162 protein-coding genes and 5 pseudogenes (1 of these 167 only partly in view) are annotated in these 187,726 nt (G+C 71.6%); 74 read left to right on the top strand and 93 right to left on the bottom strand.

The genetic code is table 11. The annotated features are described in order from the left end of the window. The 4 genes from ACFY3C_RS25000 to ACFY3C_RS25015 form a co-directional block, all read right to left on the bottom strand. Positions 1–215: the beginning of an acetyl-CoA C-acyltransferase gene (locus tag ACFY3C_RS25000; RefSeq protein ID WP_263213749.1), read on the bottom strand. The gene continues 1,003 nt to the left of window position 1, outside the view; only the first 215 of its 1,218 coding nucleotides appear in the window; its start codon is at positions 213–215; its stop codon lies beyond the left edge, outside the window. A 221-nt stretch (positions 216–436) separates the two neighbouring features. Next, on the bottom strand, positions 437–1,726 hold the full coding sequence (locus tag ACFY3C_RS25005) for a ribonuclease D (protein ID WP_390772295.1): 1,290 nt from the start codon (positions 1,724–1,726) through the stop codon (positions 437–439). Positions 1,727–1,972: 246 nt separating this feature from the next. Further along, positions 1,973–2,632 carry a LuxR C-terminal-related transcriptional regulator gene (locus tag ACFY3C_RS25010; protein WP_386575668.1) on the bottom strand — a complete coding sequence of 220 codons (660 nt, stop codon included), beginning with the start codon at positions 2,630–2,632 and terminating at the stop codon, positions 1,973–1,975. Between the two features lie 299 nt (positions 2,633–2,931). After that, the gene (locus tag ACFY3C_RS25015) at positions 2,932–3,609 is read right to left on the bottom strand and encodes a DUF3000 domain-containing protein (protein ID WP_389170004.1); all 678 of its coding nucleotides are present in this window, start codon (positions 3,607–3,609) and stop codon (positions 2,932–2,934) included. Between the two features lie 109 nt (positions 3,610–3,718). Here ACFY3C_RS25015 and hemE point away from each other — a divergent pair, with 109 nt between their 5' ends. Then, the gene (hemE, locus tag ACFY3C_RS25020) at positions 3,719–4,786 is read left to right on the top strand and encodes a uroporphyrinogen decarboxylase (RefSeq protein ID WP_390772296.1); all 1,068 of its coding nucleotides are present in this window, start codon (positions 3,719–3,721) and stop codon (positions 4,784–4,786) included. 38 nt (positions 4,787–4,824) lie between these two features. Here hemE and ACFY3C_RS25025 read toward each other — a convergent pair whose 3' ends face one another. Continuing rightward, positions 4,825–5,649: a rhomboid family intramembrane serine protease gene (locus ACFY3C_RS25025; RefSeq protein WP_386575664.1), complete on the bottom strand. Its 825-nt coding sequence runs from the start codon at positions 5,647–5,649 to the stop codon at positions 4,825–4,827. A 115-nt stretch (positions 5,650–5,764) separates the two neighbouring features. Between ACFY3C_RS25025 and ACFY3C_RS25030 the strand changes: the two genes are divergently transcribed. Continuing rightward, positions 5,765–6,028, top strand: coding sequence for a hypothetical protein (locus ACFY3C_RS25030; protein ID WP_386575942.1), 264 nt, complete (start codon positions 5,765–5,767; stop codon positions 6,026–6,028). 14 nt (positions 6,029–6,042) lie between these two features. On the opposite strand, the gene ACFY3C_RS25035 is transcribed toward ACFY3C_RS25030, so the two are convergent. Then, entirely contained in the window at positions 6,043–7,476 is a 1,434-nt protein-coding gene (locus ACFY3C_RS25035; protein WP_390772297.1) for an FAD-dependent oxidoreductase, read from the bottom strand. Positions 7,477–7,503: 27 nt separating this feature from the next. Beyond that, on the bottom strand, positions 7,504–8,475 hold the full coding sequence (locus ACFY3C_RS25040; protein WP_390772298.1) for a DUF4349 domain-containing protein: 972 nt from the start codon (positions 8,473–8,475) through the stop codon (positions 7,504–7,506). A 157-nt stretch (positions 8,476–8,632) separates the two neighbouring features. Here ACFY3C_RS25040 and hemG point away from each other — a divergent pair, with 157 nt between their 5' ends. From hemG to ACFY3C_RS25055, 3 genes are all read left to right on the top strand, one after another. Beyond that, on the top strand, positions 8,633–10,147 hold the full coding sequence (gene hemG, locus ACFY3C_RS25045) for a protoporphyrinogen oxidase (protein WP_390772299.1): 1,515 nt from the start codon (positions 8,633–8,635) through the stop codon (positions 10,145–10,147). A 5-nt stretch (positions 10,148–10,152) separates the two neighbouring features. Further along, the gene (hemQ, locus tag ACFY3C_RS25050) at positions 10,153–10,884 is read left to right on the top strand and encodes a hydrogen peroxide-dependent heme synthase (protein ID WP_351234387.1); all 732 of its coding nucleotides are present in this window, start codon (positions 10,153–10,155) and stop codon (positions 10,882–10,884) included. A gap of 124 nt (positions 10,885–11,008) precedes the next feature. Further along, positions 11,009–11,092 (top strand): hypothetical protein, encoded by an 84-nt coding sequence (locus ACFY3C_RS25055; RefSeq protein ID WP_390772412.1) that lies wholly within the window; start codon positions 11,009–11,011, stop codon positions 11,090–11,092. Here the strand turns inward: ACFY3C_RS25055 and ACFY3C_RS25060 are convergent. The 7 genes and pseudogenes from ACFY3C_RS25060 to ACFY3C_RS25090 form a co-directional block, all read right to left on the bottom strand. Further along, positions 11,062–12,594 (bottom strand): annotated as a pseudogene (locus tag ACFY3C_RS25060) (alpha/beta hydrolase); the annotation flags it as partial. The gene ACFY3C_RS25055 and the pseudogene ACFY3C_RS25060 sit on opposite strands and share 31 nt — an antisense overlap. A 149-nt stretch (positions 12,595–12,743) precedes the next feature. Continuing rightward, positions 12,744–13,529, bottom strand: a complete 786-nt coding sequence (locus tag ACFY3C_RS25065; RefSeq protein ID WP_390772300.1) for a TIGR04222 domain-containing membrane protein — start codon at positions 13,527–13,529, stop codon at positions 12,744–12,746. A gap of 96 nt (positions 13,530–13,625) precedes the next feature. Further along, positions 13,626–14,393 carry a DUF4142 domain-containing protein gene (locus ACFY3C_RS25070; protein WP_390772301.1) on the bottom strand — a complete coding sequence of 256 codons (768 nt, stop codon included), beginning with the start codon at positions 14,391–14,393 and terminating at the stop codon, positions 13,626–13,628. Between the two features lie 291 nt (positions 14,394–14,684). Beyond that, a complete protein-coding gene (locus ACFY3C_RS25075; protein ID WP_390772302.1) occupies positions 14,685–15,980 on the bottom strand; it encodes a DUF692 domain-containing protein in 1,296 nt (431 codons plus the stop codon). Positions 15,981–16,084: 104 nt separating this feature from the next. Next, on the bottom strand, positions 16,085–16,693 hold the full coding sequence (locus tag ACFY3C_RS25080) for a TIGR03086 family metal-binding protein (RefSeq protein ID WP_390772303.1): 609 nt from the start codon (positions 16,691–16,693) through the stop codon (positions 16,085–16,087). Positions 16,694–16,781: 88 nt separating this feature from the next. After that, a complete protein-coding gene (locus ACFY3C_RS25085) occupies positions 16,782–17,426 on the bottom strand; it encodes a TetR/AcrR family transcriptional regulator (protein WP_390772304.1) in 645 nt (214 codons plus the stop codon). A 2-nt stretch (positions 17,427–17,428) separates the two neighbouring features. Continuing rightward, on the bottom strand, positions 17,429–18,145 hold the full coding sequence (locus ACFY3C_RS25090; RefSeq protein WP_389170028.1) for an aminoacyl-tRNA hydrolase: 717 nt from the start codon (positions 18,143–18,145) through the stop codon (positions 17,429–17,431). Positions 18,146–18,275: 130 nt separating this feature from the next. On the opposite strand from ACFY3C_RS25090, the gene ACFY3C_RS25095 reads away from it, so the two are divergent. Beyond that, the gene (locus ACFY3C_RS25095; RefSeq protein ID WP_386575651.1) at positions 18,276–19,154 is read left to right on the top strand and encodes an ATP-binding cassette domain-containing protein; all 879 of its coding nucleotides are present in this window, start codon (positions 18,276–18,278) and stop codon (positions 19,152–19,154) included. Beyond that, positions 19,151–19,822, top strand: a complete 672-nt coding sequence (locus ACFY3C_RS25100) for an ABC transporter (RefSeq protein ID WP_386575650.1) — start codon at positions 19,151–19,153, stop codon at positions 19,820–19,822. The genes ACFY3C_RS25095 and ACFY3C_RS25100 overlap by 4 nt, the downstream gene beginning before the upstream one ends. Here the strand turns inward: ACFY3C_RS25100 and ACFY3C_RS25105 are convergent. The 8 genes from ACFY3C_RS25105 to zapE all read right to left on the bottom strand — a co-directional run bounded on the left by ACFY3C_RS25105 (position 19,814) and on the right by zapE (position 26,315). Continuing rightward, positions 19,814–19,996 (bottom strand): hypothetical protein, encoded by a 183-nt coding sequence (locus ACFY3C_RS25105; protein ID WP_390772305.1) that lies wholly within the window; start codon positions 19,994–19,996, stop codon positions 19,814–19,816. The two genes, ACFY3C_RS25100 and ACFY3C_RS25105, sit on opposite strands and share 9 nt — an antisense overlap. An 18-nt stretch (positions 19,997–20,014) precedes the next feature. Next, a complete protein-coding gene (locus ACFY3C_RS25110) occupies positions 20,015–20,863 on the bottom strand; it encodes a polysaccharide deacetylase family protein (protein ID WP_386575648.1) in 849 nt (282 codons plus the stop codon). Between the two features lie 89 nt (positions 20,864–20,952). After that, the gene (locus tag ACFY3C_RS25115) at positions 20,953–21,501 is read right to left on the bottom strand and encodes a YbhB/YbcL family Raf kinase inhibitor-like protein (RefSeq protein ID WP_390772306.1); all 549 of its coding nucleotides are present in this window, start codon (positions 21,499–21,501) and stop codon (positions 20,953–20,955) included. 10 nt (positions 21,502–21,511) lie between these two features. After that, the gene (locus tag ACFY3C_RS25120; RefSeq protein ID WP_390772307.1) at positions 21,512–22,348 is read right to left on the bottom strand and encodes a slipin family protein; all 837 of its coding nucleotides are present in this window, start codon (positions 22,346–22,348) and stop codon (positions 21,512–21,514) included. A 145-nt stretch (positions 22,349–22,493) separates the two neighbouring features. Next, a complete protein-coding gene (locus tag ACFY3C_RS25125; protein WP_390772308.1) occupies positions 22,494–23,990 on the bottom strand; it encodes a SulP family inorganic anion transporter in 1,497 nt (498 codons plus the stop codon). An 8-nt stretch (positions 23,991–23,998) separates the two neighbouring features. Then, positions 23,999–24,577: a carbonic anhydrase gene (locus ACFY3C_RS25130; protein ID WP_386575644.1), complete on the bottom strand. Its 579-nt coding sequence runs from the start codon at positions 24,575–24,577 to the stop codon at positions 23,999–24,001. A gap of 73 nt (positions 24,578–24,650) precedes the next feature. Further along, positions 24,651–25,046, bottom strand: coding sequence for a hypothetical protein (locus ACFY3C_RS25135; protein ID WP_390772309.1), 396 nt, complete (start codon positions 25,044–25,046; stop codon positions 24,651–24,653). Positions 25,047–25,211: 165 nt separating this feature from the next. Beyond that, the gene (gene zapE, locus ACFY3C_RS25140) at positions 25,212–26,315 is read right to left on the bottom strand and encodes a cell division protein ZapE (RefSeq protein WP_386575642.1); all 1,104 of its coding nucleotides are present in this window, start codon (positions 26,313–26,315) and stop codon (positions 25,212–25,214) included. A 37-nt stretch (positions 26,316–26,352) separates the two neighbouring features. On the opposite strand from zapE, the gene ACFY3C_RS25145 reads away from it, so the two are divergent. From ACFY3C_RS25145 to ACFY3C_RS25175, 7 genes are all read left to right on the top strand, one after another. Continuing rightward, positions 26,353–27,225 (top strand): pyrimidine reductase family protein, encoded by an 873-nt coding sequence (locus tag ACFY3C_RS25145; protein WP_386575641.1) that lies wholly within the window; start codon positions 26,353–26,355, stop codon positions 27,223–27,225. A gap of 127 nt (positions 27,226–27,352) precedes the next feature. Next, positions 27,353–27,826, top strand: a complete 474-nt coding sequence (locus ACFY3C_RS25150; protein WP_386575640.1) for an indole-3-glycerol phosphate synthase — start codon at positions 27,353–27,355, stop codon at positions 27,824–27,826. An 82-nt stretch (positions 27,827–27,908) separates the two neighbouring features. Further along, complete coding sequence (gene murC / locus ACFY3C_RS25155) at positions 27,909–29,300, top strand: UDP-N-acetylmuramate--L-alanine ligase (protein WP_390772310.1); 1,392 nt, start codon at positions 27,909–27,911, stop codon at positions 29,298–29,300. Between the two features lie 14 nt (positions 29,301–29,314). After that, a complete protein-coding gene (gene msrB / locus ACFY3C_RS25160) occupies positions 29,315–29,722 on the top strand; it encodes a peptide-methionine (R)-S-oxide reductase MsrB (RefSeq protein ID WP_389170060.1) in 408 nt (135 codons plus the stop codon). Positions 29,723–29,801: 79 nt separating this feature from the next. Further along, complete coding sequence (locus tag ACFY3C_RS25165) at positions 29,802–31,094, top strand: PP2C family protein-serine/threonine phosphatase (protein ID WP_390772413.1); 1,293 nt, start codon at positions 29,802–29,804, stop codon at positions 31,092–31,094. A gap of 134 nt (positions 31,095–31,228) precedes the next feature. After that, positions 31,229–31,399, top strand: coding sequence for a hypothetical protein (locus ACFY3C_RS25170; RefSeq protein WP_386575637.1), 171 nt, complete (start codon positions 31,229–31,231; stop codon positions 31,397–31,399). A 34-nt stretch (positions 31,400–31,433) separates the two neighbouring features. Continuing rightward, positions 31,434–33,353: an HEXXH motif domain-containing protein gene (locus tag ACFY3C_RS25175; protein WP_390772311.1), complete on the top strand. Its 1,920-nt coding sequence runs from the start codon at positions 31,434–31,436 to the stop codon at positions 33,351–33,353. Positions 33,354–33,441: 88 nt separating this feature from the next. On the opposite strand, the gene fxsT is transcribed toward ACFY3C_RS25175, so the two are convergent. The 5 genes and pseudogenes from fxsT to ACFY3C_RS25200 form a co-directional block, all read right to left on the bottom strand. Continuing rightward, positions 33,442–37,821 carry an FxSxx-COOH system tetratricopeptide repeat protein gene (fxsT, locus tag ACFY3C_RS25180; protein WP_390772312.1) on the bottom strand — a complete coding sequence of 1,460 codons (4,380 nt, stop codon included), beginning with the start codon at positions 37,819–37,821 and terminating at the stop codon, positions 33,442–33,444. Continuing rightward, entirely contained in the window at positions 37,818–38,924 is a 1,107-nt protein-coding gene (locus ACFY3C_RS25185) for an AAA family ATPase (protein ID WP_386575634.1), read from the bottom strand. The genes fxsT and ACFY3C_RS25185 overlap by 4 nt, the downstream gene beginning before the upstream one ends. Positions 38,925–38,962: 38 nt before the next feature. Beyond that, positions 38,963–40,462, bottom strand: coding sequence for a hypothetical protein (locus tag ACFY3C_RS25190; RefSeq protein ID WP_386575633.1), 1,500 nt, complete (start codon positions 40,460–40,462; stop codon positions 38,963–38,965). A 105-nt stretch (positions 40,463–40,567) separates the two neighbouring features. Continuing rightward, positions 40,568–41,635, bottom strand: coding sequence for a hypothetical protein (locus tag ACFY3C_RS25195; RefSeq protein ID WP_390772313.1), 1,068 nt, complete (start codon positions 41,633–41,635; stop codon positions 40,568–40,570). 68 nt (positions 41,636–41,703) lie between these two features. Then, positions 41,704–42,735, bottom strand: a pseudogene (locus ACFY3C_RS25200) (sensor histidine kinase); the annotation flags it as partial. Positions 42,736–43,578: 843 nt separating this feature from the next. Between ACFY3C_RS25200 and ACFY3C_RS25205 the strand changes: the two are divergent. The 3 genes from ACFY3C_RS25205 to ACFY3C_RS25215 are packed head-to-tail and all read left to right on the top strand — an operon-like array spanning position 43,579 to position 46,018. Continuing rightward, positions 43,579–44,703, top strand: coding sequence for an ABC transporter ATP-binding protein (locus tag ACFY3C_RS25205; RefSeq protein ID WP_390772314.1), 1,125 nt, complete (start codon positions 43,579–43,581; stop codon positions 44,701–44,703). Then, entirely contained in the window at positions 44,700–45,353 is a 654-nt protein-coding gene (locus ACFY3C_RS25210; protein WP_386575629.1) for an ABC transporter permease, read from the top strand. The genes ACFY3C_RS25205 and ACFY3C_RS25210 overlap by 4 nt, the downstream gene beginning before the upstream one ends. Further along, the gene (locus ACFY3C_RS25215) at positions 45,350–46,018 is read left to right on the top strand and encodes an ABC transporter permease (protein ID WP_390772315.1); all 669 of its coding nucleotides are present in this window, start codon (positions 45,350–45,352) and stop codon (positions 46,016–46,018) included. Before ACFY3C_RS25210 ends, ACFY3C_RS25215 begins: the two co-directional genes overlap by 4 nt. A gap of 4 nt (positions 46,019–46,022) precedes the next feature. On the opposite strand, the gene ACFY3C_RS25220 is transcribed toward ACFY3C_RS25215, so the two are convergent. Genes ACFY3C_RS25220 through ACFY3C_RS25235 form a run of 4 tightly spaced genes read right to left on the bottom strand, consistent with a single transcriptional unit; the run spans position 46,023 to position 49,987 of the window. Then, positions 46,023–46,622: an ATP/GTP-binding protein gene (locus ACFY3C_RS25220; protein WP_390772316.1), complete on the bottom strand. Its 600-nt coding sequence runs from the start codon at positions 46,620–46,622 to the stop codon at positions 46,023–46,025. After that, a complete protein-coding gene (locus tag ACFY3C_RS25225) occupies positions 46,609–47,025 on the bottom strand; it encodes a DUF742 domain-containing protein (RefSeq protein WP_390772317.1) in 417 nt (138 codons plus the stop codon). The genes ACFY3C_RS25220 and ACFY3C_RS25225 overlap by 14 nt, the downstream gene beginning before the upstream one ends. Positions 47,026–47,057: 32 nt before the next feature. After that, positions 47,058–47,528: a roadblock/LC7 domain-containing protein gene (locus ACFY3C_RS25230; RefSeq protein ID WP_145885352.1), complete on the bottom strand. Its 471-nt coding sequence runs from the start codon at positions 47,526–47,528 to the stop codon at positions 47,058–47,060. Then, complete coding sequence (locus tag ACFY3C_RS25235) at positions 47,525–49,987, bottom strand: ATP-binding protein (protein ID WP_386575623.1); 2,463 nt, start codon at positions 49,985–49,987, stop codon at positions 47,525–47,527. Before ACFY3C_RS25235 ends, ACFY3C_RS25230 begins: the two co-directional genes overlap by 4 nt. A gap of 231 nt (positions 49,988–50,218) precedes the next feature. Between ACFY3C_RS25235 and ACFY3C_RS25240 the strand changes: the two genes are divergently transcribed. Together ACFY3C_RS25240 and ACFY3C_RS25245 are read left to right on the top strand one after the other, a co-directional pair. Then, the gene (locus ACFY3C_RS25240; protein WP_390772318.1) at positions 50,219–51,172 is read left to right on the top strand and encodes an ABC transporter substrate-binding protein; all 954 of its coding nucleotides are present in this window, start codon (positions 50,219–50,221) and stop codon (positions 51,170–51,172) included. 234 nt (positions 51,173–51,406) lie between these two features. After that, entirely contained in the window at positions 51,407–52,096 is a 690-nt protein-coding gene (locus ACFY3C_RS25245) for an aromatic amino acid lyase (RefSeq protein ID WP_390772319.1), read from the top strand. Positions 52,097–52,118: 22 nt separating this feature from the next. Here the strand turns inward: ACFY3C_RS25245 and ACFY3C_RS25250 are convergent, their stop codons facing one another. The 4 genes from ACFY3C_RS25250 to ACFY3C_RS25265 all read right to left on the bottom strand — a co-directional run bounded on the left by ACFY3C_RS25250 (position 52,119) and on the right by ACFY3C_RS25265 (position 54,546). Continuing rightward, on the bottom strand, positions 52,119–52,574 hold the full coding sequence (locus ACFY3C_RS25250; RefSeq protein WP_390772320.1) for a tellurite resistance TerB family protein: 456 nt from the start codon (positions 52,572–52,574) through the stop codon (positions 52,119–52,121). Positions 52,575–52,692: 118 nt separating this feature from the next. Further along, positions 52,693–53,343 carry a M15 family metallopeptidase gene (locus tag ACFY3C_RS25255; protein WP_390772321.1) on the bottom strand — a complete coding sequence of 217 codons (651 nt, stop codon included), beginning with the start codon at positions 53,341–53,343 and terminating at the stop codon, positions 52,693–52,695. Positions 53,344–53,396: 53 nt separating this feature from the next. After that, entirely contained in the window at positions 53,397–53,843 is a 447-nt protein-coding gene (locus ACFY3C_RS25260) for a DUF6114 domain-containing protein (protein ID WP_390772322.1), read from the bottom strand. A 4-nt stretch (positions 53,844–53,847) separates the two neighbouring features. Continuing rightward, positions 53,848–54,546, bottom strand: a complete 699-nt coding sequence (locus ACFY3C_RS25265) for a DUF6230 family protein (protein ID WP_390772323.1) — start codon at positions 54,544–54,546, stop codon at positions 53,848–53,850. A 766-nt stretch (positions 54,547–55,312) separates the two neighbouring features. On the opposite strand from ACFY3C_RS25265, the gene ACFY3C_RS25270 reads away from it, so the two are divergent. After that, positions 55,313–55,966, top strand: a complete 654-nt coding sequence (locus ACFY3C_RS25270) for a Tat pathway signal sequence domain protein (RefSeq protein WP_390772324.1) — start codon at positions 55,313–55,315, stop codon at positions 55,964–55,966. Between the two features lie 18 nt (positions 55,967–55,984). Here ACFY3C_RS25270 and ACFY3C_RS25275 read toward each other — a convergent pair whose 3' ends face one another. Next, positions 55,985–56,944, bottom strand: a complete 960-nt coding sequence (locus tag ACFY3C_RS25275; protein WP_390772325.1) for a lytic polysaccharide monooxygenase — start codon at positions 56,942–56,944, stop codon at positions 55,985–55,987. A 436-nt stretch (positions 56,945–57,380) separates the two neighbouring features. On the opposite strand from ACFY3C_RS25275, the gene ACFY3C_RS25280 reads away from it, so the two are divergent. After that, complete coding sequence (locus tag ACFY3C_RS25280; RefSeq protein WP_386575609.1) at positions 57,381–58,028, top strand: ScbR family autoregulator-binding transcription factor; 648 nt, start codon at positions 57,381–57,383, stop codon at positions 58,026–58,028. Positions 58,029–58,050: 22 nt separating this feature from the next. Next, complete coding sequence (locus tag ACFY3C_RS25285) at positions 58,051–59,259, top strand: damage-control phosphatase ARMT1 family protein (protein WP_390772326.1); 1,209 nt, start codon at positions 58,051–58,053, stop codon at positions 59,257–59,259. Here the strand turns inward: ACFY3C_RS25285 and ACFY3C_RS25290 are convergent. After that, entirely contained in the window at positions 59,236–60,519 is a 1,284-nt protein-coding gene (locus ACFY3C_RS25290) for a cytochrome P450 (protein ID WP_390772327.1), read from the bottom strand. The genes ACFY3C_RS25285 and ACFY3C_RS25290 overlap by 24 nt on opposite strands. Continuing rightward, on the bottom strand, positions 60,516–61,298 hold the full coding sequence (locus tag ACFY3C_RS25295) for an alpha/beta fold hydrolase (protein WP_390772328.1): 783 nt from the start codon (positions 61,296–61,298) through the stop codon (positions 60,516–60,518). The genes ACFY3C_RS25290 and ACFY3C_RS25295 overlap by 4 nt, the downstream gene beginning before the upstream one ends. A gap of 177 nt (positions 61,299–61,475) precedes the next feature. On the opposite strand from ACFY3C_RS25295, the pseudogene ACFY3C_RS25300 reads away from it, so the two are divergent. Continuing rightward, positions 61,476–62,417: pseudogene (locus ACFY3C_RS25300) on the top strand (hypothetical protein). A gap of 121 nt (positions 62,418–62,538) precedes the next feature. After that, positions 62,539–64,428, top strand: a complete 1,890-nt coding sequence (phsA, locus tag ACFY3C_RS25305) for an O-aminophenol oxidase PhsA (RefSeq protein ID WP_390772329.1) — start codon at positions 62,539–62,541, stop codon at positions 64,426–64,428. Positions 64,429–64,439: 11 nt separating this feature from the next. Here the strand turns inward: phsA and ACFY3C_RS25310 are convergent, their stop codons facing one another. Continuing rightward, positions 64,440–65,174 carry a hypothetical protein gene (locus tag ACFY3C_RS25310; RefSeq protein WP_390772330.1) on the bottom strand — a complete coding sequence of 245 codons (735 nt, stop codon included), beginning with the start codon at positions 65,172–65,174 and terminating at the stop codon, positions 64,440–64,442. Between the two features lie 93 nt (positions 65,175–65,267). Here ACFY3C_RS25310 and ACFY3C_RS25315 point away from each other — a divergent pair, with 93 nt between their 5' ends. The 4 genes from ACFY3C_RS25315 (at position 65,268) to ACFY3C_RS25330 (ending at position 69,178) form a co-directional block, all read left to right on the top strand. After that, a complete protein-coding gene (locus ACFY3C_RS25315; protein WP_386575600.1) occupies positions 65,268–66,134 on the top strand; it encodes a LysR family transcriptional regulator in 867 nt (288 codons plus the stop codon). A 145-nt stretch (positions 66,135–66,279) separates the two neighbouring features. Next, entirely contained in the window at positions 66,280–66,837 is a 558-nt protein-coding gene (locus ACFY3C_RS25320; protein WP_390772331.1) for a PDZ domain-containing protein, read from the top strand. Between the two features lie 214 nt (positions 66,838–67,051). Next, positions 67,052–68,179 carry a M24 family metallopeptidase gene (locus ACFY3C_RS25325; protein ID WP_390772332.1) on the top strand — a complete coding sequence of 376 codons (1,128 nt, stop codon included), beginning with the start codon at positions 67,052–67,054 and terminating at the stop codon, positions 68,177–68,179. A gap of 54 nt (positions 68,180–68,233) precedes the next feature. After that, complete coding sequence (locus ACFY3C_RS25330) at positions 68,234–69,178, top strand: aminoglycoside phosphotransferase family protein (RefSeq protein WP_390772333.1); 945 nt, start codon at positions 68,234–68,236, stop codon at positions 69,176–69,178. Between the two features lie 156 nt (positions 69,179–69,334). Here the strand turns inward: ACFY3C_RS25330 and treZ are convergent, their stop codons facing one another. Beyond that, positions 69,335–71,080 (bottom strand): malto-oligosyltrehalose trehalohydrolase, encoded by a 1,746-nt coding sequence (gene treZ / locus ACFY3C_RS25335; RefSeq protein ID WP_390772334.1) that lies wholly within the window; start codon positions 71,078–71,080, stop codon positions 69,335–69,337. A 174-nt stretch (positions 71,081–71,254) separates the two neighbouring features. On the opposite strand from treZ, the gene ACFY3C_RS25340 reads away from it, so the two are divergent. Both ACFY3C_RS25340 and ACFY3C_RS25345 read left to right on the top strand, forming a co-directional pair. Then, positions 71,255–71,806, top strand: a complete 552-nt coding sequence (locus ACFY3C_RS25340; RefSeq protein ID WP_386575594.1) for an FHA domain-containing protein — start codon at positions 71,255–71,257, stop codon at positions 71,804–71,806. 116 nt (positions 71,807–71,922) lie between these two features. Continuing rightward, positions 71,923–72,345 (top strand): SSI family serine proteinase inhibitor, encoded by a 423-nt coding sequence (locus tag ACFY3C_RS25345; RefSeq protein WP_390772335.1) that lies wholly within the window; start codon positions 71,923–71,925, stop codon positions 72,343–72,345. An 87-nt stretch (positions 72,346–72,432) separates the two neighbouring features. On the opposite strand, the gene ACFY3C_RS25350 is transcribed toward ACFY3C_RS25345, so the two are convergent. After that, complete coding sequence (locus tag ACFY3C_RS25350; RefSeq protein WP_386575592.1) at positions 72,433–73,683, bottom strand: M14 family zinc carboxypeptidase; 1,251 nt, start codon at positions 73,681–73,683, stop codon at positions 72,433–72,435. A gap of 133 nt (positions 73,684–73,816) precedes the next feature. Then, positions 73,817–75,259 carry a dihydrolipoyl dehydrogenase gene (gene lpdA / locus ACFY3C_RS25355; protein WP_386575591.1) on the bottom strand — a complete coding sequence of 481 codons (1,443 nt, stop codon included), beginning with the start codon at positions 75,257–75,259 and terminating at the stop codon, positions 73,817–73,819. 130 nt (positions 75,260–75,389) lie between these two features. Between lpdA and ACFY3C_RS25360 the strand changes: the two genes are divergently transcribed. After that, positions 75,390–76,331: a LysR family transcriptional regulator gene (locus tag ACFY3C_RS25360; protein ID WP_390772336.1), complete on the top strand. Its 942-nt coding sequence runs from the start codon at positions 75,390–75,392 to the stop codon at positions 76,329–76,331. A 14-nt stretch (positions 76,332–76,345) separates the two neighbouring features. On the opposite strand, the gene treY is transcribed toward ACFY3C_RS25360, so the two are convergent. The 4 genes from treY to glgX all read right to left on the bottom strand — a co-directional run bounded on the left by treY (position 76,346) and on the right by glgX (position 86,484). Then, positions 76,346–78,715 carry a malto-oligosyltrehalose synthase gene (treY, locus tag ACFY3C_RS25365; protein ID WP_390772337.1) on the bottom strand — a complete coding sequence of 790 codons (2,370 nt, stop codon included), beginning with the start codon at positions 78,713–78,715 and terminating at the stop codon, positions 76,346–76,348. 6 nt (positions 78,716–78,721) lie between these two features. Beyond that, complete coding sequence (locus ACFY3C_RS25370; protein ID WP_390772338.1) at positions 78,722–80,587, bottom strand: caspase family protein; 1,866 nt, start codon at positions 80,585–80,587, stop codon at positions 78,722–78,724. After that, the gene (locus tag ACFY3C_RS25375; RefSeq protein ID WP_390772339.1) at positions 80,584–83,568 is read right to left on the bottom strand and encodes a CHAT domain-containing protein; all 2,985 of its coding nucleotides are present in this window, start codon (positions 83,566–83,568) and stop codon (positions 80,584–80,586) included. Before ACFY3C_RS25375 ends, ACFY3C_RS25370 begins: the two co-directional genes overlap by 4 nt. A 777-nt stretch (positions 83,569–84,345) precedes the next feature. Then, positions 84,346–86,484, bottom strand: coding sequence for a glycogen debranching protein GlgX (gene glgX / locus ACFY3C_RS25380; protein WP_386575586.1), 2,139 nt, complete (start codon positions 86,482–86,484; stop codon positions 84,346–84,348). A gap of 197 nt (positions 86,485–86,681) precedes the next feature. Between glgX and ACFY3C_RS25385 the strand changes: the two genes are divergently transcribed. The 4 genes from ACFY3C_RS25385 (at position 86,682) to ACFY3C_RS25400 (ending at position 91,081) form a co-directional block, all read left to right on the top strand. Next, complete coding sequence (locus tag ACFY3C_RS25385; protein WP_390772340.1) at positions 86,682–87,494, top strand: Tat pathway signal sequence domain protein; 813 nt, start codon at positions 86,682–86,684, stop codon at positions 87,492–87,494. 61 nt (positions 87,495–87,555) lie between these two features. Continuing rightward, complete coding sequence (locus ACFY3C_RS25390; protein ID WP_390772341.1) at positions 87,556–88,902, top strand: copper amine oxidase; 1,347 nt, start codon at positions 87,556–87,558, stop codon at positions 88,900–88,902. Positions 88,903–89,005: 103 nt separating this feature from the next. Beyond that, entirely contained in the window at positions 89,006–90,247 is a 1,242-nt protein-coding gene (locus tag ACFY3C_RS25395; RefSeq protein ID WP_390772414.1) for an SAV2148 family HEPN domain-containing protein, read from the top strand. Positions 90,248–90,349: 102 nt separating this feature from the next. Beyond that, positions 90,350–91,081, top strand: a complete 732-nt coding sequence (locus ACFY3C_RS25400) for a 3'-5' exonuclease (RefSeq protein WP_390772342.1) — start codon at positions 90,350–90,352, stop codon at positions 91,079–91,081. A gap of 10 nt (positions 91,082–91,091) precedes the next feature. Here the strand turns inward: ACFY3C_RS25400 and ACFY3C_RS25405 are convergent, their stop codons facing one another. Together ACFY3C_RS25405 and ACFY3C_RS25410 are read right to left on the bottom strand one after the other, a co-directional pair. After that, entirely contained in the window at positions 91,092–91,589 is a 498-nt protein-coding gene (locus tag ACFY3C_RS25405) for a YbaK/EbsC family protein (protein ID WP_390772343.1), read from the bottom strand. Continuing rightward, positions 91,559–92,563 (bottom strand): DMT family transporter, encoded by a 1,005-nt coding sequence (locus ACFY3C_RS25410; RefSeq protein WP_390772344.1) that lies wholly within the window; start codon positions 92,561–92,563, stop codon positions 91,559–91,561. Before ACFY3C_RS25410 ends, ACFY3C_RS25405 begins: the two co-directional genes overlap by 31 nt. 94 nt (positions 92,564–92,657) lie before the next feature. Here ACFY3C_RS25410 and ACFY3C_RS25415 point away from each other — a divergent pair, with 94 nt between their 5' ends. Further along, positions 92,658–93,566 carry a LysR family transcriptional regulator gene (locus ACFY3C_RS25415; RefSeq protein WP_386575578.1) on the top strand — a complete coding sequence of 303 codons (909 nt, stop codon included), beginning with the start codon at positions 92,658–92,660 and terminating at the stop codon, positions 93,564–93,566. Positions 93,567–93,589: 23 nt separating this feature from the next. Here ACFY3C_RS25415 and ACFY3C_RS25420 read toward each other — a convergent pair whose 3' ends face one another. Next, a complete protein-coding gene (locus ACFY3C_RS25420) occupies positions 93,590–94,453 on the bottom strand; it encodes a phosphotransferase enzyme family protein (RefSeq protein WP_390772345.1) in 864 nt (287 codons plus the stop codon). A gap of 118 nt (positions 94,454–94,571) precedes the next feature. Here ACFY3C_RS25420 and mgt point away from each other — a divergent pair, with 118 nt between their 5' ends. Next, complete coding sequence (gene mgt / locus ACFY3C_RS25425; protein WP_386575575.1) at positions 94,572–95,771, top strand: macrolide-inactivating glycosyltransferase; 1,200 nt, start codon at positions 94,572–94,574, stop codon at positions 95,769–95,771. On the opposite strand, the gene ACFY3C_RS25430 is transcribed toward mgt, so the two are convergent. Then, complete coding sequence (locus ACFY3C_RS25430) at positions 95,762–96,730, bottom strand: hypothetical protein (RefSeq protein ID WP_390772346.1); 969 nt, start codon at positions 96,728–96,730, stop codon at positions 95,762–95,764. The genes mgt and ACFY3C_RS25430 overlap by 10 nt on opposite strands. A gap of 112 nt (positions 96,731–96,842) precedes the next feature. Continuing rightward, the gene (locus ACFY3C_RS25435) at positions 96,843–99,095 is read right to left on the bottom strand and encodes an MMPL family transporter (RefSeq protein ID WP_390772347.1); all 2,253 of its coding nucleotides are present in this window, start codon (positions 99,093–99,095) and stop codon (positions 96,843–96,845) included. 388 nt (positions 99,096–99,483) lie between these two features. Here ACFY3C_RS25435 and ACFY3C_RS25440 point away from each other — a divergent pair, with 388 nt between their 5' ends. The 6 genes from ACFY3C_RS25440 (at position 99,484) to ACFY3C_RS25465 (ending at position 104,972) form a co-directional block, all read left to right on the top strand. Further along, positions 99,484–100,035: a DUF1697 domain-containing protein gene (locus ACFY3C_RS25440; protein WP_390772348.1), complete on the top strand. Its 552-nt coding sequence runs from the start codon at positions 99,484–99,486 to the stop codon at positions 100,033–100,035. 48 nt (positions 100,036–100,083) lie between these two features. Then, positions 100,084–101,103 (top strand): ketopantoate reductase family protein, encoded by a 1,020-nt coding sequence (locus ACFY3C_RS25445; RefSeq protein ID WP_386575569.1) that lies wholly within the window; start codon positions 100,084–100,086, stop codon positions 101,101–101,103. A 128-nt stretch (positions 101,104–101,231) separates the two neighbouring features. Beyond that, positions 101,232–102,143 (top strand): sigma-70 family RNA polymerase sigma factor, encoded by a 912-nt coding sequence (locus ACFY3C_RS25450; protein WP_390772349.1) that lies wholly within the window; start codon positions 101,232–101,234, stop codon positions 102,141–102,143. A 55-nt stretch (positions 102,144–102,198) separates the two neighbouring features. Continuing rightward, the gene (locus tag ACFY3C_RS25455) at positions 102,199–102,840 is read left to right on the top strand and encodes a DsbA family protein (RefSeq protein ID WP_390772350.1); all 642 of its coding nucleotides are present in this window, start codon (positions 102,199–102,201) and stop codon (positions 102,838–102,840) included. A gap of 242 nt (positions 102,841–103,082) precedes the next feature. Then, positions 103,083–104,603: a hypothetical protein gene (locus tag ACFY3C_RS25460; protein ID WP_390772351.1), complete on the top strand. Its 1,521-nt coding sequence runs from the start codon at positions 103,083–103,085 to the stop codon at positions 104,601–104,603. Positions 104,604–104,648: 45 nt separating this feature from the next. Continuing rightward, complete coding sequence (locus ACFY3C_RS25465) at positions 104,649–104,972, top strand: hypothetical protein (protein ID WP_386575565.1); 324 nt, start codon at positions 104,649–104,651, stop codon at positions 104,970–104,972. 42 nt (positions 104,973–105,014) lie between these two features. On the opposite strand, the gene ACFY3C_RS25470 is transcribed toward ACFY3C_RS25465, so the two are convergent. The 23 genes and pseudogenes from ACFY3C_RS25470 to ACFY3C_RS25580 all read right to left on the bottom strand — a co-directional run bounded on the left by ACFY3C_RS25470 (position 105,015) and on the right by ACFY3C_RS25580 (position 131,762). Next, the gene (locus tag ACFY3C_RS25470; protein WP_390772352.1) at positions 105,015–106,352 is read right to left on the bottom strand and encodes a protein kinase; all 1,338 of its coding nucleotides are present in this window, start codon (positions 106,350–106,352) and stop codon (positions 105,015–105,017) included. Next, positions 106,353–107,270, bottom strand: a complete 918-nt coding sequence (locus tag ACFY3C_RS25475) for a PP2C family serine/threonine-protein phosphatase (protein ID WP_390772353.1) — start codon at positions 107,268–107,270, stop codon at positions 106,353–106,355. After that, entirely contained in the window at positions 107,264–107,938 is a 675-nt protein-coding gene (locus ACFY3C_RS25480) for a tellurium resistance protein (RefSeq protein WP_390772415.1), read from the bottom strand. Before ACFY3C_RS25480 ends, ACFY3C_RS25475 begins: the two co-directional genes overlap by 7 nt. A gap of 178 nt (positions 107,939–108,116) precedes the next feature. Further along, entirely contained in the window at positions 108,117–109,784 is a 1,668-nt protein-coding gene (locus ACFY3C_RS25485; protein ID WP_390772354.1) for a hypothetical protein, read from the bottom strand. Next, positions 109,781–112,483, bottom strand: a complete 2,703-nt coding sequence (locus tag ACFY3C_RS25490; protein WP_390772355.1) for a GTPase-associated protein 1-related protein — start codon at positions 112,481–112,483, stop codon at positions 109,781–109,783. Before ACFY3C_RS25490 ends, ACFY3C_RS25485 begins: the two co-directional genes overlap by 4 nt. Next, on the bottom strand, positions 112,480–113,721 hold the full coding sequence (locus tag ACFY3C_RS25495) for a hypothetical protein (RefSeq protein ID WP_390772356.1): 1,242 nt from the start codon (positions 113,719–113,721) through the stop codon (positions 112,480–112,482). The genes ACFY3C_RS25490 and ACFY3C_RS25495 overlap by 4 nt, the downstream gene beginning before the upstream one ends. Before the next feature lie 3 nt (positions 113,722–113,724). Then, on the bottom strand, positions 113,725–115,836 hold the full coding sequence (locus ACFY3C_RS25500) for a hypothetical protein (RefSeq protein WP_390772416.1): 2,112 nt from the start codon (positions 115,834–115,836) through the stop codon (positions 113,725–113,727). A 62-nt stretch (positions 115,837–115,898) separates the two neighbouring features. Continuing rightward, a pseudogene (locus tag ACFY3C_RS25505) lies at positions 115,899–115,967 on the bottom strand (hypothetical protein); the annotation flags it as partial. 609 nt (positions 115,968–116,576) lie between these two features. Next, positions 116,577–117,323, bottom strand: a complete 747-nt coding sequence (locus tag ACFY3C_RS25510; protein WP_390772357.1) for a sirohydrochlorin chelatase — start codon at positions 117,321–117,323, stop codon at positions 116,577–116,579. An 8-nt stretch (positions 117,324–117,331) separates the two neighbouring features. Next, a complete protein-coding gene (locus tag ACFY3C_RS25515; protein ID WP_386575558.1) occupies positions 117,332–118,210 on the bottom strand; it encodes an ABC transporter permease in 879 nt (292 codons plus the stop codon). Next, complete coding sequence (locus tag ACFY3C_RS25520; RefSeq protein ID WP_386575557.1) at positions 118,197–118,982, bottom strand: ABC transporter ATP-binding protein; 786 nt, start codon at positions 118,980–118,982, stop codon at positions 118,197–118,199. The genes ACFY3C_RS25515 and ACFY3C_RS25520 overlap by 14 nt, the downstream gene beginning before the upstream one ends. 36 nt (positions 118,983–119,018) lie before the next feature. Then, positions 119,019–120,119: an aliphatic sulfonate ABC transporter substrate-binding protein gene (locus tag ACFY3C_RS25525; protein ID WP_390772358.1), complete on the bottom strand. Its 1,101-nt coding sequence runs from the start codon at positions 120,117–120,119 to the stop codon at positions 119,019–119,021. Between the two features lie 222 nt (positions 120,120–120,341). Continuing rightward, positions 120,342–121,676 (bottom strand): sulfate adenylyltransferase subunit 1, encoded by a 1,335-nt coding sequence (locus ACFY3C_RS25530; RefSeq protein ID WP_390772359.1) that lies wholly within the window; start codon positions 121,674–121,676, stop codon positions 120,342–120,344. Positions 121,677–121,678: 2 nt separating this feature from the next. Further along, positions 121,679–122,614 carry a sulfate adenylyltransferase subunit CysD gene (gene cysD / locus ACFY3C_RS25535; protein ID WP_386575554.1) on the bottom strand — a complete coding sequence of 312 codons (936 nt, stop codon included), beginning with the start codon at positions 122,612–122,614 and terminating at the stop codon, positions 121,679–121,681. After that, entirely contained in the window at positions 122,611–123,246 is a 636-nt protein-coding gene (gene cysC, locus ACFY3C_RS25540; protein ID WP_390772360.1) for an adenylyl-sulfate kinase, read from the bottom strand. Before cysC ends, cysD begins: the two co-directional genes overlap by 4 nt. Further along, a complete protein-coding gene (locus ACFY3C_RS25545) occupies positions 123,243–123,953 on the bottom strand; it encodes a phosphoadenylyl-sulfate reductase (protein WP_390772361.1) in 711 nt (236 codons plus the stop codon). The genes cysC and ACFY3C_RS25545 overlap by 4 nt, the downstream gene beginning before the upstream one ends. After that, the gene (locus tag ACFY3C_RS25550; protein WP_390772362.1) at positions 123,950–124,132 is read right to left on the bottom strand and encodes a hypothetical protein; all 183 of its coding nucleotides are present in this window, start codon (positions 124,130–124,132) and stop codon (positions 123,950–123,952) included. The genes ACFY3C_RS25545 and ACFY3C_RS25550 overlap by 4 nt, the downstream gene beginning before the upstream one ends. Positions 124,133–124,316: 184 nt before the next feature. Beyond that, entirely contained in the window at positions 124,317–126,014 is a 1,698-nt protein-coding gene (locus tag ACFY3C_RS25555; RefSeq protein WP_386575550.1) for a nitrite/sulfite reductase, read from the bottom strand. Between the two features lie 125 nt (positions 126,015–126,139). After that, positions 126,140–126,223: a putative leader peptide gene (locus ACFY3C_RS25560; RefSeq protein ID WP_309486338.1), complete on the bottom strand. Its 84-nt coding sequence runs from the start codon at positions 126,221–126,223 to the stop codon at positions 126,140–126,142. A gap of 172 nt (positions 126,224–126,395) precedes the next feature. Continuing rightward, positions 126,396–126,959 carry a GNAT family N-acetyltransferase gene (locus ACFY3C_RS25565; RefSeq protein ID WP_390772363.1) on the bottom strand — a complete coding sequence of 188 codons (564 nt, stop codon included), beginning with the start codon at positions 126,957–126,959 and terminating at the stop codon, positions 126,396–126,398. Positions 126,960–127,015: 56 nt separating this feature from the next. Further along, positions 127,016–128,350 carry a hypothetical protein gene (locus ACFY3C_RS25570; RefSeq protein WP_390772364.1) on the bottom strand — a complete coding sequence of 445 codons (1,335 nt, stop codon included), beginning with the start codon at positions 128,348–128,350 and terminating at the stop codon, positions 127,016–127,018. Positions 128,351–128,538: 188 nt separating this feature from the next. Then, positions 128,539–129,819 (bottom strand): GAF domain-containing protein, encoded by a 1,281-nt coding sequence (locus ACFY3C_RS25575; RefSeq protein ID WP_390772365.1) that lies wholly within the window; start codon positions 129,817–129,819, stop codon positions 128,539–128,541. A gap of 305 nt (positions 129,820–130,124) precedes the next feature. Next, positions 130,125–131,762: an acyl-CoA dehydrogenase family protein gene (locus ACFY3C_RS25580; protein ID WP_390772366.1), complete on the bottom strand. Its 1,638-nt coding sequence runs from the start codon at positions 131,760–131,762 to the stop codon at positions 130,125–130,127. Positions 131,763–131,892: 130 nt separating this feature from the next. Between ACFY3C_RS25580 and ACFY3C_RS25585 the strand changes: the two genes are divergently transcribed. Then, a complete protein-coding gene (locus ACFY3C_RS25585; protein WP_390772367.1) occupies positions 131,893–133,077 on the top strand; it encodes a YihY/virulence factor BrkB family protein in 1,185 nt (394 codons plus the stop codon). Positions 133,078–133,359: 282 nt separating this feature from the next. Here ACFY3C_RS25585 and ACFY3C_RS25590 read toward each other — a convergent pair whose 3' ends face one another. Then, complete coding sequence (locus tag ACFY3C_RS25590) at positions 133,360–134,205, bottom strand: NmrA family NAD(P)-binding protein (protein WP_390772368.1); 846 nt, start codon at positions 134,203–134,205, stop codon at positions 133,360–133,362. Between the two features lie 81 nt (positions 134,206–134,286). On the opposite strand from ACFY3C_RS25590, the gene ACFY3C_RS25595 reads away from it, so the two are divergent. Together ACFY3C_RS25595 and ACFY3C_RS25600 are read left to right on the top strand one after the other, a co-directional pair. After that, on the top strand, positions 134,287–135,222 hold the full coding sequence (locus ACFY3C_RS25595; RefSeq protein ID WP_390772369.1) for an AraC family transcriptional regulator: 936 nt from the start codon (positions 134,287–134,289) through the stop codon (positions 135,220–135,222). 10 nt (positions 135,223–135,232) lie between these two features. Next, positions 135,233–135,928, top strand: a complete 696-nt coding sequence (locus ACFY3C_RS25600; protein WP_390772370.1) for a helix-turn-helix domain-containing protein — start codon at positions 135,233–135,235, stop codon at positions 135,926–135,928. Here ACFY3C_RS25600 and ACFY3C_RS25605 read toward each other — a convergent pair. Next, positions 135,914–136,312 (bottom strand): VOC family protein, encoded by a 399-nt coding sequence (locus ACFY3C_RS25605; protein WP_386575541.1) that lies wholly within the window; start codon positions 136,310–136,312, stop codon positions 135,914–135,916. The two genes, ACFY3C_RS25600 and ACFY3C_RS25605, sit on opposite strands and share 15 nt — an antisense overlap. Positions 136,313–136,512: 200 nt before the next feature. Here ACFY3C_RS25605 and ACFY3C_RS25610 point away from each other — a divergent pair, with 200 nt between their 5' ends. Next, positions 136,513–137,499, top strand: coding sequence for a hypothetical protein (locus tag ACFY3C_RS25610; protein WP_390772371.1), 987 nt, complete (start codon positions 136,513–136,515; stop codon positions 137,497–137,499). A gap of 6 nt (positions 137,500–137,505) precedes the next feature. Here the strand turns inward: ACFY3C_RS25610 and ACFY3C_RS25615 are convergent, their stop codons facing one another. The 3 genes and pseudogenes from ACFY3C_RS25615 to ACFY3C_RS25625 form a co-directional block, all read right to left on the bottom strand. Continuing rightward, positions 137,506–138,078, bottom strand: a complete 573-nt coding sequence (locus ACFY3C_RS25615; RefSeq protein WP_390772372.1) for a hypothetical protein — start codon at positions 138,076–138,078, stop codon at positions 137,506–137,508. 42 nt (positions 138,079–138,120) lie between these two features. After that, positions 138,121–138,753 carry a VOC family protein gene (locus ACFY3C_RS25620; RefSeq protein ID WP_390772373.1) on the bottom strand — a complete coding sequence of 211 codons (633 nt, stop codon included), beginning with the start codon at positions 138,751–138,753 and terminating at the stop codon, positions 138,121–138,123. Between the two features lie 29 nt (positions 138,754–138,782). Next, positions 138,783–138,917: pseudogene (locus ACFY3C_RS25625) on the bottom strand (DUF397 domain-containing protein); the annotation flags it as partial. Between the two features lie 155 nt (positions 138,918–139,072). On the opposite strand from ACFY3C_RS25625, the gene ACFY3C_RS25630 reads away from it, so the two are divergent. The 3 genes from ACFY3C_RS25630 (at position 139,073) to ACFY3C_RS25640 (ending at position 141,010) form a co-directional block, all read left to right on the top strand. Further along, on the top strand, positions 139,073–139,723 hold the full coding sequence (locus tag ACFY3C_RS25630; RefSeq protein ID WP_390772374.1) for a ThuA domain-containing protein: 651 nt from the start codon (positions 139,073–139,075) through the stop codon (positions 139,721–139,723). Positions 139,724–139,886: 163 nt separating this feature from the next. Then, a complete protein-coding gene (locus ACFY3C_RS25635; RefSeq protein ID WP_386575535.1) occupies positions 139,887–140,750 on the top strand; it encodes an oxaloacetate decarboxylase in 864 nt (287 codons plus the stop codon). Beyond that, entirely contained in the window at positions 140,747–141,010 is a 264-nt protein-coding gene (locus tag ACFY3C_RS25640) for a hypothetical protein (protein ID WP_386575534.1), read from the top strand. The genes ACFY3C_RS25635 and ACFY3C_RS25640 overlap by 4 nt, the downstream gene beginning before the upstream one ends. 118 nt (positions 141,011–141,128) lie before the next feature. Here ACFY3C_RS25640 and ACFY3C_RS25645 read toward each other — a convergent pair whose 3' ends face one another. Continuing rightward, positions 141,129–141,977 (bottom strand): SDR family oxidoreductase, encoded by an 849-nt coding sequence (locus ACFY3C_RS25645; RefSeq protein ID WP_390772375.1) that lies wholly within the window; start codon positions 141,975–141,977, stop codon positions 141,129–141,131. Positions 141,978–142,088: 111 nt separating this feature from the next. Between ACFY3C_RS25645 and ACFY3C_RS25650 the strand changes: the two genes are divergently transcribed. After that, the gene (locus ACFY3C_RS25650; RefSeq protein ID WP_390772376.1) at positions 142,089–142,550 is read left to right on the top strand and encodes a MarR family winged helix-turn-helix transcriptional regulator; all 462 of its coding nucleotides are present in this window, start codon (positions 142,089–142,091) and stop codon (positions 142,548–142,550) included. Here the strand turns inward: ACFY3C_RS25650 and ACFY3C_RS25655 are convergent. Together ACFY3C_RS25655 and ACFY3C_RS25660 are read right to left on the bottom strand one after the other, a co-directional pair. Further along, positions 142,547–142,744 carry a hypothetical protein gene (locus ACFY3C_RS25655; protein ID WP_390772377.1) on the bottom strand — a complete coding sequence of 66 codons (198 nt, stop codon included), beginning with the start codon at positions 142,742–142,744 and terminating at the stop codon, positions 142,547–142,549. The genes ACFY3C_RS25650 and ACFY3C_RS25655 overlap by 4 nt on opposite strands. Before the next feature lie 30 nt (positions 142,745–142,774). Then, the gene (locus ACFY3C_RS25660) at positions 142,775–143,839 is read right to left on the bottom strand and encodes a LacI family DNA-binding transcriptional regulator (protein ID WP_390772378.1); all 1,065 of its coding nucleotides are present in this window, start codon (positions 143,837–143,839) and stop codon (positions 142,775–142,777) included. Between the two features lie 371 nt (positions 143,840–144,210). On the opposite strand from ACFY3C_RS25660, the gene ACFY3C_RS25665 reads away from it, so the two are divergent. From ACFY3C_RS25665 to ACFY3C_RS25675, 3 genes are read left to right on the top strand one after another with little or no spacing between them, the layout of a single operon-like run. Next, positions 144,211–145,404: a cytochrome P450 gene (locus ACFY3C_RS25665; protein WP_390772379.1), complete on the top strand. Its 1,194-nt coding sequence runs from the start codon at positions 144,211–144,213 to the stop codon at positions 145,402–145,404. A 47-nt stretch (positions 145,405–145,451) separates the two neighbouring features. After that, entirely contained in the window at positions 145,452–147,302 is a 1,851-nt protein-coding gene (locus ACFY3C_RS25670; RefSeq protein ID WP_390772380.1) for a cytochrome P450, read from the top strand. Beyond that, positions 147,299–147,982, top strand: a complete 684-nt coding sequence (locus ACFY3C_RS25675; protein WP_390772381.1) for an SDR family oxidoreductase — start codon at positions 147,299–147,301, stop codon at positions 147,980–147,982. Before ACFY3C_RS25670 ends, ACFY3C_RS25675 begins: the two co-directional genes overlap by 4 nt. A gap of 45 nt (positions 147,983–148,027) precedes the next feature. Here the strand turns inward: ACFY3C_RS25675 and ACFY3C_RS25680 are convergent, their stop codons facing one another. From ACFY3C_RS25680 to ACFY3C_RS25690, 3 genes are read right to left on the bottom strand one after another with little or no spacing between them, the layout of a single operon-like run. Beyond that, positions 148,028–148,933 (bottom strand): carbohydrate ABC transporter permease, encoded by a 906-nt coding sequence (locus tag ACFY3C_RS25680; protein ID WP_390772382.1) that lies wholly within the window; start codon positions 148,931–148,933, stop codon positions 148,028–148,030. After that, a complete protein-coding gene (locus ACFY3C_RS25685) occupies positions 148,933–149,817 on the bottom strand; it encodes a carbohydrate ABC transporter permease (protein ID WP_390772383.1) in 885 nt (294 codons plus the stop codon). The genes ACFY3C_RS25680 and ACFY3C_RS25685 overlap by 1 nt, the downstream gene beginning before the upstream one ends. 12 nt (positions 149,818–149,829) lie before the next feature. After that, positions 149,830–151,164 (bottom strand): ABC transporter substrate-binding protein, encoded by a 1,335-nt coding sequence (locus tag ACFY3C_RS25690; RefSeq protein ID WP_390772384.1) that lies wholly within the window; start codon positions 151,162–151,164, stop codon positions 149,830–149,832. A 304-nt stretch (positions 151,165–151,468) separates the two neighbouring features. Between ACFY3C_RS25690 and ACFY3C_RS25695 the strand changes: the two genes are divergently transcribed. From ACFY3C_RS25695 to ACFY3C_RS25710, 4 genes are all read left to right on the top strand, one after another. Beyond that, positions 151,469–152,992: a glycosyl hydrolase family 28 protein gene (locus ACFY3C_RS25695; RefSeq protein WP_390772385.1), complete on the top strand. Its 1,524-nt coding sequence runs from the start codon at positions 151,469–151,471 to the stop codon at positions 152,990–152,992. After that, entirely contained in the window at positions 152,989–156,120 is a 3,132-nt protein-coding gene (locus tag ACFY3C_RS25700; RefSeq protein WP_390772386.1) for an alginate lyase family protein, read from the top strand. Before ACFY3C_RS25695 ends, ACFY3C_RS25700 begins: the two co-directional genes overlap by 4 nt. A 29-nt stretch (positions 156,121–156,149) precedes the next feature. Then, the gene (locus tag ACFY3C_RS25705) at positions 156,150–157,394 is read left to right on the top strand and encodes an alginate lyase family protein (protein ID WP_390772387.1); all 1,245 of its coding nucleotides are present in this window, start codon (positions 156,150–156,152) and stop codon (positions 157,392–157,394) included. A 110-nt stretch (positions 157,395–157,504) separates the two neighbouring features. Next, complete coding sequence (locus tag ACFY3C_RS25710; protein ID WP_390772388.1) at positions 157,505–159,073, top strand: carboxylesterase/lipase family protein; 1,569 nt, start codon at positions 157,505–157,507, stop codon at positions 159,071–159,073. Between the two features lie 47 nt (positions 159,074–159,120). Here ACFY3C_RS25710 and ACFY3C_RS25715 read toward each other — a convergent pair whose 3' ends face one another. Beyond that, positions 159,121–160,038 (bottom strand): NmrA family NAD(P)-binding protein, encoded by a 918-nt coding sequence (locus tag ACFY3C_RS25715; RefSeq protein ID WP_390772389.1) that lies wholly within the window; start codon positions 160,036–160,038, stop codon positions 159,121–159,123. Further along, positions 160,035–160,463, bottom strand: a complete 429-nt coding sequence (locus tag ACFY3C_RS25720) for a nuclear transport factor 2 family protein (RefSeq protein WP_390772390.1) — start codon at positions 160,461–160,463, stop codon at positions 160,035–160,037. Before ACFY3C_RS25720 ends, ACFY3C_RS25715 begins: the two co-directional genes overlap by 4 nt. Before the next feature lie 155 nt (positions 160,464–160,618). Between ACFY3C_RS25720 and ACFY3C_RS25725 the strand changes: the two genes are divergently transcribed. Then, the gene (locus ACFY3C_RS25725) at positions 160,619–161,227 is read left to right on the top strand and encodes a TetR/AcrR family transcriptional regulator (protein ID WP_390772391.1); all 609 of its coding nucleotides are present in this window, start codon (positions 160,619–160,621) and stop codon (positions 161,225–161,227) included. 77 nt (positions 161,228–161,304) lie between these two features. Here the strand turns inward: ACFY3C_RS25725 and mmuM are convergent, their stop codons facing one another. Further along, on the bottom strand, positions 161,305–162,228 hold the full coding sequence (gene mmuM, locus ACFY3C_RS25730) for a homocysteine S-methyltransferase (RefSeq protein ID WP_390772392.1): 924 nt from the start codon (positions 162,226–162,228) through the stop codon (positions 161,305–161,307). A gap of 85 nt (positions 162,229–162,313) precedes the next feature. Between mmuM and argG the strand changes: the two genes are divergently transcribed. Further along, complete coding sequence (argG, locus tag ACFY3C_RS25735) at positions 162,314–163,765, top strand: argininosuccinate synthase (protein WP_386581684.1); 1,452 nt, start codon at positions 162,314–162,316, stop codon at positions 163,763–163,765. An 88-nt stretch (positions 163,766–163,853) separates the two neighbouring features. Here the strand turns inward: argG and ACFY3C_RS25740 are convergent, their stop codons facing one another. Then, positions 163,854–165,959, bottom strand: a complete 2,106-nt coding sequence (locus ACFY3C_RS25740) for an autotransporter (RefSeq protein ID WP_390772393.1) — start codon at positions 165,957–165,959, stop codon at positions 163,854–163,856. A 212-nt stretch (positions 165,960–166,171) separates the two neighbouring features. Between ACFY3C_RS25740 and ACFY3C_RS25745 the strand changes: the two genes are divergently transcribed. From ACFY3C_RS25745 to ACFY3C_RS25765, 5 genes are all read left to right on the top strand, one after another. Next, positions 166,172–167,284, top strand: a complete 1,113-nt coding sequence (locus ACFY3C_RS25745) for a family 43 glycosylhydrolase (RefSeq protein WP_390772394.1) — start codon at positions 166,172–166,174, stop codon at positions 167,282–167,284. Position 167,285: 1 nt separating this feature from the next. Further along, positions 167,286–168,692, top strand: coding sequence for an RICIN domain-containing protein (locus ACFY3C_RS25750; RefSeq protein ID WP_390772395.1), 1,407 nt, complete (start codon positions 167,286–167,288; stop codon positions 168,690–168,692). 165 nt (positions 168,693–168,857) lie between these two features. Beyond that, positions 168,858–169,394: a hypothetical protein gene (locus ACFY3C_RS25755; protein WP_390772396.1), complete on the top strand. Its 537-nt coding sequence runs from the start codon at positions 168,858–168,860 to the stop codon at positions 169,392–169,394. Between the two features lie 128 nt (positions 169,395–169,522). Beyond that, a complete protein-coding gene (locus ACFY3C_RS25760) occupies positions 169,523–171,208 on the top strand; it encodes a SulP family inorganic anion transporter (RefSeq protein ID WP_390772397.1) in 1,686 nt (561 codons plus the stop codon). Positions 171,209–171,397: 189 nt separating this feature from the next. Next, a complete protein-coding gene (locus ACFY3C_RS25765; protein WP_390772398.1) occupies positions 171,398–172,255 on the top strand; it encodes a formylglycine-generating enzyme family protein in 858 nt (285 codons plus the stop codon). Positions 172,256–172,279: 24 nt separating this feature from the next. Here ACFY3C_RS25765 and ACFY3C_RS25770 read toward each other — a convergent pair whose 3' ends face one another. Further along, positions 172,280–174,631, bottom strand: coding sequence for a sulfatase-like hydrolase/transferase (locus tag ACFY3C_RS25770; RefSeq protein WP_390772399.1), 2,352 nt, complete (start codon positions 174,629–174,631; stop codon positions 172,280–172,282). 227 nt (positions 174,632–174,858) lie between these two features. Between ACFY3C_RS25770 and ACFY3C_RS25775 the strand changes: the two genes are divergently transcribed. Continuing rightward, positions 174,859–175,350, top strand: coding sequence for an SRPBCC family protein (locus ACFY3C_RS25775; protein ID WP_390772400.1), 492 nt, complete (start codon positions 174,859–174,861; stop codon positions 175,348–175,350). 16 nt (positions 175,351–175,366) lie between these two features. On the opposite strand, the gene ACFY3C_RS25780 is transcribed toward ACFY3C_RS25775, so the two are convergent. Then, complete coding sequence (locus ACFY3C_RS25780; RefSeq protein WP_390772401.1) at positions 175,367–177,046, bottom strand: rhamnogalacturonan lyase B N-terminal domain-containing protein; 1,680 nt, start codon at positions 177,044–177,046, stop codon at positions 175,367–175,369. Positions 177,047–177,234: 188 nt separating this feature from the next. On the opposite strand from ACFY3C_RS25780, the gene ACFY3C_RS25785 reads away from it, so the two are divergent. From ACFY3C_RS25785 to ACFY3C_RS25820, 8 genes are all read left to right on the top strand, one after another. Next, positions 177,235–178,275, top strand: a complete 1,041-nt coding sequence (locus ACFY3C_RS25785; protein ID WP_390772402.1) for a rhamnogalacturonan acetylesterase — start codon at positions 177,235–177,237, stop codon at positions 178,273–178,275. Between the two features lie 189 nt (positions 178,276–178,464). Beyond that, positions 178,465–180,186 (top strand): DUF2264 domain-containing protein, encoded by a 1,722-nt coding sequence (locus ACFY3C_RS25790; RefSeq protein ID WP_390772417.1) that lies wholly within the window; start codon positions 178,465–178,467, stop codon positions 180,184–180,186. 1,224 nt (positions 180,187–181,410) lie between these two features. Continuing rightward, positions 181,411–181,614 (top strand): hypothetical protein, encoded by a 204-nt coding sequence (locus ACFY3C_RS25795; RefSeq protein ID WP_390772403.1) that lies wholly within the window; start codon positions 181,411–181,413, stop codon positions 181,612–181,614. Next, positions 181,611–182,462, top strand: coding sequence for a DAPG hydrolase family protein (locus ACFY3C_RS25800; protein WP_390772404.1), 852 nt, complete (start codon positions 181,611–181,613; stop codon positions 182,460–182,462). Before ACFY3C_RS25795 ends, ACFY3C_RS25800 begins: the two co-directional genes overlap by 4 nt. A 71-nt stretch (positions 182,463–182,533) precedes the next feature. Further along, positions 182,534–183,904 (top strand): FAD-binding oxidoreductase, encoded by a 1,371-nt coding sequence (locus ACFY3C_RS25805; RefSeq protein ID WP_390772405.1) that lies wholly within the window; start codon positions 182,534–182,536, stop codon positions 183,902–183,904. A 68-nt stretch (positions 183,905–183,972) separates the two neighbouring features. Next, entirely contained in the window at positions 183,973–184,716 is a 744-nt protein-coding gene (locus ACFY3C_RS25810) for a hypothetical protein (protein ID WP_390772406.1), read from the top strand. Positions 184,717–185,067: 351 nt separating this feature from the next. Then, entirely contained in the window at positions 185,068–185,436 is a 369-nt protein-coding gene (locus ACFY3C_RS25815; RefSeq protein WP_390772407.1) for a VOC family protein, read from the top strand. A gap of 89 nt (positions 185,437–185,525) precedes the next feature. Next, positions 185,526–186,344 (top strand): isocitrate lyase/phosphoenolpyruvate mutase family protein, encoded by an 819-nt coding sequence (locus ACFY3C_RS25820; RefSeq protein ID WP_390772408.1) that lies wholly within the window; start codon positions 185,526–185,528, stop codon positions 186,342–186,344. Here the strand turns inward: ACFY3C_RS25820 and ACFY3C_RS25825 are convergent. Beyond that, positions 186,278–187,000 (bottom strand): alpha/beta fold hydrolase, encoded by a 723-nt coding sequence (locus tag ACFY3C_RS25825; protein WP_390772409.1) that lies wholly within the window; start codon positions 186,998–187,000, stop codon positions 186,278–186,280. The two genes, ACFY3C_RS25820 and ACFY3C_RS25825, sit on opposite strands and share 67 nt — an antisense overlap. Further along, positions 186,993–187,577, bottom strand: a complete 585-nt coding sequence (locus ACFY3C_RS25830; RefSeq protein WP_390772410.1) for a TetR/AcrR family transcriptional regulator — start codon at positions 187,575–187,577, stop codon at positions 186,993–186,995. Before ACFY3C_RS25830 ends, ACFY3C_RS25825 begins: the two co-directional genes overlap by 8 nt. Positions 187,578–187,726 lie beyond the last annotated feature (149 nt).

The following is a 187,726-nucleotide window of genomic DNA, read 5'->3' on the forward strand; positions in this document are numbered from 1 at the left end:
GTCAGGCCCTGGTCACCGATCTGCGTGGTCGCGGCGATGGCGACCTCGTCGATCTTCTTCGGGTCCAGCCCGGGGTTGCGGCGCAGCAGCTCCCGGATCGCCTTCACGACGAGGTCGTCGGCGCGGGTCTCGTGGTAGATGCCCTTCGGGCCCGCCTTGCCGAACGGGGTGCGGACGCCGTCGACGAAGACGACGTCCCTGACGGTACGAGGCACGATGGCTCTCCTCCAGGGTGCGGGATGGCACTGCTGCGATGCGCTGAGCGCGCGCTCAGGCCCATGCTACTTATGAGTAACGTAGCTGCACAGTCCCGGCGGCGGGAGCGGCGAACGTCACATCCGCCCTCCCAGGATCTTGGCGTGATCTCGACGTCCCTGTTCCGCTTCAGCGGCCCGTACCGAAGGGGTTCGGTGTGAGGAGCGACCAGGTGAGCCGCTCAGACCCCCTTCGCCGACAGCGCTGCCACCAGCACCGGCGTGACCTGCTCCACCTGCCAGGCCCGCGCGCCGTACCCGGCCAGCGCGACCTCGACGGATACGGCGTCCACCACCTTCGGCGGCTCCCAGCAGACCCTTCGCACGGTGTCCGGGGAGACCAGGTTCTCCTGGGGCATGTTGAGCTGCTCGGCCAGAGCCGACACTCCCGCGCGGGCCGCGGACAACCGAGCCGCGGCAGCGGGATCCTTGTCGGCCCAGGCCCGCGGCGGGGGTGGCCCGGCGACCGGCTGCCCGGGCTGCGGCAACCCGGACTCCGGCAGGGCCTTGGCCCGGTCCACCGCCGCCTGCCACTGCTCCAGCTGTCGCCGCCCCACCCGGTGCCCGAACCCGTTCAACGCGGTCAGGGCATGCACATTGCTCGGCAAAGAGAGCGCGGCCTCGACGATGGCCGCGTCCGAAAGCACCTTGCCCGGCGACACATCCCGTCGCTGGGCGATCCGGTCCCGCGTCTGCCACAGCTCCCGGACGACGGCCAGCTGCCGGCGCCGCCGCACCTTGTGCATGCCGGACGTACGGCGCCAGGGGTCCTTGCGGGGTTCGGCGGGCGGAGCGGACGCGATCGCGTCGAACTCCTGGCGCGCCCAGTCCAGCTTGCCCTGCCGGTCCAGCTCCTTCTCCAGGGCGTCCCTGAGGTCGACGAGCAGCTCCACGTCCAGGGCGGCGTAGCGCAGCCACGGCTCGGGCAGCGGACGGGTGGACCAGTCGACGGCGGAGTGCCCCTTCTCCAGGACGAAGCCGAGGACGCCCTCGACCATGGCGCCGAGGCCGACCCGGGGGAACCCGGCGAGCCGCCCGGCCAGCTCCGTGTCGAACAACGATGTCGGCACCATGCCTATCTCGCGCAGGCAGGGCAGGTCCTGGGTGGCGGCGTGCAGCACCCACTCGACGCCGGACAGCGCCTCGCCGAGACCGGACAGGTCGGGACAGGTGACGGGGTCGATCAGCGCGGTGCCGGCGCCCTCGCGGCGCAGCTGCACCAGATACGCGCGCTGGCCGTAGCGGTAGCCGGAGGCGCGCTCGGCGTCGACGGCGACGGGGCCGGAGCCGGAGGCGAAGGCGGCGATCACCTCGGCGAGGACGTTCTCGTCGGTGATCACCGGCGGAATGCCCTCACGGGGTTCGAGAAGTGGCGTCGGCGCCTCCGTCACAGAAGATCCGGCGTCGTCCGGAGGGACGCCTCCGGTGGTGCGCAGGGCACTGTCTGCTGCGGTCTCTTGGGCGTCGGTCACCTGTCAAGGGTATCCGTGTGTGGACAGCGCCCGTCGACGGAACGTTCCGTCGACGGGCACCGGGGGGTCGTAAATCAGTCAGGCCGGTGAAACTCACGGTTCACATGAATGAACCAGGGGCTCCGTCGAGCGCCTCGGCGGCGGTGTCGGTCAGGGGCGCAAGGGCTTAGCGGTTCAGGGATTCAGGCGGATGGGGGTTGGCGGGATGGGAGGGGATGAGGGACGGCGGGGTCAGGGGGCAGGGACTCAGTGGATGATTCCGGTGCGCAGGGCCACGGCGACCATTCCGGCCCGGTCGCCCGTGCCGAGCTTGCGCGCGATGCGGGCGAGGTGGCTCTTCACGGTCAGGGCGGACAGGCCCATCGAGACGCCGATGGCCTTGTTCGACTGGCCTTCCGCGACCAGTCGCAGCACCTCGACCTCGCGTCCGGACAGCTCGCGGTAGCCGCCCGGGTGGCTCGGGGCACCCGGGGGGCGGCGGTGCATACGGGCGCCGGCGCCGAGGGGAGCGGCGCCGGGTCGGGTGGGGAGCCCGATGTTCGTCCGGGTGCCGGTGACGACGTAGCCCTTGACCCCGCCGGCCAGGGCGTTGCGGACGGCGCCGATGTCGTCGGCCGCGGAGAGCGCCAGCCCGTTGGGCCAGCCCGCGGCGCGGGTCTCGGACAGCAGGGTCAGGCCGGAGCCGTCGGGCAGGTGGACGTCGGCGACACAGATGTCGCGGGGGTTGCCGATGCGGGGACGAGCCTCCGCGACGGACGAGGCCTCGATGACGTCGCGGACACCGAGCGCCCACAGATGGCGGGTGACGGTGGAGCGGACGCGCGGGTCGGCCACGACCACCATGGCGGTCGGCTTGTTCGGGCGGTAGGCGACCAGGCTTGCGGGCTGCTCGAGGAGAACGGACACCAGGCCTCCTGGGGTGGGGGGACGGGGCCGGCTTGTGGGGATGAAGCCGGGACGAACCGTGCTTTCAGGTCACAGTCGTCTTCGGCAGCAAACGCGTCCGCCTTTAGAGAATGATCACGATCTAGTGAGTAACAATCCGTGCAATTCGGACGCGCGATCGATCATCCGAAGATCGAGTCGGTTCGGGCCGGTGCGATTCGAGTGCGGAAAGTGGCCGTATCGACAAAGAGATGGTCAACAAGGGGTCTGTGAGGATTACGGAGCCCTGTGCGGAGTACGTCGATACGGCCCAGATCACGTCACCGGGACTGCGGACCCCTGCGCTGCGGCAGGGTCACCACCGAGGCGTCGCCCGGTCCGGCCGGGGGCAGCCCGCCGACCTGGGCCAGCAGATCGCACCACGAGGCCAGGTGGCAGGCGGTGTCCGGCACTCCGCCCAGGCCCTCGCGGGGGGTCCACGAAGCCCGGATCTCGATCTGCGAGGCGGCGGGGCGCTCGGACAGACCGCCGAAGTAGTGCGAGCTGGCGCGCGTGACGGTGCCGCTCGGCTCGCCGTACGTCAGCCCGCGCGACTGCAGCGCACCGGTCAGCCACGACCAGCACACCTCCGGCAGCAGCGGATCGGCCGCCATCTCCGGCTCCAGCTCCGCGCGCACCAGCGTCACCAGCCGGAACGTGCCGTGCCAGGCGTCGTGCCCGGCCGGGTCGTGCAGCAGCACCAGCCGCCCGTCGGCCAGCTCCTGCTCGCCGTCGACCACCACGGCCTCCACCGCGTACGCGTACGGCGCCAGCCGCTGCGGAGCCGGCGTCGGCTCCACCTCGACCTGCGGCCTCAGGCGCGCGGCCCGCAGCGCCTCCACCGCGGCCCGGAACGCCGGCGGCCCCGCCGTACCCGCATGCCCCTCCGCCTCCGCGTTCCCCTTCGCGTCGTCCATTTCGCCAGCGCCGTCCGACAGTCGTCCCTGAGCCGCAGCCATGCGGGGAAGAGTAAGGGGAACCGGGGCTTTGTGCAGGGCAAGACACCCCGCACCGCTGTTGCCGCGGCCACGTGCGTTCCGCTCACCGGCACCGTGCGAGACTTGCCCCGTGACCGCCAACGACGCCTCCACGGGCCAGCAGCCGACAGCCACGTACGACAGCGCCTTCCTCAAGGCGTGCAGGCGCGAGCCCGTGCCGCACACCCCCGTGTGGTTCATGCGTCAGGCCGGCCGCTCGCTGCCCGAGTACCGCAAGGTGCGCGAGGGCATCCCCATGCTGGAGTCCTGCATGCGGCCCGAGCTGGTCACCGAGATCACGCTGCAGCCGGTGCGCCGCCACAACGTGGACGCGGCGATCTACTTCAGCGACATCGTCGTCCCGCTCAAGGCGATCGGCCTCGACCTCGACATCAAGCCCGGCGTCGGCCCGGTCGTCGAGCAGCCGATCCGCACCCGCGCCGACCTCGCCCGGCTGCGCGACCTCACCTCCGAGGACGTCCCCTACGTCACCGAGGCGATCGGCCTGCTCACCCGTGAGCTGGGCTCGACCCCGCTGATCGGTTTCGCGGGCGCGCCTTTCACCCTCGCGAGCTACCTGGTCGAGGGCGGTCCGTCGCGTACGTACGAGAACGCCAAGGCGATGATGTACGGCGACCCCGAGCTGTGGGCCGACCTGCTGGACCGCCTGGCCGACATCACGGCCGCCTTCCTGAAGGTGCAGATCGAGGCGGGCGCCTCGGCCGTCCAGCTCTTCGACTCCTGGGTCGGCGCGCTGGCCCCGGCCGACTACGTGAAGTCCGTGATGCCCGCCTCGGCGAAGGTGTTCGAGGCCGTCGCCGGGTACGGCGTCCCGCGCATCCACTTCGGTGTCGGCACCGGTGAGCTGCTGAAGCTCATGGGCGAGGCCGGTGCGGACGTCGTCGGCGTCGACTGGCGCGTCCCGCTGGACGAGGCCGTCCGTCGCGTCGGCCCCGGCAAGGCACTGCAGGGCAATCTCGACCCGACCGTCCTGTTCACCGACAAGGACACCGTCGAGGCCAGGGCCCGCGAGGTGCTGGACGCGGCCGCCGGTCTCGAGGGGCACGTCTTCAACCTCGGCCACGGCGTGCTGCCCAACACCGACCCGGACGCGCTGACCCGGCTCGTGGACTACGTCCACGCGGCGAGCGCCCGCTGAGCGGAGCGGCTCGGGGGTCCCGCGCGTAGGGGACCGGCTCACCACACCTGACGGGGCCGGGCCTGCCTGCCGAACAGCAGGCGGGGCGGCTCCGGTGGGGGCGGGGTGCCGGGCTTGAGCGGCCAGGCCAGCAGCATGCCCGCCACGAAGCCGACCACATGGGCGGCGTAGGCCACGGTTCCGGCACCGGAGACGCCGTGCCCGGAGGAGTACACCGCCTGCAGGGCGAACCAGAAGCCCAGCACCAGCCAGGCGGGCAGCCTGAGCGGCAGGAAGACCAGGAACGGGACGAGGACCCACACCCGCGCCCTCGGATACAGCACCAGATAGGCGCCGAGGACTCCGGCGATCGCCCCGGAAGCGCCGATCAGCGGGTCGCCGGAGGAGTCGTTGAGCAGCGCGAAGCCGTACCCGGCCGCGTAGCCGCAGACGACGTAGAAGAGGAAGTAGCGGATGTGGCCCATCCGGTCCTCGACGTTGTTGCCGAAGATCAGCAGGAAGAGCATGTTGCCCAGCAGGTGCAGCCAGCTTCCGTGCAGGAACATCGCGGTGAGCACGGACAGGGGCGGGGACTTGCGGTACCGGACCGGTCCCACCACACAGCCCGGGCCGTGCGGGCCCACGCCCACGTCGCCCGTAGGGACCAGCTGCGGCAACTGATGGTGGATCAACTCCCGGGGGACCGCCGCGTAGTGGTCCATGAACGCCTGCAGATGGCACAGCTGCGCCAGATCGCTGCCTCCCGCCACGGAGCCCGCTATGCCGGGCATGGCGAGGAAGACGAGGACGTTCGCGGCGATGAGCGCGTACGTCACGTAGGGCGTGCGGCGTGCCGGGTTCACGTCATGGACGGGGATGACCACACAGAAGTAGTGCCCGCGATGCGGGGCGCGAATCGGTGAACGCGACCGGGCGGGATTGCGTATCTGTTCTCAACCGACGTGAGGACAGGCGATGGAAGCTCCGCAGGTTTCGGCGATGCATGCTCTGCCCGATGGTGAGGCCGAGCTGTCTTTGGTGGTACGGCTCCCCTGGGAGGACGTTGCGCGGCTCGGTCAGGAGGCGGGGCGGCTGGCCTCGCAGATGCAGCGTGCTGTGACGTTGGACGAGGCGGTGAGCTATCGGCTGCGGTCGACCCGGCCGTCCGCCTCCCATGCGAAGCCTTCGGTCGAGCAGCCCGCGGCTGTGACGTCGGGTGCGGGTGTCACTTCATTGCCGCGGATCAGCAGTGGGACGGCTTAGGAGCGTTGGGCAAGTCACTGTGGCCGTACTTTTGACGCAGCCTTTCTCGCTGCCACCAGTACCGGGTCCCATACCGGCGAGAACGGCGGGGCGTAGCCCAGGTCCAGGGCTGTCATCTGCTCCACCGTCATGCCCGCGGTGAGGGCCACCGCCGCGATGTCGACCCGCTTGGCAGCGCCCTCCCTGCCGACGATCTGGACGCCGAGCAGGCGGCCGGTGCGGCGTTCGGCGAGCATCTTGACCGTCATGGGGGAGGCGCCCGGGTAGTAGCCGGCGCGGCTGGTCGACTCGATGGTGACGGTCTCGAACTGCAGGCCCACGCGGCGGGCGTCCTTCTCGCGCAGGCCGGTGCGGGCGATCTCCAGGTCGCAGACCTTGCTGACGGCCGTGCCGACCACACCCGGGAACGTGGCGTAACCGCCGCCGACGTTGGTGCCGATGACCTGGCCGTGCTTGTTGGCGTGGGTGCCGAGCGGGACGTACTGCTCCTGCCCGGAGACCAGGTTCAGCACCTCGACACAGTCGCCGCCCGCCCAGATCTCCTCGTGGCCGCGCACGCGCATCGCGAGGTCGGTGAGCAGGCCGCCGTGCGCGCCGAGGGGGAGGCCCGCCGCCCGGGCGAGCGTGGTCTCGGGGCGTACGCCGATGCCGAGGACGACGACGTCCGCGGGGTACTCGGCGTCCTCCGTGGCCACCGTGCGGACCCGGCTTCCCCCAAGCTCTCGGCTTCGCTCGAGCAGGGAGGTGCCCCCATCGCCGGTGAGCAGCTTGGTGACCTCGGCGTCGTTCACCATGGTGATGCCGAGGCCCTCCATGGCCCCGTGCACCAGGCGGCCCATGTCCGGGTCGAGCGTGGACATCGGCTCGCTGCCGCGGTTGACGACGGTCACCTCGTACCCGCGGTTGATCAGTGCCTCGGCCATCTCCACGCCGATGTATCCGGCGCCGACGACGACCGCGCGTCGGCCGCGCGTGTGGACCAGCGAGTCCAGCAGGGCCTGCCCGTCGTCGAGCGTCTGCACGCCGTGCACACCCGGGGCGTCCGCGCCGGGCATGTCCGGGCGGATCGGGCGGGCGCCGGTCGCGATCACGAGTTTGTCGTACGGCACCCAGGACTCGTCCCCGGAATCGACGCCACGCGCGCGTACCCGACGGCCCGCCACGTCGATCTCCGTGACCTCCGTCCGCATCCGCAGGTCGATGTCCCGCGCGCGGTGTTCCTCCGGTGTGCGCGCGATCAGCCGGTCCCGCTCGGACACGTCACCGCCGACCCAGTACGGGATCCCGCACGCCGAGAAGGAGGAGAAGTGGCCGCGCTCGAAGGCCACGATCTCCAGTTCGTCCGGCCCCCGCATCCGGCGCGCCTGCGACGCCGCGGACATCCCCGCGGCGTCGCCGCCGATCACGACCAGCCGTTCCCTGCCGCCCCGCCCGCTACTCATGCTCATGCGAACACGCTACGGGGCGAGATCATTTCAGTGCTGGTCGGGCGTGCCGGAAGCGTCCGGTGCCGGGCGGGACTGGGGCAGTGGGGCGGCTGCCGGTGTCGCGGGTGCGGGCTGGGCGTGGCGCGGCAGGCGGGGGCGTACGACGCGCAGCCACAGCAGTGTCAGCAGTGCCGCGAGCGCGGCGAACGGCAGGACCGCGCCGAGGGCCAGGGCGATCCAGCGCAGCATCGTGACGAACACGTGCCAGCCGCCCGACACGGCGTCCACGAAGCCCGGCGTGTCGTCCTCGGCGGCCTTCTTCACGGGCGTCTCGGACAGGGCCAGGGTGATGGTCGCGAGGCTGGTGCGGTCCTTCAGGGACGCCTGCTGTGCGAGCAGCGCCTCCAGGTCCGCCTCCCGGCTGCTCAACTCCCCTTCCAGGGTGACGACGTCGCTCAGCTTGGTCGCCTTGTCCATCAGCTCGCGGATCCGGGCCACGCTCGCCCGCTGCGACTTGATCCGGCTGTCCACGTCCACGACCCGGTCGGTGACGTCCTCCGCCTTCGCCGTGCGCTCGACCAGCTTGCCGGAGCCCTGCAGGTCGGCGAGGACCTCGTCGTACTTCTCGGTGGGCACGCGCAGCACGACCCGGGTCTGCTCGTGGCCCTCGGTGTCCCGGCTGGTGCTCTCCTTGCCGACGTAGCCGCCCGCGCTCTCGGCGGTCGTACGGGCCGTCTCCAGGGCCTTGGGCACGTCCTTGACCTCGACGGTCAGGGAGGCGGTGCGGATGATGGCGCTCGGGGTCAGCCTGGGCGCCCTCGGGGCCGACTTGGCGTCCTGCGCGTTGGCCTCGGCGGCGCCCGCCTGCGGTGCCGAGCGCCCCCCGGCGGACTTCGTGTCGCCCGAGTCGTTCGCGCCGCTGCACCCGGCGAGCGCGAGGGAGGCGGCGAGCAGGACCCCGGCCAGGACCTGGACGGAGCGTGCGGGACGTGCGGTGCGTGCGGAGCGTGGTGTGCGCATGGGCGTACCCCCCGATGACGGTGACCTGTGACGCTCCTTCGACGCCGGGGCCGGGCCGGACGTTTGGCGTATGCGGTCGCGATGTGGTCACGGTCACGACTCGGCAGGGCCACATGGCCCTGGCTCGGGTGTCAGTGGCGTCTGAGAGGGTGGACCCATGAGCGGACCACCTACGGGCACGGAGCGTGTCGTCGTCATCGGGGCCGGGATCGCGGGGCTGGCCGCCGCGCACCGGCTGCTGGAGCGTGGGGCGCGGGTGACCGTCCTCGAAGCCTCCGGCCGGGTCGGCGGCAAGCTGCTGCCGGGCGAGATCGCGGGCGTCCGGGTGGACCTGGGCGCCGAGTCGATGCTCGCCCGCCGCCCCGAGGCGGTGGCCCTGGCCCGCGAGGTGGGCCTCGCCGACCGGCTCCAGCCGCCGGCCACCGCGACCGCCTCGATCTGGACGCGCGGCGCCCTGCGCCCGATGCCCAAGGGCCATGTGATGGGCGTCCCCGGCACGGCGAACGCACTGGCCGGTGTCCTGTCCGACGAGGGCCTGGCCCGTATCGAGCGCGACGCCGCCCTGCCCCGCACGGAGGTCGGCGACGACGTGGCCGTGGGGGAGTACGTGGCGCAGCGGCTCGGCCGCGAGGTCGTCGACCGCCTGGTCGAGCCCCTGCTGGGCGGGGTGTACGCGGGCGACGCGTACCGCATCTCGATGCGCTCGGCCGTCCCACAGCTCTTCCAGGCCGCCCGCACCCACGACTCGCTCACGGCGGCCGTCCGCGACATCCAGGCCAAGGCCGCCGCCAACCAGCAGACCGGGCCCGTGTTCATGGGCATCGAGGGCGGGGTGGGCCGGCTGCCGCTCGCGGTCGCCGAGGCGGTGCGGGCACGCGGCGGCGAGATCCTGACCGGCGCTCCGGTGACGGAGCTGAGAAGGGTGGCCGAGCCGGAGGCGGACGGCGCGGGCGCGCCGCTCGCCGAGGCCCCCGCGGTGGCGCGGCCGCACACGGTCTGGCGCGTGGTCGCCGGCGACCGTGTCCTGCATGCCGACGCCGTGATCGTCGCCGTCCCCGCGTCCGTCGCGGCCGGCCTCCTGCGCGCCGAGTCCCCCGAGGCCGCCGCCGAACTCGCCACCGTCGAGTACGCCTCCATGGCCCTGATCACCCTTGCCTACCGCCGGACCGACCTCGCCCTGCCCGAGGGCAGCGGCTTCCTGGTGCCGCCCGTCGACGGCCGCACCATCAAGGCGTCGACCTTCGCCTCCCAGAAGTGGGGCTGGATCGCGGACGAGGATCCGGACGTGGTGGCGCTGCGCACCTCCGTGGGGCGCCACGGCGAGACGGAGATCCTCCAGCGCGAGGACGCCGGCCTGGTCGACGTCTCCCGGCACGACCTGCGCGAGGCGACCGGCCTGGACGCCGTGCCGCTGCAGACCCGGGTGACCCGCTGGACCGACGGCCTGCCCCAGTACCCGGTGGGCCACCACGCGCGCGTGGCCCGCATCCGCGAGCACGTCGCCAAGCTGCCGGGCCTCGCGGTGTGCGGCGCGCAGTACGACGGCGTCGGCATCCCCGCATGCATCGCGAGCGCGTACGCGGCGGTGGACCAGCTGGGCGGCGACCTGAGCGGGGTCCGGGAACTGACCGCCAACCCGGTGCAGAGCCTCCACGGCGGAGCGGGAGAATAGGGACCATGAGTGACGATGCCCCCACCACCGAGTCCGGCAGGATCCCGAACAAGGGCAAGCTGGCCAAGGACCTCAACGAGGTCATCCGCTACACCCTCTGGTCGGTCTTCAAGCTGAAGGACGTGCTCCCCGAGGACCGCGCGGGTTACGCCGACGAGGTCCAGGAGCTGTTCGACCAGCTCGCCGCCAAGGACGTGACGATCCGCGGCACCTACGACGTCTCCGGCCTGCGCGCCGACGCGGACCTCATGATCTGGTGGCACGCCGAGACCAGCGACCAGCTGCAGGAGGCGTACAACCTCTTCCGCCGCACCAAGCTGGGCCGCGCCCTGGAGCCGGTCTGGTCGAACATGGCGCTGCACCGGCCCGCCGAGTTCAACCGCTCGCACATCCCGGCGTTCCTCGCCGACGAGACGCCCCGCAACTACGTGAGCGTCTACCCGTTCGTGCGCTCCTACGACTGGTACCTGCTGCCGGACGAGGACCGCCGCCGCATGCTCGCCGACCACGGCAAGATGGCCCGCGGCTACCCGGACGTGCGCGCCAACACGGTCGCCTCGTTCTCGCTCGGCGACTACGAGTGGATGCTCGCCTTCGAGGCCGACGAGCTGTACCGCATCGTCGACCTCATGCGCCACCTGCGTGGCTCGGAGGCCCGCATGCACGTCCGCGAAGAGGTTCCGTTCTTCACCGGACGCCGCAAGTCCGTGGCCGAACTGGTCGCCGGGCTCGCCTAGGTCCTGTCGTCAAACTCCCGTCGTCCGCCCGAAGGGCGGGCCGCGCGGCGTCAGGCGGGAGTTTGACGGCAGGGCCTAGGCGGCCTTGCCCTTCAGGGAGTCCCGCAGGGACTTCCTGGGGGCGTTGTCCGCGGGGGTCTCGGGCTTCGGCTCCGGGCGCGGCGCACAGGCCGTGTGCCGCCCCGGGAGCCGGCCCTCCAGCAGGTAGGCGTCCAGGTGCGCGTTGACGCACCGGTTCGGGCCGCCCCCGATCCCGTGCGTGCCCGCGTCCCGCTCGGTCACCAGCACCGAGCCGGCCAGCCGCCGGTTCATCTCCAGCGCCCCCGCGTACGGCGTGGCCGCGTCCCGCTCGGCCGCGAGGATCAGCACCGGCGGCAGCTCACCGGGTCCGGTGCGCACGTCCAGCGGCTGCCGCCGGGGTGCCGGCCAGTAGGCGCACGGCAGGTTCATCCACGCGTTGTCCCAGGTCTCGAACGGCGCCGCGCGCGCGAGCCGCGTGTTGTCCCGGTCCCACACCTTCCAGTCCGTCGGCCAGGCAGCGTCGTTGCACTCGACGGCCGTGTACACCGCGCTGCTGTTCTCGGCCGCGGCGGCCGTCTCCGGGCTCGGCGCCGCCAGCCGGACCAGGGGCTTCGCATCGCCCTTCAGATAGGCCGACAGCGCGGCGGCCCGGCTCGGCCAGTAGTCGTCGTAGTACCCGGCGCTGAGGAACACGTTCTGCAACTGCCCCGGCCCGACCTTCCCGTCCGCGGCCTTCGCGGCCAGCCGCCCGCGCGCGGTGTCGTAACTGCGCTGCACCCTCGCCGCCGTGTCGCCGAGCCGGTAGACGTCGTCGTGCCGGGCGATCCACTCGCGGAAGTCGGCCCAGCGCTCTTCGAACGCGGCCGACTGGTCGAGGTTGTTGCGGTACCAGACCTTCGCCGGGTCCGGGTCCACCGCCGAGTCCAGCGCCATCCGCCGTACGTGCGAGGGGAACAGCGTCGCGTACACCGCGCCGAGGTAGGTGCCGTACGACGCTCCCATGAAGGTCAGCCGGTCCTCGCCCAGGGCCGCCCGCAGGACGTCCAGGTCACGGGTGTTGTTGAGCGAGTTGTAGAACCGCAGCTTGCCGCCCGACCGCCCGCCGCAGCCGCGCGCGTACGCCTTCGCCTGGTCGATGCGCTGTCGCTTGTACTGCTCCGAGGGGTGCGTCGGCGACTGGGTGGGTCCCCCGAAGAAGTGCTTGGGGTCCACGCACGACAGCGGCGCCGAACGGTCCACCCCGCGCGGGGCGTAGCCGACCAGGTCGTAGGCGGCGGCGATCCGCTTCCACTCGGGGAACGTGCCGATCATCGGGAAGTACATGCTGGAGGCGCCGGGGCCGCCCGGGTTGTAGACGAGGGCGCCCTGCCGGGGCACCTTCCGCTTGCTGTTGTGCGGGTCCTTGTGGGTGGCCCGCACCCGGCTGACGGTCAGCTTGATCTGCTCGCCGTCGGGGTGGGCGTAGTCCAGCGGAACGCTCACCGTGCCGCACTGCAGGCCGGTCGGCGCGTGCAGCTCGGCGGCGCACTTGGCGAAGTCGACGCCGGCCGTCCGGGCGCGCGCGGCGGCCACCGCGGTCCCGTGCAGCTCCGCCGCGCCGGGAACGGCGGGGGCGCCGCCCGCCGGGGCCGCGGCCAGGGTGGTCAGGAGCATGGAACCGGCGGCCGAGTACAGGGCGGCAGCTCTCATCGCGTATCCCTTCCGTGCACGGCGGCGATGGCACGGCTGCCATGACCCCGGCGACGACAAAAGGGATGTTTCGTTCGGTCGTCGGTGAAGGCAAGCACCGCCCGGCGGGTGTCGCGGTCAATGCCCCCGATGCGCCCCCGAGTCCGGCCTCACTCCCGCCAGGGCTGGTCGCGGTGGGTGAAGGCCGCGCGCAGTTCGGGCTCGCCGATCGCGCGGATGCCGCGTACGGCGACGGAGGTGAGGAAGGAGCGCTCGTCGCCGTCGCCGGTCGACCGCCGGGTCAGCGCTCCCAGCAGCCGCTGTCCGGCGGGGGAGGCCCAGCGTGAGTACGGATGCACCTCGACCCGGGCGATGACCAGGCAGCTCAGGGTGAGGATGAGCGGCAGTGCGAACCACAGGGCGACGAGGAGGCGTGGCATGACCGTCTGACCGGGCATCAGCAGCGCGGTCAGGCCCAGCGCCGGCACGACCAGCGCGGCGGCACGCACTTGGTGCACTCCCGCCGCCACGGTCGTACGCGCGCCGTCGGGCACCGCGAGTCCCGCGCGCACCAGACCGTCGGCGAGCCGGTGTACGGCCTCCGCACCGGCAGCGGCGGCGCGCACCGGCGCGATCCGGGACTGCCCCTCAGGTCCTATCGCCCCTATGACGGACCGCTCCATCTCGTCGTGGCCCCGCGGGTCCACCACCGTGGCCCAGCCGGTGTGCGCGAGCAGCAACCGCCGCTGCCGGGCCATGGACACCATGGTCACATCGGCGACCCGCGCGGGGCCGCCGGACAGGAACGCCGCCTCGTACAGCGTCAGTGCGTGCCCGTGGTCCGCGACGGTGCCGTCCGTGTCGACGGCCGCGGCGTGTACGGCGGCCAGGCACAGCCGGGTGCACGCGATGCCGGCCAACGCCCAGGCCAGGAGCAGCAGAAGGACCCAGAACATGACGTGTTTCTATGCCAGGGGCCTGGGAAACGCCATGCCTTGTTCACCATCCGGACCGAGTGTTGCAGGGATGTGACGTTCCGTTTCACCCGCAGGTCAGGGGCTGTTCGCCGGTGGTGGACTGGCGGCGGCGGGCGGCAGGGAGTACGTCGTCGACGGCGAGGGCGCCACCGGCACCGCGGAGGCGGGCTCGACCACCGGGGGAGTGGGCACGGCGGAGGCGGACGCCGCGAGGTCCCGGGCCAGCGCCGAGAAGTCGACGTACCCGGTCGCCTCCAGGATCTTGATGTGGTCCAGCACGGTCGCGTTGGCGTCGTCGGCCAGATCGCGCACCAGGGTGTTCTGGGTGCCGGCGCGGACCTGGGCGACCAGGGAGAAGACCCGGCCGTGCGCGAGGCGCAGGATGCTCGTGAACTTGCGGTCGAAGTCCTGGCCCTGCGCCGAGTTCAGGGTGGCGAGCCACTGCCTCTGCTGCTCGTTGGGCTCGTTGGGCAGGGGGACGCCGAGCTGGGTGGCGACGGTGCGGACATGTGCGTCGAGCGAGGTGTGGCCGTCGATCAGGTGCTGCCCGGCGTCGCGTACGGCCTGTGTGGTGCCCTTCCGCTCCGCCAGCTGTCCGGCGGGCAGCTCCCACAGGCCCGCGAGCCGGACCTTGGTGACGAGGTCCCGGTCCTGCGCGGACAGCGGACCGTACGGGGTCGTCACCGTCTGTGCGCTGAATGTGTTCGCATCGGTCGTGCCCGATCGGTCGGCGTAGGACCAGACCGGGAAGAGCAGCGCTGCGGTGGTCGCCGCCAGGCCCGTGATGATGAGTCCTGTGCCGCTGAATATGCCTCGGCCCTTGATGGCGGGTCGCGGTCGCATGGTGCCTCCTGCTCCGCGCCCCGGGGGTTCGTGCGGCGGGGGCGGGCTTGGCATATTACTGCGGGGTTCGGGGTGAGCTCGCACCGCGCCGTTGAGCAGTGAGCCGTCGGTCGGGTGCGGGTGTGTGGGGCTGGTCGCGCCCGCGAGGCGGAGCCGCATATTGATGCAACCCCGCGCCCCTGGGGAGATGCAGTCCCGTCGGCTGCATGGCGCCCGCGGCAATCCCCACGTAGCAGCGGCACCTTGCCGGCGCCAGGAAGCGGACCCACCCCCGGCCCACATCAGTGCCGTTCAGCGTCGCCGCAGCAGTACCTTCGCCCGCTCCGCCAGCCCCGGGGACCGCGGCGTCGGACCCGCCCGGTCCAGCCACCACGCGCGCAGCTGACGCCGTACCCTCGCATCCTCCGGGCGTCCGACTTTCAGCAGATGCTCGGCGAAGTCCAGCGCATCCCGCCGGTACCCCCCGCTCATCGGCCGCACCCGCGCGTACTCCAGGAACGCTCCCCGGTACCCCTCCCCGAGCAGCACAGGCAGCTCGGGTGCCACCTTGGCCACGACACCCGCCCGCTTAGCCGCGAGCGCCCGCGCCTGCACCCCCATCCGCACCCGATCGAACCCCTCCGGCACCGGCGTCCCGGCCACCAGCGAGGACAGCACCGCGGCCTGGGCGACACCGAGCCGCTGCCGGGCCTCGGGCGGGGCCAGGACGGCGACGCCCCCACCCCCGGCCGGCCTCCCCGTACCGCCGACCGGCGCGGTCGCCCGGCCGGCCGTCACGGCCCCCCGGATCGTCCCCAACTCCCGCTCCAGCTCGGCCGGCTCGGGGAAGTTCTCGTCCCGTTCCAGCAGCACCCCGGGCGGCGCGACCCGGGACGCGAGGTCGGTCAGGATGTCGAGCACCGGACGCGGCACGGGGTGGGCGTGACTGTCGTGCCAGACGCCGTCGCGCTCGAAGCCGCCCGCGACATGGACGTAGGCGATGGCCTCCAGGGGCAGTGCGGCGAGCGCCTCGGCCGGGTCCTCGCCCCGGTTGACGTGGTTGGTGTGCAGGTTGGCCACGTCGATGAGCAGCCGTACCCCGGTCCGCTCGACCAGCTCGGCCAGGAACTGCCCCTCGGTCATCTCCTCGCCCGGCCAGGAGAACAGCGCCGCGATGTTCTCCAGGGCGAGCGGCACCGGCAGCGCGTCCTGTGCGATTCGCACGTTCTCGCAGAGCACGTCGAGCGCGTCCCGGGTGCGCGGCACGGGCAGCAGATGGCCCGCCTCCAGGTGCGGGGAGGCGGTGAGCGCGCCGCCCGCCCGTACGAACGCGATGTGCTCGGTGACCAGCGGCGCGCCGAGCGCCTCCGCCCGCTCGGCGAGCGCCGTCAGCCGGCCCTCGTCGAGCCGGTCCGCACCGCCGAGGCCGAGGGAGACACCGTGCGGGATCACGGTCACCCCGCGCTCGCGCAGTCTGAGCAGCGAGTCGGGGACGTGGCCGGGGCAGACGTTCTCCGCCACGACCTCCACCCAGTCGATGCCCGGCATGCGCTCCACGGCGTCCGCGATCTCCGGCCGCCAGCCGATTCCCGTCCCCAGTCGCCGCACCGCTCCACCCCCTGCTTCTCCGAGTGACGGGGGTATGGCCCCGGCGGGCGGCACCCAATCCCCGCGCCCGCGCCTTCAGAGCAACATTTGAGGTTCGCCGTTCCTCACCCCCGCACCGGCCACTCCTCCGGGACCCGGCCCAGCAGGCGCAGCGCCTCCTCCAACGGCCCGGACCCCGCCGGCACCTCCAGCGCCGGGGCGAAGGCGAACCCCGGCCCGCGCCGGGCAGGGTCGACGGGCACTGGCCGGGCCACGGCGAGCGCGGCGTCGAGCACGTGCTCCGGCAGTTCCACGGGCACTCCGAGGGCGGCGGCGACATCCCAGGCGTGCACCACGTAGTCGATGAAGTGGAAGCCGACGGCCCGGCCGCCCGGGAAGTTCCCGCCCAGCTCCGGCAGCGCGAACTCGCGCTCGACCGCGCCCGGTTCGGCGAAGGCCGCGAGTACGGCGGTGGCGGCCACCCGGTGCACCCCGGCGGGCTCGCGCATGTCCTCCGGCTCCCGCCAGTTCGCCGCCTCGTGCCCCGCACCCCGTGCGGCCGCCGCGAAGCCGAGGTGCTGCGCGGTCATGTGCGCCACGAGCCGCCGCAGGGTCCACCCCGCGCACGGGGTGCCCCGCTCCCAGTCCGACTCCTTTGCCAGTCCCACCACCCGCACGGCCTCGCGCACGGCGATGCGGTCGAGTTCCACGATGTCGCTCTCGGTGACGGTCATGCGGACGAGCATAAAACTGTGCGAACGATCGTGCTAGTTTTTAAACAGCGCCCCACCGCGTCCTCATGGTCCTCATCGACGCATCCCCTCAAGGGATTTCGGGAACCGGGACCTCTCCCACCGCCGCGTCCCGCAACCGCCGCGCGATGCCCACCCGGGCTCTGCGATAGGCGGTCTCCTCGTCGTGCAGTACGGAGAGGGCGTTCGCCGTCTCCAACAACGCCACGATTTCGAAGGCCAGTTGGGGGACATCTGTGTCGGCGCGCAGCTCACCCGCCGCGCGAGCCTCCTCGATCGTGCGCTCCACATGGGCCGACCAGTCGCGCTGCGCGCGGACCACCGCGTCGTGCACCGGGCCCGTACGCGCGTCGAACTCGGCCATGACGCCGTAGAAGAAGCAGCCGCCGGGGAACACCCGACCCCGCGAGTAGTCCAGCCACAACTCGCACAGCCGCCACACCCGCCCGACGCCGGCCGGCACCTCGCCCGAGGGTCGGATCACCCGCTCGGTGAAGATCCGGGCCGCCTCCCGCACGGTGGCCAGCTGCAGCTCCTGCTTGGAGCCGAAGAGCGCGAACACCCCGCTCTTGCTCAGCTCCAGCTCGGTGGCCAGCCGGCCGACGGTCAGCGCCTCCAGCCCCTCGACCGAGGCGATCTCCACGGTCCGGCGCAGCACCAACTGCCGGGTCCGGTTGCCCCGTTCGACGCGCCCGTCGAGCCGAGTCACCGGCACCCCTACCGCAGCGCGGGGTGGTCGGCGACCACCGTGCACGAGCCCGGCGCGATCTCCGTGAAGCCGGCGTCCCGCACCAACGGCAGCCCGCTGCCGGTCAGCCGGCCCCACTCGGCGGGATCGGCGGTGCGGACGGCCAACGGGAACCCGGCCTCCCGCCACGCGGTCCGCTCCTCGTCGGACAGTGCCCACCAGGCCAGCTGGGCGCCGTGCCCCGCCTGGGCCATCGTCTTCCCGGCCGACATCTCCAGGTCCGGGTTCAGCCACAGCACCGGCCGGCCGCGATCAGCCCCGACGGGCGGCTCCGGATCGTCCAGCTCGGTTCCCGACACCTGCAGCTTCGCCAGATCCTTCGGCCAGCCGTCCAGCGGAACCGGCGGGAAGACCCGCACCTGCGCGGACTTGCCGTGCACCGTGATTCCGGGCAGCGCCTCGGCCCGGCGCCACTCGGATCCCCGGGCCCGCCGTACGACCTTCCGGATCCGTGCGTCCTCCCAGTCCCGCACGACCTGAGCCCACTCCCCGTCCCCGGCGGCCCGCTCGTCACTCAGCAGCAGAAGCACGGCCCGAGCGGCCGTCTCCAGCGCATCGGTACGGGCCGGAGGAGCACCCCGCTCGATGCGGACGACGAGGGGCAGGACGTACTGCCGTGCCTCGTCTCGAGGATGGGGCTCGGTCTGGAAAGGACTGTCACCGGGGGACGACGAAACTTGGCTCACACCACCCAACCCTAAAGGGCGCGAGGCTGTGCAATATTTGCGGCTCCGCCGCGTGGGTGCGACCAGCCCAGACGTCTCGTAGATCGGACTGAAGATCAGCCCCTACGGCGAGACCGGACAAAATCCTCCTATGCAACATGACCTACGACTGGCAGCCGTAGGCCGCCGCTACGGCATGCGCGGCCCCTGGGTGTTAAGAGGCATCCACCTCACGCTCACCCCCGGAACCCTGACCCGCATCGAAGGAGCGAACGGCACCGGAAAATCCACCCTCCTTCGCATCATCGCCCGCTTGGACGCCCCGACCGAAGGCCGTGTCACCGGGCGCCCGCGCACGGCCTACGTCCCGGAGCGCTTCCCCTCGGCCCTGCCCTTCACCGCGTCCGGCTACCTGACCCACCTCGGCACCATCCACGGCCTGTCCCGGAAGACCGCCGCGCACACCGCACACAGCTGGTTGGAGCGGTTCGGTGCCGCGGCCTACGCGGGTACGCCCATGTCACGCCTCTCCAAGGGCAGCAGCCAGAAGGTCGCCGTCGCGCAGGCCCTCCTCGCCGACCCGGAGCTGATAGTCCTGGACGAGGCGTGGACCGGGCTGGACGCGGCCGCGCGGGCCGAGCTGGAGCGGGCGGTGGCCGAGCGGACCGCGGCAGGGGGCGCCGTCGTCTTCGTCGATCACGACCCGCGCCGCCTGGCCGGGGTGCCCGACGCGACGTACACCGTCGTGGACGGCGGCATCAAGCTCGGTGCGGACGGCGGGAGTTCGCCGCCTGCCGGGCCGCTCACCCGCGTCACCGTGCGAGGACCGCAGGGGGCGCAGCTGCCGCCCGACGCGGTGCGGACCGTCACCTCGGCGGACGAGACGGCCCCCGGCGTCCACCGCCTCGCCGTCCCCGCCTCCCATTCGGACGTTCTCCTGCGCGCCCTGCTGACGGCCCGCCCGCCCTGGCACGTGGTGAGCGTCGAGCCGGACGGCACCACCCCACTCGACCCCGGAAGCCGCCCATGACCGCTCTCCTGCGCTATCAGGCCGACCTGCTGCTGCGCTCGCAGCGCTGGCTGCCGCCGGTGATCCTCTACGTCGCCTTCCTCGGGGTCGGCGTGCAGAGCGGTCAGCCGGTGCTCGACTCGCTCGGCTACGCGGCCGCCGGTCTGCTGCCGGTGGCCGCCTGGCTGGCGCGGATCTGCGTCACCGCCGAGCCGGACGCCGCCCGTGCCTGCGTCGCGGCGGCGCGCGGCCCCGCCCTCGCCCACCTGGCCTGCCTGCTGACGGCGCTGCTCGCCTCGGCGGCGCTCGGGGTGGTGGCGACCCTGGTCATGACGCTGATCAGCGATCCGGCGAGCAACGGCCACCGGACCCATGTCCCGCCGCTCGGGGCCGGCCTGGCCGGGCTCCTGGCCGCCCTGGTCTGCGCCCTGCTGGGCAGTGCCGTGGGCGCGCTCACCAACCGGCCGGTGCTGCACTCCACCGGCCGCGCGGTGCCCGCGATGCTGCTGGCCGCGCTGCTGTCGATGGTGCTCGCGGGCTCCCCGGCCCAGGCCGCGGTCAGCGGTCTGGTGACCGGTTCGCAGTCCGGCCGGGTCCCGGTGCCGCTACTGCCCCTGGCCGGGGCCGCCCTCGTCACCGCCGCGGCCTTCGCGGCGGCCTGCGCGCTCACCGCCCGCCGCTCACCCTGAACAGGCGGTGCGCTGCGCCTCCTGCCACTCGCAGACGGGGCACAGCGTGATGCCCTTGTACGACTCCGGGTACTCCGTAGGCTCTCGGCACAGCACACACTCCGCATACGGCGGCCCGTCGGCATTCGGAGACCGGGTCGCGTCGCTGACCGTGCAGTAGTCGTCGTCGCTCATGCCCTCAGCGTAGGCCGGTCACCGGTGGCCGTTCGACTCGCCGATCAGCTCGGAGACCTTGACGAACCGGTAGCCCTGTTTGCGCAGTTGCGGCACGACCGTGCGGACGACCTGCTCGGTCGTCGGGGCGGCGCTGCGGGTGCAGTGCATGACGACCACAGAGCCGGGCTTCACCCCGTCCAGCACCTGCCGGACGACCGCGTCGGCGTCCGTGGCGAACGCGTCACCGCTCACCACGTCCCACTGCACCGCGGTGACCCCGACCCCGCTGAGCTCGCGCAGCACCTGACGGTCGTAACAGCCGCCGGGGAAACGGAAGTACGGCAGGGGATGGGGCACGCCCGCCTTGCGGATGGCGGTGTACGCCCGCTCGACTTCCTTGCGCATCTGGTCCTTGTCGACGGTCGGCAGGCCGTAGCAGTCGTCGGTGAACGCGTAGTGGCTGTAGGAGTGGTTGGCGACCTCGAACTGCGGGTCCTGGCCGAGGGAACGGGCCTCCGCCGGGTACTGATCGGCCCACCGGCCGGTCATGAAGATGGTCGCCGGCACCTTCAGCGTGCGCAGGGTGTCGATCAGGTCCGGGTTGTCGAAGTGCTCACCGGAGGCGGCGCGGGGCCCCTGGTCGGCGGTCATGTCGGCGTCGAAGGTCAGCGCGACGGTCTTGCCCAAGTTGCGCGGGCCGTGCTCGAACACAGGGGTCAGACCGCCCGGGCCCGGGGCAAGTACGGGCGGACGCGTGGCGGACGGGGAGGCGGCGGGTCCGGCATGGGCCGGGCGCGCGCCGTCGGGGGTGCCCGCGGTACCGCAGGCGGCGATGGCTGCGCCCAGGGCGCAGACGGCGGTGACAGTGCGTGGTACTGAAATCACAATATGAAAGTATTACTAATTGACCGGGTGTGCGGTCCTATGCACCCATGCGTGGAAGTACCCTCACCCACGCAGGTGGCGGCGGGCTGCTAGCGGCCGTACCGGCCGGTCAGGGTGCCCGTCGTCAGGGTGTGGCCGGACAGGGCTCGGAGGAGGTCGGCGGGGGTGGCGTCGGGGGCGAGGTTCGGCCGGCCGTCGGTGGCGTACACCGTGAGGACGTAGTGGTGCGGGCTGTCGCCGCGGGGCGGGCAGGGGCCGCCGTAGCCGGTCCTCCCGAAGCCGTTGCGGCCCTCGACCGCTCCCCGCGGACGCTCGCCGGCCGTGAGGTGCGTGGTGTGCGGGTCGACGTCCCACACCAGCCAGTGCGTGAAGGTGCCGCGCGGGGCGTCGGGGTCCTGGAGCAGAAAGGCCAGGGAAGCGGTCTGCGGGGGGACGCCGTTGACGGCGAACGGGGGTGAGACGTTCTCGCCGTCGCAGGTGTAGCGGCTCGGGATCGTGGCGGCGTCTGCGTACGCGGGGCTCGTGACCGTGAGCCTCAGGGTGGTGGTGGGGGAAGGGGTCGAGGACGAGCCGCCCCGGTCCGCGCATCCCGGTACGACGGCCATCAGGGCCATGGCGATCACCCAACCTTTGCGCATGCCCGGCACGCTAGCCGGAGGAAGGTCCTCCGTCCGCGTGCGGCGCGAGCTCCTGCTGGCCTCTCTCCTCTTGCTGGCCTCTGTCCTGTTGCTGGCCCCTCTCCAAGAAGTGCAGCAGCTCCACCGGGATCGGCAGGACCAGCGTGGAGTTCTTCTCGGCCGCCACCGCCATCACCGTCTGCAGCAGCCGCAGCTGGAGCGCAGTCGGTGTGTCGGCCATCTGCTGGGCGGCCTCGGCGAGCTTCTTGGAGGCCTGCAGTTCGGCGTCGGCGTTGATGATCCGCGCCCGGCGCTCCCGGTCGGCCTCGGCCTGGCGGGCCATGGACCGCTTCATCGCGTCCGGCAGGGACACGTCCTTGATCTCCACCCGGTCGACCTGGATGCCCCAGCCGACGGCCGGGCTGTCGATCATCAGCTCCAGGCCCTGGTTGAGCTTCTCACGGTTGGACAGCAGGTCGTCCAGGTCGCTCTTGCCGATGATCGAGCGCAGCGAGGTCTGCGCCATCTGGGAGACCGCGAACTTGTAGTCCTCGACCTTCACCAGCGCGCTCACCGAGTCGACCACCCGGAAGTAGACGACCGCGTCCACGCGCACCGTGACGTTGTCGCGGGTGATGCCCTCCTGGGCCGGGATCGGCATGGTCACGATCTGCATGTTCACCTTGTGCAGCCGATCCACGAACGGGATCACCAGGTTCAGGCCCGGATTGCGTACCTCACCCGCGACCCGCCCGAGCCGGAAGAGCACCCCCCGCTCGTACTGCTTGACGACCCGTGCCGCCATCGCGAAGTACACGACCCCGACGGAACCCAGCGCCGCAAGCGCCCCCAGCAGCTCCTGGAGCATGGTGACCTCCTCAGGGAGAGGCCTTGCTTTGTGTCCGTTGCTGTAACGATAGTTCCGGGTTGGGGCGGAAGCCATGGGCTGCGCCGAGAGGCCGGGCCGGGCTGCCGAGGGGCGTCGGCAGCCCGGCCCGGGGACAGCGGCCGGATCAGGCGACCGCGGCTCTGGCAGGCTCCTCGGGTGCGGTCACCTCCACCGGCTCGGTGCCCGTCGCGCTGTGTCGTGCCGCCCAGTTCTCCAGGGCCGTGCGGCATGCGTGGTCCAGGTGGTGCAGGCCGGACAGGTCGAGCCGGACCGGGCGGTCCCGGGGCAGCGACTCCAGGCTGTCGAGCATCTTCGGCAGCCGCAGGAAGGTCGCGTTGCCCGACAGGTACGCCTCGATGGGACCCGCGCCCTTGTCCACGACCTCAAGCCGGAGGTGCGAGGCCTCCCAGGCCGTCTTGACGATCGCCAGCGCCAGGCCGATGAGCACGCCCTCGAACATGCTGACCGCCACGATCGACACGGCGGTGACGACCAGGATCAGCGCCTCGCCCCGGTGCTCGCGCCACAGCACGGCAAGCGCCCGCACCGGCACCAGCTTGGCGCCGGAGTAGATCAGGATGCCCGCGAGAGCCGGGATCGGGATGTAGGCGAGCACGCCCGGCAGCAGGGCCGCGAACAGCAGCAGCCAGACGCCGTGCAGCACGCGGGACGCCTTCGTCCGGGCGCCCGCCTGCACATTGGCCGCGCTGCGCACGATCACCGCGGTCATCGGCAGCGCGCCGAGCAGCCCGCACACCGCGTTGCCCGCGCCCTGGGCGATCAGCTCCCTGTCGTACTCGGTGCGCGGTCCGTCGTGCAGCCGGTCCACGGCCGCCGCGCTGAACAGCGACTCGGCGGACGCGATCAGCGTGAACGCGACGACCGTGCCGAGCACCCCGACACCGGCGAACCCGGCGAAGGCGTCGAGCGGCGGCGGCTGGACGGCGCCCAGCAGCCCCTGCACCTCGACGGTGGCCACCGGCAGGCTGAGCACCAGCGCGGCCAGCGTGGCGAGGCCGACCGCGGCGAGCGGACCGGGCACCGTACGCACCTTCGCCGGTGCGTACTTCCACAGCGCCAGCACCATGACGGTGCCCGCGCACAGGGCGAGCGACGCGAGCGCCGCCCCGTCGCCGAGGGCGTCCAGGAACGCCCTCGGCAGCCCGGCCGTCTTGCCCAGGCCCGAGTCGGGAGCCTTGGCCGCCATGGCCGGGTACAGCTGACCGGCGATCAGGACCAGACCGATACCGGCCAGCATGCCCTCGACGACCGAGACCGAGATGGCCCGGAAGTACCGGCCCAGCCTCAGCGCGCCCATGAGCAGCTGGAGCACGCCGGTGGTGAGCACGATGGCGCCGAGCATCGGCAGCCCGAACTCCTGGACCGCCTCGAAGACGAGCACGGTCAGTCCGGCGGCCGGCCCGGACACCTGCAGGCTGCTGCCGCGCATCAGTCCGGTGACCAGGCCGCCCACGATGCCGGTGACCAGGCCGAGTTCGGCCGGCACTCCGGAGGCGACGGCCACGCCCACACACAGCGGAAGCGCGACCAGGAACACGACGAGGGAGGCGGCGAAGTCCTGCCTCAGATGAGGGACACGGGATATGAGAGGACTGTTCATCGGTGCGCTCACAGGGCTTCGAAGGTGTCGGACTGCGGGCGGTGCGCGCGTACGGCGCCGGTGTGCACCTCGTAGTACCAGGCGTGCAGGTCCAGCTGACCCTGCGCCAGTTTCCGCTCGATGCACGGGTACGAGCGCAGCCGCAGCAGCTGGGCCAGGACATGGCTCTGGACGCCCTCGGCGACCTCCGGGTCCTCGGCCGCGCCGGCCGGGCGCGGGGTGGCGTGCGCGAGCCAGTCGCGCACGGCGGGTACGGCGGTCAGGTCGTCGCCGCGCACCAGCGCGCCGACGGCGCCGCAGTGCGAGTGGCCGCAGACGACGATGTCGCGGACGCCGAGCACCTCCACGGCGTACTCGATGGTGGCGGCCTCGCCGGTGGGGTGCTGCGAGGCGTACGGCGGGACGATGTTGCCCGCGGTGCGCAGCTCGAACAGCTGGCCGGGACGGGCGCCCGTGATCAGGGCCGGGACGACCCGGGAATCGGAGCAGGTGATGAACAGGACCTGGGGGGACTGGCCTTCTGCGAGTTTGGCGAACTCCTCAGGGCGTTGTCCGAAGGTACGGGCGTTGTCGATGAGGGGCTGCATGCGTGTGGACTCCTCCTGGCGCGCCGCAGCGGCGCGTCGGGCTTGCACGACGTTCGTGGGGATGAGCCGTCGATCAGCAGCGGAAGACCTGAAGAGCTGCCGGGGACTGGGCTCTGGAGGATCTCGTGATGCGGTGGTGCGGGGCACCGGACGTGCCCGGCGATTGCGGGGTTGCCGTCTGCCGGGCTATGAGCGGGTGTTCCGGCGTCCAGCCGGAGGCGGGGCCGCGCTGCCGGTCGCGCAGGTGCCGGTCCCCGCCGGGATTGTGGGTGCAGCCGCCGTCGCGGAGCGCGCCCGCACCGATGCGCACGGGTTTCGAGGGACGCACGGTTTCGGGTGCGGCTTTGGCCTTCGCATGACCGAGCGTATGCGCGGATGCGAAGGTTCCCGTGGGTGTGAAGAACTGCAGGGCGAGCAGGGCGGTGGCGAGCAGGGCAAGCAGGGTCCGGGCCGTCGTACCTCGGAACATGCACCCTCCTCCCAGGAGTTCACACCTCTTGCACGCACCAAGCATTGGTCAATGGTTGGTCAAGAAACACGTTAACCCTGCAAAGTCCTTTGCAGGGTTAACCGGGCGTTATGAGCGCAAGAGAGCGTGAAAAATGCCGGTCGGATGGCGAGATCCAGCTCTTGACTACGAGCTGACGAGGCCCTTCGCGTCCCGAGCCAGCGCGGTGAGCCGGGATATCGCGCGGAAGTACTTCTTGCGGTAACCGCCGTTCAGCATCTCCTCGCTGAACAGCCGGTCGAACGGCAGGCCCGAGGCGAGCACCGGGACCTCGCGGTCGTACAGCCGGTCAGCGAGCACCACCAGCCGCAGCGCCGTCGACTGGTCCGGCACCGGCCGCACGTCGGTCAGGCACACCGCCTTCACCCCGTCGGTCAGGGCGCCGTACCGGCTCGGGTGCACCTTGGCCAGGTGCTCCAGCAGATGCGGGAAGTCGTCCAGCGAGGCGCCCGCGGTGGCGTACGCCGCCTTGGTCACCTGCTCGTCCGAGTACGGCGCGGGAGCCTCGGGCAGGCCGCGGTGGCGGTAGTCCTCGCCGTCGATGCGCAGGGCGCGGAAGTGGGCGGACAGGCCCTGGATCTCGCGCAGGAAGTCGGCGGCGGCGAACCGGCCCTCGCCGAGCTTGCCGGGCAGCGTGTTGGAGGTGGCGGCGAGCGCCACGCCCGCCTCGACCAGCTTGCCGAGCAGCGTGGAGACGAGCACGGTGTCGCCGGGGTCGTCCAGCTCGAACTCGTCGATGCACAGCAGGCGGTGGCCGCTCAGCGTCTGCACGGTCTTCTGGAAGCCGAGCGCGCCGACCAGGTTGGTCAGCTCCACGAAGGTGCCGAACGCCTTGAGCGCGGGCTCGGCCGGCGTGGCGTGCCACAAGGAGGCGAGCAGGTGGGTCTTGCCGACGCCGTAGCCGCCGTCCAGGTAGACACCGCGGGGGCCCGCCGGGGCCTTGGGCGCCTTGGCCCTGCCGAACCCGAAGAGGCCGCGCCGGCCGGCGCCGGAGGCGTGGGCGCCGCCGAGCCCGGCCGCGAAGCCGTCCAGCACCCCCACCGCCTCGGTCTGGCTGGGCTGGTTCGGGTCCGGGATGTACGTGGCGAAGCGCACCGCGTCGAAGCGCGGCGGCGGCACCATCTCGGCGACCAGCCGGTCCGCGGGGACATGCGGCTCGCGGGTGCACAGGGAGAGGGGGCCCGCATCGGTCAGAGGGCTGGAACCGGGGGCGGCGGTGGAGGACGACACGGTTACCCATGCTAAGCGCCGTGTCACACTGCACGACATGCGACGCCTGTTCCCTGTGACCTACGAAACAGCAGCCCAGGCCCTCGGCGGGGGCACGGAGAGGGAGGGGGTGGCTGGGGCGGCAGGGGCACCCGCGACGGGTGGGCCCGGCGGCCCTGCCGGTGCCGACGCACTCGTGAACCGTGAGTGGAGCCTCGCCGAGCTGGCCGCCGCCTACGCGTATCCGGAGACGGGTTCCGGGGCCCGGCAGCCGTGGCTGCGGGCCAACATGGTCTCGACCCTCGACGGCGCCGCCCAGCACGAGGGGCACTCCCAGCCCATCTCCAGCGCGGCCGACATGCGCATCTTCGGCACGCTCCGGGCGCTCGCGGACGTGATCGTGGTGGGTGCGGAAACGGTACGGCAGGAGGGGTACCGCCCGGCACGCGCGCGTGCGGAGTTCGCGGCGGCCCGGCAGGCCGCGGGACAGGGGCCCGCCCCGGCGATCGCGATCGTCACCGCCGGCCTGGACCTGGATTTCTCCCTCCCCCTGTTCACCTCGCCCCTGGTGCCCACCGTGATCCTCACCGGCGCCACCGCGGCCCCGGAGCGGGTCGCGGCCGCCGAGAAGGCCGGCGCCCGGGTGGTCGTCGCCGGGGAGGGCATGGGCGTCGACCCGGCCCGCGCGGTACGCGCCCTCGCCGACCTCGGCCACACCCGGCAGCTCACCGAGGGCGGGCCCCGGCTGCTCGGCCAGCTGGTGGCCGCGGACGTGCTCGACGAGCTGTGCCTGACCGTGTCGCCGATGCTCAGCGCGGGGGACGCGCAGCGCATCGCCGGAGGGCCGTCCGTCACCGTTCCGCGCCGCTTCGAACTGGCGTCTTTGCTGGAAGAGGACGGATTCCTGTTCAGTCGCTACCGCCGGTCCTGAAATCAGCGGAATCTACCGTTCCGTTTAGCTTCGGGCGGGCAGACTAGGTCCGGCACAACCCGTGCGAGCACGGGGCAGGATGGTTTCCGCAGGGCCTTGCCTGGCCCACGGAGGGAAGAGGCGCCGCGTGTTCACAAGCGTTCTGATGATCGAGAAGGCCCTGACGTCCGCCGACGTGGAGTTCGTCACCACCTTGCACGGAGACGAGCAGGTCTCCTTCCATGTGCTCCTGCAGCCGCGCGGCGACCAGGCGGACCGGCTGCTGCGGGCCATCGACGACATTGCCCTCGGCGAATTGGACGAGGCTCGGCGTGAAGGGGAGACGCCCGAGGGTGAGAAGGCGCGGAGCGTCGGACAGCAGGCGCTTGATGTGTCCCTGGCTGCGTTGCACGCCGCGGGCAGTGAGGCCGAGGGGCGGCTGGTCGAGGATCATCCGCTGGACGCGCTGAAGTCCTTGGTCGCCGAGGCCGGTGCGGACGAGGTCATCGTGCTGACCGACCCCCACTATGTGGAGGAGTTCTTCCACCGGGACTGGGCTTCCCGGGCTCGGCACAAGGTGGGGGTGCCGGTGCTGAAGCTGTTCTCGCACAGCAAGGCCTAGGCGCCGTGCGTGTGGGGGGAGCGGTCCTTCAGCGCATAGGCTAGGGGCGCTCAGCCTCGTACCGGATCTTATGGAGACTTGCATGGCACCCGGACTTCCTGCCGCCATGGACCGACCGCACTTCATCGGCATCGGCGGTGCTGGGATGTCGGGTATCGCCAAGATCCTCGCGCAGCGCGGGGCCCAGGTGGCCGGGAGCGACGCCAAGGAGTCGGCGACCGCCGAGGCGCTGCGGGCGCTCGGTGCGACCGTGCACATCGGGCACGCCGCCGAGCACCTCGCCGACGACGCGAGCTGTGTCGTCGTGTCGTCGGCGATCCGCAAGGACAACCCGGAGCTGGCCCGCGCCGCCGAGCTGGGCATTCCGGTGGTGCACCGGTCCGACGCGCTGGCCGCGCTGATGGACGGGCTGCGGCCGATCGCCGTGGCCGGCACCCACGGCAAGACCACGACCACGTCGATGCTGGCGGTCTCGCTGAGCGAGCTGGGCCGCGAGCCGTCGTACGCCATCGGCGGCGACCTGGACGCGCCCGGCTCGAACGCGCTGCACGGCGAGGGCGACATCTTCGTCGCCGAGGCCGACGAGTCGGACCGCAGCTTCCACAAGTACGCGCCCGAGGTCGCCATCGTCCTCAACGTCGAGCTGGACCACCACGCGAACTACGCCTCGATGGACGAGATCTACGAGTCCTTCGAGACCTTCGCCGGGAAGATCGTGCCCGGCGGGACGCTGGTGATCGCCGCCGACCACGAGGGTGCGCGGGAGCTGACGCGGCGGCTGGACGGGTCGGTGCGGACCGTGACGTACGGGGAGGCCGAGGACGCCGACGTGCGGGTCCTGGCTGTGGTGCCTCAGGGGCTGAAGAGCCAGGTCACCGCGGTGCTGGACGGGCAGGAGCTGACCTTCGAGGTCTCCGTGCCCGGCCGCCACTACGCGCTCAACGCGGTCGCCGCGCTGGCCGCCGGTGCCGCCCTCGGCATTCCCGCCGCCGAGCTGGCGCCCGCGCTGGCCGCCTACACCGGGGTCAAGCGGCGCCTGCAGCTCAAGGGCGAGGCGGCCGGTGTGCAGGTGATCGACTCCTACGCCCACCACCCCACCGAGATGACCGCCGACCTGGAGGCCATGCGCGGCGCCGCCGGTGACTCCCGGATCCTGGTCGTCTTCCAGCCGCACCTCTTCTCCCGCACCCAGGAGCTGGGCAAGGAGATGGGCGAGTCGCTGGCCCTCGCCGATGCCTCGGTCGTGCTCGACATCTACCCGGCCCGCGAGGACCCGATCCCCGGGGTGACCAGCGAGCTGATCATCGAGGCCGCGCGCGCGGCGGGCGCCGACGTCACCGCCGTGCACGACAAGGCGGAGATCCCCGCGGTGATCGCGGGAATGGCGAAGCCCGGTGATCTCGTTCTCACCATGGGCGCGGGCGACGTGACCGACCTGGGCCCGCAGATCCTGGACCGCCTGTCGCAGCAGTAGAGGGGCTGAGACTCATGTCGTACGACGTCGAGAAGCCGGACGAGCAGTGGCGCGCGGAGCTGGCGCCGGCCGAGTACGCCGTGCTGCGCCAGGCCGGCACCGAACCGGCCTTCACCGGTGAGTACACGGACACCAAGACCAAGGGCGTCTACTCCTGTCGCGCCTGCGGTGCCGAACTGTTCACCTCCACGACCAAGTTCGAGTCGCACTGCGGCTGGCCGTCCTTCTACGACCCGAAGGACACCGACGCGGTGGAGCTGATCGAGGACCGCTCCCACGGCATGGTCCGCACTGAGGTGCGCTGCGCCCGCTGCGGCTCCCACCTCGGGCATGTGTTTGAGGGCGAGGGGTATGCGACGCCCACCGATCAGCGGTACTGCATCAACAGCATCTCGCTCCGGCTGACGCCGGATGAGTCCTGAGGCTTCTGGGGCTCCAGGGGCGGCCGGGACACCTGTGACCGGTGCCCGGCCTGCTCCGGTTTGAGATTCTGAGAGGGTGATGGGTGTCGCGCGCTGGATCCAGGCCCGTCGCAGGTCCGCGCCCGCTGACGGCAACCGCGCGGACGGCGCCGGTGAGCCGGAGGGCGAGGAGACCCGGCTGACGGCCCTGCGGGCGGCCCTGGGCGCGATCGGTACGACGCTCGACGAGGAAACCACCTGCTCCGAGCTGCCCCTGGCCGCCGTACGGCTGGTGGGCGGCGCGGCCGCGGTCATGCGGCGGACCGGGAAGATCGTCTCCGGGTACGAGGCGATGGCCGGAGATCCGGACGTGCTGCCCGATGTCCGGTGGGCCACGGCGGTGGCCCGGGAGGCGGGCACCCCGGCGGCCGACAGACAGCCGGAGCCCTGGACCGAGCAGCCGCCGAGCAGCCGCGGCCGCCCCGCGCTCTGTGTGCCTCTGACCAGCGGCGACGACCAGTACGGCGTCCTGGTCGCGGGGCGCCGCGGAGCGCGGTTCACCCGTTCGGAGGCCGAGCTGCTCGCCCTCCTCGGCGAACGCGCCGCCTCCCACATCCGGCACGCTCGCGCCTACGACCTGGTCAGCCGGACGGCCGGTGACCTGCAGCGCGCGCTGCTGGCGGAGCCCGGCCGGCCGCACCCGAACCTGGACGTCGCCATCCGCTACCTCCCGGCCGGCAGCAGCCGGGTGCTGGTCGGCGGCGACTGGTGCGAGACCGTACGGCTCCATTTCGGCCGCACCCTGCTGGTCGTCGGCGATGTGATGGGCCACGGCCTGGAGGCCGCCGTCGACATGAGCGCCTACCGCTCCTCGCTGCGCTACATCGCCTCCTCCGACCTGCCCCCGCACCGCGTGCTGCGGCAGATGGACGACATCGCCGCCGGCGAGGCCGAGCGGAGGCCGGCCACCTGTCTGCTGGCGCGGATCGACCCCGGCCGGGGGCAGGTCACGCTCGCCAGCGCCGGTCATCTGCCGCCCGTGCTCATCAGCGAGGACGGTCGGACCGCACCGCTGTCCGTACCGGTCGGGCCGCCGCTCGGCACCGGTTTCGGCGGCTACGAGTCGGCCACCCACAAGCTGGCCCCCGACCAAACACTGGTGCTCTTCACCGACGGGCTCGTGGAACGCCGCGGTGAGGACATCGACAGCTCCATGGCCCGCCTGTCCGCCCTGCGCTTCACCGGCCATGGCGTGGACGAGGTCCTGGACACCATCCTGACCAACCTGGACGCCCGCCACGCGGAGGACGACGTGGCGGTCCTCGCGGCGCGGCCGTACCCGCGGCGGGAGAGCACGGAAGTGGCGGACGACGCCGAGGTGATGGGCTCCTGAGCCCCGTCCTCTGTGTCAACTCCTCGCACATCCTGCGTGGTTGACCTGTTCCCGCCGGACAGCCATCTTTCGCAACCCCGGCGATTGAGCAACCATGAAGGCAGACGCGCGTGCTGTCGAGAGGGGGACGGGCCGTGGATCTGTCGGCACCCGATGTCGAGACCGAGTTGGTGGATCTCTCGGAAGTGCCGCTGGCGGCCGTCGGCTCCCTGGCGTCCGCCGGGTTGAGCGGGGCGGCCCGCCGCCTGCTGGCTCTGGTCGACTCCCCACCCACGCTGGGCGCGGCGTCGAACGCCGGTTGCTGACATGTTCCTGCCCGGCTGATGGCGAGGAGAAGCCGTGTCGGATGACGGACCCGTGGTCCACGGCGCGGAAGCCGGGTCTGATTCCGGACAGACGCCGCCCGGTGTCCCACGGCACCGGCTGACCGTGCCCCACCTCCGGCAGCTCGCCCACGGCGGCGGTGGCCGCGATGCCGTCGCGGCCCTGCGCACGGCACAGCGGAGCCGGCGGCTGGTCCTCCTGCGGGCCCTGGTCGAAACCGTCGACCGGGACGTCCCGCCCGACGCGCCATGGCCGTCCGCGCAGACGGCCTGGGACCTCCTGGCCGAGGCCGAGGCGGCTGACCGGGCGGCGGTGGAGGCCGTACTGCTCCACCCCCCGGTGGGCAGCTGGCTGGCCCGCGTACTGCGAGGGCTGCGAGCCGATGCCGCGTCAGCTCCCGAGCCGGAGGTGTGGCAGGACGCCGCGCAGATACACGCGCTGGCCGCCGCGGCCGCCCTCGCGGCAGGTATCCCGTTCCGCGCCCGTGTCCCGGTCCTCGGCGCGGGCGTCCTGTTCCCGTCCCTGGGCTGGGCGGTGCTGCCGTCCGCTGCGCCGCCGCCCGCCGAGCCCGTCGTGGAGGCCTTCCGCGACGACCACGGTGCGGGAGTGCGCTGTCACACCGGCACGGTGCGCCTGCCCGACGACCTCGGCGGCGACGCCCCCGGCTGGTGGGCGATACGACGGCTGCGCGCGACGCACGCCGGGGTGTCGAGCGCCCCGGTGCTGGAGGACCTCGACCCCTGGCGGCACTACCTGCGCCGGATGCCGGTCGAGCGACTGGGTGAGGACGAGGTGACCCGGTGGCGCGAGCTGTACCGGGCCGCCTGGCGGCATGTGGCGGCGCAGCACCGCGTCGACCCCGGCGGAGTCGCGGACTGCCTGCTCGCCCTCACCCCGCTGCCCGATCGCAGCCCCGCGGACCTCTTCAGCGGCAGCGCCCCCGAATCGTACGGGGGCTTCTTGATGAGCAGGCCGTCCAGCGCGCTCGACCTCGCCGCGGCCCTCGTCCACGAAGCCCAGCACATCAAGCTCAGCGCTCTCCTGGACCTGGTCACCCTGTTGCGCGGCGGCCTTGAAGAGACCCACTACGCGCCCTGGCGTGCCGATCCGAGACCGCTGCGGGGGATTCTGCAGGGCGTCTACGCATTCTTGGGCGTGGCGTCCTTCTGGCAGGCCCTGCGCGAGGGCACCGGTCTCTCGGACGCCGAACGCGCCCAGGCCGACTTCGAGTTCGCGCTGCGCCGGGGGCAGGTCGAGGAAGGGCTGCGCACCCTGTGGTCCGAGGCGTCCCTCACCGAGCTGGGCGAGCACTGCCTGCGCGCGATGGAGCACACCCTCACGGCCCTGCTCAAGGAACCGGTTCCGGCCGCCGCCGGCCAGGCCGCCGAAGAGGCCCGCGACGACCATCGGACGGTCTTCCGGCTCTCCCAGCTCAGCTGCGACCCGGACCGGGTCCGGGCCTGGGCGGACGCCTTCGAGGGCGGCCGGCCGCCCCCGCATCGGTATCCGGAGGCCCGTCCGCTGACCGGGCCGTCGGCACCGGAGGTCCGGACCCGCCTGATGCGCATCCGCTTCGGCGACCCGGAGCGCTTCGCCCGCCTGCGCGAGGATCCGCCGACCCTGGCCGGCGCCTCCGTGCCGGACTACGCCTGGGCGGCCGGGGACCGCGCCGCCGCGCTGGCCGGCTACCGCCGTCTGGTCGCCGAGGACCCTGCCGACCCGGTCGCCTGGGCGGGCCTGGGCCTCAGCCTGCCCGAGGGCCGGGCCCGGGACGCCCTGCTGCACCGCCCCGAGCTGGTGGCCGCCCTCCACCGCGAACTCCTGCGCCGAGGCCTGGACCAGGACCCGGAGACGGTCGCCGCCTGGGCGGCGACGCCGTCCGACGGCGTGACGGCGCGCGGATGGGGTGTCGGTGGTCGGCCCGCCCGGATGTGACGGGTGGCCGGGCCGGGCCCCGGCGTCGAACTCCCGCCCGCAGCGCGGCCCGTCCAGCGGGCGGGCGACGGGAGTCCGACGACAGGCCCTAGCGGTGCACCTCCACGTCGCAGTCCGCGCGCATGCCGCGGGCGCACCCCACGGTGGCCGGGTGGCTGTTGCCCAGCTTGGCGCGGTAGCGCTCCTGGGTGTCGGCGAGCAGGCGCTGGGCCTCCTCGTTCCGGCCGAGTGCCCGCAGGTCGAGTGACAGGTTCATCGAGCAGGCCAGGGTGGCCGGGTGGTCGTCACTCAGCTGGGCCCGGCACAGCGGCAGCGTGCGCTCGTCGATCGCGATCGCCTCGGCGTAGTCGGCGAGCGCGTAGTGGTCGCTGGCCAGGTTGATCGCGATGCCCAGGGAGGCCGGATGCTCCTCGCCGAGGGCGGCGCAGTGCAACTCGTACGTCTCCCTGTCCGCGGCCAGCGCCTCGTCCACCTCGCCGATCAGCCGCCTCGTCACCGCGAGGTCGGCGGCGGCCGCGAGGGTGTAGGGATGCCGCGGACCCAGCAGGTCGCGCAGCGTGTTCAGGCACTGGACGCCCACGGCACGGGCCTTTTCGAGGTCCGCGTTCTGCCGCAGGTCCATGGAGAGGTTGAGCACGGTCGCGGCCACGTTCAGGTTCCGCTCGCCGAACTTGCTCCGGTAGAGCCGCACCGTCTCCTCGTTCAGTTCGAGGGCGCCGGCGTGGTCCCCGGCCTTGCGGCGGGCCACGGCCAGGGTGCGGGCGGCGATCAGACTCACCGGGGCGGCGCGGTCCTTGATGACGTGCCGGACGCGCTGCAGGGTCTCCTCCTGCATCTCCCGGCTGCGCAGGTAGTCGCCGGACTCCCGCACGTCGATGGAGAGGTTGCTGGTGATGAGCAGGGTCAGTAGGGCGTCGTAACCCAGCGACCTGTTGGCCGCGTCCCGGGCCTGGGTGTCGATGCTGAGGGCCTGGGTGTACTTGCCGACCAGCCGCAGCGCGAGGGCGTGGTCGTTGGCGGCCGCCAGCAGGGTGGGGTCACCGTCCTCGAACACGCGGACGGCGCGCCGCCAGCGGTCCTCCTCCAGCCGCACCGAGGCCCCGAAGTCGCCCCGGATCTGGGTGTTCTGCGACACCGCGCCGATGGCGGCGAGCGTGTCCGGGTGGTCCTCCCCGACACTCTCCCGCAGCAGGCGCAGGCTCTTGTCGTTCAGCTCCGCGGCCTCCCGGAAATCGCCCAGGGCGCGCAGCGTGTGTCCGAGCGTGCCGGCGACGTTCAGCGTCTGCAGGTCGGTGTCGCCGCGCTGGGCGGTCCAGGCGTCGACCACCTCACGGCCGTACTCCCGGCAGGTCAGGTAGTCACCCGAGCCGTGCAGATAGCGGACGATGTTGACCACCATGTCCCGCACCCAGCCGTCGTCGCACTCCAGGGCGCGCGAGAAGCGGGCGTGCACCAGCAGCTCCGCGTAGCGCGGCCAGTTCACGGCCGCCACGTCCACCGGGTCGTAGTTGGCGAGCAGGACGTGCGCGGCGTGGCGCATGTCGGCCTGCTCCTGCGGGGACATACGGCCCACGAGGACGGCGCGCACCAGGCGGTGCATCTGGATGGTGCCGTCCCGGTGGTTGATCTTGATGAGCGAGTACCGGTTGATCTCCCGGATGGCCTCGCCGAGTTTGACGGGGCTGCGCAGCACCTGGGTGAGTTCGGCGGGGAGTTCGACACCGCGCACACCGGCGAAGATGCGACGGGGGATCGGCTCGGGCGCGAAGAAGGAGCAGACCTGCAGGAGTTGATGGGCTCCGGGGTGCCGCTCGGCCAGTCGTCCGAGGGACATGTTCCAGGCGGCGGCGACCGGTTCCGGGTAGTCGAGCGGGACGCCGGCGGCGAGCAGTTCGCTGCGCTGGGAGTCCAGGTCCGCGCGTTCGTCCTCGAAGATGTGCAGATACTCGTCCACCGGCATGCCGGTCTCGGACAGCCAGGCGGCGGCCTGCTCCAGGGCGAGGGGGAGGTTGCCGAGGGCCTGGGCGATGCGGGCCGCCTGTTCCCGTTGCAGCTCCGGTCCGCGGCGGGCGAGCAGTTCGATGCTCTCCTCGGTGGTGAACACGTCGATGTCCACCGTCCGTGCGATGCGGCCCCACTGTGCGTTGCGCGAGGTCACCAGGATCCTGCCGGTGGTCTGGGAAGGGAAGAACCGCCGGACCGTCTCGGGGTCCTCGGCGTTGTCGAAAACGAGCATCCAGCGGCGGTAGGGGCGGCCCTGGCTCAGCGCCGCGAGGACCGTCGCGATGGTGATCTCCTGCTCGCCGCCCGTCTCCAGGCCCAGCGCCGCGCCCAGCTGGGTCAGCGACTGCCGGATCTGCTCCGGGCGCTCGGCGGAGATCCACCAGATGACGTCGTACTCCGGCGCGTGTTGGTGGACGTACTCGATCGCGATCTGTGTCTTGCCGACGCCGCCCAGGCCGTGCAGTGCCTCGGGCAGAACGGCGGTCGCCCCGTCGGTGGTCAGCCTCTGGTGGAGCGCCGCCAGCTCTTTCGCCCGCCCGGTGAAGCTGGGGTTCCTGGGCTGGACGTTCCAGACGGCGGGATCTCCGGTCCGACGCTCTTCCGCTGGCGGAGAGCTTCGGACGAGGGGGACTGACACAGATGCTCCTTCTATCGAACTATCCGAAATCTCAGGTATGTGAGGTATGTTGCGTATGTCGCTTGATTGTGTGTCCGGGGTCTGGTCGCCCCTGGCTCCATGAGCCGTCTCGGGGCTTTTGTGTCCATTGGTCACGTTTATCACCTCGGGATGGCCGGTCCGGGCCGAGAGCGCGGACGTGGACTGCTCCAGGCGGCTGCGGAGCCTGCGCGACGACTCCAGATAGGGGCCGCTCAGTGCCCTGGTCACGGTCACCTGAACGTGGGCGTAGGGAATCAGCCGTTCGGGTAACGGGGAGTCCGGCGGGGAGGCTCGGGGGTCGTCCAGGAGTGCGCCGAGTTCCCGCAGTGGCCGGCAGGTACGGCTCAGCAGTTCCAGGGTGCTGCGCAGCAGATAGCGGGTCTCGTCCCGCGACTCGCCCGCGGACAGCATCAACTCGCGGACCCCGTCGTGGAATTCGTACGCGATGTCCACCGCGTCCGGGGGAGCGGTGCCGACCCGGCGCAGCAGGCCGCCCAGCATGACCTCGGCCAGTTCGCCGGGGCCCGTTCCGGCCGCGCCGGTGCGCAGCACGTGTTCCATGGTGGGGATGTTGAGCGGGATCGCGGCCAGGCGTGCGGCGAGGTCCCAGGCCGCCGGGCTCGCGTCGGCCCGGAAACGGGAGACGCGCTCCATCGGGTCCCGGGGGGCGCTCTCCTCGTCGGCCGGCTCCTGGTGCCGGCCGGCGCCGGGCGAGGTGACCCACAGGTCGTGGGCGCCGGCCGTCAGCCCCGTCGCCAGTTGGGCCCAGCGGCCGAGCCAGGCCGGAGTCAGCTCCAGAACCGGGACGACAGGCGCGTCCGCCGCCGTGGCACCCTCCACCTTCCAGGTGCGGTTGGGTGCCCCCGGCCCCGGGACGCGCACCCGGGCCAGTCGGGCGGGCAGGCCGGTGCGGTGCCACACCGGCTGGGTCAGTACGTGCACCACCGCCACGGAGGCGTGCCGGGCCCAGTCCCCGAGCAGGCGGGCCGCCCGTCCGCTGCGCCAGCCGGATCCCACGCCGTCGGTCACCAGGAACACCATCAGGCGCCCCCGGTCGGGCGGCCGCACGGTCAGGGGTGAGGGCTCGATGTGCCAGGGCGGGTCCGCCTCGGCCATCCGGTCGCCGTCGAGGGTGTGCACCCGGATGTTCCGGAAGGCGCCGGTGTGCCGCAGGACCTGCTCGAACTCGGTCACCGTGTGCCGCCACACGGCCATGGACGAGCTGACGTCGGCGACCAGCACGACGTCCATCCACCGTTCGCGCAGCGGCCGGAACCGCGGGATCCAGCGGAGGCTGAGCGCGGTGGACTCCGCGGTCGCCGCCTCGTCCAGCTCGGTCTGCGTCACCGAGGCGGTCGTCCGCTTGAAGGGGCGTAAGGCGCGGGCCAGCTCGCGCGCCCGGATCGGGGGCCAGGCCGAGCGGCGGGCGGGGGCGGGCACGCCGACGGCCGGCGCCGCACTCTTTGGCGCCGGTCCGGTCGGGGCGCCGTGCGACGCGTCGACGGCACGCACGGGTCCGGCGGGTTGCGGGGCGTGCGTCACCGAGGCGCCCGGACCCGGGGTGTCGCCCCGCTCGTCCGGTGTCGGCGGCTCCGGGGCGCCCGGCTCCTCCTCCGGTCCGGCGTCGGCCGGTGGTGCGGCGGTCGGCTCGGACGCGGGCGGGCCCGGTGCGTCCGCCCGGCGGTCCGCGGGGCCGTCGCCCGCCCCGGCGGCCAGCAGGAGCAGGGCGTCGGCGATCTCGGACCACGAGACACCGAACGACTCCCGCTCCGAGGGGGCCGGTTCGGTGCCGCTGCCCTGCGTCACGTCTCTCTCACGCCGTCGAGTCGGTGCCAGACGGCGCGCAGCAGTGCCTCCCAGTCGGCGCCACGGGAGTACGCGCCGGACGTGGCGAGCCAGATGGAATTCAGGAGTTGGTCGGTCGCGAGGCCGTTCTCCTGGGCGCTGCGCTCGGCGAACAGGCGGATCAGCTCGGCGACCCGCGGATCGTCGTCCTGCGATCCGAGGTGGGCGGCCACGATGTCGGCCAGGCGGTCCCGCTCCGGCTCCTTGAAGTGGAGATGGAGGCAGCGCCGCAGAAAGGCGGGCGGGAACTCGCGCTCGTCGTTGCTCGTGATGACGACGAGGGGGAACTCCCGGCAGCGGACGCGGCCGTCCCGGATCCGGACCGTGCGGTCGGGGTCGTCGGACCGTACCTCCACCACCGGCTGGTGACCGCGCAGCCGGGCCAGTTCAGGAATGGTGAACTCGCCCGCCTCGAAGGCGTCGAGCAGATCGTTGGGCAGATCCATGTCGGCCTTGTCGAACTCGTCGACGAGCAGCACCCGGGGCAGGGCGTGGGGTAACAACGCCGTGCCGAGCGGGCCGAGTTCGAGGAAGGCGCCGATGTCCGAGGCGGCGGTGCCGGTGTCTGTCGGAGCCTGGTCCGGGGACGCGGTGGTCCGGGCGTCCGACGTGGCCGCCGCGTGGATCCTGCCCACCGCGTCATAGCGGTACAGACCGGATGTCAGTGTGGTGCGGGAGGTGATCGGCCAGCGCAGCACCCGGCCCAGGCGCAGCTCCCGGCTGATGCGGTAGGCCAGCGACGACTTGCCCGTGCCGGGGCGGCCGGTGACCAGCAGTGGGCGACGCAGGATCAGCGCCGCGTTCACCAGGTCGACCTCGGTGGGGTCGGGCACCATGCCCTCGCGGGCCGCCCCGAGCCGGCGCCGCAGCTCGGCCTCGTCCTGCGGTGGCGCGGGCGGCTCCACGGTCGCCTCTGTCTCCGAGGCCCCGTCCGCGGACGGGGAAGTCCCGGTGAACGTCCGCCAGGGCGGAGCCTTCGGCAGCACCTTGGTCAGTTCGATGTCGCGCAGGGGCAGTCCGGTACCCCGGTAGATCCACCAAGGCCGCGGAAGGCGCGTGGACATGGCCCCCGTGCCGTTCCCCTCGAATTGGGCAGCGCCGGTCATCGACCGTCCACCCCCTGGTCCGGTCCCGTCAACGGCTGAGGGCTCTCGACCGGCCGGGTCGGGTCGTCCCACAGGAGTACCAGGTGGTGCCCCGGATGATCGTCGCGGCCGTTCAAGGAACCCCCGTGGGCTTCGGTTCGCAATTCTGTCACGGCCTCACGGAGCCCTGAAAGGTTGCGGAACAAGCCGTATACGCTGTCGTCGGAGTGGACAACGGGCTGCGGTGTCCTCAGGTCACGCGCGTCACGGGTGTCCCACAGGAGGGCGGGTACCCCGCAGCGCAGCGCGACGAGTGCTTCCTGCGCCCCTTCGCCGGAGCCCTCCGGCGGCTCGGACAGCACGAGACAGCCGACCGATCTGTCGCCCCGCAGCCGGGCGTCGAGGCCGGAGACGTCCCCGGACCGCGGATCCTCGGTCCGCTGCCCGCCCACGACGAGCGGCCGGGCGAGTTCCGGGGTGTCCCGCAGGGCCGTCCAGCGCTGCTCCCAGGCGCGGTGCCACCGTGGCGTCCGGCTCCGCTGCAGGCTCCGTACGACCACGCAGTACCCGACGCTCAGATGGGACACCGGATCGCTGTCCAGCTCGGTGCGGAAGCGGTGCACCGGCAGGGTCAGGTCGTCGGAGCCCAGCAGGAACTCCACATGGATTCGGTCGGCGTCCCGGGCCCAGTGCTCGTCGGCCTCGAAGACCAGCCGCTCGACCTCCCGCTCCGCCTCGGCCAGTGTCACCTCCACACTCCTCTCCTGCCGGGGACGCCAGGCGTCCGGGTCGTCCGGGTCGTAGTGACGCCATGAGGTGAGCAGATAGCGGCCCGGTTCCTCTCTGCGCAGCAGGCGGACCACCAGATAGGCGTTGCCCGGCTCGGGAGTGCCGGCGTACGCGGCCTGCTGCCGCAGATTGCGCAGCTCCGTGAGCAGCGACAGCGCCTGGGCCTGGCCGTCGTTCCAGGACCGCAGCGCGAAGCGGCGGTCGTGCGGGGCCTCCGCGGCCGCGTACTCGACGAAGGCGAGGGTGGGCGGCAGCCCGTCCGCACGGGCGTTGAGCCGGCTGAGCCCCTCGAAGGCGGTCCAGGCGTCGGGATAGGGGGGAACCGGCCGCAGGTTGCCGACGGCTCTGCGGCACAGCGCGGGCAGGTTGGGCGGTGCGAAGCCGTCCAGCAGGGGGCGCAGCGAGAGGACCTCGTCGACCGGGAGCGCGGGGTCGGCGAGCAGGTTCTCGGTCAGCGCCCTGATCTCGGTCACGTCCTCGTGGAACGCGGTGAGCGCTTCCAGCAGGGCCCGCATCGTCCGCGGGCTCTCCAGGCAGACCGAGGCGAGTTCCAGCAGGAAGTAGTGCGCCACGTCGTACTCCCGGACTGCCGGAGGGGTGCCGAGTTCCTTGGCCATGAGCCGGAGGCACAGGGCCCGTGAGCTCCGCTCCTGTAAGCTGGCGCACTTGCCCAAGGCTTCCGCGAACTCGCGCACGAGTCCGAGGCCGCCGCCCCCGTAGGCAGCCATTCCTCATCCCTTCATGGCCGTGCACTCTTCCACAGCCGTCAGCCTCCGCCAAGCGATTCGAGTGAACGCCCGGCAACACTTCGTAGTCACAAGTCCGGTTGCTGCTCAGATGAGTTGACGCTGTATCAGATAGTGCCGTACCTCCTCCACCGCGGGGGTGCCGGGCCACAGTGCGTCGAGTGACTCCATGAGGGCCGGCCATCCGTTCGCCGACTCGCAGGTGCGCAGCAGCGACAGCGCCTCCAGACGGCTGCTGTGCTGACGGCTGGTCAGATTGCCCATGTCCGGCAGGGTGTCCAGGAGTTGTTGCCAGGCGGTGGGCGCGGAGATGCCGGGAACGGCAAGTAACAGTGTGGTCAGTTCCCCCAGTTGGAGCGTGGACAGGGGCTCCCGGGGCGCCGTGCCGCCCAGTGTGGCCAGCAGTTCGAAGGCGAAGGCGGCCGCGTGCCGGGCGGCGACGGGCTGCCAATGGGCGTCGTGCGCAGCGTCCTTGTCGCCCAGCAGGTCCGAGACGCCCCGGATCACGAGGGCCTGCACCCGGGGGTTGATCCTGGCCGCCGTGAGCAGGCCGAGGCCCTCCATCTCCACGGCCAGCGTGTCGCCCGCCACCTCGTCGAGCAGCCTGCCGGACGCCGACTCGGCGTGCGCGACCACCTTCGCGCCAGCGGCCAGCGCCCCGACATGTGCGGCCGGGGCCACCGCGGGAGGCGGTTCGATACGGCCCTGCCACCGCCGGTCGGCCGCGACCAGGCGGGCCCGCTGCACCAGGGCGAAGGCCGACGGCCAGGACTTGATCCGGGGACGGAAGGCGTCCCGCTCGTCCCGGCCGCTCTCATAGCCGTAGACCGTGTCCGCCACGACCACGTCGCCGAGCCGCGCGTCCTTGCGGCCGCCCGCGACGCCCACGAGGAGCAGCACCGAGGGGCGCAGCCGGGCCACCGCCCGCTCGGCCAGCGCCGCCGCCAACTCGTTACCGGGTCCGGCCAGTTGCACGCCGACCGTCAGCTCGCCGCGCTCTGCGGGGAAGCGGCCGATCTCGTACACGGCGCCGTCGGCCGTGCGTCTTTCGCGGCCGGGGCCGAGATGGCCGACGACGGCCAGGTACTCGGGCTCGATCGCCGTCAGCACGAACGCGTCGACCTTCTCCGCCTGCACAGACCGCCCCCTCGCCATGCCCCGGACCCTCCATGGTGAGGGATGCCCGGGGCCAGGGGAACCGCCCTGAAGGAGGCGGAGGTCGTTCAGTGCGCGGCCCGCAGGGGCAGGCCGACCGTGAACACCGTCAGCCCGTCCTGCCGGTCCAGCCCGAGGCTTCCGCCGTGCGCCTCCACCAGCCCCCGCGCCACCGACAGGCCAAGCCCGCTGCCGCCCCGGTCCCGGCTGCGGGCCTTGTCCACCCGGTAGAAGCGGTCGAAGACGCGGTCCCGGTCGGCGGTCGGGATGCCGGGCCCCGCGTCGGCGACCCGGACCAGGGCGGCGTCCGACGTGACGGACACCGCCATCGACACGCTCGTACCGGCCGGATTGTGCACCGCGGCGTTGGTGAGCAGGTTGTCCAGCACCTGCCGGATACGGTGCGGGTCCAGGCGCAGTTTCACCGAGGCCGGCCCGGACGCGACGGTCAGCGGGCGCTCCGGGTGGCCGGCCCGGAAGGCGGCGGCCGCCTCCTCGGTCAGCTCCACCAGATCCGCGTCCCGCAGCCGCAGCGGGGCGTCCACCTCCGCCGCGTCCAGGCGCGCGAGCAGCAGCAGGTCGTCCAGCAGGACGCCCATCCGGGCGGCCGCGGCGCGCAGCCGGGCCAGGTGCCTCTCCCGCTCCCCGGGGGCGTTGGCGGCGGCGTACTGGAAGAGGTCCGCGTAGCCCCGGACCGACATCAGCGGTGTGCGCGGCTCGTGCGAGGCGTCCGCGACGAAGCGGCGCAGCCGCTGTTCGGCCTCCGCGCGCACGGCGAGCGCGTCGTCGATGTGGTCCAGCATCGTGTTGAAGGCGGTGCGCAGCTCCGCCACCTCCGGGCCGCCGTCGCGCCCGTCCGCGCGCACCGGCGGCCGTGCCGCCGGCTCCGTCAGGTCGTGCGAGGCGATGCCGTGGGCGGTGTGCGCCATGTCGCTGAGCGGTTTGAGGCCGCGCCTGAGCGTCCTGCGGCCGAACACCACGAGCGCCAGCAGCGCGAGCCCGAAGGCGACCACCTGGACCGTGACCAGCCGCCGTACCGTGTTCTCGATGTCGTCCATGGGCGCGCCGCTGACCAGGACCACACCCGGCTCGAGGCAAGCCGGGCCAGATCGGCCTCGTTCCAGTGCTCCCGCACCACGCTCGCCGCCAGGGTTTCGACGAGGCCGGCAAGCCAGCCCGCCCGCGCCACCAAGGCCACCTCGTCCAACTGCTCCCCGGTCGTGGCATCCGCACCGCGCAAGGCGCGGGCACAGGCCGCCGCGACCTGCTGCACCTCCCCCTCGTCCAGCACCACCTTCCGGCGCACGCCCCACCCCCCTCACACCAACCCGACGATCACACCAACGACCAAACCTCCATCCGGGTTACGCACCTCCGTGCGACGCTTCCACAGAACCAGGAAAACCCAGGAAACCCAGGCCAATCGATCCACTGTTAACGGACCCTGGCGGGATGAGGAGAACGACACCGTGAAGCGAGGACTGCCCGTCCTGGCCCTCACGGTCGCCGGACTGATCCCGCTGTGGCGCTGCGAGCCCTCGCACGGGACCACGGCCACCGAGGCACCCGCGACCACCGCGATCCCGCAGACCTCCGCGTCCGGCCGGGTCGTGGCCGGACCGACCGTCACCACCGAGAAGGGGGACGTCCAGGTCGATGTGACCCTCGACGGGGACCGGATCAGTTCCGTGCGGATGCTGAAGCAGCCGGACAGCCCCCAGACCAAGGCGCCGTACCGAAGCCGATCGAGGAGACGCTCACGGCACAGAGCGCCGACGTCGACACGGTGTTGGGTCACAACCTGGCATACCACCCGGCTCCCTGTCCCCCGATCCGTGGGGACCGGTCGAGGGCGGTCGCTGGCCAAACTGCCGCAACACGCGCCGTCTAGACTCTCCCCGCAACGGCCCAGGCCTCGCCAAAACCGAAGGGTACGCGGCGTTTTGATACGGATAGATGCAGTCACCAAGCGGTACCCGGACGGCACGGTGGCCGTCGACGGGCTGTCGTTGGAGATACCCGACCGTGCGATCACCGTCCTGGTCGGCCCCTCCGGCTGCGGCAAGACGACGACCCTGCGGATGATCAACCGGATGGTGGAGCCCAGCGAGGGCAGCATCCTCCTCGACGGCCAGGACGTCCGGCAGCAGCCGGTCAACACCCTGCGCCGGTCGATGGGTTACGTCATCCAGAACGCCGGTCTCTTCCAGCACCGCACCATCCTCGACAACATCGCCACCGTGCCCCGCCTGCTCGGCTGGGGCAGGCAGAAGGCGCGGGCGCGGGCAGCGGAGCTGATGGAGCGGGTCGGGCTCGACAGCGTGCTCGCCAAGCGGTACCCGTACCAGCTCTCCGGCGGCCAGCAGCAGCGCGTCGGCGTGGCCCGGGCGCTCGCCGCCGACCCGCCGGTGCTGCTGATGGACGAGCCCTTCTCCGCCGTCGACCCGATCGTACGCAAGGGCCTCCAGGACGAACTCCTCCGTATTCAGGACGAGTTGGGCAAGACCATCGTCTTCGTCACGCACGACATCGACGAGGCCATCAAGCTGGGCACGATGGTCGCCGTGCTGCGCACCGGCGGCAGGCTGGCCCAGTTCGCCCCGCCGGCCGAGCTGCTCAGCGCGCCCGCCGACCCCTTCGTGGAGGACTTCCTCGGCGCCGACCGAGGCATCCGGCGGCTCTCCTTCTTCCCGTCCGCCGAACTGGAGTTGCAGACCGCTCCCGTCGTCGCGATCGACGCGAGCGCGGAGAAGCTCACCGCCCGAGGCACGGCTCCGCATCTCCTGGTGACGGACACCGACGGCAGGCCGCTCGGCTGGGGCGCGCCGGACGACCTCACCGCAGGGGAGATCGACCGGGAGCGACTCCTGCCGTACGGGCGGCCGTTCGTGCCCGGCACGGACTCGCTGCGCACCGCGCTCGACGGGGCCGTGCTCTCGCCGACCGGCTGGGCCGTCGCCGTGGACAGCGAGGGGCGCGCCGTCGGCGTCGTCTCCCAGCAGGTGATCGGCGAGGCCATCCGCACCGCCCACACCGCGGGCCGGCAGGACGCGAAGGCCGCGCGATGAGCGGCTTCTTCGACATCCCGAGCGACCTCCAGAACAGCTACTTCGGCCTGATCGGCCTGCACCTGCGGGAGGCCCTGCTGCCGGTGCTGGCCGGGCTGCTCGTCTCACTGCCCCTGGCCCAGCTGTGCGTACGGTTCCGCTGGCTCTACCCGCCCGTGTTCGGTGTGACCACGGTGCTGTACGCCATCCCGTCCCTGGCCTTCTTCGTCGTCCTCATCGACTACACCGGCCAGACCGAGACCACGGTGATGATCCCGCTCGCCGTCTACAGCCTGGTGGTGCTCGTCCCCGCGATCGTGGACGGCGTCCGCTCGGTGCCGCCGGAGACCCTCGCCGCCGCCACGGCCATGGGCCTGGGACCCGTACGGCGTTATCTCCAGGTCCAGTTGCCCATCGCCGTACCGGCGATCATCGCGGGCCTGCGGGTGGCGACCGTGTCGAGCATCTCCCTGGTCAGCGTCGGCATGCTGATCGGCAACCAGGGCGCCCTCGGCAACCTGCTGCACGACGCCCAGATCTACAACCGGCCCCTCCTCGCGGTGAACTCCGTGGTGACCACGGCCGTACTGGCCGTCCTGGTCGACGCGTTGCTGGTCGCCGTGCGTGTCCTTTTGACCCCCTGGATGCCGAAGGAGCGCGCGGCCCGGTGAACGTCCTGAACTTCGTCAACGCCTTCTTCAGCGACAGCACGCACTGGCACGGCTACGACGGCATCCCGTACCGCGTCGTCGAGCACCTGCGGTACTCCCTGGAGGCGCTCGCCCTCGCCACCGTGATCGGGCTGCCGGTCGGACTGGTCACCGGGCACTACGGGCGCGGCGGCAACGTGCTCGCGCTGATCGCCACCGCGGCCCGGGCGCTGCCCACCTTCGGCCTGCTGGTGCTGCTGGTCACCTGGCTGAGCTTCAGCACGGGGCTCGTGATGATCCCGCTGGTCGTGCTCGCCGTACCGCCGATCCTGGTCACGACCTACGAGGCCGTCCGGTCCGTCGATCCCTCCCCGGTGGACGCCGCGCGGGGCATGGGCATGCCGGAGTCACGGGTCCTGTTCCAGGTGGAACTCCCGGTCGCGCTCCCGCTGATCCTCAGCGGAGTGCGGTCGGCCGCCATCCAGATCGTCTCGACGGCCACCATCGCCGCGTACATCGGCCTCGGCGGCCTCGGCCGCTACATCATCGACGGCCTCTACCAGAAGAACTACGAGAAGGTCGTCGGCGGCGCCACCCTGGTCGCCGGGATGGCGCTCGCGACCCTCGTGGTGTTCTGGGCGGTGTCCCGGATCGCGGTCTCGCCCGGGGTGCGCCGGAGCAACTGAGGCGTCACTGCTCGGTGCGGGCCAGCGCCAGTTCGAGTACGACGAGCAGCGCGTCCCGCACCGAGCCGCGCTCCCGGGCGTCGAACACCACGACCGGGACGCCGTCGGAGACGTCGAGCGCCCAGCGGACCTCGTCCAGGGAGTGCTCCACCTTCCCGTCGAAGGCGTTGACCGCCACCGCGAACGGGATGTCCTTGTGCTCGAAGTAGTCGACGGCCGCGTAGCAGTCGTCCAGACGGCGGGTGTCGACGATGACGAGACCGCCGACCGCGCCCTCCACGATGTCGTCCCACATGAACCCGAACCGCTCCTGCCCGGGCGTGCCGAACAGATACAGCTTCAGCGTCGGGTCGATGGTGATGCAGCCGAAGTCCAGCGCCACCGTGGTCGTGGTCTTGCGCGGGGTGTGCGTGAGGTCGTCCACGCCCGCCGCGACCTCGGTGATCGACGCCTCGGTGGTCAGCGGCTCGATCTCCGAGATCGAGCCGACGGTGGTGGTCTTGCCCACGCCGAAGCCGCCCGCGATCACCATCTTCACCGGCAGCGGCGGCCGCACGGCGGCGGGCCCGGCCGTGCCCCGGGCGAGCGGTTCAGTCGGTGTCACTCGGTACCCCTCGGGAGTCGGAGACGGCCCGGAGGCCGTCGATAACCCTGCGCAGGACGGAGGCGTCGTGGGTGGCCTCGGCGTCGGGTACGTGGACCGTCAGCTGTCCCGCCTCGCGCAGGTCTTCGGCCAGGACACGGACCACGTTGAGGTGCAGTCGCAGCCGAGCCGCGAGTTCCGCGATCGACTGCGGCAGCCGGCAGGCGGCGACGATGTCGTACCGCTCGAAGGAGAGCCGGCCGAGCGCGTCGAGACCCGCTGCGGTGGCCACCACCTGCGTCTCCACGGGCATCGACCGGCCGGGAGCGGCATCCGCCACCCGGCCGGCGGTGACCAGGAACGGCCGTACGGCGGGGGCGGGGCCGACCGGGTCCGGGCCCGGGGGCCGGGTGCCGTCCGCCATGGCTGTCCACTCCTCCTGTCCGGGCGCGCGCCTCAGCGCGTGGCGCCGACGGTGTTCTTGAGCTCCAGCACCAGCTGCGGGCTGAGCGCCGCACCGGCGCGGTTGGCGAACACCGTCATCTCGTAGGCGATGTTGCCGAGCTTGGCGTCCTTGTCGGTGACCACGCCGAGGACGGCGCCGCTGCCGATCGCGGAGACGATGACATGGCCGCCCTCCAGGTCGATGATGACCTTGTTCAGGCCGCCCAGGCCGTAGTTGCCGGAGGCGCCGGCGGCCAGGCTGGTGATGCCCGAGACGATCGCGGCGAGCCGCTCGGAGTGGGCGCGCTCGCGCAGCTCCGACACGGCGATCAGCAGGCCGTCGGAGGAGACCGCGATCGCGTCGACGACGCCCGCGGTCTCGGTCGCGAAACGGTTCAGCAGCCAGGTGAAGTCGGCTGCGGCTGCCTGCAGGTCGGTCGGCGCGGTGCCGCCCGTCGGGGTGTCACCTGTCGACGTGCTCACTGCTCGGCTCCTTCCGGAAGGTGGTTCGGGTCGTGCGGCGGGGTCGGCGTGGGGGGAGCGGAGGAGGTCTCCTCGGGGTGCGGTCGCGCGTGGCTTCCGGTGTCGCAGTCCCGATGGGCGCGCTCCACCGCCGCCTCGAACTCCTCCAGCGCGCTGCGCTCCGCCTCGGCGTCGCGGGTGCGCGCCGTCTGCGGTGCGGCCTCGGAGGCGCCGGCGGTCGTCCGGAGCGTGGCCCCGCGCACCCGGCGGCGCAGGGGGCGGGCGGTGCCGGAGGAGACGAGCTGCGGCTGCTCCGTGGGGGCGGCGGTCTCGCGGCTCGGGACACGGCGGGGCAGGGGGACTGCGGGGTCGGTGCTCTCACCGGCGGAGTCGGTCTGCCCCTCGGCGGAGTCGGTCTTGTGCCCGGCGGTTTCGGTCTTCTGCTCGGCGGAGCTGGACGGCACCGGTCCGGACGGGGCGTCCGCTGCCGTCGGCGCCACGGCGACCGGCTCCGCCACCGGGCTCATCGTCAGCAGCAGCGAGGACGGGAGCGTCACCTCCGCCGTCACACCGCCGCCGGGCGTACGGGTCAGCTCCACCCCGATCTCCCAGCGGCGGGCCAGCGCGCCCACCACGAACAGGCCGAGCACCTTCGTCGGCACCAGGTCCAGGCGTTCGCGGCGGATCAGGCGGGCGTTCTCCTCGGCGAGCCGTTCGGCGCTCATGCCGAGGCCGTGGTCGGTGACGACGACGTGGGCGCCCTCGGCACCGGACCGGACGGTCACCTCCACCGGGCTGCCCTCGGGGGAGAACGACACCGCGTTCTCCACGAGTTCGGCCATCATCAGGGTCAGGTCGCCGATGATGTCGGGTTCGACCATGGTGTCCGAGGCGGCGTACAGCCGGACCCGCTGATAGCCCTCGATCTGCCCGAGCGCGGCCCGCACCACGTTGGACAGCGCCAGGGGCCCGCCGTCCAGAGCCGTCTCACGGATGCCCGCCAGCAGCATCAGGCTGTCGGCGTTGCGGCGCAGGCGTACGGCGATGTGGTCGATGGAGTAGAGGCGCTCCAGCAGCGCGGGGTCGGTCTCGCCGCGCTCCACGGCGTCGATCAGCGCGAGTTGGCGGGTGGTCAGGTTGCTGACCCGGCGGCCGACGTTGCCGAACATCTCGGCGGTGTTGCGACGGCTGAGCACCTGGCGTTCCAGCAGGGCCGCGGCGGTGGTCTGCACCCGGTTGAAGGCCTCGGCCAGGTCGCCGATCTCGTCGCGCGCGGTGACCGGCATGTCCCGCAGCCGGGGCGGCCCGTCGTCCTCGGCGTCGTCGTCGGCCACCCGGTCAAGCTCGCGCCCGGCCACCTCGGCGACCTCCTGCGCGGCCCCGGTGAGCGCCTGCACGGGCCGCACCACCGAGCGGCGCACCAGCACCGCGAAGGCGATCCACAGCGCGAACGCCACCAGCGTGCCGTACAGCAGCAGCCGCGCGTGCCACTTGGCGGAGGAGGCCTCGCGGTCGGCGCGGTCGGCGATCTGGCCGATCAGCGAGGTGGTGATCTTCAGCCGGGCGGCAGCCTGTTCGGGGTAGTTGGGGGAGTCGGCCAGCGCGTCCTGGACCGCCCGGCGCATCTCGGCCCGCGACCCGGCCTCCAGTTGCGTGGGGTCGATCTGCAAGTCGGCGTACGCCTGCGCGATGCGCTGCTGCGCGGGAGTGTGGTCGATGCCGGCCAGCTGCCGCGCCTGGCGCTCGGTGGCGAACCGGCCGAAGCGGTCGGCCTGGTGGGTGTAGAGGTCGTACGAGCCGACCGCGTTGGTGAACTCGATCAGCGCGTTGGTGTCCCCGGTCGTCGCGGAGAACACGCTCGTCTCGAAGGCGCCGTGGGCGGCGTCGGCGCGCAGCAGGGAGTCCAGCAGGTTGCCGGTGAAGGCCGACGAGAGAGTGGTGTTGTGGTCGAGTCCGAGGCTGTCGAGCAGGTGGCGTGTCGCGTCGACGTAGGGAGGGTCGATGTTGTCGGCCGGCAGATAGCCCCGCTCGACGCTCTGGCGCAGGCTGGAGAGGTCGTCGACGTCCCTGAGGGCCTGTTCCTCGGCGTACGGCAGCCGGTCGCCGTAGGTGGCGCGCACCTTCTCGGTCTGGGCCTTCACCCCCTCCTGCGCGGCGCGGTAGGCGGCGAGCGAGGGCTTGGACCAGCCGGTCTCGTAGCGCGCGGACAGCAGGATCGCCTGCTGGTGCTCGGCCTCGACGCGGTCCACGAGCCGGGCCACCTGCGCACTGTCCCGCACCGTCCGGGCCGCCGACTCGGCGGTGTCCGACTGCTCGACCAGGTCGTTGACGAGGTACGACAGCAGGGCGGCGATCACCGCGAGCGGGATGGCGACGAGCAGGTTGAGCTTGCGCCGGAAGGGCCAGCGGTCGGCGAAGCCTCGTACACCGCTGTGTACCGGGGCATGCCGGGCGGGCGCGTCCACCTGGTTCGTGGACACCGGGCCTCCTTCATGGGGGTGCCTTACGGCGGAAGCGGGCCCCGTGCACCGCTGTGACCGAATTCGACTCCCGTGAGACTACAGGCCCCTTGAAGGGGCAATCACCTCGCCTTTTATCAAGAATGAGTTACAAGGTGAGCGCTCTCTGCATGCAACTGACCGCGCATCGAAGCCAATCGGTGACCCAGAGACACTTGACTGACCGAGAACTGGCTGGATTGGATCAGTTGTGTGACTTCCACCAAGCGCACCAGCAGGCCCATCCGGAGGAACCGAGGCGCGGCGGCGGTCGCCCTCGCGGCGGCGACGGCCCTGGTGGCGGGCTGTAGCTCCTCCGACGACAAGGGCGACAACCCCCTTTCGGACAGCAAGGCCAGCGGCGACAGCGTGGTCGTCGGATCCAACAACTTCGCCGAGAGCACCCTGCTCGCGGACATCTACGGCGAGGCCCTCAAGGCCAAGGGAATCAAGGTCTCCTACCGGCCGAACATCGGCAGCCGCGAGACCACCTACGGTCTGCTCAAGAACGGGGCCGTATCGGTCCTGCCCGAGTACAACGGTGCGCTGCTGGCCTACCTCGATCCGAAGGCCAGGCCCAAGACCGTCGAGGCGACCACGTCGGCCATCGAGGCCAAGCTGGACTCCAAGCTGACCGTGCTGGAGCCCTCGCCCGCGCAGTCCAAGGACTCGGTCACGCTCAACGCGGCCACCGCGAAGAAGTACAACCTGACCGGCAAGTCGTCCATCGCCGACCTCAAGGACATCGCGAAAGACCTGGTCATCGGCGCCTCGCCGGAGTTCCAGACCCGGCAGCAGGGCCTGGTCGGCCTGAAGGACGTCTACGGCCTGGAGTTCAAGTCCTTCAAGGCGCTGGACGCGGGCGGCTCGCTCACCAAGGCGGCGCTGAAGAAGGACGCCGTGCAGGTCGCGGACGTCTTCACCACGGACGCGGACATCTCCAAGGAGAAGTTCGTCGTCCTGCAGGACCCGAAGAACCTCTTCGGCTTCGAGAACGTCCAGCCGCTCGTCTACAAGAGCGCCCTGCCCCAGAAGGGCGTCGACGCGCTCAACGCCGTCTCCGCCAAGCTGGACACGGCGACCCTGCTGGACCTGGACACTCAGGTGCAGAACAAGGACCCGATGGACGTCGCCAAGGCCTGGCTGAAGTCCGCCGGTCTCGACTGACGCACCGCGGCGCGGACGCGACCGTGGACCCGACGACGCGGGTGCCCCCGGAGGCCGGGGACACCCGCGTCGTGCTGGACGGAACGGCCCTGTCCCTGCCGGACCTGATCCGCCTCGCCGACGCCACGGCCGAACCCGCCCTGGATCCATCGGCCCTGGACCGGCTCCACCGCGCCCGCGAGCAGGCCGACCGCCTCGCCGCGGGCGGCCGCCGAGGTGCGGCGGCTGCTGGGGATGCCCGATCGGCCGGTCGCCACCGGGCGCCGGATCCAGGATCCCTTCGGCTTCCGGGCCTTTCCGCAGGTGCATGGCACCGCTCTGGAGTCCTGCGAGGCGCTGCGCCGGATCGTCGAGGTCGAGATCAACTGCCCCACGGAGAACCCGGTCCTGGCCCCCGACGGCCGGCTCTACCACCACGGCGGCTTCTTCGCGGCCCCGCTGGCCCTGGCCCTCGACGGCCTGAACCTGGCCCTGCTGCAGACCGCCCAGCTCTCCGTGGCCCGGCTGAACGCGCTGGGCCGCCCCGATCTGACCGGCCTGCCCGCCTTCCTCGCCTCCGGCCCCGCCGGCAGCTCCGGCACGATGATCCTGGAGTACACCGCCAACTCGGCGCCGGCGGAGGTGCGTTCCTGTGCCGCACCCGCCTCGACCGGCCATGCCGTCCTCTCCCACGGCCTGGAGGAGACCGCCAGCTTCGCCGGCCAGGCCGCCCGTCAGACGAGCCGTGCCGCCGAAGCGTACGCCATATTGCTCACCTGTGAACTGGTCGCCGTCGTACGGGCGTTGCGGCTGCACCGGTTAGCCCCGACGGTCCCCGCATTCACCGTCGCGGCCGCCGCGCTCCAGCCCAGCACCGAGGACCGCCCGTTGACCGGAGACATCACGACGGCGACCGAACCCCTGTCACAGCTCGCTGAGTTGTGAACCCCGTGGCGGTGGCTACGGATCAGAGGTCGAACTCGTGCGGCGGCAGTTCGAGCGTGTAGCACGCCTCACGCACCACCGCCTGCTCGGTCTTGTCGAAGTCCCCGTCCGCACCGCCGATGACGATGCCGATCTGCACCACGGCCCGCGCCTCGGCGGGCTTCTTCTTCGCCTTGGCGATCTCCTGGAGCACGCTCACCTTGCCGAAGTCGAAGTCGGTGGTCAGCTTGTTCAGGTTCTCCTCGAAGCGGCGCCTCAGGTCGTCGGCCGGGAAGTTCTGCAACACCTCGTTCGTCGCGATGAGCTGGGCCACCCGCTGTCGCTCCGACGGGTCGATCGTGCCGTCGGCGGCGGCCACGAGCGCGCACATGGCCATGCTCGCGTCGCGGAAGGCGCCGCTCCTCAGGTCGTTCTTCTTCGCCACCAACTGGGTCTGCATCTGCGACGCCGACTCCTTGACGCGGTCCCACAGGGCCATGCGAACTCCTCGTATCCACGGTCGAATGCCTCGACGAAACGTCCACGCCAACTTCTACAGCAACGTAGAAACGTCTGGGGTGGCCGATAAGTTCCGGCAACCTGGACCGAATTCCCGGTCAGCCGAGTTCGCGCGGGCCGTAGATCGCGCTGTCGGCTCCGGTGGCCAGGGCCCAGTAGCGGTCGCCGAAGGACCAGTGCCACCACTCGGTGGGGTAGTTCACCAGGCCGGCGGCCGTCAGGGCGTCCCCAAGGAGCCGCCGGTTGGTACGTGCCTCGGCGCCGACGTTTTCGGCGTCCGTGTAGCAGGCACCCGCACTCTCCTCCGGGCTGGCGTTCAGCCGGGTCCCCATGTCGAGTTCCTGTCCGTCGGCGGTGACCAGGGTGAGGTCGACCGCGGCGCCGGCGCTGTGCGGTGCGATCTCCGGCGGCGACACGTACCGGCTCGCGGCATCCCGGACCTGCGTCGGCGACCAGTCCGGGTGGTCGCCGCACAGTTTGCCGGCATAGCCCTCGAAGTAGTGGCGCTGCAGCGCGGGCGGCCGGTACCCCTCGACGAACAGCAGCCGTATGCCGTCCGGCAGCAGTTCCTGAGCCTTGAGGAGCCGGGTCAGCACCCCTTCTCGCAGATGCGCGAACGCCCCCGAGCCATCGGTTTTGCGGGCATCGACGGCGAGGTCCCGCAGCCGGACGTCCACGAGCGGTTCATCGCAGTCGAGCACCGGGACGGCCGCGATCTTCGGATCTGACATCAGCACGATCTCGTTCATGCATTGATCATTGCCGACGGTTCGATCCGGCCGTGAGTTGTTGGGTGCCGATATCAGGCCAGGTCCCCGGCCCCTTCCCCCAGCCTCTGCTCCGCGGCCCGGGCCGCCCTGCGGCGTCGGCGGCTCACCCGGGGCTCCTGGTCGGGGAGCCAGCCGAAGGCGAGGCAGCTGCCGGTGACGCCGAGGAGGAGGCCGATGAAGAAGCCGCCCAGGTTGGAGGTGAGCCAGGTGCCCAGGGCGAGCAGGACACCGGTGATGGAGTAGAAGAGCCGCTGGGACGGGTTGAAGAGGATCAGCAGACCCAGTATCACCATCAGCGTCGGCAGCAGATAGCCGGCCAGGCCCTGCATGCCGATGTGCATCACGACCTTCAGCGAGGCCTTCTCGGTGAGCAGGATCTCGCCGCCGCCGAGGGCCAGCAGCAGCCCGCCCCAGAACGGCCGGCGGGCCCGCCATCTGCGGAAGGCGGGCCTCAGTCCCTGACGTGGACGCTCCGGCATCGGATCAGCAAGCCTTGTCGCTGAAGCTCAGCTTGAGTCCGGGCAGCCTGAACACACCGGCGGTGGTCGCGTAGTTGGTCTGCCGCAGGTTGCCGATGTGCACGGTGTCGGCCTGCTGGCTGAAGACGCCGATCGGGCCCTTCGCGTTGGCCTTGTTCAGCGTGCTCGCGTCGTTGCCGATCTCGATGTTGTCGAAGGCCGCGTCACCCGACAGCTCGGTCGAGTCGGTGGTGAGGTCGCTCGCGGTCACCTTGTGCTCGCCACCGCCCGCGGTGATCTTCAGGTTGGTGCCGCCCAGGTCGACGCTCTGGCACAGCTTGGTGAGCGTGGCGTTCTTGATGGCGGAGGTGACGACGAGCACCTGCCCGCCGGTGTCCCCGGCGTTCGGGCTGCCGTCCGCCATGTTGTCGAGCCCACCGAACTGCTCGAAGCCGGTGCCGTTGAGTTCCGTCGCCGTGACGGTGAACGGCATACCGGAGATCGCGAACTGCACACCCAGCGCGCCCTCCGCGGTGAGGATCGCGAGGCCCGCGGCGACCATGGTGGCAGGCACCGCCATGACAGCGGCCCTGCGCAGTCGTACCCGACCTCGTCTTTCGCCGCCGGCGGCGGTCCCGGACGCGGCTGAGGCTTCGGACGGGGAACCGCTTCCCGGGTTCTCGGGGGTGTTGTCGGCGGACGAGAGGTCCGGGGACGAGGCCATGTCTGCTCCCAGGGGCATAGATCAATGCGGGTTGGGCTTCAGTGGCGCGTTGTCCTGGCGCGGACAGCGGCTGCCGCACACGCCTCCTCGCACTCCCGGCGGATGCAAGGGCTTTCTCGTTACGCGGCAGTAGCCTTCGAGGAAGTTACCGCCGGTTACTTTCGGGGGTCAAGGGAGTTGTGAAAAAAGGGTGTTGGATGTGCGCGGGTGCCGACCAGCCGCGTTCCGAAGCGGTATCCGACAGCCCCTCGGTGAACAGCAACTCCCTTGCTGCTCCTTGACGTTGATGGTTGAGCAGGTCTACAACTCTCCCTGGTTTCCCCGGATCCGTGGCGCCGGATCCGCCGAGCGGCATCGGCCGCGTTCCCGGCCTTCATTTCGGTAACCGCTCTGCCTTCCTTGCTTCGACAACCGCTCCGCACCAGCGCGGTATCGGCACGGTCGCTTCCCCCTCCCGTGCCCGGCCGCCCCTTGTCCGGCCCGGCCGGAGGCCTTCCCCCGAGGTCTTCGGCCGGTGCCCGGCCGGCCGCCGTCACCGGTCCGTCACGTACGGAGAAGGCGTCACGGCCCGGCGCCGGCGGCACCCCCACCCCGCATCAGCCCCCAGCTCCACGGCGCGCCACGCGCCCCCACCCAGCGTCACCGCCCCCACCCGCGTCACCGCCCCCACAGCGCCACCCCCCACGCCAGCCACACCCCCCACGTCCACCCACACCCCCCATCTCACCTCACGTGTTGCCCCCCACCCCAGAAAAGAGGCACCCGCATGCGTACGCGATCCCTCCTTGCCCTCGCCGGCACCGTCACCGCGCTCACCGTCGCCATGGCCGTCCCCGCCTCCGCGGACGGAAGCGCCGTCCTCACCACGGGCAGCGCCGGAGGCGCCGCCGCAGCGGTCGGCGACACCCTGACCGCACCGTTGGCCAGTGGCACGACCGCGACGCTCTACTCCAGCGCGACCGGCACCAGCGGGGTCACCTGCACGTCGTCGCAGTTCACCGCCACGGTCACGGGCAACCCGACCGCACCCGGTACGGCCACCGAGTCGGTCACCGGGCACTCCTTCGACAGCACCAGCTGCACCAGCAACGTCACCGGTGTGCTCGGCGTCAGCAGCATCACGGTCGACAACCTGCCCTACACCGCGACGGTCGCCTCCGACGGCACCCTCACCGTCTCGCCGGCCAGTGGCTCCACCATCCAGACCACGGTGAAGCTGCGCACCCTGCTGGGCACCATCACCTGCGTCTACCAGGCGCCGAGCCTGACGGGCAAGGCCGACAACAGCGACAGCAGCATCGCCTTCACCAACCAGCAGTTCGCGAAGAGCTCCGGTTCGTCGCTGTGCTTCGCGAACGGCTACTTCACCGCCAAGTACGCCCCCGTCACGGACGCGGGCGCCCCCGTCTACGTCAACTGAGCCTCGCAGGAGAGAGGTTCAGCGTCGTCGTAGACGCAGAACCAGGGCGGCGCCCCCGGTGAGCACCAGCACCGCGGCGGCGCCGCCCGCCAGCAACGGCGCCGAGGGGCCCGCGTCCGCGCGCGTGGCGTCGGCCACCGGCGTGCTGTCGCCGGTGGTGCCAGCCGAAATTCCCTTTCTCTCGGCGGCAGTTGGCGTTCCGGACGACGGCTGCGCAGTCTCCGTCCGTGCGGGCCGAGTGCTCGCCGGCGCCTGCGACGCGGCGGCGGTCTCCGTGGCCTCCGCCGAACCCGAACCCGAGCCCGACTCCGAGCCCGCCCCCTTGCTCGCCCCTGGGAACACCACGTCGGAACACGAGTAGTACGTGTCCGGCGTGCTGCTGTTCTGCCAGATCGTGTAGAGCACCTGACGACCCGTCCGGTCCGACGGCACCGTCGCCCGGAAGTGGTACGCCCCGTTCGTCAGCGGCGGGTCCGTGACCTCGGCGAAGGGGCGTGTGGGCAGGTCCGCCCACTTCAGCGGCTTCGACGGGTCGTAGCCGGGCTTCGTGAGGTACAGCCTGAACGTGCCGGTGTGCGCGATCGTCGAGGCGTACGTCATCGTCAGTTTGCCGCCGGGCGTCAGCCGGGTCGCCGGCCAGTCCCGCCGGGCCAGATCGAGGCCCCGATAGGCGGGCAGGTTCCCGCTGCACAGTTTGCCGTCCGGAATCACCTGCCGGTCCCGGCCGTTCACCCCCGCCACGCGCAGGTTGTCCCACGCGGTGAACGGGGCGCCGTTCGCGCTGATCGCCGCGCGACAGGCCGCCGACCGGTTCGCGCTGCCGCCCTCGGGCGAGCAGGCGTACACCCGGCTGACCGGGTCCGTGGGGGCACCGTGCGCCTGGGCAGGCCCCGCCGCCCACGGCAGGAGCAGGAGTGGGGTCGCCGCAGCGGCCGCCGTGACGCTCAGGCGGGCGGTCGTCCGAGTCATCCGAGTCATTCGGGACACTTCTCCTCGGCAGGCGCGGGAACGGGGTCTGCTGAGTCCAGTACGGGGCACATGTCCGTCGCGTTCAGCCACTCCGGCGTCCTTGGTGTCACGGCGCACCACACCCGACCGGTCAGACTGTTTTTGCGGGTCACGGGGAGGCGTGACCGGAACACGGGCCCGGAGCCTCCCGACGAGTCGTCCAAGGGCACGGTGAACACAGTGACTTGGCTTCCGGAAACACGCAGAAGTGGTGGGAGGAGTGCATTCTGGGGTCGTCCGTTTGCGGAGTGTCATGCCCTGGCCTGGTGTCGTGCGGGTGAACGGACCGTGTGACGCATGGAAGTGCGACCGGCTGACTCCCTTTGGCGCCTGGTGAGTTATCGTATGTGTGGGTCAAAACAAACCGCGTGTCCCGTTCGGTAGAGCTGCAAGGAGGGGTCAGTCGATGGCGAGGCAATTACGCGCTGAGCAGACCCGGGCGACGATCATCACTGCTGCCGCCGATCTGTTCGACCGACAGGGCTACGAATCCACCAGTTTGAGCGACATCGTGGGCCACGCGCAGGTCACCAAGGGGGCGTTGTACTTCCACTTCGCCGCGAAGGAGGATCTGGCCCACGCCATCCTGGAACTGCAGGCCAGGGCCGCGCAGCAGGTGGTGGCCGATGTCGAGGGCCGGGGCTACACCTCGCTGGAGGCCCTGATGCGTGCCACGTTCGCCATCGCCCGGCTGGCCGTGGAGGATCCGGTGCCGCGCGCCGGACTTCGCCTCGCCACCGCGGACGTCACCGTACGGCCGCCGCTGAGGCACCCCTTCACGGAGTGGCTGGAGTTCGCCACCCGTAAGTTCAGCGGCGCCGTGAAGGAGGCGGATGTGCACGCCGAGACCGATGTCGGTGTCGTCGCCCATTCCCTCGTGTGCTTCTTCATCGGCACCCGGGTCGCCGGCCGCTCCCTGGAACCGGTCGGACGGCTGCCCCGCAGGGTGGCGGAGATGTGGCACCTGATGGTCCGGGGCCTGGTGCCGGTGCACCGCCGCCCCCGCTATCTGACCCTCGCCACGCAGCTGGAACGGGAGACAAGAACCGGCTGACCCGCGCGATACGGTGACGCCCATGCCCGACACCCCCACGGCACCCGTCATCGTCGGCGACGAACCCGGCTCGTTCCCGCACAGTGTGCTGGCCCAGCGGCACCCCGCGATCATCCGGCAGGTGCGGGACGCGTTCCCGTACGCCCCCGGGCAGCACCGCGCGCTGGACGAGCTGCTGAAAAGCTGCACCGAAGGCGTGATCGAACCGCTGCCCGAGGGTGCCGGTGACCGGGACCGGTGGCGGGCCTGGGGGCTGGACGACTACGCCGGCCGGTCCTGGTTCGACGTGCCGTGGCTGTGGTCCGAGAGCCACTTCTACCGTCGGCTGCTCGACGCCGTCGGCTGGTTCGGCCCGGGTGCCTGGCAGGGCATCGACCCCTTCCGTCCCTTCAAGCGTGCCGAACTCGACGCGCCGGAGACCGACGAGGAACTCGCCGCGCTCGACGCGCTCCAGGACCGTCCGGAGCCGGAGCGGGCCCGCGCCCTGCTGCACGGCTCGCTGTGGGGCAACCGCGCCGACCTCGGCTTCCGGCTGTCCGCCGCGGGCGCCGAGGCCGCGGAGCCGGTCCCCGCTCTGGTCGCCGACGACAGCGAGGCCCTGTGGTCGCTGCTGCCGCCCTCCGGCACGGGCGTGCTCGTGCTGGTCGCGGACAACGCGGGCCGCGAACTCGTCCCCGACCTGCTCCTGATCGCCCATCTCCTCGCCGAGGGCCGGATCGGCCGGGCGGTCCTGCACGTCAAGCCGTACCCCTACTACGTCTCCGACGCCACGACCGCCGACGTGGTCGACGCCCTGCAGCGCCTCGCCGCGGCACCGGGCGCGGCCGCCGGGTACGGGCGCATGCTCTGGTCGGCCATGGCCGACGGCCGCCTCACGGTGCGCGCCCACCCCTTCTCCTGCGCCCCGCTGCCGTACGCCGACCAATCGGACGACCTGCGCGCCGAGTTCGCCTCGGCCACGCTGACCGTCTTCAAGGGCGACCTCAACTACCGGCGCCTGGTGGGCGACCGGCTGTGGCCGCCCACCACGTCCTTCCAGGAGGTGACCGCCTACTTCCCCGGCCCGGTCGCCGCCCTGCGCACCCTGAAGTCCGACGTGATCACCGGCCTGACCCCGGACACCGAAGCCGCGTTGGTCGCGACGGAGGGACAGGCCTGGCGCACCGGCGGCACCCACGCACTCATCCAGGTGAACGCCTCGAACGTCTCAAGTGACCCGCACGGGAAGTGACTTGAGGCCGTTGATGAAGTTGGACACCAGACGTCCGGCCGGTCCCGCGGGGCGCAGGCCGGGCAGGGTCCGCAGCACCTCCTCGTAGAGCAGCCGCAGTTGCAGGCGGGCGAAGTGGGCACCCAGGCACACATGCGGACCGTCCCCGAAGGACACGTGCGGGTTGGGTGTGCGGGCGAGGTCCAGCCGGTCCGGCTCGGTGAAGACCCGCTCGTCGCGGTTGGCCGAGGCATGGAACACCACGACCTTGTCGCCCGCCCGGATCCGGCGGCCGGCCAGCTCGGTGTCCTGCGCAGCGGTCCGGCGGAAGGTCAGGACCGGCGGGTGCCAGCGCAGCAACTCGTCCACTGAGGTTGCCATTTCGGCCTTGCCGGCGCACAGCAGCTCGTACGCCTCCGGATGCTCCGCCAGGGCCAGCAGCCCGCCGGGTGCCGCGCTGCGCACGGTGTCGTTGCCCGCGACGGTGAGCAGGAAGAAGAACATCTCCAGTTCGGCGTCGGCGAGTTCGGTGTCGTGGGCGAGCGTGGTCATGATGTCGTCGGCGGGATACCGCCGTTTGTGCGCGGCCAACTGCCCGGCGTACGCGAACATGTCCCGCAACATCACCGGCGAACGCGGGTTGACCGGCTTGCCCGCCTCGTCCAGCACCGCAGGGCCGGCCTCGTCCGGATCCTGGTAGCCGATGACCCTCTGCGTCCAGTGCAGCAGCAGCCGCCGGTCGCTCTCCGGAACCCCCAGCAGATCCGCCAGGTTGAGCAGGGCGTACTCGTCGGTGACGGCGGCGACCAGGTCGACCGTGCCGTTACCCGACCGGGCTTCGTCCACCGCCCGGTCGAGCAGGGTCCGGGCCCGCTCGCGCGCGACCGCCGTGAACCGGTCGACGCGCCCCGGAGTGAACGCCCGGCTCACCAGCCGCCGCAGCCTTCCGTGCTGCGGCGGATCCTGGTTGAGCATCATGCGCCGGATGAACGGCAGGTCGTCCGGGTCGGGGTCACGGATCTGGGTCGCGCCGAGGTACGAGGAGTACGTCGCCGAGTCCTTGAGCACACGGACCACGTCGGCGTGCCGGGTCACCGCCCAGAACCCGGGCCCGGCCGGCCAGCCCTGCAGCTCGCTCTCGTCCTGCCAGGCGACCGGGTGATGGTCGCGCAGGAGACGGTAGTCGGCGTACGGCACCCCGGCGGCGTACCGGCGCGGGTCGAAGACGTCGGGGACGGCGGGGACGTAGGGCACCGGCGGGGCCCCCTTCCGTACGCTCACGCCGGCTTGCCCTCGTCCGCTCGCAGAAAGTCCTCCACCGTGCGGATCAGCTCCAGCGGAGTCTCGTCCATGGCGTAGTGCCCGGCACCGGGCAGCCCCACGAGTTCGGCGCGCGGATACCAGGACATCCACGTCTCCCGCATCAGCGCGGGCGACAGCGCCGGATCGAGTTCGCCGGCCACCGCCAGCGCGGGCACCTCGCTGCCCTCGACGTCGGCGCGGAAGTCCTCGCCCGCCCAGGAGTCGAGCCAGGCCCGGAACGCCTTCGCGTCGCTGCGCTCCAGCGAGCGGTCCACCATCCGGTCGAGCCAGGCGTCGGGACGGCGGCTCCCGGTGGTGAAGTCGATGATCGTGCGCCGGTTCTCCGGCCGGTGCGCCGCGTCCGCGAACAGCACGCCCTGCTCGCCGGGCAGCGGCAGCCCCGAGGCGGGCACGGGGGAGACCCCGACGATCCGGCGCAGCCGGTGCGGGGCGACCGACAGCAGCCGCTGCGCCACCGCGCCGCCCATGGAGTGCCCGATCACCGAGAACCGCTCCCAGCCCAGCCGGTCGGCCAGCTCCACCAGGTCCACGGCCGCCTCGGTCGTCGTATAGGAGCCCACGGCGTCCCGGGCGGCTCCGTAGCCGCGCAGATCGACCAGCGCGTAGGTGAAGGCGGTCCGGTCGAGATCCGGTAGGACGGCCTCGTAGGCGGAGCGGTCGGCGAACCAGCCGTGCACGGCGAACACCTTGTGGGTGCCGTCGCCGTGCACCTCATGGGGCAGCACGAAGGAGGTCATGCGCCTACCGTGACCCGCGCGCGGGGGCTCGGCAAGAGCGCGGACGGGACTCGCGTGGGCCAAGGCCAACGCAACCGAAAACCACGGAAGTTCCCTGCTCTACCGGTGGTTCACGCGATGGTGTGATCATCGCCCGGGGGGCGGATGGCGCTTCCGGGCCACGAGTAGGGCCCGGGCATGACGCAGCCGTTCGAACTCCCGCACTTCTACATGCCGTATCCCGCGCGGCTCAACCCGCATGTCGACGAGGCACGTGCCCACTCGACGGCGTGGGCGCGCGAGATGGGCATGCTGGAGGGCTCCGGGATCTGGGACCAGGCCGACCTGGAGGCGCACGACTACGGGCTCCTGTGCGCCTACACCCCCCCGACTGCGACGGCCCGGCCCTCTCGCTGATCACCGACTGGTACGTCTGGGTGTTCTTCTTCGACGACCACTTCCTCGACATGTACAAGCGCACCCAGGACCGCGCAGCCGGAAAGACCCACCTGGACCGCCTGCCCCTGTTCATGCCGCTGGACCCGGCGACACCCGTGCCGGAGCCGGAGAACCCGGTCGAGGCGGGCCTCGCCGACCTGTGGAGGCGGACGGTGCCGTCGATGTCCGTCGACTGGCGCCGGCGCCACCTTCGGCTCCGACCTCACCCTCAGCCTGTGCCGCGCGGGCCAGGGCCCCGCGATTCCGCCGGAGGTCTACCGCAGCGGCCCCGTCCAGGCGCTGGAGAACGCCGCCGTGGACTACGGGTGCCTGGTCAACGACGTCTTCTCGTACCAGAAGGAGATCGAGTACGAGGGCGAGCTGCACAACGCGATCCTCGTCGTCCAGAACTTCTTCGGCTGCGACTACCCGGCCGCCGTCGGCATCGTCCACGACCTGATGACCCAGCGCATGCAGCAGTTCGAGCACATCGTCAGCCACGAACTGCCGGTCCTGTACGACGACTTCGCTCTGTCGGCCGAGGCGCGTGAGGCCATGGGCCACTACGTGGCGGACCTGCAGAACTGGATGGCGGGCGTCCTGCACCGGCACCGGGAGGTCGACCGGTACAAGGCCGGCTGTCTCGCCCGCCGGACCCACGGCTTCGTACCGGACCTGGGGTCGGCGCTGCCCATCGGCTGACATCGCACCGGCCGTTTCGGAAAATTCTCGTACGGAACGGGATATTCAGGGAACCTCGACGAGGCGTCGGGAGTCTTCTGAGGCAAGGGGAACAGACAACGGAACACGGGGGTGTTCGACCTTGACCGACATCATCGAGAGGATCACGGAGGACGCGGCGGGCAAGCAGGCGCCGGAACCGGGCGAACTGACGCCGTACGTCGCCCGGTTACCCGTCCCGCCCGTCCTGCGCCCGGCGGCCGCGTCCGCCGACGTGACGCACGAGACGGAGATCGCTCTGCGCCCCACCTGGGTCCGCCTGCACCCGCAGCTGCCGCCGACCCTGATGTGGGGGTACGACGGCCAGGTGCCCGGCCCGACCATCGAGGTGCGGCGCGGACAGCGCATCCGCATCGCCTGGACCAACCGCATCCCGAAGGAGAGCGAGTACCCGGTCACCTCGGTGGAGGTGCCGCTGCGCACCGACGGCCGCCCGCCCGCCACCACCGAGCCCGGCCGCGAGGGCGTCGAACCGAACAAGGATGTCGCCGCCCTGCCCGCCTGGACGGTGACCCACCTGCACGGCGCCCAGACCGGCGGCGGCAACGACGGCTGGGCCGACAACGCCGTCGGACACGGCGACGCCCAGCTGTCCGAGTACCCGAACGACCACCAGGCGGTGCAGTGGTGGTACCACGACCACGCGATGAACATCACGCGGTGGAACGTGATGACGGGCCTGTACGGCACCTACCTCGTCCGTGACGACGAGGAGGACGCGCTCCACCTCCCCTCCGGGGAGCGGGAGATACCGCTGCTGCTCGCCGACCGTAACCTCGACACGGACGAGGACGGCCGCCTCAACGGCCGGCTGCTGCACAAGACGGTGATCGTCCAGCAGCAGAACCCGGAGACGGGCAAGCCGGTCTCCATCCCGTTCAGCGGCCCGTACACCACGGTCAACGGCCGCATCTGGCCGTACGCCGACGTCGACGACGCCTGGTACCGCTTCCGGCTGGTCAACGCGTCCAACGCGCGCATCTTCAACCTCGTCCTGGTGGACGAGGACGACAACCCGGTGCCGGGCGTCGTCCACCAGATCGGCAGCGACGGCGGGCTGCTGCCCCGGCCCGTCCCGGTCGACTTCGACGAGGCGCTGCCCATGCTGACCGCGGCCCCGGCCGAGCGGTTCGACCTGCTCGTCGACTTCCGGGGGCTGGCGGGCAGGAAGCTCCGGCTGGTCAACAAGGGCCGCAACCAGCCCGCGGGCGTGCCCGATCCGGCGGGCGACGTGCGCTATCCGGCGGTGCTGGAGTTCCGCGTCGGCGAGACCGGGGCGTGCGACACCTTCGAACTGCCCGAGGTGCTCTCCGGCTCCTTCCGCCGCCTCACGCACGACATCGAGCACGGCCACCGCCTGATCGTGCTCACGCCGCCCGCCACCAAGGGCGCCGGCGGCCACCCGGAGATCTGGGAGATGACCGAGGTGGCGGACCCGAGCGGCCTCAAGCTCCCCGCCGACGGCGTCATCCAGCTCACGGGGGCGGACGGCACCACGAAGACCTACCGGCGCACAGCACGGACGTTCAACGACGGTCTCGGCTTCACCATCCCCGAGGGCGGCTACGAACAGTGGAGCTTCCTCAACCTCGCACCGATCGTCCACCCGATGCACATCCACCTGGCCGACTTCCAGCTGCTCGGCCGGGACGCGTACGACGTCTCGGGCTTCGACCCGGCGGTGGGCGGCACCCGTACCCCCATCGCCTACGACGCGGGCACCCGGACACCGCTCGCGCCCAACGAGCTGGGCCACAAGGACGTCTTCCGCGTCCCGGGCGGGCAGATCCTGCGCGTCATGGGCAAGTTCGACGGGGCGTACGGCCGGTTCATGTACCACTGCCACCTCCTGGAGCACGAGGACATGGGCATGATGCGGCCCTTCGTCGTCATGCCGGCCGAGGCCATGAAGTTCGACCACGGGGCGCACGGCGGTCATGACGGGGGCCACGGCGGAGGTCACACCGGCTGACCCCGGTCAGGTCACGCGGGCAGGCGCGCCGCCCGGCCCGCGTGCTCGACCGCGGCTCGTGCCAGCGCCCGTACCACCGGGTGCGGGCGCGAGCCGTCGCCGGACAGCTCCGGCTGGAACAGCGTGGCCAGGAAGAAGGGGTGGCCCGGCAGTTCGGCGACGCGGACCTGCCCGCCCTCGTCGTGCCCGGACAACCGCAGACCGTGGGCGCGGAGGGTGTCGAGGTGGCGCGAGGGGCCGTAGGCGCAGTGGTACCGCTCGACCGTCCGCTCCGCACCGATCACGGAACGGGCGAGCGAGCCCGGCTCCAGGGCCACGGCGGCCTCATGGCCGACAAGCGAACAGGCCAGCGGCTCGATGAGCAGGTCCTCGGCGTCGGGGTCGTTCTCGGCGTGCGCGGTCCCGGTCAGCCCGCACACGTTCCGGGCGAACTCCAGCAGCGCGTGCTGGAATCCGCCGCAGGTGCCCAGGAACGGGATGCCCTCCTCGCGCGCGGCGCGGATGGCCGCGAGGACGCCCGCCTCGCTGCGGTACGGGCTGCCCGGCAGCACCCACACCGCGTCGAAGCCGCGCACCGCCCCCTCGGCCGCCGCGTCCTCGGACGGGATCCAGTAGGCGTCCAGGACCAGCCGGTCGCGTTCGGCGAGCGCGTCCAGCAGGAGCGGGACACGGGTGTGCGAGACGACGTTGGGGGAGCGGTCCCCGACGAGGGCGAGGGTGGCGGTGCGTGCCGCGGTGTTCGTCATGCCGTTCATCCTGGGCGGCGCCCGTCGTTCACGTCCAACGATGATTCCTGCACGGTCGATAAGCGCTGCTGATGGAGTGCGATCCTGTTCCGCATGGACCCGCACCTGCTGCGCACGTACGTCACCGTGGCGCGCCTCGCCTCCTTCTCCGAGGCCGCGCGCGAGCTGGGCTACACCCAGTCCGCGGTGTCCCAGCACATCGCCGCCCTCGAACAGGACCTCGGCGCGCCCCTGCTCACCCGGCGGCCCGTCGCCCCCACCGCGGCGGGCGAACGTCTGCTGGAGCACGCGGGCCCGCTGCTGCTGCGCCTGGACGCGGCCCGCGCCGACGTGGCCCGCATGGCCGCCGCGCCCGCGCACGGTCTGACCCTCGCCACCACACCGACCGCCCTCGGCCCCGGCGTCCTGGGGGCGCTCCCGGCCGCGGGCGTGACCCTGCGCGTCCTCACCCGGGACGAGATCCCGGCCGCCGTCGCCACCGGCACCGCCGACCTCGGCCTGGTCGACGGCGTCGCCGCCCCCAGCGATCCACTGCGGCTGCCCGACGTGGCACCGCTGACCACGCACGGCGTCGCCGAGGAACCCGTCAGCGTCCTGCTGCCCACCGGCCACCCCCTCGCCGGCCGCAGCGGCCTGCGCCTCGGCGACCTCGCCGACGCCCGCTGGCTCGACGCACCCGACGCGGCCCTCCCGCTCGCCCACCTGCGCGCTGCGGGCGGCGGCGGCGCCTTCCGGCCCGCCCTCCGCTACGAGGGCACCGACCTGCGCACCCTCACCGCCCTCGCCGCCGCCGGCCACGGCCTCACCCTGCTGCCCCGCTCGACGGCGACCGGCGTCCCGGGCACCGTCGCCGTCCCGCTCACCGCACCCCGGGTCGTCCACCGCACCGAACTCGTGCACGGCGGGGCCCCGACGGGAACGGCGGCGGAGGTGGTCCGGCAGCTGGTGGACCGTGCGTGAGTAGTGGACCGTGCGTGAGTGTGGGTCCGGTGCGTCGCCTCGAAGGCCATGACTACCCTCCGCCACGCTCCGGCCAGTCTCACTCGTTCGTGTCTCGTCGTGGAGCGGAGCCCCGGGTAGAGCACCAGCCGGAGGCGAGCGAACCATGGATCAGACTGCGTTGCGTCCCAAGCCGATGCCCGGTCAGAAGCGGCGGGGGAGCGGCACTCCCGACCCCGTCCGGCGCCCGCACGCCGCGCGCCAACGAGGCCGGCGGCTCAGGACCCTGCTGTTCGGACTGTGCACCGGCACCGTCCTGGTGCTCTCCGGGGTCGGCATCGGCACGGTCGGCGCCACCGTCATCGGCATGAGCAGGCTGGCCGAGCTGCAACGCCAGGCCCCGCCGCACCACCCCTCGGCCAAGCCGGCCCCTTCGCCGGGCCCCTCGGAGGCCCGGACCGGCGCGACCCTGGGCGTGGAGGCCGTCGACGCCGACAAGGCCGGCGCCCTGGTGGTCGGCGTCCACGTGCCGGGCCCGGGCTACACGGCGGGCCTCGTCCGCGGCGACGTCCTGCTGCAGTTCGGCAGAGCCCGCGTCGACACGGCCGCCGACCTCGCCCGGGCCGTCGCCCACGTCCGCCCCGGCACGGAGGTGACCCTGACCGTGCGCCACCCCAGCGGTGGCTTCCAGCAGCTGACCGTCGTTCCGGGCGTGGTGACCTGACCGCGGCCGACGTACGCCCCCGCGTGTCCGGACACGTCGGGAAACTCGCTGGTCGCACCCCGCCCCACGCGCCATGATGGCCCCATGCCGAGCCCCGTCCCCGCGGACCGCCGCCACAGGACCGCGCGATCGGCTCGCGCCGCCCTGTCCGGCCGGGCAGGATGCTGCCCGAGACCGCTTCGCCCCGTCACCACGACCGCGCTCGGAGGCCCGGATGACCGGTAACACGCCCGCGCCCTTCACCGCCGACGACTACAGGGCCCGTATGGAGCGCGCCGCGCACGCAGCCGCGGACGCCGGCCTCGCGGGACTGCTCGTGGCGCCGGGACCGGACATGGTGTGGCTCACCGGCTACACGCCCACCGCGGTCACCGAACGGCTCACCGTGCTGGTCCTCACCCCGGGACACGACCCCGTGCTCGTCGTGCCCACCCTGGAGGCCCCGGACGCCGAGCACGCGGCCGGCGCGTCCGCGTTCACCCTGCGCGACTGGACCGACGGCAAGGACCCCTACGCCGTCACCGCAGCCCTCCTCGACCACAGCGGCCGCTTCGGCATCAGCGACAACACCTGGGCGATGCACCTGCTGGGCCTCCAGCGCACCCTGCCCGGCACCTCCTACGCCGCCCTGACCGACGCCCTGTCCATGCTGCGCGCCGTCAAGGACGCGGCCGAACTGGAACTCCTGGCAGCCGCGGGAGCCGCCGCGGACCAGGCGTTCGAGGAGATCCGGAAGGTTCCCTTCGCCGGGCGACGCGAGTCCGACGTCGGCCACGACCTCGCCGACCTGCTGCGCCGCTTCGGGCACTCCCAGGTCGACTTCACCATCGTCGGCTCGGGCCCCAACGGCGCCAACCCGCACCACGAGGTCGGCGACCGCGTCATCAAGCACGGCGACATGGTCGTCCTCGACTTCGGCGGACTCAAGGACGGCTACGGCTCCGACACCACCCGCACCGTCCACGTCGGCGAGCCGACCGACGAGGAACGCACGGTCCACGACATCGTGCGTGCCGCCCAGGAGGCCGGTTTCCGGGCCGTACGGCCGGGCGTCGCCTGCCAGGAGGTCGACCGCGCCGCGCGTGCGGTGATCACCGACGCCGGATACGGCGAGTACTTCATCCACCGCACCGGCCACGGCATCGGCGTCACCACGCACGAGCCGCCGTACATGATCGAGGGCGAGGAACAGCCCCTGGTACCCGGCATGTGCTTCTCCGTGGAGCCCGGCATCTACCTCCCCGGCCGCTTCGGCGTACGCATCGAGGACATCGTCACGGTGACCGAGGACAGCGGCCGCCGCCTCAACAACACCACGCGTGAGATGGTCATAGTGGACTGAGCGGCCCAGGAGACACACCCTCGACGACACCCCGGAACGGCTACGGCGCGACCCATGACCCAGGCACCGACACCCACCGCGGACTCCGTCCGCAGACTGGTCCGTTCCCTGCTCAAGGAGAGCAAGGAGACCGCGAACGGCACCGAGGGGCCCGAAGTCCGGCCCGTCACCGAGGGCCGCGAGCACACCTGGTGGGTCGGCACCCGCCATGTGCTGCGCCTCGCCCCCGACCGGGAAGCCTCCGCCCGCCGCCGCCGCGAACTGCGCCTGCGCGACCTCGTCCGCCCGTACGTGCCCGTCGCCGTCCCGATCAGCGTCGCCCACGGCGACTGGGCACCCGGCCTCGCCTACACCCTCGACACCAAACTACCCGGCGGCACCGCCGACGAGCACGACGTCTCCGCCGTCGGCGAGGCCGACCTGGCCGGGCTGCTCAGCGGACTGCGCGCCGTGCCGGCCCGGCAGGCGGAGGCGCTCGGTGTGCCGCGCACCGCCGCGCGCTCCCTGGAAGCGCTGCGCCGCATGGCCGTGCACGCGGCCGAACGGCTCGCCGCCGCCGACGAGTTCGACGCCGCCCGCCTGCTCCAGCTCACCCCGCCCGGCGCCGCCCAGCTCGCCGCACAGACCGGCACCGCCGTCCTCACCCACCACGGCCTCACCGGCGAGCACGTGGTGGTCAGCGCCGACGGACGGGTCCGCGGCATCCTGGACTGGACCGAGGCCGCCTTCGGCGACCCCGCCGAGGACATCGCCGGGCTCGCCGTCGCCGTCGGCTCCCCGGCCGCCGTCCGCGCCGCCACCCTCGCCGGCTACGGCGCCCGCCCCTGCCTGCGCGGCCTGTGGCTCGCCCGCTGCGACACCGTCATCCGCCTCACCGACCACCTCGAAGGCCGCACCACCGGCTCCCCGACGCTACTGCGGATCCAGCTGCGCCGCGCCTGGGAGCCGATCCTGCTGGAGCGCGTGACCGAGTTCAAGGACGACGAGACGGAGCCCTAGGGCCTGTCTGACAATTCCCGCCTGCCCCGCGACGCCTGGCACGCACGCTCGCACGCTCCCCCCACGCTCGAACGCGCTCGCGCGGGGGCACCCCCCATCGCCGCCGCGGGGCCCGCCCTCCGGGCGGACGACGGGAATTGTCAGACAGGCCCTGGCTCAGGGCTGGACCAGCACCACGCACGACTCCCCGGGCACCTGCAGCAGCCCGTCCGGGCCCGGTGCCGCCACCGGGTCCCAGGCGGCCAGGACCTGTACCCGCCGAGTGCCCAGCGGGATCCCCGCCTGCTCCTTGCCCAGGTTCACCGCCACCCGGACGTCCCCGCGCCGGAAGGCCAGCCAGCGGGCCTCCTCGTCGTACGCCACCTTCGTGTCGGCCAGGTCGGGATCGGTGAGGTCCGGCTGCTCCCGGCGCAGCTCGATCAGCCGTCGGTACCAGGCCAGCACGCGCGCGTGGGGTTCGCGTTCCGGCTCCGACCAGTCGAGGCAGGACCGCTCCCGGGTCGCAGGGTCCTGCGGGTCCGGTACGTCCTCCTCGGCCCAGCCGTGCTGCGCGAACTCCCATCGCCTGCCCCGCCGTACCGCGTCGGCCAGCTCCGGGTCCGTGTGGTCGGTGAAGAACTGCCAGGGCGTGCCCGCCGCCCACTCCTCGCCCATGAACAGCATCGGCGTGAACGGCGCGGTCAGCGTGAGCGTGGCCGCGCAGGCCAGCAGACCGGGGGAGAGCAGGGCCGAAAGGCGGTCCCCCTGTGCGCGGTTGCCGACCTGGTCGTGGGTCTGGCTGTAGCCCAGCAGCCGGTGCGCGGCCACCTGCGCCCGGTCCAGCGGCCGCCCGTGGCCGCGGCCCCGGAAGCTCGAGTACGTGCCGTCGTGGAAGTAGCCGCCCATGAGCGTCTTGGCGAGCGCGGCGAGGGGAGCGCGCGCGAAGTCGGCGTAGTAGCCCTGGGACTCGCCGGTCAGCGCGGAGTGCAGAGCGTGATGGAAGTCGTCGTTCCACTGCGCCTGCAGCCCGAGGCCGTGGTCCGCGCGCGGGGTGATGATCCGCGGGTCGTTCAGGTCGGACTCGGCGATCAGGAACAGCGGGCGGCCCAGTTCGCCGGCGAGGCCGTCGACGGCCGCCGACAGCTCCTCCAGGAAGTGGCACGCGCGCGTGTCGCGCAGCGCGTGCACCGCGTCCAGGCGCAGCCCGTCGATCCGGTAGTCCCGCAGCCAGGCCAGCGCGCTGCCCACGAAGTACGCGCGCACCTCGTCCGAACCCGGCGCGTCCAGGTTCACGGCGGCGCCCCAGGGGGTGTGATGGGTGTCCGTGAAGTACGGCCCGAACCGCGGCAGATGGTTGCCGGACGGCCCCAAGTGGTTGTGCACGACGTCCAGCACGACACCCAGGCCCAGTTCGTGCGCCCGGTCCACGAACCGCTTCAGCGCCTCGGGGCCGCCGTACGGCTCGTGCACCGCCCACGGCGACACCCCCTCGTACCCCCAGCCGTGCCGCCCCGGGAACGGACACAGCGGCATCAACTCCACATGGGTGACGCCCAGTTCCACCAGGTGCTTGAGGCGCCCGGCGGCCGCGTCCAGGGTGCCCTCGCGGGTGTACGTGCCCACGTGCAGCTCGTAGAGCACCGCGCCGGGCAGCTCGCGCCCCGCCCACGCGGAACGCCACGCGTACCCCCCGTGGTCGACGACCGCGCTCAGGCCGTCCGGGCCGTCCGGCTGACGGCGCGAACGCGGGTCCGGCAGCACCGGACCGTCGTCCAGCGCGAACCCGTACCGCGAGCCGTCCTCGGCCTCTGCCTCCCCCGTCCACCAGCCGGCGCGTACGGAGTCGCGCTCCAACGTGCGCGTGGCGCTGTCGCAATGGAGCGTCACACGGTCTGCCTGCGGTGCCCACACCTCGAACTGCACGGACGGTTCCCCTTCGTCTGCTCACCGTGATGTAGCCCGTCCATCGTGCCGCGAAAGCGATCTATCCGCTTTCGAATCCGCCCTTTACCAGCAGGTGTCGTGGAACTATGCGCGTGCGGTAACCGTTCTCCGCGTTTCTGGACACCAGGGGTTCACTGCCCGACAATCACCAGCGTGACGTCGTCTTTCGAGATCCCCGTGTACCCCGCGCGACTGTCCGACGCGGAGCGCGACAAGGCGCTGCAGGTGCTGCGAGACGGCGTCGCCATGGGCCGCCTGTCGCACGACACGTTCGTACGCCGCATGGAACTCGCGCTCGCCGCACGCCGCGCCGACGAACTCGCCGCCCTCACCGCCGACCTGCCCCGCGAGAACCGCCTCTCCCGCGCGGTCTTCGGCACCGTCGAGGCCGTCTCCGGCTTCACCGTACGGCTGCGCCGGGCCTGGCAGGCCGAGCGGCTGCCCAAGCTGCGGCTGCCGAACCCGGCGAACGGCCATCCCCTGCGCATAGGCCGCGACCCCGCGAACGGGCTGCGCCTGAACCACGAGACCGTCTCCCGCGTACACGCCGACCTCCGCCGCCAGGGCGACATGTGGGTCCTCAGGGACCTCGGCTCCACCAACGGCACCACGGTCAACGGCCGCCGCGTGGTGGGTGCCGTCGTGGTCCGAGAGGGCGACCAGGTCGGCTTCGGACGGATCGCCTTCCGGCTCTCGGCGGACTGAGACGCCGTCCCGCATTCGAGTCCCGCATTCGAACTGATGCACCGCTGTGCGCCCGTACGGTCCCGTTCGGGTGAGTCGGGGTGCGGAACGCGGGCCGCCGCGCCGATGCTTCGGGAATGACGTACATCACCCGAGCGACAGCGGCCGCAGGCGCCCTGCTGGCCTCCGTCGGCCTGCTCGCCGCGGGCCCGGCCCAGGCGGCACCCCGTCACACGCTCACCGGCAACTGGCTCGACCTCACCGTCACCCGCGGCGACACCCGGGCCGGCTACACGCGCGACACGCGCCACACGCTGCTGCTGTGCGACCCGCCCCTCGGGCACCGGCACGCGGCCGAGGCCTGTGCCGAACTCGCGGCCGCCGACGGCGACATCGATCGCATCCCGCCCAAGAAGATCTTCTGCACGATGATCTTCGCTCCCGTCACCGTCCACGCGCGCGGGCGGTGGCACGGACGGCCGGTCGACTTCCAGGAGACGTACTCCAGCAAGTGCGTCATGAACGGGCGGACGGGAGCGGTCTTCGCGCTGGACGACTGAGTCCGGCCCGCGGCAGGCGCGGGAGGCGGCAGGTACGGGAGGCGGCGGACCCGGCAGACGGCGGGCGCGGGAGGCTGCGTGGAGGCCTCACGCGGCCCGTTCCCGGGCCTGCTGGGCCGCCACCAGCACCGTCCGGGACTGGTGCTCCACCTGGTTCTCCAACGGCACCCAGCGGGCCTGGAAGCGGTCCGCGAAGGCCTCGCACCAGGCGGCGACCAGCTGTTCGAGCAAGGGCGCCGCCCGGTCGTCCGTCTCCCGCAGCACCCGCAGCAGCATCGCCGCCGCCCGCAGCGGCAGCCGCCGCCCGAAGGCGTCCACACTGCCGACGTACGCCATCGTCGTGCCGGCCGGTGGTGTGTGGATCCAGTCCTGCGCCAGGCCCGGTATCAGCTCCAGCGCCCACCGCGCGGCCCGCAGCAGCGGCCCGTTCGCACCCTCCAGCCGGGGCAGCGCCTCGGCGAGCACCCGCTCCACCTCCAGCGAGTCCCGCAGCAGCCGCTGGGCCAGGCGTCGCATCGCCGCCGCCGGTGCCGGGTGCGGCGCCGGGTCGTCCACCAGGTCGCTGGCCCACATCGGCACCTCCACCACGGCCGTCAGACCGCCGTAGCGGTGCGCGTGGTACCAGGTGCTGTGCCGTGCGTCGTCCGGCAGGCTCGGGTAGGCGACCCCCGTCTCCGGGCCGGGCATCACATGCACCCCGGGCCCCGAGGCGGGCCAGCCGGCGGCGTCCGAGGCACCCGTCTCGATCGGGATGTGCAGCTCGGCGGCGGACTTGGCGAACGGCTCCGCCAGGCCCGGCACGTCCTTCGTCAGCTGCACCCAGCTGCCGCCCAGATCGGTGCCGTGCAGGGTCACCTGGAGGTAGGGGCGCAGTTCGTCGATCACCCCGGTCAGGGCCCGGGTCTCGGGCGGCAGGCGGTCCGGCGGGAGCACCGCCGGGGACCACTCCGGCTGCTCCGCGCCGGTCGGCCGGTAGAAGCCGAGGTGGTAGTCGAGCAGGCTGCGCGGCGCCGGGGTGACATGCAGGCTCGCGCCGTCCGGGTCCGCGCACAGCAGGAAGTGCCAGGAAGTGCCGGCCCGCAACTCCCGCTCGGCCAGCACCCGTTCGGCCAGCACCCGGAGGGTCGAGCCGCCCGTCGGCTCGTTGGCGTGGGCGCCCGCGACGACCAGCACGGCGCGGCGGGCGTGTCCCACCGACAGCAGGTGCAGAGGCCGGCCGGCTCGCGAGCGGCCCACCTGTCTGAGCGAACACAGCCCGGACTCCTGAGCGGCCAACGCTCGTGCGGAGGCGACCAGTTCGGGAACGCTGGGGTAGCGCAGCTCCGGCAGGAGACTCACCCCCGACTTGTCCGCCCTGCTTCGCCCTCCCAGTGCCGCACGGCATGGGTGAACTGTCAAGCACACGGCCGGGAGGCTCCAGGGGGCGCCCGGAGCATTCACGGAGGGTGCCGGCCCGCCGCGATCCGGGGGCTCACTGCTGGTGCAGGCCGCGTCCGGCGAGCGTCAGGAACACCTCGCCCACCGCCTCCGACAGCGTGGGGTGCGGGTGCACGTGCCGGGCCACGTCCGAGGGCTGGGCGTCCCAGCCGACGATCAGCTGGCTCTCGGCGATCATCTCCGACACGTTCGGGCCCACCAGATGCACACCGAGCACCTGCCCGCCGCCGGCCTCGGCGACGACCTTCACCAGGCCGCCCTGCCCGTGCACCATCCCCTTGGCGACGGCGGTCAGCGGCATCGTGTTGACGTCGACCTCGTGCCCACGCGCGCGTGCCTCCGCCTCGCCGAGCCCCACGGAGGCGGTCTGCGGCGACGAGTACGTCACCCGGGGCACGGCCGCGTAGTCCACCGCAGCCGACGGCAGCCCCGCCAGCGTCTCGGCCACCAGCAGGCCCTCCGCGAAGGAGGCGTGGGCCAGACCGAGCGAGGGCGGCGGCAGCAGGTCGCCCACGACATGGATCCCCGGTACGGCCGTCTCCAGCCGGCTCCAGTCCGCCGGTACGACGAACCCCCGCTCGTCCGTCGTCAGTCCGGCGGCGGCCAGGTCCAGGCCCTCGGTGACCGGGGCCCGGCCGACGGCCACCAGCAGCCGCTCCGCCTCCACGGTCCGGGTCTCCCCGCGGGCGGTGCGCACCCGCGCGCGTACGCCGTTCTCCAGCACCTCCGCGTCCAGCAGCCGCGCGCCCGCCTGCACGTCGACGCCCCGCTTCTTCAGGCCGCGGGTCAGATGCCGGCTCACGTCGGCGTCCTCCAGCGGCACGATCCGGTCGGCGGCCTCCACCAGGGTGACCTCCGCGCCCATCGACCGGTGGAAGGAGGCGTACTCCGCCCCGATCGCACCTCCGCCCAGCACCAGGACCGACCCCGGCAGCCCCGGCGCGAACAACGCGTCGTCACTGGTCACCACGCGCCGCCCGTCGGGCACGAGCCCCGGCAGTGTGCGCGGTCGCGAACCGGTCGCGAGGACGATCCCGCGGCGCGCGGTGAAGTCGCGCACGCCGAGCGCGGAATCGGCGTGCGCGCCCTCCACCCGCACCGTGCGCGCCCCCGTCAACCGCGCGCTCCCTTGCACCACCCGCACACCCGCGTGTGCCAGATGCGCCTCGACCCCCTTGTGGTTGCGCGCCACGATGTCGTCCCGTGTGGCCACCAGCGCCGGCCAGTCGACGGAGTCCAGCGTGGCCTTCACCCCCCAGCGTTCGCGGGCCTCGGCGATGCCGTCGACGAGTTCGGCGGCGTGCAGCATCGCCTTGCTGGGGATGCAGCCGCGGTGCAGACAGGTCCCGCCGACCTTGTCGCGTTCGACGAGGACGACGCCGAGACCGAGGGCGGCGGCGCGCAGGGCGGTGCTGTACCCGCCCGTGCCACCGCCGATGACGACGACGTCCGGCGTGTGCGTTGCCTCTGTGCTCATGGCCTGTGAGTTCATGACCTCCACCCTCCGCCCGTCCCTTGCCATGAGTCCAAGGCAATATATTTGTGGAACCGATGCAGGATCCTCATGGGAAGACTGGCAAGGCGGGCAAGGCGGGGAAGGCGGCGCGATGAGCCTGCGGCAGATGGAGTACCTCCTGACGGTCGTCGAGGAGGCGTCCTTCACACGCGCGGCGGAGCTGCTGCATGTCACCCAGCCCGCGCTCTCGCACCAGATCAAGGCCCTGGAGAAGACGGTCGGCGGCGCCCTGCTGGAGCGCATGCCGCGCGGCGCGTGCCTCACCCCGATGGGCCGAGCCTTCCTGCCGCACGCGGAGCTGGCCGTCCGCAGCGCCGCCCAGGCCCGCCGCGCGGCCCGCGCCGCCGCCGGCGCCGCGGGCGGCGAGCTGCACATCGCGGCCCTGCACTCCATCGCCGTCGGCGCCCTCCCCGACGTCTTCGCCCGCTGGCGTACGGCCCACCCCAGGGTCCTGCTGCGCCTGCACGAGTACGCCACCTCCGAGGCCCTGGAGGAGGCCGTCCAGCGCGGCACCGCCGACCTCGCGATCGGCCCCGAGCCCGTCGGCGCACCCGGCACCGTCGTACCGGTCGGCGAGGAGGAAGTCGTCTTCGTCGTGCCCTTCGACGACCGGCTCGCGGGCCGTACGAGGGTGACGCTGCCGGAACTCGCCGACCGCGCCTGGATCCGCTGCGCCATGGAACCCGTCGTCCACGGCGAGCGCTTCCTCGACTGGGCGTGCGGACAGGCCGGATACCGCCCCCGGACCGCCGTGTGGACCGAGCACACCTCCACGGCCGTGCGCATGGCCGCCGCCGGGGTCGGGGTGTGCGTGGCGCCCTCCCACGTCGTGCGGGGTGCCGTCGGCGAGGACTGCGTAGTCCTCACCCCGGACCCGGCCTGGAAGCGCGCCCTGACGGTCTACGCGCGCGTGCCGCCCACCGGAGCAGCCGAAGCCTTCGTCGACCTCCTGCGCACCACCTGGCCCTCGCCCGGAGCAGCCGCCCCCCGGGAGCACGAGGACCAGGCCCTGCCCACTGCGCAGGCCGGCTGAGCGAGCGCCGACCCTCAGTCCTCACCCTGCCGCTCCAGCAGTGCCACCGGCAGCCGTTCGAAAAGGTCCGCCACGCGCGCGTGGCCAGTGAACTCCCTGCCCGGGGTCAGCACGTCCGTCCACCGTCCCGGCGGCAGCTCCAGCTGTGTCTCCTGCCAGCCGCCCGACTCCGTGAGCCGTAGTGACAGGCGGGTCACCGCCGTGATCACCGTGCCGGAGCGGGTGAACGCCACGCAGTGCTCCGCGGACGGGCCGTGCGCGGTGAGCGGGGCGTACGTCGCCGACGTACCGAAGGCGTCGGGCCGTCGCGCGCGCAGCCGCAGGGCCGCCGCGGTCAATGCGTCCTTCTCGCCGGGCGCCGTGGGAGGAAACGACGTCGGCCGTCGGTTGTCCGGGTCGACCAGGGCCCGGTACTCGCCCTCCGTGCCCTGGTACAGGTCCGGCACCCCCGGCATCGTCAGATGGACCAGCGCGGTGCCCAGGACGTTCGACCGGACGTGCGGCTCCAGTGCCTTGCGGAACGCCACCACGCGCTCTCCCGGCGGCCCGCACGGCCCGGCCGTGACGAAGGCCGCCACCGCGTCCTCGTAGGGCGGCTCCTGCTCCGTCCAGCTCGTGTACATGCCGGCCTCGCGCACGTGCTTCAGCAGCGCCCCCTGGACCCGCCCCCCCTCCGCGGAGCCCAGCCCGAACACCGTCTGCCAGGCCGCCCAGGCCAGCTGCCCGTCGGGCACGCCCTCCTCGGCCAGGGTCACCTCGGCGAGCAACTCCGCCCAGCGGTCCGGGCATTCGGTGAGCACGGCCATGGCCGCGCGGACATCGGCGCTGCGCTTGGTGTCATGGGTGGACACGACCGTGCCGGTGTCCGGCCAGTCGCGCTGCACGCGCGCGCAGTACGCGTGGAAGTCCTCCGGGGACACGCCGGGCGCGCCGGGGTCGCCGCCCACCTCGGCCACCGACAGCAGCGGCACATACCGGTAGAACGCCGTGTCCTCCACGGCCTTGGCACGCAGCGCCGACGCGGTCTGCGCGAACCGGGCGCGGAACTCCGCCCGGTCGGCGTGGTCCGGCGCCGACGGGTCACCGGGCGCCTCGACCAGCAGCCGGCGCACGATGCCGACGGCCTCGGCCTCCTCGGGCACCACGAAGGCCAGCCGGGCCTCCTCGGCCGCCTCCTCGGTGACGACGGCGGCCGCGTCACCGGAGTCGTACGGGCGGTACACCCGCAGCCGGACCAGCAGTTCCTCCAGGGCCGTGCGCAGCGCCCAGGGCGCCCGGTCGCGCAGCGAGAGGTCCGGGGAGGCGGCGCACAATCGGGCGGCCACCCGGGTGAGCCGGTCGGTCTCGGCGGCCAGCTCGTGCGTGATCACCTTGTAGGCGGCCCGCCGCACCGTGGCCTCCCAGTTGCCGCCCCGGTCCGTCTGCGGCGCCGCGAACGCCCGGTACCGCCCCAGCAGTTGATAGGCCCCGGTGCGGTCCGTGAACAGGCCGTCGACGTGGCGCAGGGCGTCGTAGCCCGTGGTGCCCGCGACGGGCCAGGAGGCGGGCAGCCGCTCGCCGTCGGCGAGGATCTTCTCCACGACCGTCCAGCGCCCGCCGGTCGCCTCGTGCAGCCGCTCCAGGTAGCCGTCGGGGTCCGCGAGCCCGTCGGGATGGTCGATCCGCAGCCCGTCGACCACACCCTCCGCCAGCAGCTGCAGGATCTTGGCGTGGGTGGCGTCGAACACCTCCGGGTCCTCCACCCGCAGCCCGATCAGCTCCGAGATGCTGAAGAAGCGCCGGTAGTTCAGCTCGGTGCGGGCCAGCCGCCACCACACCGGGCGGTACCACTGCGCGTCCAGGAGCTGCGGCAGGGGCAGTTCCTCGGTGCCCTCGCGGAGCGGGAACGCGTGGTCGTGGTAGCGCAGGACACCGCCGTCGACCACCAGGTGGTCCAGTTCCGTCCCGAGCGGACCGCCGAGCACGGGCAGCAGCAGGCGTCCGCCCTGCGCCTTCCAGTCGATGTCGAACCAGCGCGCGTACGGCGAGCCGGGTCCCTCGCGCAGCACCTCCCACAGGGCGTGGTTGTGCCGGGGTGCCATGGCCATGTGGTTCGGCACGATGTCCACCACCAGGCCGAGGCCGTGCTCCCGCGCGGTGTGCGCCAGCGCGCGCAGCCCCTCCTCACCGCCCAGTTCCTCGCGCACGCGCGCGTGGTCCACGACGTCGTAGCCGTGCGTGGAGCCCGGGACGGCCTCCAGGACGGGGGACAGGTGCACGTGCGAGACGCCGAGCGAGGCCAGGTACGGTACGGCCGCCGCGGCGGCGGCGAACGGGAACGCGGGCTGGAGCTGCAGCCGGTAGGTGGCCGTGGGCACCCCCGGTCCGGGTCGCGCAGAGGTCATGGAAACCTACGTACCCAGCCCGCCGTCTTTCGTGTCATCGCCAGGAGGCCGAGGCTCTACTTCGGTGTCGCAACGGAGCACCTTGTAGCGGAAGCCATCGGCCAGTGCCGGCCCGGCGTCCCTAGTACCGGTGAGGATCTCGCCGGCCACGCGCTCCAGGCATGCGGGTACGGATCCCCGTTGCGCCAACCACCCCGGGGTGGCCAGAGAAGACAGGTCTGCTGCGCGGTCGGCTGCCAGGACGGTCAGGGTTTCGGGGCGGGGCCCGTCGTAGGGCACGTCCTGCGGCCAGTAGATGTCGACCCAGCCGGAGTTCCACACGTCGCCCGCCCGGCCTGCTGCCTGCAGCAGGCAGCCGCTGGGCTCGTCATGGGTCACCAGCGCGGTACGTCCGCTCAGCCCGACGTCCAGCAACCACAGGAAGAGCGGATACGGAGAGTGGTTGACGACCTGGACGCGGTACTGATCACCCTCTGTCAGCCGGTCGCCGGAGCGTAGCCGCTGCGGCGGCCGGCCGTGTGACAGTCGCTCGAACACGGCTTCGACTTCGGCGTCCAGCCGCGCCTCGCCGACACCGTCCGGCAAGGCGCGGAGGCGTTCGCCTCTGGCGAGTTCTTCCAGCAAGCTCAGCAGATGTTCGAGGTAGGAGGGATCGTCCGGGACGGGAGCGCGGAAGGCGAACCCGGCGCGGTCGGTGACGACCACGGAGGAGTCCCGGGTGCGGACCGTGGCGAAGGGCCGGTCGACAGGCCCGGCTTCCGCCAGTCCGGCCGAACGGGAGAGGGCCGGCCGCAGAGCATCGACCAGCGGCCCGTCCCCGTCCAGAGCGATGTGCTTGCGGACGTGGGTGCGAACGAGCACCGCGCGAACGTCCGGCTCCGGAGACTCGGGAGGTGGCTCCAGCTCGGCGTCGGCGCCGAGGACCGCCGTGACCTCGGCCCGTGGCGCTTCGTCAGGGGCTTCACCTGGCGCGGTGAGGGCCACGACGTCGTCCTTCGCCAGTCCCAGCACTGCTCCGCCGGGCACCACCAGTCGGTGCCCGCGCCACAGGAGCGGCAGTTGGCGGGCATGAGCTGTCGTTGTCGTGGAGAACGGCAGCCGGGCGGAGTGCGGTCCGCCGAGGTCCGGGCGCTGCGGCATGCGCTGTGCCACCTGGTCCTGGACCTGGGCCATCAGCACGGCCCAGGGAACCGGGTGCTCCCGGGTGGCGGCCAGCAGATGAGCCAGCTCCTCGGTGAACAGCCCGTGCCGCTTGCCGGGCCGGCGCAGGCTCGGCGCCTCATAGGCCCGCTCGTGCCGTTGACAGGCGGTCAGCCGTACGACCGAGGGGTCCGGCGCCGAGAGCTCGGTGGCGAACAACCGGTCGGCCCGGGCCAGAGCCGCATCCGGGGGGACGTCCTGGCTGACGGACCGGACGGCCGTCTGAGGGTCGCGCACGGCGCCGCCCGCATGGCAGCAGTCCAGTACGACGGTGACGTTGGGTGTGATCGCGGTCAGCCCGCGGACGGCGGCGGTCAGCTCTTCCACCAGCAGGCCGCGGAAATCGCCCCTGGTGGTGTCGCTCAGGTCCGTGGGCACCAGGTAGTGCAGATAGGGAGACCGACGCGCGCGGGCTTGCTCGGCGGCGTCGGGCCGGTCCTGGAGCGAGCCGTGGCCGGAGTAGTACAGCACGACCCCGTCCTGTGGCCCGGTGTCCCGTGCCAGCGCGTCGAGGGACTCGATGATGGCGTGGTAGCAGGCGTCGTCGTCGACCCGCGTCCGGATGTCCTCGAAGCCCCGGCCGTGGAGCACCTGTTCCATGAGCTGGACATCGGAGTGCACCCCGGACAGGCCGAAGGTCTGGGCGCCGATCAGCAGGGCGCGCAGCGTCATGCCGTGGCCTCCTGGGTGCCGATGTGGATGAACGGGGACCAGTGGAAGGGGTGCTCGGGTGGGAGCCGGCGAGCCGGGCCGCTGTCGCGCACGGTGCCGCGTCCGTCCCCGGCGGGCTGCGGGCGGTCCGCCTCGGCTGCCAACGCTGCGTATTCGGCGTCCCGCTGCGCTGCTGTCATCGCGCGGACCTCACGCTGGGCCTCGGCCAGGGCCTGAGCCACGCCGGGGCCGGGGCCGTCGGGAAGGTGGGGGCGGGCGGCCGCCAGGTGCCGGTACATGCGGATCATGGTCAGGCAGCCGCTGATGTCGTCCACGGGCCACAACGAGACCACTGCATGACGGGCGCCGGCCACCAGAGCCGAGCGCGCCAGTCCGAGGACATCGCCTCCGGAAGCGGTGCCACGGCCGGTGTGGCAGCCGGAGAACACCAGCAGCTCCGGACCGGCGTCGGTGCTCAGGCCGTACAGGTCGCCGACGCTCAGCCTGTCGCGGCCGGCAAGGACGAGGTGATTGCGGTTGGGTGACAGCTCGTCGACCGTGCCATGGGTGGCCAGGTGCAGGATCCCGCGTCCGGCGGCCGCCCGGGTGACCGCGTCGAGGGTGGCGCGGGAGCCGGTCAGCTCATCAGCCCCGGGAAGGAGAGCGGCCGCGTGGTGCACCTCGACGGCGGTGCCCGGGACCGGTGCCATGTGGGCCGCCGGGTCGGTGGCCGGATCCGCGACCAGCAGAGCGTTCCACGCGACTGAGGTCGCAAGCCCAGGAGGACGGCGGGTGAGTACGGAAGCGGCGGGCAGGTAGGACAGCGTGCGACGGTCACCGAGTACGCCCCCGTCCCACGGCAGGGCCTGGAAGGGCACCAGGAACAGGGCTGGGGGCGGCGCCAGCAGCACCCGCTGATGGTCGCGCAGCTCCTGGGCGAAAGGCGCCAGCAGCAGCTCGGCCAGATCCGCGCCGGCGCTCCGGGCGCCGCCCAGGCCCGAGCACCAGGAATGGAAACGCCGGGCGAGCCCGTGTCCGGCCACTGCCCACTGGCGTGTCCGTACGACACGCAGCCGCTCGCGGGTGACCGCCCACGCGACGAGGTCCTCACCGAACAAGTGGTACTGCAGCAGCAGAACACCCGGTGGGAGGGCCGCCGCCACTGCTTCGGCAGTGACGCGGTCCACACCGCGCCAGGCGGTGAGCGCCGCAGGGGCGACCTGCCGGACGGCGCGTTCGGCCTCGGCCAGCTCCCGCTCGGCGCGCTCGCGGAGTTCCGCGGCACCAGGCGACGGCGCGACCACGGCAGCGGCGTCGGCCGGGCCTGCGGGGCCCCGTCGGCGCAGGCGCGCCACCTGGTCCTCGTACACGGCGGACCAGCGGGAGTCGGCGCGCAGCCAGGACCGTACCGCGCGTTGTTCCGCCGGTCCCCGGGCCACATCCAGAGCGAGGACGCTGTCGAGGAATCCCGAGCGGACACGCTCGGCCAGAGCGAAGGCGGCCCGGGCGCCGGGGCCGCCCGCACGGGCACCGTTCCCCTCGCGGGTGACACCGTCGAGCGCCAGGTGGGACAGCAGCGCGGTGTGATAGAGGCTCATCACCGCTGCGTCACTCGCCACGGAACTGCGCAGCACATCCCGTGCCAGCCGGGCGCGATGACTCTCGTAGTGGGCGAGGGCTTCCTCGCTCAGCCCCAGCGCCGCGGAGTGGTCGCCGTTCGATGCCGCGACTTCGGCCTTGAGCCTCGGCAGCTCCCAGGGCCGGTCCTCGACGGCCTGCGTCAACGCATCCAGGCCAGGCGCGGCACGCGCGGCCTCCGGCGCCTGTCCCAACAACAGCCGCAGAGAGGTGAGCAGCCATGGGTCCAGCGCCTCGGATGCCTCCAGCCAGTCGACCAGCTCACGGGCCTCGTCCATACGGCGTAAAAGAACAAGGGTGGACAGGATCGTCATGGAGTCCCCGCAGCGGAGCGCCCGGTCCAGGGCCTCTTGCGCGAACAGCTGGGCCCGCTCGTCCGATCCGGCCATGGCTGCAGCCCGAGCCCGACAGTAGGCGGCGTAGGCCCGGGCACCCTCGGGCGAGGCAACGGCTCCCTCGTCAAAGTCAGGCTGCTCGGCCTCATCCTCTGCGGACGGCTCGGCGGGCGGACGGGGCTGCGCTCGCTGCGGGGCCGCCTCCAACAGCCGCTCGCTGCGGTCGGCGGCCAGGGCAAGCAGATCGGGGTCGGCCAGGGCGACGGCGGCGTTGGTGAACCCGAGACCGGCCATCCTGGCGTCCGAGTAGGCGAGGCGGTGTCGATCCCCGTCACGGTCTTGTTCGCGAGCCTGTGCCAAGGCGGCCTCGCACCGGGCCAGTTCTTCCTCGGCAAGCACTGCCGCCGACAGCTGGTGCCTGGCGCCCTCGGCGCTGTGCCGAGCAGCCCCGGCGGCCGACTTCCCGACGAGCGCGTCAGCCACATGCTGAGCCTGGGCGGCGCGCGGGGCGTCCCCCGCCGAACTCCACCGCGTGGCCTGTGCGGAAACCAGCGCGGACAGACCTTGCAGCCAACCTGCGTTGCCGACCGTCGCACCCCATTCCCGTACGGTCTCGCACACCGTGTCGGGAACGTCGGTGCCGTCCTCGATCCGGTCGAGCCAGGAGTGAACCTGAACGAGAGCATGCAGCGCACCGTCCCCCGCCTCGGCGGCCAGCGTTTCCGCCTCGTGCAGGAATCCGCTGCGGTCGGCGGCCGCGCCGCGCAGCCGGGCAACGTGGGCACGGCGCAGCAGGGCAGCGGCCACGCCCCGACGGCAGCGCGCTCTGCGGTAGAGGCGCGCCGACCTGGTCCACAACCGATCAGCTGAGCCGAGGTCCGCAGTGACCGGCAGGTCCTCGGCGGGGCGACGTTGTTCCGCGCCCCCTTGCAGGCCCAGAGCCCAGTCCCCGGAGACCATCGCCGCCCAGCCGTGGAAGGCGAGGTCACCTGCCGGGGCCGCGCCGAGGGCGGCTTGGTAGCGCTCCACAGCCTGATCCGGAACTCCGGCCCACCGCCACAGATCCGCTGTCAGGAGGCGAAGGGCGGCACTCACCGACGCGAAGAGAGGGTGGTCGTCCTCACGTTGGGTGAAACGGTCATCGAGCAGTCTTTCTTCCACCACTCGGACCAAGTCCAGGGAAAGGTCGTCCGGTTGGGTTCCCAGAGGATGGACGTCCGCGTCCGCCGCCGCACCCAGGCTGCATTGCACGGACAACACTGCGGGAAGGACGATGCCGGCCACGAAGGTGAGCAGCCAGGGGAGCCCGGCGGGGGCCTTGCCCAGCGCTTGACCACCCCGCGTGGTTATCAGCGCGGATTCCCTGAGCAGACGTGTGTCCCTACGGGAGTTGCTCCACCCGCCGGGGCGATGGTCAAGTTCCAGGGCCCGGGCCGCGCCGAGCAAGGCTTCGGTGACCGCAGCGGACTCAGGCGGCCGGGTGTGCATCGAGGCATCCAGCGCTTCAAGGACGGCACGAGCCCTCCGCGGCTCACCGGCAGCCAGGGCTGCCGCGGCCACGGCCCAGCTCCGGCCGGGCTCACGCGCGCCCTCCAGCCGCAGCGAGGCCGGATCCGGCCCATAGGGCAGTGGTAGCGGCAGACACAGCGACGATGGCAGGCCGTACGGTTGCGTCTCAGACACGAGCGGCACTCCTTGTCACGCTTCAGGACGGTAATCGTCCGACCAGACCGTGCGCATGATGCCGAATACCTGGACACTACCGGCGAGTACCAGTAAATCGCGTAAATGCACGACCCCTTGAACCTAGGCCGGCCGCTGCAGCACCGTCAGGCTCCGGTCCGGCAGGGCGATGCGGTCGCCGGCCGCGACCTTCGCTCCCGTTCCCGGCGGCATCCCCTCGGTGCGGGCCGTGTCGACGACGACCTGCCACTGCCGGCCGTGGTCGACCGGCACCAGGAAGTCCAGCGGCCCGGGTGAGGCGTTGAACATCAGCAGGAAGGAGTCGTCGGCGATCCGCTCCCCGCGCGGACCGGGCTCGGAGATCGCGTTGCCGTTGAGGAACACCGTCAGCGCGGACGCCTGCGCCGAGTCCCAGTCCCGCTGGGTCATTTCGGTGCCCTCGGGGGTGAACCAGGCGATGTCGGACAGCTCGTCGTGGGTGCCCTCCACCGGCCGCCCGTGGAAGAAGCGCCGCCTGCGGAACACCGGGTGGTCCCGGCGCAGCCAGACCATCGCGCGGACGAACTCCAGCAGGTCGCCGCCGTCCTCGTCCCCGTCCCGGCTCTCGTCCCCGTCCTCGGGCCAGTCCACCCAGGACAGCTCGTTGTCCTGGCAGTAGGCGTTGTTGTTGCCGCGCTGGGTGCGGGCGAACTCGTCGCCGTGGCTGATCATCGGCACGCCCTGGGAGAGCATCAGCGTGGCGGCGAAGTTGCGCATCTGGCGGGCGCGCAGCCCGAGCACGGCCGGGTCGTCGGTCTCGCCCTCGACGCCGCAGTTCCAGGACCGGTTGTGGCTCTCGCCGTCCCGGTCGTCCTCGCCGTTGGCCTTGTTGTGCTTGCCGTTGTACGAGACGAGGTCGTGCAGCGTGAAACCGTCGTGGCAGGTCACGAAGTTGATGGAGGCGAGCGGGCGGCGGCCGTCGTCCTGGTAGAGGTCCGAGGAGCCGGTCAGCCGGGAGGCGAACTCGGCGAGCGCCCGGGGCTCGCCCCGCCACAGGTCCCGGACGGTGTCGCGGTACTTGCCGTTCCACTCGGTCCACAGCGGCGGGAAGTTGCCCACCTGGTAGCCGCCCTCGCCCACGTCCCACGGTTCGGCGATCAGCTTCACCTGGGAGACCACCGGGTCCTGCTGGACCAGGTCGAAGAAGGACGAGAGCCGGTCCACCTCGTGGAACTGCCGGGCCAGGGTCGCCGCGAGGTCGAAGCGGAAGCCGTCGACGTGCATCTCGGTGACCCAGTAGCGCAGCGAGTCCATGATCAGCTGGAGGACGTGCGGGGACCGCATGAGCAGCGAGTTCCCGGTGCCCGTGGTGTCCGTGTAGTAGCGGGGATCGTTCGCGAGGCGGTAGTAGGACGGGTTGTCGAGGCCCTTGAAGGACAGCGTCGGGCCCAGGTGGTTGCCCTCGGCCGTGTGGTTGTAGACGACGTCCAGGATGACCTCGATGCCCGCCTCGTGCAGGGCACGGACCGCCGACTTGAACTCCAGGACCTGCTGGCCGCGGTCGCCCCAGGAGGCGTAGGCGTTGTGCGGGGCGAAGAAGCCGATGGTGTTGTAGCCCCAGTAGTTGCTCAGGCCCAGGTCGACCAGCCGGTGGTCGTTCACGAACTGGTGTACGGGCATCAGTTCCAGTGCCGTCACACCGAGCTTGGTCAGGTGTTCGATGATCGCCGGGTGCGCGAGCGCCGCGTACGTGCCGCGCAGCTCCTCCGGCAGGCCCGGGTGGCGCATGGTCAGGCCCTTCACATGGGCCTCGTAGATCACCGTGTGGTGGTACTCGGTGCGCGGGAGCCGGTCGTCGCCCCAGTCGAAGTACGGGTTGATCACCACCGAGGTCATGGTGTGCGGCGCCGAGTCCAGGTCGTTGCGCCGTTCCGGGGCGCCGAAGTGGTAGCCGTACACCTCCTCGCCCCACTGGACGGCCCCGCTGATCGCCTTCGCGTACGGGTCGAGCAGCAGCTTCGCCGAGTTGCAGCGCAGTCCGCGCTCGGGGGCGTACGGGCCGTGCACCCGGAACCCGTACCGCTGTCCCGGCATGACGCCCGGCAGGTACGCGTGCCGCACGAACGCGTCGCTCTCGCGCAGTTCCACCGCCGTCTCCGAGCCGTCGTCGTGCAGCAGACACAGCTCTACTCGGTCGGCGGCCTCCGTGAAGACCGCGAAGTTGGTTCCGGCGCCGTCATAGGTGGCGCCGAGCGGATACGCCTCGCCAGGCCAGACCTGCATGGACACGACTCTTCCAGGTGTGCCGCCCCGCCGGGGCCGCGTTGACTCCGAGTCTGCCCGAAAGTGAGGGAACCTCCTGTGACTTACGCCCCTCTTACCGGCCGACCAGTGCATGCGGCGAACGCACTACCTGCCGTGTGCCGAACCAGTGGGGCAGACACGTACTCCCGGGGACGTTGGGGGAGTAGGGGGAAGATGTGCGCGAGATAGTGCACCGCCATCTGGGCAAGGTGGTGGCGGGCGCGGCCCTGGCGGTGGCCGGGACCGCGGTGATGGTGGGGATCACGCTGCCAGGCACGGCAGGGGCCGACGAATCGGGAGGACCGGGCAACGGCACACAGGCCGCGCAGCAGGCTGGACAGGGCTCGGACGCGGTCCAGCCGGGTGTCGTGGAGCAGGCGCCCGCCGAGGGGAAGAAGGGCACGGGTCGTGACCCGCTGACCGACGACGAGATCAACCGCGTCGCGAAGCTGGCCATGAACCAGCAGCTGCTGAACACGGGCGAGAACGTCGACGGCGGCCGCGGCCCGCAGCGCCTGAGCGTCGACCTGGCCGACCCGGAAGCGAACGAACTGGACGACCCGAACGCGCCGCGCCGGGCCGACGTGACCTTCTACGACTACAAGACCGACACGCTCGTCACCAAGACGGTCGACCTGGACACCGGCAAGGTCGAGCACACCGGCACCCAGCACGGCGTCCAGCCGCCGCTGAGCCGTGCCGAGAACGCCGAGGCGGCGAAGCTGCTGATCGCCGACCCGCTGGGCGCGGACCTCAAGGCGGACTACAAGGACGCCACCGGCCACGAGCTGACCTCTCCGGACCAGCTGCTGCTCAACGGCGCCGTCTACCGGGCCACTTCGGGCGGCCAGCCCGCCGTGCTCGACAAGTGCGGTGAACACCGCTGTGTGCGGCTGTTCCCGAAGATCAAGAACGGCCCCTGGATCGACGCCCGGTGGCTGGTCGTCGACCTGAGCGCCGGCAAGGTCGCCAAGCTCGACCGCCGCTGAGCGACCGCAGCCCACCGTTCACTTTTCCAACTTGCTCGTCCTGCAAGGGAGCCTCTTCGTCATGCCCGTACAGCGTTCGATCAGCGGCCTCCGGCCGCGGAGAATCAGCCGTGCCCGCGCGCGGGCGGCCGTCGGCGTCACCGTGGCGGCACTGGCCGCCGGTGCGACGGCCGGTGCCGGACCGGCCGTCGCCCAGCCCAAGGCCGCGCCCGCGGCGGCCGCCGACTGCAGCGCGGCCTACAAGATCGAGCAGAAACTCTCCAGCGGCACCACCTGGCGGATGTGCTGGCGCTACGACAGCAAGGCCGGCCTCGTCCTGGAGAACGTCTCGTACCAGCCCAAGGGCGAGACCAAGCCGATCAAGGTCCTCAACAGCGCCCGCCTCGCCCAGATCGACGTCCCCTACGACGACGGCAGCGTCGAGTACGACGACCTGACCGGCTTCGGCTTCGCCCAGGGCCTGATGAACCTGGCGCCGGGCGAGTGTCCGGGCGGCACCATCAAGAGCGTTCGCGTCCCGGACGCCTGGGACCCGCAGCACCCGGACGTCAACGGCCTGTGCACGACCACGCGTTCGCGCGGCCACGCCTACCGCATGCAGGGCGACAGCGCCAACAAGGTCTTCCAGGCGCAGGGCAAGGACCTGCTCGTCTACACGGTCAACCAGGTCGGCTGGTACGAGTACATGACCGAGTGGCGCTTCCAGGACGACGGCACCGTCAACATGAACGTCGGCGCCACCGGCAGCCTGTCCTACGACGACTACGACGCCGGTGACGGGCGCGGCTGGCCGATCGGCAAGGGCGCCAAGGCCTCCGCCACCAGCCACAGCCACAACGTCTTCTGGCGGCTGGACTTCGGCCTCGACGGCTCCTCCAAGACGAAGGTCGAGCAGTACGACTCGGCCGTCACCGCCCCAGCCCACGGCCAGCAGGCGCCCACCAACAAGACCACCCGCACCAAGGTCACCAAGGAACTCGCGGGGGACTCCAAGACCTACCGCTGGTGGCGGATGGTCAGCGCGACCGGCAAGAACAAGGACGGGCACGCCCGTTCGTACGAGATCGTCCCCGGCCCCACCACGAAGTACCCGGGCCGCAGCTTCACCAAGCACGACGTGTACTTCACCGAGTACAACAAGTGCGAGCAGTTCGCCAGCAACAACCCGGGCGCCTGCCCGGCCGGGGCGGGCAAGTCCGTCGACAAGTGGGTCAACGGCCAGACGCTCACTCACCCGGTGGTCTGGATGAACGTCGGCTTCCATCACATTCCCCGGGACGAGGACCAGCAGCCCATGCCGATCCACTGGCAGGGCTTCGCCATCTCCCCGAGGGACGTCACGGCTATGAATCCGCTCACTCCGGACGCGCTGGCGTGGCAGAACGGCCACTGGCGGCCGCGTAGTTGAGAAACCGACCTGTCCATCCGGCTGCACCGCCGACCGCTCCCGGAGTACCCTTCCTTGATCGTTGAGACGGGGAAGGCCCGGGGTGGCGGAAGGCGGTGCACGGGTGGGCTCGGGAGGGCTGGAGCTGCCCCCTGGTGACGAGGGTCACGAGGGAAACTCCACAGACGTCCCGCCCGGCGCGGTGTCCCTGGCCCGCCCGATGGACGCGACAGGGTCCATCGGGCCGGAACTGGACTGGGACGCCGACGCCTGGCTCGAGGTGCGCACCCGCGCCCAGCGGGCCGGCCGGGCCTACATCTGGCTGAACCTCGTCGAACAGCGGCTGCGCGCGGTCGTGGCCGCCGTGCTGCGCCCCATCTACGAACCCGTCCACGGCGACGAGTGGGTGGTGGCCGCGGCCGGGCCCGCCGGACAGGAGTGGGTGCAGCGGGCGGTCGCCGTCCGCGAGGTCAGCCGCCGCAAGGGCTATCTGCTCGACCCTGCCGACGACAACGTGCTCAGCTTTCTCACGCTGCCGCAGCTGCGCGAGCTGATGGTGCAGCACTGGCCGTGCTTCGAGCCGTACTTCGACGAGCGCCGCGACCTCGAACTCGCCCTGGACGAGCTGGAGGTGACCCGTAACGTCGTCTCCCGCAACCGGGCCCTGTCCGGGGCGGTCCTGGACCAGGCCGAGCGGGCCTCGGCCCGGCTGCTGGAGACGCTGGGCGCGGGCGGCGACGTGCCCTCCGCGCGCCGGCTGCCGGTCGACGCGGTCGAGGACCTGGTCGGCGACCGGTACGCGGACGTCGTCGCCGTCCACCCCGACCGGGTGCGTCTGATGCGCCAGTTCCCGGCCGAGGACATCTTCGGGGGCGCCCGCCGCCTCGACGCCATCGGCATCGGCCTCAACCTGCTGGTGCAGAACTTCTCCGGACGCCGCCTGGTCCGGCTCGCCGAGTCCGGCTGCCGGGTGCGGCTGCTCTTCCTCAACCCGGCCTCCAGCGCGGTGAAGCGCCGTGAGCGCGAACTCGGGATGAAACGGGGCGAACTGAGCCGGTCCGTCGAGATGAACATCCTGCACATGCGCCGGGTGCGGTCCCGGCTGCGCGACCCCGGCGCCTTTGAGATCCAGGTCTACGACGAGACACCCCGCTTCACCGCCTACCTGGTGGACGGCGACGGCGCCGACGGCATCGCCGTGGTGCAGTCCTATCTGCGCGGGGCGCGCGGGATGGAGTCGCCGGTGCTGGTGCTGCGCAACGGCAGCCGGCTGGTCAAGTCGGACGATGTTGTCGAACCCGGACTCTTCCCGACATACCGCGAGGAATTCGAGCTGGCCTGGGTGGATTCGCGCCCGGTGTCCTGAGCCGTCCACCCCGGCAAGCGGAGCGCGGCCCTCGGATTGTCAGTGCCGCGTGCGATGGTGGAGGCCACTGGGGGAAAGCACCACCAAGAAGGGGGGCCGCCCATGGGCTGGCACCGGGAGCTGCTGATCGGCTTCGACCTGGAGACGACCGGGACCGATCCGCACGAGGCGCGCATCGTGACCGGCGCGGTGATCGAGGTCAGGGCCGGTGAGCCCCTGGGGCGCCGGGAATGGCTGGCGGATCCGGGCGTGGAGATCCCGGCCGACGCGGTCGCGGTCCACGGCATCAGCAACGAACGCGCGGCCGCCGAGGGCAGCCCCGCCGACCAGGTCGCCGACGCCATCGCGGACGTCCTGGTCTCCTACTGGAAGACGGGTGTCCCGGTCGTCGCCTACAACGCGGCCTTCGACCTCACCCTGCTCTCCGCGGAGCTGCGCAGGTACGGCCTGCCGTCGCTCTCCGACCGGCTCGGCGGCCCCGCCCCGGCCCCGGTCGTCGATCCCTACACCATCGACCGCTGGGTCGACCGCTACCGCCGCGGCAAGCGGAACCTGGAAGCGGTCTGCGCCGAGTACGGCATAGTCCTCGACGCCGCCCACAACGCCTCGGCCGACGCCCTCGCCGCGGCCCGGCTCGCCTCCGCGATAGCCGACCGCCACCCGAAGATCGCGTCCCTGGGCCCGGCGGAACTGCACCGCAGACAGATCGACTGGTACGCCGAGTGGGCGGCGGACTTCCAGGCGTTCCTGCGCCGCAAGGGGGATGCGGACGCGGTGGTCGACGGGGTGTGGCCGCTGCGGGAGCCGGCGGGTCTGGCGGACGAGAAGGTCTGAGCCGGGCAGGTCAGGCAGGCGCGGGGCTCGCGATGCGGGCCACCCGCGGGCCGGCGAGCCGCGCGTAGTCGGTGCCGGTGAGACAGAGCGAGCGGTCGAGCCGGGCGGCGTTGAAGAACAGCCGCGGCCGGGCGACGACGTCCGGGTCGGCGACGAGTTCGAGTTCGGGATCGAAGCTGAACGGCAGCACGGTGCCGGGCACCGAGCGGGCGAGCCGCTCTGCGGTCTCGGCGTCGCTGAAGCCGACGTACCGGGCCTCGAACAGGGCCCGCACGGCATCCAGATCCACCCGTCGGTCCCCGGGGACGACCGCGAGGACGTGGTGCGTGGTGCGGCGGTCGACCTTGACCCGCAGCACGATGCACTTCGCGGCCTCGCTCACCGGATGGCCGCGCAGCGCGCTGACGGTCTCGGTGGCGCCCTCGGGCGCGTGGTCGATGAGGCGGTAGTCGACGCGGGAGGCGTCGAGCAGGTCGATCAGCTGCTGGTAAGTGTCGTGGTCCGGCATGGGGCCTCTTCTCCTGTCCTCTCAGGGGATGCGGCGGGCGCGGATGCGTCGGCTGGTTCGGTGGTACCGGGACCGAGGGCGGTCGCGGCGTTCTCGGCGGTCCGGTGGGCGCGTTCCACGGCCTGGCCCCAGTAGGTGCCGGTGACCATCAGGGCCGCACCCAGGGCGGTGAGCGGGGTGAGATGTTCGCCGCCGAGGGCGATGCCCACCGCCGCGGCCCAGACGGGCTCGGTGCCGAGCAGCAGGCTGGCCCGGCTGGCGGAGGTGCGCTGCACCGCCCAGGTCTGGACGAGGAAGGCGAACACGCTGCAGAAGAGGGCGAGATAGACCAGCTGGGTCCAGGTCGCCGCGTCGGCTCGGGCCAGCGCCGGAAGGCCGCGGGCGGCGGGTACGAGGAACAGCGCGGTGCCGACCAAGGTCTGCACCGTCGTCAGGTGCAGCGGGCGGATCGCCCGGCCCGCGGTGAGCCGGCCCACGAGGGCCACGTGCACCGCCCGCACGCAGGCCGCGGCGAGCATCAGCAGGTCCCCGAGGCGAGGCGCGTGGAAGCCGTTTCCGGACATGAGCAGACCGACGGCCAGGACACACACGCCGGCCGCGGCGAAGAAGGCGGGAGGCGGACCGCCGCGGCGCCCGGCGCGGTCGAGGAGCGGGGTGAGCACGATGGTGAGGCTGATGATCAGACCCGCGTTGGCGGCCGTGGTGTGGGCGACGCCGTACGTCTCCACGACCAGGACGGCGGCCTGGGTGACGCCGAGCGGCAGCCCCACGCGCACCTCGTCGCGGGTCCACCCGCGCAGACCGCCCCGGGCGGCGACGAGACCGAGGCAGGGCAGCGCGGCGAGGGCGTAGCGCGCGAAGAGGACGAGGAGGACGGGCAGGGCGCTCGCCGCCGTCTGGGCGGACAGATAGCTGGAACCCCAGACGAGCGCGACGAGCAGGAGTACCGCGTCGGTACGGCGGGCGTCGGTCACCCGCCCACGATGCACCGCCGGGGTATCTGAAGCCCAGAACCACTTTCTTAAACGATCTTTTAGCTGGCCTACATCGTCGTCCTACACTGACGGCGTGGACGAACGGCAGCTGAGGATCCTGCGGGAGCTGGGCGAGCTGGGCAGTGTCACCGCGGTCGCCGAGGCGCTGCTGGTGACGCCGTCTGCGATCTCGCAGCAGCTACGGCTGCTGCAGCGCTCGATCCCCGTGCCGCTCACCGAACGGCAGGGGCGGCGCCTGGTGCTCACCGACGCCGGGCAGGCGCTGGCGGACGCGGCCGTCGAGGTGGAGTCGGCGCTGGCAAGGGCCCGGCACGCGGTCGAGGAGTTCGCCGGCAGGCCGGACGGCGAGGTGTCGGTGGCGGCGTTCCACAGCGCGGGCGCGGCGTTCTTCCCGCTGCTGCTGCGCGGCCTCGCCGGGCCGGGCGCGCCGACGGTGGCGCTCGCCGACGAGGACGTACCGCAGGAGGACTTCCCCCGGCTGACCCGCGCCTACGACCTCGTCCTCGCCCACCGCCTGGTCCATGCCCCGCCCTGGCCGCGCACGGTGACCGTGACCACCCTGCTGCACGAGCCGCTCGACGTGGCGATGCCGGCCGGGCATCCGCTCGCCGCCAAGCGGCGGGTGACCCCGCGCGATGTCGCCGACCTGCCGTGGATCACCGTGCACGACGGGTTCCCGGTCATGGCCACCATCGAGGCCATCGCCGCGGCGGCCGGCCGACGGCTCCGTCTGGCCCATCGCATCAACGAGTTCGCGGTGGTCGCCGAGGCCGTCGCCGCCGGGGGCGGGATCGCGCTGATGCCGCGCTGGACCATGCGCCCGCATCCGGCACTGGTCCTCCGGCCGCTCAGCGGCGTCCAGGCCACACGGGACATCGACGTCCTGTGCCGCCCCGAGCGCACGGCCAGAAAGGCGGTCCGCACGGTCCTGACGGAACTGAGGCGGGCAGCACGCACGATCCAGGGCGAAGAGACTCCCTGAGGGGCACGGGGTTCGACCGGCGCTCAGAACGGATACCACCGCACCGTTTCGTCCCCCTCCCGCAGGGACGCCACCCGGCGCTCGAACTCGGCCAGCGCCTTGGGGTTGCTCGGCGCGTGCTGGGCCACCCACGCACAGCTGGCCGTCTCCCGGGCCCCGCGGAGCACCCCGCAGCCCTCCCACTCCCGTACGTCCCAGCCGTAGGCCTCGGTGAAGGAGCCGTACGCCTCGGCGGGCAGGCCGTAGCGGTCGCGGGAGAGGGCCATGACCACCAGGTCGTGCTCGCGCAGGTCGGCGGAGAAGGTCTCCAGGTCGACCAGGACCGGGCCGTCGGGGCCGACGTGCACGTTGCGGGGCAGCGCGTCGCCGTGGATCGGCCCCGGCGCCAGACGGGGCGTCAGCGCGGCCGCGGCCGCGGCGAAGCCGTCCCGGCGGGCCCGCAGGTAGGCCGCGTCCTCGGGGTCGATCGCGGTGCCCGCGAGCCGCAGCCAGCGCTCCACACCGCCCAGCAGATCGCGGGGCGGCAGCGTGAAGGGGGGCAGGGGGAGAGCGTGCACGGTCCGCAGCAACTGCGCGAGATCCCGGGGTTCGGCCGGTCGTACGGGGTCGGCCAGCCGGTGCCACACGGTCACCGGGTGCCCCTCGACCAGCAGCGGCTTCGGCTCGGCCGCCCGCACCGCGGGTACGTCCGCCTCGGCCAGCCAGCCGGCGATGTCCAGCTCGCGCCGGGCCCGCTCCAGCAGTTCGGCGTCACGGCCCACCTTGACGACGAGGTCGCCCGCCGCGAACACCGCGTTCTCACCGAGGGCGAGGAGCCGCGCGTCCCGCACCGGGCCCGGCAGCACCTTCGCCGCGGCCAGTACGTCCCGCGCCCGTGCCTCGTCCATCGTCCGCCTCCGTGCCGTTCGTCCCGTGCCCTGCGTGTCCGGTCGTCGGCAAGTCTCGCATTCGCCTCCGCCGAAATTCGATTGAACGAGACGTTTCGTCTCGCCTAGCCTCGGCGGCATGAACGCACCTGCCCACATCGCCATGTTCTCCATCGCCGCCCACGGACATGTGAACCCCAGCCTGGAGGTGATCCGTGAACTCGTCGCCCGGGGGCACCGGGTGACGTATGCCATTCCGCCCGCCTTCCTGGAGAAGGTGGCCACGACGGGGGCCCGGCCCGTGCCGTACACCTCCACGCTGCCCGGGCCCGACGCCGACCCGGAGGCCTGGGGGAGCACCCTGCTGGACAACGTGGAACCCTTCCTGGAGGACGCGATCCAGGCGCTGCCACAGCTGATCCGGGCCTACGACGGTGACGAGCCCGACCTCGTCCTGCACGACATCGCCTCCTACCCGGCCCGCGTTCTGGCCCACCGCTGGGGCGTCCCCGCGATCTCCCTCTCGCCGAACCTCGTGGCCTGGGAGGGATATGCGGAGGAGGTCGCCGAGCCCATGTGGGCGGAACCGAAGAAGACCGAGCGCGGGCAGGCCTACTACGCCCGCTTCGAGGCCTGGCTGGCCGAGAACGGGATCACCGAGCACCCGGACTCGTTCGTCGGCCGTCCCGCCCGCTCCCTGGTCCTGATCCCGAAGGCGCTCCAGCCGAACGCCGACCGGGTCGACGAGCGCGTGCACACCTTCGTCGGCGCCTGCCAGGGCGACCGTGCCGACCAGGGCGACTGGCAGCGGCCGGCCGGCGCCGAGAAGGTGGCCCTGGTCTCCCTCGGCTCGGCCTTCACCAGGCAGCCCGCCTTCTACCGCGAGTGCGTGCGCGCCTTCGCGGACCTGCCCGGCTGGCACCTGGTCCTGCAGATCGGCCGGCATGTCGACCCCGCCGAGCTGGGCGACGTACCCGGCAACGTCGAAGTGCACAGCTGGGTCCCGCAGTTGGCGGTGCTGCGGCAGGCCGACCTGTTCGTCACGCACGCCGGCGCGGGCGGCAGCCAGGAGGGGCTGGCCACCGCCACGCCGATGATCGCCGTACCGCAGGCCGCCGACCAGTTCGGCAACGCCGACATGCTCCGGTCCCTCGGCGTCGCCCGTCGCCTGGCCACCGAGGAGGCCACTGCCGACCGCCTGCGCGAAGCAGCCCTCGCCCTGTCCGGCGACCCGGAGGTGGCCCGGCGCCTGAAGGAGATCCAGGCGAGCATGGCCGAGGAAGGCGGCACCCGGCGGGCGGCCGACCTGATCGAGGCCGGGCTGCGCCGTCAGAGGTAGCCGGACTCGTCGAGCCGTGCCTTGTAGACGATCGGGGAGGCGACACGGTCGAGCTCCATCGGCCGGGCGATTGCGGTCCGATTGAAGTGCACGTACTTCGTGCCGAATTCGCTGCCCGCCGATTCCGCGGCGCCGGTCCACATCTGCTCGCCGGAGACGTGGTGGACGTACGACTTCACCTTGTGCCGGGAGTGCAGCCGGGCCGGTTTCCGGGTGGCCTTGTCGTAGACGTAGACACCGTTGGTGTCCGTGAACAGCAGGCGGCCGGGGTTCGTGTAGTCCGGCTGGACGTCGTGCCCGCGGGTGACTTTCACCCTGTGGTCGGGATCGGCGACCAGCTTGGCGGAGCTCGCCGTGGTCACGATGCGGTACGCCTGGAGCACGCTGCCGCCGATGACCCACATCCGCTCCAACTGCGGATCCCACAGCACGCCGTGCGCCTGGAAGAAGTCGAACTTCTGGGCCAGGACGAGGGAGTTGCTGTGGCGGTCGGTGGGCCGGTAGACGTAGATCTTCCCGCCCGGCGTAGCGCCTGAGTCGCCGTGCGGCGCGGGCCCCCTGCTCCGGCCCGCCACGACGACCACGCCGGTGCCCCGGGCCCGCTCGATGCCGTGCAGGTAGGTGTCCAGCCGGGCCGACCACAGCAGCTCGTTGTCCCGGCGCCTGCGAATGCTCGCCACCCCGCTGTCCCGGCTCCCGGCCGCGATCAGCAGCACCGGCCCGTCGCCGTCGGTGACGCGCGGTCGGTGGTCCATGGGATGACCGCCGCCCGGCTTGAACGACCACTTCGCGTTGGCGGTGGTGAACCGCTTGTTGCGGTCGAAGCGGTAGATCCTGCCGGTACTGATCTCGCCGACGAACACGTCGAACGCCGCCGGTGCCGCGCTCGTCGGTGCCGCACCCAGCAGCCCGGCGGCCGGCGCGGTCAGCGCGCCCTTCAGCAGACTCCGCCTGTCCATGTGATGTCCTCCCCCGTGTCGGACGATGGGCATGGTCCGGACGGCTAAGAGGACGCGACAGGGCCCGTCGGTTCCCCCCGGAAACCAACGGGCCCTGTGTCAACAGGCGGAATCAGACACTCAGTCGCTCGCCCTCACCGCGCACCGGGGGCGCCGCGACCGGCTCCGGCGACTCGTCGTGGGTGAGGTCGGGCAGCCGGTGCAGCCACTTCGGCAGGTACCAGTTGCGCTCGCCGAGCAGCGCCATCACGGCCGGCAGCAGCACACCGCGGATGATCGTCGCGTCGATGAGGACGGCGGCGGCCAGGCCCACGCCCATCTGCTTCATGGACTGCATGGACAGCGTGCCGAAGATCGCGAACACGGCGACCATGATGACCGCGGCGCTGGTGACGACACCGGCCGTGGTGACCACGCCGTGCTGGATGGCCTCCTTCGTCGTACGGCCGCGCATCCGTGCCTCGCGGATCCGGGAGACCACGAACACGTGGTAGTCCATGGACAGGCCGAACAGGATCACGAAGAGGAACAGCGGCAGCCAGGTGACGACCGCACCCACGCCCTCCGCGCCCACCAGCGAGGCACCCCAGCCGTGCTGGAAGACGGCGACGAGGATGCCGTAGGCGGCGCCCACCGACAGCAGGTTGAGCAGGATCGACGTGATCGCGACGGTCAGCGAGCGGAACGACAGCAGCATCAGCAGGAAGGCGAAGACGACCACGAACGCGAAGACCGGGACGACCGAGCCGAGCAGCTGGTCGTTGAAGTCCTTGTTGCCCGCGACCTGACCGGTGACCGGCGCATCGAGGCCCTCGACCTTGCCGAGCGTGGCGGGCCGTACCTCGTCACGCAGCTTGTCCAGGCTCTTGACCGCATGGTCCATGTCGGAGCCGCCGACCAGCGGCACGGAGACCAGGGCGACGTTCTGCGCCTCGTGCACCTTGATGTCGACCGGGCCGCGCGAGGCGCCCGAGGAGATCGCCTGCTGCTTGAAGTCGGCCAGCGCCCGCCGCACCTCGGGTGCGTTGATGTCCTTGGCCTTGACGATCACCTGGGCGGGCTCGGAACCGCCCGGGAACGCGTCGTTGATGCGGTTGTAGGTCTGCACGATCGGCAGCGTGTCGCCGAACTCCTGGTCCAGCGTGAGCTGCTGGGTCTTCATGCCCAGCGCGGGCGCGGCCACCGCGAGCAGCGCGCCGGCCGCGACGACGACGGAGATCACGGGCCTCGCGAGCACGCCCCGCAGGACGGCCGTCCAGAACCGGCTCTCCGCGGGCGCGCCCTGCCGGCGCCGACGCCGGCCCAGGAACGGGATCCGGCCCTTCTCGACCCGGTGGCCCAGCAGCGAGAGCAGCGCGGGCAGCACCGTCACCGAGCCGACCATGGCCACGGCCACCACCATCAGGGAGGCCAGGCCCATCGCCTCGAACGTGGCGAGACCCGTGAACAGCATGCCCGCCATGGCCACGCACACCGTGACACCGGAGACGATGACCGCGCGGCCGCTGGTGGCGGCGGCGATCCTGAGCGCGGTGCCCGGGTCCCGCCCGGCGTCCCGTTCCTCGCGCTCGCGGCGCAGGTAGAACAGGCAGTAGTCGACGCCGACGGCCATACCGACCAGCAGCATCACGGAGTTGGCGGTGTCGCTCATCGGCTGCACATGGCTGACCAGGCCCATCAGACCCATCGTCGCCATGATCGCGGTGATCGCCAGACCTACCGGCAGCAGCGCGGCCACCAGCGCGCCGAAGGCGATCAGCAGGATGCCGAGGGCCACCGGCACCGCCGAGTACTCGGCCTGCTGGAAGTCGTTCCCGAAGGCGTCGTCGTACTGCTTCTTCATGCTGGCGCCGCCGATCTCCTCGATCCGCAGCGAGCCGTGGTCCTTCTGGACCCCGGCCACGGCCTTCAGCACCGGTTCGACCCGATCGGCGGCGGTGTCCGCGTCGCCCCGCATGTCGAACTGCACCAGCGCGCTGCGGCCGTCCCGGGAGATGGTGCGGGTGTCGTACGGCGACGTCACGTTGACGACCTTGCCGGTGGCGCCGACGGCCTTGACGACGTCGGTGACGGCGGCCCGGAACTCGCCGCTCGTGGCCTTCGCGGCGCCGTCCTTGGACTGGATCAGCACGGTCTCCCCGGCCGGCTGCTCGATGCCCGCGTCGTCGATGATGCGTGCGGCGGTGTGCGTCTCGCCCTTGAGCTGGTCGCTCTCGTCCACGTCGACCCGGCCGGCCGCCGAGCCGAGTCCCATGGCCAGGACGACGAACAACACCCATATGCCGACGGCGGCCCAGCGGTGCCGGGCGCTCCAGCCGCCGGCGCGGGCGGCCAGGCCCCGCACGCGCACGTCCGTGTTCCCCATGACGGGATGTCCCCCTCGTGTGCGGTGACGGCCCCCTGCCGCCACGTCTTCACTTGCTTCACTTCGACGGTATGGGCCGGGTAAGGACGTCTCGTCGTGCTGCCCGGTGAAGTGTCGAGTGCCCGGGTCACCGCTGGGGAGGACCACGGCCCCTTACATCTATCGGGGTTGTCGCGGCCGGCTCTCGGGGGCGGGACTCAGGGATGTCCGATCCGCCGACAGAGATCCACTTTGTGATTACGAAAGGTTGTTGAACAAGTCACAGCTGCATTCAGGAGTTGATCCGCACCCTCCGGATCGGACAGAGTTTCGCGCAGCCCGGCGTACGCACGGGTACGGCCGCCGTGCCCACCCCCACGGGGCACGGCGGCCGATCTAGGCTGGCCGTATGACGACCTATGCGGCGCTGCTGCGCGGAATCAACGTCGGCGGCAGCAAGAAGCTCCCGATGGCCGATCTGCGCACGCTCATGACCGGCCTCGGCCACGACGGCGTACGGACCCATCTGCAGAGCGGGCAGGCCGTCTTCACCACCGACCGGGGCGACGAGGAGTCCCTGGCGGCCGAGTTGGCCCGGGCCATCGAGGAGCGGTTCGGCTTCCCGGTCGACGTGATCGTGCGCGAGCACACCTATCTGCGGGCGGTGGCCGACGCCTGCCCGTTCCCCGCCGCCGAACTGGAGGCCAGGCAACTGCACGTCACCTACTTCAACGCACCGGTCACCGCGGAGCGCTTCGCGGAGATCGACCCCGCCGCCCATCTCCCCGAGGAGTTCCGCCTCGGCGACCGGTGTCTGTACCTGTACGCCCCGGACGGCCTCGGCCGCTCCAAGCTCGCCGAGGCCCTGTCCCGGCCGCGGATCACCAAGGGCGTCATCGCCACCAGCCGGAACTGGAACACCGTGCTCAAACTGGTCGAGTTGACCGCTCCGGAAGGGTGACGGGAGCCCCGGGCCGAGGGCGACGGCCGGTGTGCGAGGCTCTGTCCCATGCGCTACGTCATCATCGGGGCAGGGGCGGTCGGCGGCACCGTCGGCGGGCGGCTGGCCCAGGCCGGGCGTGAGGTCGTGCTCGTCGCCCGTGGCCGGCACCTGGCGGCACTCGCCGAGCGGGGGCTGAGGCTGCGGGTACCGGAGGGCGAGTCGACGTACCGGCTGCCCGCCGTCGACGGACCGGACCCGCTCGGCGAACTGCGCGCCGACGACGTCCTCGTCCTGGCCGTGAAGACACAGGACACCGTGGCCGCCCTGGAGACCTGGGGCGAGGCCCCGGTCGCGGGCGGCGGGACGGCGGCGGAGCAGCTGCCGCTGGTGTGCCTGCAGAACGGCGTGGAGAGCCCGCGTCTGGCACTGCGCCGCTTCCGTCACGTGTACGGTGTCTGCGTCTGGCTGCCCTCGACCTTCGTGGAACCCGGAGTCGTCTCCGCCGCCGGCACCCCGCTCACCGGCATCCTGCACCTGGGCCGGTATCCGCACGGCACCGACGACACCGCCCGGCGCATCGCCGCCGACCTGGCGGCCGCCCGCTTCGAGGCGCCGGTCGTGCCGGACGTGGCCCGCTGGCAGTACGCCAAGCTGCTCGGCAACCTCGGCAACGCCCTGGAGGCCGTCAGCGGTCCTGTCGACAACGAGCAGGCCATGGCCCTGTACACGAGGGTGCGGGCCGAGGGGGAGGCCGTGCTCGACGCCGCCGGGATCGCGTACGCGAGCGCCGAGGAGCAGAAGGAGGCACGCGGGGACAAGGTCACCCTGGTCCCGCTCGACGGGGCCCCGCGCGGCGGCGGCTCCTCCTGGCAGTCCCTCGTCCGCGGCACCGGCACCATCGAGGCCGACCACCTCAACGGCGAGATCGTCCTTCTCGGCCGTCTGCACGGCGTACCGACCCCGCTGAACGAACTGCTGCAGCGCCTCGCCAACCGGTTCGCCCGGGAACACCGGCCGGCGGGCTCCCTGCCGGTCGCGGAGCTGGTACGACTGGCCGACGAGGCGGAGCGGGCGGCTGACCGGTGAGCGGCCGACCGGTGTGCGACTGACCGGTGTGCAGCTGATTGCAAAGGCGGTTGATCTTCCGGCCGGGTTGGCGTTTCGTGTCCCGCGGGCTCGCGACGCGCGGGCGTGCAGGAAGGGACGGGGGCACGGTGGACGGCGTCACACAGGACAGCGCACGGCTTGCGGCACGGTTCGAGGCGGACCGGCCGCATCTCGCGGCCGTGGCGTACCGGTTGCTCGGCTCGGCCGTCGAGGCGGACGACGCCCTGCAGGACGCCTGGCTGCGCGTCCAGCAGGCCGACCTCGGTGAGGTCGAGAACCTCACCGGCTGGCTGACCACGGTAGTGACCCGGGTGTGCCTGAACCAGTTGCGCACGCGCCGCAACCGCCGGGAGGACCCCCTCGACCACCGGGATCCGGACGCGGCCCCCGGCGGCGAGGCGGGCGACCCGGCCCGTGAGGCGCTGCTGGCCGACGAGGTCGGCGTCGCCCTGCTCGTCGTCCTGGACACCCTGGCCCCCGCCGAGCGGGTCGCCTTCGTCCTGCACGACCTGTTCGCCGTGCCCTTCGACGACATCGCCCCGCTGCTGGAGAAGACCCCGGCCGCCACCCGGCAGCTGGCCAGCCGGGCCCGCCGCCGGGTCCGGGGCCGGACCCCCGCGTCCACCGCGGACGCGGGCCGCCGCCGGGAGGCCGTCGAGGCCTTCCTGGCCGCGACCCGGTGCGGCGACTTCGCGGCCCTGGTCGCCCTGCTCGCCCCGGACGTGGTGCTGCACGCCGACGCCCGGGTCGTCCCCACCCCCGAACCGATCACGGTCCACGGCGCCGAGCCGGTCGCCCGGGGCGCCATGGCCGCCGTGGCCCGCGCCCAGTTCACCGGCCTCGCCCTGCTGGACGGCCGGTTCGGCCTGGTCATGGCGCCGCACGGCCGGCCGCGGGTGGTCCTGGCCTTCACCTTCGACGACGACGGCCGGATCACCAGGGTCGAGGTCGTCGCCGAGCCGGACCGCCTGCGGGAGATCGAGATCACCGCCCCGGGAGAGCCGGAAGTGGACCACTGAAGGAGAATCGAATTGGGTCGGGATTCTGCACCATTGGCGGACTAGCGTCGGCGCCATGACGCGCAGCGAGAACAGCCGTACGACGAGCCCCGACCCGACCCGTGTCGACTTCTACTTCGACCCCGCCTGCCCCTTCGCCTGGATCACCTCCCGCTGGCTGCTGGAGGTCGAGCGCACCCGGCCGCTCGACCTCCGCTTCCACGCCATGAGCCTGTACCTGCACAACATCGGCAACGAACTCCCGGACTGGTACCGGGACTTGGTCGACCGCTCGATCGGCCCGGTCCGGGTCGCCGTGGCCGCCGCCGAGCGGCACGGCGAGAAGGTGCTGCGCGACCTGTACACCGCGTTCGGCACCCGGATCCACGAGCGGGGGATCAAGGACTTCGACACCGTGATCGCCGAGTCCCTGGACGAACTCGGGCTCCCCGTCGACCTGTTGGCCGCCGCGCACGACCCGGCGTACGACGACGCGGTGCGCCGCAGCCACGAGGCGGGCGCCGAACCGGACTCGGGCGACTACGTGGGCACGCCCACGATCCATGTCGACGGCACCGTGTGGTTCGGCCCCGTCCTGCGCGCGATTCCGCGCGGTGCCGAGGCGGCCGAACTCTTCGACAGCTTCCGGGTGTTGGCCCACCACCCCGACTTCTTCGAACTCAAGCGCACCCGCACGGGAGCACTCCGCTTCGACTGATCGGACCTGCGCGGCAATTGACAGGCGATGAAGAAGGGTTGGCTGATAAACATCCCCTTCGGTGTGACGAAGTCCCTTTGTCAGTGACACATCCGGCCGAGATGACGCAGAACCAAGAGCCGACCGCGGTCCGACGTCACAGGGGAGCGCCGGACCGCGGCGGCCCGGCTCCCCGGAACCCCGCGACAAACCCCCCGGGTTGTCCCTAGGGTGAAGCGCGCGGAACGGCCGAGGGGGAGCGGATGAGTGTGCCGGGGAGACCATTACCCACGCTGCCGCAGTACCGGAAGGACTCGGTGACCCGGCGCCTGTGCGCCTCGGTACACCTCGACGACGACTTCGCCCTGTACGTGGACCGGGCGCTCACCGGGGACCGGCTGGACGCCCTGGGGTTGAGCCTCGGCATCAACTTCGTCGCCCTCGCCCGGCACGCGCGCGTGGCCGCCCGCCGCCGAGCCGCCCTCGACCGCCGGCTGGCGTGCCTCGCGGTGGTCGTGCCGGTCGCCGTCCTGGCGGGAGGGTGGGCTCTGGTCAACGGGCACGGATCACTCGGATGGGTGGCGATTTTCGGCCCTCTCGGCGCGTACGTGATCGCCTGGACCCTGGTCCACCACAAGGAGTCCGTGGGACGTGACACGGCACGCGAGGTGTTCCACTCCGCGGAGAAACCCGAGCGGACGGCGCCGCCCGTGGAGGCCGAGGCGGAGGACTGGCTGAACGAGCTGAAACGCGCCAACGTCCTGCCGTACGCGGACGCGTCCGCCCAGACCAAGCCGTTCGTCGGCAGCGGCGAGAAGATCAAGGAGCTGGTCTGGCAGCCCATCGACGTCAGCAGACCCGCCGACGACCCCGCCGGCGGCAAGTTCCCGCTGCTGCCCTTCGACGCCGTCGACCTGCACACCTACGTGGCCCGCCACCTGGAGACCATCTCCGGACTGCCGAACCTGCGGGCGCAGAACCGGCTCTACGTCATCGGGAGCAACGCCTGCTACCTGCCCGAACTGGTCCCCGACAGCACCCGCAGACCCCGCGCCCGGATACCCAAGCAGCTGGTGCAGGCGGGGCTGCAGAGCCCCGGCGCGGGCATGCGCACCCACCTGTGCCTGGAACGCATCGGCGAGGGCGGCCGGATGATCGTCTCCATGTACCTGCGGGCGAACCTGCAGCCACCCAGCCTGACCTGGGAGGTCGCCGCCTACGCGATACCCCCGCTGGACGGCCGCTTCCACCGCGTGGACCGCCTTCCGGTGGCCCCCCGCGAACGCTGGTGGGACCTCGTCAAGTACGCCACCTCCCACACCGGCCCCCAACTGCGCGGCGCCCTCGGCCGGTTGACCGCGCGCAGCCGCTGGCGACGCGACCACGACCGCTGGCTGACCAGGCAGCGCAAGGCGATCACCAAGCAGCACGTCCGGTACGACTACGGCGCCAAGGGCAGCCTGCGCGAGGATCTCGGCGCCTGGGACGAGGCGGGCTACACCGAGCGGATGGACGCGCAGGACTTCCTGTTCCGGCTCCAGCAGGGCGTGCTCGTCGCCACGGAGCGTTTCCTCCAGGACCACCATGTCGACACCAGCTCGTACGACAAGGCTTTACAGGTCATCAGCACACAGACCTACAACATCGGTAACGTCAGCGGTCCCAGCATCTTCGGCAACAACGGCACGATCGCCATGGGCGGTCAGCAGGGCCCCGGGCCGCACGGCGGACCGGGACCCCAGGGCGGACCGGGACCCGCCGGCTCCGGCCCGCCCACGTCATAACCCCAGCCCCGCCGGCCCTCACGAAGCAGGAGTCAGGACAGGACGATGAGCACCTACAACTTCGGGAACATCAACGGTCCCGCCAACATCGGCGATCACGGCCGTATCGAGATCAACCCCTACGACCCGGCCTCGGAGGCCCTCGTCCGGCTCGCGGACGGGCTGCTGGAGGCCCTGCACGCCGAGTACCCGGGCCTCGTGCGGCACGGAGAGACCATCCGCGGCGCGATGATGGAGTCCGTCGGGGACGGCGGTCCGCCGAACCGCGGCCGCATCCGCTCCGCCCTGGAGGCCATCAGCATCGGCGCCGCCGCAGGCACCGGCAGCCTCACGTTCACCCAGCAGCTCATGCATGTCATGGGCCTGTGAGCGGACGGGACCCCGCCGCCGTCACGGGGCCCCGTCCACACCTCACTTGGCCCGCACCACCGCCCGTACCCCGTCACCGAGGTCCAGTTCCAGGCCCGCCCTGAGCGGCACGGTCTGACCGGGCTCGATCTTCTGCGCGGTGCCGTCGGAGCGGGTGCCCGTCCAGGTCTGCCGCGACCGGTTCGCGATGCCGAACCGGCCCGGCTTCTTGGGGTGTTCGACCAGCTCCGCGACGAGCGCGGCATCCGAGCAGTCGTGGCGCGCCGGCTCCGGCAGCAGATGATGGGCCTGCACCCGGGCACCCCGGCGCAGCCGGACGTGGTGCTCGGTGCGGGGCGGGGGAGTGGTCACCGTCAGCCGCGGCGGGAGCACCAGCAGCGCCCCACAGCCCCAACAGGGCCGGGGCGGCGGGTTCTCGCCCGGCTCGGTCATGTTCTGCCGCCCGCAGGAGGCGCACTCGACCACCGAGTCCAGCACCGCCCGCAGCGCGTTGCGCCACTCGGACTCCCGCACCCGGGCCGCCGGATCACGCAGCCCGACCGTGAAGGACCGCCGGAACAGCTCCTGCAGCGTCCCCGCCGCCGCGTCCCAGGTGGCCAGCACGGTCGCGTGCTCCATCGGGTCCGGCGCGTTGGAGTCGTCCGCCGGGTCGAACACGAACAGCGGACTCCTGCCGTACAGCTTGCGCTCGGCCGCCTCGTCCAAACAGTGGATGCCCAACTCCAGCCTGCCCTTGAGCGGGTGATGGTTCATCAGGAACATGAACAGCAGCACGGCGAGCGAGTGCAGGTCGGACTGGGTGCCGGGGCGCGCCCCCGGGTCGCCGCGCACCAGCTCCGGCGCCATGAACTCCATGGTCCCCGAGATGCCGCTGGCGTCCCCCTCCACCACCGCGTTGTCGTTGTCGCAGACCAGCACGTCACCGGTGGCCGGGTCGAAGAAGATGTTGCCCCAGGAGATGTCCCGGTAGGCGATGCCCCGCGAGTGCAGCGCCTGGTAGGCCTCCACCGTGTACAGGCAGGCCGTCAGCAGCGCGCGCGGGCTGGTGCGCAACTGCCGCCGGAACAGCGCCGGAAGACCCTTGTAACGGTCCGGGCGCAGCCCCATCAGATAGCCGAACGAGCCGCGGTGCGCGGGCACGTACGCCTCCGGCCACAGGAACCGGTCGTCGGCGAAGTCTCGGGCGACCAACTCCCTTACGATCACCTCCTGTTCGTCGGTCGCGCAGGTCGGGTAGTACCACTTCAGCGCCCGCTCCCCGTCCGGTGTGCGGACCCGGTACACCTCGCCCTGGCCGCCCGCGCCGAGGAAGTCGACGATCTCGACCTCGTCACCGGTCTGAGCCGCGAGGCGCGTCCCGCCATCGAGCATGCCGCTCATCTACGTCTCCGTCTTCCGTTCTTCCGTGTCCACCGGACCACCCGCGTCCGCGGCCTGCTCCATGTCGTCCACGACGGCGTCCTGTGCCGAGCGCAGCGCCGCCGCCAGCGTCGTGTCGTCCCCCGAGTAGCGCGCGGCCTGCGCCAGCCACTCGGGCAGCACCTTCCGCACCCCCGTACCGCCCTCCTCGGCCAGCCGGCCGGCCAGGCCCGCGACGAACTCGCGGTACCCGTCGGCCGACGCGAAGCTCTTCGACAGCCCGTCCGTGGAGAGCACCACCAGCCGTGGGGCGCGCGCCTCCTCGAACACCGGCGCCCAGTACATCCGCATGGACCGCCAGGCCTCGCGCCCGCACAGCGACTCCGTCTCGTCGCCCAGGTCCTCCTCGGCGGGCGCGAGCGGCCGGCTCAGCGTGCCGTCGTGCTCCACCACCGCGAGGTCCCCGTCGCCGAGCTGCCAGGCCACGAACAGCCACGGTGTGAGCACGGCACCGATCAGCGTCGTGCCGTACAGCACCAGCTTGTCCTCGGGGCCCGGCTCCCGGGACGCCTCCTCGACGACCGGACGGTTGCGGTCCCAGTGCCCGAGGGCCGCCTGCCGCCACTCGTGCACCAGCGCGCGCGGGAAGTCGTCCCGGGCGTACGTCATCAGCCGGGCCAGCCGCCCCGGCTCGTGACAGTCGTGCGCCGCCCGGCCGAAGTGGGCGGCGAGACCCACGAACCGGTCCACGGCGAACCGCGCGCCCAGCTCGCTGCGCGCGTGCACCGCCGAGCCGTGCCCGTCCGCCACGGCGAGAACCAGCGGATCCTCATCGGATCCGGTGCCCCGGCACTCGTACCAGTCCTGGTTGCGCCGCTTGTTGACCCCCTGGACGCTGTCCGCGAGCGTCTCCCACCGTCGCACCCCGAGCGTCACCACACGTCGTCGTCATCGTCGTCGTCCAGCACCGGCGGTGCGTACGGCTGTTTGGCCATGGTCAGGGTCTTGCCCGAGCTGTCGCCCAGGACCGGCTGGGAGGCCGCCTTCACGGCCGCCGTGGACGCCCACCGGATCGCGGCGGCCAGCTGCTTGGGGCTGTTGGCGTCCAGCGGCTGCAGTTCGGGATTGCCGAGGAACTCCTGGAGCACCCCGCGGTCCGCGTCCGCGCCGATCGCGATGGCGACCCGCACCGCCTTGCGGCCCCAGGGACTCGCGTCGACGGCCTTCAGGCCCGCCCGCCAGTCGTCGGTGGGCACCCCGTCCGAGACCAGCGCCAGCACCGGCTTCAGCGCCCGCTGCGGCATCGGCGGGGTCTGCAGCTCCCGCGCCACCAGGTGCAGCGCCTCACCGAGGTTGGTCATGCCGTCGACCTGCACGTCCTGCCAGGTGAAGTCGTCGACCGGGACCGGGGTCTGGTGGTGCCACCGGGCCGTGGTGGAGAAGGTGACGGTCCGCAGCAGCAGTTGGGCCGCCGGGTTGTCGTGGGCCACCGACCGCATCTCCGGGATGGCTTCTCTGATCGCGTAGTTGAGCTTCGCGATCTTCTCGCCCTGCATCGAGTACGAGCAGTCGAGCAGCCAGATGAAGTGGACCGGCCGGTTGGCCATGGCCCCGCCGGGAATGTCGCTCACGCCGTGATTCCTTTCAGGTGATGGGGAGTTCGGGTCGGTCAGGGCAGCAGCAGCCGTACGCCGTAGGCGAGCGCGGCCACCGCCAGGACCAGGGCGGTGACGAAGAGGCCCGCCAGCGCCCGCCGGGCCCGTGAGACGGAGGGGGTGACCTGGTTCATGCCGGGCTGTACCTCCCCGTCTCGGCGTCGTCCGGCCGCCGCCGCTGCCTGGGCGGCCGGCCGCCGCCTGCGCCGGATCCGGTGAGCGGGCCGGTGCGCAGCCCCGAGGCCGCGAGCAGCCACAGCACCGGCTCGGCGGCCCGGCGCTGCTCGCTCTCCAGCGGCCCGGTGCCGGTGGCGGCGTGGGCGCTGACCGCCCAGTAGCGGGCCGCCCCGAAGTCATGGCCGAGGGCGCGGACCAGCGCGCCGAGACCGACGTCGCCGAGCCAGTCGTCGATGCGCGGACCGGGCACCGGCAGCGAGGTCAGCCGGTCCAGCACGTCCCGCTTGGTGACCACGGTGGCCACGGACATCCGGGACCGCCGGCCGGTGAGCGCCGCCAGCTCCCCGGTGAGGCGCTGGTACGTCTCCCAGGGGCCCTGCGCCGAGGGCCGCGCCCGGTCCGTCCGCTCGGTCTCCGCGGGGTCCAGCCGGCCGCGGACCTTGGGATCGGCCAGCACGTCGGCGACCAGGACCACCCCGTCCGCGTGCGCCAGGTACCGCTGGGCGCGCACCCGTTCGGCGTCGCTCACCTGCTCGCCCATCGGGTCGTACAGGTACAGCAGGCGCCGCCTGCGGCCCCGGGCCACGGTCAGCATCATGGCGCGCGGCTGGCCGCCGGTGGTGGCGTGGGCCCAACCGGTGCTGTTCAGCTCCTGGTTGAGGCCGGTCTGGGTGCGCTGGTCGTCGACGGTGGCGTACTCGACGCGCAGTTCGCCCTGCCGGGACCAGGAGTGCAGTCCCTCGACCATGGCCGCCATCAGCATCGTCTTGCCCGACGAGGTACCGCCGACCAGCGGGGTGTGCACCACACGCATGGTGCCCGCCGCCCGGGGCAGGAACTGCTCGCAGCGCGGACACAGTGCCGTGAGCTTCCCGCGCCCCAACAGCCGGGAGGCCGGCATCCGGTGCCCGCACCGGCACACGTGCCACAGCACCCCGTACCGCCCGGGCCGCAACTCGGCATGCATCGCCTGACAGCTGGGGCAGCGGTGCAGCGCCAGCGGGACCGGTGCGTAGCAGCCGGGGTGCGGGCACTTGACGCGGATGCCGCGCAGCAGCAGCCAACCGCGCTCCACCCCGCGCAGCACGGGCACACCGGCGGCCCAGCCCAGCCACACCACGGCCAGCAGCAGCGCGAACAGCACCAGCACCGCGCCGAGCAGCAGCGTCGCCAGCGCGGCGCCGACCAGCGCGCCCGCGGCCGTACCGGGCGCGATCAGCACGGCCAGCAGGAGCCGGTACAGCGGCGCCGTGACGCGCACACCCGAGGCGCGGCGCCCCTGGAACAGGTTGCGCACGGTCCGGCTCAGCCACGGATAGGCGAAGGCGGACCAGACGGCCCGCATCCCGGCGAGCCCCGAGGACACCGCGTCCGCCCACGACTGCCGCCACCAGTAGGCGAGATGCGCGGGCTCACTGCTTCCGACCGCCGCGAGCCGCGGGTCGGTGCGGCCCGCCTGCCAGGGCCCGAGCCCGCGCCACACGGCCTGCACCCCGCGCCCGAGGAACTCCCACAGCGTGCGGGACACGCACACCGCGACGGCCACGACCCCGGCCCAGCCGAACAGGGCCAGGAGCACCAGGACCAGCACACCGGCGTTGTCCTCCCCGCCCACGTTCATCGGCGGCCTCCCCCGCCCGGCGGGTCCACATCGCCGTACCAGGTCGCCTGCCGCTCCTCGCGCCGCCCCCGCCCGGTCAGCCGTCCCGCGAGCCGGCCCAGCGCACCGGGGCGGTTCCAGGCGCGGTAGGCGTCCAGCCGGCCCCGGCCGGTGCGGCGCAGCGCCTCCTCGACCGCGCTCCGGTCCTCGTCGGGCAGCACCCGCACGACCGGCCGCAGCACCTTGGCCAGCAGGGTCGTGCGCGTCGCCTCCCAGGCCGGGTGCGTCTGCGGGTACGCGCTCCAGTCGCCGAAACAGGCGGCCACGTACGACGGCACGGTGCGCAGCCGCTCGCCCACCCGGTCCCCGCGCGCCACCCGCTCGTACGCGGCCAGCAGCCCCGGATCGCCCGAGCGGGCCAGCGCGTACAGCTCGCTCTCGGACACCGTCGGGCGCGGCGCGGCGTAGGCCTCGCTCCCCGGCGCCGGGACGGCCAGCAGCCGGCGGGCGACGGCGTCGTACACCCGCTGCGTCACCGGCTCGGGTGCGGGCTCTGCCGCACCGTCCCGCAGCCGCCGCACGTGCTCCACCCAGCCCTCGACGTCCTGGCCGGCGTCGAGCAGCCCCGCGTACTCCAGCAGCAGCAGCGGCGCCCGGTGCGCGGGCCGCAGCTCCGTGGTGAAGCAGCGCAGCAGGTCGGCGGCGAGGACCGGTACGGCGAGGTCGTCGGCCGGGGCGGCGAGGGCGGCCTCGACCAGCAGGTCCCGGGTGCCGGCCAGCCGGTGCGCGTCCGAGCCCAGCTCGCTCAGCAGCAGGCTCGCCTCCTCCCCGGTGGGCAGGCCGTCCGGCCACACCAGGAGGAACGCGGTGCGCAGGACTGCCGGTTCGGCGTGTGGCGAGACCCCGGCGGTGCGCAGCACGTCGTGGAACCGGCGCCGTCGGTCGCCGCCGGCCCGCCGTGCCCCGTCGGCCTGGATGCACATCCGCAGGTGCGGGAAACCGGAGTCGAGCGAGACCGGCAGCCCGGATCCCGCCAACCGGCCTGCGGCCCCCGGGGGATTGGCGGCGGCGAGGGCGTCCAGCGCGCCGAACAGGGCGGTGCGCAGCGCGGGGTGACCGTGCACGGCGTCGAGGAGGGCGGCGGGAACGTCCGGGCCGTCGGGGGACGACTCCTCGGGCGCCGGTTTCTCCACCGCCGGTTTCTCCACCGCCGGTTTCTCGGCCGCCGGTTGCTCAGCCGTCGGCTCCCCGGTCCGCTCGCTCACCAGGTCCCGGGCGATGCGCCCCGCGAACTCCGGTAGCGCCTCCGTGCAGTCCACGTCGAGCAGGTCGGCGACGCGCAGCAGGGCGAGGGGCCGGCCGGCGGCCGGTTCGGTCGCATCGGCGATGCCCTGCCGCAGGGCCGGAGCCAGGTCCCGGGCCAGCTCGGCGCGGAGCGCGGGGGTCAGCGAGCCCGCGACCAGCGGGGGCACCGGGCCCCGGCCGAGCACCGCCGTGGCCAGCACGCGGGCGGCGAGCGGCGCCGACACGGTGGTGGGCACCTGGCCGTCCAGCCGGGCCGACAGCGCCGCCAGCGCGGCCGGTTCGTCGTCCAGGGGCGTACCGGTGGGGCTGTACCGCGTGCCCTGCGCGCCCCGTTCCTGGCCGGTGGAGTTGTACCGGGTGTCCTGCCCGCTCCGGCCCTGACCGGTGAAGCTGTACCGCGTGCTCTGCCCGCCGGGGCCCTTGCCGCTTCTGCCGGCCAGGGCCGCGATCAACACGGGGAGCGTCTCCGGGGGCAGGGTGAACGCGTGCTCCGCCGCCCAACGGGCCGCCGCCGCACGCCCGTCGGCGCGCAGCCCGATGCCCTGGACGAGCGCGGCCACCGCGAGCGGGCCCAGCTCGCCTGAGCTGTCGCGGAACAACTCGGGCCGGCCGGCCGCCCAGACCCGCGCGCACACGTCGGCCCAGGCGTCCTGGACGGGTTCCTCGTCGGCCCCGGCGGTGCAGTCGTGTACCCGGAACCGGTGGTCGTGGCCGACCGGCTCCGAGGACGGCAGCGCCCCGACGATCTGCTGACGGGCCTGCTGCGGACGTCGCGTGTACGTGGTGAAGGTCAGCCGGTGCGCCCGTTCGCGCGGCAGGACGGTGCAGGCCAGCGCGATCCACTGGGCCACGTCGGCGCTGTCGTGCTCCACGAGGACGATCTGCCGGGTGTCCGTCTCCTCGGTGAGGGCGCGCAGGTCCGCGAAGAACGCGGCGAGCCGGTCCGCGCGGGACCGGGCGAAGGCCACCAGCCCGTCCCGGCGCAGCAGACCCGACGGCTCGAACCGGTCCACCGGCTGGGGCTGCCCGTCCGGGGGAGTGGCGTCGGCCCAACGCGGCGACTCCCAGGCCGTGATGGGCAGCGCCCCGTCCGGCAGCCGTACCCCGGGCGGCAGATGCAGGGCGTGGGCGTGGAAGTTGCCCCACCGCCCGCTGTAGTCCGCTCCGGTGTACACCGACCGGCTCAACAGCCTTCCACCGTCGGACAGTTCACTGCAGCTGAAGGCCTTCGGGAAGCCCTTCAGCTGCTCGGCGTCCGGGCGCGCGGGCAGGTCGCGCGGCGGCTCGTACCCGATGAGCTGCTCCGCCTCCCGCAGCAGCGTCTGCGGCACACCGGGGCTGACCGCGGTGAACCGGAAGCCCGACCCGTCCGGACCGGGCGGCGCCGAGGTGTAGTGCAGCTGGGCGAGGCTCACTTGGCACGCCCCTTCCCCGCCGCGCGCACGGGCAGCAGTCCGCGCCGGGACAGCAGCCACAGCAGCGGATCCTCCACCCGCACCGGCTGCGGACCCGACTTCGGTACGTCCGCCGGGGCGTCCGCGGGCGGCGGCGCCCCCAGCGCGGACAGCCCGAACAGGGACAACTCGGCGAAGTCCAGCTCCAGTTGGCGCAGCAGCGCGCCGGAGTCCCAGTCGGTCAGCAGGGAGCGGAGTTCCTCGTGCACGGCCAGCCGGTCCTCGCCGTCGTAGGTGCCCGCGCTGTGCGGGGCGTTGCGCAGCAGCGGGGAGTGCGGGTCCAGCAGGGGTCTGAGCATGTCCGTCTTGGTGACCGCCACCGCGATCGGCGTGGACACCCGCCCCCGTGTCCTCCCCTTGCCGTGGGCCCGCAGCTGGGCGGCCAGGTCGGCGGCGATCTGCTGCGGCGAGGTCTCCACCACGGGCAGCGGCGGCCCCTCGTGCACCGCCAACCGGTCGCGCACCGAGCCGAGTTGGAGCGGGTCGACGAGCAGGATGATCCCGTCGGCGGCGCCGAGGTAACGGGTGTAGCGGTCCATCGCCTCGGCGCCCGCGAGGTCCTCACCGGCCGCGTCGAAGAAGACCAGTGTGGTGTGCCGGGTCCCGGCGCCGCCCAGCAGGCCCTTGCGGGGCAGGCTCAGCCGGTACAGCAGCGGGTCGTTGAAGCCGAGCGCGGCCGGCCGGGTGGCGTCCGGCAGCCGCAGCCGCTCGTACAGGTCCTCGGCCATCTCCTTGTCCCGCGTCTGCGTGCTCTGCCCCATCGCCGCGAGCGAGGCGTGATAGGCCTGCCCCACCCGCTGGTTCAACTCGTTGACCAGCACGGACACATAGGTGCTCTTGCCGGACGCCTTCGCGCCGACCAGCGCGATGATCCGGCTGTCCTGGTCGCAGTAGTCGCTCGGCAGATCGCTGTGGCAGGACCCGCACACCCGCACCGGCGTGGGCACCCCGCACTGCGGGCAGGGCACGCTGCTGCCCCCGCCGCCGAGCCCCGCGACCTTGCGCGCGGGAGTGAACACGGGCCCGCGCATCCGGGCCGCCGGAGGCACGCCGGGACCCATGAACCCGGCCCAGGCGTCGTCACGTTCGGGCCCGCAGGGCGCGCCGCCGCGCACCCCGCTCGGGGTCATCAGGCAGCGGTACGGCAGCTTGGCCGCCGACGCGCGGGCGAAGCAGTAGGGGCAGATCACGGTCGTCATGGCTCAGCGCACCACCAGGCTGGCGAGAGGGGGTTCTTCGAGTCGCACCGAGGTCGCGTGCTCCCCGAGCAGGAAGCCGCGCAGGGTGTAGGGGGCCGGGCAGGGGGAGGCCGGCAGCTCCTGTTCGACGGTCCCGTGCCGCGCCAGGTCGGGCCCGGGTATCCGCAGGACGGTCGTGCCGTCTGCGGGGCTGCGCGGGCGCAGGGTACCGCTGCGTGCGACGCACACGAACTCCGGTACGTCCCCGGGCCCGCCCGGCGCGGCCAGGGTGACCCGGAGCAGGGTGCGGCCGCCCCGGCCGAGGAACCGCCGTTGCGCGCACACCAGTTGGTACCGGATCGCGGCGTCGGACGGCAACAGTGCCTCGGCCGCGTCCGGCACCACCACGACGGCGCCCGGCACCCGGGGCACGGTCGCCGCCCGGATCCGCACGGCCCCCGGGCCGACGGGCAGCCGCAGCCCGCCGCGCCGGTAGGCGTGCGCGGTCAGGATCCGCTCCCCGCCGCCCTCCGCGCCGTCCAGGCCCGCCCAGCCGACCACGACGTGCCCGACGCCCTCGGGCCAGTCCAGCATGATCCGCGCCTGCCCGTCAGGCAGCCGCTCGACCGTGAGCCCGGGCGCGGCGTGTACGGCCTCCACGCCGACGGCCGGCCCGGCCAGCGCCCGCGCACCGAGTACGGCGACGGCGGCGACCTCGGTGTACGTGCCCGGCGGAGGGCACAGGGCGCCGGCCTTCTCGGGCCAGTCCAGCGCGGCCGGCAGCTCCCGCGCACGCAGCTCCGTGCCCGGCGCCGGCGCCTGCCCGGGCCACACCACCAGCCGCACCTCGGCACCCTGCCCACCGCTCCACTCGAACCGCACGGCCCCACCGTCGGCCCGCGCGTCGAGACTGCGCACAGGCTCCGGCCAGGCGTGGACGGTACCGGTCACCCGCAGGCCCGGGGAGGCGACCCGGCTGCCGTCCAGCGCCCGGTAGTGACAGACGATCCGGAACGAGTGCGGGCCCGCCGGCAGCCCGGTGACCGTGAACCCGTCGGGCCGCCGAACGAGCCGGATGGCGGCGTTGTGCTGGCCCGTGGGCTCGGCGCCGATGTCGGTGGCGTCCGCAGACTGCTGGGTGAGCCGTATGGCGGCCGCGTCCGGGCTCTTCGGCGCGTCGGCTGGTCGCCGGGTGGGGCGGAGGGGGGCCTTGTCCGGGCCCGTGCGCTCGGCGGTGTTGCCGGTGGCGTCCGTCGGCTTCCGTGCGTGGCGGATGGCGGCTTCGTCCGGGCTCTTGGGCGCGTCCGGTGGTCGCTGGGCGGGGTCGAGGGGGGCCTTGTCCGGGTCCGTGAGGCCGACGGTGATGTCGGTGCCGGCCGCAGACCGTTGGGCAAGCCGGATGGCGGCCTTGTCCGGGCCTTTGGGCGCGTCCGCTGGTCGCTGGGCCGGGTGGTGGGGGGACTTGTCCGGGCCCGTGCGCTCGGCGGTGTTGCCGGTGGCGTCCGCTGGCCTCCGTGCGTGGCGGATGGCGGCCTCGTCCGGGCCCTTGGGTGCGTCCGCTGGTCGCTGGGCGGGGCGGCGGGGGGTCCTGTCCAGGCCCATGTGCTCGACCGTGACGTCGATCGCGCCCGTCGGTCGCTGCCAGGAGCAGTGGATGCGGGCCGGGCCGTCCGTCAGTACCGGGCGTCCCACCTCCGGAGTGACCAGCAGCCGGCGCGACACCAGTGGCGGGCCCGCCACCCGGCCGTCCCGCAGCGGCAGGGCCGCGTACCGTACCCCGGAGCCCAGCGGGGCGTCCTTGTCCCGTACGGTCCCGGCCGCCGTCGGGTCCGCGCCGCGCACACTCCGTACGGCGGGTCTGCCCCGATCCGTGCGGTACAGCCGCAGTAGCCGCCACTCGCCGGGGACGTCGTGCCGGTCCTGCCAGCTCACCTCCACGTGATCCGGGCGCAGTTCGGCGCGCAGCAGGGGGTGGTGGCCGGACTCGGGCCGGTGCAGGCGGACCAGGCCGCGCAGGGCGCGCCGGTCGTCGGCCGCCCCGCACAGCGCTTGCAGGTACGCGCCGCTCGCGCCGTCCTGGTCGCCCTGCTCCTCGGCCCGCCGGGCGGACCGTAACAGGTCCTCGACCAGGCCCATCCGCTCGGCCACGTCCGATCGCAGCGCGGCCAGCGCCGGGTCACCGCCCCCCGTGGGCAGCCGGTCGAGCAGGCTCCGCAGCCGGTGCAGCTTCCGCCGCTCCAGGGCGTCGCCGAGCGATTCGGCGGCATCGCGCCGGCGCCGGTCGAGGGCGGGGCGCAGCCGGGCGGCCGCCACCAGCCCGTCGATCTCGTCGGCGTGCACCCCCGACTCGGCCGCGATGCGGTGGCGTTGGGACGCCGGGTGGTCCTGGAGCAGACCTATCAGCTGGTAGAGGACGACCCGGCGCAGGGCCTGCGGATCGCGCCGGTGCAGTTCGGCCAGCCGTCGGGCGAGCGGGGCGCCCGGTCCCGGCCCCTGCGCGAGACCGTCCAGGTACAGCCCGTCCACCCGGCGCCGACCCCACGGCCCCGACGGCACGAACAGCCCGTCCAGGACCCGTAACCCTGCGGGGGAGGCGCCCAGGACCTCGCCGAGATGACGTAACCCCGCCGCGTGCTGGGCGGCGGCCAGGCTGCCGTAACCGGGTACGAGGGGGCTCAGCGGCAGACCCGACAGGGCCCTGGGCAGCCCCAGGTGATGCCCGAACTCCTGACCGGCCACGCGAACCGTTCTCCCCCGAGATAGTGCTTTGAGGGACCATCCCAGCAGATCCGGACGTGACCAGGAAGGGGATTCGGGGAAACCGGGCAGGCCGGGACGGGAACGACCGGATGAGCGGTCGTCGGGCCGCCGGGCCGTCAGGCGCCGAGCACCGCCGGCAGCGGCAGCCGTGCCTCGTCGTACCGCTCCAGCAACACCCGTGCCACCTCGGGCGCCGGGCCCAGGACGTCCGCCAGGACGTCCGCCCCGGCCGCGCCGCGTGCGATGCGGTCGGGCAGGAAGCCGGGGGCCAGCACGTACGGCGCGACGGCCACCCGCTCGCAGCCGAGGGCGCGCAGGTCCCGTACGGCGTCCTCGGTGCGGGGAAGGGATGCGGAGGCGAACGCAGGTCGCACGGCGCACCAACCGGTGTGCCACCACTCCCGCGCGATGTCGGCGATCACTGCGATCGCCTCCGGGTCGGAGGACCCCGCCGAGGCCAGTACGACCCCGGTCGAGGACTTGTCGGCGGGCGTCAGTCCCGCCTCGTAGAGGCGTCGTTCCAGCGCCGACAGCAGCAGCGGGGACGGGCCCAGCACCTCCGCCTGGCGGATGTGCAGCTGCGGCGGCGCGTCCCGCAGGACGGCGGGGATGTCGGCCTTCGCGTGGAAGGCGCGGGTCAGCAGCAGCGGCAGCGCCACGACGTCCCGCTCGCCCTCCGCCGCGAGCGACTCCAGCACCCCCTGCACGGAAGGGATGTTGAAGTCCAGGAACCCGGTCTCCACGCGCAGGCCCGGCCGCAGCGACCGTACGCGCTGCACGAGCGCGTGCACGGTCGCGGCGTGGCGCGGGTCGCGGCTGCCGTGGGCGATCACCACGAGCACGGGGCGGACCGGATTGCGCATGCTGTGCCTCAGCCCCTCACCAGCAGGCCGCGGCTGCGCAGCACCCACCGCTCCAGCGGGCTGAAGATCAGCAGGTCGATGGCGATGCCGACGAACAGGATGAGCAGGATGGCCTCGAAGACCATGGCCATGTCGCTGGCGGTGCGCGCGTTCTCCAGCAACTGGCCGAGGCCCACACCGAGGTCGGGGAAGGACGCGATGATCTCCGCGGCCATCAGGGAGCGCCACGAGAACGCCCAGCCCTGCTTCAGGCCCGCCACATAGCCGGGCAGCGCGGCCGGCAGTGTGACGTGCCAGATGCCCTTGACGCCCGTCGCGCCCATCGTGCGGCCCGCCCGCAGGAACAGCGGCGGCACCTGGTCGACGCCGGACACCAGACCGTTGGCGATGGACGGGACCGCGCCGAGCAGGATCACCGCGTACATCATCGAGTTGTTCAGGCCCAGCCAGATCACGGCCGGCGGCACCCACGCCACCGACGGCAGCGACTGGAGGCCGGACAGGATCGGGCCGATGGCCGCGCGCACGAACTTCACCCGGGCCACCAGCAGGCCGAGCGGGGTGCCGATGAGCAGCGCGAAGGCGAAGCCCAGCAGACCGCGCGAGACGCTGGTCCAGATGTAGCCGAGCAGTTCGCCCTTCAGCCAGGCGTCCCGGAACGCGCTCCCCACGGCGCCCGGCGAGGGCAACTTCGTCGGGTTGTCGACGATCGGGTACAGGAGATACCAGGCGACGAGGACCACGGCGATCGCGATGATCGGCGGCAGGATCTTGTCGACGAAGGTCTTCCGGAACGGCGGGCGGCCGGTGGCCGTGGTCTCCAGCGCGTCGAGGCCCGCCTCGACGCTCCCGGCGTCCTGAGCCGCTGTCGTCTCAGTGCTGGCCATGGCGGCGGATCTCCCCACGCAGTACATCGGTGATCTCAAGGGACAGTTCGGCCACGGGCGCGTCCTCGATGCGCCGCGGCTGCGGGATGTCCACGCTCCACTCGCGCGCGATCCGGCCCGGCCGGGAGGACAGCAGGATCACCCGCTGCGCGAGCCGCACCGCCTCGCGCACGTTGTGCGTGACGAACAGGACGGAGAGGCCGGTCTCCGCCCAGATCCGGGTCAGCTCGTCGTGCAGCACGTCCCGGGTGATGGCGTCGAGGGCCGCGAACGGCTCGTCCATCAGCAGCAGGTTGCTCTCCTGCGCCAGCGCACGGGCCATCGCCACGCGCTGCCGCATACCGCCCGACAGCTCGTGCACGCGCTTGCCGTGCGCGCCCCTGAGCCGGACCAGTTCGAGCAGCTCCTCGGCCTTGCCGCGCCGCTCGGGCTTGGGAACCCCCCTGAGCTTCAGGGCGAGTTCGATGTTCTTGCCCGCGGTCAGCCACGGGAACAGGGCGTGTTCCTGGAACATCAGGGCCGGACGCCCGTCCGTCGTGATGGAGCCCGCGGTGGGCCGGTCCAGCCCCGCCACCAGGTTCAGCAGCGTGGACTTGCCGCAGCCCGAGGCCCCCAGGAGGGTGACGAACTCGCCCGGAGCCACATCGATGCTGATGTCGTCCAGCACGAGCTGCTGCCCGCCCGGTGTCGCGAAGGACTTCGAGACATGCTCAAGGCGTGCCGCGTACTCGACCGCCTCGGCGGCCTTGGCGAGAGTCGTGGTCGTGGCCATGGTCGTCACCTCCTGGGAACTCGTCGGGTGCCTGCGTCAGCTGCCGAGACCGGCGTCGCCGACCGTGCTCTCGCCCTCGCCCTTGAGGACCTTGTTGAGGATCGTGAGGTCGTAGATGCCCTTCAGATCGGGCTTCTCCAGCAGACCGGCCTTGACCGCGTGCTCCGCCTCGGTGTCGAGCGTGGCGGCCAGCGGGTCGTCGGTGAACTGGATCGACTTCCACGCCGGGTCCAGGACGTCGGCGGGCAGCTCCTTGCCGGAGTCGCTCCCGAGCTGCTTGTTCGCCGCGGCCTTCGCCTCGTCCGGGTTGGCGTTGATCCACTTGTTGGCCTCGACCGAGGCCTTCAGGACCGCCTCGACGGCCTTCGGGTGCTCCTTCAGGAAAGCCTGCCGCACGATGATGTTCGTGATCACGAACTTCTTGTCGGGCCACAGCGACGCCTCGTCGAGGAGCACCTTGCCGCCCTCGGCGACCAGCTTGGACGCGGTCGGCTCCGGCACCCAGGCGCCGTCGACCGAACCGGCCTTGTAGGCGTCCGGAGTGATCTTGTTGTCCGTGCGGACGACCGTGACGTCACCCTTGCCGCTCTGCGCGTCGACCTTCCAGCCCTGCTCGGCAGCCCAGTTGAGGAAAGCCACGTCCTGCGTGTTGCCCAGCTGCGGGGTGGCGATCTTCTTGCCCTTGACGTCCTTGAGGGACTTGATCTTCTTCGGGTCGACGACCAGCTTCACGCCGCCCGACGCCGAACCGCCGATGATCTTCAGGTTGGTGCCGTCGGACTTGGTGTAACCGTTGATCGCGGGCGAGGGACCGATCCAGCCGATGTCGATGGAGCCCGAGTTGAGCGCCTCGATCTCGGACGGACCGGCGTTGAAGATCGCCGGCGTGACCTCGGTGGCCCCCAGTTCCTTCTGGAAGTAGCCCTTCTGGAAGCCGACCAGCGCGGTGGCGTGCGTCAGGTTCCCGAAGTAGCCGATCCTGACGGAGTCCAGCCCGTCGGTCTTCTTGGCCCCGGCGGCGACCTTGGCCGTGTCGTCCTTGTCGGCCTGGGAACCGTAGCCGCAGGCGGCGAGGGTGAGGAGGGGGAGGGCGGCTATGACCGCGAAGGTACGGCGAAGAGCGGATGTAGCAGGCACGGGAGGTGTTCCTCTCGGAGGCCCGGCGGTCACGGTCTCTCAGGTCGTGGCCGGGAGGTCGGCAGGTCTTCGTCCACGGCGGTGGGGGGTGCGGGCGCGCGAGCGGTGCGCGTACGTCAGCGCACACATCGCGCCACTCCGCCCTGCCCGCTGCCGAGAACACCGCTGCCGACGCGGCCGCCCTCCTTCGCGAACGTGGAGTAGTAGTCGGTGGAGTTCACGTCAGAAGTCCCACCCGTCGGCCTCGGCCTCGTCCTTGACCGGCTCCGGGGAGGCGAACGACTCGCCGACCATGCCCGCGGTGAGCGTGGTGCCGTCGTTCGGGTCGATCAGGATGAACGAGCCCGTGCGCCGCGAGTCGGCGTACGAGTCCACCGGCAGCGGCTCCGCGGTGCGGATCTTCACGCGGCCGATGTCGTTGGCGACGAGCTGACCCGGGTGCGGGTGCAGGGACAGGTCGTCGAGCGTGAGGCGGGACGGGATGTCCTTGACGATGGCCTTGACCGTGCGGGTGCCGTGCTTGAGCAGCACCCGGTGCCCGACGGTCAGCGGCTGGTCGGCGACGTGGCAGACGGTCGCCTCCACGTCCTGCGTGGTGGCCGGCGCGTCCTTGGTCGGCACGATCAGGTCGCCGCGCGAGACGTCGACGTCGTCGGTCAGCAGGACGGTCACCGACTGCGTCGTCCAGGCCACGTCGACCGGCTCGCCGAGCAGGTCGATGCCGGAGATCGTCGTCGTACGGCCGGAGGGCAGGATCGTGACCGGGTCGCCGACGCGGAAGGTGCCGGCCGCGATCTGGCCCGCGTAGCCCCGGTAGTCCGGGTGCTCGGCGGTCTGCGGACGGATCACGTACTGCACGGGCAGCCGGGCGTGGCAGTGCGCCAGGTCATGACTGACCGGGACGGTCTCCAGGTGCTCCAGGACGGTCGGGCCGCCGTACCAGTCCATGGTGGCGGACGGCTCCACCACGTTGTCGCCGGCGAGCGCCGAGATCGGGATCGCGGTGATCTCCGGGACGCCCAGCTCGGTCGCGTACGCCGTGAACTCCTCGGCGATCGCGGCGAACACGGACTCCTGGTAGTCGACCAGGTCCATCTTGTTGACGGCGAGGACCACGTGCGGCACGCGCAGCAGCGCGGCGATCGCCGCGTGCCGGCGGGTCTGCTCGACCACGCCGTTGCGGGCGTCGACCAGGACCACCGTCAGCTCGGCCGTGGAAGCGCCGGTGACCATGTTGCGGGTGTACTGCACATGGCCGGGCGTGTCGGCGAGGATGAACCGGCGCCGGGGCGTGGCGAAGTAGCGGTAGGCCACGTCGATGGTGATGCCCTGCTCGCGCTCGGCGCGCAGGCCGTCGGTGAGCAGCGCGAGGTCCGGGCCGTCCTGGCCGCGGCTCGCGGACGCGCGCTCCACGGCCTCCAGCTGGTCGGTGAGGACCGACTTGGAGTCGTGCAGCAGCCGTCCGACGAGCGTGGACTTGCCGTCGTCGACGGAGCCGGCGGTGGCGAACCGCAGCAGGGTGGTGGCCGAGAGCGCCTCGGTCGTGGTCGTGCTCATGCTTAGAAGTACCCCTCGCGCTTGCGGTCTTCCATCGCGGCCTCGGAGAGCTTGTCGTCGGCGCGGGTGGCGCCGCGCTCGGTGAGCCGGGAGGCGGCGATCTCGGCGATGACGGCGTCCAGCGTGGTCGCGTCGGAGTCGACGGCGCCCGTGCAGGACATGTCACCGACGGTCCGGTAGCGGACCAGACGCTTCACGACGGTCTCGGACTCCTTCGGACCGCCCCACTCGCCGGCCGTCAGCCACATGCCGGCCCGCTGGAACACCTCGCGCTCGTGCGCGAAGTAGATCTGAGGCAGCTCGATGCCCTCGCGGGCGATGTACTGCCAGACGTCCAGCTCGGTCCAGTTGCTGAGCGGGAACACGCGGACGTGCTCGCCGGGCGCGTGGCGGCCGTTGTACAGGTTCCACAGCTCGGGCCGCTGGCGGCGCGGGTCCCACTGGGAGAACTCGTCCCGCAGCGAGAAGACGCGCTCCTTGGCCCGGGCCTTCTCCTCGTCGCGGCGGCCGCCGCCGAAGACCGCGTCGAACTTCTCGCTCTGGATCCGCTCCGTCAGCGGGAGCGTCTGCAGCGGGTTGCGGGTGCCGTCGGGACGTTCCTTCAGCACACCGCGGTCGATGTAGTCCTGTACGGAGGCCACATGGAGGCGCAGCCCATGTGCGGCGACCACACGGTCCCGGTACTCCAGCACCTCGGGGAAGTTGTGTCCCGTGTCCACATGGAGCAGCGAGAAGGGGATCGCCGCCGGGGCGAACGCCTTCAGCGCGAGGTGCAGCATGACGATGGAGTCCTTGCCACCGGAGAACAGGATCACCGGGTTCTCGAACTCGCCCGCCACCTCGCGGAAGATGTGCACCGCCTCGGACTCGAGGGCGTCCAGGTGGGTGAGGGCGTACGGGCTGGCCGTACCCTCCTCGACCGTGGCGACGGTCGTCATGCCAGTCCCCTTTCGGTGAGCAGCGCGTGGACCGCGGCCGCGGACTCCTGCACGGTCTGGTGCTGCGACTCGATCCGCAGATCGGGCGTCTCGGGCTCCTCGTAGGGGTCGTCGACCCCCGTGAGCCCCGACAGCTCGCCCGCGGCCTGCTTGGCGTACAGCCCCTTCACGTCCCGCACCGAGCACACCTCGACCGGGGTCGCCACATGGATCTCCAGGTACGATGTCCCGTTCTCCGCGTGCCGCTCGCGCACCGCCTGGCGGCTGTCCGCGTACGGGGCGATCACCGGGACGAGCGCCTTGACGCCGTTGCGGGCCAGCAGCTCGGCGACGAAGCCGATGCGCTGCACGTTGGTGTGCCGGTCCTCGCGGCTGAAGCCGAGGCCCGCCGAGATGAACTCGCGGATCTCGTCGCCGTCGAGCACCTCGACGCGGTGGCCGTCGGCACGCAGCCGGCCGGCCAGCTCGTACGCGATGGTGGTCTTGCCGGCGCTCGGCAGACCCGTGAGCCAGACGGTGGCTCCGGTGGTCACGTGGTTCTCCTGGGTCGCAGTGGTCGCTTCGGTAACAGCAGAAACAGCAGTAACGGTCGGAACTGTGGGCGAGGTGTGGGTTGCTGTGGGCGCCGTCATCCGTGCAGCCCGCACTCGGTCTTGGCCCGGCCCGCCCAGCGGCCGGCGCGCGCGTCCTCGCCCTCCAGGACCCTGCGGGTGCACGGGGCGCAGCCGACGGAGGCGTAGCCGTCCATCAGCAGCGGGTTGGTCAGCACGCCGTGCTCGGTGACGTAGGCGTCCACGTCGTCCTGGGTCCAGCGGGCGATCGGGGAGATCTTGACCTTCTGCCGCTTCTCGTCCCAGCCGACCACCGGGGTGTTCGCCCGGGTCGGGGACTCGTCGCGGCGCAGGCCCGTCGCCCATGCCGCGTAGCCCTTCAGGCCCTCCTCCAGCGGCCGGACCTTGCGCAACGCACAGCACAGGTCAGGATCGCGGTCGTGCAGCTTCGGGCCGTACTCCGCGTCCTGCTCGGCGACCGTCTGCCGCGGTGTGAGGGTGATGACGTTGACGTCCATCACGGCCTCGACCGCGTCCCGGGTGCCGATGGTCTCCGGGAAGTGGTAGCCGGTGTCGAGGAAGACGACGTCGACGCCTTTCAGCACGCGGGAGGCCAGATGGGCGACCACCGCGTCCTCCATGGAGGAGGTGACGCAGAACCGCTTGCCGAAGGTGTCCACCGCCCACTGGAGGATCTCCAGCGCGGAGGCGTCCTCCAGGTCGCGGCCCGCCTGCTCGGCGAGCTGCTTCAACTCCTCGGTCGTACGCTGTTCCTGAGCCGTCGTCATGTCCGGTCGTCCCCTCCGTTGTCGGCTCGCTGAAGACCCCGGGTGAGCAGCCCGAGGAACTTCAGCTGGAATGCGCGGTTGCACGCCCCGCACTCCCAGGCGCCATGGCCCTGCTCACTGGGACGCAGGTCCTCGTCACCGCAGTAGGGGCAGTAGAAAGGTGCGGCCCGCTCGCTCACGACAGGGCCCTCCTCTTATTCAGGGCTCGGTTGGTCTCCGGGGCGCTGGGTGCCGGTGTCGAGAGGACGACCGTGCTCACCCCTTCGGGCCTCCGCGCTCCCCCAAGCTCTCGGCTTCGCTCGAGCAGGGGGGACCCCCATGCCCTCTCGACACCGGCGCGCCCCTTCGGCTCACTCGCCGACCTCATGACAGAGCCTCTTCAGAAGCGCGCGCAGCCCAGGTGGCGAACCGCTCGCCGTCCTCGCGCTCCGCCTGGTAGCGCTTCAGGACGCGCTCGACGTAGTCGGGCAGCTCCTGCGAAGTGACCTTCAGACCGCGGACCTTGCGGCCGAAGCCCGCCTCCAGGCCCAGCGCGCCGCCGAGGTGCACCTGGAAGCCCTCGACCTGCTCGCCGTTGTCGTCGAGGACCAGCTGGCCCTTGAGACCGATGTCCGCCACCTGGATACGGGCGCAGGCGTTCGGGCAGCCGTTGATGTTGATCGTGATCGGCTCGTCGAACTCCGGGAGGCGGCGCTCCAGTTCGTCGATCAGCGAGATGCCGCGCGCCTTGGTCTCCACGATGGCGAGCTTGCAGAACTCGATGCCGGTGCAGGCCATGGTGCCGCGCCGGAACGGGGACGGGCTGACGCTGAGATCCAGCGCCTCGAGACCCGCCACCAGAGACTCGACCTGCGCCTCCTCGACGTCCAGCACGATCATCTTCTGCTCGACGGTGGTACGCACCCGGCCCGAGCCGTGCGCCTCGGCGACGTCGGCGATCTTCGCCAGCGTCGTACCGTCGACGCGTCCGACGCGCGGGGCGAAACCGACGTAGAACCGCCCGTCCTGCTGCCGGTGCACACCGACGTGGTCGCGCCAGCGCTCCACGGGTTGCGCCGGCGCCGGACCGTCGACCAGCTTGCGCTGCAGGTACTCGTCCTCCAGCACCTGCCGGAACTTCTCCGCACCCCAGTCGGCGACGAGGAACTTCAGCCGGGCGCGGGTGCGCAGGCGCCGGTAGCCGTAGTCGCGGAAGATCGAGATGACGCCCTCGTAGACGTCCGGGACCTCGTCCAGGGGCACCCAGGCACCGAGCCGCACACCGATCTTCGGGTTGGTGGACAGGCCGCCGCCGACCCACAGGTCGAAGCCGGGGCCGTGCTCGGGGTGGACGACTCCCACGAACGCGACGTCGTTGATCTCGTGCGCCACGTCCAGCAGCGGCGAGCCGGAGACCGCGGACTTGAACTTGCGGGGCAGGTTCGAGAACGCCTTGTTGCCGACGATCCGGCGGTTGATCTCCTCGACCGCCGGGGAGCCGTCGATGATCTCGTCCGCGGCGATGCCGGCGACCGGCGAACCGAGGATCACGCGGGGCGTGTCACCGCAGGCCTCGGTGGTGGACAGCCCGACGGCCTCCAGGCGCTCCCAGATCTCCGGGACGTCCTCGATCCGGATCCAGTGGAACTGCACGTTCTGCCGGTCGGTGAGGTCCGCGGTGCCCCGCGCGAACTCCTGCGAGATCTCTCCGATCACCCGCAGCTGCTGCGTCGACAGCCGCCCGCCGTCGATCCGTACCCGCAGCATGAAGTACTCGTCGTCCAGCTCCTCCGGCTCCAGGATCGCGGTCTTGCCGCCGTCGATCCCGGGCCGACGCTGGGTGTAAAGACCCCACCAGCGCATCCGCCCGCGCAGGTCGTTGGGGTCGATGGAGTCGAAGCCGCGCTTGGAGTAGATCGTCTCAATGCGTGTCCGCACATTGAGACCGTCGTCGTCCTTCTTGAACTGCTCGTTGCCGTTGAGCGGGGTGAAGTGACCCGCGGCCCACTGACCCTCGCCGCGGTGACGGCTCACCTTGCGGCCGGGCGCGGACGCGGCGGGGTTCTGCGGGTTGGCGGCCATGGTTCTACGTCCTTCGGACAGGCGGGAAGCGGCTCTGACCTGCGCATATGGGCACGCGGGCAGGCGTGCGCGGCGTTGCGCAGGCAGGAATCAGGTGTACGAGGAGATCGGCGGTGCTGGGGCGCTCAGCTCGCCGGACAGATGGCGCTGGACATGCGGCCGAGGTCGACGTGCCGCCGACTCACCAAGGCAATTCCAGTTCCAGACATGACGGAAGCGTGTCACGGGGATCTCTGGGCAGTCCACTGTTATCCGCATGCTGGACACGACTGTCTCGAATGCCGGGACGCTGTGATGTGGGTCTCGTACGTACTGTCAGAACCGTCTCGTGAGCTGTGTCCGAACCGGCGAGACCCGGATCGTCACGACGGTGGTGCTCCCTTACGCTCCCGGCCAGAACCCAGGCGTAGCAACCTCCGGCTCCAGCTCCACCTTCGTGTCGAACAGCCTGAACCCTCGCCGCTGATAGTTGTCCATGGCGAACTCGCCGTCCTTGCTGCACGTGTGCAGCCACACCCGCTTGGTCGGCGTCCGCTCAGGCCACCGCTCCGCCAGATCCCATGCGCGGGCCGCCCCGTACGACAGCAGATGGCCCCCGATGCGGCGGCCGCGGAACGCGGGGATCAGGCCGAAGAGGATGATCTCGACGACGCCGTCGTCCTGCGGGTTCAGCTCGACGTACCCGGCGGGCGTGCCGCGGTCGTAGGCCACCCAGGTCTCCGCGCCGGGACGGTCCAGCTGCTCCTGCCACCGGGCGTAGTTCCAGCCGAGGCGGTCGGTCCAGCGGATGTCGCCGCCGACCGCGGTGTACAGGAAGCGGCTGAACTCGGGGGAGGGGACCTCGGCGCGGACGATGCGGACGTCGCCCTCGGGGGCGGCGGCCGGCAGCAGGTCGGCCGGCGAGGTCTGTTCCAGGGACCAGGTGGTGACAGGGGCGGTGCTCATGCGGGCCAGGGAATCATCCCGCCCGGCGGTCTGTCGATCGACCGGGTCACCCCGGGTCAGTCCACCGAACGGTCGAGCACCGCCAGGGGCACCGCGAACAGCATCCGGTCCGAGACGGACCACACCTCGCCGGTCTCCTGCCAGTAGGACAGGGAGCCCGCGGACTCGGCCCAGCAGTGGTGGGAGGAGTCCGAGCCGCAGTGTGCCGCCTTCGCCCCCTTCGTGTCCTGCCGCCACAGTCCGCCGTGCCCGTCCCCGGAGCTGGACAGCTGTCCCACATACCAGGACGGACCGGCCGACCCGGGCTGCCGGTACGACAGCACGCCCCGGATCCCGGCCGCCCGGGTCCGGTAGGCCTCGACCGCGTCCACCCGCCCGGCGGCGTCGGTGGCGAGCAGCCCGCTGCGCGCCGGGTCCGTGCTGAAGGCGTAGCGCCACAGCCGGGCGTGCCGGTCGCTGCCGGGGGCGGTCCACTCGCCGGCGACCAGGCTGTCGGGTGCGGTGCCGCGGTCCAGGGAGAGGGTCGCCGGGCAGGGCGGGCCGGCGGCGGTGCAGCGGCCGGCGAGATAGCGGTAGGAGCCGACGGCGGGCATCACGTACTCGTAGCCGTCGGCGGACCAGCCGCCGGGTACCCGGCCGATGGCGGGCGCGTCGACCGTGGTGCGCTGGATGCGGTCGAGGTCGTAGACGTAGAGCGCGTCGGCGCTGCCGGTCGTGGTGGTGACCAGGAGCTTGTCCTGGTACCAGACCATGCCGGAGACGTGGGAGGCGAGGCCTCGGTAGTCGCGGCCGCCGTCGACGGGGACCACCAGCAGCACCCAGCGGTAGACGGGGTGGTCGGGGTCGTCGGCGTCGACGAAGGCGACCCTGGCGAGACCCCGCTCGGCGGCGGTCCCGGTGGTGGTGCTGTGGGTCCAGCCGGTGAGGAGGGCCCGGTGGGTGCCCCAGACGCCGTCGTCGTCGGCGTCGCCGGAGGTGGTCACCGAGGCCGGCCGCCAGGCGGTGGTGGCGGTGTCGGCCGGGTCCCAGCAGTAGGCGCGGGTGGCGGCCGGGGTGACGGGCAGGGTCGCGTGGTCCTCGGAGGCACAGTCGGTGCTTGTGCTCAGGGTGCGGTCGGCGCTCTGCAGGACGGTGTCCACGCCGACCGGGCGGCCCATGGACGCGGCGAGCCGGTTCAGTGTGCGGGCCGGCACCAGGTGCTCCTGCAGGCGCAGCGGGGCGGTGTCGGCCCGGGAGGTCAGGGGCCTGAGCGGGCCGGGGTTCTTGGCGACCGTGGCCTGTGAGGCGCTGATCAGCGTGGCGGCCGCGGTGAGCGCGAGCGCGGTTCCGGCGAGGAACGCGCGCACGGCTGCGCCCCGTCTGCGTCGCCGGTGTCTGCCGCGATGTCTCATCTTTCCTCCCGAGGCGGGCCAACTGCGCCTGGTGGTCCGTACGTTGACCGAGGAGCAGGTGGGGAGGCCCGTCAGGGATGCTACGGCAGCGGCGGGTGCCAGAGGGCCAAGACCCGCAAATATGCGGAAGATGCCCGCATCGAACCCAGCTGTCCCCCCACCCGGCACCCCATCTGTCCCTGCATTGGTCAGCCGGTGGTCCGGCGCCGTGCCACCGCCGGTGCCGTCGACTGGGGCAGCAGGTCACGGGGGTTGTCGGGCAGGAGTACCTCGATCTCCGTGCTTTCGCAGAAACGATACGGCCGGTGTCGCAGAAGATCCCCTAGATATCGGCGAATTCTGGACATTTCCGCTCTGACGGTAACCGTTCGGGATGAATCGCCGAACAGGTCTTCGGCCAGTCCCGCCGCGCCGCGCCCCGACCGGTGTTCGGCGAGCAGGTAGAGCAACTCGGCGTGCCGGGGGCTCAGTTCGCGGGACCAGGAGCCCATAGCCCGGGCCACGGTCACCGAGCTGCGGCCCGGCCGGCTCAGGTCCAGCAGGATCCGGGTGGTGCTGGAGGGCAGCGGCTCCTCCGCCGCCCGCAGCAGCCAGCCCCCGGTCAGCGGCTCCACCGCGCAGGTGCCGAGGGCGGCCAGCCACCGGTGGCCCGGCGTCAGGGACTTGGGCAGCGCCACGCGCCGCAGGTACGGCATCCCGGTCACGGCCGCCGTCCAGCCGTTCCGGTCCACCACCAGGGCCCGCCCGTCCAGCCGGGCCAGCACCGGCGCCGCCACCGCGCGCAGCCGCTCCAGCGAGGCCAGGTGCAGCTCCCGCAGCCGGGCCTCGGCGAGTTTGGCCACCGAGTCCACCCAGGCGAGGGTCGCCGGATGCATGGTCTCCAGCGGGCCGCTCACGTCCACCACCCCGATGAGCCGGCCGTCCCTGGGGTCGGTGATCGGGGCACCCGTACACGTCCAGGAGGCGTGCGAGCGGACGAAGTGCTCGGCGGCGAAGACCTGTACCGGGCGCCGTACGACCGCGGGGGTGCCCAGGCCGTTGGTGCCGACGACGTCTTCCCGCCAGTCCGCGCCCAGTTCGAAGCCGAGCCCGTCGGCCTTGCGCAGCACCTGCGGGGATCCCTCCCGCCACAGGACACGTCCCTCGGCGTCGGCGACCACCATGATGTGCTGGGCGACGTCGGCGACCGAAAGCAGCCCCTCGCGCAATACCGGAAGAATATGCCGGAGCGGTGACTCCTCGCGTCTGCGCCGCACTTCGTCGGCGGGCAGCAGCCGGGATCTGAAGTCGTGGTCGGGGTCGACGCCGCTGCGCAGCATCCGTCCCCAGGACTGCTCGATCACCGGCCGGGGCGTGATCCGCACACGTTGCCCGGCCAGCGTGGCCTCGCGCAGCTCGCTCAGTACCCGCGCCGCCTGCGCCGCGTCCACGGCGGCCAGACGCGCCACGTTCATCGGCGGGTTCGCCACTGGGGTCCTCCCGGAAAAGGCGTCGAACACACTTGTCAAGCCGTCCGGGCGGCGGTTTCCGGTCCGACTCCTCTCCCATACTGCCGTCCGGCGCATGCCGGAGGCACAGAGTCCGCGCACAGTCACCAACAAGTTGCAACCCCTTGCAACCCTGGTGAATGGCACGAGGCTGGCCGAGACTTGACCAGGCGCCGCCTTCGGGCGGCGCTTTGTGGCCTTCAACGGGCCCAGTAGGCGGGGGTGGTGCCGTGTCGGCGCAGCACCACCCCCGTGCCGCATTCCCGCAAAGGCTCAGGTCAGCGCGGTCAGAGCAGCGGCCGGGCCCGCTCCACCACCGAGGCCAGGTCCAGGCCCGTCGGCAGGGTGCCGAAGGCCGCGCCCCGATCGCCGCCGAGCCGGGAGGCGCAGAACGCGTCGGCGACCTCCGGCGGCGCGTGCCGCACCAGGAGTGACCCCTGGAGCACCAGTGCGAGGCGCTCGACCAGCCGCCGGGCGCGGCCCTCGATGCCGTCCAGATCGGCGAGTTCGGTGAACAGGTCCTTCACCGCCCGGTCCAGCCGGTGGTCGGCGCCGTGCGCCCTGCCGATCTCGGTGAGGCAGGCGTCCAGCGCGCCCGGCTCGCGCTGCAGCGCCCGCAGCACATCCAGCGCCTGAACGTTTCCGGCGCCCTCCCAGATGGAGTTCAGCGGCGACTCGCGCACCAGCCGGGGCAGCCCCGACTCCTCGACGTACCCGTTGCCGCCCAGGCACTCGGCGGCCTCCACCGCCACCGGCGCGCAGCGCTTGGTGATCCAGTACTTGGCGGCCGGCACCGCGAGCCGCAGGAAGGCCCGCTCCTGCTCGCCGCCGTCGTCGTAGGCGGCCGCGAGCCGGAGCGTGAGCGCGGTCGCGGCCTCGGACTCCAGCGCGAGGTCGGCCAGCACGTTGCGCATCAGCGGCTTGTCGATCAGCTTCCCGCCGAACGCCTCCCGGTAGGCGCAGTGGTGGACGGCCTGCGCCACCGCCTGCCGCATCAGGCCGGCCGAGCCGAGCGCGCAGTCCAGCCGAGTTGCGGCGACCATCTCGATGATGGTGCGCACCCCGCGCCCTTCCTCGCCGACCCGGCGCGCCCAGGTGCCGTCGAACTCGACCTCGGCGGAGGCGTTGGACCGGTTGCCCAGCTTGTCCTTGAGCCGCTGGATGAGGAACACGTTGCGGGTGCCGTCGGCGAGGACGCGCGGGACGAGGAAGCAGGTGATCCCGTCGGGAGCCTGGGCCAGCACGAGGAACCCGTCTGACATGGGGGCCGAGCAGAACCACTTGTGCCCGGTCAGGACGTACGTCCCTTCCTCGGCGAGCGGCCGGGCCTCGGTGGTGTTCGCCCGTACGTCGCTGCCGCCCTGCTTCTCGGTCATGCCCATGCCGAAGAGGGCGCCGGACTTCCGCCCGGCGGGCCGCAGGTCACGGTCGTAGATCGTGGACGTCAGCCGCGGCTCCCACTCGGCGGCCAGCGCGGGGTCGGTCCGCAGCGCGGGCACGGCCGCGTGGGTCATGGACAGCGGGCAGCAGTTGCCCGCCTCGACCTGGGTCCAGACGAGGAACCCGGCCGCCCTGCGCAGATGCCCGGCAGGCCGCGTCCAGGCGCCGGTCAGCCCCGCCCCGACCCCCTTGCCGAGCAGCCGGTGCCAGGCAGGGTGGAACTCGACCTCGTCGACCCGGTGGCCGTACCGGTCGTGCGTGCGCAGCCGCGGCGGATGCTCGTTCGCCTGTACGCCCCACTCCTGCACCTGTGCCGAACCAGAGGCCCGGCCCAGCACGGACAGCTCGTCGCGCACCGCGTCCAGCACCTCGGGATCCGTGTGCCGCGCGACCGCCTCGACGAGGGCCCGGTCGGCGCTGAAGACGTCGTATCCCACCAGCGGAGGGGGCTGGTTCGTCACGGTATGGGTGGAGTTGCCTGCCATGATTGCGAACCTACCCGGGAGCGCGGCGATACTGGTCTCCAGAGTCGCACAGCACCGCCCGCGGCCGCGTCCGGCCGGTCACCTGCCCTGGAAGGTGAGGGCAGTCCCGTACGACGGATACCGTTAGGTCGTGCAGCCAGGAAGTGAAACCCCCGAGCGGCCCGCCGGCCGGCTCCACCGGGCCCGAGCCCTGTATCGGAACGTATCCAAGCGCAGGACCGCCTGGCTGCTGCTCAAGGACACCGTCAACTCCTGCATGGAGTACCGCATCCTGGGCCTGGCAGCCGAGGCGGCGTTCTTCACGCTGCTGTCCGTGCCGCCCCTGCTGCTGAGCCTCATCGGCCTCCTCGGCTACGTCGACGCCTGGACCGGCGCGGACACCATCCAGAGCCTGGAGAACAACCTCCTGGAGGCCTCCCGCACGGTCCTGTCCGACAAGGGCGTGAAGGAGATCTCCGAGCCGATCCTGCACGACGTGATGAAGGGCGGCCGGCCGGACGTCATCTCCATCGGCTTCCTGTTCGCCCTGTGGTCGGGCTCCCGCGCGGTGAACGTCTTCATCGACACGATCACCGTCATGTACGGCCTCGACGGCGTCCGCGGCATCGTCAAGACACGCATGATGTCCTTCCTGCTGTTCATCGTGGCGCTGCTGATCGGCTCGGTCGCGCTGCCGCTGATGGTGGCCGGGCCGGACGCGGTGGTGGGGGTCGTGCCCTGGTCGGAGACGGTCGTCCAGGTCCTGTACTGGCCGGTCGTCATCGTCCTGTCCATCGTCTTCCTGACGACCCTGTACCACGTGTCCGTGCCTGTCCGTTCCCCCTGGATCGAGGACGTACCCGGCGCCCTGGTCGCCCTGGCCATGTGGGTCCTGGGCAGCTTCCTCCTGCGCATCTACCTCACCAACACCATCGAGGGCGCCACGATCTACGGCTCCCTCGCCGCCTCCGTCGCCGTCCTCCTCTGGATCGGCGTGTCGGCCTTCGCCGTGCTCGTCGGCGCCGCGGTGAACGCCGCCATCGACCGGGTCTGGCCGGCCGCCGCCACGGGCGCGGCCCGCGCCGCCAACGAGCGGCTGCGCGAGGCGGAGGTCGTCGAGTACGTCACCCGCGTCGCCGCCGCCCGCGAGGCCGACCCCGAGGACCCCGACATGCCGTCCGAGTTCCCCGAACGCTGGTCCCGCTTCCTCCCCCCGGAGGACGTCACGGCCCGCCTGCGCACCCACGCGAAGAACCCCCACCACCACACCCACAAGAGCCACGAGGTGAAGGGCGCGAACGGAACGAACGGCAGCGCACCGCCACACGCGGAGTGACGGGCGGACGGACGGCTCGGGGAGCACAACACACGAGTGCCGCCGCCGCTCCGCCCCCCCCGCATCGGCTCTTCGGCCCGTGAGTGACCCGCCGCTCCCTCACCCCGCCGTAATGGCGAGAGCCCGACGGCCGACGTGCGTGTCCCGGCTTGCGCATCCCCGCATCCCCGTATCCCCGCATCGGCCTCTCGGCCCGTGAGTGACCCGCCGCTTCCTCTCGCCGCCGCAGCGGTGCGAACTCCGACGGTGGAGGGCGGCGGTGACCGCCGGCCGGTGCCCGGGTCACGGCTTCCAGGTGCCCGCCGGCGCGGTCTCCCGTACGAAGTCGGCGAAGTCCCGCGGCTTGCGGCCCAGGACCTGGCGTACGCCGTCCGACAGGTGGGCGTTGCGGCCGTCGAGGAGGCTCTCGAAGAGGCCGACCAGGAAGTCCACCTCCTCGGGCGGCACTCCGAAGCCCGCCAGCCGCTCGCCGTACTCCCGGGCCGGCACCGCCCGGTACGACAGCCGCCGCCCGGTCACCGCCGCGATCTCGGCGACCGCCTCGCCGAAGGTCAGCAGCCGCGGCCCGGACACCTCCACCACCTGCCCGACGTAGCGCTCGCCCTCGGTCAGCGCCGCCACGACCACGTCCGCGATGTCCCGCGCGTCGACGAACGGCTCCCGCACCGCCCCGGCCGGGAACACCAGCTCCCCGTACTCCCGCAACTCCGCGACCAACGGGCCCTCGCTGAAGTTCTGCGCGAACCAGGCGGCCCGTACGACCGTCCAGTCCGCCCCCGACGCCCGCAGCGCCTCTTCCGTGGGCCGCGCCTGCTGCTCGCCCCGCGCCGACAGCAGCACCAGCCGCCGCACCCCCAGACCGACGGCCTCGCGGGCCAGGCGCCCAACCGTCTCCGCGGCGTCCGGCGCCCCAACGTCCGACGGGTACACCAGGTAGGCCGCGTCCGCGCCGCCCAGCACCTGCTCCCACGTCGACCGGTCGTGCCAGTCGAAGCCCCGCGCCCGCGAGGCCGCCCGGACCGTCAGCCCGGCCGCCCGCGCGGCCCCGGCGACCCGGCTGCCCGTACGGCCGGACGCGCCGGTCACCACCACCGTCGACCCCTGTGTCCCACCCGTGTTCTGCGTCATGTCCGCCAGTCAACTGCGGCCCCTGCCAAGGGACCATCGCCGATCGGCTCACCCGCATACGCGCGCGTCTACGCTGAGCCCATGGACGCACTCGCAGGCCTGCTGGACGGCCCCCGCGCGCACGGCGCCTTCATGATCCGCGCGTGCTTCGAGCCGCCCTGGGCGGTCCGCGTGGAGGACCGCGCCCCGCTGACGGTGATGGTCATGGCGCGCGGCGAGGCCTGGGTCGTCCCCGACGGCGGCGAGCAGGTCCGGCTGCGCCCCGGCGACCTGGCCATCGCGCGCGGCCCCGACCCGTACACCTGCGCCGACACCCCCGGCACCGCCCCGCAGGCGCTGATCCTGCCCGGCGGCGAGTGCCGCTACCCCGACGGCAGCTCCCTGAACGGCTCCATGGACCTCGGCGTGCGCACCTGGGGCGACCGCCCGGACGCCCCGACCGTGATGCTGATCGGCACCTACCTGATGCAGGGCGAGATCAGCGGCCGCCTGCTGGACGCCCTGCCCCCGCTGCTCACCCTCCCCGCCGAGGTCTGGCAGTGCCCGCTCACCCCGATGCTCATGGAGGAGATCGTCCGCGACGAACCCGGCCAGGAGGTGGTCCTGGACCGCCTGCTCGACCTGCTGGTCATCAGCGCGCTGCGGGCCTGGTTCTCCCGCCCCGAGGCGGCCGCACCCGCCTGGTACCAGGCCCTCGGCGACCCGGTCGTCGGCCGCGCCCTGCGCCTGATCCAGGACGACCCGGCCCACCCCTGGACGGTGTCCTCGCTCGCCGCCAAGGCCGGGGTGTCCCGCGCGGCCCTGGCCCGCCGCTTCACCGAACTGGTCGGCGAACCCCCGATGGCCTACCTCACCGCCTGGCGCCTCGCCCTGGCCGCCGACCGGCTCCGCGACACCGAGGACACCCTCGCCGCCATAGCCCGCCGGGTCGGCTACGGAAGTGCCTTCGCCCTGTCCAGCGCCTTCAAGCGGGTGTACGGGGTCAGCCCCCAGGAGCACCGCACCCGCGCGGCGTAGCCTGGCGTACGTGTACGAGGAGCGGCCGTCCCGACTGACCGGCGCGGTGGTGTGGCAGCGCACCCCGGAGCACCCGGAGAACCTGAAGGGTGTCCGCCCGGTACTGCCCGACGGCTGCATGGACCTGCTGTTCAGCGAGGGCCGGCTGCTGGTCGCCGGACCCGACACCCGCCCGTACGTCCCCGAGGGCCCACCCCGCGCCTGGGCGGGCATCCGCTTCTTCCCCGGCACCGCGCCCGCCCTGCTCGGCGTACCGGCCCACGAACTACGGGACGCCCGCGTCGAGTTGACGGACCTGTGGCCCGCCGCCCGGGTACGACGACTGCGCGACCGTATCGAGGCGGCCCCCGACCCGGCGACGGGCCTGGAGGACATCGCCCTGGACCGGGCCGCCGAGGCGCCACCCCCCGACCCGCTCCTGCGCCGCCTGGTGGAGTGCCTGGACGCGAGCCGCCCGGTGGCGGCGACGGCCGTCGAACTGGGCATTGGCGCCCGCCAGTTGCACCGCCGCTGCCTGACCGCTTTCGGCTACGGCCCCAAGACCCTCGCCCGCGTCCTGCGCCTGCAACGCGCCCTGGCCCTCGCCCGCTCCGGCGTCCCGTACGCCGAGACGGCGGCCCGCGCCGGATACGCGGACCAGCCTCATCTCGCCCGGGACGTACGCCAGTTGGCAGGCAAGCCGCTCGGAGAGCTACTCGGCGGCTAGCGGAGCGAACAGGTCGACGCCGTTGCCGTCGGGGTCGTGCACGGTGGCGTACCGCTGCCCCCAGAAGGCGTCCCACGGCTTCAACTCCCCGTGGTACCCGGCGCCCACCAGATCCTCGTACACGGCGTCGACCTCGGCCGGCGAGCCGCACCGGAAGGCGAGCCCGACCCGGCCCCCGCCGGCGGGCGGCCGCCACCCGGAGTGGAACGAGCGGACGGTCGCCTCGGTGTCCAGCGCGAGCACCAGCCCACCGGGCAGCTCGGCCTCGACATGCGGCTGGTCCTCGGCCCCTTCGGGGAAGACCAGCCCGAGGCGACGGTAGAACGCGAGCGAGGCGGCCAGGTCGGAGGTCACCACGCCGATCACGGCGAATCGTGGAGTCATGGGTTCACCGTAGGCAGGGGCCAGGCACCCGGTCTTGAAGGAATCGGACACGGCGGAATCGGGCACGGCGGCGGGTAAGCGGTTGCACCCGCCTCCCACGGCCGGAATGATCCATCCGTTCGATCGTGGGGGAGTGGCTGTTGGCGGACGTGTTCGTGTGTGATCAGTGCGGTACGGAACTGACCGCGCCCGTGTCGAGGGTGGCGCTTCCCGTGCGGGCCCGGCACCACTTCGGGCACGAGATGCTCCCCGCGCTGATGGAGTCGGGAACATACGCCGTCGACCCGGAGCCCCGGGGAGGGCCCTGGATCCCCTGGGACGAGGTGGGCGAGGAGGGAGCGGCGGCCCTGGGCGTGTTCGCTCCGGTGTACTCGCTCTTCTCCGGGCCGCCGGGCGCGGTCGTGGTCGCGCCGGGCGACGTCCGGGGCACCGTGCTGATCCCGGGCCACGACGGCTACTGCCTGGGCCTGGACGGCAGAGACGGTCCCAACCTGGCCTGCGAGGAGTGCGGCCGGCCGGTGGCGACCCGGCTGGACGACTGCTCGATCTGGCAGGCGGTGTGGCTGAACCCCATCGCCGTACGCCGCGTTCCGGGTCCCGCTCCCCGGATCACCGACTGGGAGACCGTGGTGGAGGAGGGGCACAGCACGCCGCCCGTCGAGCAGCCCGGGCGCTGGAGCCCGCAGTGGGAGGCGGCGGCCGGTGTGGCCCTGGCCCACTTGCTGGTGGCTTCGGCCGGCGCCCGCGTGTCCCTGCCCGGCGGACTGGCCACGGACATGTTCGGCCGGGCCCTCGACGCCCTGCTCCCGCCCGGGCGCCCGGCCCGCACGCTGGCCCTGACCGGCCCGGGTCTGCCCGCGTCGGGTGCGGACATCGCTCTGGTCCCGGTGCATCCGCAGACGGGCGAGACATGGCAGCCGCCCGGCAGCCCGGCGACCGTACCGCTGCCCGCCGACGTGTGGCTGGGCCTGGCCTTCCCCGAGGACCTGTCCCGCCTGCCGGTGACCGGCGGACTGCCCCACGGCGTTGAGCGCGACGACCCGCTGCCGCTGCGCCCGGGCTGGACGTTCCGGCCCGACCGCCACCTGCTCCTGTACACGCTGGCCAGACTGCCCGCCGTACGCGAGCCGTGGCTGCGCAGGCTCTACCTCCATCTGCGGAACCCCACGAACTTCCGGGTGTTCTAGCCCGTCTCACTCACCGGACGAATCCCGCTGTCGCAGCACGCGTCGGGCCGACCGCTCCGCCTGTTCCGCGCGGGACATGATGCGCGACTGTCTCCGTGGCCACCACGTCAGCTCCACCAGGAAGATCAGCACGAACAGCCACGACACCCCCGCCTGCCGCGTCGATCCGGAGAAGGTGTCGATCAGCGCGAGAGCCACCGCCAGTGCGGCGAAGACCAGGACCACCCAGAGGAGGAGGCGATCGTGTTCCCGTGCCGTCCGCAGTCCGTTGCAGTAGTCGACGACGGCAGGCGCCAGCCGGGCATCACCGATGTCCTCACCACGTCGGGCGGCGCGGACCACTGCCACCCGATCCGCGGGATCCAGGTCCCCGGCCCCGGGCCAGACCCGGCCCATTCGTCGGGCCACCCTGATCCCGTAGAAAGGGCCGAGCACGAGAACCGCCGCGACCGCACCCACCCATGACCCCGACTCGGCCAGCACGAACGCGCCGAAGAAGACACCGGCCGAGAGCCCGATGATCACCGCCCTGCGCACCGGACCGCCTCGCCATACCCAGCCGGGGAGGACCACCACCACAGCGTCATGCTGGCACAGGGAGGGCGTGCGGGCTCTCGGGGCTCAGCAGAAGGTGACCGGCCCTGCCGGCGTTCGAACGGTGAAAGAGATCATGAACGGCCCCTCCTCGAGCGCGAGCCAGGTGCCCAGCGCCGACAGCAGGGGCCGCACCTTGTCCGGCTCTGGAGCCGTGCCCGTCACCTCCAACAGCGGGGTGACGGGCAGTCCCGAGGCAGCAGGATGCACCGAGCCGCCCCAGTCGATGAGGAACGGGACCAACCCGGAGGGATGCCCGCTGCCGCTGTCCGTGAGCCGCCACTCCAGCAGGGTGCCGTCCGGGGTGCGGCGGCTCATCGGGTGGATCGGCCCCGGGTCGTAACCCCGCGCTCGGGCGTCCGCGACCGCCGTCTCCAGATCGGGCGGGCTGATCGCCCAGCTCACCGTGGCCGGCCCGGCCAGCCGATCGACCCCGAACGGCCGCAGCTCCACCGGCTCCGGCTGCTCCGGATCAGGCCCGATGATCTCCAGATAGCTCCGGCCGCCCAACCCGACCAGGTAGTTCCGCGTACCCAACTCGACATGCACCCCGCCGGGCGCGGGCGTCACCCCGGTCCGCGACGCGAACTCGGCTACGGTCGCGGTCAGATCGGGCGTGGCGAGAACGAGATGGTCCAGCAGCGGAGGAATGGGCTTCATTCCGGGGGAGGGTACGGGAACGACACCCCTCAGTGGAACACCTGCGCAAGGAACGCGGCCCAGGTGGAGGGGGTGACGGTGAGGTGGGGGGTGTGCGGGGTCTTGGAGTCGCGTATGTGGATGGCGGTGGGTTCGGTGGCAACTTCGATGCAGGCGCCGCCTTCGCCGCTTAGGCATCCTGCTCACCGCAACCGACAACATCCCCTTGGTTTTCAGGAGTTCATCAAGCTTCTCGGCGACATCCGGCTTCGGCGGCCGTCTGTCCTGCTGATGGACACGCAGCGTGACTCAAGTCCCGTGAACATCGAAACTCGACCCCATGACTCCTCGGCTGCTGATCTACACCCGCACGACCGACTACCGCCACGACTCCATCCCGGACGCCGTCAACGCCGTACGAGCGCTGGGGGAGTTCACCGTGGAGCACACGGAGGACCCCATGGACCTGGAGCGTGCGCTGGGCGAATTCGCGGCGGTCGTCTTCCTCTCCACCAGCGGTGACGTGTTGGCGCCCGCCGGACGCGAACGGCTCAGCGGATACGTCGAGTCGGGCGGCGGCTTCGTCGGGGTGCACGCGGCCGCATGCACGGAGTACGGGTGGCCTTACTACGGCGAACTCCTCGGCGCCCGCTTCGAGAGGCATCCGGCGTATCAGCCCGGGAAGGTCGTGGTGGAGGACCCGGGGCATCCCGCGACGAGGCAGCTGCCGGCGGTCTGGGAGTTCACGGACGAGTGGTACGACTTCCGGTCCAGTCCGCGAGGGCGGGTGCGGGTGCTGCTGCGGGCGGACGAGACGTCGTACGAGGGTGGCGGGATGGGGGTCGACCACCCGCTGGCCTGGTGCCGCCGTCAGGGGGACGGACGGGTGTTCTACACGGCCCTCGGGCACGCCGCCGAGGCCTACCGGGATCAGGTCTTCCTGACCCACCTGAGCGGCGGTATCGCCTGGGCGGGACGGCTCTGCGAGTGACGTTTCTGCGGTGAATCCGTTCCGCCATTGGGGTGAGTAAAGCTGGCGTATGGAGAGGGTCACGTGCGTACCTAGAGATGCTCTTGTCTTGGCAAAGGGCGTCGAGACGCGGTGACCCGACCCCCCTGGTCCCGCGCCACCCACCCACCGGAGGAGCAGGACCTTGACTTACGGGACAAAGCTGCGCGAGCGGATCGCCGGGCCCGGGACCACACCGCTGATCGGCGTGTACGACATGTACTCGGCCTCGATCGCGGCCCACCACTACGACGGCATGTTCGTCTCGGGCTTCGGCTTCGCGGCGTCGTACTACGGACTGCCGGACATCGGATTCATCGCGTGGCCGGACATGGTCGCGTTCGTCCAGCGGCTGCGGGGCGCGTTCCCGCACCACCACCTGCTCGTGGACATCGACGACGGGTACGTCGACCCCGAGGTCGCCTGCCATGTCGTGGAAGGACTGGAACGGATCGGTGCCTCCGGGGTGATCCTGGAGGATCAGAAGCGGCCCCGCCGCTGCGGGCACGCCGACGGCAAGCAGGTGCTGCCGCTGGAGGAGTACCTGGAGAAGCTGGACAAGGTTCTGGCCACCCGTCAGGACCTGGTGGTCGTCGCCCGTACGGACGCCACCGACGAGCAGGACATCCTGCACCGGGCCGAGCGGCTCGCCGCGACCGACGCCGACGTGGTGCTGGTCGACGGGGTGCGCAGCGTCGAGTGGATCAAGCGCATCCGTGAGGTCGTCGGGGACAAGCCGCTGCTGTTCAACCAGATCGCCGGCGGCAAGTCGCCCCGGCTGTCGCTGACCGAGCTGTCCGACCTCGGTGTCGACGTCGCGATCTACAGCACCCCCTGCCTGTTCGCGGCGCACGAGGCGATGGACTCGGCGCTCGGCGAGCTGAAGGCGGCGGACGGGCGGCTGCCGCGGGTGGACCCGGCGAGCGGGGTCGGTGTGAAGGCGTCGACCACGCTGCTGGAACGGAACATCGCCCGCGAGCGGCTGCAGCCCGAGGGCGTGGGCGTGTGACGGGCGGCGCCGGGCCCCGGCTCGGGGCGGCCACGGTGCTCGCGGCGGCGCTCCTCGCAACCGGTGCCGCGCCCGCGGTGGCGGGCGGGAGCAGTCTGATCACCGTCATCGACAACTCCCAGGCCGACTCGATCCTGGAGGTCGACCGGACGGCCAACGTGCAGACCGGAGAGGGCACCGCGGGCAGCGACCACGACGGCAGCGCGGTGGACGCCATCCAGGCCCTCCTCGGCGACTTGGAGAGGGACGACGAGGACTGAGACCGGGCAAGCGCAAAGGGCCGGGCACCCCGTGCGGGGGATGCTCGGCCCTTTCTGCGTCTTCTGCGTCGCAAGGCAGGCGCGACTTTGCGGGCACCCCCTCGCCGTGCGGGGTGGGTCAGGCGACCCAGCCGTTGGTGATGCCGAGGACCGCGGAGCCGTCCAGGTCGGTGAGCTTGGTGCCGACGAAGCCGCGGGCCCAGTCGGAGGTCTGGAGGCGGAAGGCGGGCTCGTCCGCGGTCAGTGCCTCGATCACCGACTCGGCGGCGCCCTCGGCGGTCTGCGCGCCGTCGAGGAACTGCGCGACCGTGCGGTTCACGTAGGCGTTCAGCTGAGGCGCGTACACCCCGGCCGTGGCTACGGCCTCTTCCAGGTCGACGCCGACGTTGGCGACGAATTCGGTGGCGACGGCGCCGGGCTCGATCACGGAGACGGACACGCCGTGCGCCGCGGCCACGGGGGCCAGGCTCTCCATGTATCCCTCGACGGCGAACTTGGCCGCGCAGTAGGCCTCGTTGAAGGGCTGTCCGATGACGCCGCCGACGCTGGTCACGGTGATCAGGCGGCCGCCGGAGGCGCGCAGGTGGGGCATGGCGGCCTTCGAGACGTTGAGCACGCCGAAGAAGTTGACCTCCATGACCTTGCGGACCTCGGCCACGGACTCGTTCTCCAGGGTGCCGAGGTGCCCGGCGCCCGCGTTGTTGACGACGGCGTCCAGGTGACCGTAGTCGGCGAGTACGCCGTCGATCGCGGACGTGATCGAGGCCTCGTCGGTGACGTCGAGCCGGCGGATGTCGACCTCCACGCCCGCCTCGGCGGCGGCCTTGCGCAGGGCGTCGGAGCGGCTGAGGTCGCGCAGGGTGGCGACCGTCGTCCAGCCGGCGCGTGCGGCGGAGACGGCGGCGGCGAGGCCGATGCCGGAGGAGGTGCCGGTGATGAGGACGACCTTGGGGGAGTGGGAAGACATGGGGGCCTTTCGGGGCACGGGAATCGCGGCGGAATCTCGACACATTTGAGTGCGTGTACACACAACATAATGCACTTACGTGCGTGTACACGCAACCGGTAAGCTGACGACATGCCGAAGAAGAAGCTCGCGCAGGCGGAGATGCCGGTGGCGGACCACGCCTTCTACGGGCTGGTCTGGGCCGGGACCGTCCTGACGGACCGCGTGGACCGCGCCCTGAGCAAGGCGCACGATCTTCCGGTCTCCTGGTTCGAGGTCCTGCTCTGGCTGGCCTCCAGCCCCGACCCCGTTCCGGCCTCCGTCCTGGGCAACAGCACCATGCTCAGCCGCAGCCAGGTCTCGCGCGTCGTCGACGCCCTCCAGAGCCGCGGTCTCGTCACCCGTACCCCCTCGGCCCGCGACGCCCGCTCCGTCGAGGTCTCGCTCACCCCCGAGGGCCATCGGCTCTTCGAGGCGGCCGACGCCACCCGCCGCGAGTGCCTCGCCCCCGTCTTCACGGACCTCCTGGACGAGGGAGACCTACAGGCGCTCAGCAGGGTGTGGAAGACGCTCAAGGCCAACAAGGACGCCTAGACGTCCGGGCGGCCGTTCTCGTCGAGCGCGACGTCCTCCTCGGGGTCGTGTTCGTCGCCGCCGGGCGCGGTCACGGTGGTGCGGTGCTGTGCGGGGGCGAGGGTGCGGTCGGCGGCCTGGGCGGTGCCGTAGGCGGTGACCAGGGCGACGGCGGCCGCGGCGAGGGCGGCCGCGGTGCGCGTGGTGGGATCCATGCCCGGTAAACAACCCTGGGTTCGGGGCGGTCACCGCGATCCGCCCGAACGGGCGGCGGGCGGCGCGGCCGTACTCGCCCGCCGCACCAGCCGGGTCGACAGTTCCGTCCGTGTCCCCTCCGGGCGCTCGCCCTGCATCATCCGTACCAGCAGTCGCAGCGCGGTCGCCGCCATCTCCGCGAGGGGCTGGCGGACGGTGGTGAGCGCCGGGGTGACCCAGCGGGCCTCGGGCAGGTCGTCGAAGCCGACCACGCTGACGTCGTCCGGCACCTTCAGCCCCCGCTCGGCCAGGGCGGTGTACACGCCGAGCGCCATCCGGTCCGAGCACACGAAGACCGCCGTCGGCGGCTGCGGCAGGTCCAGCAGTTCGTGCATGCGCAGGCGGGCGGTCGGCTCCTCGAAGCCGGCGTGCCGCACGTACTCGGCGCGGTGCCGTATCCCGGCCGAGGCGAGGGCCGAGCGGTAGCCCGCCACGCGGGCGCTGCTGCACATCTTGCGCCGCGGGCCGGCGATCACCGCGATCCGCTCGTGTCCGAGGGCCAGCAGATGCTCGGTCGCGCTCACCCCGCCCTGCCAGTTGGCGGCCCCCACCGACATCACTCCGGCTGGCGGCTCGTGCACGGGGTCGATCATCACGAACGGGATGCGGTGGTGGTCCAGCCAGGCGTACTGGGCCGGGGACAGCTCCGCCAGGTTGAACAGCACGCCCGAGGAGCCGCGCGCGGTCAGCTTGTCCAGCCAGTCGCGCTCGGGGCGGTCGCCCCGGGTGCGGTTCAGGCCCGCCGAGACCACCACCTCAAGGCCTGCCTCGTACGCCGCCTCCTCCACTCCATGCAGTACGGCACCCGACCAGGAGCTGTCGAGCGAGTGCACCACCAGGTCCACCAGGGCCGGCGTCTTCGTCGCGTCGAAGCGGGGTCTGCGCACGTACCCGAGCCGGTCGAGCGCCTCGGTGACCCGACGCCGGGTCTCCGGAGCCACATCGTCCCGTCCGTTGACGACCTTCGAAGCGGTCGGCACCGACACCCCCGCCTCACGGGCGACCACCGCCAGCGTCGGCCCGGCCACCACGCTCGCACTCCCCGCACGGACCATGGGGAACCCGCCTCTCCGACCCGCCCTTGGGCCACCGAAAGTTGCGACCAACGCTGCTTCCACCGCCCGCCCGCCGAGCGCGCAGAAAGCGCTTCCTACGATAGATGCGCGTCAACACGGCGTGAAGACATGGGAATTCGCGGGATGGCGGGCGGGGGGACTTTCGAAACTTCGAACAGGGTGGGGTGGTTGTGGTGCCGAGTTTGCGCTGCCGAAATCACGGAATCCCTGCTCAACGCAGTGACGGACGGCGGTGCATCACCCATTTGGAGTAATCCGATCGTGTGCCGAGTCGCACGTCACCCGTTCGGAGTGGTCAATGGGGAGGGCTGACACGAGACCTTCGCTCATCGCCCCGAGGGGTTGATGCCATGGGAATCATCGGTTCCATCGATGCTCTTGCGGATGTGCACACCGGCGACCCGTACCCCGTCTACGAACGACTGCGTGAGACCGAACCGGTGTACCGGTGCCGGAGCGGCACCTACCTCCTGACGCGTTACCCGGACTGTCGGCGCGTACTGACCGAACGCGAGCTGTTCCTCGCGCCGGGTGCTCACCGGCCGTCCAGGGGGACGGCCGGACCTGCCGCGCCGGTGCTGTCCCGCGTCATGAGCTCGCAGAATCCTCCCCGGCACACGAGAATGCGTGCGGCAGTGGCCCGACGGTTCGCCGAGCACGTGCGACGTCGGCAGCCGTGGCTCAGCAGCCTCTGCGACCACCTGCTCGAACCCGTGGTCGCACAGCTGCGTCACGGCGTCGCCGACCTGACCCCGATCGCCGAGGCCTTCCCCCGCGACACGATCATGCACATGCTGGGACTGCCCCGGACCGACCGAGAGCTGGTCTCGACGCTCGTCGCCGACATCTTTCCGACTTCGGGGCCGTTGCCCGCAGGAGAAGGCGGCGGCGCGGCGGCGATGCGACGGCTCACCGACTACCTCCAAGAGGAAGTGGCCCGCAGGCGCCGTGCACCCGGCGACGATCTGACGTCCGAACTCGTCCGTGTGCACACGGCCCGTCCCGAGGCCCTGCCGCACGACGAACTGGTCAGCATTCTCACGGGCCTCACGGTCGCCGGATTCCCGCAGATCGCTGCGGGAATCGAGACCGGAATCGTCCTGATGATCCGGCACCCCGAGCGTGCGGTCTTCCTGGACGACCCGGTCCGTGCCCGGATGTTCGTCGACGAGCTGCTCCGCTACGACGCACCGGTGCAGTTCACCCCCGCCCCGCGCGTTCCCGCCAGGACGGTGGTCATCGGCGGCGTGACGATACCGGCGGGCGCGCGGGTCTGGCCGGTGCTGGGCGCCGCCAACCGGGATCCCGCCGTGTACTCCCGGCCGGACGCGTTCCTGCCGGGACGCGGCGGGCCACGTCATCTGAGCTTCGGCGGAGGCGCCCACTACTGCCTCGGCGCCGAACTGGTGCACCTCGAGATTGCGATGCTGTTGCAGCGGCTTCGGCAGCGGCTCCCCGATCTCGCGCAGGCACAGCCTCCTGCCCAGAGGTACGGCCGGCTGCGCGGGTTCACGTCCCTGCCCGTCATGCGAACGGAGCGCTGATCGTGAGGAACCGCAGGAGTCCCGGCACATGCCCAGGCCCAGAGAGCATGCAGGTCTTCCTGGAGCGCACCGCCTGCTCCACGTTCCTCGACGCCGCACTCGTCGTCTACGAAGCGATCAGGCCGGGCTGCCCCTACCCGTGCTTCGGCGTGCTGGTCGGCCGTATGCACGATGGCAACGCCCGCATCGAGCGCGTCGAGTTCGGCCGCAACGTACGGGCCACCGACAGCGCGGCTCTGGGAGAGTTCGCGGAACGCATCGTCCCGTGCTTCGGGACGGCCTACGAGAACCCGCATCGCGGGTACTGGTGCGATTCCACCGACCTGCTGCGCATCCTGCGGGGCGCCGAGGCCGACGACCTGGACATCCTCGGGTCGATCCACCTCCACCCCGACTGGCACAACATCGACTCACCGGGCGGAGGGCCGCCGCTGAGTGAGCACCCGACGCGTATGGACACCTACGTGTTCGTGAACACGGGGTGGCCGGTCAACCTGATCTGCTACCTGGAGCGACGCAACTGCAGCATGTACCACTCATGGGGTGCGTGGACCCCGAACGCCGCCGACCCCTCGAATCCCCGTTGCGACGCGCTGCCGGTGCGCCTGGCCCTGCCCGCCCATGCTCGGGGCAACGGACGACCAGCGACCGCGCGGCATGCAGGTCTCGTGAACTCGGAGCAGGTCACCGATCTCATGGATCAGCAGAGTTATGTCGATGCCCCCCACGAGCTGCTCGCCGGCTGGCGGGACGAACGCCCCGTACAGCGCGTGATGTTCGCCGGCGCCCCGGTGTGGCTCGTCACGCGCCACGAGGACATCCGGACGGCGAGCAAGCATCCACGGCTGAGCAACGATCCGGGGCACGGCAACAAGACCGTCCGGTCCGCCCCGTGGGCCTTCGCCAACGAGACCTACACCGTCACACGCAACATGCTCCGCTCCGACCCCCCGGACCACACCAGACTGCGGGCCCTGGTGGCAGGTGAGTTCACCCCGGGCCGTATCGAGGCCCTGCGCCCCCGCATCCAGGAGATCACCGACGACCTCCTCGCCCCGGTCCTTCCGCTGGGGCGCCTGGACGTCATCACCGACTTCGCCAAGCGTCTGCCGCTCACCGTCATCTCCGAAGTGCTCGGCGTGCCGGCCGAAGGGCGCGACACCTTCGCGCGTCTGGCCGGCGTCTACGTCGAGATGAGCGAGGGCGACCACGACCGCATGCCCCGTGCCGCCTGCGAGATGCGGGACTACCTCATCGGACTGCTGAAGGAGAAGAGGGAAGCCACCGCCGGCGCCGACGACCTGCTGGGGCGCCTTCTCGCGGGCGAGCAACGGGAGGACGAGCTGATCGCCATGTCCTTCCTCCTCCTGGTGGCCGGCTTCGAGACGACCGCGAACCTCATCGGCAACGGCGTACTGGCCCTGCTGGAGCACCCCGGGCAACTGGCGACGCTCCGCGCACAGCCGCACCTCATGGGGCAGGCGATCGAGGAGATCCTCCGCTGGAACGGTCCCATCAAGATGGCGCCCGTCCTGCGGTTCACGACGGGCGAGGTGCAGATCGGAGACGTCACCGTTCCCGGTGACGGAGAGGCCGTACTGCTGTCCTACGGCGCCGGCAACCGCGATCCCGCCCGTTTCGCCGAACCCGACCGGTTCGACATCCGCCGCGACAGCCGGGGTCACCTCGCCTTCGGACACGGGATCCACCACTGCCTGGGCGCACCGCTCGGCAAGGCGGAAGCCACCATCGGGCTGCGCACCCTACTGGAACGCTGCGACGAACTGGCGCTCGCGACCGACCCCGGTGAACTGACCTGGGGGCACAGCCGGTTCATGCGAGGACTGACCAGCCTGCCGGTCACCTTCCGGCCCATCAAAGGAGGTGTCACACCATGACCACGCCACGACCGCGCGCCCTCGTGACCGGCGCCTCCCGGGGGATCGGCGCCGCCATCGCCCGTGCCCTCGCCCCCACACACGACGTGCTCCTCGGCGGCCGGGACGCCCGATTGCTGGAGGCGCTGGCCCACGAGCTGCCAGGAGACGCCGGCACCTGGGTGGCCGACCTCGCGGATCCCGGGGGACTCGCCCGGGCCACGACGGACATCGACCGACTGGACGTGCTCGTGCACAACGCAGCCGTCGCGGAACCCGGCACCATCGCCGACACCTCGCTCGACGCGTGGCAGCGCGTCTTCGCCGTCAACCTCTTCTCGGCCGCCGAACTCACCCGGCTGCTCCTGCCGCCCCTGCGCCGGGGCCGAGGACATGTGGTCCTGATCAACGCCGGATCCGGCCTCCGGATCAAGTCGCATCGCGGCGCCTACGCCGCCAGCAAGTACGCGCTGCGAGCGTTCGCAGAGACCCTGCAAGCCGAGGAGAGCCCCAACGGAGTTCGCGTGACGTCGATCCACCCGGGCCCGACAGACACCGACCTGCAACGCAGGGCGGCCGAACGGGCGGGCCGCGAGTACCGCCCGGAGCAGTTCCTGCGACCCGAGTCGGTGGCCGCCGTCGTACTCAACGCGGTACGGGCACCTGCGGACGCGACGGTGTCACGTACTGTCATCGACTGAGGCAGCTTGCCCTGCAGTGTCCTGACAACACGTTGCCGACGGCGGTCACTTGAGCGCCCCCAACGTCACCCCCGTCCGCCAATACCGCCGCATCCCCACCATCATCACCGCCATCGGCACGATCGACAGCAGCGCGCCCGTCAGTACCAGGCTCGTCAGGTCGACGCCGGACTCCAGGCGTTTGCCGGACCAGTTGTACAGGCCCAGGTTGAGGGTCCAGTTCTCCTCGCCGCGCAGGACGGTCAGGGGGAGGAAGAAGGCGTTCCAGGTGTTGACGAAGGCCAGGAGGAAGACCGTGGCGCCGCCGGTGGTCATCATGCGCAGGACGATGGTGAGGAAGATCCGCAGTTCGCCCGCGCCGTCGATGCGGGCCGCCTCCAGGATTTCGTACGGGACGGTGGACTCTGTGTAGACCTTGGCGAGGTAGACGCTGAACGGGTTGATCAGGCAGGGGATCAGCATGGCCCATGGGGTGTCCACCAGGCCGATCTTCGAGAACAGGAGGTAGAGGGGGAGCGTCAGCAGGGCGATCGGTACCAGGAACGAGCCCACCACGCACGCGAACACCGCGCCACGGCCCGGGAAGTCGAAGCGGGCCAGGCCGTAGCCGGTCGCGAGGGCGATGAGGGTGCCGCCGAGGGAGCCGACACCGGCGTACAGGAACGAGTTGGCCGTCCAGCGCAGGAAGATGCCGTGTTCGTAGGTGAACAGCTGGCGCAGGTTGTCCCACAGGTGCATCCCGGAGAACCACAGGCCGTTGCTCTGGTACAGGCCCGTACGGTCCTTGGTCGCGGCGACGAGCAGCCACCACACCGGGAACAGGCTGTACGCGCTTGCCAGGACCAGGCCGAGGAGCAGGAAACGCTGGCCGCCGCGGGAGCGGGAGGCGGGATCGGGGCGGGTGAGGCGGCGTACGGGGGACTTCTGTCGGCGTTCTTCGGTGAGCGTCATCAGTCGGCCTCCCGCGCGGTGAGCCGGTAGAAGAGGAAGGAGGCGACACCGAGGATCAGGGCGAGCAGCACCGAGAGGGCCGCCGCATAGTGGTAGTTGCCCGCGTTGAACGCCTGGTTGTAGATCACCATGATCGGCGTGAAGCTGTCGCCGACCGTTTGTGGCGTGACGTTCCGGAACAGGGCCGGCTCGTTGAAGATCTGCAGCATCTGGATGATCGACAGCATGCCGGTCAGCACCAACGCGCCGCGCACGTACGGCACTTTGATGCTCAGCGCGATCCGGCGTTCGGAGGCGCCGTCCAGCCGCGCCGCCTCGAACAGCTCGCGCGGCACGCCCTGCAGCGCCGAGTAGATGATCACCATGTTGTAGCCGATGCCGTGCCAGGTCAGCAGGTTGCCGATGGCCGGCCACACCATCGACGGCGCGAAGAAGTTCCAGGTCAGGCCGAGCAGCTTGCCCAGCGGGGTCAACGGGCCGACTTCCGGGCTGTACAGGTTGATCCACACGATGGCCGCGACCACCCCGGGGATCATGTACGGCATCAGCAGCAGGATCCGGAACCTGCCCGCCATACGCGAGGACAGCGCGTCCAGGAACAGCGCGAGGACCAGACTGACCAGCAGCATCACTGGGATCTGTATGCAGGCGAACAGCAGTACGCGCAGCACGGCGGATACGAACGCCGAATCGGTCAGGCCCTGACGGTAGTTGGCGAGTCCGGAGAACTCCTCGGTGGAGCCGCCGAGGCCCAGCCCGGACTGGTGCTCGCGGTAGAGCGACTGGTGGACCGCGTACCCGATCGGGATCAGGTACAGGCAGACGAAGCCGAGCTGGAAGGGCACGGTGAAGGCGGCGCCCTTCCAGCGCTGGGAGCGGACCATCGGCCTGTCGCCTCAGCCCTTGACGCTGATACCGCGGGACTTCAGATCGGCGACCGTCCACTGCTGCATGTGTGCGAGCAGGTCGGTGACCTTCTGCTGCTTGCTGACGACCTTCGCCCAGCCGCTCTGCAGCTCGGTGAACATCGCGGTCCAGTCCGGGCCGAACGTCCAGTCCGTGGTGACCGTGTTCAGGCTGTCGGTGACGATCTTCTTGGCGGGCTCGTAGTTGGCCCCGAGCAGCTTGGCCGAGATCGCCTCGTCGACGTAGGCGGCGCTGTCCTTCAGCGCGGGCATCACGCCGTTGCCGGTCGTCGGGCTCGCCATCGTCTTCACCGCGCCGGCGTCGGTGGACATCCACAACGCGGCCTCTGCGGCCTGCTTCTGGTGCGTGCACTGCTTGGTGACGAGGGTGACGCTGCCGGTCAGGTTGGTGCCGGCGGGGGTCTTCGCGGCCTCGCCGATGTAGGTCGGCCAGGGGGCGAGTGCCCACTTGCCGAAGGACTTGGTGAAGTTCTGCACCATGCCGGCCATCTGCCAGGTGGAGATCTGCCGGGTGGCGGTGCCGCCGTTGTCGTAGTTGCGCTGGACGGCCGCGTAATCGGCGAACGACAGCTTGGAGTCGAGGTCGTTGTCGATGATCTCCTGGATCACCTTGGCGGCCTTCAGGGTGCCCGGGTCCTGGAAGTCCACCTTCCAGGAGTTGCCCTCGATGCCGTACCAGTGGGCGCCGGCCTGCATGGCGAGCACCTCCAGCGTGCTGGGGTCCTCACCCGCGTAGTTGGTGATCTTCACGCCGTGCTTCTTCAGCACCTTGCCGGCCGCGATGAACTCGTCCCAGGTGGTGGGCGGCTCGATCCCGTACTTGGTGAAGAGGTCCGTGCGGTAGATCGTGAAGTTCGGGGCTGAACTGGTGGGGACGCCGTAGAGCTTGCCCTGCACCTGTGCGGCCGCCCAGGAGCCGGAGTTGAACTTGTCCCGCGCCGTGCCCACATACGGGGTGATGTCGGCCAGGGCTCCCTGCGAGACCCAACTGGTCACGTATTCGGCGGTGTTCTGCACCAGACAGGGTGCGTTGCCCGCCTTCACCGCGTTGGTCAGCTGCTTCTGCATCGTCAGCTGGTCGGTGACCTTCGTGTACTTGAGCTTGACGTCCTTGTGGGCGGCGTTGAACGCCTCGACCACGGCGTCCTGGCCGTTGGCCCAGCCCCAGAAGGGCAGGGTGACCGGGCCGTCGGCCGATGCGGAGTCGCCGGAACCGGATCCGCCGCAGGCGGAGAGCAGACCTGTCAGTGCGAGGCCCGCGACGGTGGCGCTGAGGAACCTTCTTCGGGGGCTGGTGGAGTTCATCTGACCGTGTTCCTTCGGAAGTTGGCGCTCCAGTGATTTAGAAACCGGTTTCCACGGGACAGTAGGATGGCCGAGCGGCTCCCAGCAAGGGGTATGAAGCCGATTCTTTCGGTGTACGGCCGGTCGAACGGCCCGTCAGTAGCAACCGGTACGCATGAGCAACCGGTTGCCGTCGAGCAGTCGCCGAACGGTTTTCGAAAGTCCGCCCTCCCCCTTGACGCACCCTCGGGCCAGGAAGAAGCTCCCCTCACCGTTCATAGCAACCGGTTGCTCCCCATGGTTGCGCTCACCGCAGGAGCTGCTCATGAACCCTTCCCTGTCCCGCCGTACCGCCCTCCAGGCAGCGGGAGCCACCGCGCTCGCCACAGGCCTGGCCGGACTGACGGCCCCGGCCGCCCGGGCCGGCGACGACAACTCCCCGCCCAAACTGGTCACTTATCCCCGCCCGGCCGCCATGCCGACCAACGCCACCTTCAAGGTGCGGGTGCGCAGCGCCCCCGACGGCGACTGGCAGACCCTGGACATCTGGCGGCCCCAGCTGGAGGAGGTCAACCCCACCACCGGCTCCGGCAAGGTCTACAACACCTCGATGGTGTACTTCGACTTCCAGGGCACCGTCGAGATCGAGGTCACCTACCTCAAGGGCGGCACCACCAAGGCCCGGGTGAGACCGGACGCGCTCGGCATCTCACCCGAACTCCTCGGCGACACCCTGCGGTTCACCCTCGACGCGCCGAAGGACGTCGTCGTCCAGATCAACGACGAGATCTTCGACTGCCTGCACGTCATCACCAACCACGTCGAGCGGCAACCGCCCTCCGCCGACGACCCCGACGTCCTCTACTTCGGCCCCGGCGTGCACACCGTCACCGGCGGCGTCCTCACCGTGCCCAGCGGCAAGACCGTCCACCTGGCCGGGGGAGCGGTACTGACCGCACAGGTCTACTTCAAGAACGTCGAGAAAGCCTGCCTGAAGGGCCACGGCATCCTGTACGCCAACCCCGGCGGCGCCATCCTCTGCGAGGGCAGCACCAACATCCGGATCGAGGACGTCATCATCCTCAACCCGGCCGGCTACGCAGGCACCTTCGGCGAGAGCCACAACGTCCATGTCAGAAAGGCCCGTTCGTTCAGCTCCAAGGGCAACGGCGACGGCTTCGACGTCTTCTCCTCGACCGGTGTCCTCTTCGACGGCTGCTTCATGCGCAACTCCGACGACTGCTTCGCCATCTACGCCCACCGCTGGAACTACTACGGCGACACCCGCGACATCACCATCCAGAACTGCACCCTGTGGGCCGACGTCGCCCACCCCGTCAACGTCGGCACCCATGGCAACACCGACGCACCCGAGACCATCGAGAACCTCGTCCTCAGGAACCTCGACATCCTCGACCACCGCGAACCCCAGATGGGCTACCAGGGTTGCATCGCCCTCAACCCCGGCGACTCCAACCTCATCAGGAACGTCCGCATCGAGGACGTACGGATCGAGGACTTCCGCCGGGGCCAGGTCATCCATCTGCGGGTCATGTACAACACGAAGTACAACACCTCGGTCGGCCGCGGCATCGAGGACGTGTACGTCAAGAACCTCACCTACACCGGCACCCACGCCAACCCGTCGCTCCTCCTCGGCTACGACGCCGACCACGCCATCAGGAACGTCACCTTCGAGAACCTGGTGATCAACGGCACGGTCGTCGCGGACTCGATGAAGAAGCCGAAGTGGTACCAGACCACCGACGCCGTCCAGTGGTTCGCCAACGAGCACGTGCTCAACCTGCGCTTCCTCACCACCGCCGAGGCGGAGGCGGCCGCCCGGTGAGCCCGATCAGCCGACGGGGCCTGCTGAGGACGTCGGGGGCGGTGCTGCTCGCGGCGGGCGCGAACACGCTGTTCGTGCCCGGAGCCCGGGCCGGCACGGGCGGGGAGGGCACGGACGGGGAGGGGCGGTCGCAGCGGTTCGCCCACCCCGGCATCCTGCACACGGCCGACGATCTCTCCCGTATGCGGTCGGCGGTCGCCGGCCGGCACTCGCCCGTGTACGACGGCTACCTCGCCCTCGCCTCCCACCCCCGCTCGCAGACCGCGTACACCATCCAGAACTCTGGCCAGATCACCTCCTGGGGCCGGGGCCCCGCGAACTACATGAACCAGGCCGTCGCCGACTCGGCCGCCGCCTACCAGAACGCCCTGCTGTGGGCCGTCACCGGCGAGAGCGCACACGCCGACAAGGCCCGGGACATCCTCAACGCCTGGTCGGCATCGCTGCAGATCATCACCGGCGCCGACGGCCCCCTCGGCGCGGGCCTGCAGGCCTTCAAGTTCGCGGGCGCGGCCGAACTGCTCCGGCACACCGGCTACGACGGCTGGACGGACACCGACATCGCCCGCTGCGAACGCTCCTTCCTCGACGTCTGGTATCCGGCCGTCTCCGGCTACATGGTCTACGCCAACGGCAACTGGGACCTCACGGCCGCCCAGACCGTCCTGGCCATCGGCGTGTTCTGCGAGGAACCCACCCTGTTCGAGGACGCCCTTAGCTATGCGGCGGCCGGCGCAGGCAACGGCAGCGTCCGCCACCGCATCGTCACCGACGCGGGCCAGGGCCAGGAGTCCGGCCGCGACCAGGGCCATGAACAGCTCGCCGTCGGTCTCCTGGGCGACATCGCCCAGACCGCCTGGAACCAGGGCGTCGACCTGTGGGGCCACGACGGCCACCGCATCCTCGCCGGCGCCGAGTACGCCGCCCGCTACAACCTCGGCGGCGACGTCCCCTTCACCCCCGACCTCGACCGCACCGGCAAGTACATCAAGAAGACCGTCTCGGCGACCGGCCGCGGAAACCTGCCGCCGATCTACGAGATGTACTACGCCCACTACGCAGGAGTCCGCGGCCTGGACGCCCCCTCGACCAAGGCCGCCGTCTTCCGCGGACCCTCGGGCACCCGGGTCGTCGAGGGCAGCAACGACGACCTGCCCAGCTGGGGCACCTTCGCCTACGCCGGCGCCACCGCCCCCGCACCGAGCGCGCCCTCGGCACCGGCCGGCATCACCGCCCTGGGCGACGACCACGCGGTCACCGTGTCCTGGCTCCCCTCCGCCGGAGCCACCGCCTACCGCGTACGACGCGCCGAGCACCCGGACGGGCCGTACGAGGAGATCGCCGCCGGACTCACCGAGCCGACGTACAGCGACGCCGGCGTACACGCCGGGCAGACGTACCACTACACCGTCGACGCGACCAACTCACTCGGAAAAAGTGGTACTTCGGCGGTCGTCCCGGCCGCCGCCGGGCTGCCCGCGCCCTGGTTCACCCAGGACATCGGGGACGTACGGCTCCCGGGGGCGGCGCACTTCGACGGCGAGCGGTTCGTGCTGGAGGCGAGCGGCACCGCCGACACCTACCGGCTGGTCCACCTCCCGCTGCACGGCGACGGCACCGTCACCGCGCGGATCGTGTGGCCGCTCAGCTCCCAGTACTCCAAGATCGGCGTCACCCTGCGCGCGGGCACCGACCCGGCGGCGGCGCACGCCTCCATGCTGATCCAGGGCCTGCCGCTGCACACCTGGAGCGGGGTGTGGACCGTACGCCCGCGGGACGGCGGGGAGGTGTCGGCGACCGGCAGCACTCCCGTGCCACCCAGCCAGCAGCAGGCGATCACCACCGGCGCGGCCTTTCCGATCTCCGGCCTGGGTGCGCTGCCCGAGTCGGCGACCCCGTTGGAGGCCCCGTACGTCGAGGGTGCGGGTGATGGATACCGGATGCGGGCGCCGTACTGGGTGCGGCTGACCCGCGAGGGCGACCGCTGCAGCGGGGCGATCTCGGCGGACGGTGTGCACTGGACCGAGGTGGGGACGACGGTGTGCGAGCTGCCGCGCGTCGCCTACGCCGGTCTCGTCCTCACCTCCTGTCTCGGTGTTGACGAGGAGTACGCAGAGACCGGCACCGGCGCCTTCGACAACGTCAGCGTGACCTCGGGCGAGCGCACCGTCTATCGCGTCCCGCGCCCCGCCCGCACCGCCACCGACCTGCGCGCGACCACGAGCGCCGCCGGAGTGGACCTGGCCTGGACCGACCCCGATCCCGCGGCCCGCTACACCGTCCTGCGCTCGACCCGGACCCACGGCCCCTACGCCACCCTCGCCACCGGCGTCGGCGCGGTGGGCTTCGGCACCCGCATCCGGTACACGGACGCGAGCGGAACCCCCGGGACGGCGTACCACTACGCCGTCACCAAGACCAACTGCGCCGGACGCGGCCCCCGTTCGGCATGCGTGCGTTCCGTGATGCCCACCATCGGCGCACCCGAGATCGCTCCGGCCCCCACGGCCACCTCGGCCCTGCCCGCGCCCTGGACCAGCGGCGACCTCGGTGACGTGGTCCGGGACCGTCGGGCCTTCGGGACGCTCGGCGTGGTCGCCGTGCTCACCCTGGGCGATGCCGCCCACACCGACGGTACCTTCACCGTGCGCGGCGCGGGCAGCGACCTCAACGTCAACTCGCAGGGGATGACCGGGCAGTTCGTGCGACGGCCCGTCAGTGGGGACGCCGAGATCACCGCGCGGCTCGTCGCCCGCTCCGGGGCCGGTGCCGACCGGGTCGGGCTGCTCATCGCCAAGTCCCTCTCGCCGTTCGACCAGGCGGCCGGGCTGATCGTCACCGGCGGCGGCAGCGCCCAGCTCATGCTGCGGCCCACCGTCGCCGGAGCCTCCGCCTTCACCGGCACCACTCCCGTCCAACTCCCCTTGCTCCTGCGACTGAAGCGCACCGGAACCGCCTTCGCCGCGGCCGTCTCCACCGATGACGGCGTCACCTGGACCCCGCTCGCCACCGGGTCGATCCCGTCCTTCGGTGACGCCCCCTATTACGTGGGTCTCGTGGTGTGCTCCCGCACCCCGCAGGCCCTCGCCACCGCGCAATTCGAAGAGGTGAGCATCACGCCCACCTGATCTCCCCCCACCCAAGGAGAACGATCGCGATGAGCCGCCGCGAGCAACACCACCCCCACACCATCGAGTTGAGCCGCCGCGGTCTGCTGAAGACCACCGGCGGGCTCGCCGCCGCCCTCGCCGTCGGCTCCGCGTCCGCCGCCCCCACGGCGGACGCGGCACCGGCGAGCTTCACCCACCCCGGCATGCTGCACAACTGGGGTGACATCAACCGGGCCAAGGTCAGGATCGCCGCCGGCACCGACCCCTGGCTGTCCGGCTGGAAGAAGCTCACCGCCAACTCCCACGCCCAATCCACCTGGAACCCCAACCCCCAGGCCACGATCGTCCGCGGCGGCACGGGCGAGAACTACGGCATCCTCTACAACGACATCGCCGCCGCCTACCAGAACGCCCTGCGCTGGAACGTGGCCGGCACCTCCGCGCACGGCGACTGCGCCGTACGGATCCTCAACGCCTGGGCGGCCACCCTCACCACCGTCACCGGCAACGCCGACCGCTTCCTCGCCGCGGGCATCTACGGCTGGCAGCTCGCCAACGCCGCCGAACTCGTCCGCGACCACGCCGACTTCGACCTCGCCGCCTTCCAGGACCTGATGGTCAGGGTCTTCCACCCGCTCAACAACCAGTTCCTGACCGGCCACAACGACGCCTGCATCACCAACTACTGGGCCAACTGGGACCTGTGCAACATGGCCTCGATCATGGCCATCGGCATCCTCACCGACAACGCCGCCAAGTACGACCAGGCCGTCACGTACTTCAAGTCCGGCGCCGGCAACGGCTCCATCGAGCACGCCGTGCCCTACCTGTACACCGACGCCGCCGGCTACGCCCTCGGCCAGTGGCAGGAGTCCGGCCGCGACCAGGCCCACAGCATCATGGGCATGGGCCAGCTCGGTGCCCTCTGCGAGATGGCCTGGAACCAGGGCGACGACCTGTACTCCTACGACGACCGACGCTTCATGAAGGCCGCCCAGTACGTGGCCAAGTACAACCTCGGCCAGGACGTCCCGTACACCACCTACACCTGGGGCAGTGGCCAGAACTGCGCCCAGCAGTCCCGGACCGCCGTCTCCGCCGCCTCCCGCGGCCAGGTCCGGCCGGTGTGGGCGATGCTCCACTACCACTACAACCGGCGCCTCCACCTGGACGACCGGCACATCGCTCAAATGTGCTACTCGGTGGCCCCCGAGGGCGGAGGCGGCGACTACGGCTCCACCTCCGGCGGATACGACCAGCTCGGGTTCGGCACCCTCATGTACGCCAAATAGGCCGACGTAGCCCGAACGGCCCAGCGCAGGGTCCGTGCACCGGAATACATCCGGGCGATGTGGTGCTCTGAAGTGAACGGTGCACGAGCACGGCGAAGGGCTGGTGGGCGATGACGGCAGACCAGGCGGGCCCCGTGGTCACCACGCCCCACGGGGCCGTACGCGGCCGGTACGAGCACGGTGTCGCGGTGTTCCGGGGCATCCCGTACGCCGCCCCGCCCTTCGGCCCCCGGCGGTTCAGGCCGCCCGAGCCGCCCGAGCCCTGGAACGGGACACGCGACGCCGGAGCCTTCGGGCCGACGGCGCCGAAACCCCCGTACTCCGAAGCCTTCGCCCGGTACCTGTCGGACCCGGTCATCCCCGGCGACGACTGCCTCAACCTCAACGTGTGGACCCCCGAGCCGGGCCCCGGCGCCCGGCTCCCGGTCCTGGTCTGGCTGCACGGCGGCGCACTGACCAGGGGATCCTCGGCGGTGCCCGTGTACGACGGCCGTACCTTCGCCCGCGACGGAGTCGTCTGCGTCTCGGTCAACTACCGGCTGGGCGTCGAGGGCTACGGTCTGTTCCCTGACGCGCCGCCCAACCCCGGCCTGCGCGACCAGCTCGCCGCCCTGCGCTGGGTGCACGAGACCATCGCGGCCTTCGGCGGCGACCCCGGCAACGTGACCCTCTGCGGGCAGTCGGCCGGCGCCATCAGCGTCGGAGCCCTGATCGCCGCACCCCAGACCCAGGGCCTGATACGCCGGGCGGTCCTGCAGAGCGGGCCGCCGGAAGCCTCCGAACGCGACAAGGTACGGCGCATGGTGCGCCGCATGGCGACCCGGCTGAAGGTCTCCGCCACCGCCGAGGCCTTCGCCACCGTCGACCGCGACCTGCTGCTGCGCACCCAGGCCGAGGTGGGGCGGCTGAGCAGCCCCGTCCTGGGCGGCCCCGCCTTCGGCATCGTCGTCGACGGCGACCTGGTGCCCGGCGATCCGCTCCAGGCCCTCATCGACGGCGAGGCCGCCCGGGGCGTCGACCTCCTCATGGGCTGGACCCGGGACGAGTACCGGCTGTGGCTGGTGCCCGGCGGACTCCTGGAGCGCGTCGACCGGCTCGGCCCCGTCGCCCTGGCCGGTGCCATGGCCCGCTGCCACGTCGGCCACGATGTCCCGCGCGGCTACCGCACCCTGCACCCCGACGCCGGCACCTCCGAGATCGTCGGCCAGATGGTCACCGACCACCTGCTGCGCGTCCCGCTGCGCCGGCTGGCCGACGCCCGCCCCGGCACCTCGTACCTCTACGAGTTCGCCTGGCCGTCCCGCCTCCCCGGCCTCGCCGCCTGCCACGCCCTGGAACTCGGGTTCGTCTTCGACACCGGCGACGTCCCGGAGTCCGCCAGGCTGGCCGGCGAGGGGGCCCCGCCGGAGCTGTCCACCGCGATGCACGCGGCCTGGGTACGGTTCGCCACGACCGGGGATCCGGGCTGGCGGCCCTGGGACGCCTCCCATCCGGTACGGATCTTCGACGACGGTGACCCGCACACCGTGTACGGTCTCCGGGATCCGGAACTCGCCCTCTGGGCGACCGCCCCCACGGTCCCGGAACCGGCCCCCGCCTCCGACGCCCGGGCCACCGGAGCCGAACTCGCCTCCGCGGTACGGCGGTTGCGCCGCTCGGTGGGGGCACGGCGCCGCTGAGAGGTACGCGGTGGTCCTCGCCCACCGGGATGGACGGACGTCCTCGCCTACCTGGTCGGACTGACGTCCGGGGCCGACCGAAGCCCGGTTCCGTCCTCGGCCGACTCGCGTTCGGCCACCTCCCGGAAGCTGTGCGGCGGGCGGCCGGTGAGGCGCTGGACGGTCTCGGTGGTCCGGTCCTCGGCTCCCTGCGCGATGGCCTGTTCCATGCCGGCCAGCATGGCGGCGAACCCCAGCGGCATGGACGCGGCCAGGCGGTCGCGCATCTGGTCGTACGTCAGGTGCCGGTGGGTCACCGAGCGGCCGGTGACCTCCGTGAGGACGCGGGCGACGTCGTCGTGGCTGAGCGCCTCCGGGCCGGTCAGGACCAGGTCGGCATCGGGCGCGCGGCTGTCGGTCAGGGCACGGACCGCGACGGCGGCGATGTCGTCGGCGTCGACGAAGCCGACCCGGCCGCTGCCGGCCGCGGTCAGGATGACCCCGTCCGCACGGATGCTGTGGGCGTGCGCGTGCGTGCCGGTGAAGTTCTGCATGAACCAGGAGGGCCGCAGTACCGCCCACTGGTCGAACAGACCGGGCAGGGCCCGGTGCACCACTCCTGCTCCCGGGCCGCCCTCGGGGATGGCCGACGAGCTGAGGAGTACGGCGCGGTGTACGCCTGCGGCGCGGGCCCTGCGGAGGAAGGGCAGCATGACCGCGGCCGGGTCCGGGTCGCCGACCGGCGGGACGAGGTAGACGCGTTCGGTGCCGGTGAGGGCGTCGCCGAAGGTCGTGGGGTCGTACCAGTCGAAGCGGACCGGTTCCGCGCCCGGGATCCGGGTGGCTCGACGGCTCGCGGCCCTGACGCGGTGGCCGGCGGCGATCAGCCCGGCGGCGGTTCGGCTGCCGGTGGTGCCGGTCGCTCCGATGACGAGGGTGGTGCCGGTGCCGGTGCCGGTGCCGGTGCCGGTGCCGGTGCCGGTCATCGGGCACCGCTGCCGGCGAAGTCCAGGCCGGGCTGCTGGACGGCGAGGGGGTTCCAGTAGTCCCGGTAGGAGGTGAACCGCCCGTCCTGGACGGACACGACGGCGATGTAGCTCATGTCGAAGGGACTCCCCGTCCCGACCAGGCGGCCCACGCCGCGCATCTCGACCACGATCGTCTCCGGCCTGGTGGTCCGGTGGATCCGCAGGTCGGGGAAGCCGTGCAGGTCGATGTGGTCGGGGTAGTCGCGCATGTAGGCGGCGATGGCCTCCCGGCCCTCCAGCCGTTCGGGCCAGCCCGGGGGCGCGAAGGGGAACTCCATGACGCCGTCCTCGGCCCACAGGTCGACCCAGGCGGGAACGTCCTTGGCGAGGAGCAGGCGCAGGCTGTGGCGGTAGAGCACGTCCGGCGAGGTGTGGGTGGGCATGGAATCCTCCGTCCCGTACGATACGGACCCGTGGTCCGTTTCCGTTGTGATGGACGATACGGACCGCGGGTCCGGATCGCAAGGGAGGGGCCCACGTGACCGAGGGAGGAGCCGCGTGACCATGGGAGTCGCTACGTGACCAGGGGAGGAGCCGCATGACCGAGCGCAGACCGCGCAAGGACGCGACGCGCAACCGGGCGGCCGCCTTCGCCGCCGCCGACACGCTCTTCGCTTACTGCCGGAGTCCCGAGAGCGTCACCATGGCCGACATCGCGGCCGCGGCGGGCGTCGGCAAGGCGACCCTCTTCCGCGCCTTCGGGGATCGCACCGGGCTGATCCGCGCGCTGTACGAGGCACGGCTCGAACCGGTCAGGAACGCGGTCGAAGAGGGCCCGCCGCCGCTGGGTCCCGCCACCCCGCCGCTGCTGCGCGTACCCGCGCTGCTCGACGCCGTCCTGTGCTTCAAGCTCGACAACCGCCACCTCGCACTGGCCCTGGAACAGACCGGCGCGGCCAGCCCCTACCAGGCCGAGCACTACGAGCGCTGGCACGCCCTGCTCCGGGACCTGCTGGAACAGATCCCGTCGGTCGGCACCGGCTCCGCCGACTTCACCGCCCACGTCCTGCTCGCCGCCACCCGGGCCGATCTGGTCGCCCACCTGGCCGGCGACAGGGCCGTGCCCCGCGAGGAACTGCGAGAGCAACTGGCGGACTTCACCGCCACGGTCCTCGGTACCCGTCGTGCGGGCGGCACACCCGGCTGAGCAGGGATCACTCGGACCGTTCGAGCGGATGCCGCCGCTACTCAGGCGCGGCGGGCGGTGAATTGCGTGGTGACTTGCTACGCCGTGAGCGCTCCGGCGATCCCCGCGATCGCCTCCGGCCCCACCCGGCAGCACCCCCCGATCAGCCGGGCCCCCGCATCCCGCCAGCCCTTCACCTGCTCGGTGCCGAACGTGGTCCGCCCCTTCCAGGCGCGCGCCTCCGCGTCCCACGCCTCCCCGCTGTTGGGATAGACGACGACCGGCTTGCCGGTGACCCGGGCAGCGGTCTCGGTGGCGTACTCCACATCCTCCGGGGCGCAGCAGTTCACGCCGACCGCGATCACCTCGTCGACGTCGGCGGCCAGGGCGAAGGCCTCGTCCAGGGGCTGCCCGGCCCGGGTGCGCCGACCGTCGACGGTGTACGAGAGCCAGGCCGGCACCCCAAGTCCCCGCAGCGCCCGCAGCAGCGCCGTCGCCTCGTCGGTGTCCGGGATCGTCTCCAGCGCCAGCACGTCCGGAGCGGCGGCGGCCAGTACTTCCAGGCGCGGCCGGTGGAAGGCCTCCAACTCGTCCACGCTCAGCCCGTACCGCCCCCGGTACTCGGAGCCGTCCGCGAGCATCGCCCCGTACGGGCCGACCGACGCGGCCACCCACAGCGGCCGTGCGACCCCGGCGTCCCGTGCCTGCCGTACCGCCTCCCGGGCCAGCTCCACGCTCAGCCCGAGCAGCCGGGCCGCCTCCGCGTGGTCGATCCCGCGCTTGGCGAAGCCCTCGAAGGTGGCCTGGTAGCTGGCGGTGATCGCCACGTTCGCGCCCGCCGTGAAGTAGGCGAGGTGCGCATCGGTGACCGCCTCGGGCCGCTCGGCCAGCAGACGGGCCGACCACAGCTCGTCGCTCAGATCGTGCCCCGCGGATTCAAGCTGGTTGGACATGCCGCCGTCGAGCACGACCGTCCCGGCGGCGAGGGCTTCGGCGAGGCTGGGGGAGGTGTTGCTGCTCATGTCATGACGCTAGTCGATGGGGTGGCAGGACCCGGATTGCGCCCGACGTGTTGCATGAAAATGCGAGATCCTGCATACTCTTGCTATGTCCAAGGTCCTCACCTCCCTCCCCACCGGCGAGCGCGTTGGTATCGCCTTCTCCGGCGGGCTCGACACCTCGGTCGCCGTCGCCTGGATGCGCGACAAGGGCGCCGTCCCGTGCACCTACACCGCCAACATCGGCCAGTACGACGAACTCGACATCGAGTCGGTGCCCGGCCGCGCCTTCGCGTACGGCGCCGAGATCGCCCGGCTCGTGGACTGCCGTGCCGCGCTGGTCGAGGAAGGGCTCGCGGCGCTCGCCTGCGGCGCGTTCCACATCCGGTCGGGCGGGCGCCCGTACTTCAACACCACGCCGCTGGGGCGTGCCGTGACGGGCACCCTGCTGGTGCGGGCCATGCTCGAGGACGGGGTGCAGATCTGGGGCGACGGCTCCACCTTCAAGGGCAACGACATCGAGCGGTTCTACCGCTACGGGCTGCTCGCCAACCCGCACCTGCGGATCTACAAGCCCTGGCTGGACGCGGACTTCGTCACGGAGCTGGGCGGCCGCAAGGAGATGTCGGAGTGGCTGCTCGCGCACGGGCTGCCGTACCGGGACTCGACGGAGAAGGCGTACTCCACGGACGCCAACATCTGGGGCGCCACGCACGAGGCCAAGACCCTGGAGCACCTCGACACCGGCATCGAGACCGTCGACCCGATCATGGGCGTACGGTTCTGGGACCCGTCGGTGGAGATCGCCACGGAGGACGTGACGGTCGGCTTCGACCAGGGCCGCCCGGTCACCATCAACGGCAAGGAGTTCGCCACTCCGGTCGACCTCGTCATGGAGGCCAACGCGATCGGCGGCCGGCACGGACTCGGCATGTCCGACCAGATCGAGAACCGGATCATCGAGGCGAAGAGCCGCGGCATCTACGAGGCGCCCGGCATGGCGCTGCTGCACATCGCCTACGAGCGCCTGGTCAACGCGATCCACAACGAGGACACCGTCGCCGCGTACCACAACGAGGGCCGGCGGCTGGGCCGGCTGCTCTACGAGGGCCGCTGGCTGGACCCGCAGGCGCTGATGGTGCGCGAGTCGCTGCAGCGCTGGGTCGGCGCGGCGATCACCGGCGAGGTGACCGTGCGGCTGCGGCGCGGCGAGGACTACTCGGTCCTCGACACCCGGGGCCCGGCGCTCAGCTACCACCCGGACAAGCTCTCCATGGAGCGGACCGAGGACTCGGCGTTCGGCCCGGTGGACCGGATCGGCCAGCTCACCATGCGGAACCTGGACATCGCCGACTCCCGTGCGCGGCTGGAGCAGTACGCGACCCTGGGCCTGGTCGGCACCGACCACCCGGCCCCGATCGGCGCGGCCCAGGCGGCCTCGACCGGTCTGATCGGCGCCATGGACCAGGGCGGCGCCGAGGCGATCGCCTCGCGCGGCGAGGCCGCGGACGAGGAGGAGACGATGCTGGACCGCGCCGCGATGGAGTCCGGCACGGACTGAGCCTGCGGGCACATACGCGCTCAGGCAGCGGGCTCCGGCGGATTCTGTTCCGCCGGGGCCGCTGTCGTATGTCCCTACTCCCGTGTCCCTACTCCTGCACCGCGTGCCGGCCGCCCCTGCGACGGCCCTTGCGCCGGGTGCGCAGGGTCGCCGGGAACACGAGGCCCCCGAGCAGGCCGAGTGCGAGGACGTACGGCCACCAGCCGAAGCCGTCGGCCGCGGTGTTCGCGGTCCGGGGGCTCACGGCGCCCGGGCCGGTGGCGGCCTCGGCCTGGGCGCCGGGTGCGGGGCTGTGGCCGGTCGCGGTCAGGACTACGTCGTTGCCGTCGCCGCCGTTGTAACCGATCCGGTAGCCCGTGTCGGCGAGCTTGAGCCGGGCGCCCTCCGGCAGGCCGCCGAAGGCGCCCGCGGTCCGGGAGCGGCCGCCGTGCTCGATGACGGTGATCTCGGGCGCCGGATGAGCGCCGGCGGCGGACAGGTCGAAGGAACCGGCGAGCCGCAGTCTGCCCGCCACCTTCAACGGCCGCTCCCGCAGCACCAGTTTGCCCTTCGCGTGCTGCGTGTAGTCCCCGGCCACCGTCAGACCGCCCGCCACCAGGCCGTCGTTCGTCACAGCGCCCCGCACCGTGCCCGTGCCGGTGAGCGAGGTGGCCACCCGCAACCCCGAGGTGCCCGCGTCGAGCAGTGCGCCCGCCGACACGAGCCTGATCGCCCTGCTGTGCAGGAGCGTCGCCCCGGAGCGCAGGGCCAGCGTGCCCTTCGAGACGGTCGTCGTCCCGGTGTACGTCACCGCGTCGCCCGTGAGCATGGTCGTCGCAGCGCCCGACTGGACCAGCGCGCCGCTTCCGTCGACGTGGGCCAGCCGCACGGGAGTCGAGGCGTTCCGCAGGTACAGCGTCCCGTCGTTCACGATCCGCCGGCGTGCCGTCCCCGTCAGCAGGGAGCCGTCGCCGCCCCGCGCGCCCGAGCCCAGCCGCAGCACCGCGCCCTTCCCGACGGTGGTCGAGCCGTCGTAGTACTGCGCGGCCGCGAAGGTCACGTCGTTGCCGCGCGTCCCCGCGATCACCACGTCGCCGGCGCCGGGCGCGGCCAGCGTGTCGTGGTACCTGCCGCCGCCGATGGGGGCGCCCAGCGTCACCGGGCCGTTGTAGTCGAGGGTCAGCCGGGACCGTCGGCCGCTGGCGGTGTGCAGATTGATGTACACGGTCTCCCGCGTGCCCGGCATGAAGATCCGGTGCGTGGTCCCGTCGCCCCACTGCACGTCGGCACCCTCGATGTTCGTGCCCCGCTTGTTCAACTGGTGCGGAATGGCCCGCCAGTTCAGGGACGGGCTGCTCAGCGAGGGGTTGAGGTCACCGCCCCGGTCGCTGTAGCTGTACTGCCCGGTGAGCACCACCTTGCTGCCCGGCCGGGTGTGGACGTTGACGTCGCTGCCGTACTCCCGCTGGTAGAAGTCCTGCCGCAGGGTGATCGTCCGGTACAGCGGGGTGTCGATGATCCACGAGCCCTGGTTGAGGATCGCGCGGGCACGGGGCAGCGCCACCGGGTACTCGGGGCGGCCCACGGCCATCCCGGTGCCGTTGTCGATGACCCCGGAGAAGGGGTGGGTGCCGGCGAGGTCGAGGGTGCCCCACATGTTGCGGGGCTGGGTGACCAGGCCCGAGCCGCTGATGGTGCCGATGTTGAAGGTGCGGGTCAGGGAGAGGCGGAGGGTGCCGTCGACCCGGACGTTGAGCTGGTTCAACCGGTAGCCGGGGGTGTCGTACGGGAAGTGGCCGATCAGGCCGGTGCCGCCGCCGGTGCCGTACTGCAGGGTGGCGCCGCGTTCGACCGTGATCGCGGGCGGGTCGGGGTGGGCCACTGTGGTGTACGGGTGGTTGCCGCCCTGGGTGCGCACGACCTGCCGTTGCCGGGACTCGGGCAGCGTGAAGTCGCTGTCCCTGGTGAGGATCAGCGTGCCAGTGCCGCGCACGGTGAGCGTGCCCCGGCCGCGGAAGACGCCGTCGTACGTGGTCGTCCCGGAGGGGACGGTGACCACCGCGTCCGAGGCGAGCGTCACGTCCCGCCCGGCGAGGACGTCGGCGGTGACGTCCCGGGTGCCGGCCGCGACGGATGGTGAGGGGGCGCCGATCGTGAGGGCGACGGCCGCGAGGGCGCCTGCGGCCGCTGCTGTTCTGTGGGTGTGGGTGCGCACGACTGGGAGACGCGAGAACCCGTGGGCGGATAACAGAAAATCGCGAACCTGCGGAAATCGCTTACCCCCCTGTCTCGTCGGACCCGTTGACCTCCTGGTTGCTCGCCCTTACCTTTTCGGCGTTCGGAATAGCAGATGACGTTCGCGATATCGAACCCCCTCGATCTCCTCCCTGCTCTCCTCCCCGCTCTCCCCACCGAGAGGCAGCCCGCATGAGCCGCGACCCCCACCTTGCCCACCCCCCGACCCGCCGCCTGCTGTTGAAGGGCGCCGCAGCCGCAGGCGCCCTGGCAGCCACCTCCGCGCCCCCGGCACTGGCGTCCCCGTCCACGTCCCCGTCCACGTCCCCGTCCTCGTCCACGTCCCACGAGGCGGCCCCCTTCGTGAACCCCCTCGTCCTCCAGCGCGCCGACCCCCACATCACCCGCCACACCGACGGCCGGTACTACTTCACCGCGACCGTCCCCGAGTACGACCGCATCGTCCTGCGCCGCTCCCGCACCCTGAACGGACTGGCCGCGGCCGCCGAGTCGGTCATCTGGCGGGCGCACGCCGCCGGTCCGATGGGCGCGCACATCTGGGCGCCGGAGCTGCACCGGATCGGCGGCAAGTGGTACATCTACTTCGCCTCCGCACCCGCCGAGGACGTGTGGGCGATCCGCATCTGGGTGCTGGAGAACGCCAACCCAGATCCATTCCAGGGGACTTGGGTGGAGCGGGGGCAGGTCAGGACGGCCTGGGAGACCTTCTCCCTGGACGCCACCACCTTCAAGCATCGCGGCACCCGCTACCTCGTCTGGGCCCAGCACGAGCCCGGCATGGACAACAACACCGCGCTGTGGATGTCGAGGATGGCCAACCCCTGGACGCTGACCGGCCCACAAGTCAGGCTGTCCACCCCGGAGTTCGACTGGGAGTGCGTCGGCTACAAGGTCAACGAGGGCCCGTACGTCCTTCAGCGCCACGGCCGCGTCTTCCTCACCTACTCGGCCAGCGCCACCGACCACCACTACTGCATGGGCCTGCTCACCGCCGACGCGGACAGCGACCTGATGAACGCGGCGAACTGGTCCAAGTCCCCGGCGCCGGTCTTCACCAGCAACGACACGACGAAGCAGTACGGGCCCGGCCACAACTGCTTCACCGTCGCCGAGGACGGGCACAGCGACGTCCTCGTCTACCACGCCCGCCAGTACAAGGAGATCACCGGCGACCCGCTGCACGACCCCAACCGCCACACCCGGATCCAGAAGCTCGGCTGGAAGCCGGACGGCACCCCGGACTTCGGCGTCCCCGTCGCCGACACCGTGAAGGAGAGTGCGTGAGATGAGACGCGCGTACGCGATCCTGCTCGCCCTGTGCTGTGCGCTCGCCGCGGCCCTGGCGACCGCGGGGCCCGCCCAGGCGGCACCGCAGACGATCACCAACGGCACCCGGTTCACGGACACTTCGGGCAACGCCCTGCACGCCTACGGCGGCGGGGTCATCAAGGTCGGCTCGTACTACTACTGGTTCGGCGAGGACCGCAACTCCGACAACACCTTCCGCTACGTGGACGCCTACCGCTCCACCGACCTGAAGAGCTGGGAGTTCCGCGGCCACGTCCTGTCCCAGTCCTCCGCCGCGGAGCTGGCCACCGCCTACATCGAGCGCCCCAAGGTCATCTACAACGCGTCCACCGGCAAGTTCGTCATGTGGATGCACAAGGAGAACGGCGTCGACTACAGCGAGGCCAGCGCCGCCGTCGCCGTCTCCGGCACGGTCGACGGCACCTACACCTACCAGGGCAGCTTCCGCCCGCTCGGCCAGCACATGTCCCGCGACCTGACCACCTACGTCGACAGCGACGGCACCGCCTACATGGTCTCGGCCGCCAACAACAACTACGACCTGAACATCTACCGGCTGACCGCCGACTACACCGGCATCGACAGCCTGCTCGCCAACCCCTGGCCCGGCGGCCACCGCGAGGCACCGGCGCTGTTCAAGCGGAACGGCGTGTACTTCATGCTGACCTCGGGCGCCACCGGCTGGAACCCCAACCAGCAGCAGTACGCCACCGCCACCTCCCTCGCCGGCCCCTGGACCGCGTGGACGAACGTCGGCGACTCCACCGCCTACGGCTCCCAGACCGCGTACGTCCTTCCCGTGCAGGGCAGTTCGGGCACCTCATACCTCTACATGGGCGACCGCTGGGGCAACTCCTTCGGCGGCACCGTCAACGACTCCCGGTACGTGTGGCTGCCGCTCACCTTCCCGACCTCCACCTCGATGTCCCTGTCCTGGTCCCCGGAGGTCACGCTCGACACCACCACCGGCACGGTCACCGGCACGAGCGCCACCTACAACACCCTGGTCGCACGGCACAGTTCCAAGTGCGCCGACGTGCCGAGCCAGTCCCTCTGGCAGGGGATCGCCATCACCCAGTACACCTGCAACGGCGGCGCCAACCAGAAGTGGTGGTTCAAGAACCTGGGCAACGGCTACTACGCACTGCTGGGCCGCGGCAGCTCCCTGTGCCTACAGGAGAACACCTCCACCGTCACCCAGGAGAACTGCACCGGCGCCACCACCCAGCAGTGGTCGGTCGTGACCTCCGGCTCCTACGTGAACATCAAGGCCCGCGCGAGCGGCGAGTGCCTGGACGTGACCGGGGCGTCCACCGCCAACTCCACGGCGATCATCACGTATACCTGCAACGGGGGTACGAACCAGCAGTGGACCCGAGGTTAGTCGACCGTCGCGACCTCACGGCATCGGTACGACCGGCGGAGCCGGCGCACATGGTGGCTACTGATCCGAACCGGTGAAAGTGTGGTGTGCGCTCTCGTCATCGGGGACGCACACCGTATGGCTGAGCAACCACCCCCTGCCCCGGACTCGGGGCGGCAACGAAGTATGCGGGAGATCGACCCCACACTCCGGGCCATCGCGGCCGCGGCCGTGGGCGGAACGCTCGTCGTCTGGTGGCCCGCTTTCACGTTGGGCGCGTACAACGCTGTCTTCTTCGACAACGTGCTGACCCTTTGGGCGGTGGCCACGGCGGTGCTGCTCTCGGGGGCGATTCTGCGCCGCAGGGGCTCTGTGCCCTGGGGTGGTTGGGTGGCCCTGTTGCTGCCCTCCATCTGGATCGTCCTGGCCGCCGCGACACCCAAGAGCCACGGTTTTCCTTACCTCCACTACGCCGAGGCACTGCTCACGCTGGTGGGTGCCCCGATGCTGACGTGGCTGCTCTCAAGGATCCTCGTGCCCGACTACGCCGCACTCCCGGTGTTCCAGCGTCTGGGAGCCGTTGCCGCCACCATCATCGTCGGAGTCTTGGCTTTCCTCCTCGGCAAGTTCAACTACCTGTTTCTCACCTGCGCCGACTTCGACGTGAGCGGCAACAATTCACCTGCCCACTGTGCCCATGGGCAACCTTTCCACCGCCGCTGAGACCGAGCCGTCGGGTAGGGGGTCACGTGGCCCACGAGAGGCGCGGGGCTCCGCCGCAGTGGCGAACCTTGCCCTGACACGCAGTGTCGCACCGTCGGGTATGCACCCGTGCTGCCGAGAATGCCCCGGTGACGGCACGTCGGGTATCTGTGACGGACGTGGTTCCGCTGCTGGGGCAACTGCGGAGCTACTCATGGCGCGGCGTGCGTGGGGATGTCATCGCCGGGTTCGCTGTCGCGGTGACCCTGGTGCCGCAGGCCTTGGGGTACGGGCAGGTGGCGGGGCTGCATCCGGTCGTCGGCCTGTACACCACCGTGGCGGCGACGGTGGTGTTCGCCCTGGTGACCTCCACCCGCCTGGTGGCCGTCGGTCCGTCCTCGACCACGGCGATCATGACCTACGCGGCGGTGAGCGGCCGGGCCGGCGGTGACGCGCACCGGGTGGTGGCGTTGACCGCATGTCTGGCGTTGCTCACCGGTGTTCTCCTGCTGCTCCCGGGGCGGCTGCGGGGGCTCACCACCTTCATGTCGGGACCGGTGGTGCTCGGGTACCTGGCGGGTACGGCCGTACAGATCATGGCCGGTCAGGTGCCCACGCTGCTCGGCGTCCACGTCTCCAGCAACCGGCCCATGGTGAAGCTGTGGCAGGTGCTCACGCATCTGGACACGGTGCACGTGGTGACCGCCGTGGTGGGGGTGGCTTCACTGGTCGCGCTCATCGTCCTGAAGAAGGCACTGCGCACCGCGCCCGTGCTGCGTGCCGCCCCGACGCCGGTGGTGTGCGCGGCCGCCATCGTCGTGTCGGCCGTGGCGGACCTGGCCGGTCACGGCGTGGCGCTGACCGGTGGGGTCTCGGGTGGCCTGCCCGTCCCGGCCTGGCCGGACGTGAGCACCCGGGATGTCTGGGAGCTGCTTCCCACCGCGGCCGGCATTGCCATGGTCGCGTCCATCGAAGGCGTGGCCGTACTGCGCAGGACAGGGCCCTCGGACGGACAGGTTTCCCTGGTCAGAGAGTCGGTCGCCATCGGAACCGCCAGCGCGGCCTCCGGCTTCATCGGTGGCTTCGCGCCGATGGCCAGCACCCAGCGCACCCTCACCGCCCGGAGCGCCGGGGCGCACTCCCAGCTGTACCAGCTGGCCTGCGCCGGCTTCGTGGTCGTCGCCCTGCTGACCACGGGACCGGTCATCGCGCTGCTACCGAAGACGACGCTGGCCGCGGTCGTCATCGTGTCGGCGTCGCGTCTCATCGACGTCGCCGGGTTCAAGGAACTGTGGCGGGGCTGGCGTGCGGAAGCCCTGCTCGCTCTGGCTGCCATGGTCGCCGTCCTTGGCCTCGGTGTGCTGCACGGGCTGCTGGTGGCCGTCATCCTCGCGCTGCTGCAACTGCTCCGCCGCGTCGCCTGGCCCCACGACATGGTGCTCACCGTCACCGAAGACGGGGAGCCACGTGAAGCCGCTCCGGACGAGTCCGCCGACACCCGAGTGCTGATCTACCGGGTGGATGCTCCGCTGTTCTTCGCCAATGCCAACCGTGTCCACCGGCGGATCCTGACCCTGGCGGCGGCCCGGTCGCCCTATCCGCGGTATGTGGTGCTGGACGCCGAAGCGGTGTTCCACGTGGACGCCACCGGGGCGGAGGTCCTGGCCCGGCTCACCGCCGACCTGCGGGAGCACCACTGCGAACTGGTCCTCGCGCGCGCTCGGAACACGGTTCTGGCCACCCTGCGAGCCAACCCGTACGAAAACGGCGCCACTCGTCAGATGCGCGCGTTTCCCACCGTACGAGAGGCCTACGCCGTACTGCGGACGCGCTGACGGCCGCCGTGTCGTCACGTGCACCCCTGCGCCGCTGCCCCAGAATCGGAGCGGTCGATTCCCTTTGGAGGCCGGATGCCGTCCGACAGTGAGGTGCGTTCTGTCTGCTGTGGCCCGTCGCGGCAGGGGCCTGCCGTAGCGCCGGTTGAATCAGCGTCCGGTCCCGGAGCCGACCTTGACCGAGCGGGCATGGTGCGTCTGGAGTCGGTGACCTTCCTGATGGGCTCTCAGGACCCCTGGACGGTCCCCGGGGACGGCGAGGGCCCGGTGCACGAGGTGTCCCTGGGCCCGTACTGGATCGACCGATGTGCCGTCTCCAATGCCGACTTCGGCGCCTTCACGGCCGCTACCGGATACGTCACGGAGGCCGAGCGGTACGGCTGGTCCTTCGTCTTCGCCGGGCTGCTGCCGCCCGGCTTCCCCGACACCCGGGCCGTCGCCGCGGCCCCCTGGTGGCGTCAGGTGCACGGTGCCTGCTGGCGGCACCCCGAGGGGCCGGGCTCCGACCTCGCCGACCGCGCTGATCACCCCGTGGTGCACGTGTCGTGGAACGACGCCTCCGCGTACGCCGCCTGGGCGGGAAGGCGTCTGCCGACCGAGGGGGAGTGGGAGTACGCCGCCCGCGGCGGCCTTGAGCAGGCCGTGTTCCCCTGGGGGAACGAGCTGGAGCCTGGCGGGGAGCGCCGGATGAACGTGTGGCAGGGCCGCTTCCCCGACCACCACACCCGCCCCGACGGCTGGTACGGCACCGCCCCGGTGACCGCCTACCCACCCGGCGGCCACGGCCTGTACAACGCGTGCGGCAACGTGTGGGAGTGGTGCGCCGACTGGTACGCGCCGGACTACTACGCGCGCAGCCCTCGCGAGAACCCTGCCGGTCCGGCGTTCGGCACGGCCCGGGTGATCCGCGGCGGCTCGTATCTCTGCCACGCTTCCTACTGCCGTCGCTACCGGGTGGCCGCCCGCAGCTCCAGCACCCCCGACAGCAGTACCGGGCACCAGGGTTTCCGCTGTGTCGCGGACGCCGGGCCCCTCGGCACTCGCTGAGGGACCCGACGCCCGAGGCTGCCGTCAGTCGCGGTGGAACATGCCGATGAGTTCCTTCTCCACGTCCGCGAAGGGCTCTCCGCTGACGTCGACCACCACCTGACGGATCGTGCCACCGAGGAACTCGAACGGCGGGCCGTAGTCGCCGGAGACCGGCTGGCTGGTGTCGCGGCCGACCGCCAGGCCCTCTCCGACCAGGGAGAAGTTCCCGGGCTGGGTCTTGATGTCGGACTGGGCGACCTGGCGGTCGTCCATGTAGAGGGTGAGCGTCCCGTGCGTGCTGCCCTGCTGGTCACGTTCGCCGGCCCGGAACACCACCGAGAACGTGTGGTCCCCAGTGCTGACCGGCCCCGGCGAGCTGACCTTCTGCTCCATGCGGCCGAGCCAGTTGTAGACGTAGTGGACATGCCCGTCCATGAGGTACAGGCTGTGGCCGCCGAAGCGTCCGCCGTGGGAGAAGAGCACTCCGCGGGCTTCGGGCGTGTCCAGCCGTACGTCGGCGACGACGGCGTAGGAGCGTCCGCGGATGTTGACCGCCACCACCTCGGGGACGTCGGCACAGCCCGGGTAGTAGACGTACCGGTCACGAGGCTTGGAAAGCTGTGGCCGGGGCGTGTTCAGGATCTCCACGGGGCTGCGGTCGTCCAGCGGCAGCCCGTGGTACTTCTCGGCCTCCGCCGACCACAGACGCTTGAGCTCTTCGAGCTTCTCGGGGTTCTGGGCAGCCAGATCCCGGTTCTCCGAGCGGTCCTCGCGCAGGTCGTACAGCTCCCAGACATCCTGCTCGAAGTGGCTCCAGTTGGACGGTGCCGGCGGGTGCGCGGTCGCGGCGTGCCAGCCGTCGTGCCAGATCCCGCGCGTGCCGAGCATGGTGTAGAACTGCGTCTGCCGCGGCGCGGGCGCCTGTGCGTCCTCGATCACCTTGCGGAAGCTGGCCCCCTCGATGGGGCTCTGCTCGAAGCCCTTGACCACGCTCGGGGGCGTGATGCCGAGCATGTCGTAGATGGTCGGCACGATGTCGATGGCATGGACGTACTGGTGCCGGGTCTCGCCCTTCTGCTTGATGCCCTTGGGCCAGGCGACGATCATCGGGTCGGCGATGCCGCCCTCGTACGACACCCACCGCTTCCAGTACTTGAACGGGGCGTTGAACGCCCACGCCCACCCGCTCGCGTAGTGGTTGTACGTCTTCGGGCTGCCCATCTCGTCGAGGTGGCGCAGGTTCTCCGCCATGTCGTCGGGCACGCCGTTGAAGAAGTTCATCTCGTTCATCGAGCCGTTCGGACCGCCCTCGGCGCTGGCACCGTTGTCCGAGACCGCGACGATGATCGTGTTCTCCAGCTGCCCGGACTCCTCCAGGTAGTCCAGCAGGCGCCCGATCTGCGCATCGGTGTAGGAGACGAATCCGGCGAAGACCTCGCCCATCCGCGCGAACAGACGCTTCTCGTCGTCGCTCAGCGAGTCCCACGGGCGGACGAAGTCCGTGGCCGGCCAGGGCTGCCCGGAGGGCCCGGTGGCCTCCGGTTCCCCGTGCGGGTTGATCGGGGTCAGCTCCGTGCCCTCGGGCAGGATCCCCAGCTCGATCTGCCGCTGGAGCGTCATGCGGCGGTAGGCCTCGTAGCCGTCGTCGAACTTCCCGGCGTACTTGTCGGCCCACTCCTTGAAGATGTGGTGCGGAGCATGGCCCGCGCCCGGGCAGAAGTACGTGAACCAGGGCTTCTCCGGGGCGATCACCTTGGCGTCCCGGATGAACTCGATGGTCCGGTCCACGAGGTCCTTCGACAGGTGGTAGCCCTGCTCCGGGGTGGCCGGCGGCTCGATGGGGTGGTTGTCGTAGACGAGGTCGGGGTACCACTGGTCGGCCTCGCCGCCGAGGAAGCCGTAGAAGCGCTCGAATCCGCGGCCCAGCGGCCAGTGCCGCTTCGACGACGCCATGTTGGCCTCGTCCGAGGGGACCAGGTGCCACTTGCCCAGGGCGTAGGTGTTCCAGCCCCGTTCCACCAGCACCTCGGCCAGGCTCGCGTTCTCGAACGGGATCCGGCCGTTGGAGCCGGGGAAGCCGCTGGTCATCTCCGCGACGCAGGCCATGCCGTTGCTGGTCGCGTTCCGCCCCGTCAGCAGACACGAACGGGTCGGGGAACACAGGGCGGTGGTGTGGAAGTTGGTGAACTTCACCCCCATCTCGGCGAGCCGCCGCATCGCCGGCGCCTCCACCAGCCCGCCGAAGATGTCGAAGGTGCCGAAGCCGATGTCGTCCCACACCAGGTACAGCACGTTCGGCGCACCGTCCGGGGGCTGCGGCTGTTTGTACGGTTCCCAGTCCGGCACCGATTGCCGGATGTCCTCCTGGATCACGCCCTTGAACGGAATCGCCATCCGCGGTGTCTCCCTCGTGTCTCTCGGCGCCGCACGACGACGGCGCCTACCAGGGAAAACGTCCCCGGTCAGGCATGACACATAGACCTGGCCGCACCCCAGGTCATCCCATCGGCCGTACACGTGCTGAAAGCCCTCCTGTACCAGGCGACGATGAGGACGACAGCGGTGCCCTGAACGATCCCGCGCGCCTGCGTCGAGCCGACACGGGAAGGGGCCGAGACACCATGACCCACCAGCTGCGTGCCGAAGACCTCGGATTCACCGAACGCGCCCCCTTCCGCCAGACCTGCACCGAGGAGCTACGCGCTTCTGCCGACGCGATCTTCGAGCAGCTTGCCGAACATCCGGAGAACTGGCCGCGCTGGTTCGCCCCGGCGAACGAACTCCACTACGAGGGCTCACCCCCCTACGGCGTGGACTCCCTGCGCTACTTCCGCCTCTACCGGGTGATCCGGGCCCGCGAACGGATCATCGCGTGGGACCCTGGCAGGCGCTTCGCCTACTGCGCCCAGGAATCCAACGCACCCGGCGTCTCGGCTCTGGTGGAAGAGTGGACGTTGACGCCCTCGGCAGACACGAGTACGACCGTCACCTGGACCCTCGCCATCGATCCCACCCCTCCCGTCCACCTGCTGCTGAAGGCGAGTCGGCACCACATCGACAGGCTTTTCCGCGGGGCGGCCAAGCGGCTGGAAGCCCTGTGCGGCCACCGGTGACACAGGGGTGCCGGGATCAGGCCAGCAGATCGATCGCGTCGATCGCCGTGCCCGCGCTGAGATAGCTCGCCGTCCCCGAGCCGCTCACCACGTTGATCTTCAGCACGTTGTACTGGCCGGTGTCCGTGACCCAGGCGCTCGCCGGCACGCTGTAGGTGAACGTGTGGTTGTTGCCCCGGTAGGAGCCCACGGTCAGGGACCGGGTGCTCGGCTGGGTGGGCGGGGAGGGGATCGCCGAGGTCCAGGTGTCGTTGACGGTGATCTGCGGGCGGCCGTTGGCGTAGGCCGTCGTCACGCCGATCCGCAGGGTGTGCGCGGCGGCGGCCTGGGCCGCGGTCAGCTTGAAGTAGACCAGCAGGCCGCTGTTGACGTCCTTCCAGAGGTAGCAGGGGAAGGCGGACGTCTCGCTGCCGCTGCCGATCACCACGTTGCCGGTCCAGGATGCGGCCCGTGCGTCCGACGGGTGCGCGTACGTCATCAGGTCGGCGTTCTTGAAGCCGCTCGGGCTGCCGTTCCAGTCGCCGATGCGCCAGATCGCGGTCGCGTTGGAGGGGTCGTTGGAGGACGGGACGGTGATGGTGTTGAGGGTGGTCGTCCCGCCGGCGGTGACCGTCACCAAGGTGGAGTAGACGGCGAGTTCGCCCTTGTGGACGGTGAGGGTGTACGTCCCGGGCAGCACCCCCGCGATGGAGAAGTAGCCGTCCGAGGAACGCGCCGAACCCCAGTACTGCGCAGCCGAGTTGGCCAGCCCGACCGTGTACGCGTACGCCGTGTTCCGACCGGATATCCCGACACCCGCCACCCGGCCCCGCCCGCTCGCGCCGACGTATCCGGAGATGCCGAGAGAGTCCGCCCACGAGGTGGTGAGGTTCGCGTGGTACAGCGACGAGGAGGGCGCACCGCCGTCCGTGAAGGCGATGACGTACGGGCCCTGGAGTCCGAAGCGCTGGTCCTCCGTCTGGTTCTCGCCGTAGTACAGGATCTCGTACAGGCCGCCGCCGTCCGCGCTCTGGTGGCGCAGCAGCGAGCGGTAGAACGGGCCGCCGGAGGCCTTCTCGTGGTTGCTGCGGACGATCCACAGGCCGACGCTGCCGCTCGTCCAGCCGATGTAGTCGTAGTCGATGACCCGGAGCTTCGAGTAGTGCTTGGACCGCGTCTGCCCGTCGGGCTTCGCGAACACGTCCGAGGCTTCGATGGTGCTGGTCGTGTACGTGTAGGAGTCCGGCTCGTCGTTCAGGAACAGTCCCGCCTTGACGCGCACGATGTAGCGGGTGGCGCTCACCGAGGTGTCCGCCTTGTTGGTCCACAGGTAGACGTTGTTCTCGCCACTGCGGGCCGCGTAGTAGTGCTTGAGAGTGCCGTACGTGACCGAGATCAGGATCGTCGAACCGAACTGACCGATCGTCACCGTCGAGGTGCCGAGGCCGGATTCGACGTGTGAGTTCTTGCCGCCGTAGCCCTGGTACTCGGTGCCCTTGTAGACCAGCGAGGTCAGGTCGCCGTTGGTCTTGCTGACCTTGAAGACGAGGCTCGCGCCGGTGTCGACGACGTAGTTCGAACCGTCGTCCGACCAGCCGAAGCCGGCCGCTGCCGCGGAGCCGGCGAGTGGGTCGGCCAGCGCGGCCGAGGCGGCCCCGGCCGCAGAGCCGAGGACGAAGGTACGGCGTCGGACCATGCTGCTGCCGGATCCGGACATGGGGGGTGCCTCCTTCGGAAGCCATGGGGGTGCGGTGTTGGCAGGGTGGCAGTCGAATTGATTTCGCGAAAGGGCTTTCGCATGCATTGAGTTGGCAATCGCGGGAAAACCTTCCAAAGCCTAGAAAGCGCTTGCCGAAAGGGGTACGGTCTCGGGTCGGCCGAGGTTCGACCGATGGGGGAGCCGCGATGAGACGTGTCAAAGCCGCCGCGTTGGTGGCGACCGCCCTGGGCGCCATGCTGACCGCGACACCCGCACACGCCCGCGGCGACCAGCCGCTCGGCATCGACCACTGCACCGCGACCGCCTGTCACTTCGACGTCCCGCCGGGCACGTACGACGTCCGGGTGACCCTCGGCGGTGAGGCGGCGTCGAGCACGAGTGTCGCCGGTGAGACCCGCCGCTCCCTGCTCCCGGAGACCGCCGTCGCGGCCGGCGAGCGGGTCGTCCGCAGCTTCACCGTGAACGTCCGCACCCCCGAGGGTGAACCCACCGGCCCCGACGGCACCCCCGGCCTCGACCTCACCCTCGGCGGCTCCGCCCCCGCCCTCGTCGGCATCCGGGTCACCCCGGCCCGGCACGCCCGGCAGATCATCCTGATCGGCGACTCCACGGTCTGCGACCAGCCCGGCGACCCGTACTCCGGCTGGGGCCAGCAGCTCCCGCAGTACCTCCGCAAGGGCGTCTCCGTCGCCAACTACGCGGACTCCGGGGAGAGTACGGTCACCTACCTGCAGAACCCGCAGCTGTGGGCCACCGTCCAGCCGCTGATCCGCCCCGACGACCTCGTCCTCGTGCAGCTCGCCCACAACGACAAGACCACCGACGAGGCGACCTACCGGGCGAACCTCCGGACCCTGGTGGCCGGCATCCGGGACCGGGGCGGCGAACCGGTGCTCGTGACCCCGATCGTGCGCCGCTGGTTCAACGCCGACGGCACCCTGAACAACAACACCGCACTGCTGGTCAACGGTCTCGGTGTCGACCACCCGGCCGTCATCCGCTCCGTCGCCGCCGCCGAGAGCGTCCCGCTGATCGACCTCACGGCGAAGACCAAGGCGCTGGTCGAGTCCCTCGGTGTCGAGGGCTCCAAGGCCCTCTACCTCTACAACGAGAAGCGGGACAACACGCACACCTCCGTGCACGGCGCCACCGTCTACGCCGGGCTGGTCCGCGACGAACTCCTCGCCCGGCGTCTGGTGCCTGAAGGCAGGGTGCGGGTGGGATGAACTCCTGGGGCGCCCCGACCGGAACCGGGGCGTCCCAGGCCCGCCGGATCCCGGGCGCGCCAGGCCCGCCGGATCCCGGGCGCGCCAGGCCCGCCAGATCGCGGGCGCGCCAGGCCCGCCAGGTTCCCCGGTCTCCAAGCCCACCAGGATCCCGGGTCTCCAGGCCCGCCAGGAAGGAATGCCCCCGTGATCGAACTGCCCGCCGCCGACCGCTCCGCGAGCCCGTACACCGGCTACACCCGCGCCCACTGGGAGGCAGCCGCCGACTCCCTGCTCGCCGCCGTCGAGCCCTACGCCACCGCCGACCGCGCCCTCTACCACCTCCCCGGCGACCATGTGAGCCACGCGGGCCACCTCTCCGACGGCCTGGAGGGATACGCCCGGACCCTCCTGCTGGCGGCCTTCCGCCGGGACGAGACCGCGCTCGGCCGCTACGCCGAGGGCCTGGCGGCCGGCCCCGGCGGCGTCTGGCCGCAGGTCGCCGACCGCAGCCAGCCGTTGGTCGAGGCCGCCTCGATCGCCCTCGCCCTGCGGCTGACCCGCCTCCTGCTGTGGGACCGCCTGGACCAGTCCGTGCGGGAGCGGACGGCGACCTGGCTCACGGACGCGCTCACCGCCGAACCCTGGCCCTGCAACTGGGAGTTGTTCCCGGTCACCGTGGGCGGCTTCCTCGCGGAGATCGGCCACGCACCCGAGGCCGCCCGCAAGGCGATCGACCGCGGCCTGGAGCGCATCGAGGACTGGTACGTCGGCGACGGCTGGTACACCGACGGCGACGGCCGCAAGTACGACTACTACAACGGCTGGGCCATGCACCTGTATCCGGTGCTGCACGCCTGGCTGGCCGACGACCCCGACCTGCTGGAGCTGTACGGCGGCCGCCTCGAACGCCATCTTGCCGACTATGCCCGCCTGTTCGGCGGCGACGGCGCACCCATGCACCAGGGCCGCTCGCTGACGTACCGCTTCGCGACCGCGGCCCCGCTGTGGCTGGGCGCGCTCACGGGCCGTACGCCCCTTGCGGCGGGCGAGACACGACGGCTGGCCTCCGGAGCACTGAAGTACTTCCTGGACCGCGGCGCCGTCGACGCCGACGGCCTGCTGACACTCGGCTGGCACGGCCCCGACGAGGCCATCCTGCAGACCTACTCGGGACCTGCGTCCCCGTACTGGGCCAGCAAGGGATTCCTCGGCCTCCTGCTGCCTCCCGACCACGAAGTCTGGACGGTGGTCGAGGAGCCGGGCCCGACGGAGCGGGCAGACGCGGTGACACCGATCGCGGGTCCCAACTGGCTTCTGCAGTCCACCCGTTCGGACGGTGTGGTCCGCCTCCACAACCACGGCAGCGAGGACATCCGCTACGACCCGTACTACACGCGGTTCGCGTACTCCACGGTCACGCGGCCCCTCGGGTCCCTGCCGGACAACACCGTCATGGTCGGCGGCGACCCGGTCCGCACGGGAATCGTGCCCCTCGGTGTGGGGGAGAACTGGGCGGCCTCCCGGTACACGGTGGGCTCCGGGGCGGAGGTGACCAGCCTCGTCGTCGCCGACGGCGCGGTGGAGGTGCGGGCCCATCTGGTGGCGGGAGCGGAACCCGGCACCGAGGTGCACGTCACCGGATGGGTGCCCTGGAAGGACGAGCAGGCCGAACTCGTCCCCATCCACAGCCTGTCGGACGGCTTCCCCCTCTCCGGCACGACCGGCGACACCCCCACCCTGTTCGTCGCCCTCGCCCGGCTCACCAGGCACCCCGACCCCCTGCCCCTCCGGGACCTGGCGACTGTGAAGGTGCGGGGGGACTACGAACTGAGCGTGCGCTGGGCGGTCTCGGGCGAGGTCAGGAACTTCCGGTTCAGGGCTTCGGGCGGGGGATCCGCGGGGGCGTCGTGGGTGGTGAGGCCCTGCTGATCTTCGTGGCGCAGGACTACGACGGGGAGGCCGAGCTGCTGCTCGCCCTCCCCGCGGCGCAGGCGGTCGCCTCTGTGCGGCGATGCACTGCTCCCCGGCTGTTCGGCCGACCGTCCGGCGCGTACCTTCTGAAGGAGAAGGTGATGCTCTGTTGCGTTACAGATCACGAAGATCCCTCATACCAAGGCATTGACGGTCGGGGCTGGTTGCCCGGGTCGTCCTTCTGCTGACCGCCGTCGCGGTCGTCGCCGGCCTCACCGTCCGACCCGACCTCGCCGGCCTTTCGCGCCGGGATGGTGCAAGCCTGGTCGGGGATTCCTACGACGGCTATGACACCAAAGCGGCTGAACAGCTGCGCGGGGATCAGTGTGTGGCCGCTGATGCCTGCGCAAGGACGGACCTAACCTGTTCGGCCGGGCGCAGAACGCCGTCGGGCTGCCAGCCGATCAGCTCCATCAGCAGCTCGACCGGGACCTCTCCGACGACTACACCCCCCTGCGCCACGCCTTTGACGCGGACGACCCAGCATCGACCCGTGGGTCAAGAAGGCCGGCGACCAGGGGCAGGCGTGGTCTGGCGCTGTCAGCGGTCTGGAGTCCTACCCTGGCGCGTACGTATGGTCTGACCTGAGGTTTCGACGGCTTCGGCGACACCCGACGCGCCCAGCCCGAGACGCCCGCGCGGTCCAGGAGCGCCGTCATCTGCGCGACCGGCAGCGACGGGTTGGTGGCCCCCGGCCACGCCCACGTGGGGCAGTGCGCACGCGCCCGCCGCGTCCGAATGGCCCACCGCACCGGCTTTCAGCAGGCGCAAGCCGGCGGTTATGCCTAGCGTCGCCAGAGGGCAACAGCTCATGAGTTTCGGGCGGAGGCGCAAGGGTCGTAAGGAGACAGGAGATGGCGGAGCGTCAACGGGGGGCTGGCAGCGCGAGAGGAGGAGTGAGCCGTACAGCAGGGGCCTGCGTGATCGCCGTGGGGTTCGCCTTCGCGAGCTGCCCGCCTCCTGCCGCGGCGAGTCCGCGGCCGGACCCGCCGCAGCTGCGCGCGACGGAGCCCGCTCCCCCGACCGGCAGCGCGACCACCCCGCCACCGATCATGTCGGGCAGCGACGTATGGAGCTTCGTCTCCGAGCCGGACCTTCACCCCAGCGGGTCACGGTGACCGCGCACGAGCCTGGGACGGCCCCGGCGAGATCTTCGTCGGCCCCTATGCCATCGGCACCGCGGTGGTAGGTCAGACGGGGGCACTGATCTCCGACAACTCCGGCGATCCCGTCTGGTTCTATCCGCCCAGCGCAGCGGCGAAGACCGACAACGGGAACAGCGTCGTCTACGCCTCCTGGAACGGTTCGACGCAGACCAGAGCGTGGCGGGTGCTCTCTCAAGTCCTCCGACGCCGTGACCCCGACCTGCTGAAGGCCGACCGATGACGGAAACACGGCCCGATCCCGGCCGCCGGACCCATCTGGGAATGCGGCCCGGCGAACTCGACAGCAAGTGGTATGCGAAGTACTGGAACCCGGTGATGGCTCCGCTGCCGGAGCACATCAAGGAGGCGATCGATCTCGGCCCGCAGGCGCCCCCGTTGTGTCTGGACCTGGACAACGCGGGAACACTGAGCGATGCCGGATACCAGGAGCTCGAGAACGGATACAGCCTCTTCGACGACGGCTCCATGCACATCGCGACACTGACTCATCTGCCGAGGGTGTCCCCGGACATGGTGGACTGGTGGTTCTGGTGGCACGCCACAGAGACCGAGCGGTACAAGCTGTGGTATCCGCGTGCCCACCTGTACGCGGAATGGTCCGGCGGCACGGCGGACCAGAGCGCTCCCTACCGTGAAAGGTATGTCGGCGGCACCTCGTTCGTGGATGAGTACGTCGGCAATGTGCTCGGCCGGCTCGCTATTCGTTTTGTCCTTCCCAGCAGTCTGGGATTCAGCGACGACATGCTCGATCCGGACAAGGCGACCGTGATCTGCGGCAGAGTGGGATTCTCCGACGTGCCGCTTGATTGGGGTCATCTGGTCCATTATGTGCGTCGGGTGAACAGTGGCGCCGAGATGCGTTCGCGTTTCTGGATGGGCGGGAAACACGTCGCCCCCTGCGGAGGAGCCTCCCTGACCGGTGAACTCGAAAAGGTCGCGGAAGGTGTGAGACATCTCGGAGACGGCCAGGCCCGCGCCATGGTCGTGCACTGCTCGCAGGAGATGAACCATCTCGCCGGCTTTCTCCCGGACATCTTCGACGAGTTCAGACGCCGTGAACAGGCGTGAACAGGCCGGATGCCATGTGCCCTGGGGTTCGGGCGGCACGTGATGTGCATGAAACTCGGAAGGGAACGGACATGGCAAACCACATCGAGGGCAGGGTGCTGCGGCGCGGTGACTACCGCTACGAGAGCCTGCGCCGTCAGGCCTGCTGGCACTCGGGGGTTCCGGACCGCTACCCCGAGGTGATCGTGCTGGCGAACAACGAGGACGATGTCGTCGGAGCGGTGAAGCTGGCCAGGGAAGAGGGCCTGCAGATCGCGGTGCGTTCCGGAGGCCACAGCTGGTCCGGGTCGCATCTGCGCGACGGCACGGTACTGATCGACCTCTCCAATCTGCGCCGTGTGACCGTCGACAAGGAGGCGATGACCGGCACCGCCCAGCCCGGAATCAAAGGGTCGGAGCTCAACTCCATGCTGGCGGAGAAGAACCTGTTCTTCCCCACGGGGCACTGCACGGGCGTCTCCATCGGCGGCTACCTGCTGCAGGGCGGATTCGCCTGGGCCGGACGGGACTACGGACCGGCCTGCATGTCAGTCACCGGCATCGACGCAGTCACCGCCGACGGCGAGCGGATCCACGCCGACGAGACCCGGAACGCCGACCTGCTCTGGGCCGCCCGAGGCGCCGGCCCCGGCTTCTTCGCCGTCGTCACCCGGTTCCACGTCAAGCTCTACCCGCGCAAGCGCACCACGATGAACAGTGGCTACTTCTGGCCCGCCTCGGCCGCGAGGGACGTCTACGGCTTCGTGCACGAGATCGGCCGTCAGACGCCCGCAGAGATCAATCTCATGTGCAACCGCGACCCGATGACCAACGACGAGCCGCTCATCTCCCTCAACGCCACCGCCTTCACCGACACCGAGGAGGAGGCCAGGGAGCAGCTGTCGGTCTTCGAGTCCTGCCCGGCGCGCGCTCAGGTGCTCACCACACGGCTCTACGAGGTGACGGACACCAGTACCCTGAGCCGGCTCGGCACCGATCCGCACTACGACGAGACCAAGCACTATCTCGCCGACAACATGTGGACCCACGCCTCCTTCGACGACCTCTGGCCCAACCTCGAGGCCATGCTGAAGACCTGGCCTCCCGCCCCCTCACACATGGTGCTCTACAACTGGGCAGGATACGAGGGACAGCCCGAACGCCCGCCGATGGCCTTCTCGGTGGAGGACGAGCTCTACTACGGGCTGTACGCGGCCTGGTCCGACCCGGCCGACGACCAGAAGTACACGGACTGGGTGACCGAGCACATGCGCGCCTGGGAGCCGTACGCCAGCGGCATCCAACTGGCCGACGAGAACCTGATCAACCGCCCCTACCGCTTCGTGACCGACGACAACCTCCAACGCCTCGACGACCTCCGCACCACATGGGATCCCGACGGACTCTTCATCTCCTGGCTCGGCCGCCCCGAGCCAGGGCGGACCAAGCCAGGGCATGGCTGATCAGCCATGCGGGTGACCAGGCAGACCCAAGCGGGAAGACGAGGCCGACTGCGGGTAGCGCCGCAAACATGACAGACAGACGTGATTCCGCACAGGGTGATGGGCCCAAACACGGACGCCGTTCGTCGGACAGCTCCCTGGGCGCATGGGTGGCCCTGCGCCATTGGTCTGCTGTCGGTGCAATTGCGGGCCTGTGTTTCTTTGGCCTCCTTGCAGCAATGTATGACGAGTTCTACACGGAATTCGGCATCACCTCGGGGGATGTTGAGCTGTCATATTCGGACACTTTGACGCGTTCATGGGGTTTCATTATTACCGTTGCCGTCGCACTGGCTGTCGGTATTTCCGTGGTCCTTTGGATCTGGAAAAATATCCTTAAGGGAAAACATGGGAGGGACTGCAAGTTCGATGAACTGCCACTCCCTGCTTACTTTACCGCGCTAGCTGCCATCTTCGCAATCTTGATCTCTGCCGGGCTTATCGGCGAGCACTTCATGGAGGCGGCCGGCAAGCGTGGCGCAGCAGGCCAACCCGTCACAGGCCTGCGACTGGGACTCTTGTTCTTCGATGTTCGAGCGCAGCCAGTCGCAGAAATCGTGTCTGTTGCGTCAAGTCCCGTCACTATCCCAACACAAGGGCTGACATTCCTAGGAAAGAGCGGCCGCTCCTTCGTTCTCTATTGCACACTCGACGGCCAGATCTTGAGAATCTCCGCGGAGCGATTCACGCTCCGTACATCTACCCGCCAGGCATTGAGGGAACCGGGGTCCAAGGGCTGCGGGAACGCAGCTACACGGGATCTCCCCAAATGAGAGTGCCGAAAAGGTGCGCTCAAGCTCAGGGGGTGATACGGGCGATCCGCAGGGTCGTCGTGGTCGGTGACGCCCCGCCTCCCGGGTGTTGTTGTAACCGGCGGACAGGTACGGGTACTTGGCGCTCAGGTTCACCGTCGTGGTGGTGACGGTGAGGTCGGGGGTGGCGTACCACGCGCCGGCGAGCAGTCCGGCGGCCGCGAGGGCGCCGATGGCGGGCTTGCGCGCCACTCGGACGCGGCGGTGACGTGTCGTGCGTCGTGCAGATGTCATGCCCTTCGGTGGCCGCCGGGCCGCGAAAGGTTGCCTAACTCGTTTGCATTTCTGGGGGTGCCCAGCAGAATCCGAGGCATGACTTCCAAGATCCGGCACGTGACGATCGACTGCGCCGACGCCTACGCCCTCGGCAGCTTCTGGTCCCAGGCCCTGGGCCAGCCCCTGCACGAGGACGACAATCCGGGGGATCCGGAGGCTCTGATCGAGGCCGCCGGCCTGCTCTTCGTGACCGTGCCGGAACCCAAGACCGTCAAGAACCGCGTCCACCTGGACCTCCAGCCGCAGGACCGCACCCGTGACGAGGAGGTCGAGCGGCTGCTCGCCCTCGGCGCCACCCTGGTCCACGACCACCGCAAGCCCGACGGCACCGGCTGGGCGCTCCTCGCCGACCCCGAGGGCAACGAGTTCTGCGTGGAGCGCAGTGCCGCCGAGCGCGGGGCGTAGGGCCCGGTAGAGCGAGGCGTGGTACACGGGACGGCGGCCGACGGCACAGTTCGGCTGGCGCCGAAACGTCCCGCCCCTAGCGTGGGCGTATGACCGCAGAGACCGCAGTGCCTGCCGTGACATCCTTCGCCGCACTCCACCACCGCCCCGGCGAGCCCCTGCTCCTGCCCAACGCCTGGGACCACGCCTCGGCCGCCGTGCTTGCGGCGCGCGGGTTCTCCGCGATCGGCACGACCAGTCTCGCCGTGGCGGCGGCCGTCGGACTGCCCGACGGCGAGGCGGCGACCCGGGAACACACCCTGCGCCTCGCCCTCACCCTCGGCTCGGAGCCGTACCTGCTCTCCGTCGACGCCGAGGACGGGTTCTCCGACGATCCCGGCGAAGTCGCCGAGCTGGCACATGAGTTGTGGGCCGTCGGGGCCGTCGGCATCAACCTGGAGGACGGGCTCGGGCCGACCGCCCGGCACGCCGCGAAGATCGCCGCAGTGAAGGCCGCCGTGCCCGGCCTGTTCGTCAACGCCCGTACGGACACGTACTGGCTGGGCGACGGCGTCGAGACGGACACCCTGCGCCGTCTCGACGCCTATCGACAGGCGGGCGCCGACGGGGTGTTCGTGCCCGGGCTCACCGACCCCGGCCGGATCGCGGACGTCGTCCGGTGCGTCGACGCCCCGCTCAACGTCCTGTACTCGCCCGCCGGGCCCGCCGTGCCCCAGCTTGCCGACCTCGGCGTCCGGCGCATCAGCCTCGGCTCGCTGCTCTACCGGCGGGCGCTCGGTGCCGCTCTGGACGCTGTGGCCAACATCGCGGCGGGGCGGGTGCCCGGCGGTACGACACCCTCCTACGACGAGGTGTGCGCGCTGGAGAGGAGCGTGTCGGCGAGGGCGTCGGCGAACTCCACGGGGTGATCCAGGGTGCCGAGATGCCCGCCGGGGAAGTCCATCAGGGGGATGCTGAGCCGGGTCGCGACCAACTCGGCCGTGTCACCCAATAGTTGGCCGCGTGATTCGGTGCCGACACCGAGGGTGAGGCGGCGTTCCGGGGAGGTGGGAGAGGGAACGTAGGCGGAGAACGGGCGTAGGACGTGGGCCAGGAAGACGCCCATGGGAGTTGCGTCGGCGCCCTCGGCCGGTGGCCGTCCGGGTCCGTCCAGCTGCCCGATCAGCTCCTCCCGCCGCTCCCGGCCGTCCGGCAGCACCGTCACACACGGCGGCTCGTGCGCCACCACGTGCGCCAGGCGTCGCGGGTGCCGGGCGAGCAGGTCGAGGACGGCGATGCCGCCGGAGCTGGTCCCGAACACGTACGCCTGCTCGTCCGGGGGCAGCACCGCCTCCAGTACCCGGTGCGCCCCCTCGCTCCAGTCCGCCGGGTGCTGGTCCGGGACCGGCAGGCCGAGCCGGCCGTGGGCGAGGCCCAGCGGGTCGTACGTCACCACGGTGAAGCGGCGGGCCAGCCGCTCGGTGAGCGGGCCGAACCCCATGGGGTGCCCGGCACCGCCCGGCACGAGCAGGAGGACGGGACCGCTGCCCGTTACGTCGTAGGACAGGGGCTCAGGCTCAGTCATCGTTCCTCTTCTCCCGGGGCCAGTGCGTGAGGGCGAGGTGCAGGGCGTCGACCGCCTTGTCCCAGGAGGTCTGTACGTCCCGGGCCGCGCCGAAGCCGCCCGCCGACTCCAGGGCGCAGTAGCCGTGGAAGGTGCTGCGCAGCAGGCGTACGGCGTCCGTGAGGTCCGGCTCGTCGAGGCCGTAGGCGCGCAGCATGCCGTAGGTGATCTCTGCCGTGCGGCGCATGGCGGGGGAGTCGGCGATCAGGGCCTGGTCGATGCGGATCTGGGTGGCCGCGTACCGGCCGGGGTGGTCGAGCGCGTACGCCCGGTACGCGCCCGCGAACGCGGCCAGCGCGTCCTTCCCGGCCCGGCCCGCCACGGCCGCCGCGATCCGGTCGATCAGTTCGCCGCCCGCGTGCAGCGCGAGCCGGGTGCGCAGGTCGTTCAGGTTGCGGACGTGCGAGTACAGACTCGCGTCCTTCACCCCGAAGTGCCGGGCCAGCGCGGACAGGCTGACGTTCTCGAAGCCCGCCTCGTCGGCGAGGTCGGCGGCGGCCGCGACCAGTCGGTCGACGGTGAGTCCCGCACGGGCCATCTGACACCTCCTTGGATACCTAGGGACAATCCTAGGACCTCTAGGAGTTTACTCAAAGAGTGTTTTGTCCCGGCGAGGTTGTTTGGTTCGAGGTTCAGGTGTCGCGCCAGTTCGGAGTGGATTCACTGGTGAGTCGTCGGCTTATGAGG

Origin of the sequence: Streptomyces sp. NPDC001410, from assembly GCF_042895235.1 — a bacterium.
Classification (GTDB): domain Bacteria; phylum Actinomycetota; class Actinomycetes; order Streptomycetales; family Streptomycetaceae; genus Streptomyces.

What these genes read in the sequence shown, in the direction of transcription:
- ACFY3C_RS25015 (WP_389170004.1), bottom strand. Translation starts at nt 3,609, where the DNA reads ATGGCTGCGGCTCAGGGACGACTGTCGGACGGCGCTGGCGAAATGGAC.
- ACFY3C_RS25030 (WP_386575942.1), top strand. Translation starts at nt 5,765, where the DNA reads ATGCATGCTCTGCCCGATGGTGAGGCCGAGCTGTCTTTGGTGGTACGG.
- ACFY3C_RS25035 (WP_390772297.1), bottom strand. Translation starts at nt 7,476, where the DNA reads ATGAGCATGAGTAGCGGGCGGGGCGGCAGGGAACGGCTGGTCGTGATC.
- ACFY3C_RS25040 (WP_390772298.1), bottom strand. Translation starts at nt 8,475, where the DNA reads ATGCGCACACCACGCTCCGCACGCACCGCACGTCCCGCACGCTCCGTC.
- hemG (WP_390772299.1), top strand. Translation starts at nt 8,633, where the DNA reads ATGAGCGGACCACCTACGGGCACGGAGCGTGTCGTCGTCATCGGGGCC.
- hemQ (WP_351234387.1), top strand. Translation starts at nt 10,153, where the DNA reads ATGAGTGACGATGCCCCCACCACCGAGTCCGGCAGGATCCCGAACAAG.
- ACFY3C_RS25065 (WP_390772300.1), bottom strand. Translation starts at nt 13,529, where the DNA reads ATGTTCTGGGTCCTTCTGCTGCTCCTGGCCTGGGCGTTGGCCGGCATC.
- ACFY3C_RS25070 (WP_390772301.1), bottom strand. Translation starts at nt 14,393, where the DNA reads ATGCGACCGCGACCCGCCATCAAGGGCCGAGGCATATTCAGCGGCACA.
- ACFY3C_RS25080 (WP_390772303.1), bottom strand. Translation starts at nt 16,693, where the DNA reads ATGACCGTCACCGAGAGCGACATCGTGGAACTCGACCGCATCGCCGTG.
- ACFY3C_RS25095 (WP_386575651.1), top strand. Translation starts at nt 18,276, where the DNA reads ATGCAACATGACCTACGACTGGCAGCCGTAGGCCGCCGCTACGGCATG.
- ACFY3C_RS25100 (WP_386575650.1), top strand. Translation starts at nt 19,151, where the DNA reads ATGACCGCTCTCCTGCGCTATCAGGCCGACCTGCTGCTGCGCTCGCAG.
- ACFY3C_RS25105 (WP_390772305.1), bottom strand. Translation starts at nt 19,996, where the DNA reads ATGAGCGACGACGACTACTGCACGGTCAGCGACGCGACCCGGTCTCCG.
- ACFY3C_RS25115 (WP_390772306.1), bottom strand. Translation starts at nt 21,501, where the DNA reads ATGCGCAAAGGTTGGGTGATCGCCATGGCCCTGATGGCCGTCGTACCG.
- ACFY3C_RS25120 (WP_390772307.1), bottom strand. Translation starts at nt 22,348, where the DNA reads ATGCTCCAGGAGCTGCTGGGGGCGCTTGCGGCGCTGGGTTCCGTCGGG.
- ACFY3C_RS25125 (WP_390772308.1), bottom strand. Translation starts at nt 23,990, where the DNA reads ATGAACAGTCCTCTCATATCCCGTGTCCCTCATCTGAGGCAGGACTTC.
- ACFY3C_RS25130 (WP_386575644.1), bottom strand. Translation starts at nt 24,577, where the DNA reads ATGCAGCCCCTCATCGACAACGCCCGTACCTTCGGACAACGCCCTGAG.
- ACFY3C_RS25135 (WP_390772309.1), bottom strand. Translation starts at nt 25,046, where the DNA reads ATGTTCCGAGGTACGACGGCCCGGACCCTGCTTGCCCTGCTCGCCACC.
- ACFY3C_RS25145 (WP_386575641.1), top strand. Translation starts at nt 26,353, where the DNA reads ATGCGACGCCTGTTCCCTGTGACCTACGAAACAGCAGCCCAGGCCCTC.
- murC (WP_390772310.1), top strand. Translation starts at nt 27,909, where the DNA reads ATGGCACCCGGACTTCCTGCCGCCATGGACCGACCGCACTTCATCGGC.
- msrB (WP_389170060.1), top strand. Translation starts at nt 29,315, where the DNA reads ATGTCGTACGACGTCGAGAAGCCGGACGAGCAGTGGCGCGCGGAGCTG.
- ACFY3C_RS25165 (WP_390772413.1), top strand. Translation starts at nt 29,802, where the DNA reads ATGGGTGTCGCGCGCTGGATCCAGGCCCGTCGCAGGTCCGCGCCCGCT.
- ACFY3C_RS25185 (WP_386575634.1), bottom strand. Translation starts at nt 38,924, where the DNA reads ATGTCCACGCGCCTTCCGCGGCCTTGGTGGATCTACCGGGGTACCGGA.
- ACFY3C_RS25190 (WP_386575633.1), bottom strand. Translation starts at nt 40,462, where the DNA reads ATGGCTGCCTACGGGGGCGGCGGCCTCGGACTCGTGCGCGAGTTCGCG.
- ACFY3C_RS25195 (WP_390772313.1), bottom strand. Translation starts at nt 41,635, where the DNA reads ATGGCGAGGGGGCGGTCTGTGCAGGCGGAGAAGGTCGACGCGTTCGTG.
- ACFY3C_RS25210 (WP_386575629.1), top strand. Translation starts at nt 44,700, where the DNA reads ATGAGCGGCTTCTTCGACATCCCGAGCGACCTCCAGAACAGCTACTTC.
- ACFY3C_RS25225 (WP_390772317.1), bottom strand. Translation starts at nt 47,025, where the DNA reads ATGGCGGACGGCACCCGGCCCCCGGGCCCGGACCCGGTCGGCCCCGCC.
- ACFY3C_RS25245 (WP_390772319.1), top strand. Translation starts at nt 51,407, where the DNA reads ATGCCCGATCGGCCGGTCGCCACCGGGCGCCGGATCCAGGATCCCTTC.
- ACFY3C_RS25250 (WP_390772320.1), bottom strand. Translation starts at nt 52,574, where the DNA reads ATGGCCCTGTGGGACCGCGTCAAGGAGTCGGCGTCGCAGATGCAGACC.
- ACFY3C_RS25255 (WP_390772321.1), bottom strand. Translation starts at nt 53,343, where the DNA reads ATGAACGAGATCGTGCTGATGTCAGATCCGAAGATCGCGGCCGTCCCG.
- ACFY3C_RS25260 (WP_390772322.1), bottom strand. Translation starts at nt 53,843, where the DNA reads ATGCCGGAGCGTCCACGTCAGGGACTGAGGCCCGCCTTCCGCAGATGG.
- ACFY3C_RS25265 (WP_390772323.1), bottom strand. Translation starts at nt 54,546, where the DNA reads ATGGCCTCGTCCCCGGACCTCTCGTCCGCCGACAACACCCCCGAGAAC.
- ACFY3C_RS25270 (WP_390772324.1), top strand. Translation starts at nt 55,313, where the DNA reads ATGCGTACGCGATCCCTCCTTGCCCTCGCCGGCACCGTCACCGCGCTC.
- ACFY3C_RS25275 (WP_390772325.1), bottom strand. Translation starts at nt 56,944, where the DNA reads ATGACTCGGATGACTCGGACGACCGCCCGCCTGAGCGTCACGGCGGCC.
- ACFY3C_RS25280 (WP_386575609.1), top strand. Translation starts at nt 57,381, where the DNA reads ATGGCGAGGCAATTACGCGCTGAGCAGACCCGGGCGACGATCATCACT.
- ACFY3C_RS25285 (WP_390772326.1), top strand. Translation starts at nt 58,051, where the DNA reads ATGCCCGACACCCCCACGGCACCCGTCATCGTCGGCGACGAACCCGGC.
- ACFY3C_RS25295 (WP_390772328.1), bottom strand. Translation starts at nt 61,298, where the DNA reads ATGACCTCCTTCGTGCTGCCCCATGAGGTGCACGGCGACGGCACCCAC.
- ACFY3C_RS25310 (WP_390772330.1), bottom strand. Translation starts at nt 65,174, where the DNA reads ATGACGAACACCGCGGCACGCACCGCCACCCTCGCCCTCGTCGGGGAC.
- ACFY3C_RS25315 (WP_386575600.1), top strand. Translation starts at nt 65,268, where the DNA reads ATGGACCCGCACCTGCTGCGCACGTACGTCACCGTGGCGCGCCTCGCC.
- ACFY3C_RS25320 (WP_390772331.1), top strand. Translation starts at nt 66,280, where the DNA reads ATGGATCAGACTGCGTTGCGTCCCAAGCCGATGCCCGGTCAGAAGCGG.
- ACFY3C_RS25325 (WP_390772332.1), top strand. Translation starts at nt 67,052, where the DNA reads ATGACCGGTAACACGCCCGCGCCCTTCACCGCCGACGACTACAGGGCC.
- ACFY3C_RS25330 (WP_390772333.1), top strand. Translation starts at nt 68,234, where the DNA reads ATGACCCAGGCACCGACACCCACCGCGGACTCCGTCCGCAGACTGGTC.
- ACFY3C_RS25345 (WP_390772335.1), top strand. Translation starts at nt 71,923, where the DNA reads ATGACGTACATCACCCGAGCGACAGCGGCCGCAGGCGCCCTGCTGGCC.
- lpdA (WP_386575591.1), bottom strand. Translation starts at nt 75,259, where the DNA reads ATGAGCACAGAGGCAACGCACACGCCGGACGTCGTCGTCATCGGCGGT.
- ACFY3C_RS25360 (WP_390772336.1), top strand. Translation starts at nt 75,390, where the DNA reads ATGAGCCTGCGGCAGATGGAGTACCTCCTGACGGTCGTCGAGGAGGCG.
- treY (WP_390772337.1), bottom strand. Translation starts at nt 78,715, where the DNA reads ATGACCTCTGCGCGACCCGGACCGGGGGTGCCCACGGCCACCTACCGG.
- ACFY3C_RS25370 (WP_390772338.1), bottom strand. Translation starts at nt 80,587, where the DNA reads ATGACGCTGCGCGCCCTGCTGATCGGCGCCCAGACCTTCGGCCTGTCC.
- glgX (WP_386575586.1), bottom strand. Translation starts at nt 86,484, where the DNA reads ATGCAGGTCTGGCCTGGCGAGGCGTATCCGCTCGGCGCCACCTATGAC.
- ACFY3C_RS25390 (WP_390772341.1), top strand. Translation starts at nt 87,556, where the DNA reads ATGCCCGTACAGCGTTCGATCAGCGGCCTCCGGCCGCGGAGAATCAGC.
- ACFY3C_RS25400 (WP_390772342.1), top strand. Translation starts at nt 90,350, where the DNA reads ATGGGCTGGCACCGGGAGCTGCTGATCGGCTTCGACCTGGAGACGACC.
- ACFY3C_RS25405 (WP_390772343.1), bottom strand. Translation starts at nt 91,589, where the DNA reads ATGCCGGACCACGACACTTACCAGCAGCTGATCGACCTGCTCGACGCC.
- ACFY3C_RS25420 (WP_390772345.1), bottom strand. Translation starts at nt 94,453, where the DNA reads ATGGACGAGGCACGGGCGCGGGACGTACTGGCCGCGGCGAAGGTGCTG.
- mgt (WP_386575575.1), top strand. Translation starts at nt 94,572, where the DNA reads ATGAACGCACCTGCCCACATCGCCATGTTCTCCATCGCCGCCCACGGA.
- ACFY3C_RS25430 (WP_390772346.1), bottom strand. Translation starts at nt 96,730, where the DNA reads ATGGACAGGCGGAGTCTGCTGAAGGGCGCGCTGACCGCGCCGGCCGCC.
- ACFY3C_RS25435 (WP_390772347.1), bottom strand. Translation starts at nt 99,095, where the DNA reads ATGGGGAACACGGACGTGCGCGTGCGGGGCCTGGCCGCCCGCGCCGGC.
- ACFY3C_RS25440 (WP_390772348.1), top strand. Translation starts at nt 99,484, where the DNA reads ATGACGACCTATGCGGCGCTGCTGCGCGGAATCAACGTCGGCGGCAGC.
- ACFY3C_RS25445 (WP_386575569.1), top strand. Translation starts at nt 100,084, where the DNA reads ATGCGCTACGTCATCATCGGGGCAGGGGCGGTCGGCGGCACCGTCGGC.
- ACFY3C_RS25455 (WP_390772350.1), top strand. Translation starts at nt 102,199, where the DNA reads ATGACGCGCAGCGAGAACAGCCGTACGACGAGCCCCGACCCGACCCGT.
- ACFY3C_RS25460 (WP_390772351.1), top strand. Translation starts at nt 103,083, where the DNA reads ATGAGTGTGCCGGGGAGACCATTACCCACGCTGCCGCAGTACCGGAAG.
- ACFY3C_RS25465 (WP_386575565.1), top strand. Translation starts at nt 104,649, where the DNA reads ATGAGCACCTACAACTTCGGGAACATCAACGGTCCCGCCAACATCGGC.
- ACFY3C_RS25470 (WP_390772352.1), bottom strand. Translation starts at nt 106,352, where the DNA reads ATGAGCGGCATGCTCGATGGCGGGACGCGCCTCGCGGCTCAGACCGGT.
- ACFY3C_RS25480 (WP_390772415.1), bottom strand. Translation starts at nt 107,938, where the DNA reads ATGGCCAACCGGCCGGTCCACTTCATCTGGCTGCTCGACTGCTCGTAC.
- ACFY3C_RS25485 (WP_390772354.1), bottom strand. Translation starts at nt 109,784, where the DNA reads ATGAACGTGGGCGGGGAGGACAACGCCGGTGTGCTGGTCCTGGTGCTC.
- ACFY3C_RS25495 (WP_390772356.1), bottom strand. Translation starts at nt 113,721, where the DNA reads ATGACGACCGTGATCTGCCCCTACTGCTTCGCCCGCGCGTCGGCGGCC.
- ACFY3C_RS25500 (WP_390772416.1), bottom strand. Translation starts at nt 115,836, where the DNA reads ATGGGCCTGGTCGAGGACCTGTTACGGTCCGCCCGGCGGGCCGAGGAG.
- ACFY3C_RS25510 (WP_390772357.1), bottom strand. Translation starts at nt 117,323, where the DNA reads ATGCGCAATCCGGTCCGCCCCGTGCTCGTGGTGATCGCCCACGGCAGC.
- ACFY3C_RS25515 (WP_386575558.1), bottom strand. Translation starts at nt 118,210, where the DNA reads ATGGCCAGCACTGAGACGACAGCGGCTCAGGACGCCGGGAGCGTCGAG.
- ACFY3C_RS25520 (WP_386575557.1), bottom strand. Translation starts at nt 118,982, where the DNA reads ATGGCCACGACCACGACTCTCGCCAAGGCCGCCGAGGCGGTCGAGTAC.
- ACFY3C_RS25530 (WP_390772359.1), bottom strand. Translation starts at nt 121,676, where the DNA reads ATGAGCACGACCACGACCGAGGCGCTCTCGGCCACCACCCTGCTGCGG.
- cysD (WP_386575554.1), bottom strand. Translation starts at nt 122,614, where the DNA reads ATGACGACCGTCGCCACGGTCGAGGAGGGTACGGCCAGCCCGTACGCC.
- cysC (WP_390772360.1), bottom strand. Translation starts at nt 123,246, where the DNA reads ATGACGGCGCCCACAGCAACCCACACCTCGCCCACAGTTCCGACCGTT.
- ACFY3C_RS25545 (WP_390772361.1), bottom strand. Translation starts at nt 123,953, where the DNA reads ATGACGACGGCTCAGGAACAGCGTACGACCGAGGAGTTGAAGCAGCTC.
- ACFY3C_RS25555 (WP_386575550.1), bottom strand. Translation starts at nt 126,014, where the DNA reads ATGGCCGCCAACCCGCAGAACCCCGCCGCGTCCGCGCCCGGCCGCAAG.
- ACFY3C_RS25560 (WP_309486338.1), bottom strand. Translation starts at nt 126,223, where the DNA reads ATGTCTGGAACTGGAATTGCCTTGGTGAGTCGGCGGCACGTCGACCTC.
- ACFY3C_RS25565 (WP_390772363.1), bottom strand. Translation starts at nt 126,959, where the DNA reads ATGAGCACCGCCCCTGTCACCACCTGGTCCCTGGAACAGACCTCGCCG.
- ACFY3C_RS25570 (WP_390772364.1), bottom strand. Translation starts at nt 128,350, where the DNA reads ATGAGACATCGCGGCAGACACCGGCGACGCAGACGGGGCGCAGCCGTG.
- ACFY3C_RS25580 (WP_390772366.1), bottom strand. Translation starts at nt 131,762, where the DNA reads ATGGCAGGCAACTCCACCCATACCGTGACGAACCAGCCCCCTCCGCTG.
- ACFY3C_RS25590 (WP_390772368.1), bottom strand. Translation starts at nt 134,205, where the DNA reads ATGACGCAGAACACGGGTGGGACACAGGGGTCGACGGTGGTGGTGACC.
- ACFY3C_RS25595 (WP_390772369.1), top strand. Translation starts at nt 134,287, where the DNA reads ATGGACGCACTCGCAGGCCTGCTGGACGGCCCCCGCGCGCACGGCGCC.
- ACFY3C_RS25605 (WP_386575541.1), bottom strand. Translation starts at nt 136,312, where the DNA reads ATGACTCCACGATTCGCCGTGATCGGCGTGGTGACCTCCGACCTGGCC.
- ACFY3C_RS25620 (WP_390772373.1), bottom strand. Translation starts at nt 138,753, where the DNA reads ATGAAGCCCATTCCTCCGCTGCTGGACCATCTCGTTCTCGCCACGCCC.
- ACFY3C_RS25630 (WP_390772374.1), top strand. Translation starts at nt 139,073, where the DNA reads ATGACTCCTCGGCTGCTGATCTACACCCGCACGACCGACTACCGCCAC.
- ACFY3C_RS25645 (WP_390772375.1), bottom strand. Translation starts at nt 141,977, where the DNA reads ATGTCTTCCCACTCCCCCAAGGTCGTCCTCATCACCGGCACCTCCTCC.
- ACFY3C_RS25650 (WP_390772376.1), top strand. Translation starts at nt 142,089, where the DNA reads ATGCCGAAGAAGAAGCTCGCGCAGGCGGAGATGCCGGTGGCGGACCAC.
- ACFY3C_RS25655 (WP_390772377.1), bottom strand. Translation starts at nt 142,744, where the DNA reads ATGGATCCCACCACGCGCACCGCGGCCGCCCTCGCCGCGGCCGCCGTC.
- ACFY3C_RS25660 (WP_390772378.1), bottom strand. Translation starts at nt 143,839, where the DNA reads ATGGTCCGTGCGGGGAGTGCGAGCGTGGTGGCCGGGCCGACGCTGGCG.
- ACFY3C_RS25665 (WP_390772379.1), top strand. Translation starts at nt 144,211, where the DNA reads ATGGGAATCATCGGTTCCATCGATGCTCTTGCGGATGTGCACACCGGC.
- ACFY3C_RS25670 (WP_390772380.1), top strand. Translation starts at nt 145,452, where the DNA reads ATGCAGGTCTTCCTGGAGCGCACCGCCTGCTCCACGTTCCTCGACGCC.
- ACFY3C_RS25675 (WP_390772381.1), top strand. Translation starts at nt 147,299, where the DNA reads ATGACCACGCCACGACCGCGCGCCCTCGTGACCGGCGCCTCCCGGGGG.
- ACFY3C_RS25680 (WP_390772382.1), bottom strand. Translation starts at nt 148,933, where the DNA reads ATGACGCTCACCGAAGAACGCCGACAGAAGTCCCCCGTACGCCGCCTC.
- ACFY3C_RS25685 (WP_390772383.1), bottom strand. Translation starts at nt 149,817, where the DNA reads ATGGTCCGCTCCCAGCGCTGGAAGGGCGCCGCCTTCACCGTGCCCTTC.
- ACFY3C_RS25690 (WP_390772384.1), bottom strand. Translation starts at nt 151,164, where the DNA reads ATGAACTCCACCAGCCCCCGAAGAAGGTTCCTCAGCGCCACCGTCGCG.
- ACFY3C_RS25695 (WP_390772385.1), top strand. Translation starts at nt 151,469, where the DNA reads ATGAACCCTTCCCTGTCCCGCCGTACCGCCCTCCAGGCAGCGGGAGCC.
- ACFY3C_RS25705 (WP_390772387.1), top strand. Translation starts at nt 156,150, where the DNA reads ATGAGCCGCCGCGAGCAACACCACCCCCACACCATCGAGTTGAGCCGC.
- ACFY3C_RS25710 (WP_390772388.1), top strand. Translation starts at nt 157,505, where the DNA reads ATGACGGCAGACCAGGCGGGCCCCGTGGTCACCACGCCCCACGGGGCC.
- ACFY3C_RS25715 (WP_390772389.1), bottom strand. Translation starts at nt 160,038, where the DNA reads ATGACCGGCACCGGCACCGGCACCGGCACCGGCACCGGCACCGGCACC.
- ACFY3C_RS25720 (WP_390772390.1), bottom strand. Translation starts at nt 160,463, where the DNA reads ATGCCCACCCACACCTCGCCGGACGTGCTCTACCGCCACAGCCTGCGC.
- ACFY3C_RS25725 (WP_390772391.1), top strand. Translation starts at nt 160,619, where the DNA reads ATGACCGAGCGCAGACCGCGCAAGGACGCGACGCGCAACCGGGCGGCC.
- mmuM (WP_390772392.1), bottom strand. Translation starts at nt 162,228, where the DNA reads ATGAGCAGCAACACCTCCCCCAGCCTCGCCGAAGCCCTCGCCGCCGGG.
- argG (WP_386581684.1), top strand. Translation starts at nt 162,314, where the DNA reads ATGTCCAAGGTCCTCACCTCCCTCCCCACCGGCGAGCGCGTTGGTATC.
- ACFY3C_RS25745 (WP_390772394.1), top strand. Translation starts at nt 166,172, where the DNA reads ATGAGCCGCGACCCCCACCTTGCCCACCCCCCGACCCGCCGCCTGCTG.
- ACFY3C_RS25750 (WP_390772395.1), top strand. Translation starts at nt 167,286, where the DNA reads ATGAGACGCGCGTACGCGATCCTGCTCGCCCTGTGCTGTGCGCTCGCC.
- ACFY3C_RS25755 (WP_390772396.1), top strand. Translation starts at nt 168,858, where the DNA reads ATGCGGGAGATCGACCCCACACTCCGGGCCATCGCGGCCGCGGCCGTG.
- ACFY3C_RS25765 (WP_390772398.1), top strand. Translation starts at nt 171,398, where the DNA reads ATGGTGCGTCTGGAGTCGGTGACCTTCCTGATGGGCTCTCAGGACCCC.
- ACFY3C_RS25770 (WP_390772399.1), bottom strand. Translation starts at nt 174,631, where the DNA reads ATGGCGATTCCGTTCAAGGGCGTGATCCAGGAGGACATCCGGCAATCG.
- ACFY3C_RS25775 (WP_390772400.1), top strand. Translation starts at nt 174,859, where the DNA reads ATGACCCACCAGCTGCGTGCCGAAGACCTCGGATTCACCGAACGCGCC.
- ACFY3C_RS25780 (WP_390772401.1), bottom strand. Translation starts at nt 177,046, where the DNA reads ATGTCCGGATCCGGCAGCAGCATGGTCCGACGCCGTACCTTCGTCCTC.
- ACFY3C_RS25785 (WP_390772402.1), top strand. Translation starts at nt 177,235, where the DNA reads ATGAGACGTGTCAAAGCCGCCGCGTTGGTGGCGACCGCCCTGGGCGCC.
- ACFY3C_RS25800 (WP_390772404.1), top strand. Translation starts at nt 181,611, where the DNA reads ATGACGGAAACACGGCCCGATCCCGGCCGCCGGACCCATCTGGGAATG.
- ACFY3C_RS25805 (WP_390772405.1), top strand. Translation starts at nt 182,534, where the DNA reads ATGGCAAACCACATCGAGGGCAGGGTGCTGCGGCGCGGTGACTACCGC.
- ACFY3C_RS25810 (WP_390772406.1), top strand. Translation starts at nt 183,973, where the DNA reads ATGACAGACAGACGTGATTCCGCACAGGGTGATGGGCCCAAACACGGA.
- ACFY3C_RS25815 (WP_390772407.1), top strand. Translation starts at nt 185,068, where the DNA reads ATGACTTCCAAGATCCGGCACGTGACGATCGACTGCGCCGACGCCTAC.
- ACFY3C_RS25820 (WP_390772408.1), top strand. Translation starts at nt 185,526, where the DNA reads ATGACCGCAGAGACCGCAGTGCCTGCCGTGACATCCTTCGCCGCACTC.
- ACFY3C_RS25825 (WP_390772409.1), bottom strand. Translation starts at nt 187,000, where the DNA reads ATGACTGAGCCTGAGCCCCTGTCCTACGACGTAACGGGCAGCGGTCCC.
- ACFY3C_RS25830 (WP_390772410.1), bottom strand. Translation starts at nt 187,577, where the DNA reads ATGGCCCGTGCGGGACTCACCGTCGACCGACTGGTCGCGGCCGCCGCC.